The sequence below is a fragment of the Streptomyces sp. NPDC051738 genome (assembly GCF_044453205.1).
In the GTDB taxonomy this organism is placed as follows: Bacteria; Actinomycetota; Actinomycetes; order Streptomycetales; family Streptomycetaceae; genus Streptomyces.
This window is the reverse complement of record NZ_JBITCM010000007.1, coordinates 113,642-340,909: the sequence shown is the minus strand read 5'-3', so window position 1 is coordinate 340,909 and position 227,268 is coordinate 113,642. Positions and strand designations below refer to the sequence as shown.

Annotated in this window: 202 protein-coding genes, 1 tRNA gene and 4 pseudogenes (1 of these 207 running past the window's edge); 88 read left to right on the top strand and 119 right to left on the bottom strand. The window is 70.5% G+C overall.

Translation table 11 applies throughout. The features are described from left to right. Positions 1-514: the 3' portion of an AbfB domain-containing protein gene (locus ACIA8X_RS19210; protein WP_393442848.1), read on the top strand. It extends 317 nt beyond the left edge of the window; the window shows 514 of its 831 coding nt (coding positions 318-831); the start codon falls outside the window, past its left edge; it ends in the stop codon at positions 512-514. 59 nt (positions 515-573) lie between these two features. Here the strand turns inward: ACIA8X_RS19210 and ACIA8X_RS19205 are convergent, their stop codons facing one another. From ACIA8X_RS19205 to ACIA8X_RS19170, 8 genes are all read right to left on the bottom strand, one after another. After that, a complete protein-coding gene (locus ACIA8X_RS19205) occupies positions 574-906 on the bottom strand; it encodes a metal-sulfur cluster assembly factor (protein ID WP_028809645.1) in 333 nt (110 codons plus the stop codon). Then, positions 903-1,370, bottom strand: coding sequence for a Fe-S cluster assembly sulfur transfer protein SufU (gene sufU, locus ACIA8X_RS19200; protein ID WP_393442846.1), 468 nt, complete (start codon positions 1,368-1,370; stop codon positions 903-905). Before sufU ends, ACIA8X_RS19205 begins: the two co-directional genes overlap by 4 nt. A gap of 21 nt (positions 1,371-1,391) precedes the next feature. Then, entirely contained in the window at positions 1,392-2,648 is a 1,257-nt protein-coding gene (locus ACIA8X_RS19195; protein WP_399458707.1) for a cysteine desulfurase, read from the bottom strand. Beyond that, positions 2,645-3,409, bottom strand: coding sequence for a Fe-S cluster assembly ATPase SufC (gene sufC / locus ACIA8X_RS19190; protein WP_393442842.1), 765 nt, complete (start codon positions 3,407-3,409; stop codon positions 2,645-2,647). The genes ACIA8X_RS19195 and sufC overlap by 4 nt, the downstream gene beginning before the upstream one ends. A 7-nt stretch (positions 3,410-3,416) precedes the next feature. After that, positions 3,417-3,734 carry a non-heme iron oxygenase ferredoxin subunit gene (locus ACIA8X_RS19185; RefSeq protein ID WP_030948995.1) on the bottom strand — a complete coding sequence of 106 codons (318 nt, stop codon included), beginning with the start codon at positions 3,732-3,734 and terminating at the stop codon, positions 3,417-3,419. After that, positions 3,734-4,915 carry a Fe-S cluster assembly protein SufD gene (gene sufD / locus ACIA8X_RS19180; protein WP_393442840.1) on the bottom strand — a complete coding sequence of 394 codons (1,182 nt, stop codon included), beginning with the start codon at positions 4,913-4,915 and terminating at the stop codon, positions 3,734-3,736. Before sufD ends, ACIA8X_RS19185 begins: the two co-directional genes overlap by 1 nt. A gap of 62 nt (positions 4,916-4,977) precedes the next feature. Then, complete coding sequence (gene sufB / locus ACIA8X_RS19175) at positions 4,978-6,402, bottom strand: Fe-S cluster assembly protein SufB (RefSeq protein WP_393442838.1); 1,425 nt, start codon at positions 6,400-6,402, stop codon at positions 4,978-4,980. After that, positions 6,399-7,151: a helix-turn-helix transcriptional regulator gene (locus ACIA8X_RS19170; protein WP_393442836.1), complete on the bottom strand. Its 753-nt coding sequence runs from the start codon at positions 7,149-7,151 to the stop codon at positions 6,399-6,401. Before ACIA8X_RS19170 ends, sufB begins: the two co-directional genes overlap by 4 nt. Positions 7,152-7,312: 161 nt before the next feature. Between ACIA8X_RS19170 and ACIA8X_RS19165 the strand changes: the two genes are divergently transcribed. The 4 genes from ACIA8X_RS19165 to ACIA8X_RS19150 all read left to right on the top strand — a co-directional run bounded on the left by ACIA8X_RS19165 (position 7,313) and on the right by ACIA8X_RS19150 (position 10,964). Then, on the top strand, positions 7,313-8,110 hold the full coding sequence (locus tag ACIA8X_RS19165) for an aminoglycoside N(3)-acetyltransferase (protein WP_393442834.1): 798 nt from the start codon (positions 7,313-7,315) through the stop codon (positions 8,108-8,110). 69 nt (positions 8,111-8,179) lie between these two features. Then, positions 8,180-9,103 (top strand): ABC transporter ATP-binding protein, encoded by a 924-nt coding sequence (locus ACIA8X_RS19160; RefSeq protein ID WP_393442832.1) that lies wholly within the window; start codon positions 8,180-8,182, stop codon positions 9,101-9,103. Positions 9,104-9,159: 56 nt separating this feature from the next. Further along, positions 9,160-9,876: an ABC transporter permease gene (locus ACIA8X_RS19155; protein WP_393443265.1), complete on the top strand. Its 717-nt coding sequence runs from the start codon at positions 9,160-9,162 to the stop codon at positions 9,874-9,876. A 95-nt stretch (positions 9,877-9,971) separates the two neighbouring features. After that, entirely contained in the window at positions 9,972-10,964 is a 993-nt protein-coding gene (locus tag ACIA8X_RS19150) for a heme A synthase (protein ID WP_393443263.1), read from the top strand. 1 nt (position 10,965) lies between these two features. Here ACIA8X_RS19150 and ACIA8X_RS19145 read toward each other — a convergent pair whose 3' ends face one another. The 4 genes from ACIA8X_RS19145 to ACIA8X_RS19130 all read right to left on the bottom strand — a co-directional run bounded on the left by ACIA8X_RS19145 (position 10,966) and on the right by ACIA8X_RS19130 (position 14,233). Continuing rightward, a complete protein-coding gene (locus tag ACIA8X_RS19145) occupies positions 10,966-11,706 on the bottom strand; it encodes a nucleotidyltransferase domain-containing protein (RefSeq protein WP_399458705.1) in 741 nt (246 codons plus the stop codon). A gap of 18 nt (positions 11,707-11,724) precedes the next feature. After that, positions 11,725-12,831, bottom strand: coding sequence for an amidohydrolase family protein (locus ACIA8X_RS19140; protein WP_393442828.1), 1,107 nt, complete (start codon positions 12,829-12,831; stop codon positions 11,725-11,727). Between the two features lie 84 nt (positions 12,832-12,915). Further along, positions 12,916-13,206 (bottom strand): hypothetical protein, encoded by a 291-nt coding sequence (locus ACIA8X_RS19135; protein ID WP_393442826.1) that lies wholly within the window; start codon positions 13,204-13,206, stop codon positions 12,916-12,918. 58 nt (positions 13,207-13,264) lie between these two features. Next, positions 13,265-14,233 (bottom strand): heme o synthase, encoded by a 969-nt coding sequence (locus tag ACIA8X_RS19130; protein WP_393442824.1) that lies wholly within the window; start codon positions 14,231-14,233, stop codon positions 13,265-13,267. Positions 14,234-14,597: 364 nt separating this feature from the next. Between ACIA8X_RS19130 and tkt the strand changes: the two genes are divergently transcribed. From tkt to pgl, 5 genes are read left to right on the top strand one after another with little or no spacing between them, the layout of a single operon-like run. Next, the gene (gene tkt, locus ACIA8X_RS19125; RefSeq protein WP_393442822.1) at positions 14,598-16,685 is read left to right on the top strand and encodes a transketolase; all 2,088 of its coding nucleotides are present in this window, start codon (positions 14,598-14,600) and stop codon (positions 16,683-16,685) included. Between the two features lie 34 nt (positions 16,686-16,719). Continuing rightward, complete coding sequence (tal, locus tag ACIA8X_RS19120; RefSeq protein WP_393442820.1) at positions 16,720-17,838, top strand: transaldolase; 1,119 nt, start codon at positions 16,720-16,722, stop codon at positions 17,836-17,838. Positions 17,839-17,842: 4 nt separating this feature from the next. Further along, positions 17,843-19,381: a glucose-6-phosphate dehydrogenase gene (zwf, locus tag ACIA8X_RS19115; protein WP_393442818.1), complete on the top strand. Its 1,539-nt coding sequence runs from the start codon at positions 17,843-17,845 to the stop codon at positions 19,379-19,381. Continuing rightward, the gene (gene opcA / locus ACIA8X_RS19110; RefSeq protein ID WP_393442816.1) at positions 19,378-20,583 is read left to right on the top strand and encodes a glucose-6-phosphate dehydrogenase assembly protein OpcA; all 1,206 of its coding nucleotides are present in this window, start codon (positions 19,378-19,380) and stop codon (positions 20,581-20,583) included. The genes zwf and opcA overlap by 4 nt, the downstream gene beginning before the upstream one ends. Next, positions 20,580-21,362, top strand: a complete 783-nt coding sequence (gene pgl, locus ACIA8X_RS19105) for a 6-phosphogluconolactonase (RefSeq protein WP_393442814.1) — start codon at positions 20,580-20,582, stop codon at positions 21,360-21,362. Before opcA ends, pgl begins: the two co-directional genes overlap by 4 nt. 216 nt (positions 21,363-21,578) lie before the next feature. On the opposite strand, the gene ACIA8X_RS19100 is transcribed toward pgl, so the two are convergent. From ACIA8X_RS19100 to ACIA8X_RS19080, 5 genes are all read right to left on the bottom strand, one after another. Further along, positions 21,579-22,418, bottom strand: a complete 840-nt coding sequence (locus ACIA8X_RS19100; RefSeq protein ID WP_393442812.1) for a carbohydrate ABC transporter permease — start codon at positions 22,416-22,418, stop codon at positions 21,579-21,581. Next, on the bottom strand, positions 22,415-23,779 hold the full coding sequence (locus ACIA8X_RS19095; protein WP_393442810.1) for an ABC transporter permease subunit: 1,365 nt from the start codon (positions 23,777-23,779) through the stop codon (positions 22,415-22,417). The genes ACIA8X_RS19100 and ACIA8X_RS19095 overlap by 4 nt, the downstream gene beginning before the upstream one ends. A gap of 6 nt (positions 23,780-23,785) precedes the next feature. Further along, a complete protein-coding gene (locus tag ACIA8X_RS19090) occupies positions 23,786-25,117 on the bottom strand; it encodes an ABC transporter substrate-binding protein (RefSeq protein ID WP_393443261.1) in 1,332 nt (443 codons plus the stop codon). A gap of 38 nt (positions 25,118-25,155) precedes the next feature. Then, positions 25,156-26,799: a glycoside hydrolase family 13 protein gene (locus tag ACIA8X_RS19085; RefSeq protein WP_393442808.1), complete on the bottom strand. Its 1,644-nt coding sequence runs from the start codon at positions 26,797-26,799 to the stop codon at positions 25,156-25,158. Between the two features lie 135 nt (positions 26,800-26,934). Beyond that, positions 26,935-28,212, bottom strand: coding sequence for an ABC transporter substrate-binding protein (locus ACIA8X_RS19080; RefSeq protein ID WP_393442806.1), 1,278 nt, complete (start codon positions 28,210-28,212; stop codon positions 26,935-26,937). 124 nt (positions 28,213-28,336) lie between these two features. Here ACIA8X_RS19080 and ACIA8X_RS19075 point away from each other — a divergent pair, with 124 nt between their 5' ends. Genes ACIA8X_RS19075 through ACIA8X_RS19065 form a run of 3 tightly spaced genes read left to right on the top strand, consistent with a single transcriptional unit; the run spans position 28,337 to position 32,016 of the window. Next, positions 28,337-28,852 (top strand): PadR family transcriptional regulator, encoded by a 516-nt coding sequence (locus ACIA8X_RS19075; protein ID WP_093907191.1) that lies wholly within the window; start codon positions 28,337-28,339, stop codon positions 28,850-28,852. Beyond that, positions 28,849-29,622: an ABC transporter ATP-binding protein gene (locus tag ACIA8X_RS19070; protein ID WP_393442804.1), complete on the top strand. Its 774-nt coding sequence runs from the start codon at positions 28,849-28,851 to the stop codon at positions 29,620-29,622. The genes ACIA8X_RS19075 and ACIA8X_RS19070 overlap by 4 nt, the downstream gene beginning before the upstream one ends. A gap of 51 nt (positions 29,623-29,673) precedes the next feature. Further along, entirely contained in the window at positions 29,674-32,016 is a 2,343-nt protein-coding gene (locus tag ACIA8X_RS19065) for an ABC transporter permease (RefSeq protein WP_393442802.1), read from the top strand. Positions 32,017-32,080: 64 nt separating this feature from the next. On the opposite strand, the gene pgi is transcribed toward ACIA8X_RS19065, so the two are convergent. The 12 genes from pgi to uvrC form a co-directional block, all read right to left on the bottom strand. Beyond that, positions 32,081-33,736 carry a glucose-6-phosphate isomerase gene (gene pgi / locus ACIA8X_RS19060; protein WP_393442800.1) on the bottom strand — a complete coding sequence of 552 codons (1,656 nt, stop codon included), beginning with the start codon at positions 33,734-33,736 and terminating at the stop codon, positions 32,081-32,083. Positions 33,737-33,788: 52 nt separating this feature from the next. Then, entirely contained in the window at positions 33,789-35,075 is a 1,287-nt protein-coding gene (locus ACIA8X_RS19055; RefSeq protein ID WP_393442798.1) for an MFS transporter, read from the bottom strand. 126 nt (positions 35,076-35,201) lie between these two features. Beyond that, entirely contained in the window at positions 35,202-35,537 is a 336-nt protein-coding gene (locus ACIA8X_RS19050; RefSeq protein WP_003976875.1) for an RNA polymerase-binding protein RbpA, read from the bottom strand. Positions 35,538-35,738: 201 nt separating this feature from the next. Next, entirely contained in the window at positions 35,739-35,969 is a 231-nt protein-coding gene (gene secG, locus ACIA8X_RS19045) for a preprotein translocase subunit SecG (protein ID WP_016826779.1), read from the bottom strand. Between the two features lie 128 nt (positions 35,970-36,097). Beyond that, positions 36,098-36,874: a triose-phosphate isomerase gene (gene tpiA / locus ACIA8X_RS19040; protein ID WP_393442796.1), complete on the bottom strand. Its 777-nt coding sequence runs from the start codon at positions 36,872-36,874 to the stop codon at positions 36,098-36,100. A gap of 6 nt (positions 36,875-36,880) precedes the next feature. Further along, on the bottom strand, positions 36,881-38,092 hold the full coding sequence (locus ACIA8X_RS19035; RefSeq protein ID WP_393442794.1) for a phosphoglycerate kinase: 1,212 nt from the start codon (positions 38,090-38,092) through the stop codon (positions 36,881-36,883). A 144-nt stretch (positions 38,093-38,236) separates the two neighbouring features. After that, the gene (gene gap / locus ACIA8X_RS19030; protein ID WP_093907185.1) at positions 38,237-39,247 is read right to left on the bottom strand and encodes a type I glyceraldehyde-3-phosphate dehydrogenase; all 1,011 of its coding nucleotides are present in this window, start codon (positions 39,245-39,247) and stop codon (positions 38,237-38,239) included. Positions 39,248-39,476: 229 nt separating this feature from the next. Continuing rightward, positions 39,477-42,431, bottom strand: a complete 2,955-nt coding sequence (locus ACIA8X_RS19025; protein ID WP_393442792.1) for a M14 family zinc carboxypeptidase — start codon at positions 42,429-42,431, stop codon at positions 39,477-39,479. Positions 42,432-42,582: 151 nt separating this feature from the next. Continuing rightward, entirely contained in the window at positions 42,583-43,572 is a 990-nt protein-coding gene (gene whiA, locus ACIA8X_RS19020; RefSeq protein WP_093907183.1) for a DNA-binding protein WhiA, read from the bottom strand. Continuing rightward, the gene (yvcK, locus tag ACIA8X_RS19015; RefSeq protein ID WP_393442790.1) at positions 43,563-44,630 is read right to left on the bottom strand and encodes a uridine diphosphate-N-acetylglucosamine-binding protein YvcK; all 1,068 of its coding nucleotides are present in this window, start codon (positions 44,628-44,630) and stop codon (positions 43,563-43,565) included. The genes whiA and yvcK overlap by 10 nt, the downstream gene beginning before the upstream one ends. Next, on the bottom strand, positions 44,627-45,643 hold the full coding sequence (rapZ, locus tag ACIA8X_RS19010; protein ID WP_393442788.1) for an RNase adapter RapZ: 1,017 nt from the start codon (positions 45,641-45,643) through the stop codon (positions 44,627-44,629). Before rapZ ends, yvcK begins: the two co-directional genes overlap by 4 nt. After that, positions 45,640-47,781, bottom strand: a complete 2,142-nt coding sequence (gene uvrC, locus ACIA8X_RS19005) for an excinuclease ABC subunit UvrC (protein WP_393442786.1) — start codon at positions 47,779-47,781, stop codon at positions 45,640-45,642. Before uvrC ends, rapZ begins: the two co-directional genes overlap by 4 nt. 730 nt (positions 47,782-48,511) lie before the next feature. On the opposite strand from uvrC, the gene ACIA8X_RS19000 reads away from it, so the two are divergent. The 3 genes from ACIA8X_RS19000 (at position 48,512) to ACIA8X_RS18990 (ending at position 51,935) form a co-directional block, all read left to right on the top strand. Beyond that, entirely contained in the window at positions 48,512-49,468 is a 957-nt protein-coding gene (locus tag ACIA8X_RS19000) for a hypothetical protein (RefSeq protein ID WP_393442784.1), read from the top strand. A 347-nt stretch (positions 49,469-49,815) separates the two neighbouring features. Then, positions 49,816-51,027 (top strand): LacI family DNA-binding transcriptional regulator, encoded by a 1,212-nt coding sequence (locus tag ACIA8X_RS18995; RefSeq protein WP_399458704.1) that lies wholly within the window; start codon positions 49,816-49,818, stop codon positions 51,025-51,027. Beyond that, positions 51,024-51,935: a carbohydrate kinase gene (locus ACIA8X_RS18990; RefSeq protein ID WP_399458703.1), complete on the top strand. Its 912-nt coding sequence runs from the start codon at positions 51,024-51,026 to the stop codon at positions 51,933-51,935. The genes ACIA8X_RS18995 and ACIA8X_RS18990 overlap by 4 nt, the downstream gene beginning before the upstream one ends. 155 nt (positions 51,936-52,090) lie before the next feature. On the opposite strand, the gene uvrA is transcribed toward ACIA8X_RS18990, so the two are convergent. After that, positions 52,091-55,165 (bottom strand): excinuclease ABC subunit UvrA, encoded by a 3,075-nt coding sequence (gene uvrA / locus ACIA8X_RS18985; protein ID WP_399458702.1) that lies wholly within the window; start codon positions 55,163-55,165, stop codon positions 52,091-52,093. A gap of 247 nt (positions 55,166-55,412) precedes the next feature. Here uvrA and ACIA8X_RS18980 point away from each other — a divergent pair, with 247 nt between their 5' ends. The 5 genes from ACIA8X_RS18980 to ACIA8X_RS18960 all read left to right on the top strand — a co-directional run bounded on the left by ACIA8X_RS18980 (position 55,413) and on the right by ACIA8X_RS18960 (position 59,635). Then, positions 55,413-56,099, top strand: coding sequence for a maleylpyruvate isomerase family mycothiol-dependent enzyme (locus tag ACIA8X_RS18980; protein ID WP_393442776.1), 687 nt, complete (start codon positions 55,413-55,415; stop codon positions 56,097-56,099). 45 nt (positions 56,100-56,144) lie between these two features. Beyond that, positions 56,145-56,801: an MBL fold metallo-hydrolase gene (locus ACIA8X_RS18975; protein ID WP_393442774.1), complete on the top strand. Its 657-nt coding sequence runs from the start codon at positions 56,145-56,147 to the stop codon at positions 56,799-56,801. 283 nt (positions 56,802-57,084) lie between these two features. Further along, the gene (locus ACIA8X_RS18970) at positions 57,085-57,969 is read left to right on the top strand and encodes an ABC transporter substrate-binding protein (protein ID WP_393442772.1); all 885 of its coding nucleotides are present in this window, start codon (positions 57,085-57,087) and stop codon (positions 57,967-57,969) included. Continuing rightward, positions 57,966-58,886: an amino acid ABC transporter permease gene (locus tag ACIA8X_RS18965; protein WP_393442770.1), complete on the top strand. Its 921-nt coding sequence runs from the start codon at positions 57,966-57,968 to the stop codon at positions 58,884-58,886. The genes ACIA8X_RS18970 and ACIA8X_RS18965 overlap by 4 nt, the downstream gene beginning before the upstream one ends. A gap of 20 nt (positions 58,887-58,906) precedes the next feature. Further along, complete coding sequence (locus ACIA8X_RS18960) at positions 58,907-59,635, top strand: amino acid ABC transporter ATP-binding protein (protein WP_399458771.1); 729 nt, start codon at positions 58,907-58,909, stop codon at positions 59,633-59,635. A 79-nt stretch (positions 59,636-59,714) separates the two neighbouring features. Here the strand turns inward: ACIA8X_RS18960 and aroQ are convergent, their stop codons facing one another. Then, positions 59,715-60,188 (bottom strand): type II 3-dehydroquinate dehydratase, encoded by a 474-nt coding sequence (gene aroQ / locus ACIA8X_RS18955; RefSeq protein WP_393442768.1) that lies wholly within the window; start codon positions 60,186-60,188, stop codon positions 59,715-59,717. Positions 60,189-60,292: 104 nt separating this feature from the next. On the opposite strand from aroQ, the gene ACIA8X_RS18950 reads away from it, so the two are divergent. Beyond that, positions 60,293-61,339, top strand: coding sequence for a S66 peptidase family protein (locus tag ACIA8X_RS18950; RefSeq protein WP_399458701.1), 1,047 nt, complete (start codon positions 60,293-60,295; stop codon positions 61,337-61,339). Positions 61,340-61,433: 94 nt separating this feature from the next. Next, positions 61,434-62,705 (top strand): MFS transporter, encoded by a 1,272-nt coding sequence (locus tag ACIA8X_RS18945; protein WP_393442764.1) that lies wholly within the window; start codon positions 61,434-61,436, stop codon positions 62,703-62,705. 65 nt (positions 62,706-62,770) lie between these two features. Here ACIA8X_RS18945 and ACIA8X_RS18940 read toward each other — a convergent pair whose 3' ends face one another. The 6 genes from ACIA8X_RS18940 to ACIA8X_RS18915 all read right to left on the bottom strand — a co-directional run bounded on the left by ACIA8X_RS18940 (position 62,771) and on the right by ACIA8X_RS18915 (position 71,350). Beyond that, positions 62,771-63,871, bottom strand: a complete 1,101-nt coding sequence (locus ACIA8X_RS18940) for a calcium:proton antiporter (RefSeq protein ID WP_399458700.1) — start codon at positions 63,869-63,871, stop codon at positions 62,771-62,773. A 296-nt stretch (positions 63,872-64,167) separates the two neighbouring features. Next, the gene (locus ACIA8X_RS18935) at positions 64,168-65,169 is read right to left on the bottom strand and encodes a TerC family protein (protein ID WP_393442760.1); all 1,002 of its coding nucleotides are present in this window, start codon (positions 65,167-65,169) and stop codon (positions 64,168-64,170) included. A 223-nt stretch (positions 65,170-65,392) separates the two neighbouring features. After that, on the bottom strand, positions 65,393-67,459 hold the full coding sequence (locus tag ACIA8X_RS18930; protein ID WP_399458699.1) for a TerD family protein: 2,067 nt from the start codon (positions 67,457-67,459) through the stop codon (positions 65,393-65,395). A 64-nt stretch (positions 67,460-67,523) separates the two neighbouring features. Further along, complete coding sequence (locus ACIA8X_RS18925; RefSeq protein WP_393442756.1) at positions 67,524-68,099, bottom strand: TerD family protein; 576 nt, start codon at positions 68,097-68,099, stop codon at positions 67,524-67,526. Between the two features lie 197 nt (positions 68,100-68,296). Further along, positions 68,297-70,444, bottom strand: coding sequence for an excinuclease ABC subunit UvrB (uvrB, locus tag ACIA8X_RS18920; RefSeq protein ID WP_393442754.1), 2,148 nt, complete (start codon positions 70,442-70,444; stop codon positions 68,297-68,299). A gap of 39 nt (positions 70,445-70,483) precedes the next feature. Next, positions 70,484-71,350 carry an MHYT domain-containing protein gene (locus ACIA8X_RS18915; RefSeq protein WP_399458698.1) on the bottom strand — a complete coding sequence of 289 codons (867 nt, stop codon included), beginning with the start codon at positions 71,348-71,350 and terminating at the stop codon, positions 70,484-70,486. Between the two features lie 278 nt (positions 71,351-71,628). Between ACIA8X_RS18915 and ACIA8X_RS18910 the strand changes: the two are divergent. The 4 genes and pseudogenes from ACIA8X_RS18910 to fdhA form a co-directional block, all read left to right on the top strand. Further along, positions 71,629-72,486: pseudogene (locus ACIA8X_RS18910) on the top strand (glycerophosphodiester phosphodiesterase); the annotation flags it as partial. A 77-nt stretch (positions 72,487-72,563) separates the two neighbouring features. Beyond that, positions 72,564-73,118 (top strand): methylated-DNA--[protein]-cysteine S-methyltransferase, encoded by a 555-nt coding sequence (locus tag ACIA8X_RS18905; protein WP_393442750.1) that lies wholly within the window; start codon positions 72,564-72,566, stop codon positions 73,116-73,118. Positions 73,119-73,278: 160 nt separating this feature from the next. Continuing rightward, entirely contained in the window at positions 73,279-74,568 is a 1,290-nt protein-coding gene (locus ACIA8X_RS18900; RefSeq protein WP_393442749.1) for an MFS transporter, read from the top strand. Positions 74,569-74,902: 334 nt separating this feature from the next. Beyond that, a pseudogene (fdhA, locus tag ACIA8X_RS18895) lies at positions 74,903-76,128 on the top strand (formaldehyde dehydrogenase, glutathione-independent). Between the two features lie 99 nt (positions 76,129-76,227). Here fdhA and ACIA8X_RS18890 read toward each other — a convergent pair. Then, complete coding sequence (locus ACIA8X_RS18890) at positions 76,228-76,656, bottom strand: VOC family protein (protein ID WP_393442747.1); 429 nt, start codon at positions 76,654-76,656, stop codon at positions 76,228-76,230. Positions 76,657-76,755: 99 nt separating this feature from the next. Between ACIA8X_RS18890 and ACIA8X_RS18885 the strand changes: the two genes are divergently transcribed. After that, a complete protein-coding gene (locus tag ACIA8X_RS18885) occupies positions 76,756-77,664 on the top strand; it encodes a pseudouridine-5'-phosphate glycosidase (protein ID WP_393442745.1) in 909 nt (302 codons plus the stop codon). Between the two features lie 282 nt (positions 77,665-77,946). Further along, positions 77,947-78,837 carry a carbohydrate kinase family protein gene (locus ACIA8X_RS18880; RefSeq protein WP_399458770.1) on the top strand — a complete coding sequence of 297 codons (891 nt, stop codon included), beginning with the start codon at positions 77,947-77,949 and terminating at the stop codon, positions 78,835-78,837. A gap of 81 nt (positions 78,838-78,918) precedes the next feature. On the opposite strand, the gene ACIA8X_RS18875 is transcribed toward ACIA8X_RS18880, so the two are convergent. After that, complete coding sequence (locus ACIA8X_RS18875; RefSeq protein WP_393442743.1) at positions 78,919-79,713, bottom strand: methyltransferase; 795 nt, start codon at positions 79,711-79,713, stop codon at positions 78,919-78,921. Positions 79,714-79,983: 270 nt separating this feature from the next. Here ACIA8X_RS18875 and ACIA8X_RS18870 point away from each other — a divergent pair, with 270 nt between their 5' ends. Beyond that, the gene (locus tag ACIA8X_RS18870) at positions 79,984-81,111 is read left to right on the top strand and encodes a magnesium and cobalt transport protein CorA (protein ID WP_399458697.1); all 1,128 of its coding nucleotides are present in this window, start codon (positions 79,984-79,986) and stop codon (positions 81,109-81,111) included. Positions 81,112-81,235: 124 nt separating this feature from the next. Here ACIA8X_RS18870 and ACIA8X_RS18865 read toward each other — a convergent pair whose 3' ends face one another. The 3 genes from ACIA8X_RS18865 to ACIA8X_RS18855 all read right to left on the bottom strand — a co-directional run bounded on the left by ACIA8X_RS18865 (position 81,236) and on the right by ACIA8X_RS18855 (position 82,866). Beyond that, on the bottom strand, positions 81,236-81,673 hold the full coding sequence (locus tag ACIA8X_RS18865; protein ID WP_393442740.1) for a CBS domain-containing protein: 438 nt from the start codon (positions 81,671-81,673) through the stop codon (positions 81,236-81,238). Beyond that, positions 81,670-82,155: a hypothetical protein gene (locus ACIA8X_RS18860; RefSeq protein WP_393442738.1), complete on the bottom strand. Its 486-nt coding sequence runs from the start codon at positions 82,153-82,155 to the stop codon at positions 81,670-81,672. Before ACIA8X_RS18860 ends, ACIA8X_RS18865 begins: the two co-directional genes overlap by 4 nt. A gap of 69 nt (positions 82,156-82,224) precedes the next feature. Continuing rightward, positions 82,225-82,866: a uridine kinase gene (locus tag ACIA8X_RS18855; protein ID WP_399458696.1), complete on the bottom strand. Its 642-nt coding sequence runs from the start codon at positions 82,864-82,866 to the stop codon at positions 82,225-82,227. 390 nt (positions 82,867-83,256) lie between these two features. On the opposite strand from ACIA8X_RS18855, the gene ACIA8X_RS18850 reads away from it, so the two are divergent. From ACIA8X_RS18850 to ACIA8X_RS18840, 3 genes are all read left to right on the top strand, one after another. Beyond that, on the top strand, positions 83,257-83,952 hold the full coding sequence (locus ACIA8X_RS18850; protein WP_393442734.1) for a DUF2293 domain-containing protein: 696 nt from the start codon (positions 83,257-83,259) through the stop codon (positions 83,950-83,952). A 342-nt stretch (positions 83,953-84,294) separates the two neighbouring features. Further along, a complete protein-coding gene (locus ACIA8X_RS18845; protein ID WP_393442732.1) occupies positions 84,295-84,774 on the top strand; it encodes a DUF1772 domain-containing protein in 480 nt (159 codons plus the stop codon). A 226-nt stretch (positions 84,775-85,000) separates the two neighbouring features. Then, positions 85,001-86,488: a glutamate synthase subunit beta gene (locus ACIA8X_RS18840; protein ID WP_393442730.1), complete on the top strand. Its 1,488-nt coding sequence runs from the start codon at positions 85,001-85,003 to the stop codon at positions 86,486-86,488. 62 nt (positions 86,489-86,550) lie between these two features. Here the strand turns inward: ACIA8X_RS18840 and ACIA8X_RS18835 are convergent. After that, a pseudogene (locus ACIA8X_RS18835) lies at positions 86,551-87,105 on the bottom strand (carboxymuconolactone decarboxylase family protein). Between the two features lie 85 nt (positions 87,106-87,190). On the opposite strand from ACIA8X_RS18835, the gene ACIA8X_RS18830 reads away from it, so the two are divergent. Then, positions 87,191-88,678 (top strand): PLP-dependent aminotransferase family protein, encoded by a 1,488-nt coding sequence (locus ACIA8X_RS18830; RefSeq protein ID WP_393443256.1) that lies wholly within the window; start codon positions 87,191-87,193, stop codon positions 88,676-88,678. A gap of 166 nt (positions 88,679-88,844) precedes the next feature. On the opposite strand, the gene ACIA8X_RS18825 is transcribed toward ACIA8X_RS18830, so the two are convergent. The 3 genes from ACIA8X_RS18825 to ACIA8X_RS18815 all read right to left on the bottom strand — a co-directional run bounded on the left by ACIA8X_RS18825 (position 88,845) and on the right by ACIA8X_RS18815 (position 90,844). Next, on the bottom strand, positions 88,845-89,633 hold the full coding sequence (locus ACIA8X_RS18825; RefSeq protein WP_393442728.1) for an SAM-dependent methyltransferase: 789 nt from the start codon (positions 89,631-89,633) through the stop codon (positions 88,845-88,847). 95 nt (positions 89,634-89,728) lie between these two features. Continuing rightward, a complete protein-coding gene (locus ACIA8X_RS18820; RefSeq protein ID WP_019757219.1) occupies positions 89,729-89,983 on the bottom strand; it encodes a DUF397 domain-containing protein in 255 nt (84 codons plus the stop codon). Continuing rightward, positions 89,984-90,844 (bottom strand): helix-turn-helix domain-containing protein, encoded by an 861-nt coding sequence (locus ACIA8X_RS18815; RefSeq protein ID WP_393442726.1) that lies wholly within the window; start codon positions 90,842-90,844, stop codon positions 89,984-89,986. A 287-nt stretch (positions 90,845-91,131) separates the two neighbouring features. Between ACIA8X_RS18815 and ACIA8X_RS18810 the strand changes: the two genes are divergently transcribed. From ACIA8X_RS18810 to ACIA8X_RS18800, 3 genes are all read left to right on the top strand, one after another. Continuing rightward, positions 91,132-91,755 (top strand): ATP-binding protein, encoded by a 624-nt coding sequence (locus ACIA8X_RS18810; protein ID WP_393442724.1) that lies wholly within the window; start codon positions 91,132-91,134, stop codon positions 91,753-91,755. Continuing rightward, entirely contained in the window at positions 91,746-92,183 is a 438-nt protein-coding gene (locus ACIA8X_RS18805; RefSeq protein WP_393442722.1) for a hypothetical protein, read from the top strand. Before ACIA8X_RS18810 ends, ACIA8X_RS18805 begins: the two co-directional genes overlap by 10 nt. A gap of 339 nt (positions 92,184-92,522) precedes the next feature. Continuing rightward, entirely contained in the window at positions 92,523-94,385 is a 1,863-nt protein-coding gene (locus tag ACIA8X_RS18800) for an ABC transporter ATP-binding protein (protein WP_399458695.1), read from the top strand. Between the two features lie 40 nt (positions 94,386-94,425). Here the strand turns inward: ACIA8X_RS18800 and ACIA8X_RS18795 are convergent, their stop codons facing one another. From ACIA8X_RS18795 to ACIA8X_RS18775, 5 genes are all read right to left on the bottom strand, one after another. After that, complete coding sequence (locus tag ACIA8X_RS18795) at positions 94,426-94,611, bottom strand: hypothetical protein (RefSeq protein WP_093907146.1); 186 nt, start codon at positions 94,609-94,611, stop codon at positions 94,426-94,428. Between the two features lie 153 nt (positions 94,612-94,764). Beyond that, positions 94,765-95,454, bottom strand: coding sequence for a DUF899 domain-containing protein (locus ACIA8X_RS18790; protein ID WP_399458694.1), 690 nt, complete (start codon positions 95,452-95,454; stop codon positions 94,765-94,767). Positions 95,455-95,533: 79 nt separating this feature from the next. After that, positions 95,534-96,718 carry a cytochrome P450 gene (locus tag ACIA8X_RS18785; RefSeq protein ID WP_399458693.1) on the bottom strand — a complete coding sequence of 395 codons (1,185 nt, stop codon included), beginning with the start codon at positions 96,716-96,718 and terminating at the stop codon, positions 95,534-95,536. A gap of 25 nt (positions 96,719-96,743) precedes the next feature. Beyond that, the gene (locus ACIA8X_RS18780; RefSeq protein ID WP_393442714.1) at positions 96,744-96,959 is read right to left on the bottom strand and encodes a hypothetical protein; all 216 of its coding nucleotides are present in this window, start codon (positions 96,957-96,959) and stop codon (positions 96,744-96,746) included. A gap of 117 nt (positions 96,960-97,076) precedes the next feature. Then, complete coding sequence (locus ACIA8X_RS18775) at positions 97,077-98,459, bottom strand: amidohydrolase (protein ID WP_399458692.1); 1,383 nt, start codon at positions 98,457-98,459, stop codon at positions 97,077-97,079. A 128-nt stretch (positions 98,460-98,587) separates the two neighbouring features. On the opposite strand from ACIA8X_RS18775, the gene ACIA8X_RS18770 reads away from it, so the two are divergent. Further along, the gene (locus ACIA8X_RS18770) at positions 98,588-99,541 is read left to right on the top strand and encodes an endonuclease/exonuclease/phosphatase family protein (RefSeq protein WP_399458691.1); all 954 of its coding nucleotides are present in this window, start codon (positions 98,588-98,590) and stop codon (positions 99,539-99,541) included. A 69-nt stretch (positions 99,542-99,610) separates the two neighbouring features. Here the strand turns inward: ACIA8X_RS18770 and ACIA8X_RS18765 are convergent, their stop codons facing one another. Both ACIA8X_RS18765 and ACIA8X_RS18760 read right to left on the bottom strand, forming a co-directional pair. Then, entirely contained in the window at positions 99,611-101,581 is a 1,971-nt protein-coding gene (locus tag ACIA8X_RS18765; protein ID WP_399458690.1) for an FUSC family protein, read from the bottom strand. Positions 101,582-101,772: 191 nt separating this feature from the next. Further along, positions 101,773-102,057, bottom strand: coding sequence for a response regulator transcription factor (locus tag ACIA8X_RS18760; protein WP_399458689.1), 285 nt, complete (start codon positions 102,055-102,057; stop codon positions 101,773-101,775). Between the two features lie 257 nt (positions 102,058-102,314). On the opposite strand from ACIA8X_RS18760, the gene ACIA8X_RS18755 reads away from it, so the two are divergent. Next, the gene (locus ACIA8X_RS18755; protein WP_399458688.1) at positions 102,315-104,777 is read left to right on the top strand and encodes a SpoIIE family protein phosphatase; all 2,463 of its coding nucleotides are present in this window, start codon (positions 102,315-102,317) and stop codon (positions 104,775-104,777) included. Here ACIA8X_RS18755 and ACIA8X_RS18750 read toward each other — a convergent pair. From ACIA8X_RS18750 to ACIA8X_RS18730, 5 genes are all read right to left on the bottom strand, one after another. Next, entirely contained in the window at positions 104,682-105,059 is a 378-nt protein-coding gene (locus tag ACIA8X_RS18750) for a DUF6777 domain-containing protein (RefSeq protein ID WP_393443254.1), read from the bottom strand. The two genes, ACIA8X_RS18755 and ACIA8X_RS18750, sit on opposite strands and share 96 nt — an antisense overlap. Before the next feature lie 356 nt (positions 105,060-105,415). After that, on the bottom strand, positions 105,416-106,429 hold the full coding sequence (locus ACIA8X_RS18745) for a hypothetical protein (RefSeq protein WP_399458687.1): 1,014 nt from the start codon (positions 106,427-106,429) through the stop codon (positions 105,416-105,418). A gap of 292 nt (positions 106,430-106,721) precedes the next feature. Continuing rightward, entirely contained in the window at positions 106,722-107,684 is a 963-nt protein-coding gene (locus ACIA8X_RS18740; protein ID WP_393442700.1) for a serine/threonine-protein kinase, read from the bottom strand. A gap of 253 nt (positions 107,685-107,937) precedes the next feature. Next, positions 107,938-108,723 carry a nucleotidyltransferase domain-containing protein gene (locus tag ACIA8X_RS18735; protein WP_399458686.1) on the bottom strand — a complete coding sequence of 262 codons (786 nt, stop codon included), beginning with the start codon at positions 108,721-108,723 and terminating at the stop codon, positions 107,938-107,940. A gap of 54 nt (positions 108,724-108,777) precedes the next feature. Further along, positions 108,778-110,700, bottom strand: coding sequence for a TIR domain-containing protein (locus ACIA8X_RS18730; protein WP_393442696.1), 1,923 nt, complete (start codon positions 110,698-110,700; stop codon positions 108,778-108,780). 37 nt (positions 110,701-110,737) lie between these two features. Between ACIA8X_RS18730 and ACIA8X_RS18725 the strand changes: the two genes are divergently transcribed. From ACIA8X_RS18725 to ACIA8X_RS18715, 3 genes are read left to right on the top strand one after another with little or no spacing between them, the layout of a single operon-like run. After that, positions 110,738-111,346, top strand: a complete 609-nt coding sequence (locus ACIA8X_RS18725) for a hypothetical protein (RefSeq protein ID WP_399458685.1) — start codon at positions 110,738-110,740, stop codon at positions 111,344-111,346. A 3-nt stretch (positions 111,347-111,349) separates the two neighbouring features. After that, on the top strand, positions 111,350-111,541 hold the full coding sequence (locus tag ACIA8X_RS18720) for a hypothetical protein (RefSeq protein WP_399458684.1): 192 nt from the start codon (positions 111,350-111,352) through the stop codon (positions 111,539-111,541). 44 nt (positions 111,542-111,585) lie between these two features. Next, the gene (locus ACIA8X_RS18715; RefSeq protein ID WP_399458683.1) at positions 111,586-115,401 is read left to right on the top strand and encodes a DEAD/DEAH box helicase; all 3,816 of its coding nucleotides are present in this window, start codon (positions 111,586-111,588) and stop codon (positions 115,399-115,401) included. On the opposite strand, the gene ACIA8X_RS18710 is transcribed toward ACIA8X_RS18715, so the two are convergent. Then, the gene (locus ACIA8X_RS18710; RefSeq protein WP_399458682.1) at positions 115,398-116,960 is read right to left on the bottom strand and encodes an NnrS multi-domain protein; all 1,563 of its coding nucleotides are present in this window, start codon (positions 116,958-116,960) and stop codon (positions 115,398-115,400) included. The genes ACIA8X_RS18715 and ACIA8X_RS18710 overlap by 4 nt on opposite strands. 107 nt (positions 116,961-117,067) lie before the next feature. Between ACIA8X_RS18710 and ACIA8X_RS18705 the strand changes: the two genes are divergently transcribed. Genes ACIA8X_RS18705 through ACIA8X_RS18695 form a run of 3 tightly spaced genes read left to right on the top strand, consistent with a single transcriptional unit; the run spans position 117,068 to position 118,238 of the window. Then, positions 117,068-117,364 (top strand): hypothetical protein, encoded by a 297-nt coding sequence (locus ACIA8X_RS18705; protein WP_393442688.1) that lies wholly within the window; start codon positions 117,068-117,070, stop codon positions 117,362-117,364. Next, entirely contained in the window at positions 117,340-117,747 is a 408-nt protein-coding gene (locus ACIA8X_RS18700) for a hypothetical protein (RefSeq protein ID WP_393442686.1), read from the top strand. Before ACIA8X_RS18705 ends, ACIA8X_RS18700 begins: the two co-directional genes overlap by 25 nt. A 20-nt stretch (positions 117,748-117,767) precedes the next feature. Beyond that, entirely contained in the window at positions 117,768-118,238 is a 471-nt protein-coding gene (locus tag ACIA8X_RS18695; RefSeq protein ID WP_393442684.1) for a RidA family protein, read from the top strand. Here the strand turns inward: ACIA8X_RS18695 and ACIA8X_RS18690 are convergent. Beyond that, positions 118,141-118,884: an aspartate/glutamate racemase family protein gene (locus ACIA8X_RS18690; protein ID WP_393442683.1), complete on the bottom strand. Its 744-nt coding sequence runs from the start codon at positions 118,882-118,884 to the stop codon at positions 118,141-118,143. The two genes, ACIA8X_RS18695 and ACIA8X_RS18690, sit on opposite strands and share 98 nt — an antisense overlap. 4 nt (positions 118,885-118,888) lie before the next feature. Continuing rightward, the gene (locus ACIA8X_RS18685) at positions 118,889-120,415 is read right to left on the bottom strand and encodes an NCS1 family nucleobase:cation symporter-1 (RefSeq protein ID WP_393442682.1); all 1,527 of its coding nucleotides are present in this window, start codon (positions 120,413-120,415) and stop codon (positions 118,889-118,891) included. Positions 120,416-120,578: 163 nt separating this feature from the next. Here ACIA8X_RS18685 and ACIA8X_RS18680 point away from each other — a divergent pair, with 163 nt between their 5' ends. Beyond that, positions 120,579-121,244: a GntR family transcriptional regulator gene (locus ACIA8X_RS18680; protein ID WP_393442680.1), complete on the top strand. Its 666-nt coding sequence runs from the start codon at positions 120,579-120,581 to the stop codon at positions 121,242-121,244. Positions 121,245-121,297: 53 nt separating this feature from the next. Here the strand turns inward: ACIA8X_RS18680 and ACIA8X_RS18675 are convergent, their stop codons facing one another. Both ACIA8X_RS18675 and ACIA8X_RS18670 read right to left on the bottom strand, forming a co-directional pair. Further along, positions 121,298-121,975, bottom strand: coding sequence for a 1,4-alpha-glucan branching protein (locus tag ACIA8X_RS18675; RefSeq protein ID WP_399458681.1), 678 nt, complete (start codon positions 121,973-121,975; stop codon positions 121,298-121,300). Positions 121,976-122,012: 37 nt separating this feature from the next. Then, positions 122,013-122,816, bottom strand: coding sequence for a uracil-DNA glycosylase (locus ACIA8X_RS18670; protein WP_399458680.1), 804 nt, complete (start codon positions 122,814-122,816; stop codon positions 122,013-122,015). Positions 122,817-122,902: 86 nt separating this feature from the next. On the opposite strand from ACIA8X_RS18670, the gene ACIA8X_RS18665 reads away from it, so the two are divergent. After that, complete coding sequence (locus tag ACIA8X_RS18665) at positions 122,903-123,460, top strand: RNA-binding S4 domain-containing protein (protein WP_393442674.1); 558 nt, start codon at positions 122,903-122,905, stop codon at positions 123,458-123,460. A 64-nt stretch (positions 123,461-123,524) separates the two neighbouring features. Here the strand turns inward: ACIA8X_RS18665 and ACIA8X_RS18660 are convergent. Both ACIA8X_RS18660 and ACIA8X_RS18655 read right to left on the bottom strand, forming a co-directional pair. Next, positions 123,525-123,819, bottom strand: a pseudogene (locus ACIA8X_RS18660) (DoxX family protein); the annotation flags it as partial. 219 nt (positions 123,820-124,038) lie between these two features. Continuing rightward, entirely contained in the window at positions 124,039-124,995 is a 957-nt protein-coding gene (locus tag ACIA8X_RS18655; RefSeq protein WP_393442672.1) for an acyltransferase domain-containing protein, read from the bottom strand. Between the two features lie 55 nt (positions 124,996-125,050). Here ACIA8X_RS18655 and ACIA8X_RS18650 point away from each other — a divergent pair, with 55 nt between their 5' ends. Continuing rightward, on the top strand, positions 125,051-125,347 hold the full coding sequence (locus ACIA8X_RS18650; protein ID WP_393442670.1) for a DUF6343 family protein: 297 nt from the start codon (positions 125,051-125,053) through the stop codon (positions 125,345-125,347). A gap of 52 nt (positions 125,348-125,399) precedes the next feature. On the opposite strand, the gene ACIA8X_RS18645 is transcribed toward ACIA8X_RS18650, so the two are convergent. The 4 genes from ACIA8X_RS18645 to rpsA all read right to left on the bottom strand — a co-directional run bounded on the left by ACIA8X_RS18645 (position 125,400) and on the right by rpsA (position 129,197). After that, positions 125,400-125,780, bottom strand: a complete 381-nt coding sequence (locus tag ACIA8X_RS18645; protein ID WP_093907126.1) for a tetratricopeptide repeat protein — start codon at positions 125,778-125,780, stop codon at positions 125,400-125,402. A gap of 71 nt (positions 125,781-125,851) precedes the next feature. After that, positions 125,852-126,466, bottom strand: coding sequence for a dephospho-CoA kinase (coaE, locus tag ACIA8X_RS18640; RefSeq protein WP_393442668.1), 615 nt, complete (start codon positions 126,464-126,466; stop codon positions 125,852-125,854). Between the two features lie 56 nt (positions 126,467-126,522). Then, positions 126,523-127,461, bottom strand: coding sequence for a PAC2 family protein (locus tag ACIA8X_RS18635; protein ID WP_393442666.1), 939 nt, complete (start codon positions 127,459-127,461; stop codon positions 126,523-126,525). Positions 127,462-127,694: 233 nt separating this feature from the next. Further along, positions 127,695-129,197, bottom strand: coding sequence for a 30S ribosomal protein S1 (gene rpsA, locus ACIA8X_RS18630; RefSeq protein ID WP_393442664.1), 1,503 nt, complete (start codon positions 129,195-129,197; stop codon positions 127,695-127,697). A 379-nt stretch (positions 129,198-129,576) separates the two neighbouring features. On the opposite strand from rpsA, the gene ACIA8X_RS18625 reads away from it, so the two are divergent. Continuing rightward, complete coding sequence (locus ACIA8X_RS18625) at positions 129,577-130,416, top strand: class I SAM-dependent methyltransferase (protein WP_393443252.1); 840 nt, start codon at positions 129,577-129,579, stop codon at positions 130,414-130,416. A gap of 4 nt (positions 130,417-130,420) precedes the next feature. Next, on the top strand, positions 130,421-132,913 hold the full coding sequence (gene hrpB, locus ACIA8X_RS18620) for an ATP-dependent helicase HrpB (RefSeq protein WP_393442662.1): 2,493 nt from the start codon (positions 130,421-130,423) through the stop codon (positions 132,911-132,913). Here the strand turns inward: hrpB and ACIA8X_RS18615 are convergent. From ACIA8X_RS18615 to ACIA8X_RS18605, 3 genes are all read right to left on the bottom strand, one after another. Beyond that, positions 132,903-133,895 (bottom strand): DUF3068 domain-containing protein, encoded by a 993-nt coding sequence (locus tag ACIA8X_RS18615; protein ID WP_393442660.1) that lies wholly within the window; start codon positions 133,893-133,895, stop codon positions 132,903-132,905. The genes hrpB and ACIA8X_RS18615 overlap by 11 nt on opposite strands. 25 nt (positions 133,896-133,920) lie before the next feature. Beyond that, positions 133,921-134,055: an SPW_0924 family protein gene (locus ACIA8X_RS18610; protein WP_393442658.1), complete on the bottom strand. Its 135-nt coding sequence runs from the start codon at positions 134,053-134,055 to the stop codon at positions 133,921-133,923. Between the two features lie 167 nt (positions 134,056-134,222). Beyond that, positions 134,223-135,968: a lytic transglycosylase domain-containing protein gene (locus ACIA8X_RS18605; RefSeq protein ID WP_393442656.1), complete on the bottom strand. Its 1,746-nt coding sequence runs from the start codon at positions 135,966-135,968 to the stop codon at positions 134,223-134,225. 359 nt (positions 135,969-136,327) lie between these two features. On the opposite strand from ACIA8X_RS18605, the gene ACIA8X_RS18600 reads away from it, so the two are divergent. Next, positions 136,328-137,200 (top strand): DUF4184 family protein, encoded by an 873-nt coding sequence (locus ACIA8X_RS18600; RefSeq protein ID WP_393442654.1) that lies wholly within the window; start codon positions 136,328-136,330, stop codon positions 137,198-137,200. On the opposite strand, the gene ACIA8X_RS18595 is transcribed toward ACIA8X_RS18600, so the two are convergent. Both ACIA8X_RS18595 and polA read right to left on the bottom strand, forming a co-directional pair. After that, positions 137,103-137,507: a hypothetical protein gene (locus ACIA8X_RS18595; protein WP_393442652.1), complete on the bottom strand. Its 405-nt coding sequence runs from the start codon at positions 137,505-137,507 to the stop codon at positions 137,103-137,105. The two genes, ACIA8X_RS18600 and ACIA8X_RS18595, sit on opposite strands and share 98 nt — an antisense overlap. A gap of 258 nt (positions 137,508-137,765) precedes the next feature. Continuing rightward, positions 137,766-140,492: a DNA polymerase I gene (gene polA, locus ACIA8X_RS18590; protein WP_393442650.1), complete on the bottom strand. Its 2,727-nt coding sequence runs from the start codon at positions 140,490-140,492 to the stop codon at positions 137,766-137,768. A gap of 219 nt (positions 140,493-140,711) precedes the next feature. Here polA and ACIA8X_RS18585 point away from each other — a divergent pair, with 219 nt between their 5' ends. The 8 genes from ACIA8X_RS18585 to ACIA8X_RS18550 all read left to right on the top strand — a co-directional run bounded on the left by ACIA8X_RS18585 (position 140,712) and on the right by ACIA8X_RS18550 (position 150,246). Beyond that, positions 140,712-142,991: an FdhF/YdeP family oxidoreductase gene (locus ACIA8X_RS18585; RefSeq protein WP_393442648.1), complete on the top strand. Its 2,280-nt coding sequence runs from the start codon at positions 140,712-140,714 to the stop codon at positions 142,989-142,991. 53 nt (positions 142,992-143,044) lie between these two features. Beyond that, on the top strand, positions 143,045-143,533 hold the full coding sequence (locus ACIA8X_RS18580) for a hotdog fold thioesterase (protein ID WP_393442646.1): 489 nt from the start codon (positions 143,045-143,047) through the stop codon (positions 143,531-143,533). A gap of 122 nt (positions 143,534-143,655) precedes the next feature. Further along, the gene (locus ACIA8X_RS18575; RefSeq protein ID WP_393442644.1) at positions 143,656-144,066 is read left to right on the top strand and encodes a hypothetical protein; all 411 of its coding nucleotides are present in this window, start codon (positions 143,656-143,658) and stop codon (positions 144,064-144,066) included. A gap of 481 nt (positions 144,067-144,547) precedes the next feature. Further along, positions 144,548-145,777 carry a branched-chain amino acid ABC transporter substrate-binding protein gene (locus tag ACIA8X_RS18570; protein ID WP_393442642.1) on the top strand — a complete coding sequence of 410 codons (1,230 nt, stop codon included), beginning with the start codon at positions 144,548-144,550 and terminating at the stop codon, positions 145,775-145,777. A 113-nt stretch (positions 145,778-145,890) separates the two neighbouring features. Then, positions 145,891-146,820 (top strand): branched-chain amino acid ABC transporter permease, encoded by a 930-nt coding sequence (locus tag ACIA8X_RS18565; RefSeq protein ID WP_393442640.1) that lies wholly within the window; start codon positions 145,891-145,893, stop codon positions 146,818-146,820. 23 nt (positions 146,821-146,843) lie between these two features. Further along, positions 146,844-148,655 carry a branched-chain amino acid ABC transporter permease gene (locus ACIA8X_RS18560; protein ID WP_399458768.1) on the top strand — a complete coding sequence of 604 codons (1,812 nt, stop codon included), beginning with the start codon at positions 146,844-146,846 and terminating at the stop codon, positions 148,653-148,655. A 5-nt stretch (positions 148,656-148,660) separates the two neighbouring features. Then, positions 148,661-149,533, top strand: a complete 873-nt coding sequence (locus ACIA8X_RS18555) for an ABC transporter ATP-binding protein (RefSeq protein ID WP_393442638.1) — start codon at positions 148,661-148,663, stop codon at positions 149,531-149,533. Further along, positions 149,530-150,246: an ABC transporter ATP-binding protein gene (locus ACIA8X_RS18550; protein ID WP_393442636.1), complete on the top strand. Its 717-nt coding sequence runs from the start codon at positions 149,530-149,532 to the stop codon at positions 150,244-150,246. The genes ACIA8X_RS18555 and ACIA8X_RS18550 overlap by 4 nt, the downstream gene beginning before the upstream one ends. A 76-nt stretch (positions 150,247-150,322) precedes the next feature. On the opposite strand, the gene ACIA8X_RS18545 is transcribed toward ACIA8X_RS18550, so the two are convergent. Then, a complete protein-coding gene (locus ACIA8X_RS18545; RefSeq protein WP_393442634.1) occupies positions 150,323-150,979 on the bottom strand; it encodes an ANTAR domain-containing response regulator in 657 nt (218 codons plus the stop codon). A gap of 102 nt (positions 150,980-151,081) precedes the next feature. Here ACIA8X_RS18545 and ACIA8X_RS18540 point away from each other — a divergent pair. Together ACIA8X_RS18540 and ACIA8X_RS18535 are read left to right on the top strand one after the other, a co-directional pair. Beyond that, positions 151,082-151,154: transfer RNA gene (locus ACIA8X_RS18540), tRNA-Leu, on the top strand. A 106-nt stretch (positions 151,155-151,260) separates the two neighbouring features. Next, the gene (locus tag ACIA8X_RS18535; protein WP_393442632.1) at positions 151,261-152,007 is read left to right on the top strand and encodes a helix-turn-helix domain-containing protein; all 747 of its coding nucleotides are present in this window, start codon (positions 151,261-151,263) and stop codon (positions 152,005-152,007) included. A 52-nt stretch (positions 152,008-152,059) separates the two neighbouring features. On the opposite strand, the gene pyk is transcribed toward ACIA8X_RS18535, so the two are convergent. Both pyk and ACIA8X_RS18525 read right to left on the bottom strand, forming a co-directional pair. Then, complete coding sequence (gene pyk, locus ACIA8X_RS18530; RefSeq protein ID WP_393442630.1) at positions 152,060-153,496, bottom strand: pyruvate kinase; 1,437 nt, start codon at positions 153,494-153,496, stop codon at positions 152,060-152,062. A 161-nt stretch (positions 153,497-153,657) separates the two neighbouring features. Continuing rightward, on the bottom strand, positions 153,658-154,371 hold the full coding sequence (locus tag ACIA8X_RS18525; protein WP_393442628.1) for an SIMPL domain-containing protein: 714 nt from the start codon (positions 154,369-154,371) through the stop codon (positions 153,658-153,660). Between the two features lie 193 nt (positions 154,372-154,564). On the opposite strand from ACIA8X_RS18525, the gene ACIA8X_RS18520 reads away from it, so the two are divergent. Then, positions 154,565-156,370 carry a bifunctional metallophosphatase/5'-nucleotidase gene (locus tag ACIA8X_RS18520; RefSeq protein WP_393442626.1) on the top strand — a complete coding sequence of 602 codons (1,806 nt, stop codon included), beginning with the start codon at positions 154,565-154,567 and terminating at the stop codon, positions 156,368-156,370. Positions 156,371-156,391: 21 nt separating this feature from the next. On the opposite strand, the gene ACIA8X_RS18515 is transcribed toward ACIA8X_RS18520, so the two are convergent. From ACIA8X_RS18515 to ACIA8X_RS18490, 6 genes are all read right to left on the bottom strand, one after another. Continuing rightward, complete coding sequence (locus ACIA8X_RS18515; protein ID WP_393442624.1) at positions 156,392-158,020, bottom strand: SidA/IucD/PvdA family monooxygenase; 1,629 nt, start codon at positions 158,018-158,020, stop codon at positions 156,392-156,394. Beyond that, complete coding sequence (locus ACIA8X_RS18510) at positions 158,017-159,423, bottom strand: pyridoxal phosphate-dependent decarboxylase family protein (RefSeq protein ID WP_399458679.1); 1,407 nt, start codon at positions 159,421-159,423, stop codon at positions 158,017-158,019. Before ACIA8X_RS18510 ends, ACIA8X_RS18515 begins: the two co-directional genes overlap by 4 nt. 264 nt (positions 159,424-159,687) lie before the next feature. Continuing rightward, entirely contained in the window at positions 159,688-162,192 is a 2,505-nt protein-coding gene (gene pepN, locus ACIA8X_RS18505) for an aminopeptidase N (RefSeq protein ID WP_399458678.1), read from the bottom strand. A gap of 106 nt (positions 162,193-162,298) precedes the next feature. Beyond that, a complete protein-coding gene (locus ACIA8X_RS18500) occupies positions 162,299-162,844 on the bottom strand; it encodes a two-component system response regulator (protein WP_393442618.1) in 546 nt (181 codons plus the stop codon). Positions 162,845-163,049: 205 nt separating this feature from the next. Further along, positions 163,050-163,400, bottom strand: coding sequence for a chorismate mutase (locus tag ACIA8X_RS18495; RefSeq protein WP_393442616.1), 351 nt, complete (start codon positions 163,398-163,400; stop codon positions 163,050-163,052). A 24-nt stretch (positions 163,401-163,424) separates the two neighbouring features. Continuing rightward, positions 163,425-164,312, bottom strand: a complete 888-nt coding sequence (locus ACIA8X_RS18490; RefSeq protein WP_393442614.1) for a helix-turn-helix domain-containing protein — start codon at positions 164,310-164,312, stop codon at positions 163,425-163,427. Between the two features lie 98 nt (positions 164,313-164,410). Between ACIA8X_RS18490 and ACIA8X_RS18485 the strand changes: the two genes are divergently transcribed. Further along, complete coding sequence (locus ACIA8X_RS18485; protein WP_399458677.1) at positions 164,411-166,186, top strand: beta-galactosidase family protein; 1,776 nt, start codon at positions 164,411-164,413, stop codon at positions 166,184-166,186. Positions 166,187-166,220: 34 nt separating this feature from the next. Here ACIA8X_RS18485 and ACIA8X_RS18480 read toward each other — a convergent pair whose 3' ends face one another. Beyond that, the gene (locus ACIA8X_RS18480; protein ID WP_393442610.1) at positions 166,221-166,985 is read right to left on the bottom strand and encodes a S1 family peptidase; all 765 of its coding nucleotides are present in this window, start codon (positions 166,983-166,985) and stop codon (positions 166,221-166,223) included. 193 nt (positions 166,986-167,178) lie between these two features. On the opposite strand from ACIA8X_RS18480, the gene ACIA8X_RS18475 reads away from it, so the two are divergent. Continuing rightward, positions 167,179-168,075 (top strand): hypothetical protein, encoded by an 897-nt coding sequence (locus tag ACIA8X_RS18475; protein ID WP_393442608.1) that lies wholly within the window; start codon positions 167,179-167,181, stop codon positions 168,073-168,075. 213 nt (positions 168,076-168,288) lie between these two features. Here the strand turns inward: ACIA8X_RS18475 and ACIA8X_RS18470 are convergent, their stop codons facing one another. Then, complete coding sequence (locus tag ACIA8X_RS18470; protein ID WP_393442606.1) at positions 168,289-169,329, bottom strand: SDR family oxidoreductase; 1,041 nt, start codon at positions 169,327-169,329, stop codon at positions 168,289-168,291. Between the two features lies 1 nt (position 169,330). Further along, positions 169,331-170,071: an SDR family oxidoreductase gene (locus ACIA8X_RS18465; protein ID WP_399458676.1), complete on the bottom strand. Its 741-nt coding sequence runs from the start codon at positions 170,069-170,071 to the stop codon at positions 169,331-169,333. 66 nt (positions 170,072-170,137) lie between these two features. Here ACIA8X_RS18465 and ACIA8X_RS18460 point away from each other — a divergent pair, with 66 nt between their 5' ends. The 4 genes from ACIA8X_RS18460 to ACIA8X_RS18445 are packed head-to-tail and all read left to right on the top strand — an operon-like array spanning position 170,138 to position 173,551. Beyond that, positions 170,138-170,914, top strand: a complete 777-nt coding sequence (locus ACIA8X_RS18460; RefSeq protein WP_399458675.1) for an enoyl-CoA hydratase family protein — start codon at positions 170,138-170,140, stop codon at positions 170,912-170,914. Beyond that, positions 170,911-171,747 (top strand): CoA transferase subunit A, encoded by an 837-nt coding sequence (locus tag ACIA8X_RS18455; protein ID WP_399458674.1) that lies wholly within the window; start codon positions 170,911-170,913, stop codon positions 171,745-171,747. The genes ACIA8X_RS18460 and ACIA8X_RS18455 overlap by 4 nt, the downstream gene beginning before the upstream one ends. Then, positions 171,744-172,505 (top strand): CoA-transferase subunit beta, encoded by a 762-nt coding sequence (locus tag ACIA8X_RS18450; protein ID WP_399458673.1) that lies wholly within the window; start codon positions 171,744-171,746, stop codon positions 172,503-172,505. The genes ACIA8X_RS18455 and ACIA8X_RS18450 overlap by 4 nt, the downstream gene beginning before the upstream one ends. After that, positions 172,505-173,551 carry an NAD(P)H-dependent flavin oxidoreductase gene (locus tag ACIA8X_RS18445; protein WP_393443248.1) on the top strand — a complete coding sequence of 349 codons (1,047 nt, stop codon included), beginning with the start codon at positions 172,505-172,507 and terminating at the stop codon, positions 173,549-173,551. Before ACIA8X_RS18450 ends, ACIA8X_RS18445 begins: the two co-directional genes overlap by 1 nt. A gap of 118 nt (positions 173,552-173,669) precedes the next feature. On the opposite strand, the gene ACIA8X_RS18440 is transcribed toward ACIA8X_RS18445, so the two are convergent. Genes ACIA8X_RS18440 through ACIA8X_RS18430 form a run of 3 tightly spaced genes read right to left on the bottom strand, consistent with a single transcriptional unit; the run spans position 173,670 to position 176,288 of the window. Next, complete coding sequence (locus ACIA8X_RS18440) at positions 173,670-174,827, bottom strand: acetyl-CoA C-acetyltransferase (protein ID WP_393442596.1); 1,158 nt, start codon at positions 174,825-174,827, stop codon at positions 173,670-173,672. A gap of 42 nt (positions 174,828-174,869) precedes the next feature. Next, positions 174,870-175,481 carry a TetR/AcrR family transcriptional regulator gene (locus ACIA8X_RS18435; RefSeq protein WP_093907091.1) on the bottom strand — a complete coding sequence of 204 codons (612 nt, stop codon included), beginning with the start codon at positions 175,479-175,481 and terminating at the stop codon, positions 174,870-174,872. Positions 175,482-175,496: 15 nt separating this feature from the next. Continuing rightward, on the bottom strand, positions 175,497-176,288 hold the full coding sequence (locus tag ACIA8X_RS18430) for an SDR family oxidoreductase (protein WP_393442594.1): 792 nt from the start codon (positions 176,286-176,288) through the stop codon (positions 175,497-175,499). Positions 176,289-176,392: 104 nt separating this feature from the next. Here ACIA8X_RS18430 and ACIA8X_RS18425 point away from each other — a divergent pair, with 104 nt between their 5' ends. Both ACIA8X_RS18425 and ACIA8X_RS18420 read left to right on the top strand, forming a co-directional pair. Beyond that, positions 176,393-177,532: an acyl-CoA dehydrogenase family protein gene (locus tag ACIA8X_RS18425; protein WP_393442592.1), complete on the top strand. Its 1,140-nt coding sequence runs from the start codon at positions 176,393-176,395 to the stop codon at positions 177,530-177,532. Continuing rightward, positions 177,532-178,497 (top strand): acyl-CoA dehydrogenase family protein, encoded by a 966-nt coding sequence (locus tag ACIA8X_RS18420; protein WP_393442590.1) that lies wholly within the window; start codon positions 177,532-177,534, stop codon positions 178,495-178,497. The genes ACIA8X_RS18425 and ACIA8X_RS18420 overlap by 1 nt, the downstream gene beginning before the upstream one ends. An 8-nt stretch (positions 178,498-178,505) precedes the next feature. On the opposite strand, the gene ACIA8X_RS18415 is transcribed toward ACIA8X_RS18420, so the two are convergent. Together ACIA8X_RS18415 and ACIA8X_RS18410 are read right to left on the bottom strand one after the other, a co-directional pair. Beyond that, the gene (locus tag ACIA8X_RS18415) at positions 178,506-180,152 is read right to left on the bottom strand and encodes a cytochrome bc complex cytochrome b subunit (protein ID WP_393442588.1); all 1,647 of its coding nucleotides are present in this window, start codon (positions 180,150-180,152) and stop codon (positions 178,506-178,508) included. Positions 180,153-180,272: 120 nt separating this feature from the next. Then, the gene (locus ACIA8X_RS18410) at positions 180,273-180,995 is read right to left on the bottom strand and encodes a vWA domain-containing protein (protein ID WP_393442586.1); all 723 of its coding nucleotides are present in this window, start codon (positions 180,993-180,995) and stop codon (positions 180,273-180,275) included. A gap of 148 nt (positions 180,996-181,143) precedes the next feature. On the opposite strand from ACIA8X_RS18410, the gene ACIA8X_RS18405 reads away from it, so the two are divergent. The 6 genes from ACIA8X_RS18405 (at position 181,144) to ACIA8X_RS18380 (ending at position 185,138) form a co-directional block, all read left to right on the top strand. Next, on the top strand, positions 181,144-182,079 hold the full coding sequence (locus tag ACIA8X_RS18405) for a rhomboid family intramembrane serine protease (protein WP_393442584.1): 936 nt from the start codon (positions 181,144-181,146) through the stop codon (positions 182,077-182,079). Continuing rightward, positions 182,076-182,984 (top strand): chitosanase, encoded by a 909-nt coding sequence (locus ACIA8X_RS18400; RefSeq protein ID WP_393442582.1) that lies wholly within the window; start codon positions 182,076-182,078, stop codon positions 182,982-182,984. Before ACIA8X_RS18405 ends, ACIA8X_RS18400 begins: the two co-directional genes overlap by 4 nt. Positions 182,985-183,115: 131 nt before the next feature. Then, positions 183,116-184,207, top strand: coding sequence for a Dot/Icm T4SS effector Zinc-dependent metalloprotease LegP (gene legP, locus ACIA8X_RS18395; RefSeq protein WP_393442580.1), 1,092 nt, complete (start codon positions 183,116-183,118; stop codon positions 184,205-184,207). Positions 184,208-184,252: 45 nt separating this feature from the next. Beyond that, complete coding sequence (locus ACIA8X_RS18390) at positions 184,253-184,531, top strand: hypothetical protein (protein WP_393442578.1); 279 nt, start codon at positions 184,253-184,255, stop codon at positions 184,529-184,531. Then, complete coding sequence (locus tag ACIA8X_RS18385; RefSeq protein WP_031483461.1) at positions 184,528-184,788, top strand: hypothetical protein; 261 nt, start codon at positions 184,528-184,530, stop codon at positions 184,786-184,788. Before ACIA8X_RS18390 ends, ACIA8X_RS18385 begins: the two co-directional genes overlap by 4 nt. 14 nt (positions 184,789-184,802) lie before the next feature. Then, the gene (locus ACIA8X_RS18380) at positions 184,803-185,138 is read left to right on the top strand and encodes a YbaY family lipoprotein (RefSeq protein WP_393442576.1); all 336 of its coding nucleotides are present in this window, start codon (positions 184,803-184,805) and stop codon (positions 185,136-185,138) included. Positions 185,139-185,234: 96 nt separating this feature from the next. Here the strand turns inward: ACIA8X_RS18380 and ACIA8X_RS18375 are convergent, their stop codons facing one another. From ACIA8X_RS18375 to ACIA8X_RS18365, 3 genes are all read right to left on the bottom strand, one after another. Further along, on the bottom strand, positions 185,235-186,695 hold the full coding sequence (locus ACIA8X_RS18375; protein ID WP_393442574.1) for a glutamate synthase subunit beta: 1,461 nt from the start codon (positions 186,693-186,695) through the stop codon (positions 185,235-185,237). After that, entirely contained in the window at positions 186,688-191,295 is a 4,608-nt protein-coding gene (gltB, locus tag ACIA8X_RS18370; protein WP_393443246.1) for a glutamate synthase large subunit, read from the bottom strand. Before gltB ends, ACIA8X_RS18375 begins: the two co-directional genes overlap by 8 nt. Before the next feature lie 380 nt (positions 191,296-191,675). After that, the gene (locus tag ACIA8X_RS18365) at positions 191,676-192,407 is read right to left on the bottom strand and encodes a VIT1/CCC1 transporter family protein (protein WP_399458671.1); all 732 of its coding nucleotides are present in this window, start codon (positions 192,405-192,407) and stop codon (positions 191,676-191,678) included. 294 nt (positions 192,408-192,701) lie between these two features. Between ACIA8X_RS18365 and ACIA8X_RS18360 the strand changes: the two genes are divergently transcribed. Genes ACIA8X_RS18360 through ACIA8X_RS18330 form a run of 7 tightly spaced genes read left to right on the top strand, consistent with a single transcriptional unit; the run spans position 192,702 to position 200,936 of the window. Next, complete coding sequence (locus ACIA8X_RS18360) at positions 192,702-193,847, top strand: ADP-ribosylglycohydrolase family protein (RefSeq protein WP_393442570.1); 1,146 nt, start codon at positions 192,702-192,704, stop codon at positions 193,845-193,847. Continuing rightward, a complete protein-coding gene (locus ACIA8X_RS18355; RefSeq protein ID WP_393442568.1) occupies positions 193,844-195,367 on the top strand; it encodes an ADP-ribosylglycohydrolase family protein in 1,524 nt (507 codons plus the stop codon). The genes ACIA8X_RS18360 and ACIA8X_RS18355 overlap by 4 nt, the downstream gene beginning before the upstream one ends. Positions 195,368-195,375: 8 nt before the next feature. Continuing rightward, positions 195,376-196,587: an ADP-ribosylglycohydrolase family protein gene (locus tag ACIA8X_RS18350; protein ID WP_393442566.1), complete on the top strand. Its 1,212-nt coding sequence runs from the start codon at positions 195,376-195,378 to the stop codon at positions 196,585-196,587. After that, positions 196,575-197,990: an ADP-ribosylglycohydrolase family protein gene (locus ACIA8X_RS18345; protein WP_393442564.1), complete on the top strand. Its 1,416-nt coding sequence runs from the start codon at positions 196,575-196,577 to the stop codon at positions 197,988-197,990. Before ACIA8X_RS18350 ends, ACIA8X_RS18345 begins: the two co-directional genes overlap by 13 nt. Beyond that, positions 197,987-198,880: a ribokinase gene (gene rbsK / locus ACIA8X_RS18340; RefSeq protein ID WP_393442562.1), complete on the top strand. Its 894-nt coding sequence runs from the start codon at positions 197,987-197,989 to the stop codon at positions 198,878-198,880. Before ACIA8X_RS18345 ends, rbsK begins: the two co-directional genes overlap by 4 nt. Then, complete coding sequence (locus ACIA8X_RS18335) at positions 198,877-200,088, top strand: CaiB/BaiF CoA transferase family protein (protein ID WP_393442560.1); 1,212 nt, start codon at positions 198,877-198,879, stop codon at positions 200,086-200,088. Before rbsK ends, ACIA8X_RS18335 begins: the two co-directional genes overlap by 4 nt. Beyond that, complete coding sequence (locus tag ACIA8X_RS18330; protein WP_393442558.1) at positions 200,085-200,936, top strand: HpcH/HpaI aldolase/citrate lyase family protein; 852 nt, start codon at positions 200,085-200,087, stop codon at positions 200,934-200,936. The genes ACIA8X_RS18335 and ACIA8X_RS18330 overlap by 4 nt, the downstream gene beginning before the upstream one ends. A 57-nt stretch (positions 200,937-200,993) precedes the next feature. Here the strand turns inward: ACIA8X_RS18330 and lgt are convergent, their stop codons facing one another. The 11 genes from lgt to hisI form a co-directional block, all read right to left on the bottom strand. Next, the gene (gene lgt, locus ACIA8X_RS18325; RefSeq protein WP_393442556.1) at positions 200,994-201,974 is read right to left on the bottom strand and encodes a prolipoprotein diacylglyceryl transferase; all 981 of its coding nucleotides are present in this window, start codon (positions 201,972-201,974) and stop codon (positions 200,994-200,996) included. A 100-nt stretch (positions 201,975-202,074) separates the two neighbouring features. After that, on the bottom strand, positions 202,075-202,848 hold the full coding sequence (locus tag ACIA8X_RS18320; RefSeq protein WP_393442554.1) for a DsbA family protein: 774 nt from the start codon (positions 202,846-202,848) through the stop codon (positions 202,075-202,077). Positions 202,849-202,953: 105 nt separating this feature from the next. Beyond that, positions 202,954-203,772, bottom strand: coding sequence for a tryptophan synthase subunit alpha (trpA, locus tag ACIA8X_RS18315; RefSeq protein ID WP_393442552.1), 819 nt, complete (start codon positions 203,770-203,772; stop codon positions 202,954-202,956). After that, a complete protein-coding gene (gene trpB, locus ACIA8X_RS18310; protein ID WP_393442550.1) occupies positions 203,769-205,055 on the bottom strand; it encodes a tryptophan synthase subunit beta in 1,287 nt (428 codons plus the stop codon). The genes trpA and trpB overlap by 4 nt, the downstream gene beginning before the upstream one ends. Positions 205,056-205,164: 109 nt before the next feature. Beyond that, positions 205,165-205,332 (bottom strand): tryptophan biosynthesis modulator TrpM, encoded by a 168-nt coding sequence (gene trpM / locus ACIA8X_RS18305; RefSeq protein ID WP_351926813.1) that lies wholly within the window; start codon positions 205,330-205,332, stop codon positions 205,165-205,167. A 21-nt stretch (positions 205,333-205,353) separates the two neighbouring features. Beyond that, positions 205,354-206,163 (bottom strand): indole-3-glycerol phosphate synthase TrpC, encoded by an 810-nt coding sequence (gene trpC / locus ACIA8X_RS18300; protein ID WP_393442548.1) that lies wholly within the window; start codon positions 206,161-206,163, stop codon positions 205,354-205,356. Between the two features lie 136 nt (positions 206,164-206,299). Next, positions 206,300-206,755 carry a DUF2752 domain-containing protein gene (locus ACIA8X_RS18295; RefSeq protein ID WP_393442546.1) on the bottom strand — a complete coding sequence of 152 codons (456 nt, stop codon included), beginning with the start codon at positions 206,753-206,755 and terminating at the stop codon, positions 206,300-206,302. Positions 206,756-206,835: 80 nt separating this feature from the next. Beyond that, positions 206,836-207,087 carry an HGxxPAAW family protein gene (locus tag ACIA8X_RS18290; protein WP_393442544.1) on the bottom strand — a complete coding sequence of 84 codons (252 nt, stop codon included), beginning with the start codon at positions 207,085-207,087 and terminating at the stop codon, positions 206,836-206,838. 115 nt (positions 207,088-207,202) lie between these two features. Then, a complete protein-coding gene (locus ACIA8X_RS18285) occupies positions 207,203-207,844 on the bottom strand; it encodes a TIGR02234 family membrane protein (protein WP_393442542.1) in 642 nt (213 codons plus the stop codon). A 93-nt stretch (positions 207,845-207,937) separates the two neighbouring features. Further along, complete coding sequence (locus ACIA8X_RS18280; RefSeq protein WP_393442540.1) at positions 207,938-209,425, bottom strand: anthranilate synthase component I; 1,488 nt, start codon at positions 209,423-209,425, stop codon at positions 207,938-207,940. A gap of 11 nt (positions 209,426-209,436) precedes the next feature. Further along, complete coding sequence (hisI, locus tag ACIA8X_RS18275) at positions 209,437-209,856, bottom strand: phosphoribosyl-AMP cyclohydrolase (RefSeq protein WP_393442538.1); 420 nt, start codon at positions 209,854-209,856, stop codon at positions 209,437-209,439. Positions 209,857-209,939: 83 nt separating this feature from the next. Here hisI and ACIA8X_RS18270 point away from each other — a divergent pair, with 83 nt between their 5' ends. Next, the gene (locus ACIA8X_RS18270; protein WP_393442536.1) at positions 209,940-210,575 is read left to right on the top strand and encodes a TIGR03085 family metal-binding protein; all 636 of its coding nucleotides are present in this window, start codon (positions 209,940-209,942) and stop codon (positions 210,573-210,575) included. A gap of 22 nt (positions 210,576-210,597) precedes the next feature. Here ACIA8X_RS18270 and ACIA8X_RS18265 read toward each other — a convergent pair whose 3' ends face one another. The 10 genes from ACIA8X_RS18265 to hisD all read right to left on the bottom strand — a co-directional run bounded on the left by ACIA8X_RS18265 (position 210,598) and on the right by hisD (position 218,257). Then, entirely contained in the window at positions 210,598-211,848 is a 1,251-nt protein-coding gene (locus tag ACIA8X_RS18265; protein ID WP_399458670.1) for an MFS transporter, read from the bottom strand. 10 nt (positions 211,849-211,858) lie between these two features. Next, positions 211,859-212,449 (bottom strand): ArsR/SmtB family transcription factor, encoded by a 591-nt coding sequence (locus tag ACIA8X_RS18260; protein WP_393442532.1) that lies wholly within the window; start codon positions 212,447-212,449, stop codon positions 211,859-211,861. A gap of 113 nt (positions 212,450-212,562) precedes the next feature. Continuing rightward, positions 212,563-213,318 carry an imidazole glycerol phosphate synthase subunit HisF gene (gene hisF / locus ACIA8X_RS18255; RefSeq protein ID WP_393442530.1) on the bottom strand — a complete coding sequence of 252 codons (756 nt, stop codon included), beginning with the start codon at positions 213,316-213,318 and terminating at the stop codon, positions 212,563-212,565. Then, complete coding sequence (locus ACIA8X_RS18250) at positions 213,315-213,713, bottom strand: RidA family protein (RefSeq protein ID WP_393442528.1); 399 nt, start codon at positions 213,711-213,713, stop codon at positions 213,315-213,317. Before ACIA8X_RS18250 ends, hisF begins: the two co-directional genes overlap by 4 nt. Further along, the gene (gene priA / locus ACIA8X_RS18245; protein WP_274238257.1) at positions 213,710-214,435 is read right to left on the bottom strand and encodes a bifunctional 1-(5-phosphoribosyl)-5-((5-phosphoribosylamino)methylideneamino)imidazole-4-carboxamide isomerase/phosphoribosylanthranilate isomerase PriA; all 726 of its coding nucleotides are present in this window, start codon (positions 214,433-214,435) and stop codon (positions 213,710-213,712) included. Before priA ends, ACIA8X_RS18250 begins: the two co-directional genes overlap by 4 nt. 4 nt (positions 214,436-214,439) lie before the next feature. Beyond that, positions 214,440-215,087, bottom strand: a complete 648-nt coding sequence (gene hisH, locus ACIA8X_RS18240; RefSeq protein ID WP_393442526.1) for an imidazole glycerol phosphate synthase subunit HisH — start codon at positions 215,085-215,087, stop codon at positions 214,440-214,442. Next, the gene (locus ACIA8X_RS18235; RefSeq protein WP_393442524.1) at positions 215,078-215,242 is read right to left on the bottom strand and encodes a hypothetical protein; all 165 of its coding nucleotides are present in this window, start codon (positions 215,240-215,242) and stop codon (positions 215,078-215,080) included. Before ACIA8X_RS18235 ends, hisH begins: the two co-directional genes overlap by 10 nt. Beyond that, entirely contained in the window at positions 215,239-215,832 is a 594-nt protein-coding gene (gene hisB / locus ACIA8X_RS18230; protein ID WP_093907054.1) for an imidazoleglycerol-phosphate dehydratase HisB, read from the bottom strand. The genes ACIA8X_RS18235 and hisB overlap by 4 nt, the downstream gene beginning before the upstream one ends. Beyond that, on the bottom strand, positions 215,829-216,935 hold the full coding sequence (locus ACIA8X_RS18225) for a histidinol-phosphate transaminase (protein ID WP_393442522.1): 1,107 nt from the start codon (positions 216,933-216,935) through the stop codon (positions 215,829-215,831). Before ACIA8X_RS18225 ends, hisB begins: the two co-directional genes overlap by 4 nt. After that, positions 216,932-218,257, bottom strand: a complete 1,326-nt coding sequence (hisD, locus tag ACIA8X_RS18220) for a histidinol dehydrogenase (protein ID WP_393442520.1) — start codon at positions 218,255-218,257, stop codon at positions 216,932-216,934. Before hisD ends, ACIA8X_RS18225 begins: the two co-directional genes overlap by 4 nt. Positions 218,258-218,439: 182 nt before the next feature. Here hisD and ACIA8X_RS18215 point away from each other — a divergent pair, with 182 nt between their 5' ends. The 4 genes from ACIA8X_RS18215 to ybaK all read left to right on the top strand — a co-directional run bounded on the left by ACIA8X_RS18215 (position 218,440) and on the right by ybaK (position 222,512). After that, positions 218,440-220,032 carry an oxidoreductase gene (locus ACIA8X_RS18215; protein ID WP_399458669.1) on the top strand — a complete coding sequence of 531 codons (1,593 nt, stop codon included), beginning with the start codon at positions 218,440-218,442 and terminating at the stop codon, positions 220,030-220,032. Positions 220,033-220,192: 160 nt separating this feature from the next. Beyond that, the gene (locus ACIA8X_RS18210; protein ID WP_393442516.1) at positions 220,193-221,236 is read left to right on the top strand and encodes a hypothetical protein; all 1,044 of its coding nucleotides are present in this window, start codon (positions 220,193-220,195) and stop codon (positions 221,234-221,236) included. An 11-nt stretch (positions 221,237-221,247) separates the two neighbouring features. Beyond that, positions 221,248-221,985, top strand: coding sequence for an LON peptidase substrate-binding domain-containing protein (locus ACIA8X_RS18205; protein ID WP_393442514.1), 738 nt, complete (start codon positions 221,248-221,250; stop codon positions 221,983-221,985). Positions 221,986-222,005: 20 nt separating this feature from the next. Beyond that, positions 222,006-222,512 (top strand): Cys-tRNA(Pro) deacylase, encoded by a 507-nt coding sequence (gene ybaK / locus ACIA8X_RS18200; RefSeq protein WP_393442512.1) that lies wholly within the window; start codon positions 222,006-222,008, stop codon positions 222,510-222,512. 557 nt (positions 222,513-223,069) lie between these two features. On the opposite strand, the gene ACIA8X_RS18195 is transcribed toward ybaK, so the two are convergent. The 4 genes from ACIA8X_RS18195 to ACIA8X_RS18180 form a co-directional block, all read right to left on the bottom strand. Beyond that, the gene (locus tag ACIA8X_RS18195) at positions 223,070-223,828 is read right to left on the bottom strand and encodes an AAA family ATPase (protein WP_393442510.1); all 759 of its coding nucleotides are present in this window, start codon (positions 223,826-223,828) and stop codon (positions 223,070-223,072) included. Between the two features lie 34 nt (positions 223,829-223,862). After that, positions 223,863-224,687: an ABC transporter permease gene (locus tag ACIA8X_RS18190; RefSeq protein WP_393442508.1), complete on the bottom strand. Its 825-nt coding sequence runs from the start codon at positions 224,685-224,687 to the stop codon at positions 223,863-223,865. 124 nt (positions 224,688-224,811) lie between these two features. Next, positions 224,812-225,786 (bottom strand): ABC transporter ATP-binding protein, encoded by a 975-nt coding sequence (locus ACIA8X_RS18185; RefSeq protein ID WP_393443244.1) that lies wholly within the window; start codon positions 225,784-225,786, stop codon positions 224,812-224,814. Between the two features lie 219 nt (positions 225,787-226,005). After that, entirely contained in the window at positions 226,006-227,226 is a 1,221-nt protein-coding gene (locus tag ACIA8X_RS18180) for an NYN domain-containing protein (RefSeq protein WP_393442506.1), read from the bottom strand. Between the last annotated feature and the right edge of the window lie 42 nt (positions 227,227-227,268).

Below are 227,268 nucleotides of genomic sequence, written 5' to 3'. Positions count from 1 at the left end.
GCACGCCACCACACCGAAACCCGCGCCGGAGACGTCCAAGTCACCATCCCGCGAAGGGAGTTCGCCGACGGCCGCTCCGAAGCCCCCGGCCACCACCTGGCGATCCGTCCGCTCGGTCAACTTCCCGGACCGCTACTGGCACGTGAGCGACGGCTACGTGAGGCTGGACCGGGTCCACGGCTCGGAGTCCCGCGAGGACTCGACCTTCAAGCAGGTCAAGGGCCTGGCAAACAGCTCCTGTTACTCCTTCGCCACGCGGGACGGCAGGTACCTGCGCCACCGCGCCTTCGTCCTGCGCGCCGAGCGCGACAACGGCTCAGCGCTCTTCGGGCAGGACGCCACCTTCTGCCCCCGCGCCTCGTCGACCCAGTCCGGTGCCACCATGCTGGAGTCGGTCAACTACCCGGGCTACTTCCTGCGCCACCGCAACTTCGTGGTCCGTCTCGAACGCTTCGAGTACAGCTCCCTGTACCTGTCGGACTCGTCGTTCCGGCTGGTCGGCGGGCTGGCCTGAACACAGGCAAGCGGCGGCACCCGGAAGGTACCGCCGCTTGCGTCAGGCCGCTGGTGGCCTCAGACGTTGAACCCGAGCGCCCGAAGCTGCTCCCGCCCATCATCCGTGATCTTGTCCGGACCCCACGGCGGCATCCAGACCCAGTTGATGCGCAGCTCGCTGACGAGGCCGTCCGTGGCGGACTTGGCCTGGTCCTCGATGACGTCCGTCAGCGGGCAGGCCGCCGAGGTCAGGGTCATGTCGAGGGTCGCGATGTTCGCGTCGTCGATGTGGATGCCGTAGATCAGGCCGAGGTTGACGACGTCGATGCCCAGCTCGGGGTCGACGACGTCGTACAGCGCCTCACGGACCTCTTCCTCCGAGGCCGGCTTCATCTCAACGGTCTCGCTCATGCCGTCTTCCTTTCGGCGTCGGCTCCGCCCAGCGCCTGGGCCGTCGCGTCCTTCCACGCCATCCAGCTGAGGAGGGCGCACTTGACCCGGGCGGGGTACTTGGAGACGCCGGCGAACGCGACCGCGTCCTCCAGCACCTCCTCCATCGCGTCGTCGGGCTCGATCTTCCCCTTGGACTGCATCAGCTCCAGGAAGGTCTCCTGGATCTTCTGCGCGTCGGAGAGGTCCTTGCCGACGAGGAGGTCGTTCAGTACGGACGCGCTGGCCTGGCTGATGGAACAGCCCTGGCCCTCGTACGAGACGTCCTCGATCGTCGTGCCGTCGTACTTCACGCGCAGGGTGATCTCGTCGCCGCACGTCGGGTTCACGTGGTGCACCTCGGCGTCGCCATCCCGCAAGCCCCGCCCGTGCGGGTTCTTGTAGTGGTCCAGGATGACTTCCTGGTACATCGAATCCAGCTTCATGCGATCGCTCGTCCCGTCCCGTCAGCCGAAGAAGTTCCGTACGTGCTCCAGGCCGTCGACCAGTGCGTCGATCTCGGCCGGCGTGGAGTACAGATAGAACGACGCTCGCGTGGTCGCAGGAATTCCGTAGCGCAGGCACACGGGGCGGGCGCAGTGGTGGCCCACCCGGACCGCGATGCCCTGCTCGTCGAGGACCTGGCCCACGTCGTGCGGGTGGATGTCGCCGAGCGTGAAGGAGATCGCGGCGCCGCGGTCCTCGGCCGTGCTCGGGCCGATGATCCGCAGGTCGGGGACCTCCGCCAGCCGCTTCACCGCGTACTCGGTGAGCGCGTGCTCATGGGCGAGGATCTTGTCCATGCCGATCGAGTTGAGGTAGTCGATCGCCGCGCCCAGGCCGATCGCCTGCGAGACCGGGGGCGTGCCCGCCTCGAACTTGTGCGGGGCGGGAGCGTACGTCGACGAGTGCATCGACACCGTCTCGATCATCTCGCCGCCGCCCAGGAACGGGGGCAGGTCCTCCAGGAGTTCCTGGCGGCCCCACAGGACGCCGATGCCGGTCGGGCCGCACATCTTGTGGCCGGTGAAGGCCACGAAGTCGGCCTGGAGCGCCTGCACGTCCATCGGCATGTGGGGTGCGGCCTGCGAGGCGTCGATGCAGACCAGCGCGCCGACCTCCTGCGCACGGCGCACTATCGCCTCGACCGGGTTGACCGTGCCCAGGATGTTCGACACCAGCACGAAGGAGACGATCTTCGTCTTCTCGGTGATGATCTCGTCGATGTTGGACAGGTCGAGCCGGCCGTCGTCCGTGAGACCGAACCACTTCAGCTTCGCGCCCGTGCGCTGCGCGAGCAGCTGCCACGGCACGATGTTGGAGTGGTGCTCCATCTCCGTGATGACGATCTCGGTCTCGTGGTCCACCCGGTAGGGCTCGTCGGCCCAGCCCAGCATGTTGGCCACGAGGTTCAGCGACTCGGAGGCGTTCTTGGTGAAGATCACCTCGTCACGCGAAGGCGCGTTGATGAACTCCGCGACCTTGTCGCGCGCGCCCTCGTACAGCGCCGTGGCCTCCTCGGCGAGGACGTGCACGCCACGGTGGACGTTGGCGTTGTGCTGCTCGTAGTACTCGGAGAGCACGTCGAGCACCTGGCGCGGCGTCTGCGAGGTCGCCGCGTTGTCCAGATACACGAGCTTCTTGCCGTCGTGGACGACACGGTCCAGGATCGGGAAGTCCTTGCGGAGCGCCTCGGTGTCGAGGAGGCCCGGCAGCTGTGTCACGCGGATGCGCCACCCTTCGTGTAGGCCTCGTAGCCCTCGTTCTCCAGCTTGTCGGCGAGCTCGGCGCCGCCGGATTCGACGATGCGGCCGGCGGAGAAGACGTGGACGTAGTCGGGCTTGATGTAGCGCAGGATGCGCGTGTAGTGCGTGATCAGCAGGGTGCCGACCTCACCGGTCTCACGGACCCGGTTCACGCCCTCGGAGACGACGCGCAGGGCGTCGACGTCCAGACCGGAGTCGGTCTCGTCGAGGATCGCGACCTTCGGCTTGAGCAGCTCCAGCTGAAGGATCTCGTGGCGCTTCTTCTCACCGCCGGAGAAGCCCTCGTTGACGTTGCGCTCGGCGAAGGCGGGGTCCATGTTGAGGCGCTCCATGGCCTCCTTGACCTCCTTCACCCAGGTGCGCAGCTTGGGGGCCTCGCCACGGATGGCGGTGGCGGACGTACGGAGGAAGTTGGAGACCGAGACGCCGGGGACCTCGACCGGGTACTGCATCGCCAGGAACAGGCCCGCGCGGGCGCGCTCGTCGACGGACATCTCCAGGACGTCCTCGCCGTCGAGGGTGACGGTGCCGGAAGTGATCGTGTACTTCGGGTGACCCGCGAGGGAGTAGGCGAGGGTCGACTTGCCCGAGCCGTTGGGGCCCATGATGGCGTGCGTCTCGCCCTGCTTCACGGTGAGGTCGACGCCCTTGAGGATCTCCTTCGTGGCGTTGTCGGCCTCGACGGTGACGTGCAGGTCTCGGATTTCAAGCGTTGCCATGGGTGCCTCAGGACTCCTGGGTGAGGGAGACGAGCACGTCGTCCCCTTCGATCTTTACGGGGTATACGGGGACGGGGCGCGTCGCGGGAAGGCCGGACGGCTTGCCGGTTCTGAGGTCGAACGCGGAGCCGTGCAGCCAGCACTCGATCTGGCAGTCCTCCACCTCGCCCTCGGAGAGCGAGACGTTCGCGTGCGAGCAGATGTCGTGGATCGCGAACACCTCCCCCTCGGTCTGCACGACCGAGACCGGCGTGCCGTCGAGTTCCACCCGCTTCGGGGTGTCCTCCTCCAGCTCGCTCAGCCCACAGGCGCGTACGAAAGCCATCAGACCGTGGCCTCCAGCTCCTCGTCGATCTTCACGAGGAGGCGCTCTTCGATGTCGTCGACGCCGATCTGCTGGACCAGCTCGGCGAAGAAGCCGCGTACGACGAGACGACGGGCCTCGTCCGCGGGGATGCCGCGGGCCATCAGGTAGAAGAGCTGCTCGTCGTCGAAGCGGCCGGTCGCCGAGGCGTGGCCGGCGCCGACGATCTCGCCGGTCTCGATCTCCAGGTTCGGCACGGAGTCGACGCGGGCGCCGTCGGTCAGAACCAGGTTGCGGTTCATCTCGTAGGTGTCCGTGCCCTCGGCCTTGGCCTCGATCAGCACGTCGCCGATCCACACGGCGTGCGCCGCGTCGCCCTGGAGCGCGCCCTTGTAGGCGACGTTGGACTTGCAGTGCGGGGTGTTGTGGTCGACCAGGAGGCGGTGCTCCTGGTGCTGGCCCGCGTCGGTGAAGTAGAGGCCGAACAGCTCGGCCTCGCCACCGGTGCCGGCGTAGGCGACGCGCGGGTGAAGGCGTACGAGGTCGCCGCCGAAGGTGACCACGAACGACTTGAAGGTGGCGTCCCGGCCGATCAGCGCGTTGTGCTGGCCCACGTGCACGGCCTTGTCGTCCCAGTCCTGGACGGAGACGACGGTGAGCTTGGCGCCGTCGCCCAGGATGTAGTCGACGTTGGCGGCGAGCACGGCGTCACCGGTGTGGTCGATGACGACGACGGCCTCGGCGAAGGCTCCGAGCTCCACGACCTGGTGGCCGTAGGCGACCCCGCCCTCGCCGTGCACGGCGATGCGGATCGGCTCGGTGAGGACCGTCTCCTTGGGGACGGTGACGACACCGGCCTTCTCGAACGCCGAGTAGGCCTGGGCGGCGACGCGGTCCACGGGCGTGCCCGCCTTGCCGATGCGCGCGTCGTCGCGGCCGACGGTCTCGACGGTGACGCCCTCGGGGGCCTCGACGGTGACCTGGAGGCCGTCGCCGGTTGCCACGGCGGTGCCGTCGTGCAGCCCGCGCAGGCGCTCCAGCGGGGTGAACCGCCACTCCTCCTCGCGGCCGTGCGGGACCGGGAAGTCCGCGACGTCGAAGGACGGGGGCGCGCTCATGCGCGTGGCGACGGTCGACTCGGCGGCCACCGCGATCTGGCCCGCGGTGGTGGAGCCCACGGGGATGTTCTGAGCCTCAGCCATGGCTGTCGGTCTGCTCTCTTTCCTACGTCAGATTTCGCTAGCTGCTAACCGAAGGACCGGTCTTAACCGACCGCGCCTTCCATCTGCAGCTCGATCAGCCGGTTGAGCTCAAGCGCGTACTCCATGGGCAGCTCCTTCGCGATGGGCTCGACGAAGCCGCGCACGATCATCGCCATCGCCTCGAACTCGCTCAGACCGCGGCTCATCAGGTAGAAGAGCTGGTCCTCGGAGACCTTGGAGACGGTCGCCTCGTGGCCCATGGACACGTCGTCCTCGCGGACGTCCACGTAGGGGTACGTGTCGGAGCGGGAGATGGTGTCGACGAGCAGCGCGTCGCACAGCACGTTGGACTTCGAGCCGTGGGCGCCCTCGCCGATCTCGACCAGACCGCGGTAGGAGGTACGGCCGCCACCACGCGCCACGGACTTCGACACGATGTTGGAGGAGGTGTTCGGCGCCATGTGGACCATCTTGGAGCCGGCGTCCTGGTGCTGCCCCTCGCCCGCGAAGGCGATGGACAGGGTCTCGCCCTTGGCGTGCTCGCCCATCAGGTAGACGGCCGGGTACTTCATCGTCACCTTGGAGCCGATGTTGCCGTCGATCCACTCCATGGTCGCGCCCTCGTAGGCGACGGCGCGCTTGGTGACCAGGTTGTAGACGTTGTTCGACCAGTTCTGGATGGTCGTGTAGCGGCAGCGGGCGTTCTTCTTGACGATGATCTCGACGACCGCGGAGTGCAGCGAGTCCGACTTGTAGATCGGGGCCGTGCAACCCTCGACGTAGTGCACGTAGGCACCCTCGTCGACGATGATCAGGGTCCGCTCGAACTGGCCCATGTTCTCCGTGTTGATACGGAAGTAGGCCTGCAGCGGGATCTCCACGTGGACGCCCGGCGGCACGTAGATGAAGGAGCCGCCCGACCACACCGCGGTGTTCAGCGACGCGAACTTGTTGTCGCCGACCGGGATGACCGTGCCGAAGTACTCCTTGAAGAGCTCCGGGTGCTCCTTCAGGGCGGTGTCGGTGTCGAGGAAGATGACGCCCTGCTCCTCCAGGTCCTCGCGGATCTGGTGGTAGACGACCTCCGACTCGTACTGGGCGGCGACACCGGCGACGAGGCGCTGCTTCTCCGCCTCCGGGATGCCCAGCTTGTCGTAGGTGTTCTTGATGTCCTCGGGCAGGTCCTCCCAGGACTCCGCCTGCTTCTCCGTGGAACGCACGAAGTACTTGATGTTGTCGAAGTCGATGCCCGAGAGGTCCGAGCCCCAGTTCGGCATGGGCTTCTTGTCGAACAGCCGCAGACCCTTGAGGCGGAGCTTGGTCATCCAGTCCGGCTCGCTCTTCTTCGCGGAGATGTCACGGACGACGTCCTCGCTCAGGCCGCGCTTGGCAGAGGCGCCGGCCTCGTCGGAGTCCGCCCAGCCGTATTCGTAATTGCCCAGACCCTCGAGCTCAGGGTGGGCAGTCTCCTCGATGGGGAGAGTCATGCGGGGTTCCTCCCGGCCGTGCTTGCAGGTGCGTTATGGGTGGTGTGGGAAATCTTGGGGATGAACGTCGTGCAGACGCCGTCGCCGTGCGCGATCGTCGCCAGTCGCTGGACGTGTGTTCCGAGCAGCTCGGCGAAGATCTCCGTCTCCGCCTCGCACAGCTGCGGGAACTGCTCCGCGACATGGGCGACCGGGCAGTGGTGCTGGCAGAGCTGCTCGCCTTTTTGGGGGAGGGGTGCGCTGCGCGCCGTTGCAGCGTACCCGTCTGCGCTCAGGGCCTTGGCCAGGGCTTCGGTGCGCTCATCCGGGCTGACGGCCTCGATCGCCTTGCGGTAGGCGCTCGCCTGGGCGGCGATCCGGGCGCGGGCGAAGGCGGCGACCGCCTCGCTCCCGCCCTCGCGCTCGGCGATCCACTTCAGGGCGTCCACGGCGAGCAGGTCGTACGACTGGTCGAAGGCGTCGCGGCCGCAGTCGGTGAGTGCGAAGACCTTGGCGGGACGGCCACGCGTGCGCGTGCCGTACACGCGCTGCTCGCGAGCCTCCACGACGTCGTCCGCGGCCAGCGCGTCCAGATGCCTGCGTACGGCGGCCTGGGTCAGCCCCAGCCGGCCGGCCAGCTCGGCGACGGTCGACGGCCCGTGGTCCAGGATGGACCGCGCGACCCGGTTGCGCGTCGAGCGCTCTCCGGTCGCGAGCTCCTCCTGCGGGGTTCCCCTGAGGGTCTCCCTGGCCTCGCCGACGTTTTTCACAACGCCATTGTTGCGTAATTCCTCAAAGGCAGGCAAGCCACGCCCGGGCCCCTCGACGGTGCCCTGCGTCACTTAGGTATACCTAATCTGACCTGCGGAAATGATCTTTGATCGATCAAACCGGTGGCATTTCGAGGCCCCGTCCGGAACACTCCGGAAGCATGTCCACACCCCCTCCGACCGGGCCTCTTGTCACTCGGGGCACGCTCGCGGCACAACTGCGCGAGCTAGGCGTCCAAAGCGGTGAAACCCTCCTCGTGCACTCCTCGCTCAGCGCCCTCGGCTGGGTCTGCGGAGGGGCCGTCGCGGTCGTCCAGGCGCTGCTGGACGCCCTCGGCCCGGACGGCACGCTGGTGGTCCCCACCCAGACCGGCGACCTCTCCGACCCGGCGGTGTGGAGCAACCCGCCCGTGCCCGAGGACTGGTGGGAGACGATCCGGGCCACCATGCCCGCGTACGACCCGCTGACCACGCCCACGCGCGGGGTCGGCGTCGTCCCGGAGACCGTACGGACCTGGCCGGGCGCCCTGCGCAGCGCCCATCCGCAGACGTCGTTCGCCGCCGTCGGCCCGCGCTCGGCGGAGATCACCGACGGCCACGCCCCCGACTGCCGCCTCGGCGAGCGCAGCCCGCTCGCCCGGCTGGAGGCGCTCCACGCGCGCGTGCTGCTGCTCGGCGCCGGCTACGACACGTGCACCGGCTTCCATCTCGCCGAGTACCGGATCCCGTCACCGCTGGTGAAGGTGGGGCGGCCGGGGCCCACGGGCTGGGAGGTGGTGACCGAGGTGTCGATCACCTCGGACCGGTTCGACGAACTCGGCCATGACTTCGAGCGGGACCGTCCCGTCGTACGCGGCAAGGCGGGCGCGGCCGACGCACGGCTGTTTCCGCTGGCCGACGCGGTGGCGTACGCGTGTCGCTGGCTGGAGACGCACCGGCCCCGCGCGGAGGAGATATGAACCCGCGCCGATGAACAGATGCGCACCCGGCCGTTCGGGGGACCGAGGGCGTACCTAGACTCTGGAGCCATGCGAACTGAGCCCGTGCTCCAGGTCCAGGCCCTGGTGAAGCGGTACGGCACGAAGACCGCGGTGAACGGTCTAGACCTGGTGGCCCACGCGGGCGTCACCGCCGTACTCGGACCCAACGGCGCGGGCAAGACGACGACCGTCGAGACCTGCGAGGGATACCGCAAGCCGGACTCCGGCACGGTGCGGGTCCTGGGCCTCGACCCGATACGGCAGTCCGGCGAGCTGCGGCCCCGCATCGGCGTGATGCTGCAGTCCGGCGGCGTCTACTCGGGCGCGCGGGCGGACGAGATGCTGCGGCATGTGGCGAAACTGCACGCACATCCCCTGGACGTCGACGGTCTCATCGAGCGGCTCGGCCTTGCCAGCTGCGGCCGGACCACCTACCGCCGCCTCTCCGGCGGCCAGCAGCAGCGGCTCGCGCTCGCCATGGCCGTGGTCGGCCGCCCGGAGCTGGTGTTCCTGGACGAGCCGACGGCCGGGCTCGACCCGCAGGCCCGCCGGGCCACCTGGGACCTGATCCGCGACCTGCGCACCGACGGCGTCTCCGTGATCCTCACGACCCACTACATGGACGAGGCCGAGCAGCTCGCCGACGACGTCGCCATCATCGACGCCGGCCGCGTGATCGCCCACGGCTCCCCCGAGGACCTGTGCCGCGGCGGCGCCGAGAACACCCTCCGCTTCAGCGGCCGGCCCGGTCTGGACGTGGGCTCCCTGCTCAAGGCGCTGCCCGCCGACTGCACGGCCGCGGAGCTGACGCCGGGCTCCTACCGGGTCGTCGGCAAGGTCGACCCCCAGCTGCTCGCGACGGTGACGTCGTGGTGCGCACAGCACGGGGTGATGCCGGACCGCATCTCGGTCGAACGGCACACCCTCGAAGACGTCTTCCTGGAGCTCACCGGCAAGGAGCTGCGTTCGTGACCACCGTCGACACGGGTACGTACACCCCGAGGCCGGGCGCCGCGCCCCTCCCCCGCATGATCGCGGCCCAGGCGGCGCTGGAGACGAAGATGCTGCTCCGCAACGGCGAGCAGTTGCTCCTGACCGTCGTGATCCCCACCCTGCTGCTGGTCCTCTTCGGCTCGGTGGACATCGTCGACACGGGCGCCGGCGAGGCCGTCGACTTCCTCGCCCCCGGCATCCTCGCGCTCGCCGTGATGTCGACGGCGTTCACGGGGCAGGCGATCGCCACGGGCTTCGAGCGCCGGTACGGCGTGCTGAAGCGGCTGGCCTCCTCACCGCTGCCGCGCTGGGGCCTGATGACCGCGAAGACGGCGTCGGTGCTGGTCACCGAGGTCCTGCAGATCGCCTTGCTGACGGTGATCGCCTTCGCGCTGGGCTGGTCGCCGCAGGGCAGCCCCCTGGCCGTGCTGCTCCTTCTCGTCCTCGGCACGGCGGCCTTCTCCGGACTCGGGCTGCTGATGGCCGGCACCCTCAAGGCCGAGGCCACCCTCGCCGCCGCCAACCTGGTCTTCCTGCTGCTGCTCGTGGGCGGCGGGGTGATCGTGCCGCTGGACAAGTTCCCGGACGCCGCCCAGGACGTCCTCGGCCTGCTGCCCATCTCGGCGCTCTCCGACGGACTGCGCGACGTGCTCCAGCACGGGGCCGGGATGCCCTGGGGCGACCTGGGGATTCTGGCCGTGTGGGCGGTCGTGGGGCTGGCCGCGGCGGGGAAGTTCTTCCGCTGGGAGTAGGCCGCAGGGCCACCCGCTGCCCCTCAGGCGCCTTGGCCGGGGACCCTCGTGAAAGCGTGCACAAGCGGCCGCCTACGATAGGGCGCGTGCCAAAGCTGACCCGCGCCGACGCCGTAGCGGCCGTGCGCAACCCCCTCGCCTTCATCGCCGCACGCTGGACCCCGACCCCGAGGACGGTCCAACGGGCGGCCCTCGCCGCGCTCGTGATGTCGGTGTTCATTGTGGTCACCGGCGGTGCGGTACGCCTCACCGGTTCCGGGCTCGGCTGCCCGACCTGGCCCAAGTGCACCGACGACTCGCTCACCGCCACCAGCGAGATGGGCCTGCACGGCGCCATCGAGTTCGGCAACCGCATGCTCACCTATGTGCTGTGCGCCGCCGTCGGCTGGGCGATCATCGCGGCCCGCTCCACCAAGCCGTACCGGCGCGGCCTGACCCGTCTGGGCTGGGCGCAGTTCTGGATCGTCATGAGCAACGCGGTGCTCGGTGGCATCGTCGTCCTGGTCGGCCTCAACCCGTACACGGTCGCGGCCCACTTCGTGGCGACGTCCGCCCTCATCGCGGTCGCGACGGTGATGTGGCAGCGCACCCGGGAGGGTGACACGGCGCCGCGTCCCCTGATCGGCAAGGCGGTGCAGCAGCTGGTGTGGGTCCTGGTCGGGGCCTCGGTGCTGCTGATCCTGGTCGGCACGGTGGTCACGGGCGCGGGTCCGCACGCGGGCGACTCCAGCGAGGTCGAGCGGATGCCGGTCGACTGGGAGAACGTCACCAAGCTGCACGCCGTGCTGGCCTGGATCGTGGTCACGCTGACGTTCGCCCTGTGGTTCGTCCTCAAGGCGGTCGACGCCCCGAAGAACCCCCTGAACCGCACCCGCGACCTGTTCCTGATCCTTCTCGCCCAGGGCGTCATCGGCTACGTCCAGTACTTCACGGACCTGCCCGAGATCCTCGTCGGCCTGCACATGTTCGGCTCGGCCGTGACCTGGATCGCGGTGCTGCGGGTGCTGCTGTCCCTGCGGGAACGGCCGCTCGACGAGATCGGCGTCCAGGCTCCGGCGGCCGAGGCGACGGTCGGCACGCGCGCGTGAGTCAGCTGTACGCCGCCACCAGCTCGTCGATCGCCGACCCCAGGTAGGCCCGCGTCAGCCCGGCCCTGCGCGCCGCCCACTCCTCGTCCGGCGGCGTTGCGGCGTCGTCGTAGCGGCGCCGGCGGATGTCCTCGACCACCTCTGCGGACACCCCGAGACCGGGCAGCAGGTCCAGGGCCTCCCGCTTGGAGATCAGGCGGCCCTCGCTCAGGGTGATGCCCGCCCGGGCGAAGGTGATCAGCCCCAGGTCGACCCAGACGTCCCGCGTCCACAGGTGCGCGTCGTCGACGGCCGGCCGCCAGAAGTCCCGCTGGTCGCGCACGACGAAGTCGCCGAGCTCCCGGTCCGAAACCGGCGGCAGCAGCCTGCCGGGCGCCTTCCCCTGCAGCACCAGCCCGAAGGCGTGCAGCTCGCGTCGGGTCACCGGCGTCACCGGCCGTTTGAACAGCTCCTGGTGCGCCCAGGTGAGATGAGGCCGGTCGGGGTCGTCCGCCGTGTCGGGCGTCAGGTAGCTGCAGTGCAGCTGCCCTGCGAGCGGCTCGGCCCGCAGCCGGGCGTGGAGCTTCGCCAGCCGCCAGACGGTACGGGGCGTGAGCGGGCCGTCCAGGACGGCGATCAGGTCGAGGTCGCTGCGTCCCTCCTGGTAGTCGCCCCCGGCCAGCGAACCGTGTGCCCACACGGCGACGGGCGCGAGAGGGGCGAGCTCCGTGAGAAACCGGTCGATCAAGGCAGTGGTCGGCATCCGCCCAGTCTGTACGGCTCACCCCAGCCCGTACACCCGCTTCGCGTTGCCCGCCGCCACCATCCCCGCCACCCGCTGCGCGTCCGCCAGCGACCACGCCCCCTCGGCGACCCAGCCGCCGAGCACCCTGCCGAGGGCCTCGCGGAAGAGTCCCGCGCCCACGACGTGCAGTTCGGGCAGGCCCTGGGCCCCGCTGGAGAAGAGGATCTTGCCGAAGGGGGCCAGCTCCAGGATCTCGGCGAGGATCGTGGCCGCGCGGGCGCCCGTGCGGATGAGGGCGGCGCCGGAGTCGGCGTAGACGTGCGGGAAGACGCCGGCGAGGTGGGCGGCGTGCCGGTGGTACGGGTAGCCGTGCAGCAGGACCAGATCGGTGCCGAGGCCGGCCGTGGCGCGGACGAAGTCGGTGAGCAGCGCCGGGTCCGTGCGGTCGATGCGCACGCCCGGCTCCCCGAGCCCCGCGTGCAGTTGGAGCGGCAGTCCCGACGCCACCGCGATCCACAGCAGGTGCCGTAGCAGCACCGGGTCGGTCAGCTCCCCGCCTACCCTGCGCCCCGCCAGCCAGCGGCCCGCCGCGCCCCGCACCTCTCCCGGCCCCGGCGGCTCGGGCGCGAGCGCGAGTCCGTGCCGTACTCCGGCGACGGAGGTGAAGGCCACGGCGCCGGCCGCCGCACCGTGCACCGATTCGGCGAGGTTGGCGAGGAAGGACTCGACGGTGCCGGAGGTGTCGGCGACCTGTTCGGCGAGCAGTTCCAGGCGCACGATCTCGTGGGTCTCGGCGGAGGCGGCGGAGGCCAGTTCGGTGGGGCCGGTGAGGTCGCCGGGCAGGCCGGTGTCGATCAGATACGTCGTGATGCCACTGCCGCGCAGTAGACGCCGGCCCGCTTCCAGTACGCCGAGTTCACGGCGCCTGGCCAGGTAGCGGGCGGGTGGGCAGTGCGGTTCGAGGCCGAGCAGCGGGGGGCACCAGCGGCGTACGGCGAAACCCGTCTGGGTGTCGAAGAGCGTGGTGCCGGGGGCCGGTGGGCCTTCTGTGCGGGCCAACTGGGCCTCGAAGGTGCCGAGGCCCAGTTCCGTGCGCAGTACGCCGTGGCAGTACTGGTCCACGAGGGATGGCGTGTCGAACATCCGGACTCCCCGTCGATGGACTGCGCTTGCTACACGTCCTAACGGGTGAACCGGTGACTAGGTGTTGCGAAAGGGGTGGGCTGTTCAGCCGCCGATCTGGATGCCGGCCATCCGCTTCCACTCGTACGGGCCCGTCGTCACCTTTGCCGCGAACTCGCCGTCGAAGGACTCGTGGCGCGTGACCCCGGCCTTCTCCACCGCCTGCTCGGCGATCTCGTACGACGGTGCCACCAGGTCGCCCCAGCCGCCGTCCTCGCCGACGAGCACGATCCGGGCGCCTCGCTCGCCGATGTAGGCCACCTGGGCCTCGGCGCCGCCATGGGACTTCGCGAAGGTGTTGATCTGCTTGGCCAGCTTGGCCACCTTGTCTGCCATGACCAGGATGCTACTCACGGGTAGGCCGACTGGCGAGAGCAGGGCCCTGTGACGTACGTCAGCGCAGGAAGGGGTCCACCGCCACCGCCACGAACAGCAGCGACACATAGGTGATCGACCAGTGGAACAGGCGCATCTCCTTCAGCTTCCCGCCCGTCACCTCGGCCTTCGCGCGGTTCTGCAGCGCGTGCGCCTCCCACAGCCACCAGCCGCCCGCGGCCAGCGCGACCGCGGTGTAGAACCAACCGGTGTAGCCGAGCGGCGTCAACAGAAGGGACACCGCGACCATCACCCAGCTGTAGATGACGATCTGCTTCGCGACGACCTTGTTCGAGGCGATGACGGGGAGCATGGGCACGCCCACGCGCGCGTAGTCGTCCTTCACCTTCATGGACAGCGGCCAGTAGTGCGGCGGCGTCCAGAAGAAGATGACCAGGAAGAGGATGAGCGGCGCCCAGGTGAGGGAGTTCGTGACGGCCGTCCAGCCGATCAGCACCGGCATGCAGCCCGCGATGCCGCCCCACACGATGTTCTGCGAGGTACGCCGCTTGAGGATCATCGTGTAGACGACGACGTAGAAGAGGAGCGCTCCGAGCGAGAGCCAGGCGCTCAGCCAGTTGACGGTGAGGCCGAACAGCAGCGTCGAGACGACCGCCAGCGTGATGCCGAAGGCCAGGCACTCGCGCGGGCTGACCATCCCGGTGACCAGCGGGCGCTGCGAGGTGCGGTCCATGAGCGCGTCGATGTCGCGGTCGATGTACATGTTCAGCGCGTTGGCGCCGCCTGCCGAGAGGTAGCCGCCGACGCAGGTGAGCAGCACCAGACCGAGGTCGGGCACGCCCTGCTCGGCGAGGAACATCACCGGAACGGTGGTGATCAGCAGCAGCTCGATGATCCGCGGCTTGGTCAGCGCCACGAACGCCTTGACCCGGGCCCCGATCGGCCGCCGGCTCGGGCTCTGGCTCGTCCCGATAATCCCCGCTGGACGGGATTCAACGGCCGTCACGCACACCCCTGACAGAGACATCCCAGCAAGCCTCCCCGTGTGAAGTACCGGTAAAGGCTCGCGCGTACCACGCCACTGTAGACGTTGCCCAGACCCGGACATTCGCGGGGGTGGGGTCGTGTTGAAGGGGGTGGTCCGACGGGCGCGTCACGGCTCGATTGAGCACCCGGATGAGCGCCTGCGTATTCACTTGCCGAACGCGGAACGACCTAGTCGGGAGGCACATCCCGGCGACGCCCGGCAGTCTGGAATGACTCGAAAAAACGCACGTACTTCCGGGGGTAGGCTCGACAACGGCCGGCCGACGCCGAGTACGCCGGCAGCCGGTGGGGGTGTGTGCCCGTGACACCGGCAACCGACATGTGGAGAGGAGCCCTGACCCAGGGTGAGCACCAAGCCGACCACCACAGACCTCGAGTGGACCGAGCTGGACCAGCGGGCTGTCGACACCGCCCGCGTCCTGGCCGCCGACGCCGTACAGAAGGTCGGAAACGGCCATCCGGGTACGGCGATGAGCCTGGCCCCCGCCGCCTACACCCTCTTCCAGAAGGTGATGCGGCACGACCCCGCGGACGCCGAGTGGGTCGGTCGCGACCGCTTCGTGCTGTCCGCCGGCCACTCGTCCCTGACCCTCTACACCCAGCTGTACCTGGCCGGCTTCGGCCTGGAGCTGGACGACCTGAAGGCGTTCCGGACGTGGGGTTCGAAGACCCCCGGTCACCCGGAGTACGGCCACACCACGGGCGTCGAGACGACGACCGGCCCGCTCGGCCAGGGTGTCGCCAACGCGGTCGGCATGGCGATGGCCGCCCGCTACGAGCGCGGTCTGTTCGACCCGGAGGCCGCCGAGGGCACCTCCCCCTTCGACCACTTCGTCTTCGCCATCGCCGGTGACGGCTGCCTCCAGGAGGGCATCTCCGCCGAGGCGTCCTCGCTGGCCGGCCACCAGAAGCTCGGCAACCTCGTGCTGCTGTGGGACGACAACCACATCTCGATCGAGGGCGACACCGAGACCGCGGTCTCCGAGGACGTCGTCAAGCGGTACGAGGCGTACGGCTGGCACGTCCAGCGCATCGCCCCGAAGCCGGACGGCGACCTCGACCCGCACGCCATCTACAACGCGATCGAGGCCGCGAAGCAGGTGACGGACAAGCCGTCCTTCATCGCGATGCGCTCGATCATCGCCTGGCCCGCCCCGAACGCGCAGAACACCGAGGCCGCCCACGGCTCGGCGCTCGGCGACGACGAGGTCGCGGCCACCAAGCGCGTCCTCGGCTTCGACCCGGAGCAGTCCTTCGAGGTCACGGACGCGGTCATCACCCACACCCGCAAGGCACTGGAGCGGGGCGCCGACGCGAAGGCGGAGTGGGAGAAGTCCTTCCAGCTGTGGCGTGACAACAACCCGGAGCGCGCCGCCGAGTTCGACCGCATCGCCGCGGGCGAGCTGCCCACCGGCTGGGCGGAGAAGATCCCGGTCTTCGAGCCCGGCAAGGGCGTCGCCACGCGTGCCGCCTCCGGCAAGGTGCTCCAGGCGCTGGGTGCCGTGATCCCCGAGCTGTGGGGCGGTTCGGCCGACCTGGCCGGCTCCAACAACACGACGATCGACAAGACGTCGTCGTTCCTCCCGGCGGACAACCCGCTGCCGGAGGCGAACCCGTACGGCCGCACGATCCACTTCGGCATCCGCGAGCACTCCATGGCCGCGGAGATGAACGGCATCGCGCTGCACGGCAACACCCGTATCTACGGCGGTACGTTCCTCGTCTTCTCCGACTACATGCGCAACGCCGTCCGCCTGTCGGCGCTGATGCACCTGCCGGTGACGTACGTGTGGACGCACGACTCGATCGGTCTGGGTGAGGACGGCCCCACCCACCAGCCGATCGAGCACCTCGCGTCCCTGCGCGCCATCCCCGGTCTGAACGTCGTCCGCCCGGCGGACGCCAACGAGACCGCGATCGCCTGGCGCGAGATCCTGGGGCGCTACACCAAGGAGTTCGGCAAGGGCGCCCCGCACGGGCTCGCGCTGACCCGTCAGGGTGTGCCGACGTACGAGGCCAACGACGACGCCGCACGTGGTGGTTACGTCCTGTTCGAGGCCGAGGGTGGCGAGCCGGAGGTCGTCCTCATCGCGACCGGTTCCGAGGTGCACGTCGCCGTGGAGGCGCGCGAGCAGCTCCAGGCTTCCGGTGTGCCGACGCGGGTCGTGTCGATGCCGTCGGTGGAGTGGTTCGAGGAGCAGGACCAGGGGTACCGGGACAGCGTCCTTCCGCCGGCCGTCAAGGCGCGGGTCGCCGTCGAGGCCGGTATCGGTCTGACCTGGCACAAGTACGTCGGGGACGCGGGTCGCATCGTTTCCCTGGAGCACTTCGGCGCTTCCGCCGACGGCAAGGTCCTTTTCCGCGAGTACGGCTTCACTGCCGAGAACGTGGCTGCCGTCGCGCGGGAATCCCTCGCCGCGGCCCAGCGCTGACGCTCATATACGAGACGTAGGAGTTTGATTTTCCATGACAGACGCACTCAAGCGCCTCTCCGAGGAGGGCGTCGCGATCTGGCTGGACGACCTGTCGCGCCAGCGCATCACGTCCGGCAACCTCGCCGAGCTGATCGACCAGCAGCACGTCGTCGGTGTCACCACCAACCCGTCGATCTTCCAGAAGGCGATCAGCGGCGGTGACGGCTACGAGCAGCAGCTCGCCGATCTCGCCGCCCGCAAGGTCACCGTCGAAGAGGCGATCCGCATGATCACCACGGCGGACGTCCGGGACGCCGCCGACATCCTGCGCCCGGTCTTCGACGCCACCGGCGGCCAGGACGGCCGCGTGTCGATCGAGGTCGACCCGCGCCTGGCCCACAACACCACGGCGACGGTCGCCGAGGCCAAGCAGCTGGCCTGGCTGGTCGACCGTCCCAACACCCTGATCAAGATCCCGGCCACCAAGGCGGGCCTGCCGGCGATCACCGAGGTCATCGGCCTCGGCATCAGCGTCAATGTCACGCTGATCTTCTCGCTGGAGCGCTACCGCGAGGTCATGAACGCCTACCTCGCGGGCCTGGAGAAGGCGAAGGAGCGCGGGCTCGACCTGTCGCTCATCCGCTCCGTGGCGTCCTTCTTCGTGTCCCGCGTGGACACCGAGATCGACAAGCGCATCGACGCCCTCGGCACCGACGAGGCCAAGGCCGCGCGCGGCAAGGCGGGCGTGGCCAACGCGCGCCTCGCCTATCAGGCGTACGAGGAGGTCTTCTCCTCGGACCGCTGGAGCGTGCTGGAGAACGCGAGCGCCAACAAGCAGCGTCCGCTGTGGGCCTCGACCGGCGTGAAGGACCCGGCCTACAAGCCGACCCTGTACGTCGACGACCTGGTGGCGCCGAACACGGTCAACACCATGCCCGAGGCCACCCTCGAGGCCACGGAGGAGAAGGGCGAGATCACCGGCAACACCATCGCCGGCACCTACGAGCAGGCCCGTGCCGACCTGGACGCGGTCGAGCGGCTCGGGATCTCGTACGACGACGTGGTGCAGCTGCTGGAGGACGAGGGCGTCGAGAAGTTCGAGGCGTCCTGGAACGACCTGCTCAAGTCGACCGAGGCGGAACTCGAGCGCCTCGCCCCCTCGGAGGGCTGATCCCTTGCCACCCTTCAACGTCACTGAAGCGAACCCGCTTCGTGACGCCGCCGACCGACGGCTCCCGCGTATCGCGGGGCCGTCGGGCCTGGTGATCTTCGGCGTTACGGGCGATTTGTCACGTAAAAAGCTGATGCCCGCGGTGTACGACCTCGCCAACCGGGGTCTGCTGCCGCCGGGCTTCTCGCTGGTCGGCTTCGCCCGCCGCGAGTGGGCCAACGAGGACTTCGCGCAGGAGGTCCACGACGCGGTCAAGGAACACGCCCGCACCCCCTTCCGCGAGGAGGTCTGGCAGCAGCTCATCCAGGGCATGCGCTTCGTGCAGGGCACCTTCGACGACGACGATGCCTTCGAGCGGCTGCGCGGCACCATCGAGGAGCTGGACAAGGCACAGGGCACGGGCGGCAACTTCGCCTTCTATCTGTCGGTGCCGCCGCGCTCGTTCCCGGTGGTCATCCAGCAGCTGAAGAAGCACGGCCTCGCCGACCAGACGAGCGGCTCCTGGCGCCGCGCGGTCATCGAGAAGCCGTTCGGCCACGACCTGAAGTCGGCCGAGGAGCTCAACAAGGTCGTCCACGAGGTCTTCGCCCCGGACCAGGTCTTCCGGATCGACCACTACCTGGGCAAGGAGACCGTCCAGAACATCCTGGCGCTCAGGTTCGCCAACACGATGTTCGAGCCGATCTGGAACCGGTCCTTCGTGGACCACGTGCAGATCACCATGGCCGAGGACATCGGCATCGGCGGCCGGGCCGGGTACTACGACGGCATCGGCGCCGCCCGTGACGTCATCCAGAACCACCTCCTCCAGCTGATGGCCCTGACGGCCATGGAGGAGCCGGCGTCCTTCGACGCGGACGCGCTGGCGGCGGAGAAGACCAAGGTCCTGGGCGCCGTACGGCTGCCGAAGGACCTGGGCCGGGACACCGTGTTCGCGCAGTACGCGGCCGGCTGGCAGGGCGGCGAGAAGGCGGTCGGCTACCTCCAGGAGGAGGGCACCGACGCCCAGTCGAAGACCGACACCTACGCCGCGATCAAGCTGGGGATCGACAACCGCCGCTGGGCGGGCGTCCCCTTCTATCTGCGCACCGGCAAGCGGCTGGGCCGCCGGGTCACCGAGATCGCGGTGGTCTTCCAGCGCGCCCCGCACTCCCCCTTCGACACGACGGCCACCGAGGAGCTGGGCCAGAACGCGATCGTGATCCGCGTCCAGCCCGACGAGGGCGTCACCGTCCGCTTCGGCTCTAAGGTGCCGGGCACGTCGATGGAGATCCGGGACGTGTCGATGGACTTCGCGTACGGCGAGTCCTTCACGGAGTCCTCGCCCGAGGCGTACGAGCGCCTGATCCTCGACGTTCTGCTCGGCGACTCGAACCTCTTCCCGCGCACCGAGGAGGTCGAGCTGTCCTGGAAGATCCTCGACCCGATCGAGGAGTACTGGGACACGCACGGCAGGCCCGCCCAGTACCCGTCCGGTACCTGGGGCCCCGTCGAGGCGGACGAAATGCTCGAGCGAGACGGACGGAGCTGGCGCCGGCCATGAAGATAGACCTCACGGACACCACGGCCAGCAAGATCAACAAGGCGCTGGTGCAGGGGCGACGGGCCATCGGCACGCCGGCCGTCGGCATGGTGCTCACGCTGGTCATCGTCACGGACGAGGAGAACGCGTACGACGCCCTCAAGGCGGCGAACGACGCCTCGCACGAGCACCCCTCGCGCACGCTCGTCGTCATCAAGCGCGTCTCGCGCTCGCCCCGCGACCGTACGCAGTCCCGGCTGGACGCCGAGGTGCGGGTGGGCGCGGACGCGGGCTCCGGCGAGACGGTGATCCTGCGGCTGTACGGCGAGGTGTCCGACCACGCGCAGTCGGTGGTCCTGCCGCTGCTGCTGCCGGACGCCCCCGTCGTCGTCTGGTGGCCGGTGAACGCGCCGCTCGACCCGGCGAAGGACCCGCTGGGCGCCCTCGCCCAGCGCCGGGTGACGGACACGTACGCCTCGGAGCAGCCTGTGCGGGAGCTGTCGTCCCGCGCCGACGCCTACACGCCGGGCGACACCGACCTGTCCTGGACCCGGATCACGCCGTGGCGTTCGATGCTGGCGGCGGCCCTGGACCAGGTGGTCTGCGATGTGCAGGCCGTCGAGGTGGAGGGCGAGGAGTTCAACCCGAGCTGTGAGCTGCTGGCGATGTGGCTCGCGGACCGGCTGGACGTCCCCGTGAAGCGGTCGCTGTCGTCGGGCCCCGGTCTGACGGCGGTCCGTATGGACACGGACTGCGGCCCGATAGTGCTCGACCGTGCGGACGGTTCCCTGGCGACCCTCTCCATCCAGGGCCAGCCGGACCGCGCGGTGGCGCTGAAGCGGCGGGAGACGGCCGAGCTGATCGCGGAGGAGCTGCGGCGGCTCGACCCGGACGACACGTACGCGTCGGCGCTGCGGTTCGGGGTGGAGCGGCTGAACTCCGTGCCGGCTGCGGCGGTTCGGGGCGCGGAGGCGGCCGAGGCGGCCGTGGCCAAGGCGGTGCAGGCGGTGGCGCTGGCCGAGGCCGCTGTGGCGAGGGCGGAGGAGCCAACGGCCTCGTCGGCCTCGTCGGCCTCGTCAGCCTCAGGGGCCTCGTCAACCTCACCGGCCTCACCGGCCTCACCGGCCAAAGGAGCATCGGTCGGAACGCCCGCCGAAATCGCTGCGAAGGCAGCCGCGAAGGAAGCGACGGCGCAGGAAGTGAAGAAGGCGGCGGCGAAGTGAGTACCCCGCAGCTGGTCGTGCACCACGACAAGGAGCTGATGGCGCAGGCCGCGGCGGCCCGGCTGATCACGAAGATCGTGGACGCCCAGGCCTCCCGGGGCTCGGCGTCCGTGGTCCTCACGGGCGGTCGCAACGGCAACGGCCTGCTGGCCGCGCTGGCGGCCGCCCCCGCCCGGGACGCCATCGACTGGGGCCGCCTCGACCTGTGGTGGGGCGACGAGCGTTTCCTCCCCGAGGGCGACCCGGAGCGCAACGTCACGCAGGCCCGCGAGGCCCTGCTGGACGCGGTGCCGCTGGACCCGAAGCGGGTGCACGCCATGCCCGCGTCGGACGGCCCGTTCGGCGCGGACGTGGAGGCTGCGGCCGCCTCATACGCGGACGAACTGGCCAGGGCGGCCGGCCCGGAGAACCACGGCGCGGTTCCCACCTTCGACGTCCTGATGCTGGGCGTGGGCCCCGACACCCACGTCGCGTCCCTGTTCCCGGAACACCCCGCGGTGCGGGAGACCCAGCGCACGGTCGTCGGAGTCCACGGCGCCCCGAAGCCCCCGCCGACCCGTGTCACGCTCACCCTGCCCGCGATTCGGGCGGCACGTGAGGTGTGGCTGCTCGCGGCGGGCGAGGACAAGGCCCAGGCCGCGGCGATCGCGCTGTCCGGCGCGGGTGAGATCCAGGCGCCGGCGGCGGGAGCGTATGGCCGCGCCAGGACGCTGTGGCTGCTGGACTCGGCGGCGGCGTCGCAGTTGCCGCGGTCCATGTATCCGCCGGCGTCGGCGTGAGTGGGGGGCGGCGGGGGCAGTTTCTCGCCCCCGCCGCCCCTACCCGTCCCATCCCTGGGGGCTGCCGCCCCCAGACCCCCGCATCGGCCCCGAAAGGGCCTCGTCCTCAAACGCAGGACGGGCTAAACCAGCCCCTCCGGCGTTTGAGGAGCGGGGTCGAAGGGGCGGAGCCCCTTCTAGGACGGCACGGGTAGGGGCGGCGGGGGCGAAGAACCCCTACTTCACCGACCCCGCCATCACCCCCTGCACAAAGTGCCGCTGGAACGCGAAGAACACGACCACCGGCACCACCAGCGACACGAACGCCCCCGGCGCCAGCACATCGATGTTGCTCCCGAACTGCCGTATCTGCGACTGGAGTTCAACCGTCAGCGGCTGCGACGCACTGTCGGCGAACAGCAGCGCCACCAGCATGTCGTTCCACACCCACAGGAACTGGAAGATGGCGAGCGAGGCGATCGCGGGCCGCCCCACCGGCAGCACGAGCCGCGTGAAGATCCGCCATTCACTCCCCCCGTCCATCCGCGCCGCCTCCAGCATCTCCTTCGGCATCTCGGCGAAGTAGTTGCGCAGCAGGAACACCGCGAACGGCAGCCCGTACGCCACATGGAACAGCACGACACCCGGAATCGTGCCGAACAGCCCCAGCTGGCCGAAGAGTTTGGCGACCGGGAGCAGTCCGATCTGCACGGGCACCACCAGCAGCGCCACCACGACCAGGAAGATCGCCTCGCGCCCGGGAAAGTCCAGCCATGCGAAGGCGTACCCGGCGAGCGCCGCGATGACCACGACCAGCACGGTCGCCGGCACCGAGATCAGCACGGTGTTCCAGAAGGCCTGGCTGATCCCGGCGTTCGCCAGCAGCGCCGAGTAGTTGTCGAAGGACAGCTGGCCGGGACTGCTGAACACGGTCCACCAGCCGCCCGACGCCGTGTCCTCGGCGGACCGCAGGGACGACAGGAACAGACCGGCCAGCGGCGTCAGCCACACCAGCCCGACCACCACCAGAGCCGCCTGGACGACTCCGTTGCCCAGGCCCCGCCTGACCGCGTTCATCGCTGACTCCCTCGGAAACGACGGACGTTGAAGACCATGGCCGGGATGACCAGCAGCAGAAGCAGGACGCCCAGCGCGCTGCCCAGCCCCTGGTTGTTGCCACCGCCGAACGACACCAGCCACATCTGCGTCGCGAGCACGGTCGCGTCCTCCTGCACCGGCCCGGGCGCGATGATGTAGACGAGGTCGAAGACCTTCATCACGTTGATCACGAGGGTCACGAAGACCACCGTCAGTACCGGCGCCAGCAGCGGCACCGTGATCCGCCGGAAGATCTGCCACTCGTTCGCGCCGTCCATCCGCGCCGCCTCCAGCGCGTCCCGGGGCAGGGCCGCGAGGCCCGCGCCGATCAGGACCATCGCGAAGCCCGTCCAGATCCACAGGTACGCCCCGATGATCGCGGGCGTGACGAGCGTGGGCCCGAGCCACGAGATGCCCTCGTAGGGGGCGGCGAAGTTCGACGCCGGCAGTTTCACCGTGTACGAGCCGTCGTCCAGCCCCTCGAAGCGGAAGGAACCGTCGGCCGCCGTGGTCGTCGAGGCGACCGCCTCCCCGCCGCGCACCGCCTCGACCGTCATCTCCGGCAGCCCGCTCTCCCGCCGGTCGACCTTGCCCTGCTCCCCTCCCCCACCGGGCGTGAAGTCGAGGTACACGACACCGCTGAGCTCACCGGGGCCCGCCTTCTGCCCCGCAGCCGCGTTCGCCGGCCGGGCGTCCCCGGGAAGATCCGCCGGGAGCACACCGACCAGGCCGAGCGTCACGGCCTCCCCGGGAGACGCGCTCGCACTCGTGCGGTACGAGCCGTCCGCGGCCTTCGTCAGCCCCTGCCCGTCGCGCGCCCGGGCGGTCGGATACGTCGACGTGCCCTGGAAGGCGTCGTGCACGGAGACGACGGCGGCGTTCAGCACGCCCTTGTCGGGGTCCTCGTCGTAGGCGAGCCGGAAGATGATGCCGGCGGCGAGGAAGGACACGGCCATCGGCATGAACAGCAGCAGCTTGAAGGCGGTGGCCCAGCGGACCTTCTCCACCAGTACGGCCAGGATCAGGCCGAGGCCGGTGAGCAGGGCCGGGGCCACGACGACCCAGATCGTGGTGTTGCGGATGGCCTTGAGCGTGGCCGGGTCGCGGAACATCTCGGCGTAGTTCTCGCCGCCCACGAAACGGGTGCCGGAGGCGTCGAAGAAGCTGCGTCCGATGGAGAACAGGACCGGGTAGACGACCAGGGCGCCCAGCAGGAGCAGCGCGGGAAAGACGAAGAGCAGGGCGATGATCCGGCCGCGCCGCCGCGAGCGCCGGGCGCGTTCCTTGCCCGTGCCCGCGGCGGCCCCCCGGCTCGCCTCTTTCACGAGAGTGGCGGTCATGTCAGGTCAGCCCTGGCTCTCGTACGCCTTGGCCGCCGCGGCCTCCAGCTTCGCCGCGGTCCCCTTCGGGTCCGACGGGTCGCGCAGGAAGTCCTGGAGGAGCTTCCACTCGCCCGCGCCCTTGGTGCCGCCGAAGGCCGCCGGGGCCTGGTCGGACATGTCGAAGCGGACCGAATCGCCCGCCGCGACAAGGGACTTGGCGGTCGCGCGGGTGACGTCGTCGCCGTACGAGGCGAGGTCGACGTTCTTGTTCGGGGACAGGAAGCCGCCCGCCTCCGCCCACACCGCCGCGGCCTCCGGGGTGGCGAGGTACTCCAGCAGCGCCATGCCGGCCTTCTGGTTCTTGCCGTCCTTCAGGACGACGGCCGCGTCACCACCGCTGACCACCGGCGCCTTGCCACCGCCGACCGCCGGGAACGGGAAGAAGTTCGCGTCCTCGCCGATCGACTTCCCGAACTGGTCCTTGGCGACGCCCGCGACGAAGTCGCCCTCGTAGACCATCCCCGCCTCGGGCTTCGGCCCGAACACCTTCTCCACAGAGCCCGGGAAGTCGGTGTTCAGGGCCCCCTTCTGACCGCCCGCGATCAGCTGCTTGTCCTTGAACAGCTTGCCGAGGGTGGTGAGCGCGTCGACCACCGAGGCGTCGGTCCACTTCAGCTTGTGCGCGGCGAGGGCGTCGTACTTCTCGGGTCCCGCCTGGGAGAGGTAGACGTTCTCGAACCAGTCGGTGAGCGTCCAGCCGTCCTGTCCGGCGACGGAGAAGGCGGCCAGGCCCGAGTCGGAGACGGTCTGTCCGGCCTTCAGCATGTCGTCGTACGACTTCGGCGGCTCGACGCCCGCCTGGGCGAGGGCGTCGGGGCTGTACCAGACGGTCGACTTGTGGGCGGCCTTGAAGTAGAGGCCGTAGAGGGAGCCGTCGACGCTGCCGTAGTCCTTCCACACGGGTGCGAAGCCCGCGTCCACGGACTTCTGGGCCGTGCTGGACAGCGGCTTCAGCCAGTCGTTCTGCGCGAACTGCTTCAGGACACCGACCTGCGGGACCATCACCACGTCGGGGGCGTTGCCGCCCTCGATCTTGCTGCCGACGACGGTGGAGACGTTGTCCCCGGTGGACACGAACTGGGTCTTGGCGCCGGTCTTCTCGGTGAACGCGTCCAGCACCTTCTGGAAGTTCTTCTGCTCGGTGCCGGTCCAGACACCGGCCACGGTGATCGTCTGACCGCTGAGCGCCTTGTCGCCGCCGCCCGCGGAGACCGGCCCGCCGCCACAGGCGGTCGCGCCGAGTGCCAGGACGAGGGCGGTACAGCCGGTGAGCAGGGTGGTGCGTCGTCGCATCATCATTGATGTCCCTTCGGGGATGGGGAAACTGAGGGGGTTCAGAGGGCCGGCGACTCGGTCCCGTCGCTCATCCACCAGGCCGCCGTGGAGCCGGGCAGCACCCCGGCCGGGCAGGGGCCGCTCGACAGCAGCGGGGTGCCGGAGACCGGCGCGGGGGTGGGCGCCGTACCGAAGTTGACGGCGCAGACGAGGCCGTCGCCGCGCACGAAGGCCAGGACGCCGGGCGGGCTGTCCAGCCAGCGCAGCGTGCCCTCGCCCAACTGGGGCAGTGCGGCGCGCAGTTGGAGACCGTCGCGGTACAGGTGCCAGAAGGAGCGGGTGTCGGAGAGGGCGCGGTCGGTGGCGTACTCGGCGAAGTACTCCGGCTGCGGCAGCCACGGCTTGGCGCTCTCCGCGCCGGAGGTGAAGCCGAACGGCGACGCCTGTCCCGACCACGGCAGCGGCACCCGGCAGCCGTCGCGGATACGGGCCCGGCTGCCGGTGCGGCGGAAGATCGGGTCGGTGAGCACGTCGTCGGGCAGGTCGACGACCTCGGGCAGGCCCAGCTCCTCGCCCTGGTAGATGTACGCGGCACCGGGCAGCGCCAGCATGAGCAGTGCGGCGGCGCGGGCGCGGGCGGCGCCGAGGCCGCTGCCCTCGGTGGCGGGTTCGCCGTAGCGGGTGACGGTGCGGACCTGGTCGTGGTTGTTGAGGACCCAGGTGACCGTCGAGCCCGTGCCGGCTATGTCCTGCATGGCCTCGGAGATGACCTTGCGGAAGGCGTCGGCCTCCCAGGGGGCGCTGAGCAGGTCGAAGAAGAAGGCCTGGTGGAGTTCGTCGGAGCGGACGTACAGGGCGTGCTCGCGGGCCGTCGGGACGGACACCTCGCCGACGAGGAGGCGCTCGCGGCCGTCGCGGGCGGTGTACTCCTCGCATATGGAACGCCACTGGCGCCACACCCGGTGCACCTCGGGCTGGTTCCAGGCGAGCGGGTTGACCGAGTCGCGGGTGCGGGCGTCGGCCTCCGGGTCGTCCGAGTCGGGCAGCTCAGGGTGCTTGTAGAGGCCTGCGGCGACGTCGATACGGAAGCCGTCGATGCCCCGGTCCAGCCAGAAGCGCAGGATCCGGTCGAACTCGGCGCCGATCTCGGGGTTGCGCCAGTTCCAGTCGGGCTGCTCGGGCGCGAACATGTGCAGGTACCACTGGCCGGGCCGCCCGTCCGCCTCGGTCACCCGGCTCCAGGCCGGGCCCCCGAACATGGAGTGCCAGTTGTTGGGCGGCTCGTCGCCCTCGACGCCACGGCCGTCGGCGAAGTGGAAGCGGGCGCGGGCCGCGCTGCCGGGTTCGGCGTTCAGCGCCTCCTCGAACCACACGTGCTCGCTGGAGCAGTGGTTGGGGACGATGTCGAGCAGCACCTTGATGCCGAGCCGCCGGGCCGCCGCGACCAGCAGGTCGAACTCGGCGAGGTCGCCGAAGAGCCGGTCCACGTCGCAGTAGTCGGCGACGTCGTAGCCGTGGTCGTGCTGCGGCGAGGGATAGAACGGGCTCAGCCAGATGCCGTCGACGCCGAGCTTCTTCAGGTACGGCAGTCCGGCGCGGACCCCGGCCAGATCGCCGATGCCGTCTCCGGTGCTGTCCAGGAAGCTGCGGACATACACCTGGTAGATCACCGCGTCGCGCCACCAGTGGTACTTACTCAACATGTATGCATGTTAGGTAGGCGTGTCGCGGGGATGTCAATGAAAGGAACAGACGCTACTGGCGAGTCACGGCGCCAAATACGGACTTTTAGGGGCACTCACACGACAGATGAGACTTCGCCGTTACTTAACAAGTAACTAGCGACTGGAGACGGCCGCCAGCTCCCGCGCCAGCCGCCGCACAGCCGCCTCGGGCGTCTCCCGCCCGGTCATCGCGTCGCGCACGACCGCCTGCACCACCAGGCTCACCTGGTCGTAGCGCGGGCTCTTGGGGCGCGGCGCGGCCGTGAGCACGCTCTCGCGCAAGGTCGGCAGATACGGGAACTCCCGCACCAGCTCGGGATCTTCGTAGAGGTCGGCCCGTACGGGCGGCAGCGCCCCGCGCTCGAGGACCTGGCGCTGGACGCGCTCACTGGTCAGGTACGCGATCAGACGGGTGGCCGAGTCGGGGTGCCGGGCGTGTGTGCTGACGGCGAGGTTGGAGCCGCCCAGGACACTGGTCCCGGGCCCGTCCGGCCCCGGCAGCGGTACGGCGCCGATCTTCCCGGCGACCGGCGAGCCCTTGGCCGACGCGACGACATAGGCGTACGGCCAATTGCGGAGGAACAGCAGGCGCCCGTCCTGGAAGGCCTGCTTGGACTCCTCCTCCTTGTAGGTGAGCGCCCGCTTCGGGATCCAGCCCTCGCGTACGCCACGGGAGAGGAAGTCGATGCCTTCGCGGGCCGCCGTCGAGTTGACGGTGACGCGCTCACCCTCGTCGCCGAGGATCGAGCCGCCCGCCGAGTAGACCGCCTCGGCGGCGTTGACGGTGAGGCCCTCGTACGGCAGGAACTGCCCCGCGTAGCCGTCGAGCCCGTACTTGGGCGCGACGGTCTTCGCGGCCCGTTCGAGTTCGGCCCAGGTGCGGGGTGGGTCGACGCCCTCCTTGGCGAGGATGTCCTTGCGGTACAGCAGAAGGCCGGCGTTGGTGACGTACGGGACCGCGTACAGCCGGTCGTCGTAGGTCGCCGTGTCCACGACCGGCGGCAGGAAGGTGTCCAGCGGGAAGCGATCACGCGCCAGCGGGCGGATCCAGCCGTGCGCCGCGAACTCCGAGGTCCAGCTGACGTCGATGTTGAGCATGTCGAAGCGCCCGCCACCGTCGCCGGCGTCGCGCAGGTCGGTGATCATCTGCGCGCGGGTCTCGTCGGCGGAGTCCGGCAGCTCGACGAGGGTGACCTTCTCGTCGGGGTGGGTACGGTTCCAGCCCTCCAGAAGGGGGCCCAGATAGCCGGTGAGGTCACCGGCGGTGGCGAGGGTCAGGGGTCCTCGGCCGCTTCCGGCACCCTCGTCGGCGTGGACGCCGGCGGTGACGTATCCCGTCATGACCACGACCAGAACGAGAAGGCCCCTACCGGCGGCATGGATCCACCGCATAGGTTCCTCCTTGCACACCGGCCCCGGTCGTCTTCGCCCTGGGTCAGAGGCCATGTATACCTGTTAGGTATGCGCGATACTAGGCCTCGCGGCACATTACCCAGATGCTAGGAGGAGAGCACGAGTGCGTCTGCCCCTCCTGGCCCTGCTGGCACGCGGACCGGCGCACGGCTACGAGCTGAAGCAGGACCTTGAGCAGACGCTGGGCTCCGCGTACCCTCAGCCGAATGTCGGCCAGATCTATGTGACCCTCGGCCGCCTCGAGAAGCAAGGGCTGATCGAGGGCGAGGATGTCGAGCAGTCCAGCCGGCCCAACAAAAAGGTCTACCACCTCACCGACGCCGGGCGTGAGGCGCTGCGCGCCTGGTTCGAGGAGCCCGAGGACGAGCCGCGGGTGCGGGACGAGTTCTTCATGAAGCTGGCGCTCGCCCCGCAGAGCGGCCTCGCCGACCAGGTCGCCCTCATCAACAGACAGCGGCGCCAGTACCTGAACACCATGCGTCAACTGTCGAAACTGGCCGCCGCCGAAGACCGGGACAACCGCATCGCCCACCTGCTGATAGAGGGCGCGATGCTGCATCTGCAGGCCGACCTCGACTGGCTTGAGCGGTGCCAGGAAGAGCTGGAGGAGTTGGAGTGAGCGACGATTCCACTCCTGTGCTGCCCGCCGAGAGCCCTGTGCTGCGGGCCGAGAGCCTGGTCAAGACGCATTACGGCGAGGGCGTCCCGGCACATGCCGTGCGGGGTGTCGATCTTTCCGTCCGGCGGGGCGAGTTCGTGGCCGTCACCGGTCCGTCCGGTGCCGGTAAGTCGACTTTGCTGCATCTGCTCGGCGGATTGCAGCGGCCGGACAGCGGCAGCATCTGGCTGGACGGCGAGTGCGCGGACGCGTGGCGCGAGGCCCGCTGGGCGGTGGAGCGAAGGAAGCGCATCGGGATCGTCTTCCAGTTCTTCAACCTGGTCTCCGACCTCTCCGTCGCCGACAACGTCGAACTCCCCGCGCTGCTGGCCGGCGTCCCGCCGAAGCGGGCCCGCGCCGAGCGGACGGAACTGCTGGCCGAGCTGGGGCTCGCGGGCAAGGAGCGGAGCATGCCGGGCGAACTGTCCGGCGGCGAGCAGCAGCGGGTCGCGCTGGCCCGGGCCCTGGTCAACCGTCCCCCGCTGCTGCTGGCCGACGAGCCCGCGGGCAGCCTGGACAGCAAGGGCACGCGTGAGGTGATGCGGCTGCTGTCCCGCTTCCACCAGCGCGGTCAGACGATCGTGCTCGTCACCCATGACGCCCGTCTGGCGAGCGCCGCGGACCGGGTGATCAGCTTCTTCGACGGCCGGATAGCCGACGACGCCGAACTGGACGGCGGCACGCCGCCACGCCGGGCCGGGATCTCGGGTGTGCTGGAGCTCAGGGACTGACATGCGGATGTACGACCACTGTCCCGTGTCCGGGCCGAGGGGCTGAGGCCCATGCGAGCCACCCTGCGCTGGGCGCACTCCGATCTGCGCACGCACCGCGGCGAGGCGCTGTTCCTCGTCCTGGCCACGGCCGGGATCGTGGTGTCGCTGTTGCTGGCCACGGCGCTCTTCGGCTACGCCACCAACCCCTGGCAGCGCGTCTTCACCCAGGCGCACGGCGCACATGTGTGGCTGCACACCGGCTCCTCGGCCGACACCGGGAAGCTGGCCGAGCTCGACGGCGTCGAGTCGGTCGCGGGCCCCTACCCCACCGCCGACACCGTCCTCGCCGCCCGCGGCACCCGGGCCTCCGTCGAACTGCGCGGCACTCCCGAACGCCCCGCCGTCGACCGCCCGCTCCTCACCTCCGGCCGCTGGCTGGACCCCGCGAACCCCGACGGCGTCGTCCTGGAGAGCCGCCTGGCCCGAGCCCTCCTGGCGACACCCGGCGACACCCTCACGCTGCCCGGCAGCGAGACCGGCACCGACAGCGGGACGGGCACCAGTAACGACAGCGGTGTCGGCACCGGCCCGACCCGGACCCTGACCGTCCTCGGCATCGCCGACAGCGCCGAGCCGCGCTACCGGGCGGGCGAGCAGCCAGGGCTCGTCTGGGCGCAGCCGTCCGCCGTGCCCGACCCGGGCGGCCAGGTGATCGGGCTGCGCCTGACGGACCCCGACGACACGGACTACGCCGTCCAGCGCGCTGTGACCGTACTGGGCGCGGGCGCGGTCGGCGAGGTCTCCACCTGGCAACAGGCCCGCTCCGAGGCCCAGGGCGACAACCGGCTGCTCGGGCAGGTGCTGGGGCTGTTCGGGCTGGGCGCGCTGGTCGCGGCCGGGCTCGCCGTTCACGGCGCGATCGGCACCCGTATCCGCGGCCATCTGCGGGACATCTCGGTACTGAAGGCGATCGGCTTCACCCCAGGTCAGGTGGTCCGCGTCTTCCTGCTCCAGCACCTCGCCTACGCGCTCCTGGGTGCCGTGGCCGCGGCGTCCCTCATCCAGGCCCTGGGCAGCCGGATCCCGGGGCGGCTCGGGGACGCGGTCGGGGTGTGGCAGGGGCTGCCCGGGCACACCGTGGCGCTGTTCGTGGTGCCGGTGGGCGCGGTGCTGTTCATCGCCGCGACCACGGGGCTCGCGGCATGGCGCGCGGGGCGGGTGCCCCCGGTTCCGGTGCCACGGCCCGCGGCTCCGCTCGGCGGGCGGCTATCCGGTGCGGCCCGGCAGGCGCTGGGGCTGCGGCTGCCGCCAGCGCTGGTGCTGGGTTGGCACCGGGCCTTCACGCGCCGCCTGCGGTCGCTGGCCACGGTCGCCCGGCTCGCGCTGCCCCTGCTGCTGATCGTCGTGGCGATGAGCGCGTGGACCACCATCGAGCGCTTCGACAGCAGGCCCGACCAGATCGGCCTGCCCACCGCCCTCACCGCCCGCGCCGACTCCGGCCTCGCCGACCCGGACGCCCGCGCACTGCTGGAACGCGATCCACAGGTCGCCGCCGCCTACCCGGGCGTCGAGGTGGCCGCCCTGGTCCCGGGCCAGACGGCCACCATCGCGCTGCGCGGCCTCGGCACCCACCAGGACCCCTACCCGTACGCCCTGGCCGAGGGCCGCGCACCGCAGGGCCGCGACGAGGCGGTGGCCGGGCAGGGACTCCTCGACCTGCTGGACGTGCAGGTCGGCGACTGGGTCCGCATGACCGTCGGCGACCAGCCGCAGATCCTGCACATCGTCGGCCGCGGCATCGAGCCGGAGAACGCCGGCCGGGTCATCTCCACCTCCCTCGACACGCTCCGCGAGAACGACCCGAACCTGGGCCCCACCCTCTACGAACTCCGGCTCCGCCCCGGCGCCGATCCTCAGCAGGTCGCCGAGCGCCTGGCCACCACCGGCCACGGACGCCTGGACATCCACGCCGCCCCGAATCCCGCCGACGGTCTCTCCCCCCTGCGCGGCGTGGTCGTCGGCCTGATCGCCATCCTGGCCCTCATCGGCCTCATCGAACTGCTGACGGCGATCGGCGGCACCGTCCGCGAAAGCGAACGCGACCTGCTGGCCCTCAAGGCCATCGGCCTCTCCCCACGCCAGATCACCGCGATCACCGTCACCTCCACGACCTGCACCGCCCTGGCCGCCGTCGTCCTCAGCACGGCCCTGGGCACACCCCTCGCGCACTGGCTGATCGACGCCCAGGGCAGATCGAGCGGCATCGGCGCCGGGATCGCCCAGGGCCCGTCCGCCGCTCTCCTCCTGCTCTTCGGCGCCGCGGCGGTCACCGGAGCGGCCGCGCTCGCCACCGTCCCCGCCCACCGCGCGTCCCGCCACCGCCTCGCGGACACACTGAGCGCGGTTGCCTGAGCGGCGGGCGGACGCAGTCCACGGGAGGCGGACGACGGGGTGCCGCCCGCTTTCCCCGTCCCGGTCACTGCCGGCCGCGCAACTCCCGGTACTTGGCGACGAGCGCCTGAGTCGACTCGTCCAACCCCGGCACCTGAGCGCCCTCGGTCAGTGCGGGCTCGACCCGCTTGGCGAGGACCTTGCCGAGCTCGACGCCCCACTGGTCGAAGGAGTCGATGTTCCACACCGCGCCCTGCACGAACACCTTGTGCTCGTACAGCGCGATCAACTGCCCGAGCACCGACGGGGTCAGCTCACGGGCGAGGATCGTGGTCGTCGGGTGGTTGCCCAGAAACGTCTTGTGGGTCACCAGCTCCTCCGGCACCCCCTCGGCACGCACCTCCTCAGGCGTCTTACCGAACGCCAGCGCCTGCGTCTGGGCGAAGAAGTTCGCCATCAACAGGTCGTGCTGCGCCTTGAGTTCATCGCTCATCTCGGCGACCGGCTCGGCGAAGCCGATGAAGTCCGCCGGGATCAGCTTGGTGCCCTGGTGGATCAACTGGTAGTACGCGTGCTGCCCGTTGGTGCCCGGGGTGCCCCACACGATCGGCCCGGTCTGCCAGTCGACCTCGCGCCCGTCCCGGCCGACATACTTGCCGTTGGACTCCATGTCCAGCTGCTGGAGATACGCCGTGAACTTCGACAGGTAGTGGCTGTACGGCAGTACCGCATGCGACTGGGCGTCGTGGAAGTTGCCGTACCAGATGCCCAACAGGCCCAGCAGCAGCGGCACGTTGTCCTCGGCGGGCGCGGTGCGGAAGTGCTCGTCGACGATCCGGAAGCCGTCGAGCATCTCCCGGAACCGGTCGGGCCCGATGGCGATCATCAACGACAGCCCGATGGCCGAGTCGTAGGAGTAGCGCCCACCGACCCAGTCCCAGAACTCGAACATGTTCGCCGTGTCGATACCGAAGTCGGCGACCTTCTCGCCGTTCGTCGACAGCGCCACGAAGTGCCTGGCGACGGCCTCCGGCCCCGCCTTCAGCTCACCCAGCAGCCAGTTGCGCGCGGACTTGGCATTGCTGATCGTCTCGATCGTGGTGAAGGTCTTGGACGCGATGACGAACAGCGTCTCGGCGGCGTCCAGGTCACGGGTCGCCTCGTGCAGGTCGGCGCCGTCGACGTTCGACACGAAGCGGACGGTGAGGTCGCGGTCCGTGTAGCTGCGCAGCACCTCGTACGCCATCGCCGGGCCGAGGTCGGAGCCGCCGATACCGACGTTGACGATGTTCCTGATGCGCTTGCCCGTGTGGCCGGTCCAGGCGCCGGAGCGGACTCGCTCGGCGAAGTCGGCCATCTTGTCGAGTACGGCGTGCACTCCCGGCACGACGTTCTCCCCGTCGACCTCGATCACCGCGTCACGCGACGCGCGCAGCGCGGTGTGCAGCACGGCGCGGTCCTCGGTGGTGTTGATCTTCTCGCCGCGGAACATGGCGTCCCGCAGCCCGAACACGTCCGTGGCGACGGCCAGCTCGCGCAGCAGCCGCAGCGTCTCGTCGGTGACCAGGTGCTTTGAGTAGTCGATGTGCAGGTCGCCGACCTGCAGCGTGTACCCCGCGCCCCGGCCCGGGTCGGCGGCGAACAGCTCCCGCAGCCCCACCTCGCCCAGCTCCTCGCGGTGCTTGGCCAGCGCGGTCCACTCGGGCGTCCGGTTGAGCCTCGTACGGCTGTCTGCGTTCATGTCCGACTTCAGCCTTCTTTCGTGCCTGTCCCAGCTGTTCCAACCTAATTGATCAGCGCGAGGCGTGACCCGTCATGGCGTCGTCGTCCGGCGCAACAACAAGTACGTCCGGCTTGCGCACAGGTATCAGCGCGGTGAGGGCGAGCACGAAGAAGACGGCTGTGAGCAGGGGCGGGGTGTTGAGGCCCCAGGCGGTGGCGACGGCACCGCCCAGCAGGGCGCCGAGCGGCACCCCGGCGAAGGCCAGGGTCCGGAAGGCCGAGGCCACCCGACCCAGCAGTTCGGCGGGGCTGCGCTGCTGCATGAGCGTCGCCGTGTTGACGTTCCACACCATGCCCATGAGCCCGAAGACGACCAGGGCGGCCACCAGCACGGCCAGGCTGCGCACGGTGCCCATGACGACGAGGGCCGCGGTCTGCACCGCACCGGCGAGCAGCACGGCCCGGATCGCGCCCAGCCGCTTCACGATCCGGCCGTTCAGCACTCCCCCGGCCAGACCCCCGACGGTGAACGCGGCGCCGGCCGCCGCGTATCCCACAGGACCGGCGTCCAGCCACCCGGTCACCAGGACGACCAGGGTGGCGAGCTGGGCGCCCATGCCGATGTTGCACAGGGCAGTGGCGGCGCACAGCCCCCGCAGGGCCCGGTCGCGCCACAGGGTGCGCAGGCCTTCCGCGATCTCCCGGCGCAGGGTGCTTCCCGCCGGGGCCGGCTTGCGCTGGGGCGCCTCGATCGGCAGCGAGGCCACCAGCGCGGCCGCCACCAGGTAGGTGACGGCGTCGGCCGCGAACGGAACGGCGACTCCCGCCACCAGCAGCAGCGGCACGACCGGCCCGCCCACCAGCCCGCCGGCGACGCGCTGGCCGGTCATCAGGCGGGCGTTCGCACTGCCGAGGGCGTCGCGGTCCACCAGGACGGGGAGCAGGGAGGTGGCGGCGTTGTCGAACAGTATCTGGAGCGCGGTCAGGGTGAAGGCCAGCGCGATGAGCAGGCCGATCGAGGCGTGCCCGAGCGCAACGGCCACCGCGAACGCGCCGACCAGCAGGGCGCGTAACGCATCCACCGTCCACATCGCGCGCCGCTGGTCCACCCGGTCGGCGACGGCGCCGCCGAGCAGCCCGAACACGATCCACGGCAGATAGCCACAGGCGGTGACCGCGGCGATCAGCAGCGGCTGGTCCGTCAGCGTCACGGCAAGGAGCGGCAGGGCGGCCGTACGCAGGGAATCACCGAAGCTGGAGAGCACGGAGGCGCTCCACAGCCGTCCGAACCCCCCGCGCCACGCGGGCGCACACACCCCCGCCGTTCCAGCCGTCGTCACAACTCCCCCTCGGTCCATCGATGCAGAAGATCGATACACAAACCGTAGAGGGCACCACTGACAATCGGTCCGCGAGCGGCTCGGCGCCGGTGCGTCAAACGGGTCCGGCCAGGCGCCCGTAGGTACCCGGCCGGTCCTCAATTCCTAGATCTCGCCCCGCAGTTTGGCGAGTGCCTCGGCGAGGATCGCCTCGCCGTCGGCGTCGCTGCGCCGTTCCCGTACATACGCCAGGTGCGTCTTGTAGGGCTCGGTGCGCGGCGGGTCCGGCGGGTTGTCCCGGTCCTGCCCGGCGGGAAAGCCGCAGCGCGGGCAGTCCCAGGTTTCGGGGACCTGCGCGTCGCTGGCGAAGCTGGGCTGCGTCTCATGCCCGTTGGAGCACCAGAAGGAGATGCGCAGCCGGGGCGCGGACTCGCCCCGCTCGGCCTCGCCCATCGGCCCCGCCCCGACCCGGCTTCCTCGGATCGCGTTGCCACTTGCCACGGTCGTAACTCCCTGCGTGATGGTGCCGCAAAGCGAGTCGGCGTTTCGCTTCGCTGCGAGCGCCTCAGTCTACGTAAGGCCCAACGCGCGTCCAGTGATTGGAGTTACATAGCCCCTACACCAAGACGCAAGCCCCATGATAGGCCGCGCTGAGCTGCGCGTACCGAACATGGGGCCATACGTACGGATTGTGTGTGCCGGTCAGTTGTTGACCTTCATCATGATGCCGAGCACGACAATGCACGCGAACCACAGCAGACCGACCACCACGGTGATGCGGTCGAGGTTGCGCTCGGCGACCGAGGAGCCGCCGACGGACGACTGCATGCCGCCACCGAACATGTCGGAGAGACCGCCGCCCTTCCCCTTGTGCATCAGCACCAGCAGCATCAGCAGCAGGCTGAAGACGATCAGGGCGATGGAGAACCCCAGAACCACGGCTGGACCAACTTCCTCGGATTCGGATAACGACGGGGGTCGAAGCTCATTTTGTGAGCCTCATGCTCACATTCCAAGCCCCGACCCCCGCAAGGGTACGACGAATCGCCGTTACCGCATACTCACTGGTCGCGGAACCGCACGATCTTGACGAACTCGTCGGCGTCCAGGGACGCGCCCCCGACCAGGGCACCGTCGATGTCGGCCTGCGCCATGATCTCGGCGACATTGCCGGACTTCACGGAGCCGCCGTACTGGATGCGCACCTTGTCGGCCAGCTCCTGCGAGTACAGCTCGGCGACCTTGCCGCGGATGGCGGCGCAGACCTCCTGGGCGTCCTCGGCGCCGCAGACCTTGCCGGTGCCGATGGCCCAGACGGGCTCATAGGCGATGACGATGGTCTCGGCCTGCTCCGCCGAGAGGTCCTTCAGACCGCCCTCGACCTGGGCGAGAGTGTGGGAGACGTGGTTGCCCGCCTCGCGGACCTCCAGCTCCTCACCGACGCACAGGATGGGGGTGAGGCCGTGCTTGTAGGCGGCCTTGACCTTGGCGTTGACGATCTCGTCGGTCTCGGCGTGGTACTGACGGCGCTCGGAGTGGCCGATGGCCACGTACGTGCACTTCAGCTTGGCCAGCATCGGGCCGGAGATCTCGCCGGTGTAGGCGCCGGAGTCCTGTGCCGAGATGTCCTGGGCGCCGTACTTGATCTTCAGCTTGTCGCCGTCGACCAGGGTCTGCACGGAGCGCAGGTCGGTGAAGGGCGGCAGGACGGCGACCTCGACGGCCTCGTAGTCCTTGTCGGCCAGGGCGAAGGCGAGCTTCTGGACATGGGCGATGGCCTCGAGGTGGTTGAGGTTCATCTTCCAGTTGCCCGCCATCAGCGGCGTGCGCGTGCTCATAAAGAGTCAGTCCTCCAGTGCGGCGAGGCCGGGGAGCGTCTTGCCCTCGAGGTATTCGAGGGAGGCGCCGCCACCGGTCGAGATGTGGCCGAATGCAGTCTCGTCGAAGCCCAGGGTGCGGACGGCCGCAGCGGAGTCGCCGCCGCCGACCACGGTGAAGCCCTTGGATTCGACGAGGGCCTGGGCGACCGCCTTGGTGCCCTCGGCGTAGTCGGGGTGCTCGAAGACGCCCATGGGGCCGTTCCAGAAGACGGTGCCGGCGTCGGCGAGCTTCGAGGCGTACAGCTTGCGGGTCTCCGGACCGATGTCCAGGCCCTCCTGGTCGGCGGGGATGGCGTCCGCGGCGACGGTCGTGGGGTTGGCCGGGGCCTTGGTCTTCAGGTCCGGGAACTCGGTGGCGACCAGGACGTCGACCGGCAGGACGAGCTCGACGCCGGTCTTCTCCGCGCGCTCGATGTACTCCTGCACGGCCGGGATCTGGTCCTCCTGGAGGAGGGAGATGCCGACCTCGTGGCCCTTGGCCTTGAGGAAGGTGTAAGCCATACCGCCACCGATGAGGAGGCGGTCGGCCTTGCCGAGCAGCTGGTCGATCACGGCGAGCTTGTCGGAGACCTTGGCGCCACCGAGCGCGACGACGTACGGCCGCTTGACGTCCTCGGTGAGCTTCTTCAGGACGCCGACCTCGGTCGCGATGAGGTGACCGGCGTAGTGCGGCAGGCGCGCCGGGAGGTCGTACACCGAGGCGTGCTTGCGGTGCACCGCGCCGAAGCCGTCACCGACGTACACGTCGACGAGGGCGGCGAGCTGGTCGGCGAAGGCGCCGCGCTCGGCGTCGTCCTTGCTCGTCTCACCGGCGTTGAAGCGCAGGTTCTCGACGACCGCGACCTGGCCGTCGGTGAGGCCCGCGACCGTGGACGTGGCGGACTCGCCGACCGTGTCGGTCGCGAACGCGACGTCGGCACCGAGGAGTTCACCCAGGCGCGCGGCGGCGGGCGCGAGGGAGAACTCCGGGTCCGGAGCGCCCTTGGGGCGGCCCAGGTGCGAGGCGACGACGACGCGCGCGCCCGCCTCGGCCAGCGCCTTGACGGTGGGCAGCACGGCGCGGATACGGCCGTCGTCGGTGATGGTGGTGCCGTCCAGCGGCACGTTCAGGTCGGCGCGGACGAAGACCCGCTTGCCGGCGACGCCTTCGGAGAGAAGTTCGTCGATCGTCTTCATGAAGGGGACTCCTGAGAAGGGCTCGTGATCGCTCGGAAACGCTCGTGATCCAACAGGTCTGATCTGCACGTGAGTCAGGGCTCGGGCGACGCGTCCCTGCGCCGCCCGAGCCCTGCACTCACATCAAGGTGCCTGCTCTGGATATCAGAGCTGGTTGCCGACGAAGACCGTGAGGTCGACGAGGCGGTTGGAGTAGCCCCACTCGTTGTCGTACCAGCCGAGGATCTTCACCGAGTTGCCCTCCTGGACCATGGTCAGGGAGGAGTCGAAGGTGCAGGAGGCCGGGTCGCTGACGATGTCCGAGGAGACGATCGCGTCCTCGGTGTACGCCAGGTAGCCCGCCAGGTCGCCGTCCTCGGAGGCCTTCTTGAACGCGGCGTTGACCTCGTCCTTGGTGACCTCGCGCTGCAGCGTGACGACCAGGTCGGTGGCCGAACCGGTCGGGACCGGGACGCGCATCGCGATGCCGTCCAGCTTGCCCTTGAGCTGCGGCAGGACCAGCGCGGTGGCCTTCGCGGCACCCGTGGTGGTCGGGATGATGTTCTCGGCGGCGGCGCGGGCACGACGCAGGTCCGAGTGCGGGAAGTCCAGGATGCGCTGGTCGTTGGTGTACGCGTGGACCGTCGTCATCAGACCCTTGACGATGCCGAAGTTCTCGTCGAGGACCTTGGCCATCGGCGCCACACAGTTGGTGGTGCAGGAGGCGTTGGAGATGACGTGATGGTTCGCCGGGTCGTACTTGTCCTGGTTGACGCCCATCACGATGGTGATGTCCTCGTCCTTGGCCGGGGCCGAGATGAGGACCTTCTTGGCGCCGCCGGCGAGGTGCTTCGCGGCGTCGGCCTTCTTCGTGAAGATGCCCGTCGACTCGATGACGATGTCGACGCCCAGCTCGCCCCACGGGATGTCGGCGGGGTTGCGCTCGGACAGGACTTTGATGGTGTGCCCGTCGACGGTGATCGTGTCGGCGGTGTGCGACACCTCGGCCTTGAGGCGGCCCAGGATGGTGTCGTACTTCAGCAGGTGCGCCGTGGTCGCGGTGTCACCCAGGTCGTTGACAGCCACGATCTCGATGTCAGCACCCTGCTCCAGCAGTGCGCGGAAGTAGTTGCGACCGATACGACCGAAGCCGTTGATGCCTACGCGGATCGTCACGAACCGATCTCCTCGTTGGTACGCCGGCCATGCGGTGCCGGCGAGCTCTATTTGGGATGTCCCCGACCGCCTACGACCCTACCTCTCTGAGGCCTCCGTGGTGACATCCAGATGTCCCATACACGGCACGGCGGCCCGTACCCGTCAGTAGGGGTACGGACCGCCCTGCTTTGAAGCCCTGATCACTCGATTTGGTCACGGTGCGTCGCGCACTGTTGACCTCGGCGTGTCACTGATCAAGTGAGGAGAGGGCCTTTCCGATGAGCGCCGCCCGATCGGCCGCCGCGGTGACGTGTTCCAGGCCGAAGCCCAGCAGCACGGTGTCGTCCGTGGTGACCGCTCCATAGGTCTGGAACAGCGCTCCGGTGCGCGCCCAGTCCTTGAGCACGGCCGGGCTGCCCGCGGGCGGTCCGGTCACGCTCCAGGCGCCGAGCGACGTCTCGAAGCCCTCGGTCTCGGTCGCCGTACCGCCGACGACCAGCGAGGTCTCGTCGGCGAGGACACCGCGACCGCCGAAGGCCGGGTCGCTGACATAGCCGATCGAGACCTCGACCGACTTGCCGGCGTACGCGCTCAGGTCGAAGGCGACCTGCTGCCAGCCGTCGGAGGCGCCGGTGAGGGCGTTCCACGAACCGGTGCTGCCGGTGGCGGTGCAGCCGTCGGCGGCCACGGTGAGGTAGTGAGCCAGCCAGGGGTGCTCACCCACATAGAACCCCGCCTCGCAGTCCGCCGGCACGGTGGCGCTGGTGGCGCCGCCCGCCTCGGGGAGCGTCGTCCAGTCTTCGGCCCCGGTGGTGTGGGCCTCGACGAGGACGTTGTCGTAGCCGGGCTCGACGTCCCACAGCAGTTGGGTGCGCAGCGTCGGCTTGTCCGCCGCGGTCACCCCGGTGAGATCGACGGTCCTGGTCAGCCGCTTGTAGGCGTCGTCGGTGTGGACGGCGGCCGCCATGGAGGAACCCGCGTACGGCCCGTACGGGTTGACGGTCCCGGCGAACTGGCCCGCGCCCGCACTGGCGAACTGCGGGTACGTGTCGGCGGCCAGCTCGTCCGACGTGACGCTGTAGGTCCCCGCCTTGTCGAGCGGGTTGCCGGTGGCCTCGCCGAGCGCTCCGGTGAAGCCGCCGAGGCTGCCGGAGCCGGTGAATCCGGTGGCCCCGGGGGTCGACGTACGGGTGTAGGCGCCCAGGTAGTACTGGCTGAAGTCGTTCGAGAGGGTGCCGCCGCCGAGGTCGACGTTGCCGCCGGCCTCCTCGCCCGCCTCCATCAGCTTGCCGCCCTCGTTGAGGTAGGCGCGCAGCTGGAGTTGGGTGGCGTTGCCCGGGACCTTCGCGCCGGTGTAGTGGACGACGGCGTCGAAGTGGCCCAGCACGCCGAGCGCGTCGGGCGCTCCCTGCGTGGCGACGTCCCAGACGATCGCCTTACGGCCGTTGGCCTTGAGCGCGTCGACGTACTTCTGCGCGTGCGTGGCGGTGGCGCCTTCCTCGGCGACCACGAGGACGTCCGCGCGCGGCCGCTCGGCCACGGTGTACGTGAAGTGCTCGCTGGAGACCTTCTTTCCGCTCCTCCTCTCGCCGGTGAACCACACCTCGACCTTGTCGCCCGGATCGCCGTCGGCGACCTTGGCCCGGTACTCGTCGAAGTGGAGGTTGTCCTCACCGCCGTACGTCTCGCCGCCCTTCCAGGCCTTGAGCGCCATGTCCTCCGTACGGCCGCCGTTGACGCGGTACTTGAGCTCCTTGTCGCGCACGGACTTCCGTGCGACGACCGAGACCTCCTGGTCCGCGCCGCGCGAGTACGACGTGGTGAAGGGCGCCGGGGTGAAGTCGGCGGCGCTCAGGCCGACCGAGGACTTCGGCTGGTCGGGCTTGGCGGCGGACTCGGCGACGGAGAGCGCGAACGGGACGTTCTTGGCGAACTCCTGCTGGATCAGCTTCTCGTCGTCCGGGAAGTTGAAGACCGACTGGCAGTCCCGTGCGTTCCACTGGTCGTTCGGGTCGATGTTCGACGCGGTCTGGCAGGTCGACATCTCGGGCGTGAACATCGCGATGCCGTTGAGGTTGGCGGAGTGGCCGTCGGTCTCGCCGTTGGTGGTGTACAGCTCCGAGGAGACCTGCGGGTGGTAGCCCGGGATCGCGGGGTTCTCGGGAGTGCCGGCTAGGGCCTCGTAGAGGACGTCGTCCGGTGTGTCCGTGGCCACCTGCCAGCCGACGCCGTAGAGGATGAGCTCGGCGGCGGAGTGGTAGTTGATGCCGTACTCGAATCCGATGCGCTTCTGGAAGGCGTCCATCGCCTGCGTTTCGGGCTCGGAGGCCGGGGACGCGCCGCGGTAGGTCTCACTGGTGGGGTTGGGGGACGAACCCTCGTCGTCGTAGCCCCACTTGTAGGCGAAGTTGCGGTTGGGATCGACGCCGTCGCCAGTGCTGATGACACCGTCGCCGTTGATGTCGCGCAGGTTCTTGCGCCACAGGCGGGTGCTGGAGTCCTTGAAGGTGTAGTCGTAGCCGTCGGGGTTGGCCGAGAGGACGAACCACAGCTCGGTCGAGTCGACGATCTTCTTGACGCGCTTGTCCGTCTTGTAGTTGTCCAGGTAGTAGTGCATCAGACGCCGGGTCATCTCCGGCGTGATCCACTCGCGCGCGTGCTGGTTGGAGACGTAGAGAGTGGAGGGCTTGGCGCCGTCCTTCGTCTTCTTGGCGTTCTTGGTGAGCTTGAGTGCCAGGATGTCCTGGCCGTTGATCGTCTTACCGATGGAGACGACCTTGGTGAGGCCGGGGTTCTCCTGCCCGGTCCGGACGATCTCCTCCTTGAGCCCCCCACTCCCGCTGTACGGGCGGTACACGCCCTCCGCGGCCTTCTCGGTGCGGGCCTCGGCCTTGGCGGAGAGGTCGTGCTCGGTGAGCTCCACGCCCTGCTTGCCGAGTTTCCTGGCCTGGTCGTCGGTGAGGTAGACCTCGACGGTGGCCGTGCCCTTCTCGGGCGCCTGCTCACTGAGTTCGTGGCCGTCCTGGCCGGCCGCCAGCAGCAGGGGTATCTGCTTCTTGGTGACCTCGGCGCGGAAGACCTTGACTTCGTTCGGGTCGGTCTCCGGTGAACTTCCCGGTTGTGCCTGGGCGATGGGTGCGATGCTCGCTCCGCCTATCAGGAGCGCACCGGCAGCGAGGATCGATCTCGCTCTGGGTCTCATGAACCCCCCTAGCAGTCTTTCGCCACAGTGACGAATGGCTGCCAGGCTCATGCCATTTCACGGTCCAGTCAAGAGTGCCGCAAAGACAGACAAATACCGGTGCCGACGTCCCAAGTGGACTTCGGCACCGGCAGGTTGACGATCTTTCAGGTCACCCGGCGAGGTTGTCCGCCAGTTCCTCGGAGAGGTTGGCCTCCGTGCCCGGGATGCCGAGGTCCTGGGCCCGCTTGTCGGCCATGGCCAGCAGGCGGCGGATACGGCCGGCCACGGCGTCCTTCGTCAGCGGCGGGTCGGCGAGCGCGCCCAGCTCCTCCAGGGAGGCCTGCTTGTGCTCCATGCGCAGGCGCCCGGCGGCGGCGAGGTGCTCGGGGACCTCCTCGGCGAGGATCTCCAGGGCACGCTGGACTCTCGCCCCGGCTGCGACTGCCGCGCGCGCGGAGCGGCGGAGGTTGGCGTCGTCGAAGTTGGCGAGGCGGTTCGCGGTGGCGCGGACCTCGCGGCGCATCCGGCGCTCTTCCCAGGCGAGCACGGACTCGTGCGCGCCGAGCCGGGTCAGCAGGGCACCGATCGCGTCGCCGTCCCGGACGACCACGCGGTCCACGCCGCGCACCTCGCGGGCCTTGGCGGCGATCGACAGCCGGCGGGCGGCGCCGACCAGGGCGAGCGCGGCCTCGGGGCCTGGGCAGGTCACCTCCAGGGAGGACGAGCGGCCGGGCTCGGTGAGCGAGCCGTGCGCCAGGAAGGCGCCGCGCCAGGCGGCCTCGGCGTCGCAGGTCGCCCCGGAGACCACCTGCGGGGGCAGCCCACGGATCGGGCGCCCCCGTCCGTCGACCAGGCCGGTCTGGCGGGCCAGCTGGTCACCGCCCGCGACCACCCGCACGACGTAGCGCGAACCGCGGCGCAGCCCGCCCGGCGCCATCACGATCAGCTCGGAGCTGTGGCCGAAGATCTCCAGAATGTCCCGCTTGAGCCGACGGGCCGCCATCGCGGTGTCCAGCTCCGCCTCGATCACGATGCGCCCGCTCACCAGGTGGAGGCCGCCGGCGAACCGCAGAATGGCGGAGACCTCCGCCTTCCTGCAGCAGGTCCGGGTGACGGGGAGCCGGGAGATCTCATCCTTCACCGCTGCCGTCATCGCCATGGGCCGATCCTTCCATGCATCCGAAAAATACGGTCGTACGCGGCGGCGAGGAGCTCCGGGTCGTGCCGGGGCGTCCCGTCCGTCCAGGCCACCGGGGCCAGCTCGACCGCGGCACCGAGCCGCTTGGCGGCCTCGGTGAGCACATCGCGGTCGCGCACGGCGGCCTCGTCGGCCAGCACCACGTCCAGGGCGAGTTTAGGGGCGTGTCGTCCCAAAACCTCCAAATGACGCTGCGGGGAGAAGCCTTCGGTTTCTCCGGGTTGCGGCGCGAGGTTCAGCGAGAGTACCCGGCGCGCCTTCGTCTCGGTGAGGGCGTCCAGGAGCTCGGGCACGAGCAGGTGCGGGATGACCGAGGAGAACCAGGAGCCCGGGCCGAGCACCACCCAGTCCGCGTCCCGGACGGCGGCGACGGCCTCCGGGACGGCGGGCGGGTCGTGCGGCACGACGTGCACCGACTGCACTTCGCCGGGGGTGAGGGCCACGTTGGCCTGGCCGCGGACGGTGTCGACGTCCTCCGGCCGGTCCGGGTCGTGCCCCTTGACCAGGGCCTGCAGTTCCAGCGGTACGGCGGACATGGGCAGCACCCGCCCGTGCGCACCGAGCAGCTTGCCGACCAGGTCGAGCGCCTGGACGTGGTCGCCGAGCTGCTCCCACAGGGCGACGATCAGCAGATTACCGACCGCGTGGTCGTGCAGGTCGCCCTTGGAGTGGAAGCGGTGCTGGATGACGCGGGCCCAGGTCTGGCCCCAGTCGTCGTCGCCGCACAGCGCGGCCAGCGCCTTGCGCAGGTCCCCGGGCGGCAGCACGCCCAGTTCGTCGCGCAGGCGCCCACTGGAGCCGCCGTCGTCGGCCACGGTGACGACGGCGGTGAGGTCGCCGGTGATCCGGCGCAGCGCGGCGAGCGAGGCGGACAGGCCCATGCCGCCGCCGAGGGCGACGACCTTGGGCTGGGTGCCCCGGCGGCGCGGCTTGGCACCGCGAGCCTCGACGGGCCGGCCGGCCCGCGACTCGGGCACCGCGCGGCGCAGCCTGCTCAGCCGCGGAGTACGTCCCGTCATTCCCGTCCCATGTCCCGGTGTACGACCACCGTCTCCACGCCCTGGGAGGCAAGGCGTGCCGCGAGCTTCTCGGAGGTGGCGACCGAGCGGTGCTTGCCGCCGGTGCAGCCGACCGCGATCGTCACGTACCGCTTGCCCTCACGACGGTAACCGGCCGCGATCAGCTGCAGCAGTTCGGAGTAGCGGTCGATGAACTCCTTCGCGCCGGGCTGGTTGAAGACGTACGCCGAGACCTCCTCGTTCAGGCCGGTGAAGGGGCGCAGCTCCGGGACCCAGTGCGGGTTGGGCAGGAAGCGCATGTCCACGACCAGGTCGGCATCGACCGGCAGGCCGTACTTGAAGCCGAAGGACATGACGGTGGCCCGCAGCTCGGGCTCCTCCTCGCCGGCGAACTGGGCGTCCATCTTGGCCCGCAGCTCGTGCACGTTCAGGCTCGAGGTGTCGATCACCAGGTCGGCGTCGCCACGCAGCTCGCGCAGCAGCTCGCGCTCGGCGGCGATGCCGTCGACGATACGGCCGTCGCCCTGCAGGGGGTGCGGGCGGCGCACCGACTCGAAGCGGCGCACCAGGGCGTCGTCGGAGGACTCCAGGAAGACGACCCTCCGCGTCACACTCCGACTGTCGAGGTCGGAGAGGGACTCGCGGAGGTTGTCGAAGAAGCGCCGGCCGCGGACGTCGACGACGACCGCGATCCGCGCCACGTTGCCCTGGGACCGAGCGCCGAGCTCCACCATGGTGGGGATCAGCGCGGGCGGCAGGTTGTCGACGACGAACCAGCCGAGGTCCTCCAGACACTTGGCGGCCGTCGAGCGGCCCGCCCCGGACATGCCGGAGATGATCACCAGCTCGGGGATGGCCGCCTCGGGGACCCCGGCTGAGTCGTTAGCTGTACTCACCTGTGCTCCGTCTTTCTGGAGTGCGTCCTGCTGGGTGAGATCCTCGCCGGTTTTCTTGTGTGTTTCCTGGGCTTGCTGATCTCGCTCGCCCGTGGGCTGTGTGTGGTGCTCGCTCATCTCTCCTGCCCCCGTCGTTCGTCCGGGGCGCCCGCGGACACGGGCTCCCCCGAGGTCTCCGCCGTCGTTTCGGATTCCTCGTCTTCCATGATCTCTCCAGTCGCCGTGTTCACGGCGGGTGCGGCCGGGGCCGCCTGGGCGAGGGCCACGGCGATCGTCTCGGCCGTTTTGCGACCTATGCCCGGAACCTCGCAGATCTGGTCGATTGTCGCCGATCGCAGCTTCTTCACCGAACCGAAGTGCTTGATCAGCGCCTGCTTGCGCGTTTCGCCGAGGCCGGGGACATCATCCAGCGGGCTCGACCGGAAACGCTTGGCGCGCTTGGTGCGCTGGTAGGTGATCGCGAAGCGGTGCGCCTCGTCCCGGACGCGCTGGAGCAGATAGAGGCCCTCGCTGGTACGCGGCAGGACGACCGGGTCGTCGTCGCCGGGCAGCCACACCTCCTCCAGGCGCTTGGCGAGGCCGCAGACGGCGATGTCGTCGATGCCGAGCTCGTCCAGGGCCCGCTGAGCGGCCGCGACCTGCGGCTGGCCGCCGTCGACGACGACGAGCTGCGGAGGGTAGGCGAAGCGCTTGGGGCGGCCCTCGTCGTCCTTGAGTCCGTTGGTGAGGGGGGCGGAGGTGGTGTCGACGAGGGGGTCCGAGGAGGTGTCGGTCAGGGAGTCGGAGGAGGTCAGGGGGCTTTCGTTGTCGGAGGGGGCGAGGGTGTTCTCGCCGTCGCTCCACTCGCCTGTCCTCTCCTTCTCGGCGAGGTAGCGCCTGAAGCGGCGGGTGACCACCTCGTGCATGGAGCGGACGTCGTCCTGGCCCTCGAAGCCCTTGATCTGGAAGCGGCGGTACTCGCTCTTGCGCTGCAGCCCGTCCTCGAAGACGACCATGGAGGCCACGACGTCGTCGCCCTGGAGGTGCGAGATGTCGTAGCACTCGATCCTGAGCGGGGCGCTGTCCAGGTCGAGGGCGTCGGCGATCTCCTCCAGGGCGCGCGAGCGCGTGGTCAGGTCGGAGGCGCGCTTGGTCTTGTGCAGGACGAGCGCCTGCTGAGCGTTGCGCTCGACGGTCTCCATGAGGGCACGCTTGTCGCCGCGCTGGGGGATGCGCAACGAGACGTTCGAGCCGCGCCGCCCGGTCAGCCACTCCTGCACCGGCTCCACCGGGTCGGGCAGGGCGGGGACGAGGACCTCCTTGGGGACGGCGTCCCCGGTCTCCTCGCCGTAGAGCTGCTGGAGTGCGTGCTCGACGAGGGCGCCGGTGGTGATCTCCTCGACCTTGTCGGTGACCCAGCCGCGCTGGCCGCGCACCCGGCCGCCGCGCACGTGGAAGATCTGCACGGCCGCCTCCAGCTCGTCCTCGGCGACCGCGATGAGGTCGGCGTCGGTCGCGTCGGCGAGCACGACCGCGTTCTTCTCCATGGCCTTCTTCAGCGCCTCGATGTCGTCGCGCAGGCGGGCGGCCCGCTCGTACTCCATCTCCTCGGCCGCCTCCATCATCTGCTTCTCCAGGCGGCGCAGATAGGTGGCCGTGCGGCCGGTCATGAAGTCGCAGAACTCCTCGGCCAGTTCACGGTGCTCCTCGGCGGAGACGCGGTCCACGCAGGGGGCGGAGCACTTGCCGATGTAGCCGAGCAGGCAGGGGCGGCCGGTGCGGCGGGCGTTCTTGAAGACGCCGGCCGAGCAGGTGCGCACGGGGAAGACGCGCAGGAGGAGGTCCACGGTGTCGCGGATCGCCCACGCGTGCGCGTACGGCCCGAAATACCTGACGCTCTTCTTCTTGTGACCGCGCATCACCTGTACGCGCGGGAACTCCTCGTTCATCGTCACCGCGAGGTACGGGTAGCTCTTGTCGTCGCGGTACTTGACGTTGAACCGGGGGTCGTACTCCTTGATCCAGGAGTACTCCAGCTGCAGGGCCTCGACCTCCGTGGACACCACGGTCCACTCCACGGACGCGGCCGTGGTGACCATCGTACGGGTGCGCGGGTGCAGGCCCGCCAGGTCCTGGAAGTAGTTCGCCAGGCGCTGGCGCAGGCTCTTCGCCTTTCCGACGTAGATCACCCGGCGGTGCTCGTCACGGAACCTGTACACCCCGGGAGAGTCCGGGATCTGTCCCGGCTTGGGGCGGTAGCTGGAGGGATCGGCCATGTCTCACACCCTACTGGCGAGCGGTGACAGTCCGGTGAGGCTGTGGATAACCCCCTTCCGTGGTCAGCGGGACTCCATGGACGCCAGAACGGCCAGGACGCGGCGGTGGTCGTCGCTGTCGTCCTGGAGGCGGTGGCTGCCCAGGATGCGGCGGACGTGCTTCTCGACGGTGCCCTCGGTGACCCGCAGGCGGACGCCTGTCCCCGCGTTCGAGCGACTCTCGGCCCTCGGCCCTCGCGGCGAGCACCTCAGCGCTCGCGGGTGCTGAGGTGGGCGAGCGGGTCGTCGCGGCGCTGGGCGAGGTCGGGGCGCTTGCCCGTAACCAGCGCTGTGATCGTCTTCCATGGTCCCGGCTCACCCTTCCCCCTGCCCGAACCGTGTGGTGCGCCCGACAGCGCGCCCCGCCGTGGGGCTGCGGCTGGCCGGAAGCGGGAAATCGGCTCTCTCGGCGCTAGCCAGCCGGGAGGTGCTGGGCGACGGACGGCACCGGGACGAACACGTGACTTGAGCCAGCGCTACGCGGGGCGGCATCAGGACTCGGTCAGACAGCGCCACGGTTGGGCATCAGGTGTTGTCGGGACTTGGTCAACACGCTTCAATGCGGGGGAACTCGGGGCCGTGAACGACGGCGTACGGATGTGAAGACCCCTGCCGTGCCGACGGGGTGGCCCCGACGAGCCGCGCGAACGGTCCGACCAACCGTTGTGAACAACCACAGAAAGGCCCCTGCATGCCGCACGCCACACAGCACGCGGACATCCCTGCCGTCGCCACCGCGGAACTGGACACGGCCCTGCGAGGCGGCCCCTTCCACGTCGCCCTGCGTGCCGCGATAGCTGCCCGGGGACTGCCGCTGCAGCGCGTGCAGCACCATCTGTCCCGTCGTGGCGTGAAGGTCGGCGTCACCAGCCTGAGCTACTGGCAGCAGGGCGCGCGCCGACCCCAGCGCCCCGAGTCACTGCGTGCGGTGCGGGCGTTGGAGGAGATACTCCAGCTGCCGGAGGAGTCCCTGATCCGCCTGCTCGCCGAGGCCGACGACCACTCCGCCCTCCAACGGCCCGCGGCCCGCTCCTACCGCTCCCTGGTGGAAGCCTCAGGTGTCCTGGAGCAGCTGCTGACCGAGCTGGACTGCCCGGTCGACTGCGGCGTGCACACCCTCGCCCACCACGAGCGGGTACGGATCGGGGCGCGCCGTGAGCTGGCGGGACGGGAGTCGCACCACATCGTGCGCGCCCACAAGGACGGCGTGGACCGCTTCGTGGCCGTCCACCACGGCGACCCGGGGTGCATGCCGGAACAGATGACGGTGCAGGCCATGGAGAACTGCCGTACGGGACGGGTCCGTTGGCACCACGACACGGGTGTCCTCGTGGCCGAGCTGCTCTTCGGTACGCGTCTACGGGCCGGCGACACCTACCTCTTCCGCTACGGCGTCGAGGACAGCACGGCCGATGTGTCCCGGGAATACGCCCGTGGCTTCCCTCTCTCGGGCGGCCAGTACGCCCTGCAGGTCCACTTCGCGGAGAACGCCCTCCCCGTCCGCTGCCACCGCTTCGCCCAGCACTCGGCGGCAGCGCCCCGCAGCGGCCGCCAAGGGCTGGCCCTCAGCGGCCTGCACCGGTCCGTCCACCTTGTCGAGCCACGGGTGCGGACGGGGATCGTGGGCATCGGGTGGGACTGGGAGTGAGGCGCCGCTCCCAGCTGTCGTCGGCCCGGCCGACCGCCACGTTCTTCCGGTACGGCCTGATTCTTGGTCCGGCCTAGTTCCGGCACTGCCCAGTTCCGGTTCCGCCTGGTGCGGGTACTGCCTGATCCCGGTGGCGCCTGATGCCGGTATGGCCTGGTCCCGATGCGGGCCGATCCAGCGCGGCTTGCATCCCCGCACGCCTTGACGCTCCCCTCGGCAGCCCAGGAGGGCACGTAAACGCTTGCGCAAGCGTTTACGTATGGCTCCGAATGGGATACGTTCCCGGCCAGAAGACCCGCGGCGGCCCGGGGAGGGACGCGGCACAGGCGGAACCGGGAGGGGATCCGATGGCAACCATGGCCGACGTCGCGCGGAGCGCCGGCGTGTCCGTGGCGACTGTCTCGCATGTGCTGAACGGCACCCGGCCGGTGCTGCCCCACACCCGCCAGGCTGTGCTGGACGCCATGGACGAGCTCGGCTACACGCCCAACACCCTCGCCCGTTCCCTGGTGACCTCCCGCACCCGGTCCATAGGGCTCGCGGTGTCGGCGATCAGCAACCCGTACTTCACGGAGATACTCCAGGGCGTCGAGGCCGCAGCCCTGCAACACGGCTACAGCCTGCTGATCGCCGACCCGCACGACGATCCGGTGCATGAACGCAAGGTCGTCCAGCTTCTGCACGAACGCCGGGTGGACGGCATGATCGTCGCGCCCTCCGCCGACCCACGCGAACTGATCGCCTACCTCGGGCGCCACAACGTGCCGACCGTCCTCCTGGACCGGGTGATCGACAACCCGGCGGACGGCTCGCCGCGCTTCGACCAGGTCTGCGCCGACGGCGCCGAACCCGCGGCCCGGCTGGTCACGCATCTCGCCGGACTCGGCCACCGGCGAATCGCCCTCATCGCCGGCCTGCCCGGACTCAGCACCACCGACGAGCGACTCACCGGATACCGGGACGGACTCGCAACCGCCGGGCTGGCCTACGACGAACACCTCGTGGTGCACGGCAACTCCGAGTCGGCCGGCGCCGAACAGGCCACCGCCGCACTGCTGTCACTCGCCGCTCCGCCCACAGCGCTGGTCACCGCCAACAACGCGATGACGATCGGCGCCCTGCGTGCCCTGCGCGACCGGCGTCTGTCCGTGCCCGACGACATCGCGCTGTGCTGCTTCGACGATTTCCCCTGGGCCGACCTGTTCTCTCCCCGGCTCACCGCGATAGCCCAGCCCAGCAGGGACATCGGCGCCGAGGCGGTCCGTGTGCTGCTGGACCGCCTCGCCTCGCCGGACCGACCCGCCCGGACCCTGCGTCTGCCCTGCAGCTTCGTACACCGCACCTCATGCGGTTGCCCCGAGCAGCCGCGGGGGTCCGGGAGGTCCGAGGCGTCCGAGGCGTCCGAGGCGTCCCAGGGAGCCGAGAAACTCGTGAGGCCGGAGGTGGCCGCGGAGTCCGAGGAACCCGCGGATTCCGGGAAATCCGAGGGCACCGCCAAGCCCCTGACATCCGACCGTCCCGAACAAACCCTGACGTCCGTGAAAGGAACCGTCTCGTGATCGTCGTCGCCGGTGAGGCCCTGATCGACCTGGTACCGCAGGGCACGGGCGCCCTCGCGAGCCTGAAGCCGGCGCTCGGCGGCGGCCCCTACAACACCGCCGTGGCCCTCGGCCGGCTCGGCTCCCCCACCGCCTTCTGCTCCCGCACCTCCTACGACGCGTTCGGGGAGGCTCTGCTCGGCGGACTGCGGGAGACCGGGGTGGACGTGTCGGCCGTGCAGCGCGGGACCGAGCCGACCACGCTCGCGGTCGCCACCATCGACACGAACGGCTCGGCTGCCTACTCCTTCTATGTCGATGGCACGGCGGACCGGCTCTTCACGGCACCGGCGGAACTTCCCGCTCAGGCCCGCGCGGTCTCCTTCGGCACCTGCTCGCTCGTCCTGGAACCGGGGGCGAGCGCCTATGAGGAGCTGATGCGGAGCGCGGCCGAGCAAGGGGTGTTCACCGCGCTCGACCCGAACATCCGGGCCGGACTGATTCCCGACCCGGACGGCTACCGGGCACGGTTCAAGAGCTGGCTGCCGTCGGTGTCGTTGCTCAAGCTCTCCGAGGAGGACGCGCTGTGGCTGGGCGGCACGCCGCGCGAGTGGCTGGCCGCGGGACCTGCGGCCGTCGTGATCACTCAGGGCGGTGACGGGCTGACCGCGTTCACGCGGGACGGTGCGGTGCACTCCGTACCGGGCGAGGAGGTCGACGTCGTGGACACGATCGGTGCGGGCGACACCGTGAACGCGGCCCTCTTGCACGGTCTGGCCGCACAGGACGCCCTGTCCGCCGAGGCGCTCGTGGGACTGGGCGCCGACGGCTGGACACGGCTGTTGCGGTTCGCGGCGCGGGCTGCCGCGATCACCTGCTCCCGGGCTGGCGCTGAACCGCCGTACGCCTCCGAACTGGGGGACTTCTAGGAGGCGTTCCCTTTTCCGTTCCGCTGTTGAGGAGTCAAGGTCCGTCAAAGCCGCCTGGATCGGGCGGCTGACTGTGCAACGGACGGCGCCCCGCGAGGAGTTCCCGCGGGGCGCCGCACTTTTCAGGATTTGTTCGGGCCCGTTGCCCGCCCGCCTCAGGCCTTGCGGGCCCGGGTGGTCTTCTTGGCGGGCGTCGCCTTCTTCGTGGCCCCGGCCGCCTTGTCGGTGGCCTTGTTGTTGGCGGCCTTCGTGGTCGCGGTCGACTTCGTGGCCGCGGCCGTCTTCGTGGTCTTGGCTGTCGCGGTCTTCCTCGCTGTCGCTCCTGCCGCCACCGTCTTCTTGGCGGCGGTCTTGCGCGGGGCCTTCACCGAGGACGCGTCGCTGATCCGGTCGGCGCCGAGGATCTCGCGCAGGAACTTGCCGGTGTGGCTGGCCGGGACCGCGGCGATCGCCTCGGGCGTTCCCTCGGCGATGACGAGGCCACCGCCGGCGCCGCCCTCGGGACCCATGTCCACGACCCAGTCCGCGGTCTTGATCACGTCGAGGTTGTGCTCGATGACGATGACCGTGTTGCCCTTGTCGACCAGACCGGCGAGGACCTTCAGCAGCTTGCTGATGTCCTCGAAGTGCAGACCGGTGGTCGGCTCGTCGAGGACGTAGACCGTGCGGCCGGTGGAGCGCTTCTGCAGCTCGCTGGCGAGCTTCACCCGCTGGGCCTCACCGCCGGACAGGGTGGTGGCGGACTGGCCGAGGCGGACGTAGCCGAGGCCGACGTCGTTCAGCGTCTTGAGGTGGCGGTTGATCGCCGGGACGGCCTCGAAGAAGTCCATGGCCTCTTCGATCGGCATGTTCAGGACCTCGGAGATGGACTTGCCCTTGTAGTGGACCTCCAGGGTCTCCCGGTTGTACCGGGCGCCATGGCAGACCTCGCACGGGACGTACACGTCCGGGAGGAAGTTCATCTCGATCTTGATGGTGCCGTCGCCCGCGCAGTTCTCGCAGCGGCCGCCCTTGACGTTGAAGGAGAAGCGGCCCGGCATGTAGCCGCGGACCTTCGCCTCGGTGGTCTCGGCGAACAGCTTGCGGATGTGGTCGAAGACGCCGGTGTACGTCGCCGGGTTCGAGCGCGGGGTGCGGCCGATGGGCGACTGGTCGACGTGCACGACCTTGTCGACGAGGTCGTCGCCGTCCACGCGCGTGTGCCGCCCGGGGACGTTGCGTGCGCCGTTGAGCTCGCGCGCCAGGTGCGTGTAAAGGATGTCGTTGACCAGCGTCGACTTGCCGGAGCCGGACACGCCGGTGACCGCCGTGAACACGCCCAGCGGGAACGAGACGTCGATGTCCTGGAGGTTGTTCTCACGGGCGCCGTGCACGGTGAGCTTCCGGGACGGGTCGTGCGGGCGGCGGATGTCGGGCAGCGGGATCGCCTTCTTGCCGGCCAGGTACTGACCGGTCTGCGACTCCGCGTTGGCGAGCAGCTCCTTCAGGGAGCCGCTGTGTACGACCTTGCCGCCGTGCTCACCGGCGCCGGGGCCGATGTCGACGACCCAGTCGGCGGTCTTGATGGTGTCCTCGTCGTGCTCGACGACGATGAGCGTGTTGCCCATGTCGCGCAGCCGGACCAGGGTCTCGATCAGCCGGTGGTTGTCACGCTGATGCAGGCCGATGGACGGCTCGTCGAGGACGTACAGCACGCCGACCAGGCCGGAGCCGATCTGAGTGGCCAGGCGGATGCGCTGGGCCTCGCCACCGGACAGCGTGCCCGCCGCACGGTTGAGCGAGAGGTAGTCCAGGCCGACGTCGACCAGGAACCGCAGCCGCTCGTTGACCTCCTTCAGCACGCGCTCGGCGATCTTCTTGTCGCGGGCGTTGAGCTTCAGCTCGCCCAGGAACTCCGCGCAGTCGCTGATGGACATCGCGGAGACCTCGGCGATCGACTTCTCCATGATCGTGACCGCGAGGACGATCGGCTTCAGACGCGTGCCCTCACAGGTGGGGCACGGCACCTCGCGCATGTACCCCTCGAAGCGCTCGCGGCTGGCGTCGCTCTCGGCCTCGCTGTGCCGGCGCTTGACGAAGGGGACGGCGCCTTCGAAGGGCGTCGTGTACACACGCTCACGGCCGTACCGGTTGCGGTACCGGACCTCGATCTGCGTCTTGTGCCCGTGGAGCAGGGCCTTCTTGGCGCGCTGCGGCAGGCCCGCGAAGGGGATGTCCGTACGGAATCCCAGCGCGTCCGCGAGGGCTCCGATCAGGCGGCCGAAGTAGTCCTTGGTGTGGCCGTGCGACCAGGGGTGGATGGCGCCCTCGTCGAGCGACTTGTCCTCGTCCGGGACGATCAGCTCGGGGTCGACCTCCATGCGCGTGCCGATACCGGTGCACTCGGGGCAGGCGCCGAAGGGCGAGTTGAAGGAGAAGGAGCGCGGCTCCAGCTCCTCGAAGGAGAGGTCGTCGTACGGGCAGTACAGGTGCTCCGAGTACATCCGCTCGCGCTCGGGGTCGCCCTCCGGGAGGTCGACGAAGTCGAGCACGACCATGCCGCCGGACAGGCCGAGGGCGGTCTCCACGGAGTCGGTGAGCCGGCGCTTGGCGGAGTCCTTCACCGTGAGGCGGTCGACGACCACCTCGATGGTGTGCTTCTCCTGCTTCTTCAGCGTAGGCGGGTTGGAGAGCTGGATCGTCTCGCCGTCCACCCGCGCGCGGGAGTAGCCCTTGGTCTGGAGATCGGCGAAGAGGTCGACGAACTCACCCTTGCGCTCGCGCACGAGCGGCGACAGCACCTGGAAGCGGCTCCCCTCCGGCAGCTCCAGGACCCTGTCGACGATGGCCTGCGGCGACTGGCGGGAGATCGGGCGGCCGCACTCGGGGCAGTGCGGCTTGCCGATGCGCGCGAAGAGCAGACGCAGGTAGTCGTAGACCTCGGTGATGGTGCCGACCGTCGAGCGCGGGTTGCGCGACGTCGACTTCTGGTCGATGGAGACCGCCGGGGACAGACCCTCGATGAAGTCGACGTCCGGCTTGTCCATCTGGCCGAGGAACTGCCGGGCGTACGACGACAGCGACTCCACGTAGCGGCGCTGTCCCTCGGCGAAGATGGTGTCGAAGGCCAGCGAGGACTTGCCCGACCCCGACAGGCCCGTGAAGACGATGAGCGAGTCGCGCGGCAGGTCGAGCGAGACATTCTTCAGGTTGTGCTCGCGCGCGCCACGGACGATGAGACGGTCGGCCACGCCGGTCCGCACCTTTCTTGAGAGAAGTGACAAGGGGGCGAGGCCCCCGTGCTTCTCGGACTAGGCCCCCGTGAATCTCAGACTAGGGGGAGCCACTGACAACGCCGGTCGGATTCCCGTATGCGAGAACAATCCCGGACCATCCAGCATGCCCGACGTCACGACCGACCCTATAGCACGCGCATTCGATTTACGGCACTCGTTCACCACCTTCACCCAAAGGTGTGGCGGGGCTAGTGTCAGCACCATGATTGATCACGCTCGTGACCTGGTGTCTGTACGCGAAGCGACCGATCGGCTGCTCACCGCAGCGGCCAAGCTGGACAACGCATCGGTGGCCGAGCCGTCACGGCTCCCCGGCTGGAGCCGCGGCCACGTCCTTGCCCATCTCGCCCGCAACGCGGACGCGCTCGTGAACGTCCTCGAAGGGCGGCCCATGTACGTCTCCGGCACCGCCCGGGACGCCGACATCGAGCGGGACGGCCCGCGGCTCCTCGACGTCCAGCTCACCGATGTACGTGAGAGCGCGGCCCGCTTCCAGGACACGGGAGCGGCACCCGCGGACTGGTCGCGCACGGTGGAGCTACGCAACGGCGTCACCGACGCGGCGGCCCGGGTTCCGTTCCGGCGGTGGGTGGAGGTGGAGCTGCACCACGTGGATCTCGGAATCGGGTACGAGCTGGAGGACCTGCCGGCCGAGTTCGTGGAGCGGGAGATCGACTTCCTCTCGGAGAGGTTCACCGGGCACCCCGATGTGCCGCCGACTCGTCTCACGGACGGCACGCGCGCGTGGAGCACGGGCCGGGAGGCGGGCGCTGCCGAGGTCACCGTCCGAGGGTCCGCACCCGACCTGCTCGGCTGGCTCGCCGGCCGCCGCGACGGGGCCGCCCTGAGCACGGAGGGGGGCACGCTGCCGTCGCTTCCCCCGCTGTAACGCCTGGACAGCCCAGCGCCCCCGCTACGGCTATAGGCTGCCGACATGACCTACAGCGGACAGGTGACGGTCGGTGGCCCCGCCGACGTGCACGAGCTCAAGGACCTGATGATCACCAAGATCGCGGTCGGCCCGATGGACAACAACGCCTATCTGCTGCGCTGCCGGGCCACGGACGAGCAGCTGCTGATCGACGCCGCCAACGAGGCGGAGACGCTGCTCGGCATGATCGGTGACGACGGCATCGCGTCCGTCGTCACCACGCACCAGCACGGCGACCACTGGCAGGCTCTCGCCGCGGTCGTCGAGGCGACCGGCGCGCGCACCCACGCCGGACGCGACGACGCCGAGGGCATCCCGGTGTCGACCGACGTCCTGGTCGACGACGGCGACACCATCCGGGTGGGGCGCGTGGAGCTCACCGCGCGCCACCTGGTCGGGCACACGCCGGGCTCGATCGCCCTCGTCTACGACGACCCGCACGGGCATCCCCATGTGTTCACCGGGGACTGCCTGTTCCCGGGCGGCGTGGGCAACACCCGTAAGGATCCAGAGGCGTTCGCCAGCCTGATCCACGACGTCGAGACGAAGATCTTCGACGTGCTCCCGGACGAGACCTGGGTCTACCCGGGACACGGCAACGACACGACGCTGGGCGCGGAACGGCCCCATCTGCCGGAGTGGCACGCACGGGGCTGGTGAGCCCGCGCGCCGCGCGTACGCGCCCCGTGTGAACCATTCACACGCGCCGGTGCCATGCGCGCACTCCCGGCGGGCGTTGTTGCGCGGTCAACTGGAAGCAGCCCCGCGCAGGATGACGGCTCCTGAGCGGTACGGGCCGCCGGTCTCACATCCCCGCCCTCGGCCGGCGGCCCCGGCGACTGCTATGGGGACAATTCACAGGAACGCAACACCCGTTCCCACTATGCGGACATTCACCGTCGTGACCTCGACAAAAGCGACGGTGTACTGTCAATCTCCCGCCATGCACCCTGCCCCTCGCGCGCTGCGCCGCGCCGTCGCCGTCGCAACGACAGCCCTCCTCGCCACCGCTCTCGGCTGTGCTCCGCAGCCGGACGGCAAGGCCGCCGACACGCCGTCGGGGTCGGCCGGGAGCACCTGCGCCAAGGGCAAGTTGGCCACCCAGACCTCAGGCAAGCTGACGATCGCCACCGACGAGCCGGCGTACGAGCCCTGGTTCAAGGACGACAAGCCCGCCAATGGTGAGGGCTTCGAGTCGGCGGTGGCCTACGAGGTGGCGAAGCAGCTCGGCTACGACAAGAGTGCCGTCGTCTGGCAGAGCGTGCCGTTCAACAAGGCCTTCGCGCCCGGCGTGAAGACCTTCGACTTCGACATCAACCAGGTGTCCATCAGCGACGAGCGCAAGAAGGCCGTGGACTTCTCGTCCGGCTACTACGACGTCCGCCAGGCCGTCATCGCCCTGAAGGACAGCAAGGCGGCCAAGGCCAAGAGCATCGCGGACCTGAAGGGTCTCAAGCTGGGCGCCCAGGTCGGCACCACCAGCCTCGACTACATCGACGACGTGGTGAAGCCGACCCAGGAGGCCGCCGCGTACGCCAAGAACGACCAGGCCAAGTCCGCGCTGAAGAACGGTCAGGTGGACGCCATCGTCGTCGACCTGCCGACCGCCTTCTACATCACCGCGGCCGAGGTGACGGACGCGACGATCGTCGGCCAGTTCGAGAACCAGAGCGGTACGCCGGAGCAGTTCGGGCTCGTGCTCGACAAGGGCAGCGCGCTCACCGCGTGCGTGACGGACGCAGTGGACACCCTGCGCGAGAACGGCACCCTGGCCAAGCTCGAGCAGCAGTGGCTGTCGGACGCCGTCGACGCCCCGGTGCTCAAGTGACGGTAACGAAGCAGGAGTCCGGCCACGGGGGCGCCGACGACGGCGGTGACATGGCCGGAGCGGGCGGCGACGGTTACGTCCCCTCGCAGCGACGTCTCGACCGCGAGCGCTACAAGCGCGCCCGCGCCCGCCGCGCCACGGCGATCGCCGCCCTCTCCACCCTGGTCACCGGCGTCGTTCTCTACCTGGTCGTGGTCAATGCGCCGGGCTGGCCGCGCACCAAGGAGACGTTCTTCAGCTGGGAGTACGCGCGCGAGGCGTTTCCCAAGGTGCTCGAAGGGCTCTGGCTCAATGTCCGGCTGCTGTTGATCTGCGGCGTGGCCGTACTGGTCCTCGGCATGCTCATCGCCGTCGCGCGCACTCTGCGCGGCCCGGTGTTCTTCCCTCTGCGCGCGCTGGCGGCGGCGTACACGGACTTCTTCCGGGGCCTTCCGCTCATCATTAACCTCATGATCGTCGTCCTCGGCGTCCCCGCGCTGCGGCTGCAGGGCGTGACCGTCGATCCGGTGCTGCTGGGCGGTACGGCGCTGACGCTGACGTATTCGGCGTACGTCGCCGAGGTGTTCCGCGCGGGCATCGAGTCCGTGCACCCCTCGCAGCGCGCCGCGGCCCGCTCCCTCGGCCTCACCAACCGGCAGGCGCTGCGTCACGTCGTCCTGCCCCAGGCCGTACGCCGTCAGGTGCCGCCGCTGCTGAACGACCTGGTGTCGTTGCAGAAGGACACCGGTCTGGTGTCGATCGGCGGCGCGGTGGACGCCGTACGCGCCGCGGACATCGTCGTGGGACGCAGCCTCAACTACACGCCGTACATCGTCGCCGGCTTGGTCTTCGTGGCGCTGACCATCCCGATGACCCGCTTCACGGACTGGGTGACGGCCCGGATGGACCGTCGGCGCGCCCAAGGAGGAGCCCTGTGAGCGACGCACCTGTGCTGCGTATGGAGTCCGTCCGCAAGACCTTCGGTGGCTCGGTCGTGCTGCGGGACGTCGATCTGGAGGTCGCCCCGCACACGGTGACCGCGCTGATCGGCGCCTCCGGCTCCGGCAAGTCGACGCTGCTGCGGTGCGCGAACCTTCTGGAGGACATCGACGACGGCGCGATCTGGCTGGACGGCGAGGAGATCACCGATCCGCGCGTCGACCAGGACGCCGTACGGCGCCGTATCGGCGTGGTGTTCCAGGCGTACAACCTCTTCCCGCACATGACGGTCCTGGAGAACATCACCCTCGCCCCACGCCGCGTGCACGGCGTGTCCCGCGCGCAGTCCGAGGCACGCGCGCGTGAGCTGCTGGAGCGGCTCGGGCTGGCCGAGAAGGCGGGCGAGTACCCGGATCGGCTGAGCGGCGGTCAGCAGCAGCGCGTCGCGATCGTGCGCGCGCTTGCGGTACGTCCCCGGCTGCTGCTGCTCGACGAGGTCACCGCCGCGCTCGATCCGGAGCTCGTGGGCGAAGTCCTCACCGTCGTCCGTGACTTGAAGGAAGACGGGATGACCATGGTGCTGGCCACCCATGAGATGGGGTTCGCACGCGAGGTCGCCGACCAGGTTTGCTTTCTGGACGGAGGCGTGGTGCTGGAGCGCGGCACGGCCGAGCAGATCTTCGGCGATCCGCAGCAGGAACGCACTCAGCGCTTCCTGCGGCGGATCGTGGAGGCGGGGCGGCTGTAAGGAGCGCTCACCACGGCGGGCGGTCCTTACAGCCGCCCCGCCGACCAGGTCAAGTGGCCGCCCGCCCCGCCCGTCCAGATCAGGTGTCCGCCTGTCCCGCGCCCGCCAGCGCCGCGACCCGCTCCACCCCGAAGACGTACCCCTGCACACCGCACCCGGCGATGACGCCGTCGGCGCGCAGGGAGACGTACGAGTGGTGCCGGAACGACTCGCGCTTGTGGATGTTGGAGATGTGGACCTCCAACACGGGCAGTCCGTCACAGGTGTTGAGTGCGTCCAGAATCGCAACCGACGTGTGCGAGTAGGCGCCGGGGTTGATCACGATCCCGCAGTGGTTCAGCCGTGCCTCGTGGATCCAGTCGACCAACTCACCCTCGTGGTTGGACTGCCGGAAGTCGATCGTGCCGCCGTGCGCGGCCGCCGCCTTCGCGCACAGGGCCTCGACATCGGCCAGGGTCTCCGAGCCGTAGATCTCCGGCTGGCGCTGGCCGAGCAGGTTCAGGTTGGGGCCGTTGAGAATCATGATCGGGGCGTTGGCCAGGGTGCGGGGCACGGTTCCTCCGGTCCGTTCGGGGTCGGGCGGTCCGTCGACCACCGCTGCTCAGACCCCGGTTTATCACGGTGCACGGCCCACGCCCTGGGTCCTACCCTCCAGTCATGACCATGATCTCGTACCCTCCCAAGCCCTCCCCCGGCGACCGCATCGCCGTCATCTCCCCCGGCGCGGGCCTGCCCGGCCTCTTCCCGCGCCCCTTTGAACTGGGTCTGGAGCGACTGCGCAAGGACTACGAGCTCGAACCGGTCGAATACCCGGCGACCCGCAAGATGGGCTCGATCCCGCAGGAGCGGGCCGACGACATCCACGCCGCGTTCGCCGACCCCGACATCAAGGCGGTCATCGCGTCCATCGGCGGCGACGACCAGATCACCGTGCTGCCGCTGCTGGACCGCGAGTTGATCCGGGCGAACCCGAAGCCGTTCTTCGGGATGAGCGACAACACGAACCTGCTCATGTACCTGCGTAACACGGGGATCGTCGGGTACCACGGCGCGACCGTGATGACCGCACTGGGCCGCTCCGTCGCCATGGAACCGTTGACCGCCGAATCACTGCGGGCCGCGCTGTTCACCTCCGGTGAGTACGAACTCCGGCCTGCCGAGCGCTGGAACGACGTCAACCGCGACTGGGCCGACCCGGCGACCTTCGACGCGGAGCCGGAGACGCGGCCCGGCAGCGGATGGACGTGGGTGAACGACGACCGGGTAGTGGAGGGCCGCAGTTGGGGCGGCTGTCTGGAGATTCTCGGCTGGCTCCTGATGGCCGATCGCGAGATCGCTCGCGACCTTTCCGAGTACGAAGGCGGAGTGCTGCTCCTGGAGACTTCCGAGGAGATGCCGAGCGGCACAGAGGTCTTCCGCACCCTGCGGAACATGGGCGAGCGCGGGCTGCTCCAGCGCTTCTCCGCGCTGCTCATGGGCCGGGCGAAGACCTGGTCCTTCGAGCGCCCCAACAGCCCCGAGGAGGCCGCTCGTTACGCATCCGAGCAACGTGAGGCCGTGCTGCGGGCCATGCGTATGTACGCCCCCAACACCTCGATCGTCTTCGACGTGGACTTCGGCCACACCGACCCGCAACTCGTCATTCCCTACGGCGGCATCGTCCGCGTCGACGGCCCTGCCCGGCGCATCACCGTCACATACTGACGAAGCCCCGCGCGCCCGTACGCCCCCGTAACCCACGGTCACCGTGGGTAGTTGACGCAGCATGCACGATGCACGCACAGTAAAGGCTCCCTCCATGCTGCGGCTCGCGACCGCCTCGCTCGCCGGGACGGCCATCGAGTTCTACGACTTCTTCGTCTACGGGACCGCCGCGGCGCTGGTCCTGGGGCCGCTGTTCTTCCCGACGTTCTCGCCGGTCGCGGGTACCCTGGCCGCCTTCGTGACGTTCGGCGTGGGTTTTGTGGCCCGGCCACTGGGGTCGGTGCTGTTCGGGCACATCGGCGACCGGCACGGACGCCGGCCGGTCCTCGTCGCCTCGCTGCTGCTGACCGGTGCCTCCACGGTCGCGGTCGGCTGCGTACCGACGTACGACACGATCGGTGTGTTCGCTCCCCTGCTGCTGCTCGTGCTGCGTTTTCTCCAGGGGCTCGGCCTCGGCGGCGAGTGGGGTGGTGCCGTGCTGCTGACCGTGGAGCACGCGCCGGTCGAGCGACGCGGCTTGTGGTCCAGCTTCCCGCAGGTCGGGCCCGCGGTCGGCTTCCTGCTCGCCAACGGGGTCGTGCTGGGGCTGTCGGCGACGCTGACCGAGGCGCAGTTCGCCGCGTGGGGATGGCGCGTGCCCTTCTGGGCGGCCGGTGTGCTGGCCGTGGTGGGGCTGTGGCTGCGGTCGTCGCTCACCGAGAGTCCCCGGTTCCTCGAAATCGACGACCACGCGCGCGTGCCGCTCGCCGAGGTCGTGCGCGACCACTGGCGGCTGGTGCTGCTGACCGCCGGGGCGCTCGCCATCGGTTACGCGATCTTCTACGCCGTGACGACCTGGTCCCTCGCCTACGCCACGGAGCGACTCGGAGTGGACCGCAGCGTCATGCTGACCTGCATCATGGCCGTGGTGCTGGTGAAGGGCTCGCTCACCCCCGTGGCGGCGGTGCTCGGCGACCGGTACGGGCGGCGGCCCCTGACCCTGATCGGATGCACCGCCGCCGCCCTGTGGATGTTCCCGATGGTCGCGCTCCTCGCCACGGGCGAGCCGTTGCTGATGTTCCTGGGCTTCCTCGGGGCGATGCTCGCGTTCATCACGATGTTCGCCGTGATCGCCGCGTATCTGCCCGAGCTGTACGAGCCCCGGGTGCGCTGCACCGGCGCCGCGGTGGGCTACAACCTCGGTGGCGTTCTCGGGGGCGCGCTCACGCCGATCGCGGCGACGGCGCTCGCCGAGCAGGGCGGCCGGGTGCCCTGGGGTGTGGGGGCGTATCTGACGGGGATCGCACTGCTCAGCCTGGGGTGCTTCGCACTGCTGCCGGAGACGCGTCCGGCATCCGCTGTGGCAGCGAAGCCCGCCACCGGGTGACGGGTCGCTGCACACATGAACGACGGTGGATACGGCTTGGGCGCGAGCTCCGGAAGCAACGGCGGTTACGGATTGAGTGCGAGCTCCAGATACGCCGCGAACAGCACCAGGTGGACGCCGCCCTGGAGCGGCGTCGCCCGGCCCGGCACCACCGTCAGCGAGCTCACCACCACCGTCAGGGCGAGCAGCACCATGTGGGTGGGGCCGAGGCCGAGGACGAGGGGGCCGGAGAGCCAGATGGAGGCCAGGGCGACCGCGGGGATGGTCAGGCCGATGCTGGCCATCGCCGAGCCGAGCGCGAGGTTCAGGCTGGTCTGCACACGGTCACGGCGGGCTGAGCGCAGCGCGGCGATCGTCTCGGGGAGCAGCACCAGCAGGGCGATGATCACGCCGACGACGGCGTGAGGCAGGTCAGCGGCCGCGACGCCGGACTCGATGGTGGGCGACACCCCCTTGGCCAGGCCGACCACCCCGATCAGGGCCAGGCCCAGCAACCCCAGGCTGATCCAGGCGGTCCGGGCGGAGGGCGCGTCGGCGTGGTCGTCCGCCGTGATCACGTCGCCCTGCCGGGTGATGGGCAGGAAGTAGTCGCGGTGCCGCACGGTCTGGGTCGCCACGAACAGGCCGTAGAGGATCAGCGAGGAGAGCGCCGCGAACGTCAGCTGGACGCTGGAGAACTCCGGCCCGGGCTTGCTCGTCGTGAACGTCGGCAGCACCAGGCTGAGCGTGGCCAGGGTGGCGACGGTCGCGAGCGCGGCTCCGGTGCCCTCGGGGTTGAACACCGCCGTACGGTGTCGCAGCGAGGCGACCAGCAGGCAGAGGCCGACGATGCCGTTGCAGGTGATCATCACGGCCGCGAAGACCGTGTCCCGGGCGAGGGTGGAGCTCTTGTCGCCCCCGTCCGCCATCAGGGTCACGATCAGGGCGACCTCGATGATCGTGACGGCGACGGCGAGGACGAGGGAGCCGAAGGGTTCGCCGACTCTGTGGGCGATCACTTCGGCGTGGTGCACGGCGGCCAGGACGGCCCCCGCGAGGACGAGCGTCACCAGGGCGACGGCCCAGCCGGGCAGGTCCCGTCCCCAGGTGAAGACCAGCAGGACGACCGCGAGCACCGGCACGAAGGACGTCCACCGGGTCGTGAGCGGCCCGAGCCGAGCGATCATGGAGCGATCGTCGCAGAGGGCTTGGGGCTTCGCATTCCGGTCCGGGTGGGTGTCAGGCGGTCCCGCGCCCTCGGGGTGCGGGGTTTCTGTGGGGCGTATGTCGCTGCGCGAAATCGGTCATCTCCTGTACGTCGCAGTCCGTGAAGGACGGCGCCCTGCTGCACAGCGCGGCCGTCTGCTCCGCGAGACTTGGTCGCCGGTCGAGGACACCCCGCGCATGACAAAGCACCGGGAGCGGTGCTCGGCGATTCGCTGGGCACCACTCCCGGTGTTGGTCGTTCCTACGTCCGACGTGGTCAGACGTCGATGCTGTCCTTCGGAGCGCCTTCGCTGCGCTCCTGCGCCGCCTCGGCAGCCGCCTGCTTCTTGGAGGCCATCAGGCTGGTGATCGTGGTGACGATCAGGACCGCGCAGATCACGCCGAGCGAGACCGGAATGCTGATCTCGGGGACGTGGACGCCGGACTCGTGCAGCGCGTGCAGCACCAGCTTGACGCCGATGAAGCCGAGGATGATCGACAGGCCGTAGCTGAGGTGGACCAGCTTCTTCAGCAGGCCACCGATGAGGAAGTACAGCTGCCGCAGACCCATCAGCGCGAAGGCGTTGGCCGTGAACACGATGTACGGGTCCTGCGTCAGGCCGAAGATCGCCGGGATGGAGTCGAGGGCGAACAGCACGTCGGTCGAGCCGATCGCCAGCATCACGACCAGCATCGGGGTCATGACCCGCTTGCCGTTCTCCTGGATCCACAGCTTGGTGCCGTGGTAGCGGTCGGCGACACCGAACCTGCGCTCGGCCGCCTTCAGCAGCTTGTTCTCCTCGAACTCCTCGTCCTCCTCGCCGGACCGGGCTTCCTGGATGAGCTTCCAGGCGGTCCAAATCAGGAAGGCGCCGAAGATGTAGAACACCCACGCGAAACTGGCGAGGATCGCGGCACCCGCGGCGATGAAGATGGCCCGCAGCACCAGGGCTATGAGGACACCGACCAGCAGTACTCGCTGCTGGTACTGGGACGGCACCGCGAACTTCGCCATGATCAGGACGAAGACGAAGAGGTTGTCGACGCTCAGCGACTTCTCGGTGATGAAGCCCGCGAAGAACTCGCCGCCGGCCTGCCCGCCGCCGAAGATCATCAGGCCGAGCCCGAAGAGGCCTGCCAGAACGATCCAGACAACGGTCCAGATTCCGGCTTCCTTGATCGACACGTCATGGGGCTTACGGCCTATGAAGAAATCGACCGCGATCAGGGCGGCAAGGCCCACGATGGTCAGGACCCATAGGGTCGGGGAAACATCCACTGCGCCTCCGGCAGTCGTAACGGCAAATGTCAGCGTCGTCGCGCGCCGGAGGTCTCTTCCACCCATGATGGGCCGACGCCCCGGGATCTGGCCTGATCCGTATTGACGGGTACGCCGCAGCAGACAGGGAGTACTCCCCTCCGTGCAATGAACAGTACCCAATCACCAAGGAAAGGTAAAGCGATTGGCAAAAGAAGCGCCAAGTGCGCTGGTCAGAGGCTCTTTACCAATACTTGGCGCGAGCTGCGGCGACCTGCGTGAGCACCTGCTGGAGCACTTGGCTGCCGGGCGGCACGAGTGAGGGCTCGTAGGTCCAGGCGTGCCCCACCCACGGGTCGGCGAGGTGGTCGTCCGGAACCGGCGTCAGTCGCATCAGCGAACGCCACAACGGGTCGAGCAACGGGCCGTACCCGGCCGCCTCCTCCCGGTCCGCGACCATCATCAGGTGGACGCCGACGGCCGGCCCTTCGTCCGCCAGGTAGCGCAGCTGGTTCACGGCCCGGTCGTCGAAGCCGTGCGGGAAGTCGTTGACGATCAGCAGCTGCTCGGAAGTGTCGAAACCGGGCGGCAGGGAGTCGGGCGCACCGCCGCGCACCGCCATCTGCACCAGGTCGACGCGCTGAGTGAGCCGAGCCAGCACCTCCGCGACGCCCGCCGCGCCCAACGCGGGCGGGGCCGCGAGCACACCGGTCTGCACCAGCGGTGCCAGCGGCAGGGCGCCCGAACCGGCCGGATCGATGACGTGCACGGTGAACTCGTCCGCCGGATAGACGGCGAGCAGCCGGGCAGCGTGCGCCACCGCCGTCTCCATGGCGAGGCGCCGCAGGTCGTGGGAGTCGGTGAACGAACCGTCGAGCGATCCGCCGCGCCCGCTGTCGATCCACAGGCCGCGCTCCAGCGGCAGCCGGACCAGCATCGGGATGCGCAACCGGTCGCTCTCGGGCAGGTGGAGGTCGCCCAGGCGCAGGGCCATGGGGATCTCCATCGGTGCGCGGTAGCCGTGCCAGACGGGGTTGTCCCAGCGCGCGTAGGCGGGCGGCAGCGCGGGTTCGACGACCTCGGCCTCGGCGGTGAGCTGGGCGATGTCCCGGTCGAGCGTCGCCCTGGCCTGGTTGACGAGTTGCGCGTGCTTGGCCTGGGCCGCCTCGCGTGCGGCGTCGCCCTGGCCGCCGATCCGGCTGCGCGGGTCCGACAGGACCTGGTCGAGCTCCTTCTCCATGCGCGACTCGGCGAAGTCGACCGCGCTGCGGTAGGCGGAGGTCGTACGGGCCAGGTCCTCGAACATGCCCCACACCTGGTTGTACAGCCGCTCGTCCATCGACCAGCCGGTGGCGTCGCCCGCGACGGGCTGTGCGGGCTGCCCGGGCTGGGCCGGGGGCGCGGTCGGCGGGGGCGGTGGCGGAGCCGCGTTCTGGCGGCGCGGGTGGCTGTAGTCGATCGGTCCGCCGGACGTGGGGGCGGACGGCTGGGCGGAGTCGGTGGCGCCGGTTCCGTCCTGATACGACGCCTGCTGCGTGGGCTGGCCCGGTGCGCCGGGCGACTGGATGTCGTACGGCGGCGTCGGCTGCCCGGCCCCACCCGGGGTCTGGGCGCCGTACGGCGACGTCGGCTGCGGTGGTACGGGACCTGGGGTGCCCTGCGACGCGGGGCCGCCCTGGTCCGGGCCGAGCGCCGGTGCGGCCGTCTGCCGGGAGCGGTCGCCGTCGGTCCGCGGCGGGGGCGCCGGCACCGAGCGGGCCATGCCCTGGGCCACGGCTTCGTTGATGCCGTCGGCGAGTTGATGGGCCTGGGGCAGGCCCTGGTCCGTGAGAAGGTCGGCGAGGCCGCCGGCGTAGCCCTGGCCGATCGCGCGCACCTTCCAGGCGTCCTGGCGGCGGTAGAGCTCCAGGGCGACGACGGCCGACTCGGCCTCCAAGCCGGTGATGGTGTAGCTGGCGACCTCGGTGCCGTCGAGGCCGGTGACCGCGACGAAGGGGGTGGCGACGGCGCCGAACCGGGTCGGCCCGCCCGCCCTGGTCGGCAGGGCGAGCAGCACACTGACGCGGTGGACGGCCTCCGGCATGGCGTCCAGGTCCACCGCGAGGCGATGGTCGGCGGCCGCCTGCCGGGAGACCTCAAGGCCGGGCAGAGTGGGGGCGCCCGGGTGAGCCACCCATTCGACGCCGTGAATCCTGCCCTGCTCGTCGCCGAGCGTGGCTCCCGCCACGATCGGCGTGCCGGCCGAGACCCGGATCTCCAGACGGGCCTGGGAGAGCGGGTGGTTCTGCCCCCGCACCAGCTCGGCCGTCATGCCTTCGTCCCCCCGTATCGCATGTGTCGTGTCGTGTGCCGCCCGCCGGGCCGCCGTTCAGCTCTTACAGGTGCGGCAGGATCGCCGGCATCAGGTCCTGGAAGGTGCGGCCGTTGGCCGGGGTGCCGAGGGCCGTCATCGACCAGCCCGGGCCCGAGCGGTGCACCTTCGCCATGATCTGGGCGGTGTAGGAACCGCCGCCCGCGAGGGTGTAGCGGGCGAGCTCCTCGCCGTTGGTCTCGTCGACCAGGCGGCAGAACGCGTTCTGCACCTCCTGGAAGGTCTGGCCCGTGAAGGAATTCACCGTGAAGACGATCTGGTCGATGTGGACCGGGATGCGCGCGAGGTCGACGAGGATCGCCTCGTCGTCGCCCTGGCCGACACCGCCGACGAGGTTGTCCCCGGTGTGACGCACCGAGCCGTCGTCGCTCACCAGGTGGCGGAAGAAGACGACGTCGACCGGCTGCTTGTCCGCGAACAGGACGGCGGAGGCGTCGAGGTCGACCTCCCGTGTCCGCGAGCCGAACAGGCCGCGCCGGGGAGCCGCCTGCCAGCCGAGACCCATGCGCACAGCGGTCAGGCTGCCACCGTCGTTCTTCTGCAGACTGATGGCCTGACCCTTGGTCATGTTGACGGACACGTGCTGATTCCCCTCTCGAGCTGTCCCCTGTTGGCCGCGGGCTCCGCGGATGACCAGAACCCTACGCAGGGGCACTGACAGTGCCGTACCCCGGTCCGCACTTTGTGTCGGTCTTGCAACACAGCGCGTACTCGGCAGCCCCCGAAGGCCGTTCGGGGGCTCCCCTCCCGGGCCGGGGACCAGAGCCCGTGGTCCCGTCAGGCCAGGCCCGCCTCCTTCATCTGGCGCAGTTCCTTCTTCATCTCGGACACCTCGTCACGGAGTCGGGCCGCGATCTCGAACTGCAGATCCGCGGCGGCGGCGCGCATACGCTCCGTCAACTCCTCGATCTGCTCGGCGAGATCGGCCGCCGGCCGGTCGGTCGGCACCGTCTCCTTCGCCTTGCCCTTGGCGGACTTGGCCGCCTTCGCGCCCTTGGCCGCCTTGTCGCCGAGGGAGGGCACCGGCGCCTTGGTGCCCCGGCCGTCCTTCTTGGCGCGGTAGCCGCTACCGAGCAGCTGTTCCGTGTCGACGTCCTCGCGGGCGATCTGCGCGACGATGTCGTTGATCTTCTTGCGCAGTGGCTGGGGGTCGATGCCCTTCGCCTTGTTGTACGCGACCTGCTTCTCCCGGCGGCGGTTGGTCTCGTCGATGGCCTTCTCCATCGCCGGGGTGATCTTGTCGGCGTACATATGAACCTGGCCGGAGACATTGCGCGCCGCGCGGCCGATGGTCTGGATGAGGGAAGTGCCGGAGCGCAGGAAGCCCTCCTTGTCGGCGTCGAGGATCGCCACCAGGGACACCTCGGGGAGGTCGAGGCCCTCACGCAGGAGGTTGATGCCGACGAGGACGTCGAACTCGCCGGCGCGCAGCTCCCGCAGCAGCTCGACACGGCGCAGAGTGTCGACGTCGCTGTGCAGATAGCGGACCTGGATGCCGAGCTCCAGGAAGTAGGCCGTGAGGTCCTCGGCCATCTTCTTGGTGAGGGTGGTGACCAGGACGCGCTCGTCCTTCTCGACGCGGTCCCGGATCTCGTGGACGAGGTCGTCGATCTGGCCCTCGGTGGGCTTGACGACGACTTCCGGGTCGACGAGGCCGGTGGGACGGATGATCTGCTCGACCTGGCCGTCCCCGCGGGAGAGCTCGTAGTTGCCGGGGGTCGCCGACAGGTAGACGGTCTGCCCGATGCGGCCCTGGAACTCCTCCCACTTCAAGGGGCGGTTGTCGAGGGCGGAGGGCAGGCGGAAGCCGTGGTCGACGAGGGTGCGCTTGCGGGATGCGTCGCCCTCGTACATGGCCCCGATCTGCGGCACCGTGACATGCGACTCGTCGATGACGAGCAGGAAGTCGTCCGGGAAGTAGTCCAGCAGGGTGTTCGGCGGGGAGCCGGGCTCGCGGCCGTCGAAGTGCATCGAGTAGTTCTCGACGCCGGAGCAGCTGCCGATCTGGCGGAGCATCTCGAGGTCGTAGGTCGTACGCATCCGCAGGCGCTGGGCCTCCAGGAGCTTGCCCTGCTTCTCCAGCTCGGCGAGACGCTCCCCCAGCTCCTTCTCGATGTCGTTGGCGGCCCGCTCCAGGCGCTCGGGGCCGGCGACATAGTGGGAGGCCGGGAAGACGTACAGCTGCTCGTCGTCGCTGATGATCTCGCCGGTGAGCGGGTGGAGCGTGGACAGGGCCTCGATCTCGTCGCCGAACATCTCGATGCGGACCGCGAGCTCCTCGTAGACCGGGAAGATCTCGACGGTGTCGCCGCGAACCCGGAAGGTGCCGCGGGTGAAGGCCATGTCATTGCGCGTGTACTGGATGTCCACGAAGCGGCGCAGCAGTTGGTCCCGGTCGATCTCCTCGCCGACCTTGAGGGGGACCATGCGGTCCACGTATTCCTGCGGCGTACCGAGGCCGTAGATGCAGGAGACCGAGGCGACCACGACGACGTCACGGCGGGTGAGCAGCGAGTTGGTCGCGGAGTGGCGCAGGCGTTCGACCTCCTCGTTGATCGAGGAGTCCTTCTCGATGTAGGTGTCCGACTGCGGGACGTAAGCCTCGGGCTGGTAATAGTCGTAGTACGAGACGAAGTACTCGACGGCATTGTTCGGCAGGAGCTCGCGGAATTCGTTCGCCAGCTGGGCGGCCAGCGTCTTGTTCGGCGCCATCACGAGGGTGGGGCGCTGGAGCTTCTCGATCATCCACGCGGTGGTGGCGGACTTGCCTGTGCCGGTCGCGCCGAGCAGGACGACGTCCTTCTCGCCGGACTCGACGCGCCGGGCGAGCTCGGCGATGGCCTGCGGCTGGTCGCCGCTGGGCTGGTAGGGACTGACGACCTCGAAGGGCGCCACCGTGCGTTCGATGCTGGAAACGGGCCGCATGAACCCACCGTACGACCCGCCACTGACAACGCGGTCCGATCAGTGGTTCTGCGGGGTCCGGGACCCTTGGCGTCCCTTGGTGCGGCGGGGCCGCAGCGGTGGGCGGCGGGTCGGGTGCGGGACGGTGGCGTGGGCCGGGACACCCGGCTTGTGCTCGACGGGGGCCCCGGTGGGTTTACCCATGACCATCTTCGGGTCGAACAGGACGACGGCGCCCGCGAGGAGCAGGAAAGCGAGCGGGCCGACCAGCATCGGCGCGAGCAGGGAGGCGGGCGAGTCGCCCGAGGAGAGAGTCTCCGTGCGGTGGAGATGGACGCTGAGGGCCGCCATGCCCGTGTAGTGCATGCCACTGACGGCGAGCCCCATGACGAGGCTCGCGCCCACGCTCCACAGGAATCCTCTGACCTGTCCGGCGGCCCACAGGGCGGCGGTGGCCGCCACCATCGCTATCACGACGGAGGCGGAGACGGTCAGCGTGTTGTACTCCAACCTGCCGTTCAGTTGCATCCCGGCCATGCCCAGGTAGTGCATCGAGGCTATGCCCAGGCCAGTGATCGTTCCGCCGGTGAACAGCGCGGTTCCGCTGGCCCCCTTGTAACCGACGATGAAGATCCCGACGCCCACCATGACGATGGCCACGGCCAGGCTCGCGAACGTCATCGGTTTGTCGTAGTGGATGGGCGTCTCCTCGACGGTGAACCCCATCATCGCGACGAAGTGCATGGTCCATATCCCGGAGCCGATGGCCGCCGATCCCAGCGCGAGCCAGCCCGGGCGCCAGGACTGCGAAACGAGCATCGATCTGGTGGTGCAGCGCAGCCCGAGAGCACCGCCCAGGCAGGCCATGAGGTAGGCCACCAGCGGTGTGACGAGTCCATAGCTGAATCCGTCGATCGTGCCCTGCATACGCAGCTGCCCTTCCCGCCCTCTTACGTCCCGGAACTCCGTGAAATGCGCCCCCTCCCAGGACCGCCCGAGCGGTCAGGGTTGAGGCAGAGGGTAACTCCCACCGCAATGGTCGAACGATTTTCCGGCAAAGAAACACGGGCTTGCCCCAGTTGTGCGGCAGAGGTGAGCGGGCCCGGGCAACTCCATTCAATCTGTGGCCATTCTGTACTCCCTCGCCGTTGACCGTCTGCTGTCACAGTTGAGCTGTCCGTGATCGTTCGATGCGAGGAGTACGCATGCACGCGCGCGCTGTGGCCGCCACGACGACCGCGCTCCTGGGGACCGCCGCTCTTCTGCTTCCGGCCTCCCACGCCCGGGCGGACGCCGAGCCGCCCACGGTCATCGCCCACCGGGGGGCCTCCGCCTACGCTCCGGAGAACACGCTGGCCGCCGTCGACAAGGCCGCCGAACTGGGCATCAGCTGGGTCGAGAACGACGTACAGCGCACCAAGGACGGTGAGCTGGTCGTCCTCCACGACGACAACCTGAAGCGCACGACCGACGTGGAGCAGGTCTTTCCCGACCGGGCGCCTTGGAAGGTGAAGGACTTCACAGCCGCCGAGATCGCCCGCCTGGACGCGGGCAGGTGGTTCGGCCCCGCACACGCGGGCGCGCGCGTGCCGACGCTGGAGCAGTTCATGCACCGCGTGGAGGTGCACCACCAGAAGCTGCTCCTGGAGATCAAGAACCCCGATCTGTACCCGGGCATCGAGCGGCAGACCCTCAAGGTGCTGGACGACGCGGGTTGGCTTGATCCGCACCACCTGGCGAGCCGTTTGATCGTGCAGAGCTTCAGCACGGAAAGCGTGCGGACCGTCCACGAGCTGAAGCCCGCCGTGAAGACCGGCTTCCTCGGGACGCCACCTGCGGCGGATCTCGCCGGGTACGCGACCTTCACCGACCAGATCAACCCTTCGTACACCTCCATCTCCAGGGGCTACGTCACCTCCGTCCACGCGTTCAAGGGACCGCACGGCAGGCCGCTGGAGGTCTTCACCTGGACCGTGAACGACGCGGACAACGCCCGGCTGGTCGCCGGGTACGGCGTCGACGGCATCATCACCAACACTCCCGACGTGGTGAGGGACGCCGTGGCCGAGGACCCAGGCCCCGCGCAGGAGCCGGCGTCCGCTCCCGGGGCGTTGTCAGTGGTGGGTCGTACGGTGGGCGCATGGACAGCCATGGGCAGTACGAGCAGCAGGTCGTGTGGGCCGTCGTCGGTACCGACATCGGTCCACTGATGCTGACCGCGACCCGCGATGGCCTGGTCAGTGTCGTCTTCCACGCCACGGAGAGGGTGCGCGACAAGACACTCGACGCACTGGCGTCCCGGCTGGGCAGCGAGCCGGTCGAGGCACCCGGCTCCCCTGTGCTGGCCGAGGCGATACGTCAGGTGGAGGAGTACTTCGCGGGTACGCGGCGCGACTTCGAGTTGCCGCTGGACTGGTCGCTCATCTCCGGCTTCAACCGGGAGGTGCTGCGCGAGCTGGCCTCCGGGGTCCCCTACGGCACGGTTGTCGGGTACGGCGATCTGGCCGGTCGGGTCGGGCAGCCGGGTGCCGCCCAGGCGGTGGGGATGGCGATGGGCGCCAATCCGCTGCCCGTGGTGGTGCCCTGTCACCGGGTCGTGGAGAGCGACGGCGGCATCGGCGGGTTCGGGGGCGGCCTGGAGACCAAGCGGAAGCTGCTCGCGCTGGAGGGGGTGCTGCCGGAGCCGCTGTTCTGACAGGTTTCTGGGGCTTCAGAGGGATTGGGCAGGCGAGGCAAGAAGGGGAGGCTGCGGCTGTGGTGACACCCATCACCCACCTGTACGCAGCCGGTGCAGTGTGCTGTCCCCTGTCGGCCGATCCGGTGCGCCGTGCAGCCGGGACAGCCGGGTGCGCGTCGTGACCGCCGTCGAGCGGCAGCTCATCGCGAGCGTCACGCCCGACCGGTTGCCTGCCCTGCGGCGCCGTATATCGGCGGTGCTGATCGCGACGCAGATCCTGGGCGGGCTGGGCGTGGCCACCGGAATCGCGCTCGCGGCCGTGTTGGCCACGGAGGTCAGCGGCGCCGAGTCCTTGTCCGGGCTCGCGCCCACCGCGACCGTCGCCGGTACGGCGGTGCTGTCGATGCCGCTGGCGGCCCTGATGACCGCGCGCGGTCGCCGTCCCGGGCTGGTGCTGGCCTATCTCATCGGGGCGGTGGGCGCCGGTGTCACCGTGGTTGCGGCCAGCGTCGGGAGCTTTCCCCTGTTGCTGTGCGGGATGGCCGCCTTCGGCGCGGCCTCGTCGGCGAACCTGCAGGCGCGGTTCGCCGCCGCCGATCTGGCCGAGCCGGAGCGGCGGGCGCGGGCCATCTCGCTCGTCGTGTGGGCGACGACCATAGGCGCGGTCCTCGGTCCGAACATTGCCGCGCCCGCCGGTCGTAGCGTCACGGGCCTCGGGATACCCGCGGCGGCCGGCCCGTTCCTGTGGGCGGGCGGGACCTTCCTGATATCCGCGGCCTTCGTGGCCGTACTGCTACGACCGGACCCCCTGCTGACGGCTCGGGCGCTCGCACCTGCCGACGAACAGTCGCCCGCGGGTCGTTCGCTGCGCGCCGGGCTGGCCGCCGTGGCCGCCTCGCCGCGGGCGCGGCTCGCGGTGGTGACGGTCGCCGTGGCGCACACGGCGATGGTCTCGGTGATGTCGATGACGCCGGTCGACCTCGCCCACCACGGCGCGGGCATCGATCTGATCGGGCTGGTCATCAGCGGGCACATCGCAGGCATGTACGCGTTCGCGCCGCTGATGGGGCGGCTGTCGGACCGGCTGGGGCGGTTGTCCGGGATCGGGCTCTGCGTAGGGCTGCTGGCGTGCGCGGCGTTCCTCGCCGGTACGGCGGGCGGCAGTCACGGGCAGACAGCCGTCGGGCTCTTCGTGCTGGGTCTGGGCTGGTCAGCGGGGCTCGTCTCCGGTTCCGCGCTGCTCACGGACTCCGTGCCGCAGCCCGCGCGGGCCGCCGCTCAGGGGCTGTCGGACCTCGTCATGAACACCTCCGCCGGCGTCGGCGGAGCGGTCGCCGGGCTTGTGGCCGCCCGGGCGAGCTATGCCTGGCTGAACTTCACCGCCGCGTGCCTCCTTGTCCCCCTGGCGGCGTTTGCGCTGTTCACGCGGGGCAGGCAGCGGGCGCGGGACGTCTCCGCGGACGGTTGAGGTCGCGGCCTGGCCGTCCCTCACGGGTGAATCGCCGAGCCAGGTGATCGCGCCTGCGTGACGTCACACCCGTACCCATAGCCACAGCCATCGGCATCGGCATCGGCATCGGCATCGGCATCGGCATCGGCAGGAAGTCGGCCCGGCCTCTGCCCGGCCTCTGCCCGGCCTCCGGCGCGGCCGTGGACGCACGCGTCGGCTCCGAGCCGAGCCCTGGCGGTACACGCGAGAAGAAGCCGGAAAAGGGCGTCAGTAGCAGACTCGGTCATGCCCACAGCCGCTGGCATCCGACTGGCATCTGGAAGACCCGGAGCCGAAAGGACAGCGATCACGCATGAGCGGAAACAGGGCAGTGGCGTATCTCAAGCCGGGCGCGGTGGAGGTCAGGACGATCGACTACCCGACGCTCGAGCTCCAGGACGGACCAGGGGTGGCCTCCGCGAACATCGGCCGCAAGTGCCGGCACGGGGTGCTCCTCAAGGTCCTCGCGACCAACATCTGCGGCAGCGATCAGCACATGGTGCGGGGGCGGACGACCGCGCCGGAGGGGCTGGTCCTCGGACACGAGATCACCGGGGAGGTCGTCGAACGGGGGCCGGACGTCGAGACCATCGACGTCGGGGACGTCGTCTCCGTACCGTTCAACATCGCCTGCGGGCGGTGCCGTAACTGTAAGGAGCGCAAGACCGGCATCTGTCTGAACGTAAACCCGGCCCGTCCCGGGGCGGCGTACGGCTATGGCGACATGGGCGGCTGGGTCGGCGGGCAGGCCGAGTTCGTCATGGTCCCCTATGCGGACTTCAACTTGTTGAAGTTCCCCGACCGGGACCAGGCGCGCGAGAAGCTGCTCGACCTGACCATGCTGTCGGACATCTTCCCGACCGGCTTCCATGGCGTGGTCAGCTCGGGTGCGGGCGTCGGGTCGACGGTGTACTTCGCCGGGGCGGGCCCGGTCGGGCTCGCGGCGGCTGCTTCGGCGCAGTTGCTGGGCGCCGTCGTCGTCATCGTCGGCGATCTGAACGCCGAACGCCTCGCCCAGGCGCGGAGCTTCGGCTGCGAGACCGTGGACGTCTCGCGCGGCGACGTAGGGGAGCAGATCGCGCAGATCCTCGGGGAGCCCGAGGTGGACGCGGCGGTCGACGCGGTCGGCTTCGAGGCGTGGGCCGACGGTCCGGATGCTCCCGAGGCGCCCGCGACGGTCCTCAACTCGCTGATGGGCATCACGCGCGCGGGCGGTGCTCTCGGCATCCCGGGCTGTATGTCACGGACGATCCGGGCGGGATCGACGACGACGCAAGGTCCGGGACGCTGAAGGTGCGGCTCGGCCTCGGCTGGGCCAAGAGCCACCGCTTCACGACCGGGCAGTGTCCGGTGATGCAGTACCACAGGAGCCTGATGCAGGCGATCCTGCATGAGCGGGTGCACATCGCCAAGGCGGTCAACGCGACCGTGATCGGGATCGAGGACGCACCGCGCGGCTACGCCAAGTTCGACCAGGGCGCCAGCCGCAAGTACGTGCTGAACCCGCATGGGGCGCTGGACGGCGCACGGCCGGTCTGACGTCGCCGTGCCGACCTGACGTCCCCAGAGGTCCTGACGTCTCTGGAGGGCCTGACATCTCCAAGGGGGCCACACCCGAGTGGCCCCCTTCCCTGCTCGCTACTCGTAGTGCCGCGCCTCGAAGACGTTGCCGTCGGGGTCGCGGAAATAGAAGCTGCGCTTGGCCTTGCCGCGCGCGCCGAAAGAGTCGTGGGAGATGTCCGACACGGGCGCGCCGCGTTCCTCCAGGCGGGCCCGCAGGGCGGCGAAGTCGTCGCCGGGCAGGGCCAGGCAGACGTGGTTGACCGGGTGGCCTGAGCTCTCGGCGGCGCCGGGCAGCATTGTCATGCGCTCCACCATGGTGAGCGGCATGAGGTCGAGGATCGTCTCCTCGTTGAGGCGCACGGAGGGGAACGGAACCGCCCCCGCGGAGTACTCGGAGAGCCTGACCGGCTCCATGCCGACCGCCTTCTCGTAGAAGTCGGCCGACGCCACCGGGTCGCGCACCCAGAGGACGACATGGTCGAGACGTGCGGTGTTGTCCGTCATGTACTCCAGGCTGGTGTCGTCTCCCACAGGTCGCAAGGGTTTGACCCGGGGCGCCGACCGCCAGAGATGAGGGAAGACCGACAGACAGGAGGCAGGCGCGTGGTGCTTGTGGTGTCCGAAGAGGTGCGAGAGGCGATCGACGCGCGTCGACCCGTGGTGGCCCTGGAGTCCACGATCATCGCGCACGGGCTGCCGCGCCCGCGCAACCTGCAGGTGGCGCTGGAGCTGGAGGACGTCGTACGGCGGGAGGGTGCCGTTCCCGCGACGATCGCCGTGCTGGACGGTCGCCCCCATGTCGGGCTGGACAAGGAGCAGCTGGAGCGGATCGCGAACGAGGACGGGATCCGCAAGCTGGGCCACCGTGACCTGCCGCTCGCTGTGGCCTCGGGGGCGAGCGGGGCGACCACGGTGTCGGCGACGGCTCTGCTGGCGGCCCTCGCCGGCGTCCGGGTGTTCGCGACGGGTGGGCTGGGCGGCGTGCACCGGGAGTGGACGGTGACCCAGGACGAGTCGGCCGACCTGGGGCTCCTGGCACGTACGAGGATCACGGTGGTGTGTGCCGGCGTGAAGTCGATCCTCGATGTTCCGGCGACTCTGCAACGGCTGGAGACCCTGGGTGTCGCGGTGGCCGGCTATCGCACGGAGAGCTTCCCCGGCTTCTACCTCTCCGACTCGGGACATCCGGTGGAGTGGACACTTGGGTCGCCGCAGGAGGTGGCCGAGGTGATGCGCGCTCAGGACGCCCTGGACGGGCCCGAGTCGGCACTGATCGTCGCCAACCCGGTGCCGGAGGAGGAACAGCTGGATCCCGACCTGCACGCGCGTGTGCTCGCCGGCGCGCTGCACGCGTGCGAGGAGCAGGGCGTCACCGGTCAGGCCGTCACGCCGTTCCTGTTGGACTACTTGGTGCGGCATACGGACGGCGCCTCACTGAGCGCAAATCTCGCGGCGGTACGCGGCAACGTACGGCTGGCGGGGCGGATCGCGGCGGCGTGGGCCGGAGCGTGAGGGGCAGGTGACCGGGACGGGGCGTGAGCGGCCATGACTTGGGCGGGGCGTCAGCGGCCCACGACCGGAACGGGATATGAGAGGCCCATAACCGGAACGGGGGCACGCGGAACCGTGGGTGAGGCGGGCGGTCGCAGGCCGGGCAACGAGGCAGCCGCGCAGGAGCACGGCAACAGCGGGACAGCGCCGGACAGTTCGGGGAACGGACGGGCTGGCCACGGCGGGACAGCGCCTCACGGTTCGGGGAGCGGACCGGCCGGCAACGGCACCCGCGACGGTGCGCTGCTGGTGGTCGGGGACGTGGTGACGGACGTGATCGCCCGGCACCGGGGACCGCTCGCCTCGGGTACGGACACGGCTGCGGCCATCCGGACGGTGCCGGGCGGCGCGGGCGCCAACGTGGCCTGCTGGGCCGCGTATTGGGGCTGTGCGGACGTGCGGCTGCTGGGGCGGGTCGGAGCGGACACGGCCGCATGGCACGAGCGCGAGCTGACCGCGAGCGGAGTACGGCCCTGTCTCGTCGTGGATCCGCAGGCGCCGACCGGGACGGTCATCTGCCTGGTCGACACCGGAGCTGCCGCCGAGCGCACCTTCCTCACCGACAGCGGCGCGTCCTTGCGCCTCGAACCCGCCGACTGGTCGGATGCGGTGCTCGACGGCGTCGCCCGGCTGCATCTCTCGGGCTACCTGCTGTTCTCCGAGCAGGGCCGGGCGCTCGTTGCGGTGGCTCTGAAGTCCGCACGCGCGCGTGGCGTGCCGGTGAGCCTGGATCCGGCGTCGGCGGGGTTCCTCGTGGCGCTCGGCGTCGACCGTTTCCTGGCGCTGGTGGAGGGCGTGGACGTCCTGCTGCCGAGCCGTGACGAGGCGTGCCTGCTCACGGGGCTGCCCGATGGGGCGGACGCGGCGGCAAAGTTGAGCCTCCATGTCCCGCTGGTGGTGGCCAAGCAGGGCGCGGACGGCGCCTTGGTCGCCCGGTCGGGCACCGCGAGCGCCCATGTCCCCGCCGTGCCGGCGGCACCGAGGGACACGACGGGTGCGGGCGACGCCTTCACCGGCGCCTTCCTCGCGGCGCTTCTCTCCGGCACCGGACCGGAAGACGCGGCTCGGGAGGGGTGCCGGGCGGGAGCGCTGGCGGTGGAGCGGGTGGGCGGGAGGCCGCCGCGGCCAGGGTGAACGCCGCCCGTGCGGGGCGGCTGCCTATGCCCCGCTTTTGCAGCGGGCCGCCTACGCCCCTGCGTGCCCCTTGTCCACTGTCTACGCCTTGCGCCCCCACGCCGAGATCATCGGGATCGCGGCCAGGTCAATTCCGCCGGTGGTGATGTTGGCGAGGTGGCGGTCGATGTCCTGGTCGGTGGCGACGCCCGCGGTGACGAGCTGGTCGCGGATCTCGCGGATGGTTGCGGACTCCAGAGCGGCGCAGGCGGGCGAGGCGATCGGGAAGTGCGCGTCGGCAACCACCCGGCGCAGTCCGGCCGCGCGGAGCAGGCGCGGGAGTCTGCGACCGAAGGAGAGGTCGGCGCCGCGCTCGGTGAGGAGGGCGCGGACGCCGTCGCGAAGACGATTGGCCAGTTGCTGTTCCGGGCCGTGCTCGTCGGGGCAGAGCAGGGGCTGCAGGACGGGGTCGGCGTCCTCGACCAGGAGCCGTCCGCCCGGGCGCAAGGACTTGATCATCGACCGCAACGCCCTTTCCCGGTCCGGTACATGAGAGAGAACCGCCCGGGCGTGCACCAGATCGAACCCCTCCCCCGGCGGTTCTTCGGCGGCCACGTCGTGCACACGGACCTCGACCGGTGGGCGCGCGGCCGGGGTGAGCGGTGAGGTGTCGAGGTCGGTCGCGACCACCTTTCCGGTCGGGCCGACCTTCTTGGCCAGCCAGGAGACCACCGACGTGCCGCCGGCGCCCACCTCCCAGCAGCGCCAGCCGGGTCCGATGCCGAACCCTTCGAGATAGCGGAACGTGGTGGGATCGAAGAGAGGGCCCAGTGCGTCGCGGTGCTCGCCCGCCTCGGCCTGCCGGTTGTCGAGGAGATACCCGTCGGTTCGCATCATGTAGAGATCATCCCATTTGCCTTGTTTGCCCGGAGCGGTCGACGCTCGGCGGGATGCTCCCAATTCCGGCCGCCCCCTCGCGCTCCGGTCATTTCACGCCTCATCCCGCCCATTCCTTACGGCGACCTGGGCAAAGTCCCTTCATCCACAGGCGGGAACAAAGCGGAATCCATCATTCCCACAGGCTTACCCGCAGCTCACCCCCAAATGGCAAACTGGCGGGCCAGGGCGCAGAAAGCGCGGCGCGAGGATCCACGCAAGGAGATCCAGATGTCCATGGCAGGGAATCTGCGGAAGGTCACGGGCCTCGACAAGGTCGGCGGCCTCCGCAAGGTGGCACGGCTGGCTCGACGGCGCCCCCGTGTCGACCTCAGCCATCCCGCCAGGTCCCCGCTGGGCTCCTCCGTGGTGAACTGCGTGACGTACCGGGACGGCGTGCGGGTCCAGGAGAACGGCGATCTGGTCGACGTCGTGCAGCGGGTGCGCAAACGCGGCGGCGGATTCGTCTGGCTGGGCCTCCATGAACCGACGGACCAGGAGTTCGCGGGCATCGCCGAGCTGTTCGCCCTGCATCCGCTGGCGGTCGAGGATGCGGTGGAAGCGCATCAGCGACCGAAGCTGGAGCGCTACGACGAGACGCTGTTCGCCGTGTTCAAGACGGTCTGCTACGTCGAACACGAGCAGCTCACGGCAACGAGCGAGGTCGTGAACACCGGCGAGATCATGGTGTTCGTCGGCCGGGACTTCGTGATCACGGTGCGACACGGGCGGCACGGCTCACTGGGACCGTTGCGCGAGGAGCTGGAATCGAACCCCGAGCAGCTCGCCAAGGGGCCCGCGGCGGTGCTGCACGCGATCGCGGACCACGTGGTCGACGACTATCTGAGCGTTACCGACTCGGTGCAGGAGGACATCGACGAGGTCGAGACGGATGTGTTCGCGGAGAACGGCGCGCGGGCCGACCCTGGGCGGATCTACCAGCTCAAGCGGGAACTCCTGGAGCTGAAGCGGGCAGTGGTTCCGCTGAGCCGGCCGCTGGAGGATCTGGCCACGCTGCCCATCAGGGCGGTCGAGCCGGAGATACAGGCCTACTTCCGCGACGTGTCCGACCATCTGCTGCGGGCCAAGGAGCAGATATACGCCTTCGACGAACTGCTGAACTCGATCCTGCAGGCGCATCTGGCACAGGTCACCGTCGCGCAGAACGAGGACATGCGGAAGATCACGGCCTGGGCCGGGATCATCGCCGTGCCGACGATGGTGTGCGGGGTGTACGGAATGAACTTCGACTACATGCCGGAGTTGCGCTGGACATTCGGCTACCCGCTGGTCATAGCCGTGATATCCGTCGCGTGCGTGGTCCTGTACCGCGGCTTCAGGCGCAACGGATGGCTCTGACGCCTCCTCCGGGCGACTTCCGGCCGACCTCCGGCGGGCTTCCGGCGGACTCCGGTGCGGTCCCCGTCCGGCACGATCGGCCGGACGAGGACGGCACAGAGGGTGAGGGTGGGCGCTTGCCAGGTCAGCGCGTCCTCGGCGCCCCGGACATGGCGTAGACGCTCTCGGCCCAGTGGGCGATCTCGCCCTCCGACAGGTGCCGGGCCAGATCAGCCTCGCTGATCATGCCGACCAGCCGCTTGTTGTCGATGACGGGGAGCCGGCGGATCTGGTGCTCCTTCATCTCCCGGAGCACGTCGGTGATGTCGGCGGTCGCATCGATCCAGCGCGGGGTGCCCTGGGCCATCTCGCCGGCGGTGACCTTGCTCGGGTCGCGTCCCATGGCCACGCAGCCGATGACGATGTCACGGTCGGTGAGGATGCCGCAGAGCCGTTCGTTCTCGTCGCTGATGGGCAGGGCCCCGACGCCCAGCTCACGCATCAGCTGGGCGGCGCGGTCCAGGGTCTCGTGGGCGGGGATCCACTGGGCGCCTCGGTGCATGATGTCTCCGGCAGTGGTCATTGGAGTACCTCCCGGTGCCGGACGGCCGGCGCGGCGCGGGAAGCACCGCTAGTCCCGGCGCCCTTCATTCTCGCCGTGCCGTCGGGTGCGTGCACCCGGAGCCGAGCGGTAACGGCCACCGGCGGCCGACGCCGATCAGGCCGAGAAGCGCACGATCTTCCGCGGACGACACGGATGATCACGCGGGTCTCGTCGTCCTTCTCGGCGGGCGGATCGATGCCGAGGTACTTGTGCGAGAGCTCGGACGGGAGCCGCTTGGCCTCGTCCGGGAGGATCTCGGCGGTGCCGCGGATCTCGACCGAGTTGTAGGGATTGGCGAGGTCGTAGACCGAGATGCTGACGCGGGGTCGCGGCGGAGGTTGCGCACTTTCTGGCGGGTGTCGACGGAGAAGAAGAGCACAGTGTCCCCTTCGCGCTTGATCCAGACCACCGAGTTCTGCAGGCGAGTTCTGTGGGGCGCCGTCGGGGCCGAGGGTGGCCACGCCGGCGAAGTTCTTGCCGGCGAGCAGCGAGCGGACGGAGTCGTCGAAGGGGGGGTTGCCGGAGCCGGCTCAGCCGTTCCACGCCGGGTGCCGCGGGTCGTCGGCGCGCACCAGGACATCCGCGGCGCCGGCCGGGTCGGTCTCGTGGTCGTAGCGCTCGAACGCCGGGAGGGTCCAGTGCTCGGCCTCGGGGGTACGGCGACGCAGGGCGCCGGGTGAGAGGAGGACATGGACGGTCAGGTCGAAGGGAAACCAGTGGCGCAGCAGGAGGGGGCCGTGCAGCAACAGGAAACCGCCGGGCGGGAGTTGGACGTAGGGGCTGCGGGTGGCTCGGTCGGTCACCGGGTCCCACAGGTCGGGCAGAACACGGCCGTGACCGTCGGGTTCGAGAGGGCCGAAAAGCTCGCGCCACAGGGCGCTGGTGTCGAACCAGCCGTCGAAATAGGCATCCACGTCCTGGTGGCCGTACTCCAGCCGGACCGAGGCGGGGCGCAGGAAACCCTCCATGCCGACGGCGAGCGAAAGGCGACCTCGCATGCGCAGCGCCTCGCCGACCCGCTCGGCGAGGTCTCCCGGGCGGGCCGCAGGGGCACCGTCGAAGGCGATGCGCGGCCAGGGGCTGCCGTCGGCCGGCTTCAGGTCGAGCAGCCGCTCGGCCAGCAGGTCGCCGAGCCGGTCCCAGGTGATCGCTTCGAGTCGCACAGGGCCCATGATGCGACAGGGGGCGGTCGGGGTGGGCGTGGGGCCGCAGAGTGCGCGGGGCCCGCAGTCAGGGGGCGGCGCGGCTGGGGCGTCGGGACGCGTGCGGGCTGGGGGCGACGTTGGAGTCAGGAACAGGCTCAGGCGGGAACAGGCTCGGTCGGGAACGGGCCCAGTCGGGTCCGAGCGCGGATGGGCGTCCGAGCTCGGCCGGATCGTCTTCACCGGCCCGACCAAGCCGCTGCCAAACCCGATCAATGTGCCCATCGGCCCCGGTCAAACCCCACACCGCACCCAACACGCCGCGCCCCGCGCTCGACAAGCCCACACCACGCCCGATCAGGCAGTCTCCGGCCCCGCCGGGGAGTTCCCCGGACCCGCCCCGAGGGGAATGAAATCGGTATGGCACCCCTCGCAACTCCCCCGCCACGTACCGGCCTTCTGGTGATTCAGCCTCTCAAGCGGCGGCACTGTGCGGAGTGTCATGCGGGGCCGTTGCAGATGCTCGTGCTGGAGGACGGGGCGCCGCGTTGTCTCGACTGTGCCGATCTCGGGCATCTGGTGTTCCTGCCGCGCGGCGACACGGCGCTGACGCGTCGGTCGCGGGAGGAGAGTGCGCTGTCGGCGGTGGTCGTGCGGTTCAACCGGCGCAGGAGTCGTTACGAGCGGCAGGGCGTGCTCGTCGAGGAGGCAGGGCTCGCCAGGGCCGAGCAGCGGTGCCTGGCGGACGTGGAGGCTCGACGGCGGCGCCGGGTGCGGGACGCCCGGCGGCGGGCGCGGGAGGACGCGCGGTTCGCCGAGGCGTTCGCGGCGGAGATACGGCGGCTGTTCCCGGGGTGCCCGATGGGCCGGGCGCGGGATATCGCCGCGCATGCGTCGATGCGGGGCAGTGGTCGGGTGGGGCGGAGCGCGGCAGGGCGGGCGTTGTCCGAGGGGGCGGTGACGTCGGCGGTCGTGGCGTCCGTGCGGCATCTGGATACGCGGTACGACCAGTTGCTGATGAGCGGGCTGCCACGGCACGAGGCCCGGCGGCGGATCACGGCGGCGGTGGAGACGACGTTGCGGGCGTGGCGGGGGGAGGTGTCAGGGGTCGGCTGACGGTGATCTCCCGCAGCCCGGCCGACTCCTCAACAGCGGATGCCGACGGCACGGGAAGGACGACGGGGAGGGAGGGGAAGGCGGAGGAAGGGAGGGGGGAGGAGGGGGGAGGGGGAGGGCGAGGGGGGGAGCGAACGTGAACGCGCCCGGCCCCCGGGCTCACGCCAACGACTCACCATGCCGTTCTCAAGACGCAGCCCCCGAACCTTCGCCCTGATGGACGCTGGCGTATGTGCTCGCGTCGTTCGGCCATGGTGACCGTTCTCGTACAGGATTTCACTTGAGGTGACAGTTGGGCCGGGTCGGGAAGGATCTCGGCAGGACGCGGGAGTTGACGTTGACATGATTGATGGGCCGTACTTCGTACTCGTCGTGATCGGTGTGGTCGGGACCGGCCTGGTGGCCGGGGTCTTCTGTGCCTTCTCGACCTTCGTGATGCGTGGGCTCGCCGCGCTGCCGCCGGCGCAGGGGGTCGCCGCGATGAAGGCGATCAATGTGACGGCGTTGGCGCCGGCGTTCATGCTGGTGTTCCTCGGGACGGCGGTGCTGTGCGCGGTGATCGCTGTGGTGACGTTCGTGCTCTGGCCCGATGAGGGGTTGGTGGAGCTGCTGCTGGGCAGCGGGCTGTATCTGTTCGGCACGTTCGGAGTGACCATGGTGGCGAACGTGCCCCGCAACGACGCGCTGCTCAAGCTCGACGCGGGCACCGCTGAGGCGGCCGCCTACTGGCCCACGTACGTGCGCGAGTGGACGGCGTGGAACCACGTCCGCATGGTCGCCTCGGCCGCCGCGACGGTGGCGTACGTCCTGGCCCTCAGCTGATCCACACCTCGACACGGGGTCGGAGAAAGCGCTGTCCCCCACCCTGCGCACGTGCCCGGTGGGACGTATCGTTGCCGGAAGAGTCCCTGAAGAGTGCCGGTACGAGTCCCGGTGAGAGTGACCGGTGTAGTCCCGGTAAGAGTGCCGGTGTAGTCCCGGTAAGTAAGAGTGCCGCCCGATGACGCACGGCTCCAACACGTCACACGCGCACATGAGGAAGACGGCCATGGCCGATCCCAAGGGTTTCATGACCACCCCCCGCCAGGACTGGCCGCGCCGGCCCGTGGAGGAGCGGGTGCAGGACTGGGACGAGGTGTACGTCCCCGGGGCGCTGCTGCCGATCATCAGCAAGCAGGCCGACCGTTGCATGGACTGCGGCATCCCCTTCTGCCACGAAGCCTGTCCGCTGGGCAATCTGATCCCCGAGTGGAACGACCTGGTGTCGCGGGAGGACTGGCGGGCGGCGGCGGATCGGCTGCACGCGACCAACAACTTCCCCGAGTTCACCGGGCGGTTGTGTCCGGCGCCCTGTGAGGCCGGGTGCGTGCTGGCGATCAATCAGCCGGCCGTCACCATCAAGAACGTCGAGTGCGCCATCGCCGACCGGGCCTGGGAGGACGGGTTCGCGCCGCCGCGGCCGCCGGACCGGCTGTCCGGGCGGACGGTCGCGGTGATCGGGTCGGGGCCCACCGGGCTCGCGGCTGCGCAGCAGTTGACCCGGGCGGGGCACACGGTCGCGGTGTACGAGAAGGATGACCGGATCGGCGGGCTGATGCGGTACGGCATCCCCGAGTTCAAGATGGAGAAGCACCATCTTGAGCGGCGGATCGAGCAGATGCGGGCCGAGGGGACCAAGTTCCGTACGTCGACGGCGGTCGGGCGGGACATCGGAGCCACCGAGTTGCGGTCGCGCTACGACGCCGTGGTGATCGCCACCGGAGCCACTGCCTGGCGTGAACTGCCCGTTCCAGGACGGGAGTTGAGCGGTATCGAGCAGGCGATGAAGTATCTGCCGCTGTCCAACCGGGTGCGCGAGGGGGATCTGGAGAAGTCCCCGATGTCCGCCGCCGGGAAGCACGTCGTCATCGTCGGCGGCGGGGACACCGGGGCCGACTGTCTGGGCACGGCCGTGCGGGAGGGCGCCGCGTCCGTGACGCAGCTGGACATCTACGCCCAGCCGGGCGCCGAGCGGGACGAGGACGCCGAGCCCTGGCCGACGTACCCGAAGATCTACCGGCTGTCCGCCGCGCACGAGGAGGCGGGCGAGCTGGAGACGGCACCGGCGGCGGACGCGGACGCGCGGTTGTTCGCGGCGTCCACGCTCCGCTTCACGGGGGACGCCGATGGGCACGTACGGTCGCTGCACCTGGTGGAGGTGGATGCGCGGCGCCGCCCGATGCCGGGCACCGGGCAGACGCTGCCGGCCGACCTCGTACTGCTCGCCCTCGGTTTCTCCGGGCCCGACCGGGAGGACGGGCTGATCGACCAGCTGGGGTTGGCGCTGGCGCCTCGCGGCACGATCGCGCGGGATGCCGGGTTCGCGACGAACGCCCCTGGCGTGTTCGCCGCGGGGGATGCCGCCCGGGGGCAGTCGCTCATCGTGTGGGCGATCGCCGAGGGGCGGGCTGTGGCGGCGGCCGTCGACCGCTATCTGACGGGGAGTTCCAGGCTGCCGGCGCCGATCTCGCCGTACGACCGGCCAATGACCGTTTGAGATGACCGTCTGAGATGACCGTTTGAGGTGCCGGAAGCAAGGTGCCGGAGGTAGGCGCTGCGCTATCGCCGTTCGTCCGTCCCCGCCACCTTCCCCGTAGCCAGCGCCACCCTGTTCCACGTGTTGATCGTCATGATCAGGGCCAGGACGTGTGCCAGCTCGCCGTCGTCGAAGTGGGCCGCGGCCTGCGCGTAGACCTAGTCCGGGACCCCTCCCTCGGACACCAGGGTCACCGCTTCCGTCAGTGCCAGGGCCGCCTGTTCCTTCTCGGTGAAGTAGTGGCGGGCCTCGCGCCAGACGGCGACCATGTGCAGCCGGTCCTCGCTCTCGCCGGCCTTGCGGGCGTCGCTGGTGTGCATGTGGAGGCAGTAGGCGCAGTGGTTGAGGTGCGAGGCACGGATCTGGATCAGCTCGACCAGGGTGGGGTCGAGGCCCTCACGGGCGGCGGCGTCGAAGCCGATGATGGCGCGGAAGACCTTCGGGGCGGACTTCGCGAAGTCCAGGCGGGTCCGCGCGGCCTCGGCGGCGGCGATGGCGGCAGGGGAGGCGGCGGAGGCAGGTGTACCGGCGGTCGTGGTGTTGATCGTGTGCGTCGTGTCGATCGTGTGCGTCGTCATGTCCCTCAATCTATGAGGCGGAAAGACCGGCTGTAGGGTGCATTTCCATGGTGAAATCATGGGTCAATTCGTGGGTCGATTCACCGTGGTGAAGTCCTGGGTCAGTTCCGCGGAGCGGATCGGTGCCGACCTGCATCTGGAGCTGTCCGGACCGGGCGGGCGCCGCGCCGCGTTGACGCGTGCGCTGCGCGAGGCCGTGCGCAGCGGTCGGCTCGCGCCCGGCACTCGGCTGCCGCCGTACCGTTCGCTCGCCGCCGACCTCGGGGTCGCCCGCAACACGGTGGCCGACGCGTACGCGGAACTGGTCGCAGAGGGCTGGCTCACGGCCCGGCAGGGGGCAGGGACGAGGGTGGCCGAGCGTGCCGAGCCTCTACGGCCCGCCGACAAGGTGCCCCGTAAGACACCCCGGACGCCTCCACGCGCGCGTGGGCCCCGGCACGACCTGCGGCAGGGCACCCCGGACGCGTCGGCGTTCCCACGTGCGGCCTGGCTGGCCTCCTACCGGCGGGCCCTCCAGCAGGCGCCGAACGAGGTCTTCGGGCCCGGGGATCCCGCCGGGCGCGTCGAACTGAGGGAGGCGCTCACCGAGTACCTGGCACGCGCGCGTGGCGTGCGCACCGAGCCGGACCGCATCGTGATCTGCTCCGGCTTCGCACACGCCCTGCGGCTGCTGTTCGGCCAGGACACGGGCACAGGCGGAAGCGGGAGCCGGAGCGGAAGTCGTGGCGTGCTGCGCGGGCCGCTGGCCGTCGAGGCGTACGGGCTCGGCTTCCACCGGGAGCTCCTCGCCGCCGCGGGCGTACGGACGGTGCCGCTCCCCCTCGACGAGGACGGCGCGCGAGTCGACCGGCTGGCGCGCGAGCGGGCCGTGCTGCTCACGCCGGCGCACCAGTTCCCGACCGGCGGGCCGCTGCACCCCGAGCGTCGCGCCGCCGTGATCGACTGGGCACGCGCGCGTGGGGGCGTGATCCTGGAGGACGACTACGACGGCGAGTTCCGCTACGACCGCAAGCCCGTCGGCGCCGTCCAGGGCCTCGATCCCGAGCACGTGATCTTCATCGGCTCGGTCAGCAAGAGTCTGTCGCCGGCGCTGCGGCTCGGGTGGATGGTGCTGCCGGAGCGGTACGTCGACGACGTGCTCGCGGCCAAGGGCGAGCGCGAGGCGTGGGCGAGCGTCCTCGACCAGTTGAGCCTCGCCGACTTCATCGTCTCCGGGGCGTACGACCGTCATGTACGGCGCATGCGGCAGCGGTACCGGAGCCGCCGCGACCGCCTCGTCGCGGCGCTCGCCGAGCACGCGCCGCACATCGAGGTCACGGGCGTCGCCGCCGGACTGCACGCGGTGCTGCGACTGCCGCCCGGCACCGAGCGGTCGGCGGTCAAGGCGGCCACCTGGCAGGGCATCGCCCTCGATGGCCTCGCCGAGTTCCGCCACCCGGAGGCGACGGAGTCGGACATGCCGGTCCGCGACGGCCTCGTCGTCGGCTGTGCGACGCCTTCGGAGCATGCGTACGGGGCGGCGCTTGAGGCGCTGTGCGGGGTGCTGCCGCCGGGTGCGGAGCAGGGGCCGTAAGGCACGAAGCCACGGCCAAAGCCACCCTCCCGCCAGGGGTGTCGCCTCACCCGCCAGGACTGACGCGCCACCCGGCCAGGGCTAACGCCCCACCGCGCCACAGCTGACACCCCACCGCGCTACGGCTTGCCCCCCCACTCGCGCTACGGCTTGCCCCCCACTCGCGCTACAGCTTGCGCCCCACCGCCCCGTACCCGGGAATGACCCCGTCGTCCTGCCCGGGTACCGGCTCCCCCAGCTCGGGATGCCAGCGGTGGGGCACCTCCACGCCGGGCTCGACGAGTTCGAGGCCGTCGAAGAAGCGGGTGAACTCCTCGCGGGAGCGCAGGGCCAGTGTGACGCCGGCGGCCTTGAGCTTCTCGGTCGCCGCCTTCGACTCCTCGGGGGTGAAGTCGGCGCTCGCGTGGGTCATCACCAGGTAGCTGCCGGAGGGGAGTTCGGACAGCAGTCGGCGGACCAGTTCGTGCGCGCCGTCCTCGTCGGAGACGAAGTGCAGCAGCGCGACGAGGGAGAGGGCCACCGGCCGGCCGAAGTCCAGGACCTTCCTGGCGCCTTCGACGATGGCGTCGGGGCTGCGCACGTCGGCCTGCAGATACTCCGTCACCCCTTCCTCCGTGCCGCGCAGCAGGGCCGCCGCGTGGGCCAGCACGATGGGGTCGTTGTCGCAGTAGACGACGCGTGCGTCGGGGGCGATTCCCTGGGCGATCTGATGGAGGTTCGGCTCGGTCGGGATACCGGTGCCGATGTCCAGGAACTGGCGTACGCCGTTCTTGGCGAGCCAGCGGGTGGCGCGATGCATGAACGCGCGGTTGACCCGCGCCATCACCGGGACGCGCGGGTCGAGAGAGAGCATCTGCTGCCCCATGGCCTCGTCGACGGGGTAGTTGTCCTTGCCGCCGAGATACCAGTCGTACATCCGCGCGGGGTGGGGCTTGCTGGTGTCGATCTCGGTCACGAGGCACTCCGTCAGACGCAATGGATTATCAAGTAAGCACCAATTCAAGGAAGTTGCACGAGCGGCACGCAAGTGACTCAGGAAAGAAGAGTGGCTCAGGAAAGGAGGAAGTCCGCCTCCCCCGCCTTCGCGCCCTCGATGAACGCCGTCATCTCGTCCGTCGTGTAGATCAGGGCCGGCCCGTCCGGGTCGGTGGACTGACGGACGGCGATCCGGCCGTCGGCGAGCTTCATCGCCTCCAGGCAGTTGCCCCCGTTGCCGCCGCTCCACGGCTTGTGCCAGCCTTCGCTGCCCAAGTCCCGCGCGGGCATGCCGTTGTAGACGCGTATGCGCGGCTTGATGCGATCCATTCACAGCTCCTTGCGGAGATCCCGGAGGATCTCCTTCGTGCGATGTGCCGTAGCGGCCTGCGCCGCCATGCGGTCCATGACCTCCAGGTGGGTCGCCACCTCGGTGCGCGCGTCGAGGTAGACGGCGCCGGTCAGGTACTCGCTGTAGACCATGTCCGGGAGTTCGGGCACGGCGAATCGGAACAGCACGAAGGGCCCGTACGTGCCGGGGTGCGGCCCGTTCGCGAACGGCGCCACCTGCAGGGTCACGTTGGGCAGCTTCGTGGCCTCGAGCAGCCTGTCGATCTGGGCACGCATCACCTCCGGGCCGCCGACCTGGCGGCGCAGCACGGTCTCGTCCATCACGACCCACAGCCGGGGCGCGTCCTCACGGGTGAGCAGTTGCTGGCGTTGCATGCGCAGGGCGACATGGCGCTCGGTGTCGTCGGGGCTGGTCTGGCCGATGGCGCCCGATTCGAGCACCCCGCGCGCGTAGTCGTCGGTCTGCAGCAGGCCGGGCACGAAGTGGGGTTCGTACGACCGGATGAGGCTGGCGGCGCCTTCCAGGCTGACGTACATCGAGAACCAGCCGGGCAGGATGTCGTGGAACCGCTGCCACCAGCCGGGCTTGTTGGCCTCCTCGGCCAGTTGCACATAGGCCTCGGCCTCGTGGTCGGCGATGCCGTAGGCCTTCAGAAGCAGTTGCAGGTAAGGGATCTTGAGCGCGACCTCGGCCGTCTCCATACGGCGCACGGTGGCGGGGGCGACGCGGAGGATGCGCGCGGCCTCCTCACGCTTGAGGCCGGCGCGTTCCCTCAGGTCCAGCAGGCGCCGACCGAGGACGACCTGACCGACCGTCGGCGCGGACCGCGGCTCGCTCACGCTCCACCTCCACGATGAATCCCGAACAGACCGACTTCGTTCTACTCGTTCCCGACAGGTCGACTCAATCCTGACAGAGCGCCTGGATCCCGACAGGGCGCCTGGATCCCGACAGGCGGACGGCGCCATTCGAAGACCTTTTCGAAGATCGCGGTGGATCTTCGGTGATCCCAACTGGCGCCGTTCGACATGCTGTTGCGAGCAGTGTGCCACGGCCTTCCAGAGAGTCACACAGCACTCTGCATTTTCCAGAGTGACACTTGCCAAGTGTTCACGGCGGGGAGATAGTGGCAAGCGTGATTCCGTCCCCGCCCTTAGGAACAGACGCCGCGGCCCCCCACGGCCTCGGCGCCGCACTGGCAGTCGGGCCCCAGCGGGGCGCCCCTGCCGAGCGCCGGTTCCGCTTCGAACTGGCCGCGCATCCGGGTTCTCCCGCGCACGCCAGACGCCTGACCAGGGCGCGGCTGAACGGCTGGTCGGTGTGCGAGGACACCTGCGACACGGCGGCTCTCGTCGTGTCCGAGCTGGTCACGAACGCGATCGTGCACACCGCCAGCGAGCACATCGTCTGTGAGCTGAACGACGGTGCGGAGCTGGTGCGCATAGCCGTGCGCGACGAGGGTTGCGCGCCGGGTGAACCGCATCCGCTGGCGGCGCGGCCCGAGGAGGAGCACGGGAGGGGACTGCTCCTCGTCGACGCCCTCTGCCATGCGTGGGGTGCCCAGGAGCAGGGGTCCGGGCTGGTGGTCTGGGCGGACCTGCCGCGCAGTGGCGCCTCCCTCGATGACGCCGAGCCTCGCAACGACCTCGGCTGGGGGTCCCGTCCCAAGCCGGGGCCGTCCGACGGTTCCGGTGACGACGAGGCGCAGGCGCGGTACGGCGGCAGCGGGACGGGGGCCGGATGGCTGTGAGCGGGGGGTCCGGCGGGGGTCAGGTGCTGAGCCTGGACACGCTGGTCCGGCTCCGTCGCAGCCTGCGTACCGCTGACGCCGGTCCTCGGCGGCTGCCGGTTCCCGACGGGATGACGGCTCCCCTGGGCTGCGACGCGGTCGCGGTGCCCGCCCGCTTCGGGCCTCTCGTTCTGCCTCGGCTGCCTCGGGTGGGGTGTGTGTACGCCGATGAGACGCACTGGTGGTGGATCGTGCCGGCGGACTCCGACTACGCCTTGGAGTGGCCGGCGTCGGTGCGGTATCTGACGGGGGCGGTGGTCATGGACGTGCCTCGGCTGATCCATCGGCCGGACGGGACGGTGCCGTATACGCCGCCGATTCCGCTGTATCTGGCGTTGTGCCGGGTGACCGGGACCACGCCTATTTGGTCTCGGCAATTGAGTGCGTGAGGCTTCGTTTTCTCGCCCCCGCCGCCCCTACCCGTCCCATCCTTGAATGGGCTCCGCCCCTTCCACCCCGCCAGGGGACTCTGCCCCCTGGACCCCCGTCGGCCCTTAAGGGGCCTTGTCCTCAAACGCCGGACGGGCTGAAACGCCGCGCGGCGTACGCCCGCGCGCACCCCCCACCCCCACTCACGCCCTCCCCCGAACCCGCCCACCCCGCCATAGTGGCCCTCCGTCACGAGCGACGGTCGGGGGGGCTGGGCGGTGGGGAAGAAGAAGCAGGCTGCTGAGGGGGACGTTTCCGAGTCGGAGCGGCTGTTGTTCGGGGGGCCTCTGCGGTACGACATGGGGTGGAATCAGCATCGGGACGCCTTCCTGGAGCTGACCTTCCGGGCGATGGTGACGCGGTTGCCGTCGCTGTTGGCGTCCAGCTTCCGGCTCGCCTGGCAGGCCGATCGGCGGGCCGCGCGGACCGTGCTGGTGGCCGAGGTGGGGCGAGGGCTGGGTCAGGCGGTCGGGCTGCTCGCCGTCAACAGTGTGCTGGGGCGGCTGATCGGGGGCGGGGCGCTGGAGGAGCGGTTACGGGGTGCCGTTCCGGCGCTGGTCGCCATGGCTGTCGTCATGGTCGTCTCGACGCTGCTGCGGGCCGCGTCGACGTACGCCACCGGCCGCCTGGAGCCCAAGGTGGAGCGCGTGGCGACCGAGTTGTATCTGGAGCGGGCCGCCGCCGTGGAGCTGGCCGCGATCGAGGACCATGCCTTCCACAAGCTGCTGGACACCGCGCAGTACGGCGCCGCCTCCGCCCGTCGCATGATCGCGTACAGCACGCGTGTGGTGAACGCGGGTATCTCGCTGATCGCCGCTGCGGGCGTGCTCGCCGTGCTGCACCCCGCCCTGCTGCCGCTCCTCGCCACCATGACCCTGCCCAGCGCCTGGAGCGCCCTGACCAACGCCCGGCGCCGCTACGAGTCCTTCCACACCTGGGTGCAGCACTCCCGCGCCGGCCATCTGATCAGCGGGCTGCTGACCGAGCCGGCCGCGGCGCCCGAGATCCGGGTCCATGGGGTCGGGCCCTTCCTGCTGCGCCACTACCGGGCGATGTCCGAGACGGCGGAGGCGGAGCAGGCCCGGCTGGCGCGGCTGGCGGCGCGTACGGGGCTCATCGCCGCGGCGTGGACGGGGCTGGCGACCGTCGCGACGTACGCCACGCTGGGCGGGCTGCTGCTCGCCGGTGCGATGGCGCTCTCCGTGGCGGGTACGGCCGTCATCGCCATCCGCACCGGCTCGTCGAGCCTCGACAGCCTCGTCCTGGAGGTCAACGCGCTCCACGAGGAGGCCCTCTTCGTGGGCGATCTGCAGCGGCTGTACGTCGAGGCGGCCGAGCGGGCGATCCCGGTCGGCGGGGCGCCCCTGCCCGAGGATCCGCGGGAGATCCGGTTCGAGAACGTCAGCTTCGGCTACCCCGGTGAATCCGCCCGGCCCGCCCTCGACGACGTCACGCTCACCCTCCCCCTCGGCCGGATCATCGCGCTGGTCGGCGAGAACGGCTCCGGCAAGACCACCCTGGTCAAGCTGCTCGCCGGGCTCTACCTCCCGGACCGGGGCCGCATCCTCTGGGACGGCGTCGACGCGGCCACCGCCGACCGGCACCAACTCGCCGAGCGCATCGCGATGGTGGCCCAGGACTTCAAACGCTGGCCGTTCACGGCCAAGGTCAATGTCGCCGTCGGCCGCTCCTCCGCGCCCCTCACCGAGGAACGTCTGAGCGCCTCGCTCGCCGAGGCCGGGGCCGAGGACGTGGTGGCCGATCTGCCACGCGGCCTGGACACCCTGCTGGCCCGCCACTTCAGCGGTGGGCACGAGCTGTCCGGCGGGCAGTGGCAGCGGCTCGGGATCGCCCGGGCCGCGTACCGGCGCGGCCACATCCTGATCGTGGACGAGCCGACGGCGGCGCTGGACGCGCGGGCCGAGCTGGAGGTCTTCGAGAAGATCCGCGCCCTGGCCTCCGCGGGCCAGACGGTCGTCCTGATCACGCACCGGCTGGCGTCCGTGCGCCATGCCGATCTGGTGCACGTCCTCGACCAGGGCAGGCTCGTGGAGTCCGGGACCCCGGACGAGCTGCTGGCCACCGGCGGCGTCTACGCGGAGCTGTACTCGCTCCAGGCGGAGCAGTTCACGGCACGGGTGCCCGCCCCTGAGGCGGGCTGATCGGCGCGGGGGCGCGGCGGGAGCCGAACCCGCTCTCGTCTCACGCGGCGGCGTCAGCCACGACCTCGCCGGGGATGATCACCAGGAACGCGTCCGTCGCCAGGTCCATCACGACCTCGGCCGCCAGACCTTCCATCCGCCGCGCGTGTGCGAACTCCTCCGCGGGCCACGATCCACGCGGACCGCCCGCGGGAAAGCGTTCGAGCACTGTTCGCCCGTTCACCATCCTGACCTCCGATAAGCGTCGTACTTGTAGGAGTTAACGCCTGCCGGAGGTGAAACGCCTCGCCCGGTGACGGGACTGAGACGTAGTTGACACTCGTTCACCGCGATGTGTGAGCGGTTGCTCACTCTCGATGATCAAACATTACACTCCGTGTCACTCCTCGTACTCGTCGTGATATCGGATGGGTTCACTGCCCGCAGGCGCCCCAAGAGCCGACGCGCGCCCCTTGGGCTCCTCCCACTCCTCCTGCCGGCCAAGCGCCGTGAGGTCCAGGAAGCCGGTGGTCGAGCCCAGCCCGTCCAGGCCGCGCTCGTATGTCGAGTAGGTGTGGAAGACACGGTCCCGGTCCCGCAGGAAGCAGCTGACGCCGGGCCGTTCCACCAGCTCGCCCTCGTGCTCCAGGGTCGCCTCGAAGTCGTGGTTGAAGTCGCTGCCGCCGGACGAGTACCAGGGCACGGTCCACCCCATGCGTGCCTTGAACGGCAGGATCTTCGGGTACGGCGCCCGGGAGACGGCGACCAGAGTCGTGCCGCGTGCCTTGAGGTGCGCCAGATGCCCGATCTGGTCCAGGAACGCCGAGCAGCTGCGGCAGCCGGCGTCCCATTCGGGGGCGAACATGAAGTGGTAGACGACGAGTTGGTGCCGCCCCTCGAAGAGGTCGAGCAGCGTGGCCTTGCCGTCGCCGCCCTCGAAGACGTACTCCTCCCCGACCTCGACCATGGGCAGTCTGCGCCGCTCGGCGCCCAGCGCGTCACGCGCGCGCGTGACCACCTTCTCCTTGACCAGCAGTTCCTCGCGCGCCGCACGCCACTGCTCGCGCGAGACGATCTCCGGAAGCGACATGGGCGCCCTCCTGTGCAACGGTCCCTTCCGGGTGGTGACCGGCGGGCGGGGCGGAACTCATCGCCGCGGCCGGAGAACTTCAGGAGTTTTTCTCGGCGTACGTCACCGGCAGCGCGAGCAGCCCACGCGCGCGTAGCGAGCGACGCCACCGCGGGTCGCCCTCGGCGAGGGCGAGTTCCGGGAACCGTTCCAGCAGCGCGACCAGGGCGATCTCCGTCTCGGCGCGGGCCAGCGGGGCGCCGAGGCAGTAGTGGATGCCGTGCCCGAGGGCGAGGTGTCCGGAGGCGTCGCGGGCCAGGTCGAGGCGGTCGGGGTCGGGGAAGCGGGCCGGGTCGCGGTTGGCGGCGGAGAGGGAGAGCAGGACGGTCTCGCCGGCCGGGACGGTGACACCGCCGATGGTCACGTCCTCGGTGGGGAAACGGCGGATGGCGAGCAGGGCGGGGCCGTCGTAGCGGGCGAACTCCTCGACGGCGGCGGGGATCCGGGACGGGTCCTCGCGCAGGGCGGAGAGCTGTTCCGGGTGCTCGAGCAGGGCGAGCACCGCGTTCCCGATGAGCTGCACGGTGTTCTCGTAGCCCGCGAACAGGATGAGGAAGGCTAGGGACATCAACTCGTCCTCGCCGAGCCGGTCGCCGTCGGTGTCGCGTACGGCGATGAGGTCCGAGAGCAGGTCGTCGGCGGGCTCCGCGCGCTTGTCCGCCAGGAGTTCGGTGAAGAAGCCGAGCATCGCCGCGACCGCTTCTCCGGCCGCTTTCGGACGGGCGGGGTCGGGAGCGACGAGTGTGTCGGTCCACGCCCGGAAGTCATGTCGGTGCCGGTCGGGGACGCCGAGGAGGTCGCAGATGACGGTGATCGGCAACGGCGCCGCGTAGGCGGCGACCAGGTCCGCGGTGCCGTGCGGGCCGAGCGCGTCGAGGAGGCGGTCGGCGGTCTGCCGGATCGGCGCACGGAGTTGTTCGACACGGCGCGGGTTGAAGGCGCGGACCACCAGCCGGCGGATGCGGGTGTGGTCGGGCGGTTCCATGTTGAGGAGGTTGGCGTCGAGGGCCGGCGGCAGGGCGAGGCCCTTGTAGTTGCCCTCCTTCGCATGCCTCTTGTCCACGGAGAGCCGTGCATCGGTGAGAGCCTCGCGCACATCCTCGTACCGGGTGACGAGCCAGGCGGGATTGCCGTCCGTGCCGGCGATGCGGTGCACCGGAGCGGTGTCACGCAGGCGCCGGTTCACGTCGTGGGGGTGGTCGAGGAGACCGTCGGCGGGATCCATGCGGATCAGCCTAGTGCCGGGGAGATCACGGACTGCCCGACTGCGTCACGCCCTGGGCGAGTTGGCCGACGACGTCCACGACTCCCTGGCCGAAGGCGGTCGGAGCGACCAGGATGCCGAACACCAACACGATGGCCACGGTCAGCTGCTCGTCGTTCCGGCTCCGCGCCTGAGTGCGTCGACGCAGTCGCAGAACGATGATGACAGCGAGCAGTACCGCCACATTGATCGTCAGCTCCACCCGGCCGGCCCTCCCGTCGACAGGTACGTTCCGGCTTTCATGTGTAGCGTGAAACCACCCTGGTCGACCGATCAGTTGCCCGCGGTTGGCGCCATAGCGCTTCTCCGAGGCCGGTTTTCAGGTGTTGTATTCCTGGACCCGCTTGCCATGGCTCCGGTCGAGCAGTGCCGGCATGCGCTCCTCCAACTCCCGTACAACCGCCGGCACATCGATCGTCAGCAGCTCCCGGTCGCGCATCAGGACCCGGCCGTCGACGATCGTCGTGCGGACGTCGGAGGAGCGGGCGCTGTGTACGAGGGTGGCGGCGAGGTCGTTGATGGGCTGGGTGTGTGGGCCGGTGAGGTCGACCAGGATGATGTCGGCGCGGCGGCCGGGGGCGATGCTGCCGACCGACTCCGCGAGCCCGACCGCGCGGGCGCTCTGGAGCGTGGCGTGATGCAGGGCCTGACGGGATGTCAGCCAGCGGGGGTCGCCGGTGGTCGACTTCTGGATGAGGGCGGTGAGGGCCATCGACTCCCATACGTCGAGGGAGTTGTTGGAGGCGGCGCCGTCCGTGGCGAGGCCGACGGGGATGCCGAGGTCGTGCAGGGCGCGTACGGGTGTGGTGGTGGGCCAGGCGAACTTGAGGTAGCCGCGGGGCGCGGTGGCGACGGCGACACGGCCGGTGGCGTCACGGAGCACGGGCAGGTCGCGGTCGAGGATGCCCGTGCCGTGTGCGATGAGGACGTCGGTGTCGAGGATTCCGGTGCGCCGCAGGACCTCGATGGGGGTGACGCCGTGCCGGGCGAGGCTCGTCTCGGCCTGGTCGCGGTTCTCGGAGGCGTGCAGGTGGACGGGGAGGCCGTGCTCGCGGGCGAGTTCGGCGGTGGCGGCGAGGTCGGCGTCGTCGACGGTGTAGGGGGCGTGCGGGGCGAGGGCGGTGGTGATCCGGCCGTCGGCGGCGCCGCGCTGCCGTAGCGCGAACTCCAGCGACTTCTCCCGCCCTTGAGGGCCCTGGGAGGAGAAGTAGGCCTCGCCGAGGTGGGCACGGATGCCGCACTCCGCTACCACCGCGGCGACGGCGTCCATCGAGAAGTAGTGGTCGGCGAAGCAGGTGACGCCGCCCCGGATCATCTCTGCGCAGGCGAGCCGGGCGCCCAACTCCACGTCCTTCTCGGTGAGGTTGGACTCGACGGGCCAGACGACGTCGTTGAACCACTCCTCGGTCGGCAGGTCCTCGGCGACCCCGCGCAGGGCGACCATGGGGGCATGGGTGTGGCAGTTGATGAGCCCCGGGAGGGCCAACTGCCCTCCCGCATCGATGCGTTGTCCGGCTTCGGCTTCGATCCTGGCTGCGGCTTCCCTCTCGGCCACGGATGCCGCCGGGCCGGTGGTGACGGACTCGATGACTCCGTCTCGTACGACGATCGTCGCGTTCTCCTCGAACGTGATGCGCTCTTGATCGTCGTGCCGGAGAACGGTGCATCCGGTGATGATGAGATCGGCGGGAGAGTCACTCATTACGCCAACGTACGACGGTGTGGTCGCGCCGCGTGAGCCGAACCGCGCATCCCGTCACCGCTCTGTCGCGAGGCGGGCCGGCCTAGCACGCTGGCCTCACCACGACGGCTCGCGGAAAGAGGCCCGGCATGCTCCTCGGCACCTGGAACCTGGAGAACCTGTACCGGCCCGGCGGCGAGTTCGGCCCCAAGGACAAGGCCGCGTACGAGACGAAGCTCGGCGCGCTTGCGGAGGTCGTGACCGCGCTCGACCCGGCGCTGCTCGGCGTCCAGGAGGTCGGGGAGCCGGAGGCGCTGCGGGACCTGGTCGGGATGCTGGGCGGCGACTGGCATGTCGCGCTCTCCGAGCACGCGGACGGGCGGGGCATCCGGGTCGGCTTCCTCAGCCGTACGGAACTCAGGGTGCTGCACGACACGCAGGCGTTCCCGGCGAAGCTGGTCCCGGTGCAGGCGGACGACGCGGGCGGTACGGCGGCGGAGGCGGGCCGGGGGTTCCTGGCGGTGGAGACGGAGTCGGAGGCCGGGCCGCTGCGGGTGGCGGTGGCGCATCTGAAGTCGAAGCTGCTGACGTATCCGAACGGTCGTTTCTTCCCCCGCGACGAGGGCGAACGGGCCCGCTACGGCGCGTACGCCCTCTACCGTCGGGCCGCGGAGGCGACCGCGCTGCGCGGGCTGGCCGATGCGCTGCTGGCCGGTGACGGACGTGAGCATGCCGTCGCGGTCGTCGGCGACCTGAACGACGAGGTCCAGGCGGCGACCACCCAGATCCTGCCGGGCCCGCCCGGCTCGGAGATCGGCACACCGGGCTTCGAGACGGCCGACAAGGGTGACGCGGGCCGCCTGTGGAACGTGGCGCCGCTGATCCCCGCCGAGCAGCGGTTCTCGCGGGTGAACTCCGGGCGGCGTGAGCTGATCGACCACGTCCTGTGCAGCCACCGCCTGGTCCACCGGGTGACGTCGGCGGGGACCGGGCTGCCGGGGGCCGGTTCGCCGGAGCTGCCGTCGGTGGGGGCGGATCCGCAGGAGCGGCGGGGTGCGGCGGGGTCGGATCACGCGCCGGTTTGGGTGCGGGTCGAGGGCTGAGGGGACGCGGGGACTGAGGGGACGTGGGGACTGAGGGGACGTAGGCGCTGAGAAGACTGAGGCGGAGCCTCACACGGCGATGGGCAGCTCGGGCTGGTGCAGCCCCATGCGCTGCCGTCCCGTCGCCAGTTCGTCGAGGAGTTCGGCGAGGCGCTGGGTGTGGTGGGGCGTGAGCCGGCCGGTGTCGTCGAGGTGGACGGCGCATGCGGTGGTCGTGTCGACGAGCCGCTCCAGAGCGTCGGCGAGTTCGTGCGCGCCCTCCGCGTGCCGGGCGAGCGCGGGCAGTTCGGCGGAGGCGAGGGCGATGGCGGTACGGGCCTCGGCGAGCGCACGGTAGGCCTCACGGCGGAGCGTCCAGCGGCGGGCGCGGCCGACGGAGGCGGCCGGGTGGCCCTGAGGGGCGTGGTCGCCGTCGCTGTCGTGGTCGGCATCGGGATCGGCATCCGACTCGACACGGGCGTCGGCACCGGCACCGGTCTCGCCCTCGCTCAGCACGTGCGCGAGGTAGGCATGCGCGGCGCGGCTCGCCGCGGCGAGTCGTGCCCGTACGCCACCGCCCCGCTGCCCCGGCATCGGCAGATGCCCCACGACGAGCACGATCGCGCAGGCCAGCAGCGTCTCCCCGATCCGGCTCAGGGAAGCCTGCGGCTCGCCGCCGACCATCACCAGGGCGAGCACGAGGACGGTCACGACGGCGGTCTGGGCGGCGAAGTGCCGGGTGGCCACGGGAATGAGGGCGCCGCTGAGCGCCACGAGCGCGATGAGCCCTTCCGGCCGGGGCAGCACGGCCGCGAACCCGGCGAAGAGGAGCGCTCCCAGCACGGTGCCGGCGGCCCGGCACAGCACCCGGGAGGCGAGGGGTCCGAGGTCGGGCTTGACGAGGAAGACGGCGGTGGCGGGGAGCCAGTACCAGTGCTCGTGCTCCCCGTACCACCGGGCGTGGTGCAGGGCCTGGGCGATGCCGGCGCTGGCCCCGAAGCAGAGGGCGACGCGCAGCCCGTACTCCCGTCCGCCGGCCCCGAACACGGACCGGAGGAGGTCCTTTGCCGTACGGCGCCGGGTGTGCAGGTCGCTGTCGCCCTTGCCCCGGTCGAAGGCCTCGGCGGCGTGCAGCAGGGCGTCGTCGAGGGCGCGCAGCGCGGGCGCGGAACGGGACGGGGCGGGGAGCGGCCCGGTGTGCGTGTTGTCGCGTACGGCGGCGGCGAGGCGTCGGGGGCCCTCGGAAGCGCGGGCGGAGGCGGCCTCCCCGGCCCAGGCGAGGGCGGTGGCGGCCTCGGCGAGCGGGAGCGCGGCGGCGTACTGCGCGTGCAGCCGCCGCTCGGCTGACGAGGAGGCGTAACGCCGCAGCCGGGGTCCGGTGAGGGCGTCCTGTGCGTGGTCGAGGGCGGCGGTGAGCGCGGCGCGGCGGGCGGTGGCGCGGTCGGTGCCCACGGCGTCGAGCAGCTCGGCGACGGCGTCGTACACCCCCGCGACCGCGTCCCGCTCCCCGTCGAACCGGAAGTCCCCGGCGAGGGAGCCGGGGGTGGGCAGCGCGAGCCGCAGCGCGAGCAGCCAGGCGGCACCGGCGAGATAGGCGAGCACCCGCTGCCAGCCGCTCTCGGGCAACGGCATCCCGGCCCCGATGGCGGCCGCGACGAGAAGCTGCGTACCGGCACCGGACGCCACCGGTCCGACGGCGCTGATGCCGCCGGCGAAGAGCCCCAGGCAGGTGAGGAGAAGGGTGAGCGGTACGGCCCCGAGGTGGTCCCCGGTGTACGTCCCGACGAACATCCCGCATGCCCCGGCCAGCGCGGGCACCCCCAGCCGCTTGACGGAGACACGGCGGCTGCCGGGGCGGTCGTTGATGCCGGCGAGCATGGCGGCGATGGCGGCGACGACACCGAGGGAGACGCGGTCGACGAGGACCGCGGCGAGGAGGAGCGGCCCGGCGGCGAGTGCCCCTCGGGTGACCGCGCTCCAGGGGACCGGGCCGCGCTGGGCGCGCAGGGCGTGGGCCAGCCAGGGCGGAAGGGTGAACGTCGGGGCCGCGCGGCGGGTCACAGGGCTCCTGTCAGGACGAGGGCGGTGCGGGCGCCTTCGGGCGACGGTGGCCGGGCGGTGGGTTGTGCTGCCCACGGTAGGTCGAGGTCTTGGAGGGGATGGGACGCCCGTATTTCGAGGATGTGACGATGCTTGGCAGAGCCACGTTCTTTATGAACGCAATCGCCGTTCGTCCCTGAAGCGATCGCGGTTCACAGGCCGAGGGTGATGGCGAGGCGGGTGAGTTCCGCGGTGGTGTTGACCTGGAACTTGGCGCGGATGCGACGGAGGTAGGCGTCGACGGTGTGCCGGGAGAGCCCCATGTCGCGGGCCGTTTGGCAGTAGGTCTGGCCTGCGGCGATGTGGCTCAGGGTCTCCCGTTCGCGGGGGGCGAGAGTGGCGGCTTCGGTGGGAGTGGCGGCTTCGTTCAGGGTGGGGGTGGCGATGAGGTTCATGGGGTGTTCTCCGGCGGTCGGCTCGGTCGTCTCCGCTCGCACCCTTGAAAGCAGAAGAGAATGTCTGATTGCTGCTGTATGTCCGTTGTAAAGACGATGGCTGGAGAACGTCATCGCCGCGTCCGCCCGTTGTCACAGGCGTGTCACAGGCAAAGTTCCACTCAAGAGTTCGCCAACCGTCAGGCCTGGTCCGGCCGGGAAAGTCGCTGCGGGTAAGGGCTTCCGATTGGTGGTCGGCGCGCTTCAGCATCACGCTGGTTAGGGGTGCCGCAGGTACCTGAACGGCCAGAGGAGCGGTGATGGCGCAACCTTCCTCCCCTTCCGGCGAGCGGGCACGAGCGGATGCCCTCGCTCAGCCGGCGTGCACGGCCACGGTGGATGAGCGGGGCATCGTGACGGGGTGGAGCGAGGAGGCCGGGCGGCTCCTGGGTTATGGACCGGCGGAGGTGGTGGGGCATCCGGCGGCGCGACTGCTGGCCGGTGACGTCGGCGAGCTGGCCGGTGACGTCGGGGAGCTGGCGCGGCGGGTCGCGACCGGGCGGCGGGGGTGGAGCGGCACAGCGGTGTTGCGGCACCGGGACGGTCGGCGCCTGCACCAACGCCTGCTGGCCCACCGACGGGCCTCCGGGGGCGCGGCGGCCGAGTGGCTCGTGATGGCGAGAGCGGCCGGCGGGCCGTCGTCGACGCCGGGAGAGGATCTGCCCGGCGGTGGTGTGTTCGGGGAGTGGGTGCTTCGCCAGTTGCCCTGCGTCGTCGGGGTCTTTGATCTGGATCTGCGGCTGGTGGGCGCGAACGCCGTACTGGAAGGTGCGCTGTCGCTCAGCGAGGAGGAGATGAGCGGGTGGCGGCTGGCGGAGCTCGCGCCGCATCCGTCGAGCGATCGGGCCGAGGCGGGGATGCGGCTGGTGTTGGAGGGGGGTGGGGTGCAGCATGTCGCGGATCTGATCGGTCCGGGGGGTGTGGGTGCGGAAGGCGCCTGGCCCGCGTCGCTGGCTCCGCTGAAGGATGCGGAAGGGCAGGTGCGCGGGGTGTGTCTGGTGGCACCCCCGACGGCGGGGGCGTATCCGGCGCGGCAGCGGATGCTGCTTCAGGGCCAGGCCCGTATCGGCACCACCGAGGACGCCGAACGCACGGCGCAGGAACTGGCCGAGGTCGCGGTGCCCGCGGTGGCGGACGTCGCCGCCGTCGAGGTGCTGGACGACTTCTGGTACGGCGGCGGGGCGGGCGCTGTCGTGCCGCCCGGGTCGGCGGGGCGGGTGCGCTTGAGCCGTATCGCGGTGCGGTCCGCCCTCGGCGACGCCGGCGTTCTCGTCACGGTCGGTGAGTCCCTGCGCTACCCGGCCGTCTCGCCGGTGACCCGGTGCCTGGCCGAGGGGCGGGCTGCCGCGTACGGCGTGGCCGAGCCGGCCCTCGCCCGGTGGGCGGACGAGGATCCTCAGGCCGAGTGGATCCGCCGCGCGGGGGTGCATTCGGTGATGGTGGTGCCGTTGCGTGCCCACGGGGGCGCGCTCGGTGTGTTGCTGCTGGGCCGCCACCGGCGCCGCGAGCCCTTCGACATGGACGATGTGTGGCTCGGCGAGCAGCTCGCGGGCACGGCAGCCGAGGGGATCCATCGGGCCCGGCATCGCGGTCGGGCGCACACCACCACCGTGACCCTGCAGCGCAGCCTGCTGCCGCAGACGTTGTCCGATCAGCAGGCCCTGGACGTCGCGACCCGCTATCTGCCGGCCGGTGGCCGGGCCGGGGTGGGCGGCGACTGGTTCGATGTGATCCCGCTGTCGGGCTCCCGGGTGGCCCTGGTGGTGGGCGATGTGGTCGGTCATGGCATCCGTGCGTCGGCGACCATGGGCCGGGTGCGCACCGCGGTACGCACCCTGGCCGATGTCGACATGCCACCTGATGAACTGCTGACCCACCTCGACGATCTCGTGGTGCATCTGTCCGCCGAGGAGGCCGGGCCCGAGGAGGCCGCGCAGGGTGTCGCGGGCATCGGCACGACCTGCCTGTACGCGGTCTACGACCCCATCTCCCGTCGTCTGACGCTGGCCCGGGCCGGCCATCCCCCGCCCGCCGTGGTCGCCCCTGACGGCACGGTGCGCTTCATCGACGTCCCGCCCGGCCCGCCCCTGGGCCTCGGCGGCCTGCCGTTCGAGACCGTGGAGACCGAACTGGCCGAGGGCAGTCTGATCGCCCTCTACACCGACGGTCTGCTCGAAATACGCGACCATGACATCGACGACGCCCTGGACAAGATGTTCGCCACCCTCGCCCGCCCCGCCTCGACGCCGGACACCGTCTGCGACCGGCTCCTCGCCGCCATGCTGACCCATCCACCGGACGACGACATCGCTCTCCTCGTCGCCCGCACCCGCAGCCTCGGCGCCGACCGGGTCGCCACCTGGGAGCTGACCTTCGATCCCACGGTCGTCGCCGAGGCCCGCCGACTGGCCACCGACCAGCTGGCCACCTGGCAGCTGGAAGAGGCCGGGTTCGTCACCGAACTCGTCGTCAGCGAGCTGGTCACCAACGCCCTGCGTTATGGCCGCGGCCCCGTCCGGCTGCGTCTGATCCACGAGGGCAACACCCTCATCTGCGAGGTCTTCGACTCCAGCAGCACCGCCCCGCACCTGCGCCGCGCCCGGATCTTCGACGAGGGAGGACGCGGCCTACTGCTGGTCGCCCAGCTCGCCCAGCGCTGGGGGACCCGGCACGAGGCGGTCGGCAAGACCGTGTGGGCGGAGCAGTTCCTCACCCCGGGGTGAATCCTGGACTGAATCCCGGGCTGTAGACACTCCGACCTCGGACGCCGGGGAGCCTGAACGCCGGGGAGCCTGGCATACGGCTCCGGCCGCGCCGCCCACCCGCCGGTGTGCGCCTGCCGCCCTCCCGGCCGGCGACAGTGTTATGCCGCGAGCGCAGAGCACCCGCGGCATATCGCTGTCGTCGGCAAGGAGGGCGGTGCCCGTTCGCAGGGCGGCCTGACGGCTGGTGACAGCCCCGCGGTACCTCTTCGGCGCAGGCCGACGGGCCGGATCACCCCGTATCCCGACCGAGCCAACGAACCACGGCAGCCGACCGGGAGGCGAAGGCCCCGGCCGTGCGGCGATCGGCGGGGCGGCGCAGGTGCCGCGTGGGGTGGTGTGAGAGTGCGGGCCGACCAGGGGGCGACCGTGCGCGGGTGTGCCGTCTGGGCGAGGTTTCGCTGCCAGAGCTGTGTGGACATGAGCGCCGGATCCTTTCGAGGGGGGTTGGAATTCGAGGGAAGGTTCACAACGGAGACGGGGTGAAGGCCGCCATGGCTTTCACCCCGTCGCTGTGGGCGTCATGGCCCACCGTTCGGTTTCCCCGGAGAGAACGGGTGACGGCGTTTTTGCCGCCTCCCGGTCTCGTCACCTGTGCCTTAGAGGGTCAGTGCGTCAGCCGGGACCTCAGCAGGGACCTCAGCAGGGATCTCAGCGGGGGCTTCCTCAGCCGGGGCCTCCTCGACCGGGGCCTCCTCAGCCGGGGCCTCCTCAGCCGGGGCCTCCTCGACCGGGGCCTCCACGACCGGGACCTCCTCAGCCGGGGCCTCCACGACCGGGGCCTCCTCAGCCGGGGCTTCCTCGACGGGGGCTTCCTCGACGGGGGCTTCCTCGACGGGGGCTTCCTCGACGGGGGCTTCCTCGACGGGCTCCTCCTCAGCCGGGGCTTCCTCGACCGGGGCCTCCTCGACCGGCTCCTCCTCGACCGGCTCCTCCTCGACCGGCTCCTCCTCAGCCGGGGCCTCCTCGACCGGCTTGGGCTCCTCCTGGCCGTCGTCCGGCTTGCCGTCGTGGTCATCGTCCGGCTTGCCGTCGTGGTCGTCCCAGTCGTGGTCGTCCTTGTCGTCGTGGTGGTCGTCCTTGTCGTCCCAGTCGTGCTTGTCGTCGTGCTTGTCCTCCACCCAGCCGTGGTCCTTCCAGTGGTCCTTGTCCTCCCAAAAGTCATGGTCCCTGTGCTTGTTCTTCCAGTAGTCGTCGTGGCGGTGCTCCTCCCAGTAGTTGAATTCCTTATGGCTGTCCCAGAAGTACCGCTTTTCATGCTTTATTACTATGTAGTAGATCTCGTACTCGTAGTCCCAATAGAACTCCTGACCGACCGCCCAGCAGGAGCACGGCTTGACCTTCTCGCCGTGGACCTTGCGCTCCTTGACCTTCTTCTTGTGAGCCTTGCTCCAGCAGGTGGTCTTCTTGCCCTTACCCCCACCGTGGCCCCCCTTTTCCTGGTACTCGGGCAGCACCTCCGCCGCCGACGCCGGGGACGCCGGGGCCGCCGTAGCGGCGGTGGCCGGCAGGATGACGCCTCCACCGGCGACCGCGGCGGACACCGCCACCGCAGCGAGGGCCAGTCGACGCTTGGGGCGGGCGCCCTCACGAGTGCGGGTCGTAGAGTTCATGATTCCTCCAGAAGTGAAAGGCACTGATTCGCACCCATGAGCCTCGTTTAATCCGGTTAGTTCCGGTGAGGTCTTGCACTTCCAGTAGGCGTGATTTGTCCGGCCAGGTCACGTTCCGAGGGCTCGGGACTTGACAGACCCAGATCTGTTAGGTAGGGGGCGGCGGCAATGGGTCAGGACGCACCAACTAGCCGATTTCTACGCCGAGTTGCCGGGCGTCGCCCTAAAACGCGGGACACCACACGGCGCGGGGCGCACACCCGCGTCGGCCCACGACGCCACCCGTCCCCCCTCAGCGACCGAGCCGACGGGCAAAGACCGGCCGGGCCCACGGAGGCGGGTCAAGGGGCAGCCCAGCTGCCCGGTCTGCCAGGTCTGCCCAGGTCGGCGGATGCGCGGCCGGCCGGGCATCCCGCGCCGCGGCGCGCAACGCCGCCACGAATTCCAGGCAGGAGTCATAACGGTCTTCGGGGACCTTGGCCAGAGCCCGGGCCACGACCTCGTCCATCGCCGACGGAGTACCCGGCCGCCGCTCGCTCAGGGCGGGCGGCTGATCGTACTGGTGGGCCCACAGCAGCTCCATGCTGTCGTCGCGCTGGAAGGGCGGCCCGCCCGCGAGGGACTCGTAGACGACGCAGGCGAGGCTGTACAGATCGCACCGGCCGTCCACGGGGCGGCCCGCGATCTGCTCCGGCGCGACATAGTCGAGCGTGCCGACGAATTCACCCACGGACGTGAACCCTGTCAACGACAGCGACTTCTTCGTCAGCCCGAAATCCGTGAGATAGACATGCTCAGGGTGGTCACTGTCCGTGCCCCGCCCCATCAGCACATTGCCGGGTTTGACATCCCGGTGCACAAGATCGTGCTCATGGGCCGCGTCCAGGGCGGACGCCACCTGTGCGGCGATGCGCAGCGCGGTGTCGACCGGCAGGGTGCCTTCCCGGTCGAGCAGGGCCCGCAGATCCAGCCCCGGGACGTACCGCATGGCGATGTACAGGACACCGTCCGCCTCACCGGCCTCGAAGATCGGCACGACGTGCGGATGGTCGAGCGCCGCGGCCACCCGCTGCTCGTGCGCGAAACGACGACGGAAGGTGTCGTTGCGGACCATGTCCGGGGTCAGCAGCTTCAGCGCCACCGTACGTTCCAGCCGCAGATCCCGTGCCCGGTACACCACGGCCATTCCGCCGCGGCCCAGCTCGCACTCCACCTGGTAGCCCGCGATCTGCGCCCCGATCAGTCCGGCACCCATCGCATGTCCCCATCCGCACATCACCGGCCGGCACGCCACCGGCGCCCCACAGCGCATCACCCAACCGGCAAGTGTCCTGTTCCTCACCATTGTCCTGCGCTCCCGCTCGACGGGCCACATCCCGACAGGACGACAGTCCGCCGCACTCGCCCCTCCGCGCGGACGAACGCGGCCGCCCACGACCGCCGCCGAGGACGCGCCGCACCAGAAATCGGCATCCGACGTCGTCCGCCCCTCGCGCAACGCCCGGACGTCACCCGCGAGGCGCCGCCACCCTCTCCATCACCTGCTCGAAGAGCTCCTCCGCTTCGACGACCGCCTGACCCACCCGATCGCGGCGGGCACCCAGAGACCCGACGATGCCGTCAACGCTCCGCAGCCCCGCCCGCTCCAGCAACCGCTTCTCATTCGTCACCCACTCCCCCCGCGCCGCCAACACCGCATGCCCGGTCTGCACGGCTGCCGTGGCGAGCGCACCCGCGAGCTCGGTGAGGCGGTCGGCCGGTACGTGGTTGGCCTTGGTGTAGGCGAGGGTGGCCAGGGCGGTGCCGTACCAGCGCTCGGGAGCCGTGCGGCGCAGCTGCTCCGGATACGCCGCCGGACGCGGGAGTTCGCCCCGCAGTACGCGGTTGATGGCCAGCTCCCCGACGACCAGGTAGCTGGGAATCCCGGCCAGATGGAACAGCAACGGCTCCACCCGGAACCGCCCCTGCGCCGCCTCCGCCAGCTCATGCTCGACGACATCGAGATCGCGATAGTGGACGTCCACCCGCCGCCCCTCGATGGTCAGCCAGGCCCCTCCGTTGAAGACCCCGCCACCCCAGCCGCCGACCTCGGAGACCTCACCTTCCCAGCCGACCGCGCGCAGGTCGGCGGGGTCGAAGGCCCCCCGGTAGTAGACCGCCAAGTCCCAGTCGCTGTCGGGCCGTTCGGTCCCTTGGGCGCGGGAGCCACCGAGGGCGACGGCCTGGACGGCGGGGAGGGCGGCCAGCCGGTCGGCGGTGAGGGCGAGGAAGTCGGGGTCGGTGAGGGAAGGCATGGATGCAGCGTACGTAGCCCCGCTGCCCCGCTCAGGCAATTGGCGCCCGGGGCTTCACCCCGTCGCCGCCACCCCGAAGTCCGCCCCGGAGATACCCCCCAGCCCTTCCGCGATCCGCACCAACGGCTCCCGCAACGCGGCCAGTTCGGCCCTCATCGCGTCGGCCTCCGGCCACGCCGCCTCATGGTCGAGCGGGGCCACCTCGGCCGGGCAGCGGGCCTCGTACGCGGCGAGGCGCGGGTGCCATGTACCGGTGAATGGGCGAATGGTCTCGTTGATCAGGGTGTACGCGAGGTTCTGGACGGTCGGCGCGCCGGTTTCCGAGCCTCGCTCCAGGTTCACGCTGTATGTGTGCAGCGTCGCGCGCGTGAAGTCGATCAGGGACTTCAGGGACGCAAGCGCTTCGCGCAGGCTCCCCGTTCCCGGCGCCAGCTCCTGTACCCCGATCCGGGTGACCAGCTCGACCTGGATGTCGTAGGCGGCCATCCGCTCCGACTCGCTGGGCGCTGACATGGGTGCCTCCCTCCGGCTACCGGGGAAGGCCAGCGTAGCCGGGCCACGGGCATCGCTGCGGCCGCACAGGGTGCGCAGGGCGGCATGACGCAGGGCCTCGGTGCGGGCGGGGGCCGGGTCGTGATGGTGCCAGGCGTGCTGGGTCACGGGATGCAGGGACCAGTGTGAGTCGGCCACGGGGATGAGCAGACTGCGGGCGCGCAGCTCGCGGACGCCGTTGGCCGCACGTCGGCCGGCGACCATCCGGGGGACACGGTCGGCGGCGGCGAGAACGTGTGCCGCGTCGTCGCTGGTGAGGGGCAGCGGGTGGAGGGCGGCGGCGCAGCGCAGGACGTCGGCGGCATCCGCCGTGTCCACGTCCCGTACGACGGAGCCCGTGATGTCCTCGTCGGCGAGGGCGTCGAGGAGGGACCTGGCCCGCGCGTGCAGCCGGTCGTAGAGCATGCCGGGGTGGTGGCCGGCTCCGACCGCACGACCCAGCAGGCCCAGGGCGAGGGGATGGCCGTCGACCGCGTCGGCCAGCGCCTCGTCGCCGCCGACCAGCACGCGCGCGTGGGAGGCATCCAACGGTTTCAGGTCGACCGACGTACCGAGACTGTCGTAGGAGCGGCTGCGGAGGGTGAAGAGGGTGTGGCCGAGGGGGTGCGGTGCGGCCATGGCGGCGATCTCGCGCGCGTGGAGCCCGCGGGTGGGAACGGCGTCGACGATCCAGAGGAACGGTTCGCCGATCGTGTCGAAGTACCCGAACAGGTCGTCCGTGCCGAGCGTGCGTACCGAGTCGTCGTACGCCTCACCGCTCACCCAGCAGACGCCCCCCGGGTACGCCGCCTCGAAGCGCAGGGCGTACTCCTGCGCCAGCAGGGTTTTACCGATGCCTGCCATGCCGCGGATCTGTACGGCATGCGCGGCTGCGCGCCCGGTGACGAGCGGTGCGGCGTGGGCGTGCAGGGCGGAGTGGACCTGCCAGAGCTCGGAGAGACGGCCCAGGAAGTCGGGGCGCGGCTGCGGGGTGCCCAGCAGCCAGCGTCGTGCGCCGGGTTCCGCGATCGGCATGGGGGCGTTCAGACGGGTCACGTGCGCGCGTACGTCCGCCACGAGGGCCGCGAGGTCGTCGAGCGAGGCGTGCCGGGCGTCGCGCAGCTCCACGGGGTGGATGTGCTCCGTGGTCCGCTCCGGATTGATCACCATGACCCGTCGCCGCGGGTCGCTCTCGCCAAGTCCCGCCAGATAGGCCGTGGTCAGCTCCCACTGGCAGGCCTCGCGTTCGGGGTAGCCGGTGGAGTAGAACGCCAGCAGCGCCTTGGAGCGGGCCAGTTCGCGGCGGATGGTGTCGCTGATGCCGGCGAAGGAGGCGACCCCGGTCTCGTCCGTGAACACGTCGAGCCCGGCGTCGCGCAGCGCCCGCACGAGCGGACGGACCCGCTCCACATCACCGCGGCTATAGCTGAGGAAGACGTCCCACACGGCGACTTACCTTACTGTGGGTACCGGGAGGGCGATCATGGGACACAGACAGCGCAGGCGACGTCGGCCGGGCGGCCCGTCGCAGATCACGGCCAAGCTGACGATCCCGTTCGTCGGCGAGATATCCGGTATGTGGGAGCCGGCCGACGCGGAGCGCAGCGCTGCCTGGGAGCTGTACCTGGAGCTGGTCACGCGCGTGTCGGTCGAGGAACTCGATCCCGACGAGGGCTTCCTGCGCGAGGCGCTGTCCTCCCTCTACACCTTCTTCAACACGACCCGCGAGATCCTGCGCCGCTACGGCCCCGACGTGGCCCCGCCCCTCGCCCCGGGGCACGTCAGCTTCGGTGTCCTGGCCGTGACCGTCCTCAACCGCGTCCTGCGTCCACTCCTCGCGCAGTGGCATCCCCGCCTCACCGCCTACGAGTCCCAGCGGCCGACGGGACGCGATCCCGTGGTCCACGAACGGGAGTGGGAGCACGCCGTGGCCCTGCGCCGTGAGATCGCGGCCGTACGGGAGACGCTGGTGTCGCTGGCGCGAACCTTGCAGGAAGTGGCGAACGTCAGCGACCTGATCGACCTTCCGGCACCGCATGCACCACGATCGCCCGGAACGGGCACCCCCCCCCGGAGCTCAGGGGCACAGTGAAGGTTGAGCGCTTCTGCCCGACCAGGCGACTTCGAGTTGCTCGGCCGGATCGGCCACGGCGGCATGGACCACACACGCGAACGACAACACGCCCACGGACTCAGCTCGCTCACCAGCCCGCCCCAACTCCTTGACGCCGGGGACGAGTTCTTCCCGATGCTGGAACGCCTCGCCCGCTCTCCCGAGCCCCGTTAGATTGGATCACTTCGGTGATCGCGGGTACGAGAACAGGGGGGCCGATGCGGTCGGAGCAGCGACGGCGTGCCGAAGTCGTCAGGTACTGGCGGGCGGTGGAGCTCTTCAGCCCGCCCCAGCTGCCGTCCCCTCCCCGGCACGGAGCCCGGGTGTCGGAGCGCGAGTGGATCCAGCAGGTGGACGTCCGTCCCGGAGAACCGTGGCCCGCGCTGCCCTGGGAGGCGGCTCATCCGCTCAGGCGCGAGCGGATCGACACCCGCAAGGAAGTGTGGCGCCACACGGTCTACGGCGGTGTCTTCCCGCTGTCCGCCGTGCGCGACGCTCTTGAGCGGCACTTCGGGGCGGACGGCGAGGACCACTCCGGTGCCCGGCGGCAGAAGGGCGAGACCGCGGTCTTCTCCATCACCGTGGACGCCGACGGCATCCTGTTGGACGGCGCGTCGGCCTTCTCTACGTGTGCGTGGGCGACCGGACGCGTCCGTGATCCGGGGCCGTACGCACCGGACTGGCTCGACGGGTTCGAGGAGACCGAGTCCGCGTGCCTGCAGGCCATCAGCATGCTCACCCGGCATCACATCCCTTACCTCCGAATCCCCGCACCCGCAGATCCCGCCCCAGGTCCCGTCCCAGGTCCCGTTTCAGATCGTGTCCCGCTCGTCCCGGACCAGGTCACGCCGTCCGGCGGCGCTGCGCGTGCCCGCTCGGGTGACTGGCGTGGCCTGGTGCGGGAGATTCTCGGCTCGGCCGCGGTCGGCGCGCTCGGTGCGTTGATCGGGGATTTCGGGGCCGGTGCTGTCGCAGGGGCTCTGCGGCCCGTCGTGAGGCGGGCCGGGCAGGGCCGGCGGCGCACGGACGACGGTGCCAGGACGGCTCCTCCTGTCCGGCGTCCTGATGTGACACCCGACCACGGGGACGGCACCGTTCAGCCGCAGGTGACGCCGGAGGGGACTCCGGAGGGGACTCCCGACGAGGCCGAGCCCGAGGTGCAGCCCGGGCGACCGCTGGAGCTGCCCGACCTGGTGGCGTTCGCCGCGCACGTGGCCGATCTGCGCGGGGTGGAGGATCTGCTGTCCCCCGCGAGCATCCGCATCCACAGTCAGCGGGTCCGCAGACGCAAGGACGGCTCGCTTCCCGACCCGGATCCGGCGTTCCTCAACAGCCTGCTGCCGGAGGATCTGGAGCGGGTCGCGGAAGCGGACAGCCACGGGGCGGCACTGACCGCCTACCTGACCGACCCCGCAGACGTGCGGACGTGGGACCGGATCGACGTACGCGACCACTCGGACGCGGTCCTGGAGGGTGTGGCACCGGACGTGACGCCGCTGGGGCGGTGGCCGGCTCCGGTCGCGCATCCGCTCGCGCTGAGCCAGCAGTTCGCGGTCAACACCATCACGGCCGAACTGTCCGGCGGCAGCGGACTGTTCTCCGTCAACGGGCCGCCGGGGACGGGGAAGACGACGATGCTCCGGGACCTGATCGCCGCGATCGTGGTGGAACGGGCCGTGCGTCTGACGGCGCTCACGCGGGCGGCGGACGGGTTCAGCGGACGGGTCGAGTGGATCTCGGAGGGTTCCCGCCGCGCTGTGACCCTGCTCCGGCCCGACCTCACCGGTCATGAGATCGTCGTGGCCTCCTCGAACAACGGAGCCGTGCAGAACATCACCACCGAGCTGCCCGCGCTGGAGGCGCTGGGTGAGGAGTGGCGTTCGGAGGCGTCGTACTTTCTCGACCAGGCCGTGTCACTGCTGGGCGGCGCTCCGGCCTGGGGCGCTGTCGCCGCGCCGCTCGGCAAAGCCGAGAAGCGCAGGGACTTCATGGAGCGCTGGTGGTGGGGCGAGAAACCCAAGCAAGTCTCCCGCAACCGGGCGGGCAACCGGCAGGGAGGTTCCGACAGTTCCCCGCCGTCGAACGGCATGCAGGCGCTGCTGCAACGCCTGGAACGCGGTGAACCGCTGTACGACCCCCCTGCCGACGTGCGCTTCCCCCACCAGGCGGGCCACGAGGGGGGCGGGCCCGCCCCGGTACCGGCGGGCACCGAAGCAGTGGACGGCTGGGCCGCCGCCAAGGCCGAGTTCAACCGTGCGCTGCGGCACGCGGAGAACCTGCGTGCGGCTCGGGCGACGGCGGCACGCGCCCTGCGCGATGTCGAGCGGCTCGGCAGGGAGGTGGTGTCCGCGGAGTCGGCGGAGCGGCGGGCGCACCAGGACGAGGGGCGGGCCGCGGAAGCGGTCGAGTCCGCGTACGCCGCCCTGCGGCAGGCGTCGGCGGCGTACCAGGACGCACGTGAGGGAGCCGAAAGCCATGCGCGGGGCAGGCCAGGCGGTCTGCTGGGCATGCTGGGCACCGGGCGGGCGTTCGTGGAGTGGCAGGAAAGGGAGCGCTGGTTCCAAGCGGAGGTGGAGCGGACGTACCTCGCGTGCGGGGCGGCGCGGAACCACGCGCTCGCTGCGGACCGTGCGTCGGACGAACTCGTCGAGATCCGCAGGCACGCGCTCGATCGCCTGCGGCTTGCGCGCGCCGCGGCCGCTGAGGCGCGGCGCCTTGTGGAGCAGGCGCGCGCCGACTGGGGTGAGCACGTTCCCGGGGACTGGGAGCAACTCGACGACACTCGGCGCGAGTTGTCCGCACCCTGGTCCGATGAGGAGTTCTGTGCCGCGCGTACCCGGGTGTTCCTCGCCGCGCTGAATCTGCACCGTGCCTTCATCGTCGCCAATACCCGTACCCTGCGCCGGAACCTGCTGCTGCTCAAGGAGGTGTTCGCCGGGATCGCGCCGCAGGACGCGGCACTGGCGGTCTGGCAGTCGCTGTTTCTGGTGATGCCGGTGGTGTCCACCACGTTCGCGTCCTGCGGGCGCCTCTTCGGTCCGCTCGGCCAGGACGCGTTGGGCTGGGTGCTGATAGACGAGGCCGGCCAGGCGGCTCCCCAGGCAGCGGTCGGAGCCCTGTGGCGTGCCCGGCGCGCCGTACTGGTCGGGGATCCGCTGCAACTGGAGCCCGTCGTCCCGCTCCCGTTGTCCGTGCAGGAGCGACTGCGCGAGGCGTACGGCGCCGACGAGGCGTGGCTCCCTTCGGTGACCTCCGCCCAGCGGGTCGCGGACCGGACCAACCGGTGGGGTACGACGGTGCAGTCCCGTCAGCCGGACGGCGAGATCGACCCGGTCTGGGTGGGGGCGCCGCTGCGTGTGCACCGGCGGTGCGAGCGGACGATGTTCGAGCTCAGCAACGACATCGCCTACGAGGGGTTGATGGTCTACGGAACGGCGGAGAAGCCGTTCCCCGGGCCGGAGTTCTGCCCGGAGTGCGTGGCCGAGGACAGACGCGGATGCCGCTCCTGCGCCTATCCCCTCAGCTGCTGGGTGGACGTGGTCGCGGGCGAGACCGTCGGCAAATGGGTTCCGGAGGAGGGCGCGGCCCTGGAGCGGATGCTCACCGTGCTGCACCGCGAGTGGCGCATCGACCTGGACCGGGTACGGATTCTCAGCCCGTTCCGCGACGTGGTCTCCGGCTGCGTGAGGACCGTACGCGGCATGCGTCTGGGCGACAGTGTGCCGGCGGGCGCGGCTGCGGAGTCGTACCGCAAACAGGTCTCCGCCTTCGTGAAGGACCACATCGGCACCGTCCACACCATGCAGGGCAAGGAGTCGGACGTGGTCATCCTGGTGCTGGGCACCCACCCGCGGGAAGGAGCTCATGCCCGTGCCTGGGCCGCCGAGAAACCGAATCTCCTCAACGTTGCGGTGAGCAGGGCGAAGCGGCGGCTGTTCGTCATCGGGCACCAGGAGAGCTGGCGCAAGGAGCCCTACTTCGACCTGCTCGCCGACCCCGCGCGACTGCCGCGGCGGATATGGGCGGCGCGCTAGTCGCACGGCTCGCGCGGGTCCTTCGCCGGGAGCAGGCGGACCTGACCGGTGGGCACCTTGAACGGTGCCGCCGCGGTCGTGTCCCACAGCACGACGTCGTCTCCGGACACTCCGAACGACAGGTAGGGGCGCGCGGGGTGGAGTTCGGCGCCCTGAACGTTGACCTGCTTCGTGGCGATCGTCGGCTGTACACAGGTCCATTCAGGGGCGACGCCGAAATAGGGCGGCGCGGTCTTGCGTTCCTCGGCGGCCGTCTTCACAACTCTGACGGCGTCGGCCGCCGAGTCGATGGCAAGGAGCGTGACCAACCCGATCACCATGACCTGCGCCGCGGCGTACAGCGGACCGTTCATGGTCTCGCCCGAGCGGATGAAGGACGAGTGCGCGTGCTTGGCTATGCCCCAGGCGGCCGGTACGAACAGCGCCAGGCTCAGGAAAGTGAGCAGTTTGCCCGCGGCCATCACCTGCCAGATCCCCGGCACATCCAGATCCTCGGGGTCGAGTCCGAGTGCATCGGCATACAGGGCGTGGAGCACGGACCCGGAGGCCACGACGAACGACACGACCACGGTGAACACCAGAGGGGCCGCCCAAGCCAACCACTCACCCCAGGTCCACTGTCGCACCAGGAGCCAGATGCCTCTCAAAGTGAACAGGACGGCGATCCAGACGAGCATCTGCCGCGGCGTCACGGGATCGGTCTCGGAACCGAACCAGCCCAGAGGGCCCGCCACAAAGAGCAATGCCGTCACGCAGACGATGAAGACACTCAGCCCGCGCCCGCCGGAAAGGAAGACCCTGGCACCGCTCCGCAGCGCGCCGGCGAAGCAGGCCACGGCGAGGATCCCCCAGACCCACACGCCGAAGCCGGAATGGTTGTTCGCGACGACCGCGCAGAACGACATCGCCAGCAACCAGGCTATGAGCCGGTTTCGCTGACGGCCGCCGTCCTCCTCACGCCTGGGGACTATGTGGCTGCGTTCCCGTCCCTGCAGGGCCCTTACGTCGACATCGTTCCGGGGCGGTGCTCCCGTCGGCATGCCCATCCGGGCGAGCCTCCTGGCTTCCGAGGCCGTGCCGGTCACATAGGTTCCGGTGTCGTGGTGTCCTCGCCGCTCGGCGACCCGGGTACGCAGGACGGCCCAGATCCGGCGCAGTCTGGCGGCAGGGTCCAGGGCGCGCAGGGGCGGGCGCGGAGGTGGACGGTGCGCCACGGTGTGGGCCCGCCACTCGGTGAGCTGTTCCCGGTCGCGATCCAGCAGGTCGCAGCGCCTGACATACATTTCGATCTTGGCTGTCTGCGCGAGACGCTGAACCCGCCAGGCCGCCGCCCGCTCGGTCCTGTTGTTCCGCGCGCCGAACAGGTGCACTTCCACGCCGTACAACCGCGAGTCCCCGTCCGGCGTCAGCACTCCCTCCGAGAGGCCCTCACCCCGGGCAAAAGAGGTGACGATCGGCCAGCCGCGCTGCGTGAACTCGTGCTCGGCCTTCTCCCAATCCCGTTGCCCACCGCGCACCTCGACAAGTGCCAGTGCTCGCTGGTCGTACCGGACACGCACCGCGTGCCTCCCCCATTGGCGTGTGCTGACTGCTGATGGATCCTTCCACAGCGCCCATGGGCTGGTCCGGGGCCGGTCCGCCAACACGATCTCGCGACGCGCTCGCGATGATCCGCCAACTCCTGGGCGAGCCCGATCTGTTGCGCTCCCATCCGCACTTCCGCTCCGCCCCGCAGACCCGCCTCTACGGCATCGAGCGCGTCGAGGCCGCCGAGCAGAGCGAGGAGTTCCGGGGCGCCTCGACCGCCGCCGCGCGCCGGTCGGCCGCCGCGCGGGCGGCAGCTCTGCGCAGGCGGAGGGAGGTGCTGACGCGGATCGCGGCGGAACCCATCGACGTACCGCAGCTGGCCTCGGACCGGCTCACGGCGCTGGCTGGAAGGTGGACCATCTACGACATCGGCTGACCCGCTGCGACGAGATCCTCGACGAGCTGTACGGACGCACCGGCCGCGCGGCAGCCGAGGAACTGCTGCGCCGCCGGATCTACGCGGCCATCGCCAAGGCGTACCCGGACCTGCGCGGGAGTGCGAACGACGGCTGCGTGAGCGGGGGTGTGGGCCATCGCCGGGATGACCTGTCCAGGCGGGGGCCGCCGACGGCACCGGGACGCCACACGGCCGCGTCCTTTGCGTCGCGCCAGAGGGCCTTACGGTCGTGCGACCGGCGCGAGGATATTCGGATGCGAGCGGTGGTGCGGGCACGCATGATCGGCGGTGACCGTGACCCCTCGCCACCGTATCGGCCTCGCCGCCCCATCGACCTCGCCCCCGTCGGCGTACCGCCGTAGCGCTGCACTCAGGAGCCCGCATGATCCGCCGCGTCACCTCCCCCGCCCTCTTCCCGCCTCCCACCTACTCCCACGCCTCCGTCGTCGGGGCCGGCACGAAGCTCGCGTTCCTCGCCGGGTCCGTGCCCCTCGACGCCGACGGGAACCTCGTGGGAGAGGGGGACCCCGTACGGCAGGCCGGGCAGGTGATCGCCAACCTGGAGGAGCAACTGCGGGCGGTGGGCAGCGACTTGGCCCATGTTCTGTCGACCGACGTGTACGTGGTGAGCGGTGAGACGGCTGTGCTGTCCGCCGTCTGGGAGGTCGTCGAGGCGTCCGGGCTGAGCACCGGTCCGCACTCGTCGACGCTTCTCGGGGTCGCCTGCCTCGGATACACGGGGCAGTTGGTGGAGATCACGGCCACTGCGGTCGTTCCCGAGGGGCAGGAGACGCCCCCCACACCCGCCGCTTCGCCAACGGCTTCGCGTACCCCCCGACCCGGCTCGTCGTGAGCCCCAACCCCACCAGCGACTCGGCGAGTTTGACGGCCGCTGCCACCCCGTCGACCACCGGAACCCCCAGCTTCTCCCCCACCGCCCGCTGCAACCCGGTCATCCCGGCGCACCCCAGCACCAGCACCTCGGCACCCGCGTCCCGCGCCCGTTCGGCGGCCGCCAGGAACGCGGATTCCGTGCGCTCGCCGGACTCCAGCTCCAGCACCCCGAGCCCGGTACCGATCACGGCGACGCAGTTCCGCCCCACCCCGGCCAGCTCCAGGCTGTCCTCGATCTGCCCGCACGACCGTCCCAGCGTGGTCACGACCCCGTACCGCCGCCCCAGCAGGCAGGCCAGATGCGCCGCCGCCTCCGTGATGTCGACGACCGGCACATCCACCAGCTCCCGGACGCCCTCCCGCCCGTGCTCCCCGAAACCGGCCATGACGACGGCGTCGTACGCGGGACCCTCGTATGTCCGCAGCGCGTCCATGACCGCCGCCGCCGAGAGGTAGCTGTCGAGCCAGCCCTCCGCCGACTCGGGTCCCCACGCGGGGGTCAGCCCGAGCACGGCGGTGCCCGGGCCTGCGGCGGCCCGGGCACCTCGTACGATCTCCTCGGTCATCTCCTGCGTGGTGTTGCAGTTGGTGACGACGATCCGCACGTTTTCAGACCTCCCGTGTCACAGAGCCGGAGCCGGTGGCGGAGTCGGTGCCGGGCACGGTGCCGGGCGCGGCACCGGACGTGATGTCTGACGCGGCGCGCTCATCGCGGCACAGCACCAGGTACAGCCCCGCCGCCATCGCCGTACCGATGAACCATGAGTACGGCGCCACATCGCTGAACGTCTTCACCAGCGCCAGCACCGCCGCGACCCCCGCCGCCGGCAGGAACGCCCACAGCGCCTTGGGGTTGACGCCCTTGCGGTAGTAGTAGCGGGAACCGGGCGTGGCGTCGAACAGTTCGTTCACGTCCACGCGGCCGCGCTTGACCAGGTAGTAGTCGACCATGATGACGCCGAACAGCGGGCCGAGGAAGGCGCCGAGACCGCCGAGGAAGTAGTTGACGACCGTCGGGTTCGAGAAGAGGTTCCACGGCGTCACCACCAGCGCGGCCACCGTGCTGATCATGCCGCCGACCTTGAAGGTGATCTTCTGCGGCCAGACGTTGGCCAGGTCGTACGCCGGTGAGACGAAGTTGGCGACGATGTTGACGCCCATGGTGGCGATGGCGAAGGTCAGTGCGCCGATGACCAGGACCCAGGTGTTGCCGACCTTCGCGACCAGCTCCGCGGGGTCGGTGATGGCCTCGCCGAACACCTCCAGCGAACCGGCCGTGACGATCACCGAGACGACCACGAACGCCGTCGAGTTGATGGGCAGGCCCCAGAAGTTGCCCTTGCGGACCGTCCGGTAGTCGGGCGCGAAGCGCGAGAAGTCGCAGAAGTTGAGCATCAGCGTGCCGTACGTGGCGAGGATCAGACCGATCGCGCCGAACCACTGCCGCCACTGCTCGCCGACGGACACGGGGTGCGGGGTGTCGGTGAGCGAGATCGTCCAGCCCGCCTTGGCGAGGATCCACACCGCCAGCGCGATCATCACCAGCCAGATCGCCGGGCCGCAGAAGTCCTGGAACTTCCGCACCGACTCCATGCCCTGGCTGATGATCAACGCCTGGAGCAGCCACAGGGCCAGGAAGGACACCCAGCCGAGCGCGTCCAGACCCAGGAAGGAGCTGTGCGTCCAGGATTCCAGGCCCGGCCAGGCGGCCAGCAGCATGATGTTGACGGCGACGGACGCCAGGTAGGTCTGGATGCCGTACCACATGATGGCGATGACGGCCCTGATCAGCGCCGGGATGTTGGCGCCCCAGACGCCGAAGCTGATGCGGCTGACGACCGGGAACGGGACGCCGTGGCGCTGGCCGATCTTTCCCATCCAGTTCATGCCGATGTAGATGATCACGAAGCCGACGAGCAGGGACGTGAAGACCTGCCACACGTTCATGCCGAGGACCAGCAGACCGGCCGCGAACGTGTAGTTGCCGAGGTTGTGGACGTCGGACATCCACATGGCGAAGAGGTCGAAGACCTTCCAGTTGCGCTTGCCCGCGGGGGCGAGGTCTTCGTTGGTGAGCCGGGGATCGGGGACGAACGCTGCTGTGCCGGTGGCTTCGGCACGGTCGGCGAGTGACACGGGGCCTCCAGGAAGGGGACGGAGTGGAGGACTGCAGCCGTTTGGTATACCAAACTGCGGTCATGGTCTCCCCGTCAAGCGTTCTGACCGATGTCGTGTTTGTTAACGCTCCGTAAAACACCCCGCGAGTCGGAGAAGATGGGCCCATGAGGAAGATGGCCCCATGAGCTCCCCGACGAAGATCGAACCCCTCGGCGCCGTCCGTGAGCGCGTCCTGGCGACTTTGCGGCAGGAGATCATCGCGGGCGGCCTCCGCCCCGGCGACCGACTGGTCGAGCGAGAGCTCGCCGACCGCTTCGGCGTCTCCCGCGTGCCGGTCCGCGAGGCGATCCGCGCGCTGGTCGCGGAGGGGTTCGTCCACTTCGAGACGCCACGCCGTACGGTCGTACGGCGGCTGACCCCGAACGACGTCAAGGAACTCTTCGAGCTGCGCGAGGCGCTGGAGGTGTACGCGGCTGGACTGGCCGCGTCCCGTGCGACGCCGGAGGAGCTGGCCGAGGTCGAGCGGCTCCTCGACCAGGCGGCCACCGCCACCGAGGCGGGGGACGCCGAAACGATCACGGACATCAACAGCCGCCTGCACGACCGCATCGTCGCCATGGCCGGCAACAGCCTGCTGCTCGAAGCCCTGGAACCGGTCGCGGGCCGCCTGCGCTGGATGACCCGACGCAACGAGGAGTGGCCCCAACTCCTGGTGGAACACCGCGAGTTGTACGAGGCGATCGCCTCCGGCGACCCGTCCCGGGCCCGCGCCCACGCCCTCGCACACGTCCAGACCAACTATCGGTCGACGGTACGGCAGTTGTTCGGGGAGGACGCGGCCGAGTAGGTCCTCGGGAGCCTCCTGGGCCCGAGAAACGAGAACCGAGAACCGGAACCCGACTAGGCCCGAGGACCCGCCCCCAGCACGGCGAACACTGCGTGGACACGACTGCCGTCCGGCCCGCCCCAGGCACCGGCGACGTGACCGATCGCGCCCTGGGGAGGGAGGGGCGGGGCGTCGGGGGTGTCCGAGGCGGTGGGGCGCAGGACTCGGTGGAGGCGAAGGAGCGTGCCGTCCGGGAGGGGGATCTCGGTGCCGTCGTGATCGTCGGTCGCCGTGGGGACGAAGGCGGCGGAAGGAAGACCGTCGCCGGTGTAGGAGCGGCCGACCTCCTGGTCAGGCGTGTCGGTGAGGCTCTGCGCCTGGGCCTGGACCCGCCCCTCGATCAGGGCCAGCAACTGGGCGACCAGCACCGGGTCGTGACAGCCGTCGTAGGCCCAGCGCTGCCCCAGCACGCCGTGCTCCATGGTGCCGACGAGGGCGTGCTCGGCGCCGTCGAGGGGTGCGCCGCGATAGGTGAGCGGGACCAGGTAGGCGGCGGGACCGGCTCCGGAGGCATCGGTGACCACCATGAACTCGATCCCCACCTCGCCCTCCGGGTCGTCCAGCCGGAAGCCGCCGGCCTTGGTCAACTCCGGTTCGCCCGGGCCGCCCTCGTACCAGGGGCGGGTGGGCAGCCAGGACGTGAGCAGTTCCAGCTTGGTCGGCTTGAGTGTGGTGCGGTGAATGACAGCCATCCGGGCACCGTAACGTCCGTAGGACCGCCCCGCCCCCTCATTTCAGCCCGGCCGCCTCGGCCGCCGCGCTCAGCACCTCGGTCAGCATCGCGGGCGTGAGCTTGCCGGTGAAGGTGTTGCGCTGGCTGACGTGAAAGCACCCGAAGAGTTCGAGCCTGCCGAGGCCACCATGACCGCCTGAACCACCATGACCGCCAGGCCCACCGTGATCGCCCGGTCCGCCGCGCCCACCAGGCCCACCGTGCCCGTTGAGGCCGCCATAACCGACCGGCCCGTCCAGCGCGACCCGCGCCCCATGCCCGAACGCAGGCCTCGGCCGCGGCACCCCCCACCCCGCCTCCGCCAGGGCGGGCAGCGTCGCCTGCCAGCCGAAGGCGCCCAACGCGACGACCGCCCGCAGTGTCGGCCGCAGCAGCCGCAGTTCCTGCACCAGCCAGGGCCGACAGGTCTCCCGCTCCCCCGGGGTGGGTTTGTTCGCGGGCGGGGCGCAGTGCACGGGGGCGGTGACGCGGACGCCGTACAGCTCAAGCCCGTCACCGACGGCGACCGACGTGGGCTGCGAGGCGAGGCCCACCTCGTACAGCGCCTGGTACAGCACGTCTCCCGAGCGGTCCCCGGTGAACATCCGGCCGGTGCGGTTGCCCCCGTGCGCTGCCGGGGCGAGCCCGACGATCAGCAGCCGGGCGTCCGGCGGACCGAAGCCCGGGACCGGCCGGCCCCAGTACGTCTGGTCGGCGAAGGCGGCGCGCCTGGTGCGGGCCACCTCCTCACGCCAGTCGACCAGCCGAGGGCAGGCCCGGCAGCCCGCGATCCGACGGTCGAGATCAGCGAGGGCGTCCACAGCTCCACCGTACGGCCGCCTCGGCCCCGTACAGGAACTCCGTACAGGAACATCCGACACATCCCGACGGGGACTAAGGTCGAGGCATGGCTTCCGAGGATGACGAGGCGACGACCGGCAGCGCGGTCGAGGGACAGCGGCCGGACGCGGAGAAGGCCGAGCAGGCCGGCGACCCGAAGGCCGCCGCAGCCGAGACCGCCGCCGAGGCCGCAGCCGTGGCAGCCGCCGAGGCCGCCGCTCCGCAGAACGGCGAGAGCGTGCGGATCGACGCTTGGATCTGGGCCGTACGCCTGGTCAAGACCCGCTCCATGGGCGCCACCGCCTGCAAGGGCGGCCACGTCCGCGTGAACGGCCACAGCGTGAAGCCCTCCCACTCCCTGCGCGTCGGCGACGAGGTGCGCCTGCGCCAGGAGAACCGGGAACGGATCGTCGTGGTCAAACGGCTCATCCGCAAGCGGGTCGGCGCGCCGGTGGCGGTCCAGTGCTACGTCGACAACTCGCCCCCTCCCCCGCCGCGCGAGGCCGTCGCCCCGGCCGGCATCCGCGACCGCGGCACGGGCCGGCCGACCAAGCGGGACCGCCGCGAGTTGGAACGACTGCGCGGGCTCACAGGCGGCGGAGCGGCAGGGCCGCACGGACGCTGACGTACGTCGGTGGCGTCCGGCAGGCCGGGAGGGCCCGGGCCGGACGCCACAGAGGTCGTTCGGGTCACGCACGTCGTCGTAGCAGGCGCAGCAGATCCGCGTTCGACTTCCGTCGCGCCCAGGCGATCAGGGCGAGCGGCACGATCAGGATGAGCGGTGTCGCCGCGTTCTCGCCGCCGAACGCGGTGATCGTCACGACGAACGCACCCACCATCAGCGCGCTGAGCGCCATCGCCGCCACCGACTGCAGCACCAGGATCAACAGCGCGACGGCACCGGCCAGTTCGAGTGCGCCGATGGTGTGCATTCCTGCTGCCTTAGCCCATCTCCTCGAAGCCGTCGGCGGCCGAAGGCCTTGAGGAGATGAGCTGGGCAACTGCCACTGCGGTGCTGTCACAGAGTTGAAGTTCTCTCCCGGATGTATCCGGGAGACTCTCCCCTGGATCACTCCGGGGAGTTTGACAGGTCATGCCTGTCCGACGACGACCCTTCCGGCCGCCGAAGCAAGTACAGGACTCGCTCGGATTGTCCGGGACTTGGTTATCACCCCCGACTATTCACTGAGCGTATCAGATGCATTACGGAGTGATGCAGCGGCGCTCGCCGAACGGCAGCCACCCATGCCCGACGTACCAGTGCCCGCCCGCCCGCAGATGATCCCCGACGGCCCGCTCCACCGCCGTCCTGCGCGGCAGACCCTCGACCGGCAACTCCGGGTCGCCGAAGACGAATTGGACCGGCTCGGTGTCGGACGGCGCCGTGTCGGCGCGGGCGATGCGGAAGCGCTCCTGGAATCCGACGATGTTGGAGTCCTCGGGCAGGTACTTCCGGAGCTGCGTGTCCAGCAGCCAGGAGTGGCAGGTCACCACCCGATAGCGCTCGTCGGGGAAGTGCAGCGGGAAGAACTCCCGGGCCAGCGCCAGGGACCGGTCGACGGCGGCCGGCGTCAGCGGCCCGTAGAAGTCGGGGATGTGCAGGTTCAGACAGGGCGAGCCCGGACCCACCTCAGGCCCGGCAACCTCAGACCCTGCCCCCTCAAACCCGGGCGCACCGGCCCCGGCACGCCCCATCCGCTCCCCGAGCCGCGCCCGCTCGAACTGCAACCGCCCCAACTGGTACAGCTCACCTCGAAAGTGATGGATGAGCCACCACGGAGCCTGCATTCCCGCCCGCCCGTACCGCCGCCGGTGGACGGCCATGTTCCGTCCCAGATCGGCGAGGGTGCGCCGGGAGACGTCGGCCGGGATGCCGCGCTCGCGGTGGTACGCGCGCGTGGCGGGCAGCGCGGCGACGAAGACGTACACGGGGAAGCAACGCTGCAGAGGGCCCGAGGCCCAGTCGAAGTCGGGCAGGTCGACAGGGCCGCCGACCTCGCCCATGCCCCGGACGAGCTCGTCGACGGACCGCTCCAGGAACTGCTTCAGCTCCGGATCGTCCGTCACCCGTCGGCGCATGCGGACGAGGTCATTGATGTCCTCGTGGGGTACGCCGAGGTCGAGCAGCACTTCGGCCAGTTCATCGGTGCGCGGCAGCACGAAGCCCCCTGCGAGGAGACGGAGGAGTACGTTTCAAGGAGGAGTGGTGATCCGGATGCGTACGGGCAGTGAGCCTTCGACAGCGCGCAGTGCACTGCGGGCCCGCTTCTGGCTGTGCGTGTGGGGCGGGGTCTGGGCGATCTTCGGCACCGTCGCGTTCGCGCTCGTGGGCCGCCCTGGCTGGGCGGTGGCCTGCGGGGTGCTGTGGCTGGTGATCACGATCGACATGGCCATGGTCCTCAGACACATCCGCCAGGGCCCGCACTACCAGCCCGGCCGCGACATACCGCCGTATCGCCCGCCCGAGGACCGCCCGTACCGGCCGCCGCCACCGCACAACCGCCACCCCTAGCCGCACCGGAGAGCCGTCAGCCCCGCCGGCCCCGCCCGGTCGCCGTCGCCGCTCACGCGTCGAACCGTGCCGCCTTGAGGTACTGCGGGTTCGGATCGAGCGCGGCGGCCAGCCGGAAGTGCCGCTTGGCCTGGTCGTCCCTGCCCTGGCGCTCATAGGTACGGGCGAGCGCGAAGTGCGCGAACGCGTTGTCCGGCTCGCGCTCCAGGACGATCGTGAACTCCAGCTCGGCGGGCCGCAGTTGGGCGGCGGCGAAGAAGGCGCGCGCACGCAGCAGCCGGGCGGCGGTGTTCTCCGGGTGCGCGGCGATGACTTGGTCGAGCAGTTTCACCGCACCCCGCGGGTCCCGCGCGCCGAGCAGTTGCTCGGCGGCACGGAAGTCGATGACATGCGTCTCCGGAGTACGTCCGGTCGATCCGCTGGTCTCGGGCACGGCAAAGTCCTTCCCTCACTGGAGGAGTTCAACGCGCGAACGACGTGCCCCTATTCCTGGGACGACTGGGGCTACCGGCTCTCCTGTGCCCCGTGGGCCCGGCGCACGAGCTCGTCCCACACGTCCTTCACCCGCCGCTGAAGCACGTCCAGCGGTACGTCGTTGTCGATGACGATGTCCGCGATCTCCACCCGCTTCTCGCGCGTCGCCTGCGCGGCCATACGCGCGCGTGCGTCCTCCTCGGTCATGCCGCGCAGTCGGACGAGCCGGTCGAGCTGGGTCTCGGGACTCGCGTCGACTACGACCACGATGTCGTAGAAGGGCGCGAGGCCGTTCTCCGTGAGGAGCGGGACGTCGTGGATGACGACCGCGTCCTCGGCGGCGGCCTCTTCGAGTTCGCGGGAGCGGGCGCCGACGAGGGGGTGCACGATCGAGTTCAGTACGGCGAGCCGGTCCGGGTCGGCGAAGACGATCGAGCCCAGCTTGGGCCGGTCCAGACCGCCGTCCTCGGCGAGCACGTCCTCCCCGAAGGCCTCGACGACGGCGGCTAGACCGGGGGTGCCGGGCGCGACGACCTCGCGCGCGATACGGTCCGCGTCGATAAGCACGGCCCCGCACTCGACGAGCAGCCGCGACACCTCGCTCTTACCGGCACCGATGCCGCCGGTCAGGCCCACTTTCAGCATGAGCCGCAGCTTAGGGCCTGCCGCTGACATCAACACCCGGCAGGCCCGTTCGGCCGTCAGTTGTCGCCTTCACGCTCGGCCAGGAACCGCTCGAACTCCCGCCCGATCTCGTCCGCCGACGGGATGTCCACCGGCTCGGCGAGCATGTTGCCGCGTGACTCGGCGCCGGCGACGGCGTCGTACTGGTGCTCCAGCCCCTCGACGAGGTTGGTGAGCTCGTCATCGCCCTCGCGAATCTGGCGGTCGATCTCGTTCTGCGTGCGGTGGGCCTCCGTGCGCAGGGAGTGCGCGATGCCGGGCAGGACGAGCCCGGTGGCCGCGGTGAGCGCCTCCAGGACGGTCAGCGCCGCGTCCGGGTACGAGGAGCGGGCGATGTAGTGCGGGACATGCGCGGCGATGCCCAGGACGTCGTGCCCGGCCTCCATCAGCCGGTACTCCACCAGCGACTCGGCGCTGCCGGGCACCTGCGCCTCGTCGAAGGGGCTGCTGTGGCCCGGGACGAGGTCGGTGCGGTTGCCGTGCGGGGTGAGGCCGACCGGGCGCGTGTGCGGGACGCCCATGGGGATGCCGTGGAAGTTCACCGACAGCCGTACGCCGAGCCGCTCCACGATCTGCCGGACGGCAGCGGCGAAGCGCTCCCACTCCACGTCCGGCTCGGGCCCGGACAGCAGCAGGAAGGGCGCCCCCGTGGCGTCCTGCACGACCCGCACCTCGATGGCCGGGTCCTCGTATTCGCTCCAGCGGTCGCGCTTGAACGTCAGCAGCGGGCGGCGGGCGCGGTAGTCGACCAGCCGGTCGTGGTCGAAGCGGGCGACGACCTGGTGGGGCAGCGAGTCCAGGAGTCCGTCGACGATCTGATCGCCGGTTTCGCCCGCGTCGATGTATCCGTCGAAGTGGTAGAGCATGACCAGACCGGCCGACTCCTGGGCCAGCGCCATGTCGACGACGGCCAGCCCCTTCGGCTCCCATGCGTACAAACCCTGCGGATCAAGCACTGTGACCGCTCCTCCTCGTGTCCGTAAGTCACAACGCCCTTACAGCCGTGGGCATTCCCGAAGGAGGGAGGACATGATCTTGCCGGTCCGGGCAGCGCCGCCAGGGGCGCGGGGAACTGCGCGACAAGCCCCCACCGGCCGCCAGCCAAAACACAACCGAAAAAACGCCTGAGGGACCGCACCTCGAAAGGTACGGCCCCTCAGTCAACTGCTAGGCCTCAGCGAGCCAGCGTTCAGCTCTGGCCGCCCGCCAGCTTCTCACGCAGCGCGGCAAGCGCCTCGTCCGAGGCAAGCGCGCCGGAGTTGTCCGGGCCCTCGGAGGAGTAGGAACCGCCGCCACCGGACGCGGCCGGAGCCGCACCCGCCGCGTCGCCGCCCTCGGCCGCAGCAGCGGCGTCGGCCTCGCGGGACTTGATGACCTGCTGCTGGTGCTGCTCGAAGCGGGTCTGCGCCTCGGCGTACTGGTTCTCCCACACCTCACGCTGGGACTCGAAGCCCTCGAGCCAGTCGTTGGTCTCGGGGTCGAAGCCCTCGGGGTAGATGTAGTTGCCCTGGTCGTCGTACGACGCGGCCATGCCGTACAGCGTCGGGTCGAACTCGACCGAGGCCGGGTCGGCACCGAAGGCCTCGTTGGCCTGCTTCAGGGACAGCGAGATCCGGCGACGCTCGAGGTCGATGTCGATGACCTTGACGAAGATCTCGTCGTTGACCTGGACGACCTGCTCCGGGATCTCCACGTGGCGCTCGGCCAGCTCGGAGATGTGGACCAGACCCTCGATGCCCTCGTCCACGCGGACGAACGCACCGAACGGAACCAGCTTCGTGACCTTGCCGGGCACGACCTGGCCGATCTGGTGGGTGCGGGCGAACTGCTGCCACGGGTCTTCCTGGGTCGCCTTCAGCGACAGGGAGACACGCTCGCGGTCCATGTCGACGTCGAGAACCTCGACGGTGACTTCCTGGCCGACCTCGACAACCTCGGAGGGGTGGTCGATGTGCTTCCAGGAGAGCTCGGAGACGTGGACCAGACCGTCGACGCCACCCAGGTCCACGAAGGCACCGAAGTTGACGATCGAGGAGACGACGCCGGAACGGACCTGACCCTTCTGGAGGGTGGTGAGGAACGTCTGGCGGACCTCGGACTGGGTCTGCTCCAGCCAGGCACGGCGGGACAGGACCACGTTGTTGCGGTTCTTGTCCAGCTCGATGATCTTGGCCTCGAGCTCCTTGCCCACGTAGGGCTGGAGGTCGCGAACGCGGCGCATCTCGACCAGGGAGGCCGGGAGGAAGCCACGGAGGCCGATGTCGAGGATGAGACCACCCTTGACGACCTCGATGACGGTACCGGTGACGATGCCGTCCTCTTCCTTGATCTTCTCGATGGTGCCCCAGGCACGCTCGTACTGCGCGCGCTTCTTCGAGAGGATCAGGCGGCCTTCCTTGTCCTCCTTCTGGAGAACAAGGGCTTCGATCTCGTCGCCGACGGCGACGACCTCGTTCGGGTCGACGTCGTGCTTGATCGAGAGCTCGCGGCTCGGGATGACACCTTCGGTCTTGTAACCGATGTCGAGGAGAACCTCGTCCCGGTCAACCTTGACGATGACGCCGTCGACGATGTCGCCATCGTTGAAGTACTTGATCGTCTCGTCGATAGCGGCGAGGAAGGCTTCCTCGTTACCGATGTCGTTGACCGCAACCTGCGGGGTGGTGGCGGTGGTCTCGGTGCTGCTCGTCATGTGGGAAAGGGCTCCGGTACGGACATTGAAGTCGTAGGCACTGCTTACGCCGGGAGCCCGTTTCGCTCTGAAGAAGCCGGACAGCCAAGGAAGCGCCACACCGGGAAAACCCGATGGCGCCTCGACAACCGAGGGGACATACAACAGATGCGAGCGCAGCCTGCTACGTCTGAGGAGCGCAGGCCCGCAGCGCAACTTGTAGCATACGGGGGCAGCCGGACAGGGTCAATGCGCGAAGCCGCACACCCGGGGCGGATCGCCGCATTCCCGGCACAAGTCCTGTCCCTGGAGGCCACGCAGGCCTTGGGGCGCCCCTCTTGTGACACCACCGGGGGAGGCCGCGCCATTCAGGTGACGGAAGAGTACGACGAGGGAGCCGATCATCCAAGAGCCCGTATCGCCCGAGATCGCGTCCGCCGATGACTCCTCCGAGCCGGAGGCCACCCGTCGTGCGGCCGGCGTCGCGGAGAGTTCCCGCGCCAACCGGGGCTGGTGGGACCGCAACGCGGACGAGTACCAGAACGAGCACGGCACGTTCCTCGGCGACGACCGTTTCGTATGGGGCCCCGAGGGCCTGGACGAGGTGGAGGCCGAGCTGCTCGGCCCGCCGGAGGCCCTCAAGGGCAAGCAGGTCCTGGAGATCGGCGCCGGTGCCGCCCAGTGCTCGCGCTGGCTGGCCGCGCAGGGGGCGATCCCGGTCGCCCTGGACATCTCCCACCGCCAGCTCCAGCACGCCCTGCGCATCGGCGGTGCCTTCCCCCTGGTCTGTGCCGACGCCGGCGCCCTCCCCTTCGCCGACGCCTCCTTCGACCTGGCGTGCTCGGCGTACGGCGCGCTGCCGTTCGTCGCCGACCCGGTGCTGGTGCTGCGCGAGGTGCGGCGGGTGCTGCGGCCGGGTGGACGCTTCGTCTTCTCCGTGACCCACCCCATCCGCTGGTCCTTCCCCGATGAACCGGGCCCTGAGGGGCTGAGCGTCTCCGCCTCCTACTTCGACCGCACGCCGTACGTCGAGCAGGACGACGAGGGCCGGGCGGTCTACGTCGAGCATCACCGGACGCTCGGCGACCGAGTCCGGGACGTCGTGGCGGCGGGCCTGCGGCTGGTGGACCTGGTGGAGCCGGAGTGGCCGGCCTGGAACACCTCGGAATGGGGCGGCTGGTCGCCGTTGCGCGGGAACCTCATCCCGGGGTCGGCGATCTTCGTGTGCGTACGAGACTGAGAGCGTGATCCGTTACGACGCCCTGGACGTGCTGCCCGTACGCGGTGCCCTGCCCGGTCTGAACGATGCCCTGGAGGGCCACGGCACCGCCGTGCTGGTGGCCCCGCCCGGCACCGGCAAGACGACGCTGGTGCCGTTGGCGCTGGCGGGGCTGCTCGGCGAGGGACCGGGGCGGCGGGTCGTCGTCGCCGAGCCCCGGCGGATCGCGGCCCGGGCCGCCGCGCGGCGCATGGCCTGGCTGCTGGGCGAGAAGGTCGGCGAGAGCGTCGGGTACACCGTGCGCGGAGAACGGGTCGTCGGACGGCACGCGCGCGTGGAGGTCCTCACGACCGGTGTGCTGCTCCAGCGGTTGCAGCGCGACCAGGAGCTCGCGGGCGTGGACGTCGTGATCCTCGACGAGTGCCACGAGCGGCATCTGGACGCGGACACGGTGGCGGCTTTCCTGTGGGACGTACGGCAGACCCTGCGGCCGGAGCTGCGGCTGCTGGCCGCGTCGGCGACGACGGACGCGCAGGGGTGGGCTCGGCTGCTGGGTGACGCGCCGGTGGTCGCGGCGGAGGGTGCCTCGCACCCCGTGGAGGTGGTGTGGGCGCCGCCCACGCGCCCCGTACGGCCGCCGCATGGCATGCGGGTCGACCCGGTGCTGCTGACGCGTGTGGCGTCGACGGTGCGGCGGGCGCTGGCCGAGCGGGCGGGGGACGTGCTGTGTTTCCTGCCGGGTGTCGGCGAGATCGCTCGGGTGGCCGGGCAGTTGGGGGACCTGGGTGACGTCGACGTGCTCCAGGTGCACGGGCGGGCGCCGGCGGCCGTGCAGGACTCGGTGCTGGCGGGTGCGAAGCGGCGCCGGGTGGTGCTGGCGACGTCCGTGGCCGAGTCGTCGCTGACGGTTCCCGGAGTGCGGGTCGTCGTCGACTCGGGATTGGCCCGGGAGCCTCGCGTCGACCACGCGCGCGGGCTGAGCGCGCTGACGACGGTACGGGCCTCGCAGGCGGCCGGACGGCAGCGGGCGGGACGGGCCGGGCGTGAGGCGCCGGGCGCCGTGTACCGCTGCTGGGCGGAGGCGGAGGACGTACGCCTGCCGCGTTTCCCGTCGCCGGAGATCAAGGTGGCCGACCTGACGGCGTTCGCGCTGCAGGCGGCCTGCTGGGGCGACCCGGAGGCAGCCGGGCTGGCGCTGCTGGATGCGCCGCCGGGCGGGGCGATGGCGGCGGCGCGGAGCGTACTGACGGCCATCGGGGCGGTGGACGCCGACGGGCGGGCCACGGTGCGGGGTACCGCGCTGGCCCGGCTGGGGTTGCATCCGCGGTTGGGGCGGGCGCTGCTGGACACCTCCGGTGCGGGTGCCGAGGTGGTCGCGCTGCTGAGTGAGGAGGCCCCGCGGGAGTACGGGGACGACCTGGCCGGCGCTCTGCGGGCGGCCCGGCGCGGCGGTGATGCCTATGCGGGGCGCTGGCGTACGGAGGTGCGGCGGTTGCGGGCGAGCGGCGAGAGCGCGCCCGCCCCTGACAGACCGGCCGCCGCCGTGGACGACCGCACGGTGGGCCTCGTCGCCGCCCTCGCCTTCCCCGAGCGCGTCGCCAAGGCCGACGGCGGTTCCTACCTCATGGTCTCCGGCACCCGCGCGGAACTCGGTGACGGCAGCCCGCTGCGCGGTGCCCCGTGGATCGCCGTGGCCGTCGCGGACCGCCCCGTCGGCAAGGGGCACGCGCGCGTGCAGCTCGCCGCCGTGGTGGACGAGGACATGGCCCGGTCGGCGGCGGCCTCGCTGCACTCCGAGGGCCAGGAGGTGCACTGGGCCGACGGGGACGTCGTCGCCCGGCGGGTCGAGCGGCTGGGGGCGATCGAGCTGGCGGTGCGGCCGTTGCGGGACGCCGACCCCGTACTCGTACGCAACGCGCTCCTGGAAGGGCTACGGCAGGACGGGTTCGTCCTGTTGCGCTGGTCCCCCGACGCCGGCGTACTGCGGCAGCGGCTCGCCTTTCTGCGGCTGCACCTCGGCGAGCCCTGGCCCGATGTGTCCGACGACGCGCTCCACGCGCGCGTGGACGAGTGGTTGGAGCCCGAGCTGGGCCGGGCCCGGCGCCGGGCCGACCTGGCGCGGATCGATGCCGGGGAGGCGCTCGCGCGACTGCTGCCGTGGGCCTCGGGGGACGCCGGTCGGCTGGACGAGCTTGCCCCGGAGCGGATCGCCGTACCGAGTGGGTCCAGGATCCGGATCGACTACGGCAACCCCGAACAGCCCGTTCTCGCCGTGAAGTTGCAGGAGATGTTCGGGCTGGACCGGTCCCCCTCGGTGGCCGGTGTGCCGCTCCTCGTCCATCTGCTCTCCCCCGCCGGGCGCCCCGCCGCCGTCACCGCCGACCTCGCCTCCTTCTGGAAGGACGGCTACAAGGGCGTACGGGCGGAGCTGCGCGGGCGCTATCCCAAGCATCCGTGGCCCGAGGACCCCGCGACCGCCGAGCCGACCCGGCACACCAACGCCCGGCTCAGGCGGTGACCGGTTCCGGTTCGGTGTTCTTCGTCGGCTCCGGTTCGCCGGGGCGGCGGCCGCGTGCCTCCAGGTAGAGGGACAGGGCCAGGAGCAGCACGCCGAGGGTCAGGAATCCCCAGGGCAGGTACGACGTCATCAGCAGGACGAGGGTGCGGTTGGACTTGACCAGGTCCACGGTGTAGTCGATGTAGTCCTCGCGCATCTTCACGTGGCCCGCGAACGCCGTCACCTTGTCGCGGTCGCCGAGGAGGGTGCCGCCGCGCAGTTCCTCCTTGTGGATCTCCTCGCCGTAGACGGGGGCGCCGGTGAGGGGTTCGACCCAGAACTTGCGGACGGTCGTGTACCAGCGGGTGGTGCCGGTCTTGGCCACGGACTCCGGGGTGATGCCCTCGACCGGCATCGTCTTGGGGAACCTGACCTTGGTCCACGGGATGGTCTGCTCGAAGTAGTAGACCTCGACACCGCGGAAGTCCTGGGTGCCCTTGTAGTGGATGGGGGCGCTGGTGCGGGTCTGGGCGTCGAAGTACTCGTAGTCCCGTTTCTCCGTCAGGAAGGGCCACTTGAACTCGATGCCCTGCCGCTTCACCGGGTCGCCGTCGACCATCTCGCCGGTGGCGTGGACGGGTTCCTGGGTGTGCGCGTCGAAGATGTAGCGCTCGGGGATCCTGGAGACCATCTTGCCGTCGGGGCCGACGACGTAGGAGAGGCCCTCCCAGACCACCACGTCCTTGCCCGCCGTCTCCTCGATCTTCTGAGAGGCTTCGACGTTGCCCTTGAGCGTCTGCACGATGGTGACCTTGGGGACCTTGCGGGCCTTCATGGTGCCGTAGTCGAGGAGGGTCGCGTTCTTCGCCTCCAGGACCATGTCCTGGTACTGGCCGGCCGGGATCTTGGCCAGGCGCGGGAAGGCGTACCAGCGCAGCAGTGGGGACAGCGCCGCGAAGAACACGGCGAGGGCGAGCAGGACCAGGCCGGCCTTGCGGCGCATCTCGGCCTCCCTCCCGGACGGGCGGTTACGGATGTGCGGGCACCGTCGTCAGCAGCGGTTTCGGGGATGTCTCGCCCGCCGGGCTGCCGACCGCGGTGAGCGCGAGGACCAGGGCGAGCGCGCCGGCGAGACCGGTCGCGGCGGCGATCAGGGCACGCATACGGGCCTCCCGGAATCCCGGAGTTGATACAGCCGAACACATCTGATACATCGTCAGGTTCGGCACCGTAGCAACGGGCGGGCGAGATGAGAACACGTTGCGCACATGAACAAAGGGCGCCCTGTCCGACGTGGCGGAAGGGCGCCCTGGGGCTGATTGCGCGGTGGTTACGCGCTCGGACTCGGCGAGGCCGAATCTGACGCCGACTCGGACTCCGACGGGGTCGGGCTGGGTGACGTCTCGGCCGCCGCCACCTTCAGCTCGACGGTCAGCGTCGCGCCGCCCGCGGTGTTGATGCGGAGCAGGAACGTGCCGGTGGTGTCGTCGGCGTACAGCTTGGGCAGCTTGAGCAGGCCCTTGGCGTCCGTCGTCAGGCCGGTCAGGGTGCGTACGGTCTTGCCGTCGGCGTCCTTGAAGTAGGGGCCCTTGTCGTTCTCGGCCGGGTCGTCCGCCGACTTGATGAGGGTGGCGGTGGCCGCGACCTTGTCCGCGACGGCGTCCTTGTAGGTCGCCTTCACCTCGACCTGGTCGGCGAACTCGCCGCCCGGGGTGCAGGTCAGCTCGGTGTCGCTGGTGCGGGTCAGGGTGTCGGCGGCTCGCTCGGTGACCGTGGCCGTGTAGTCGAGGCCGGCGATCGTGCGGCCGACGACGGTGGCGCGGACGACGAACGCGCCCGTGTTCTCGCCCGCCTTCAGCGCGGGCGCGACCGCCTCGCCTGTGCTGCCGGTGAGGGTCGTGGCGTACTTCTCGCCGGTGCTGAAGGCGGCGTCGGTGGCGCCGATGATCGTGAAGCGGACCCGGACCTTCGCGACGCCCTTGCCTGCGTCGGTCTCGGCACGCGCGCTGACCTTCTCGGTGAACGTGTCGCCCGCCATCGCGGTGAGCTTGGCGGTGCCCGCGTCCTCCAGGTGGTCCACCGTGTCGGTAGGGGTGGGAGCAGGGGGCGTCGTGCCGGGCGGGGTCGTGCTCGGCGGGGTCGGCTTGGGGCTCGTGGAGCCGCCGTTGTCGCCGGGCTTGGGGCTGTTCGGCTTGGAGGGGGTCGTCGGCGTGCTGGGCGTCGTCGGTGTCGGGTTCGCGCCCGCCGTGTCGTCGCTGCGGTCGGACGGGAGGGTGCCGGTGCCGTCCGGGATCTCGTGGGTGCCCTTGCGGTAGTACTCCAGCCACGACAGGACGAGGTTGAGGTAGTCCCGCGAGTTGTTGTAGCTGAGGATCGCGCGGTCGAGGTCGCCCTGGGTGGACAGGTCCCAGCCGTAGCGGCACAGGTAGTGCCCGGCGGCGAGCGCGGCGTCGTAGACGTTGTTCGGGTTCTCCTCGCCGTCGCCGTTGCCGTCGCGGCCTGCCCAGGCCCAGGTGGAGGGGATGAACTGCATGGGGCCGACGGCGCGGTCGTAGGAGCTGTCCCCGTCGTAGGCGCCGTTGTCGGTGTCGCTGATGTTCGCGAAGCCGTTGCCGTTGAGCTGCGGGCCGAGGATCGGGGAGAGCGTGTTGCCGTTCGCGTCCACCCGGCCGCCGCGGGCCTGCCCGGACTCGACCTTGCCGATGGCGGCGAGGAGCTGCCACTGCAGGTTGCAGCCGGGCTTGGCCTCCTTGAGCGCGGTCTCGGCCTTCTTGTAGGCGTCGAGAACGGTCGCGGGGATGCCCGCCTCGCTGGCGCCCGGGGTGACGGGCGTGGTGGTGGTCGGCGAGGGGCTGGGGCTGTTCAGCGGCGGCAGGTCGGTGTAGTACGGCGAGTTGCCGGTCGCGCTGTCCTCGGCGGGCGTGTCCGCGGAGGGCTGGGTTTCGGTGGTGACTCTCCTGCCGGCGTCGTCGGTCGTCACTCCCGGAGCCTGGGACGCGGCCAGTGCCGCGACCACGACCGCGGCGACCGTGGTGTTCACCGCGCCCTTGCGGAGCCTGCCGAATTGCGCCGCCATGAAATGGACCCCTCCCGTGGACGCCCGAGCGCCCGCCTCTGTCTGTCGGGCTCGCCGTCTTGTGCTCGCCCCAGTAGTGACGATCGACCGGCCGCGACAGTTGCCCTCGCGGCGATCTTTCCGTCGCTGTTCATCTGTTCGGCCGCGTTCCCCCGGCACGGTGACCCAGGCGACCCTACGACAACTTGCTTTGCAGGGGCACCCGTTGGTGCCCGATTTTTACCGGTTGGCCATGTCCGGGCTCTCCGTCGGGCGTCCCTCATACTGGCTCGTCCATACTGGCTTGCCCGACCGACCGGGACCGACCGGGGCCGACCTAGGCCGACCGGGCCCGTCAACACCCCGCACAAGGAGCCCCGTTGCCGTTCACGCTCAGCCATGCGGCGGCCGTACTGCCCGCCGTGCGCACCGACGGAACCGGCCGGGGCTCCTTGGTACCGGCCGTCCTGGTGGCGGGTTCCTTCTCTCCCGACATGACCTATTACGCGGCGAGTGTCCTGCCCGGGGCGATGGAGTTCGGCGATGTCACGCACTCGTTCGCGGGTGTGTTCACAGTCGACGTGGTGCTCGCCTGGGCGCTGGTGGGGCTGTGGCTTCTGCTGCGCGAGCCGTTGGTGGCGCTGCTGCCGGTGCGGCGGCAGGCTCGGGTGGCCACGCTGCTGCGCTGCGGGGCGCCACGCGCGCGTGTAGGTCCTTCGCTCGCGGTGCGGTGGTACGCCTCGGCCGCGCTCGGCTCGCTGACGCATGTCGTGTGGGACGCGTTCACGCATCTCGACCGCTGGGGGATGCGGTTGTTTCCCGTGCTGGGCGAGGAGATCGCGGGGTCGCCGCTGTACTGGTATCTGCAGTACGGCGGTTCGGCCCTCGCCGCGGCCGTCATCGCCGCGTTCGTGGTCGTGGCGCTACGGCGGACTCCCGCGGCCGCGCCGGTCGGGGTTCCGGTCCTGTCGGTACGGGACCGGTGGGCGGCCGGTGCGGTGATCGGCGGGCTCGCCGCGGTGGCGGCGGTGCAGCGGGCGGTGCGCTGGTGGGAGTACTGGGGGTCGACCGCCGAGTACTGGGAGCTGATTCCGACGCTGTGCTTCGGGGCGGGCGCGGGGCTCGTGCTGGGGTTGCTGCTGTACGCCGTGGGGGTCAGGGTGTGGCGGCCGGTCCGGGGCCCTGGTGGTGGGGGTTCGGGTGCGGACGCGGATGGGGCCGGTCGGGAGGCGAGCCGTCCTGCGGCTCGGTGAGGGCGCCGGCCGTCGCCACGAACACGGTGACGGTACGGACGGGGCGGGGGCGTGGGAGCCAGGTGCGGGCCAGGGCCAGGTAGCTGCGGGCCAGCTCGGCCCAGCCCGGTGCCCTGCGGGCGGCCCGGCGGCGGACGGTGGTGGCCGTGAGCCGCAGGGTGGTCACCAGGTCCCTGGGGATGCGGGCGGTGCTTGCGCCGGGGGCGAAGGGTGGGGTTGATGGCTGCGCTGCGAGGGGGGCGTCGCCTTCGGTGTTCACGTTCGCCGATGCCGGGGTCGTCCGGCGGTTGAGCGTGCGTATACCCATGCCCGCATCCTTACGGGCGGTGGGGGTGGGGGCGCTTTTGCGGGGGCCACGTGGGTGAGTGCCGGAGCGTCTGCCTGGTTGAGGTGGTTCTGGGACTGCGGGCCGCCTGTGGCTGGTCGCGCCCACGCGGCGGAGCCGCAAATCGATACAGCCCCGCGCCCCTTTAGGGCGTTGCAGTTCCGCTCCCTGTAGCCCCACGGAAATGCCGGGCCGGTTGGGAATCCGGCCCGGCATCGGGATGTGACCCTCCGCCGGAGGCTAGTGCGCTGCTGACTCCCAGTCCGGGCCCGCGCCCACCGAGACGCCCAGGGGGACGGTGAGGTGGACGGCGTTGGACATTTCTCGGCGGACCAGGGCTTCCGCGGCCTCGCGTTCGCCGGGGGCGATTTCCAGGACGATTTCGTCGTGGACCTGGAGGAGCATGCGGGAGGTGAGGTTCTGCTCGCGCAGGGCGCGGTCGACGTTGAGCATGGCGATCTTGACGATGTCCGCCGCCGTGCCCTGGATGGGGGCGTTGAGGGCCATGCGCTCGGCGGCCTCGCGGCGCTGGCGGTTGTCGCTGTTGAGGTCGGGGAGGTAGCGGCGGCGGCCGAAGAGCGTCGCCGTGTAGCCCGTCGCCCGTGCCTCGTCGACGGCGCGCCGCAGGTAGTCACGGACGCCGCCGAACCGCTCGAAGTAGGCGTCCATCAGGGCGCGGGCCTCGCCCGCGTCGATGTTCAGCTGCTGCGAGAGGCCGAAGGCGGAGAGTCCGTAGGCCAGGCCGTACGACATCGCCTTGATCTTGCGGCGCATCTCCGCGTCCACGGCGGAGGGTTCCACCGCGAACACCTGCGATGCGGCCGTGGTGTGCAGGTCCTCGCCTGAGGTGAACGCCTCGATCAGGCCCGCGTCCTCGGAGAGGTGGGCCATCACGCGCAGTTCGATCTGGCTGTAGTCCGCGGTCATCAGGGACTCGAAGCCCTCGCCGACCACGAAGCCCCGGCGGATCGCCCGGCCCTCGTCCGTGCGGACGGGGATGTTCTGGAGGTTCGGGTCCGTCGAGGAGAGGCGGCCGGTCGCCGCGACCGTCTGGTTGAACGTCGTGTGGATACGGCCGTCCGTCGCGATCGTCTTGATCAGGCCCTCGACGGTGACGCGGAGCTTCGCCTGCTCGCGGTGGCGGAGCATGATGACCGGCAGTTCGTTGTCGGTCTGGCCGGCGAGCCACGCCAGGGCGTCGGCGTCCGTGGTGTAGCCCGTCTTGGTCTTCTTCGTCTTGGGCAGGGCGAGTTCGCCGAAGAGGACCTCCTGGAGCTGCTTGGGCGAGCCCAGGTTGAACTCGTGCCCGGCCGCCGCGTGCGCCTCTTTCACGGCCTGCTGCACGGCGCCCGCGAACATCTGCTCCATGGCCTCCAGGTGGGCCCGGTCGGCCGCGATGCCGTGCCGCTCCATGCGGGCCAGCAGGGCGGAGGTGGGCAGCTCCATGTCACGGAGCAGGTCCGCGGCGCCGACCTCTTCGAGACGGCTCTCGAAGGCCTCGCCGAGGTCGAGGACCGCGCGGGCCTGGATCATCAGCGCCTCGGCCTCGGCGCCGTCGTCCGCGCCGAAGGCCAGCTGACCGTCGGCCGCGGCGGCCGGGGCCAGCTCGCGGTGGAGGTACTCCAGGGACAGCGCGTCCAGGTCGAAGGAGCGGCGGCCCGGCTTGACCAGGTAGGCGGCGAGCGCGGTGTCCATGCGGACGCCCTCGATGCTCCAGCCGTGCTCGGCGAAGACCCGCATCGCGCCCTTGGCGTTGTGGAAGACCTTCGGCTTGTCGGCGTCGGCCAGCCAGGCCGCGAACGCCTTCTCGTCGGCCTCGTCCAGCTGCGACGGGTCGAACCAGCCGGCCGCACCGTCGGCCGCGGCGAGGGCGACCTCGGCGACCGAGCCGGTACCGAGCGCCCAGGTGTCGACGGTGACCACGCCGAGGGCCTCGCCACCGCGCTCGGCCAGCCAGGGGGCCAGCTCGCCGGTGCCGAGCACCGCGCCGTCCAGCTCCACGCCCTCGGTCGTGATCGGGGTGGTCTCGGCCTCCTCGGCTCCGGGGTCGACGCCGAAGAGCCGCTCCCGCAGGGACGGGTTACGGATCTCCAGGGTGTCCAGGATCATCGCGACGGCCTTGCGGTCATAGGGCGCGCGCGCGAGGTCGGTGACCGTCTTGGGCAGCTCGACGGCTCGCTCCAGCTCGGTCAGCCGGCGGTTGAGCTTGACGGCCTCCAGGTGGTCGCGGAGGTTCTGGCCGGCCTTGCCCTTGACCTCCTCGACGCGCTCGACCAGCTCCGCGAACGAACCGAACTGGTTGATCCACTTCGCGGCGGTCTTCTCGCCGACGCCCGGGATGCCCGGCAGGTTGTCGGACGGGTCGCCGCGCAGGGCCGCGAAGTCGGGGTACTGGGCGGGCGTCAATCCGTACTTCTCGAAGACCTTCTCCGGGGTGAAGCGGGTCAGCTCGGAGACGCCCTTGGTCGGATACAGCACCGTGGTGTGCTCGCTGACCAGCTGGAAGGAGTCCCGGTCGCCGGTGACGATCAGCACCTCGAAGCCGTCGGCCTCGGCCTGGGTGGCCAGCGTGGCGATCACGTCGTCGGCCTCGAAGCCGTCGACCGCGAACCGCGAGACGTGCATCGCGTCGAGCAGTTCGCCGATCAGCTCGACCTGGCCCTTGAACTCGTCCGGGGTCTTGGAACGGTTCGCCTTGTACTCCGTGAACTCCGCGGAGCGCCAGGTCTTGCGGGACACGTCGAACGCCACGGCGAAGTGGGTGGGCGCCTCGTCGCGAATGGTGTTGGCCAGCATCGACGCGAAGCCGTAGATCGCGTTCGTCGGCTGGCCCGTCGCGGTCGTGAAGTTCTCCGCGGGCAGCGCGAAGAACGCACGGTAGGCCAGCGAGTGCCCGTCCATGAGCATCAGGCGCGGCCGGCTGCCGCCGGGGTTCTTGTCGGTCTGCTTCGATGCTGTCTCTGCCACGCCCCCGATCCTGCCACGCCCCACTGACAGTCGGTTCCCCCCCGGGAGGTACGGCTCCGGGAAGAGGGCCGCGGACGGGGTTCGCGGTGCCGGTTCGCAGAGGGGCTCGCGGTGGGCGTGGGCGGGGAGTGCCCGTGCCGGGCCCCCGCCCCCGTTGTCGGTCCCGCGTGCGAGGATCGGAGATGTACCTCACACGTGTACATGAATGGGGAGTGCGCGATGGCCACCAAGCCGCCCAAGGGTGATCCGGTTCAGGACGCGCCGCAGGTCGCCGAGCCGCAGCACGCGGCGGCGGGGCTGCCTGCCATCGGGCACACCCTGCGTATCGCACAGCAGCAGATGGGCGTGAAGCGGACCATGCTGACCCTGCTGAGCGTCAACCAGAAGGACGGCTTCGACTGCCCGGGGTGTGCCTGGCCGGAGCCGGACCACCGGCACAAGGCGGAGTTCTGTGAGAACGGCGCGAAGGCGGTGGCCGAGGAGGCGACCCTGCGCCGGGTCACCCCGGAGTTCTTCGCCGCGCACCCCGTCGCCGACCTCGCGACCAGGAGCGGTTACTGGCTGGGGCAGCAGGGGCGGCTGACGCATCCCATGTTCCTCCCCGAGGGGGGCACGCACTACGAGCCCGTCACCTGGGAGCGCGCCTTCGACATCATCGCCGAGGAGATCACCGCCCTCGGCTCCCCCGACGAGGCCGTCTTCTACACCTCGGGCCGCACCAGCAACGAGGCCGCCTTCCTCTACCAGCTCTTCGCGCGCGAGCTCGGCACGAACAACCTGCCCGACTGCTCGAACATGTGCCACGAGTCGTCCGGGTCGGCGCTGAACGAGACCATCGGCGTCGGCAAGGGCAGCGTCCTGCTGGAGGACCTCTACAAGGCCGACCTGATCATCGTCGCCGGGCAGAACCCGGGGACGAACCACCCGCGCATGCTCTCCGCCCTGGAGGAGGCCAAGGCCAACGGCGCGAAGATCATCAGCGTCAACCCGCTGCCCGAGGCGGGCCTGGAGCGGTTCAAGAACCCGCAGACCCCGCGGGGCATGCTCAAGGGCGCCGCGCTCACCGATCTGTTCCTGCAGATCCGCATCGGCGGCGACCAGGCCCTGTTCCGCCTCCTCAACAAGCTGATCCTGGAGACCGAGGGTGCCGTGGACGAGGAGTTCGTCCGCGACCACACCCACGGCTACGAGGAGTTCGTCGAGGCCGCCCGCGCCGCCGACTGGGACGAGACGCTGACCGCGACCGGCCTCACGCGCGCGGACATCGACAAGGCCATGGCGATGATCCTCGCCTCGCGGCGCACCATCGTCTGCTGGGCCATGGGCCTCACCCAGCACAAGCACTCCGTGCCGACCATCCGCGAGGTCGTCAACTTCCTTCTGCTGCGCGGCGACATCGGCCGCCCGGGCGCGGGCGTGTGCCCGGTGCGCGGTCACTCGAACGTGCAGGGCGACCGCACGATGGGCATCTTCGAGCGGCCCGCACCGGCGTTCCTGGACGCCCTGGAGAAGGAGTTCGGCTTCGCGCCCCCGCGCGAGCACGGCTACGACGTCGTCCGGGCCATCCGTGCGCTGCGTGACGGCGAGGCGAAGGTCTTCTTCGCGATGGGCGGCAACTTCGTGTCCGCCACGCCCGACACGGACGTCACCGAGGCGGCCATGCGGCGCGCACGGCTCACCGTGCACGTGTCGACGAAACTCAACCGCAGCCATGCCGTCACCGGTGCGCGGGCCCTGATCCTGCCGACGCTCGGCCGCACCGAGCGCGACCTCCAGGGCAGCGGCGAGCAGTTCGTGACGGTCGAGGACTCCATGAGCATGGTGCACGCCTCCCGGGGGCGCCTGGAGCCCGCGAGCACGCATCTGCTGTCGGAGCCGGCGATCGTCTGCCGTCTGGCACGCCGCGTGCTGGGCGAGGGCAGCCTGACGCCCTGGGAGGAGTTCGAGAAGGACTACGCGACGATCCGGGACCGTATCGCCCGCGTGATCCCCGGCTTCGAGGACTTCAACGCGCGCGTGGCCCACCCTGACGGCTTCACGCTCCCCCACGCCCCGCGCGACGAGCGCCGCTTCCCGACGGCGACGGGCAAGGCCAACTTCACCGCGGCCCCGGTCGAGTACCCGGAGGTTCCCGAGGGACGGCTGCTGCTGCAGACCCTGCGGTCGCACGACCAGTACAACACCACGATCTACGGCCTGGACGACCGCTACCGGGGCATCAAGAACGGCCGCCGCGTCGTCATGATCAACCCCGAGGACGCAACAAGGCTGAACATCGCCGACGGCTCGTACGTCGACCTGGTGAGCGAGTGGAAGGACGGCATCGAGCGGCGGGCGCCCGGCTTCCGGGTCGTGCACTATCCGACGGCCCGGGGCTGCGCGGCCGCGTACTACCCGGAGACCAACGTCCTGGTCCCGCTGGACGCCACCGCGGACACCAGCAACACCCCGGCCAGCAAGTCCGTCGTCGTACGTCTGGAACAATCGGCAACCGACTGAGCGTTTGCTCAGTCGACCCTCACCGACTGGGCAAGACGAACGGAGCCGGACCCATGGGCGAGCAGCAGCATGTGAAGTTCCCGCAGGAGGTCATCGACGAGTACGCCGCGCTCGGCGTCGACCTGCCGGCCCTGTTCTCCGCCGGGCACCTCGGCACGCGCATGGGTGTCCAGATACTGGAAGCGTCCGCGGAGCGGGTCGTCGGGACCATGCCGGTCGAGGGGAACACCCAGCCGTACGGGCTGCTGCACGGCGGCGCCTCCGCGGTGCTCGCCGAGACGCTCGGCTCCGTGGGGTCGATGCTGCACGCCGGCAGCTCCAAGATCGCGGTCGGCGTCGACCTCAACTGCACCCACCACCGCGGCGCCCGCTCCGGCCTCGTCACCGGCGTGGCCACGCCGCTGCACCGGGGGCGCTCGACGGCGACGTACGAGATCGTGATCAGCGACGAGCAGGGCCGGCGCGTGTGCAGCGCGCGGCTGACCTGCATGCTGCGGGACGTGAACCCGAGCGACGAGGAGCGCCTCCGGGCGGCGAAGTGACGCCGCCGCCCCGCGATGCGCGGCGAACGGACACCGACGTCCCGACGACGCTTCCGTGACAACCAACGCCCTTACGTTTTCTCGCCGTTGAACCCGAGCGCCCGGCGGCATACGGTCGAGGCATGACGACGGGAGGAGCGCTCCGGAAGGGGGCGGTGCTCGGACTGGCGCTGCTGACCGCCGGTTTGGCGGCCGGATGCGGCGGCCAGTCGGGCGCTCGGGACGCAGCGGGCGACACCCGGGCGAGCGCCAACTCGCCCTCCCCGTCGGCGACTCCGCCCGCGCAGCTGTGCACGCGGATCGTCGGATACTGGTCGCGCCGGGCACTGACCGGCGACACCTACGGCGACTACCAGTCGATGGGCCTGTCCGACGGCCAGTACGAGATCCTCCGCAAGGTCGTGGACGCCGCCCGGGCGGAGCGCGGGCACACGGACGCACAGGCGGCCGACCGCCTGATCGACCGGCGGGCGCGCGAGCTGTGCGAGGAGCGGTACCGAAACGGCGAGCCGACCGGAGGGCCGTGGGGCTGAGCGAGGTAATCCCATTCCGCTTTTCGTGCCCCATACACGAAAAGAGCCGGAGACCGCGGAACATCTTTCCCGGCTGTAACTCTGCGTAATACGGCTGCAATGCAGGCCCAAGGCTCTTCCGAAATCGGCCCCTTCCCACAAGCCCACGGAGGCCCTCAGGTAGCCTTCAGCAACGACCTGGGTAATCACCAAAACATGTGAACACTCGTGAAGACGCTACGCGCGAACGCTGCGAGTTCTCACTATGTGGACAGGGCGAATCGGCCGGAAATCCACTCTTCCCCCCACCGAGTACCGCTCTGCATTACCCGGTGTCATAACAAGAGCGTCACAGCCTTGGTCAGAGCCTCCTCCAGGTTCCCCACCCGCGCTTAGAGTCACCGCCAGTCACCGCGCCATCGGAATCGAAGTCACTTCGACCCAGCGCTCGACTCGGCGCGTTCCATGGGGGGCCCGCCGTGCCAGGGAAAGGACCTGATTCGTGCGTCAACGTTCGATCATCGCCATAACCGCCGCAATCGCGGCGGGATCGCTGACACTCACGGCTTGTGGGTCGCGTGACGACGACGGCGGCAGCAGCAACGGCGACAAGACCACCGTTGTGATCGGTGTCGACGCCCCGCTGACCGGCGACCTGTCGGCCCTCGGCCTCGGCATCAAGAACTCCGCCGACCTCGCCGCCAAGACGGCCAACAAGGACGAGTACGTCAAGGGCGTCGAGTTCAAGATCGAGCCGCTCGACGACCAGGCGCAGCCCTCCGTCGGTCAGCAGAACGCCCAGAAGTTCATCAGCAACAAGGACGTCCTCGGCGTCGTCGGCCCGCTGAACTCCAGCGTGTCGCAGCAGATGCAGAAGCCGTTCAACGACGCCGGCCTGACCCAGGTCTCCCCGGCCAACACCGGTACGGAGCTGACCCAGGGCGACGGCTGGAAGACCGGCGACTCGGTCCGCCAGTTCAAGACCTTCTTCCGCACGGCCACCACGGACGAGATCCAGGGCGCCTTCGCGGCCGACTACCTGTACAACCAGGCGAAGATCAAGAAGGTCTACCTGATCGACGACCAGAAGACCTACGGCGCCGGCCTCGCCGCGTCCTTCAAGACGAACTTCACCAAGTTCGGCGGCCAGATCGTCGGCAGCGACCACATCAACCCCGACGACCGTGACTTCAACGCCGTGGTCGCCAAGATCAAGAAGACCGGCGCCGAAGCCCTGTACTACGGCGGCGAGTACCCGGCCGCCGCCCCGCTGAGCCAGCAGCTCAAGGACAGCGGCCAGAACATCCCGCTCATGGGCGGCGACGGCATCTACTCCGGCGAGTTCCCGAAGCTGAACAAGAAGGCCGACGGCGACCTCTCCACCTCCGTGGGCAAGCCGGTCGAGCAGCTCGACTCCGCCAAGACGTTCATCAAGAACTACGAGGCCGGCGGCTACGAGGACGCCTACGAGGCCTACGGCGGCCTCACCTACGACGCCACCTGGGCCATCATCGAGGCCGTCAAGCTGGCGGTCGAGGGCAACGACGGCAAGCTCCCGTCCGACGGCCGCAAGGCGGTCCTGGACGCCATGGCGAAGGTCAAGTTCGACGGCGTCACCGGCGCCATCTCCTTCGACGAGTTCGGTGACACCACCAACCACACGATGACCGCCTACAAGGTCAAGAACAACGCCTGGGCGCCGGAGTTCAGCGGCGAACCCAAGCTGGGCTAGCAGAGGACGAGTAGAGAACCCTCCCCCATCACACATTGATCCAGGCCGCGCGGGAGCACCCATCAGCGCTCCCGCGCGGCGCCATATCCGAACCACTCCACGGAGGCCCTGCGGTGAACGAACTGCCGCAACAGCTGGCCAATGGACTCATCCTCGGCGCGATGTACGGACTCATCGCGATCGGCTACACGATGGTCTACGGCATCGTCCAGCTCATCAACTTCGCCCACGGCGAGATATTCATGGTCGGGGGCTTCGGCGCCCTGACCGTCTGGTTGGTACTCCCCGAAGGCTTCGCCCTCGGCGCCGCGATCCCCCTCATGATCCTCGCCGGTGTCATCGTCTCGGTCGCCGTCGCCACCGCGGCGGAACGCTTCGCCTACCGGCCACTGCGCACCGCGCCACGGCTGGCACCCCTCATCACCGCCATCGGCCTCTCCATCGTCCTCCAGCAGGCCGTGTGGATGTGGTACCCGGACGCGAAGAAGGACCAGCCCTTCCCGCAGTTCGAAGGCGGCCCCATCGACGTCCTGGGCGCCAACATCCAGCGCGGCGACCTCTTCGTCCTGATCGCCGCCCCGCTGTGCATGTTCGCCCTCGGCATCTTCGTCAACAAGACGCGCTCCGGCCGCGGCATGCAGGCCACCGCCCAGGACCCCGACACAGCCAAGCTGATGGGCATCAACACCGACCGCATCATCGTCATGGCCTTCGCCATCGGTGCCGCGTTCGCCGCCATCGCCGCGGTCGCCTACGGCCTCAAAAATGGCCAGGTCGGCTTCCGCATGGGCTTCCTGATGGGCCTCAAAGCCTTCACCGCAGCCGTCCTCGGCGGCATCGGCAACATCTACGGCGCCATGCTCGGCGGCATCTGCCTCGGCGTGGCCGAGTCCCTCGCCACCGGCTACGTCGGCGACATCCCCGGCATGGAACTCTTCGGCGGCGGCGCCTGGAAGGACGTATGGGCGTTCGCGCTCCTCATCCTCGTCCTCCTGTTCAGGCCACAAGGCCTGCTCGGCGAACGCGTCGCGGATCGGGCGTGATACCCATGACCACCGAGACCCCCATGGACAAGAGCACCGACACCACCAAGGTGTCCACGGCCCCGGCCACCCCGATCATCCCGCTGCCGCACACCGCGGCCCGCGCGCTGACCATCGCCGGCTCCGCCATCGCCCTCGCAGGCACCTTCCTCGCCTGGACCTGGACCGAGGAATTCCCGGGCAAACTCACCATCACCGGCTACCCCGGCGGCCTCCAGGTCCTCACCCTCGTCGGCTCCGTACTCACCCTGCTGTTCGCCCTCTCCGGCTACGGCATCCGCGGCCTCGCCTGGCTCACCCCCGGCGGCAAGAACAGCCCCGTCCTGCTCGCCGCCCTCGGCGTGTTCGGCACCACGGGCTACGCCATGGGCGCCATCAGCCAGGAACTCGGCGGCCTCGTCAACCTGGAACCCGGCGCCTGGGTCTCCGGCATCGGCGCGCTCGTCGCCGTCATCGGCGCCCTTGGCCTCCCGGTCGACCAGCCCTACGACGCGGCGGACCCCACCCCCAACCTCTGGGGCCGGATACGCCACTCGCTCACCGCACCCGAACCCGCCCGGGCCAAGGAACTGCCCTCCTGGGTGGAGATCCTGATCATCGCCGCGGGCTTCGGCGTCGGCCTGTACGTCTTCGCGTACGGCATCGGCACCGAATACTCCGAGCTGTTCATCGGCTTCCTCATCGTCACGGCCTTCGGCTTCACCGCCGTGACCCGCGCAGGCCTCCTCAAGCGGCTCTCGGCACTCACCGCCAAGCACCGCAACGTGGCCATGGCAGCGGCCTTCGTCGCCGCGATGTGCTTCCCGTTCACCCAGACCAACGACCAGTTCGCCCTCATCGGCGCGAACATCCTGATCTTCGCCACGGTCGCCCTGGGCCTCAACGTCGTCGTCGGCCTCGCCGGCCTCCTCGACCTCGGATACGTCGCCTTCCTCGGCGTCGGCGCCTACGCCGCCGCCCTGGTCTCCGGCTCCCCCCAGTCGAGCATCGGCGTCGAATTCCCGTTCTGGGCGGCCGTCCTCACCGGCGCCGCCGCCTCGCTGATCTTCGGCGTGGTGATCGGTGCCCCGACCCTGCGACTTCGCGGCGACTACCTCGCCATCGTGACGCTCGGTTTCGGTGAGATCTTCCGCATCACCATGAACAACCTGAACGGCAACAGCGGACCGGACGTCACCAACGGCTCCAACGGCATCCCCAACATCCCGGACCTGGAGATCTTCGGGTTCAACCTCGGGCTGCCGCACGACGTCCTGGGCACCGAGCTCACCCGCTCCGGCAACTACTACCTGCTGATGCTGCTGTGCACGGCGATCGTCGTCCTGGTCTTCCGCCGCTCGGCGGAATCCCGCATCGGCCGCGCCTGGGTCGCCATCCGCGAGGACGAGACCGCCGCCACCGCGATGGGCATCAACGGCTTCCGCCTGAAGCTCCTCGCCTTCGCGCTCGGCGCCGCCCTCGCCGGCCTCGCCGGCACCGTCCAGGCGCACGTGTCGTACAGCGTCACGCCCGAGCAGTACCAGTTCGCCGGCTCCGTACCGCCGAACTCGGCCTTCCTGCTCGCCGCCGTCATCCTCGGCGGCATGGGCACCATCAGCGGCCCGCTGATCGGCGCCGCGCTGCTCTACCTCATCCCGGCCAAGCTCCAGTTCATGGCGGAATACCAGCTGCTCCTCTTCGGCATCGCCCTGATGCTGCTGATGCGCTTCCGCCCCGAAGGCCTGGTCGCCGACCGCAGGAAGCAGCTCGAATTCCACGAGACCGGACAGCTCGACGTACCGGAGGACAAGCCATTGCCCGAAGGCGCGACCGGCGTCGCCAAGGCAGGGGCGTGACCGCCATGACCACCACCACGACCACACCCACCGCCACGACGGTGCTCGACGCGAGCGGTGTCACGATGCGCTTCGGCGGTCTGACCGCCGTACGCGATGTGTCCCTCACCGTGAACACCGGCGAGATCGTCGGCCTCATCGGCCCCAACGGCGCCGGCAAGACGACCTTCTTCAACTGCCTCACCGGCCTGTACGTGCCGACCGAGGGCAAGGTCGCCTACAAGGGCACCGTCCTCCCGCCCAAGCCGCACCTGGTCACCCAGGCCGGCATCGCCCGTACCTTCCAGAACATCCGGCTCTTCGCCAACATGACCGTTCTGGAGAACGTACTGGTCGGACGGCACACCCGCACCAAGGAAGGCCTCTGGTCGGCCCTCCTGCGCCTCCCCGGCTTCAAGAAGGCCGAAGAGGAGTCCCGCGCCCGCGCCATGGAACTCCTGGAGTTCACCGGCCTCGCCGCCAAGGCCGACCACCTCGCCCGCAACCTGCCCTACGGCGAACAGCGCAAGCTGGAAATCGCCCGAGCACTCGCGAGCGAGCCCGGCCTGCTCCTCCTCGACGAGCCCACCGCCGGCATGAACCCGCAGGAGACCCGGGCCGCCGAAGAGCTCATCTTCGCCATCCGGGACAAGGGCATCGCCGTCCTCGTCATCGAGCACGACATCCGGTTCATCATGAACCTCTGCGACCGGGTCGCCGTGCTCGTCCAGGGCGAGAAGATCGTCGAGGGCCCCGCCGAGGTCGTCCAGGCCGACGAACGCGTCATCGCCGCCTACCTCGGCACGCCCTTCGAGGGCGCACCGGGCGAGGCGGAGGTCGCCGAAGTCGAGGCCGCGGAGGCCGAGGCGCAGGCCAGCACGGAAGGGGACGACAAGTGACCGCACTGCTCGAGGTCGAGGACCTCAGGGTCGCTTACGGCAAGATCGAAGCCGTCAAAGGCATCTCGTTCAAGGTGAACGCGGGCGAGGTCGTCACCCTCATCGGCACCAACGGCGCCGGAAAGACCACCACCCTGCGGACCCTCTCGGGCCTCCTCCAGCCGCTCTCCGGCGACATCCGGTTCGAGGGCAAATCGCTGAAGAAGATCCCCGCACACAAGGTCGTCGCACTGGGGCTCGCCCACTCCCCCGAGGGCCGGCACATCTTCCCCCGCATGACGATCGAGGACAACCTCCGCCTCGGCGCGTTCCTGCGCACCGACAAAGAGGGCATCGAGAAAGACATCCAGCGCGCCTACGACCTCTTCCCCATCCTCGGAGAGCGCCGCAAGCAGGCCGCGGGCACCCTCTCCGGCGGTGAGCAGCAAATGCTCGCCATGGGACGGGCGCTGATGTCCAAGCCGAAGCTGCTCATGCTGGACGAGCCCTCCATGGGCCTCTCCCCCATCATGATGCAGAAGATCATGGCGACCATCCAGGAGCTCAAGTCCCAGGGCACCACCATCCTGCTCATCGAGCAGAACGCCCAGGCCGCGCTCTCCCTGGCCGACCACGGCCACGTCATGGAGGTCGGCAAGATCGTCCTCTCCGGCTCCGGGCAGGACCTCCTGCACGACGAGTCGGTACGGAAGGCGTATCTGGGCGAGGACTGACCGCCCACATGAGTGAGGCCCGTGTCCCCCGGTTGAGAGGGGGCACGGGCCTCAGCCATCCGCTTGCTCAAGTACGTCAGCCCTTGGCGGCCTTCTTCTCCTCGGCGTCCTGGATGACGGCCTCGGCGACCTGCTGCATGGACATCCGACGGTCCATCGACGTCTTCTGGATCCACCGGAACGCGGCGGGCTCCGTCAACCCGTACTGGGTCTGGAGGATGGACTTCGCCCGGTCCACCAGCTTCCGCGTCTCCAGCCGGAGGGTCAGGTCAGCGACCTCCTTCTCCAGCTCCTTCAGCTCCGTGAACCGCGAGACGGCCATCTCGATCGCCGGCACGACATCACTCTTGCTGAACGGCTTGACCAGGTACGCCATGGCACCGGCATCCCTAGCCCGCTCGACGAGATCGCGCTGCGAGAAGGCGGTCAGCATCAACACGGGCGCGATGCTCTCCTCGGCGATCTTCTCGGCCGCCGAAATACCGTCCAGCTTCGGCATCTTGACGTCGAGGATGACAAGGTCGGGCCGGTGCTCACGGGCAAGCTCGATGGCCTGCTCACCATCACCGGCCTCACCGACGACGGTGTACCCCTCTTCTTCGAGCATCTCTTTGAGATCGAGCCGGATCAGCGCCTCGTCCTCGGCAATGACGACACGGGTCGTCAGCGGAGGCACGTGCGACTTGTCGTCGTCGGGCGCGTCTACGGGCTGGGGCGACTCGGGGGCGGTCACGGGGGCTCCTCGTTCAGGGGCAGGGGTGCTGCTGACAAGAGCGTACCTAGCTGCGGTAAGGTGGGGGCACGGCGGGTAACCACCAACCTTCATTTTGAAGGGGCCCCGGTAGCCCAGCGGAAGAGGCAATGGATTCAAAACCCATACAGCGTCGGTTCGAATCCGACTCGGGGCACTTTTCCTTGGTTTCCAAGGTCGCCACAAGAAAGCGGATGTTCACGTTCTCGTGAACATCCGCTTTTTGCTGTGCGTCGCCGCGATCACCCTCACAGAGTGTGCACATGTACGACGTCAGCACACGCAAGCGAGCCCTCGCGCTGGTCTCTCAGGGACGCAGCCTGAATTCGGTCAGCCGAGTGACGGGCATTTCACGAGCCGCAATCCGCTCCTGGCAGACACGCCTGGAACCCCTACCTCGCATTGCGCCTCAGGATTCTGGGCCACCCGCCGATGAACGCGCGTACGCCTATCTGCTGGGCCTCTACCTCGGCGACGGCTGCATCAGTTCCCACCCCCGCGGCACCGGATACTACCTGCGCATCGCCTGCGCCGACGCGTGGCCCGGCCTCATCCGCCAGTGCCGCGAAGCCATCACCCAAGTGCGCCCAGGCATCGGCGTGTACGCCCTACAGAAGGAGGGCTGCACGATGGTGACCAGCTACTCCCCGCACTGGCCCCGCCTCTTCCCGCAGCACGGCCCCGGCAAGAAGCACGAGCGCTCGATCACGCTCACCCCCTGGCAACAAACCATCGTCGACACGTACCCGTGGGAGTTCATCCGCGGCCTCATCCACTCGGACGGATGCCGCATCACCAACTGGACCACCCGCCCCGTAGGCGGCGAGCGTAAGCGCTACGAATACCCCCGGTACTTCTTCACCAACCTGTCGAGCGACATCATCGGGCTCTTCACAGCCGCTCTGGATCACGTCGGCGTCGAATGGCGACAGGCCAATACCCGCAACATCTCCATCGCCCGCAAAGCCTCCGTAGCCCTCATGGACACCCACGTAGGCCCCAAGTACTGACCCACCCAGCAAAGGGCCCCTCCTCAAGAACCGAAGAGGGGCCCTCCACCTGCTACTTCGGACTGTCGTCCTCCCCGATGTGATGCACCCGCACCAGGTTCGTCGAGCCCGAAACCCCGGGAGGCGAGCCCGCCGTGATGACCACCGTGTCGCCCTTCTTGCAGCGGCCGTACTTCAGCAACAACTCATCCACCTGGTCGACCATCGCGTCCGTCGACTCCACATGCGGGCCCAGGAACGTCTCCACTCCCCACGTCAGATTCAGCTGGGAACGCGTCGCAGGCTCCGGCGTGAACGCCAGCAGGGGAATCGGCGACCGATACCGGGAAAGGCGGCGGGCGGTGTCGCCGGACTGGGTGAAGGCGACCAGGAACTTGGCGCCGAGGAAGTCGCCGATCTCGGCTGCCGCGCGGGCCACCGCGCCGGCCTGGGTGCGGGGCTTGTTGAGTTCCGTCAGGGGCGGGAGGCCCTTCGCCAGGATATCCTCCTCGGCGGCCTCGACGATCTTCGCCATCGTCCGGACCGTCGCGATCGGGTACTTGCCGACGCTCGTCTCACCGGACAGCATCACGGCGTCCGTGCCGTCGATGACGGCGTTCGCCACGTCCGACGCCTCCGCGCGCGTCGGGCGGGAGTTGTCGATCATGGAGTCGAGCATCTGGGTGGCGACGATCACCGGCTTGGCGTTGCGCTTGGCCAGTTTGATGGCGCGCTTCTGGACGATCGGGACCTGTTCCAGCGGCATCTCCACGCCGAGGTCGCCGCGGGCGACCATGATGCCGTCGAAGGCGGCGACGATGTCGTCGATGGCGTCGACCGCCTGGGGCTTCTCCACCTTGGCGATCACCGGGAGGCGGCGGCCTTCCTCGTCCATGATGCGGTGGACGTCCTCGATGTCGCGGCCGGAGCGGACGAAGGACAAGGCGATGACGTCGAAGCCCGTCCGCAGCGCCCAGCGGAGGTCGGCCTCGTCCTTCTCCGACAAGGCCGGCACCGACACCGCGACGCCCGGAAGGTTGAGTCCCTTGTTGTCGGAGACCATGCCGCCCTCGACCACCGTGGTGTGGACGCGTGGGCCGTCGACGGAGGTGACCTCCAGGCAGACTTTGCCGTCGTCGACGAGGATGCGTTCACCTGGGGTGACGTCGGCGGCGAGGCCGGAGTAGGTGGTGCCGCACTGCTGGCGGTCGCCTTCCGCGCCCTCCTCGACGGTGATGGTGAAGGTGTCTCCGCGTTCAAGGAGTACGGGTCCTTCGGTGAAGCGGCCGAGGCGAATCTTCGGGCCTTGAAGGTCGGCGAGGACGCCGACGCTGCGGCCGGTCTCGTCGGAGGCCTTGCGTACGCGCTGGTAGCGCTCCTCGTGATCGGCGTAGCCGCCGTGGCTGAGGTTGAATCGGGCGACGTCCATTCCGGCGTCGACCAGTGCCTTTATCTGGTCGTACGAGTCGGTGGCGGGGCCCAGGGTGCAGACGATTTTCGCTCGGCGCATGTTTCGACTCTATGACTTACCGGCGGGTAGAGAATTGGTCCGGCATGACTACTCAACAACCTTTGCGTGAAGGGCTATTGACAAGTGTTGAATTGTGCGGCGGGGCGCTCCGATGAGCGTTCGAATCGCCCCGCCGGGGTTATTCGCAGGGCCGGGGTCGCTCACAGTTGTGGCGGCGTCATGGTGAATCGCGCGTTCACCTGGGCGTGGACCTGCTGCCGCTCGGGTTCGAGATCGAGGGGGGCCGCCGCGGTGTCCTCTGCGGCGCCGTAGGCCATGGAGCGCATACGACCGCCGCGGGTCTGCGGGTAGGGGGCGTTCTCGGCGCCGATGTCGGCGAGTTCCACGAGCGCGGCCAGTGTGCTTCCCAGCGCTTCGGCGTACTCCCGCGCGCGCTGCACTGCCTCCCGTACTGCCTGCTGCCTTGCCTGTCGGTGGGCCGGGGAGTCGGGGCGCAGGCCCCACCAGGGGCCGTCGACGCGGGTCAGTTCCAAGTCGGCCAGGCGTGTGGTGAGTTCGCCGAGTGCGGTGAAGTCGGTCAGTACGGCGGTGATGTGGACGCGGCCGTGGTGGGCGTGGACGCGTTCGCCGCGGCCCTTGTCCTTGAGTTCGGGGCTGATGGAGAAGGCGCCGGTCTCCAGTCGTTCGACGGCGTCGCCGTAGGTCTTGATGAGGTCGAGGACGGAGGTGTTGCGGCGGGTGAGGTCGTCGAGGGCGGCGCGCCGGTCCTTGCCGCGGGAGGCGACGGTGACGCCGATGCGGGCGATTTCCGGGTCGACTTCCAGGTGGGCTTCGCCGCGGACGGCGATGCGGGGGGCGTCGGGGGTGCCGTAGGGGACGGGGGGCTGGGGGTCGTCCGGTGAAGGGCTGGTCATACGCCCCACTCTGTCACCGCTTGGCGGGTTAGGGGGCGGGGAGTTCACAGCTTCGGTCATCAGATCGAAACCTGCGGGGTCTGTTGCCACTCGCCATGCCCAGGTCAGAATCTACGCGCGTCAGAATCTGCGGACGGTCTGTGGACGGGCAGAATCTACGCGCGTTGTTGACCTTCCCCCAGGAGAAGCACTCATGCCGTTGGACCGCCGGAAGTTCCTGAAGAAGTCCGCCGTGACCGGAGCGGGGGTGGCGCTGGCCACCACGGCGGCCGCCCCTGCGGCCCAGGCCGCTCAGCCGGCGAAGGGCTCCCGGCCGGCGAAGCGGTACGCGCTGACCGTGATGGGCACGACCGACCTGCACGGCAACATCTTCAACTGGGACTACTTCAAGGACGCCGAGTACTCGGACGCCAAGGGCAACGCGAAGGGCCTGGCGCGCGTCTCGACGCTGGTGAACCAGGTCCGCGCGGAGAAGGGCCGCCGCAACACGCTGCTCATCGACGCGGGCGACACGATCCAGGGCACCCCGCTGACGTACTACTACGCGAAGGTCGACCCGATCACCGCCAAGGGTGGTCCGATCCACCCGATGGCGGCGGCGATGAACGCGATCGGGTACGACGCGGTGGCCCTCGGCAACCACGAGTTCAACTACGGCATCGAGACGCTGCGCAAGTTCGAGGAGCAGTGCGACTTCCCGCTGCTGGGTGCGAACGCGCTGGACGCGAAGACGCTGAAGCCCGCCTTCCCGCCGTACTTCATCAAGAAGTTCTGCGTGCCGGGCGCTCCTGACGTGAAGGTCGCGGTCCTCGGGCTGACCAACCCCGGCATCGCGATCTGGGACAAGGCGTACGTCGAGGGCAAGATGGTGTTCCCGGGTCTGGAGGAGCAGGCCGCGAAGTGGGTGCCGAAGCTGCGTTCGATGGGTGCGGACATCGTGATCGTGTCGGCGCACTCCGGTTCGTCGGGGACGTCGTCGTACGGTGACCAGCTGCCGTACATCGAGAACTCGTCGGCGCTGGTGGCGCAGCAGGTGCCGGGCATCGACGCGATTCTCGTCGGGCACGCGCACACGGAGATCGCGGAGCTGCTGGTCACGAACGAGAAGACGGGTAAGACGGTCGTGCTGTCGGAGCCGTTGTGCTACGCGCAGCGGCTGACCCTGTTCGACTTCGAGCTGGTCCTCGTCAAGGGTCGCTGGACGGTCGAGTCGGTGAAGGCGACGGTGCGCGACTCGAAGACGGTCGCCGACGACAAGAAGATCACCAAGCTGCTGAAGGACGACCACGACATCGTCGTGGAGTACGTCAACCAGGTCGTGGGCACTGCGACCGAGAAGCTGACGACCGTCGAGGCCCGCTACAAGGACGCCCCGATCATCGACCTGATCACCAAGGTCCAGGAGGACGTGGCCAAGGCGGCGCTGGCGGGCACGGAGTACGCCTCGCTGCCCGTCATCTCGCAGGCCTCTCCCTTCTCGCGGACCTCGGAGATCCCGGCCGGCGACGTGACCATCCGGGATCTGTCGAGCCTGTACGTCTACGACAACACGCTGGTCGCCAAGCTGATGACGGGCGCGCAGATCAAGGCGTACCTGGAGTACTCGGCGGAGTACTTCGTGCAGACCGCCGCCGACGCGGCGGTCGACGTGGAGAAGCTGACGAACGCGAACAACCGCCCCGACTACAACTACGACTACGTGTCGGGGCTGTCGTACGAGATCGACATCGCGCAGGCGGCGGGTTCGCGGATCAAGAACCTGTCCTTCAACGGTGCCGCCCTCGACGACGCCCAGAAGTTCGTGTTCGCCGTGAACAACTACCGGGCCAACGGCGGCGGCGCGTTCCCGCATGTGGCGTCGGCCCAGGAGCTGTGGGCCGAGTCGACGGAGATCCGTACCCGGATCGCGGAGTGGGTGACCGCGAAGGGTGTGCTGGACCCGAAGGACTTCGCGTCGGTGGACTGGAAGCTCACGCGGAACGGCACGCCGGTGTTCTAGGAGTTGCTCTTCTGGGGAGCCTCAGATCCCGTCCATGAGCGGTGTCAGCGCCTTCGGCTGACGGGCGCGCGGGATCTGGGGCTCTTGCTGTTGCAGGCCGAAGGTGGTGAAGGCCGTGCGGGTGGGGAGGGGGTAGGTCTCCTTGCCGGTGACGGCGTTGAGGATGCCGGCGCTGCGCCAGGCCGCGAGGCCGAGGTCCGGGGTGCCGATGCCGTGGGTGTGGCGTTCGGCGTTCTGGACGTAGACGTTGCAGCCGGAGCCGGTGACGTGCGGGTCCATGACCAGGCGGTACTGGTCGTCGATGCGGGGGCGTTCCTGGCTGTCGCGGCGCAGGTAGGGGTCGAGGCCGGCCAGGAGGCAGTCGAAGGGGCGTTCGCGGTAGCCGGTGGCCAGGACGACCGCGTCGGTGGTCAGGCGTGAGCGGGTGTTCTGGTGGACGTGCTCCAGGTGGAGTTCGACCTTGGTGGTGGCGATACGGCCGCCGGTGCGGACGCGGACGCCGGGGGTGAGGGTGACCTCGGGCCAGCCGCCGTGCAGGGTGCGGCGGTAGAGCTCGTCATGGATGGCGGCGAGTGTGTCGGCGTCGATGCCCTTGTGGAGCTGCCACTGTGAGGCGACGAGCTTGTCGCGGACCGGTTCGGCGAGGGCGTGGAAGTAGCGGGTGTAGTCGGGGGTGAAGTGCTCCAGGCCGAGCTTGGAGTACTCCATGGGTGCGAAGGCGGCCGTACGGCCGAGCCAGTGCAGCCCCTCGCGGCCCGCGGGGCGGCGCCTGAGCAGGTCCAGGAAGACCTCGGCGCCGGACTGTCCGGACCCGATGACGGTGACGTGCTCGGCGGCGAGCAGGGTCTCGCGGTGGTGCATGTAGTCGGCGGCGTGGATGACGGGCACGGCGGGCGCCTCGACGAGGGGCTTGAGCGGGTCGGGGACGTACGGCTCGGTGCCGATGCCGAGGACGATGTTCCTGGCGTAGGTACGGCCGAGCGCCTCGGCTTCCCCGTCCGGGCCGAGCTGGGTGAAGTCGACTTCGAAGACGTCGCGTTCGGGGTTGAAGCGGACGGCGTCGACCTGGTGGCCGAAGCTCAGCCCGGGGAGGTTCTCGCAGACCCAGCGGCAGTAGGCGTCGTACTCGGCCCGCTGGATGTGGAAGCGCTCGGCGAAGTAGAAGGGGAAGAGCCGGTCGCGGGCCTTGAGGTAGTTCAGGAAGGACCAGGGGCTGGCGGGGTCGGCGAGCGTCACCAGATCGGCGAGAAACGGCACTTGGATGCGCGCACCGTCGATGAGCAGCCCGGGGTGCCAGGAGAAGGCGGTGCGCCGCTCGTAGAAGACGGCGTCGAGCTCGGCGAGGGGGTGGGCGAGCGCGGCGAGGGAGAGGTTGAAGGGGCCGACACCGATGCCGACGAGGTCGCGGGGGGTGTCGGGGTCGGGGCCTGTCTGGGGGGTCGGGTGCGGGCCTGCCTGAGGATTTGAGTGCGGGGCGGACTGCAATCTCGGGTCAGGGCTCGTGCGGGGGCCCGTATGGGGGCTGGTGTGGCCGTCCTCGTGGTTGATGTGGGCGCCCGGGTGAGGGCCGTCATGGGGGCCGGCCTGGCTGGGGGCGGTCAGGGGGTCGGCGTGCCGGGGGGCGGTGTGGGGGTTTGGCTGGGGGGTCATTCGGGGGTGTTTCCTTCCACCAGTTTCAGGAGGGCGGCCAGGTCGTCGGGGCGCGTGTGGGGGTTGAGGTGCGTGGTCTTGAGCCACAGGCGTCCGTCTATCCGGGCCCGGCCGAGGACGGCGCGGCCGTCGGTGAGGAGCCTTCGGCGTACGGCGGCGACGGCGTCGTCGTCGGCGTGTGCGGGCCGGAACAGGACCGTGCTGATGGTGGGCGGGGCGTAGAGCTCGAACCCGGGGTGGCCGTGGACGAGGGCGGCGAACTCGCGGGCGCGGTCGCAGACCTGGTCGACGAGGCGGCCGAGGCCGGTGCGGCCGAGGGCCTTCAGGGTGACGGCGATCTTGAGGACGTCGGGCCGGCGGCTGGTGCGCAGGGAGCGGCCGAGCAGGTCGGGCAAGCCCGCCTCGGTGTCGTCCTCGGCGTTGAGGTAGTCGGCACGGTGGTGGAGCACGGCGAGGTCGCGCGGGTCCCGGACGGCGAGGAGACCTGCGGCGACCGGCTGCCAGCCGAGCTTGTGCAGGTCGAGGGTGACGGTGTCGGCGGCGTCGAGGCCGGTGAGCCGGTCGCGGTACCGGTCGCTGAAGAGGAGGGCTCCGCCGTAGGCGGCGTCGACGTGCAGTCGGGCGCCCTGGGCGGCGCACAGGGCGGCGATCTCCGGGAGGGGGTCGATGAGCCCGGCGTCGGTGGTGCCGGCGGTGGCGGCGACCACGAAGGAGCCGCGCGGCCCCTTCAGTTCCGTGAGGGCCTCGTCGAGGGCGGCGGGGTCGAGGGTCCCTGCCGGGGCGGGTACGACGACGGGTTCGGGCAGCCCCAGCAGCCAGGCGGCGCGGGGCAGCGAGTGATGCGCGTTCGCCCCGTGCACGAGCCGGACACCGGTGCCGTGCGCTTCTCGGGCGAGGAGCAGCGCGAGTTGGTTGGATTCGGTGCCGCCGGTGGTGATGAGGGCGGAGGGGGCGGCCGGGGGCGGGGTGGCTCCGGAGGCGGGGGCCCCGAAGACCTCCACCGCCAGTGCCTCCGTCACCAGCCCCTCCAACTCCGATGCCCCGGGCGCCTGGTCCCAGGAATCCAGCGAGGGATTGAGGGCGGAGGCGGCCAGGTCGGCGGCGGTGGCGAGGGCGAGGGGTGGGCAGTGCAGGTGGGCGGCGCAGAAGGGGTCCGAGGGGTCGGCGGCGCCCTCGGCGAGCGCCCGGACGACGTCGTGGAGGGCGTTGGGGTCGCCCGTCTCCGGCAGTACGTCCCCGATCGCGGCCCGCACGCGCGCGGCGACCGCGTCCGGGCCGCCGGAGGGCAATGGCCCCCCGCGCGCCCGGGTGCCCTCGCTCAGCGCGTCGAGCACGGTGTCGAGCAACGGCCGCAGGGCGTCGGGGCCTTCAGGGCCTGACGCGAGCGACGACGACGTGCCCATCGTGACCTCCCGGGCGCTGGGCAGAGGGGCTCCCAGCTTGTACCCGGATGCGTGGTCACGCCCGAAAAGCCCAACGATCGGAACCCGAAAGGGGGTACTTGCGTGCGGGGAAAGCGTGTCGGGTGGCGTATTGATGGTTGCGGAGTAGGGGGGCCTCCGCCATCGGAGGCAGCGCCCCTACGTCGTACGAACCAGCCGTCTACATCGCGCGGAGCCACCCGCTACGTCGTACGGACCCCGCCCCCTCTACGCCGTCCGGGCCCCCTACCCCTCCCGCACCCGCAACGCCCGTGCCAGGTCGTCGAGTTGGTCGGCGAGCCTGCGTCGCAGTGCCGGGATCGGCTCGCCGTCGTGCAGGCACTCCTCGCCCAGTCGCAGGGCGTCGGCGTCGACGGCGTACGCCGGGAAGGCGTAGCGGCCGGCGGAGTCGGCGATGGCGGGGCCTCGGCGGGCGGCGAGGGCGACCGCGTCCTTGTAGTAGCGGGGGACGTAACTCCGTAGGAGGTCGGCCTGTTCGGGCTGCCAGAAGCCCTGGGCGGTGGCGGTGAAGAGGTAGTTGGACAGGTCGGTGCCGGCGTCGGTGGCGAACATGGCGTCCCAGGCCCGCGCCTTGGCCTCCTCGTCGGGCAGGGCGGCCCGGCAGCGGGCGGCGCCTTCCTGGCCGGTGGCGCTCGGGTCGCGCTCCAGCTCGGCGGCGATGGCGGCCTCGTCGACGGCGCCGAGGACGGCCAGGCGGCCCAGGACGCGCCAGCGCAGCTCGGGGTCGAGTTCGGGTCCGCCCGGCACGGTGCCGTCGGCGAGCCAGGCGGCGATCGTGTCGGGGTGGGCGGCGACGTCGATGAAATGCCGTACGGCGATCAGCCGCAGACCGGGGTTGTCGCCGTCCTCGGTGCGTCGGATGAGGTCGCGGCAGAGGGCGGAGAGGGTGGCCAGGCCTGCGGGGCGCTCCTCGGCGGTGAGGTATCGGTCGGCGACCTGGGCGGCGGCGAAGGCGAGGACGCCCTGGACGACGGCGAGATCGGTCTCGTGCGGCAGGTGGGCGCGGGCGGCCTCCAGGTAGGCGGTGGCGGCCAGTTCGCCGTCGCGGACGGCGTCGCGCAGGGCGTTCCAGACGACCGCGCGGGTGAGCGGTTCGGGCAGCCCGGCGAGGCGCCCCCGGACGGTCTCGAAGGACTCGGGGTCGAAGCGGACCTTGGCGTAGGTCAGGTCGCCGTCGTTGAGCAGCAGCAGGGCCGGGCGCTTGCCGATGGGCTGCGGGGCGGTGTGCGGGATGTCGAGGTCGAGGCGTTCGCGCAGGACCAGGTGGCCCTCGTTGTCGCCGAGGTCGAGGTCGTACAGGCCGACGGCGATGCGGTGCGGGCGGCTGCCGGCGCGGTCGACGGTGAGGCTGTAGGTGCCGTTCTCGCCGGGGGCGACGGCCGGGGTGAGGGTGTCGACGCCGGTGGTGCGCAGCCAGGCGTCGGCCCAGGCGTGGACGTCGCGTTCGGTGGCGGCGGCGAGGGAGTCGATGAAGTCGGCGAGGGTGGCGTTGGCGAACTTGTGCCGGGCGAAGTGGGTGTTGATGCCGGCGAGGAAGTCCTTCTCGCCGAGCCAGGCGACCAGTTGGCGCAGCGCGGAGGCGCCCTTGGCGTAGGAGATGCCGTCGAAGTTGAGCTGGGCCTCGGCGGTGTCGTTGACGGCCTCGGGGGCGACGGGGTGGGTGGAGGGGCGCTGGTCGGCGTCGTAGCCCCAGGCCTTGCGGGCGACGCCGAAGTCGGTCCAGATGTCGGTGAAACGGGTGGCTTCGGCGCAGGTCTGGTAGCCCATGTACTCGGCGAAGGACTCGTTCAGCCAGATGTCGTCCCACCACTTGAGGGTGACGAGGTCGCCGAACCACATGTGGGCCATCTCGTGGGCGATGACCATGGCGCGGGTCTGGCGCTCGGTGTCGGTGACGGCGGAGCGGTAGACGAACTCGTCGCGGAAGGTGACGAGTCCGGGGTTCTCCATGGCGCCGGCGTTGAATTCGGGGACGAACGCCTGGTCGTAGGAGTCGAAGGGGTAGGGCTCCTCGAACTTCTCGTGGTAGCGGTCGAAGCAGGCCCGGGTGACGTCGAGGAGTTCGTCGGCGTCGGCGTCCAGGAACGGGGCGAGGGAGCGGCGGCAGTGCAGGGCGAAGGGCAGGCCGCGGTGCTCGGTGCGGATCGAGTGGTAGGGGCCGGCGGCGATCGCGGCGAGGTAGGTGGAGATCGGCGGGGTGTCGGCGATCGTCCAGTGGCCCGGCCCGTCCTGGGTGGCGATGCCGTTGCCGAGGACGGTCCACTCGGCGGGGGCGGTGACGGTGAAGGAGAAGACGGCCTTGAGGTCGGGCTGGTCGAAGGCGGCGAAGACGCGCTGGGCGTCGTCCATGCACAACTGCGTGTAGAGGTACGTCTGGCCGTCGACGGGGTCGGTGAAGCGGTGCATGCCCTCGCCGGTGCGGGAGTAGCGCATGGCCGCGTCGACGCGCAGTTCGTGCTCGCCTGCGGTGAGGTTCTTGAGGGGCAGCCGGTTCTCGTCCAGGGTCTCCGGGTCGAGGGGGTGTCCGTCGAGGGTGACGGAGCGCAGTTCGGCCGGCTTGATCTCGACGAAGGTGTCCGTGTCCGCTTGGTCCGCGCGCGTGGTGAACCGGATGACGGTGCGAGAGTCGAAGGTCTCGTCCCCGGTGTTCAGGTCGAGTTCGATCGCGTAGCGGTGGACGTCGAGGAGCTGGGCACGGGTCTGCGCTTCGTCGCGCGTCAGTACGGACATGAACGACATGCTGCCTGATGCCGCTGACAAGGCACAGGGGTGGATCGGTAAGGGCGTTATGTCCGGTCCATGGTCTCGGCGTTATGTCCGATCCGTGGTTGCGGCGTCAGGTCCGGTCCGTGGTCGGAGTCGCCGCAGGGCAGTCGCGCTGCGGCGGGACACGGGTGTCCGGATGGTGCAGGGCGGGGCGCGGTGCGGGTTCCCCGGCCCCGGGGTCGTCCTTGACGAGGGCGCGCAACTCGCGAACCTCCTGTTCCAGCGCGCGATGGCGCTGGTAGGAGTCGTACAGGTAGCGGACCTTGGTGCGCAGCGTCCACGGGTCGACGGGCTTCAGGACCAGGTCGGCGACGCGGAGCCGGAACGCGGTGGACATCAGCTTCTGGTCCGCGCCGAAGCCCGTGAGCAGGACGACCGGTATGTGCTGGGTCTGTTCCACCCGTCGCATGTAGCGCACCACGTCCAGGCCGCTGACGCCGGGCATCCGGACGTCCAGGAGCAGCAGGCCGACCTGGCCGCGGAGCACCTGCTTGAGCGCCTCGTCGCCGCTGGTGGCGCGGGCGAGCCGGTAGCCCAGCGGGGCCAGGGCGCTCTCCAGCGCGTACAGCGTTTCCTCGTGGTCGTCGACGATGAGGATCTTGGCATCCGACGGCATGGCCCGACGTCCCTCCCACGTGGACAGCCAGGGTATGTCCGGGGCGCTGACGGGGAGTGCCTGTCAGCTGACATGCGGTGCACAGCGCAGCATGCCCGGCACGGGCCGCCGTGTCACTCCCCCGGGAGGGCCTGACCGGGTCCCGCCGTCACTTTCGCGTCGCCCGCGCGCGGGGCGGGCGCGACCCGCACGACCGGGCCCGGGGTCACTTCGCCGTGGACGCGGCGCCGTTGATCGTGTCCTCGGCGATGCTCTCGTGGTGCCTGATCACCTCGGCGATGATGAAGTTCAGGAACTTCTCGGCGAACGCGGGGTCGAGCTTGGCGTTCTCGGCGAGGGTGCGCAGCCGGGCGATCTGCCGGCCCTCGCGGGCGGGGTCGGCGGGCGGCAGCTGGTGCTTGGCCTTGAGGTGGCCGACCTGCTGGGTGCACTTGAAGCGTTCGGCGAGCATGTGGACGACGGCAGCGTCGATGTTGTCGATGCTGTCGCGCAGCCGGGCGAGCTCCTCACGGACGGTGGGGTCGACGTCGCCGGCGGACGGGTTGCTGGTGGTCATGAGGGCCCAGCCTACGGGGCCGCCTCACGTGGTCGTTCGTTCGATCACGGGTGGATCGTCGGGGTCGGGGACCTGGTTGCTCCAGCCGCCGGGGACGGTGCGGCCCTGCTGGGCGCGGAAGCGGACGGGGGCCATGCCGACGCGGCGGGTGAACAGGCGGGAGAAGTAGGCGGGGTCGTCGTAGCCGACGCGGCGGGCGACGGCGGCGACGGGCAGCTCGGTGGCGGCGAGGAGTTCCTTGGCGCGGCCCAGGCGGATGCCGAGCAGATAGTCCTTGGGGCTGCAGCCGGCGCCGCGCCGCACGGCGGTGCGCAGCTCGGCGAGGGTCATGCCGTGCCGGGCGGCGTGGTCGGCGACGGTCAGCGGCAGGCAGGCGTCGCGGGCGAGGGCCTTGAGGACGGCCTCGCCGTCGGGTGCGAGGTCGGCGCGGGCGCGGCGCAGGGCGACGAGGAGTTCGTGGACGGCGGCGCCGGTCTCCACCTCCAGGAGCGGGTTGTCGCGGCGGGCGGCGCGTGCGATGCGGCCGATGACGGCGCGGGGGCCGGCGGCGTCGGACAGGGGCACGACGGGGCGGTCGGGTTCGATGTAGCCGAGTTCGGTGTACGTCGCGGTGGCGGGCCCGGCGAAGTCGACGAAGCCCTCGTCCCAGCCGGTGCCGGGGTCGGGCGCGTAGTGGTGCGGTACGCCGGGGGTCAGCCACAGCAGCGCGGGCGCGGTGACGGTCGTACGGCGGCCGTCGGGGCTCTCGTACCAGCCGCCGCCCGCGTTGATGACGACGGCCACGTGGTGGTCGAGGGTGCGCGGGCCGACGGTGGGCAGGGGGCCGTACTGGAGGCCGACGCCGAGGCAGACCAGGCCGAGCCGGTGGTGGGCGGGGCCGGGTGTGAAGAACCGCATCCAGGTGTGGTACATCCGCGCACCTCCTCGCTCCCGCTCTCGCTCTCCTCGGTCCAAGCAGCGCCGATCTTTGTCCATGGACCCTGACCTGCGCCAGAGGTGAGGGTGGGGTCATGAGTGAGTTCACGGTGGGGGACACGGATTTCCTGCTGGACGGGCGGCCGGTGCGGCTGCTGTCCGGCGCGCTGCACTACTTCCGGGTGCATGAGGCCCAGTGGGGGCACCGGCTGGCGATGCTGCGGGCGATGGGCCTCAACTGCGTGGAAACGTATGTGCCGTGGAACCTGCACGAGCCGGCGCCGGGTCGCGGCCGGGACGTGGAGGCGCTCGGCCGGTTCCTGGACGCGGCGCGGGAGGCGGGGTTGTGGGCGGTCGTGCGGCCGGGGCCGTACATCTGCGCCGAGTGGGAGAACGGCGGGCTGCCGTACTGGCTGACGGCCGAGGTGGGCGCACGCGCGCGTACCCGTGACGAGCGCTATATGGCGCATGTGGCGAGCTGGTTCGGGCGGCTGCTGCCTGAGATCGTGCCCCGGCAGATCGACCGGGGCGGGCCGGTGATCATGGTGCAGGTCGAGAACGAGTACGGCAGCTACGGCTCGGACGCGCAGTATCTGCGCCGCCTGGCCGGCCTGTTGCGCGAGCACGGCGTCACGGTCCCGCTGTTCACCTCGGACGGCCCCGAGGACCACATGCTCTCCGGCGGCTCGGTCCCCGGCGTCCTGGCCACTGTCAACTTCGGCTCCCACGCGCGCGTGGCCTTCGAGACGCTGCGCCGGCACCGCCCCGAAGGCCCGCTGATGTGCATGGAGTTCTGGTGCGGCTGGTTCGACCACTGGGGCGGCGAGCATGTCGTACGGGAACCCGGGGACGCGGCGGCGGCCCTGCGCGAGATCCTGGAGTGCGGGGCCTCGGTGAACCTGTACATGGCGCACGGCGGCACGAACTTCGCGGGCTGGGCGGGCGCCAACCGGGGCGGCGGCGCGCTGCACGACGGCCCGCTGGAGCCCGACGTGACGTCGTACGACTACGACGCCCCCGTCGACGAGTACGGCCGCCCCACGGAGAAGTTCTGGGCCTTCCGCGAGGTCCTCGCCGCCTATGCCGACGGCCCCCTGCCGGAAGTCCCGCCCGTACCGGCGCCGTTGGGTGCGCCGGCCGAGGTGGTCCTGACCGACTGGGCGCCCCTGGGCGACGTACTGCAGACGCTGGGCGGTCCGGAGACGTCCGGTCCCGTCCCGCCCGCCTTCGAGGAGCTGGGCGTCGAGCGGGGTCTGGTGCGGTACGAGGTTACGGTGCCGGGGCCGAGGCAGCCGTATCCGCTGACCGTGCGCGGGCTGCGGGACCGCGCCGTGGTGTATGTCGACGGGGAGCGGGCCGGGGTCCTCACCGAGGACGACGCGAGCCTCAAGGAGCCCGTCGCCGGGTACGCGCGTGTGGAGCTGTGGGTGGAGTCCCTGGGGCGGGTCAACTACGGGCCGCGGCTGGGCGAGCCCAAGGGGATCATCGGGGGCGTGCTGCACGAGCGCCAGTATCTGCACGACGTACGCGCGCGTGGGCTGCGGCTGGAGGCGCTGGACGACGTCGAGAGCGTCCGGGCGGTGCCGTCCCGGGAGCTGCCCGAGGACGGCGCCCCGGGGCTGTACCGGGGCACCGTCACGGTGCGGGGCGCCGGTGACGCCCGCCTGGAGCTGCCGGGACTGACCCGCGGGTTCGTCTGGATCAACGGGTTCGGCCTCGGCCGCTACTGGTCCGCGGGCCCTCAGCGCTCGCTGTACGTCCCCGGGCCCGTGCTGCGGGAGGGCGTCAACGAGGTGTGGGTGCTGGAGCTGGACGAGACGGCCCGGCCGGGGCCCGGCGAGGCCGGTCCCCCGGTACTCCGGGCCGTCTGACGTACATGCGTACGTACCCCTGTACGGCGGCCGCCTACAGCGCGTTCGCCGCCCGGGCTATGTCCTTCGCGAAGGTGCTGACCTCCGTGTAGACGCCGGGCACGCCGGCGCGGGCGCAGCCGTCGCCCCAGCTGACTATGCCGACCTGGATCCACTTGCCCGCGTCGTCCTTGCGGAACATGGGGCCGCCGGAGTCGCCCTGGCAGGTGTCGATGCCGCCGCTCTGGTAGCCGGCGCACAGTTCCTCCTTCGACACCAGCCGGTTGCCGTAGTGGCGCTTGCAGATGCGGTCGGCGACGAAGGGAACGGCGGCCTTCTGGAGCTTGGTCGTGCCCGTGCCGCCTCCCTCCTCGGTGTCGCCCCACCCGGCGATCGTGAACATGCCGCGGTTGTAGCGGTCCGTGGTGGCGATCTTCAGCGTCGGCTTGTCGATGGGCCGGGCGAGCTTGATCAGCGCCCAGTCCTTGCCGGAGCCGTTGTAGCCCGGGGCCACCTTGACCTTCTTCGACTTCACCTTGATCGCGGCGGAGGAGTCGAGGTCGTTGACACCAGCGGTGACGGTGATGCTGGTGTTGTTGCCGGAGCCGTCCATGCAGTGGGCGGCGGTCAGGACGACGTCCTTCTTGTAGAGCGCCCCGCCGCAGCCCATGGAGAGATGGACCATGAACGGGAACTCGTTCTGCGCGGCGGGCGTTCCACCGACGACGCGGGTGGACGCGGCGTTCGCGCTGAGGGGCTGGAGGGAGGCGACCGCGAGGGCGACGGCACCGACGGCCGCCGCTCTCTTGGCCAGGGTCATGCCGCTTCTCTTCGGCGAGCTGGAGGTCAACATACGTCCTTTCATGGCGTGTTGAGCGGCCCGCAGTATGAAGATCAGGTGGCATGTCTGACAAGGACGGATCTCACGCACCGGCGGTGGAACCTCGCCGGGGAAAATCCCCTCTCCTCCCCGTAGAGTGGAATCGGGTTCAAGGCGTCTTGGGGGTACGGGCGTGGCGAACGGCGGACCGGTTCAGCACGGCTTCCCACATCTGGAGACGGTGCGGGCCTCCATCACCGCGCTCTACAGGCGGCTGTCGTACGACACCATCCAGACGTTCGCGGCCAGCGTGGCGCCGGTCGACGTGGCGTTCTCCGACACGGACGACCTGTATCTGGGCGCGCAGCGGGTGGCCCGCGAGCTGGTGCGGCACTACCACCTTCCGGATGCCCGGCTGATCGTCGGCTTCCGGGAGATGAGCCACGCGGCGAACGTCGAACTCGCCGCCGGGCCCGAGTACTTCGTCGAGCTGAACGACCGTTTCCGCACCCATCGCCGGGACATCGGGGCGGCGCTCGCCCACGAGGTGATGCATGTGTATCTGCACCGCCTCGGCCTGTCCTTCCCGGGCACGCGGGACAACGAGATCCTCACGGACACGGCGACGACGTATCTGGGCGCGGGCTGGCTGCTCCTCGACGCGTACCGGGAGGACGCGGCGTCCTCGCAGAAGCTGGGGTATCTGACGCCGGAGGAGTTCGGGTACGTCCTCGCCAAGCGGGCGCTGCTGTTCGCGGAGGATCCGTCGGTGTGGTTCACCAGTCCGCAGGCGTACGGGGCGTATGTGAAGGGCATGGCCGAGGCGCGGCGGGACGAGGAGCAGCCGCCGCTGACGGCGGCCGGGTGGGCGGGGCGGCGGCGCTATGCCCGGGACCGGCGGCATGCGCAGGACCACCGCGGTGGCTTGGGTCGGCCGGGGGTGCCGTATGCGTTCACGCCGGATGGGCGGGGGCCGTTGCGGGTGTCGTTTCCCTGTCCTACGTGTCAGCAGCGGATTCGGGTGCCGGTGCGGGGGCGGGTTCGGGCGCGGTGTGGGTTGTGCCGGAGGGTGTTGGAGTGCGACACGTAGGGGCGACGCAGGGCAGTTTTCGCCCCCGCCGCCCCTACCCGTCCCATCCTTCTGGGGCTCCGCCCCAGACCCCGCTCCTCAAACGCCGGAGGGGCTGGTTTTTCAGCCCGTCCGGCGTTTGAGGACGAGGCCCTTTCGGGGCCAAAGCGGGGGTCTGGGGGCGGCAGCCCCCAGGGACGGGAAGGGTAGGGGCGGCGGGGGCGAAAACAACCCTCACGCGCCGTACACCACCCCCGCCACCCCCGCCTCCCCCACCAGCTTCAGCGCCGCCTCCCCCACCTCCTCCGGCATCCACCGCGCCCCCTTTTCCACGCTCGGCCCCGCCCGCCACCCCTCCATCACCGTGATCCGCCCGCCCTCCACCTCGAAGACCCTCCCCGTCACGCCCTCACTCACCACCGAGCCCAGCCAGACGACCAACGGCGAGACGTTCTCCGGCGCCATGGCGTCGAATCCGGCGTCGGGGGCCGCCATGGAATCCGCGAAGGTACGTTCCGTCATCCGCGTGCGCGCCGCCGGCGCGATCGCGTTGACCTGGACGCCGTAGCGGGACAACTCGGCCGCCGCGACCAGCGTCAGGGCGAGGATTCCGGCCTTCGCGGCGCTGTAGTTGCCCTGGCCGAGCGAGCCCAGCAGCCCCGCCCCGCTGCTCGTGTTGACGACCCTGGCGTCCGGGGTACGCCCCGCCTTCGCCTCCGCCCGCCAGTGCGCGGCCGCGTGCTTCAGGGGGAGGAAGTGACCCTTGAGGTGGACGCGTACGACGGCGTCCCAGTCGTCCTCGTCGAGGTTGACCAACATCCGGTCACGCAGGAAGCCGGCGTTGTTGACGAGCGTGTCGAGGCGACCGTACGTCTCCAACGCGGCCGCCACCAGGGAGGCCGCCCCGGCGCTCGTCGCCACGTCACCACTGTGCGCAACCGCCTCACCGCCCGCCGCGCGAATCTCTTCGACCACTTGGCGGGCGGGGCTGCCCGTGGCCGCCTGCCCGGCTGGACTGCCTTCAGTCACCTGCCTGGCCAGACCGTCCTCAACCGCCTGCCCGGCCGGACCGTCCTCAGCCACCTGCCGCCCCAGACCACCCCCAGCCACCCCCCGGTCAGCCCCGTCCACCCCCGGCGTCCCGTCCAACCCGACCCCGAGGTCGTTGACCACGACCTTCGCCCCCTCCGCCGCGAACGCGAGCGCGTGCGCACGTCCGAGCCCCCGCCCCCCGCCGGTGACCACGACGACCCGTCCCTCGCACATCCGGCTCATCTCATGCCTCCTTGTTGACCGTTGCGGCGTCCAGGAACGCGGGCCGCTCGCCCCCGCCGTGCACGAGCAGGCTCGCCCCGCTGATGTAGGCGGCGGTGTCGGAGGCGAGGAAGACGGCTGCCGTGCCGATGTCGGACGGTTCGGCGAGGCGGCCGAGCGGGACGGTGCGGGAGACGGCCGCGATGCCGTCCTCGCCCCCGTAGTGCAGGTCCGACCGCTCCGTGCGCACCATGCCCACGACCAGCGTGTTGACCCGCACCTCAGGCGCCCACTCCACCGCCATCGACCGGGCCAGGCTCTCAAGACCGGCCTTGGCCGCCCCGTACGCCGCCGACCCGGGCGACGGACGGCCGCCGCTGACACTGCCGATCATCACCACCGAGCCCCGCGCCCGCCTCAGCTGCTCGTACGCGGCCAGGGACGCCGTCATCGGCGCGACGAGGTTCAGCTCGATCACGCGCGCGTGCCGCTCGGCATCCGCGTCCGTCAACCGACGGTACGGTGTGCCACCCGCATTGTTGACCAACACATCCAGCCGGGGCAGGGCCGCGAAGAAGGCCCGTACGGCTTCCGGGTCACGGAGGTCGAGCGACCTGAACTCGGCGTCCGCGCACGGGACTTCGGGTGGCCTGCGCGCACAGACCACGACCTCCGCACCGGCCTCGGCGAAGGCCCGCGCTATCCCGGCACCGACACCCCGCGTGCCGCCCGTGACGACCACGACCTTCCCGTCCAGCCTCATGCGCGGTTACCCTTCACCCAGCAACTCACCTAACAAACGTTTGGTGGAAAGGTAGCTGATGCGGCCATGGGTGTCTCCACCTCGTCCCCGGAAAAGGGGGCCGAAGACGATGGGATCGCCGTCGTCACCGTCGACTTCCCACCGGTCAACGCCCTGCCGGTGGAGGGCTGGTTCGCGCTGGCCGACGCGGTGCGGGCGGCGGGCCGGGACCCGCGGATCCGGTGTGTCGTCATCACCGCCGAAGGGCGCGGGTTCAACGCCGGCGTGGACATCAAGGAGATACAGAAGGACGGGCACGGCGCGCTGATCGGCGCCAACCACGCCTGCGCGGACGCGTTCGCCGCGGTGTACGACTGCGAGGTGCCCGTCGTCGCTGCCGTGCACGGCTTCTGTCTGGGCGGCGGTATCGGTGTGGTGGGCAACGCGGACGCGATCGTGGCGAGCGAGGACGCCACCTTCGGGCTGCCCGAGCTGGACCGCGGAGCGCTGGGCGCGGCCACGCATCTGGCCCGGCTGGTCCCCCAGCATCTGATGCGCGCGCTGTACTACACCTCGCGCACGGCGACCGCGGCCGAGCTGCACGCGCACGGTTCGGTGTGGCGGGTCGTGCCGCGTCCGCACCTGCGCGCCGCCGCGCTGGAGCTGGCCCGCGAGATCGCCGCCAAGGACGGGCAGCTGCTGCGCCTGGCCAAGGCCGCGATCAACGGCATCGATCCGGTCGACGTGCGCCGCAGCTACCGCTTCGAGCAGGGCTTCACCTTCGAGGCCGGCCTCAGCGGGGTGGCCGACCGGGTTCGTGACACGTTCGGAGTGACTCGTTCGGAAGGGACGGTGGCTGAATGAGCGACAAGACGACGACCGCGGACGAGGTCGTGTCACGGCTGCACAGCGGCATGACCCTGGGCATCGGCGGCTGGGGCTCGCGTCGCAAGCCGATGGCCCTGGTGCGGGCCCTGCTGCGCTCCGACGTCACCGACCTGACGATCGTCTCGTACGGCGGCCCGGACGTCGGCATGCTGGCCGCCGCCGGACGGGTCCGCAAGCTGGTGACCGCCTTCGTCACGCTCGACTCCATCCCGCTGGAGCCGCACTACCGCGCGGCCCGGGAACGCGGCGCCTTCGAGCTCATGGAGATCGACGAGGCGATGTTCATGTGGGGGCTGCACGCCGCCGCGAACCGACTGCCCTTCCTCCCGGTGCGGGCCGGGATCGGTTCGGACGTCATGCGGGTCAACCCCGGTCTGCGGACGGTGACTTCGCCGTACGACGACGGGCAGACGTTCGTGGCCATGCCCGCGCTGCGTCTCGACGCGGCCCTGGTGCACGTCAACCGCGCCGACCGGCTGGGCAACGGCCAGTACCTGGGACCCGATCCCTACTTCGACGACCTGTTCTGCGAGGCCGCGGACACGGCGTACCTGTCGTGCGAACGGATCGTCGACACGGCCGAGTTGCTGAAGGAGGCGGCCCCGCAGTCGCTGCTGATCAAGCGGCACACGGTGGCTGGGGTCGTCGAGGCCCCGAACGGAGCGCACTTCACGTCCTGCGCACCCGACTACGGCCGGGACGAGGCCTTCCAGAAGACGTATGCGACCACGCCCTGGCCGGAGTTCTCGGCGCGGTTCCTCGGCGGGGACGAGCAGGCGTACCAGGCGGCGGTCAGGGAGGGGTCATGACCGAGGTCACCCGTGCACCTGCATCAATTCTCCCGCCCACTCGGGCCGAGTACTGCGTGATCGCCTGCGCCGAGGCCTGGCGCGGCGCGGGGGAGATCCTGGCGAGCCCGATGGGTCTGATCCCGTCCGTGGGGGCCCGGCTGGCCCGGCTCACCTTCGCACCGGACCTGTTGCTGACCGACGGCGAGGCGATACTCGTCCGGCCGGACGGGACGGCCGAGGGCTGGCTGCCGTACCGGCAGCATCTGGCCCTGGTCACCGGTGGCCGACGGCACGTGATGATGGGCGCGAGCCAGATCGACCGCTTCGGCAACCAGAACATCTCGTGCATCGGCGACTGGGAGCGGCCGAAACGGCAGCTGCTCGGGGTGCGGGGCGCACCCGTCAACACCCTCAACAATCCGACCAGTTACTGGGTCCCGAGGCACTCCCGGCGGGTCTTCGTCGAGAAGGTCGACCTGGTGTGCGGCGTCGGCTACGACCACGCGGCCGCGCATCCGGACACGGCCCGCTACCACCGCGTCCCCCGCGTCGTCTCCGACCTGGGCGTCTTCGACTTCGCCACACCCGACCACTCGATGCGGCTCGCCTCGCTCCACCCGGGCGTCACACCGGAGCAGGTCAGGGAGGCGACCGCCTTCGACCTGACCGTCCCGGACGACGTACCGCCGACGCGCGAACCCACCGCCGAGGAGCTGCGGCTCATCCGCGAGGTGATCGACCCGGAGAACACCCGCGCCAGGGAGGTCGGGGCGTGATGGAGACACCGCTGACGCGGCTGGTCGGGGTCCGCCACCCGATCGTGCAGACGGGGATGGGCTGGGTGGCGGGCCCACGGCTGGTCTCGGCGACGGCGAACGCGGGGGCGCTCGGCATCCTGGCCTCCGCGACGATGACCGTCGACCGGCTGCGGGAGGCGATACGCGAGGTCAAGTCCCGTACGGACGCGCCGTTCGGGGTGAACCTGCGGGCGGACGCCTCCGACGCCGGCGACCGGGTCCGCGTCATGATCGACGAGGGTGTGCGTGTCGCCTCCTTCGCCCTCGCGCCCTCCCGTGAGCTGATCGCCGAGCTGAAGGACGCGGGCGTGGTCGTCATCCCCTCGATCGGTGCCCGGCGGCACGCCGAGAAGGTCGCGGCGTGGGGCGCGGACGCGGTGATCGTGCAGGGCGGGGAGGGCGGCGGGCATACCGGCGAGGTGGCGACGACGGTGCTGCTGCCGCAGGTGGTCGACGCCGTGGACCTACCGGTCGTGGCGGCGGGCGGCTTCTTCGACGGGCGGGGGCTGGTCGCGGCGCTGGCCTACGGGGCGGCGGGCGTCGCCATGGGCACCCGCTTCCTGCTCACCTCGGACTCGACGGTGCCGGACGCGGTGAAGGCACGGTATCTGACGGCGACGGTCCGGGACGTGACGGTCACCCGGGCCGTGGACGGCCTGCCGCACCGCATGCTGCGTACGGAACTGGTCGACGCCCTGGAACACTCCGGCCGCGCACGGGCTCTCCTCCAGGCGGTCCGCAGAGCGGCGGGTTACCGCAAGCTGTCCGGCACGAGCTGGCGCCGGATGCTCCAGGACGGCCGCGCTCTCAAGCACGGCAAGGACCTGACCTGGAGCCAGGTCCTGCTCGCCGCGAACACGCCGATGCTGCTCAAGGCGTCCATGGTGGACGGCCGTACCGATCTGGGGGTGATGGCGTCCGGGCAGGTCGCCGGGGTGATCGACGACCTGCCGTCGTGCGCGGAGCTGGTGGAGCGGATCATGAAGGAGGCGGAGGAGACGCGGCAGCGGCTGACGGTCCTCTGACAGCCCACAGTTCGGCAACGCCCTAAGGGGCGCGGGACTGTATCAACATGCGGCTCCCCCCGCGTGGGCGCGACCAGCCACGACGGCGCCGCACACGAGCACCGACCCGTAGCGGCAGTCACAGCCTCTCGATGATCGTCACGTTCGCCTGTCCCCCGCCCTCACACATCGTCTGCAGCCCGAACCGACCACCCGTGCGCTCCAGTTCATGCAACAGGGTCGTCATCAGCTTCACACCGGTCGCGCCCAGCGGATGCCCGAGGGCGATCGCGCCCCCGTTGACGTTGACCTTGTCCGGGTCGGCGCCCGTCTCCTTCAACCAGGCCAGGACGACCGGCGCGAAGGCCTCGTTGATCTCGACGAGGTCGATGTCCTCGACCGAAAGGCCGGTCTTCTTCAGGGCGTGGGCGGTGGCGGGAATCGGGGCGGTGAGCATGCGGATGGGATCCTCACCGCGCACCGAGAGGTGGTGCACCCGGGCCCGGGGCGTGAGCCCATGCTCGCGCACCGCCCGCTCCGAGGCCAGCAGCATCGCCGCCGCGCCGTCGGAGACCTGCGAGGAACAGGCGGCGGTGATCGTGCCGCCGTCGACGACCGGCTTCAGCCCGGCCATCTTCTCCAGGGAGGTGTCACGACGCGGCCCCTCGTCGACGGCGACCGGCCCGTAGGGCACGACCTCCCGCTCGAAGCGCCCTTCGTCGATCGCCCGCAGCGCCCGCCGGTGCGAGCGCAGTGCGAACTCCTCCTGGTCCTGCCGGCTGATCCCCCACTTGGCCGCGATCATCTCGGCGCCGACGAACTGGTTGACGGGCTTCTCCCCGTACCGCGCCCGCCAGCCCTCGCTGCCCGCGAAGGGCCCCGCCGTCAGCCCCAGCGGCTCGGCGGCCTGTCGGGTGGCGAAGGCGATGGGGATCATCGACATGTTCTGCACGCCGCCCGCGACCACCAGGTCCTGGGTGCCGGACAGCACGCCCTGTGCCGCGAAGTGCACGGCCTGCTGCGAGGACCCGCACTGCCGGTCGACGGTCACACCCGGCACCTCCTCGGGCAGCCCGGCCGCCAGCCAGCAGGTCCGCGCGATGTCCCCGGCCTGCGGCCCCACGGCGTCCAGACAGCCGAAGACGACGTCCTCGACGGCGGCCGGGTCCATGCCCGCGCGCGACACGAGTTCCTTGAGGACATGCGCGCCCAGGTCGGCCGGATGGACCGCGCTGAGCCCTCCTTTGCGCCGCCCGACGGGCGTACGGACCGCTTCGACGATGTAGGCCTCGGCCATGGCGACTCCCCAACTCCCCATTGAGTTACGTGCGTACGGCGGTTACGTGCGTACGGCGATCCCGTCCAGCACCATCGACAGGTACTGCCGGGCGATCTCCTCCGGGCTGTGCTGTCCGCCCGGCCGGTACCAGGACGCGGCGACCCACACCGTGTCCCGCACGAACCGGTAGGTGAGCCGGACGTCGAGGTCGGACCGGAACACCCCGGCCGCGACCCCGCGCTCCAGCGTGGACAGCCACGCCTTCTCGAACCTGAGCTGCGACTCGGCGAGGAACGCGAACCGTTCCTGCGCCACCAGCTGCTTGTTCTCCTTCTGGTAGATCGCGACGGCGGCGCGGTGCCGGTCGATCTCCCGGAACGACTCGGTGACCAGGGCTTCGAGGGTCTCGCGGGGCCCCAGCTCGGCGCCCAGGACGGCGTCGTAGCCGCCCCAGAGCTCGTCGAGGAAGCTCCGCAGGATCTCCTCCAGCATCGACTCCTTGGAGTCGAAGTGGTAGTAGAGGCTGCCCGCGAGCATGCCCGCGTGGTCCGCGATCTTGCGTACGGTCGTGGCGTTGTAACCCTGCTCGGCGAAGACCTCGGCGGCGGTGTCGAGGAGTTCGCGCCGCCTGGCGGCTGCGGCGGTCACCTGGGGCTTCTTCTTGGTCGGCACGGGTCCATTGTCGTCCTAGGGGTGCTGGCTGCTCACGGAGACGACCTCTCCTGTCATGTACGACGAATAGCCGGAGGCCAGGAAGACGATCACGTTGGCCACCTCCCACGGCTCGGCGTACCGCCCGTAGGCCTCACGTTCCGTCAGCTCCTCCAGCAGCTCGGGCGAGGTCACCTTCACGAGGTGCGGATGCATGGCGAGGCTCGGTGACACCGCGTTGACCCGCACCCCGTACCCGGCCGCCTCGATCGCCGCGCACCGGGTCAGCGCCATCACGCCCGCCTTGGCGGCCGCGTAGTGCGCCTGCCCGGCCTGGGCGCGCCAGCCGACGACGGAGGCGTTGTTGACGATCACGCCGCCATGTCCGTCCGTACGGAACAGCCGCAGGGCCGCCCGCACGCACCGGAACGTGCCGTTCAACGTCACGTCGAGTACGCGGGACCACTGCTCGTCGGCCATGTCGACGAGGGCCGAAGTCCCGCCGAGTCCGGCGTTGTTGACGACGACGTCCAGCCGCCCGTGCTCCCGTACGGCCGCGTCGAACAGCGCCCGCACCTGCGTCTCGTCGGTCACGTCGCAGGGCAGCGCTGTCACCGATGCCGCGCCGAACTCCCCGGCCAGCTCGGCCTCGCACTCCTTCAGCCGCCGCGCATGAGCATCGCTGATCAGCACGCGCGCCCCCTCTTCGAGGAAGCGGCGCGCGGTCGCCCCGCCGATGCCCGCGCCGGCCGCCGCGGTGATGACGGCCGTGCGTCCACGGAGCAGTCCGTGCCCGGGAACGTACGCCGGCGCCTCGACGTTTGTCATGGCAGCACGCTAACCTACCAAACACTTGTTAGGGAAGACTCTTAGGCAGCCCGTAGGCACCTCGCAACCAGCTCGTAGGCAGCTCGCAGGAAGGGAGATCGGCCGTGGACCTCACCCACTCCGCCGCCGACGAGGCGTTCCGCGCCGAGGCGCGCGCCTGGCTGCGCGCGCACGTTCCGCCCGACCCGCTCCCCTCCCTGGAGACCCAGGACGGCTTCGCGGCACACCGGGCCTGGGAGGCCGAACTCGCCGCCGACCGCTGGTCGGTGGTGAACTGGCCGACGGCGTACGGCGGCCGGGACGCGACGCTCGTGCGATGGCTGCTGTTCGAGGAGGAGTACTGGGCGGCGGGCGCACCGGGACGCGTCAACCAGAACGGCGTCAGCCTTCTCGCCCCGACCCTCTTCGAGTACGGCACCGAGGAGCAACGCGCGCGTGTGCTGCCCTCCATGGCCACCGGCGAGGTGATCTGGGCGCAGGCCTGGTCGGAGCCCGAGGCCGGTTCCGATCTGGCGTCCCTGAAGTCGAGGGCCACGCGCACGGACGGCGGCTGGCTGCTGTCCGGCCAGAAGACCTGGTCCTCGCGCGCCGCCTTCGCCGACCGCGCGTTCGGCCTGTTCCGCACCGACCCGTCCGCACCCAAGCCCCACCAGGGCCTGACCTACCTGATGTTCGAGCTGCGCGCCCCGGGCGTCACGGTCCGCCCCATCGCCCGCCTCGACGGCAAGCCCGCCTTCGCCGAGCTGTTCCTGGACGAGGTGTTCGTGCCGGACGAGGACGTGATCGGCGAGCCGGACCAGGGCTGGCGGATAGCGATGTCGGCGGCGGGCAACGAACGCGGGTTGATGCTGCGCTCCCCGGGTCGGTTCCTCGCGAGCGCGGATCGCCTGCTGCACCTCTGGAACACCCAGGGCAGCCCGCAGAGCACCCGCAACCGCGTGGCCGACGCCCTGATCGGCGCCCGTGCGTATCAGCTCTTCACCTACGCGGCCGCCGCCCGCTTCCTCGACGGCGAGTCGATCGGCGCGGAGTCCAGCCTGAACAAGGTGTTCTGGTCGGAGTACGACATCGCGCTGCACGAAACGGCCCTCGATCTGCTGGGCACCGAGGGCGAGTTGGCCGACTCGGACTGGTCCGAGCGCTATGTCTTCGCCCTCGCCGGCCCGATCTACGCGGGCACGAACGAGATCCAGCGCGACATCATCGCCGAGCGGCTGCTCGGCCTGCCGAAGGGGCGACGCTGATGCGGTTCCTCCTGGACGCCGAGCAGCGGGCCTTCGCCGACTCGCTGGGCGCGATGCTGACAGCGGCGGACACGCCGTCGGCCGTACGGGAGTGGGCTCAGGGCGAGCATGCGCGGGGCCGTGCCCTGTGGTCCCGTATCGCCGAGGCGGGCGTGTTCGGGCTGGCGGTTCCGGAGGCGTACGAGGGGCTGGGGCCCCGGCCCGTCGAACTCGCCGTCGCCTTCGTGGAGTTGGGGCGGCATGCGATGCCGGGACCGCTCGTGGAGACGGTCACCGCCGCGGCGCTCCTCGCCGGTCTGCCGGACCCCGGCCCTGCCAAGCGGCTCCTGCCGGCGCTGGCGACGGGCGAGGCGATGGCGACGCTGGCGTGGACGGCGCCGTACGCCCTGGACGGCGACGCGGCCACCACCCACTTCGCGCTCACACCGCACGGCCTGTACCTCTCCCCCGGCCATGGCCCCGTACGCCCTTCCCTGGACCCTGCCCGCCGCCTCACCCCCCTCGCATCCGGCGGCGAACTCCTCAGCCCCGACCCGCCCACCGCGCACGCCCTCGCCTACGCCCGCCTGACCACCGCCGCCCAGGCCCTCGGTGTGGGCCTCGCGCTGCTCGACAGAACGGTCACCCACGTCAAGCAGAGGACCCAGTTCGGCGGCCCCATAGGTTCGTTCCAGGCCGTGAAGCATCGTCTGGCCGACGCGAAGATCGGCCTTGAGTTCGCCCGGCCCCTCGTCCTCGGCGCCGCGCTCACCATGGCGCCCGCCGACATCGCCGCCGCCAAGGTCACGGCGTGCGAGGCCGCGTACGCCACCGCTCGGACCGCGCTCCAGCTGCACGGCGCTATCGGCTACACGGCGGAGTACGACCTGTCGCTCTGGCTGACCAAGGCCCGCGCCCTGCGCACCGCCTGGGGCAGCCCGGACGTCTGCCGGGCCGAGGTGATCGGTGCCGCTGGACCTCGGTAGGGACCGTCTCAGTGGTGATCGCCGCTGGTGAGCTCGCGGTACTCCTCCGCCGTCGGCTTGGTGATCCGCGACCGGGGCCCGAACATCGCCCGCGCCAGCCTGGCCCGCACCCGCTGGGTCGGGGAGACCCGGCGCCGGACGCCGTTCGCGTCGACGAGCGGACCGACATCGTACGGCGGATGCTGCTCGTGCTGGGTGAGGGTGAACAGCTGCCCCTGGGAGAGGGGTTCGTGGACCTCGATGAACTCGCCCTGCGGGAGCCGTTTGATGGTGCCCGTCTCCCTGCCGTGCAGCACCTTGGCCCGGTCCCGGCGCTGCAGCCCGAGGCAGATGCGCTTGGTCACCATGTAGGTGACGACCGGCACGACGAAGACCGCGACCCGCACGAACCACGTGATCAGGTTGATGGACAGATGCAGATGCGTGGCCACGATGTCGTTGCCACCGCCGATCAGCAGCACCGCGTACAGGCTCAGCCAGGCCGCGCCGAGTCCGGTGCGCACGGGCATGTTGCGCGGCCGGTCGAGGATGTGGTGCTCACGTTTGTCGCCGGTGATCCACGCCTCGATGAAGGGATAGACGCCGAGCGCGAGCAGGATCAGCGGGAAGAGGGAGAAGGGGATGAAGACGCCCGGTTCCAGGGTGTGGCCCCAGAAGTTGATCTCCCATCCCGGCATCACCCGGATCAGGCCCTCGGAGAAGCCCAGATACCAGTCGGGCTGGGCGCCGGTGGTCACCAGGTCCGGGCGGTAGGGCCCGAAGGCCCACACGGGGTTGATGCTGGCGATGCCGCCCATGATCGTCAGCACGCCGAAGACCAGGAAGAAGAAGCCGCCCGCCTTGGCCATGTAGACCGGCAGGAAGGGCATCCCGACGACCGACTTCTGGTCGCGGCCGGGACCCGGGTACTGGGTGTGCTTGTGGTAGAAGACCAGGATCAGATGGGCGACCACCAGGCCGAGCATGATCCCGGGCAGCAGCAGGATGTGGATCGGGTACAGCCGCGCGATGAAGTCCTCTCCGGGGAACTCCCCGCCGAAGAGGAAGAACGCCACGTACGTCCCCACGATCGGGATCGACAGGATCGCGCCGTGCGCGAACCGCAGGCCGGTGCCGGAGAGCAGGTCGTCGGGGAGGGAGTAGCCGGTCAGGCCGGTGATGATGCCGAGCATCAGCAGGCTCCAGCCGAACACCCAGTTGATCTCGCGCGGCTTGCGGAAGGCGCCGGTGAAGAACACCCGCATCATGTGCACCAGCATGCCGGTGACGAAGACCAGCGCCGCCCAGTGGTGGATCTGCCGCATGAGCAGCCCGCCGCGCACGTCGAAGCTGATGTCGAGCGTGGACTCGTAGGCCCTGGTCATCAGGACGCCGTTGAGGGGCTCGTAGGCGCCGCTGTAGACGACCTCGCTGGTGCTCGGGTCGAAGAACAGGGTGAGATAGACGCCGGTGAGGATCAGGACGAGGAAGCTGTAGAGGCAGACCTCGCCCAGCATGAAGGACCAGTGGTCCGGAAAGACCTTGCGCATATTGGCCTTGGCCAGCGCATAGATCCCGAGCCGACCGTCTGCCCAGTCGGCGAGCTTCTCGCCCTTCCCGGGCGGGGCGGACCGCCGTGCCGCCGCTTCGTCGTTCCCCGAACGTGCGCCGTCCATACGCCGTCGCCTCCCCGTCGGATCAAACACAGGGTTACACGGCCATACCGCCCAAGCCAACGGGGCAAGCAACCGGGTGAGGAAGTTCCGCGAGCCCTCCAGGCCGGCGATGGTGCGCCGCTATGCCTGGACGATCCCCTGCGCACGCGCCGCCACCAGCCACTGGGGGAACTCGCCGACGAGCCGGTCGTACAGCTCGGCGTCGGACACCTTCCGTGGCTCCGCACCGGCATGGAAGAAGCCGGCGTTGTCGACGACCCGCTTGGCTGGGACGGACAGCTCGTCGAGCTTGCGCAGATAGTCGAACTGCTTGCTGTTCGGGTCCCCGAAGCCGATGAACTGCCAGAACAGCGGGAGCCTGGCCGCCTTGCACAGATACCGTTCCGCGGCGAGCTTGTTGATGGGTCCGCCGTCGGTCTGGAAGACGACCAGGGCGGGGTCCGTCGACCCGCTGTCGAGGTAGTGATCGATGACGGCGTCCATGGCCAGGTGGTAGCTGGTCTTGCCCATGTGCCCGAGGCCGGCCACGATCCGCTCGATGCGCCCCTGGTGGTCGGCCAGCGCGATCTCGGTCTCGCAGTCGACGTCGGTCGAGAAGAACACCACCGGGACGGTGCCGTCGTCGTCGAAGTGCGCCGACAGCCCGAGCACCCGGTCGGCGAGCGCCTGCACACTGCCGTCCTTGTAGTACGGCTTCATCGACCCGGAGTAGTCGACGACCAGGTAGACCGCGGCCCGCGCCCCGTCCAGCCCGTGCCCCCGCAGCGCCACCCCGGCGCTCTTGTACAGGCTGACCAACGCAGGTGCGGTCTCCTCGACCTTGCTGAGACTGATCGCTGCCATACTGTCTCCCCCCTCACGCGTCCCACTGGCAGCCGAGATTACGACACCACCCGCCCCGCCCCTCCCTCCGTCCACAGGTGTTCGCTATTTTGTTCGCCGCCGCCCCCACCGGCTCACCGTTCGTCCAGTCCCCTTCAAGGAGCCGGCTGTGGAGCCCGAGTCCGCCCAGCCCACTGTCACGACCTGCTATCGCCACCCCAAGGTCGAGTCCCACGTCCGCTGCACCCGCTGCGACCGGTACATCTGCCCGGACTGCATGCGGGAGGCGTCCGTCGGCCACCAGTGCGTGGAGTGTGTGAGGGAGGGGGCGCGGTCGGTGCGGCAGGCGCGGACGATCGTCGGTGGGCGGATCGCCGCGACGCCGCTCGTGACCTCCGTGCTCATCGGGCTCAACGTCCTCGCCTATCTGGCCGAGGTGGTGCGTCCGGAGCTCCTGGACCGGTTCGCGATGCTCGGCGCACGGCTGGTCGGGCCGGACGGCTACTACGTCTACGGGCCCGGGTACCCGTCGGACCTCCACGCCGAGGGCGTTGTCGCCGGAGAATGGGACCGGCTGCTGACCAGCGGGTTCCTCCACTCCGCGCCGACCGAGGGCACCTTCGGTGTGCTGCACATCGTGATGAACATGCTCGCGCTGTGGCAGCTCGGCCGGGTCGTGGAACCCATGCTCGGCCGGGTCCGGTACCTCGCGCTCTACCTGCTGGCGACGCTGGGCGGTTCGGTGTTCGAGCTGCTGCTCACCGACCCGCACGTGGAGTCGGTCGGTGCGTCGGGCGCGATCTTCGGTCTCGGTGCCGCGTACTACGTCCTCGCCCGCCGCGTCGGCGCCGACATGCGCTCCGTCAACCGCTTCATGGCGTTCCTGCTGCTGTGGCTGCTGCTCTCCGCGAGCCTCACCTCCTGGCAGGGCCACCTCGGCGGACTGCTGACGGGCGCCGCGGTCACCTTCGCCTACGCCTACGCCCCGCGCGGGCCGCGCCAGGCCCTGATCCAGACGGCCGCCTGCGTGGGCATGCTGGTGCTGCTGGCGGTGATCGCGGTCGCCAGGGTCGCGGAGCTGACCGGCTCGGGGGTCGCCCAGTGAGACGTATCGGAGTCCTGCTCTTCGCGGCCGTCCCCGTCGCCGTTGCGGCAGTCGTCTACTTCCTGATCCCCTCGGACTCCGCGGAGAGCCCGGCGGAATCCACCGCCGCGTCCGCGCAGCAGTCAGCCCTTCAGGAGGCCAAGAGCCGTGCCGAGCAGGACCGCGCGGCGGACGACGAGCTGATCGCGGACCTGCCGCCGGGCCTCGCCTCCCCCGCGAAGAAGGAGCTGGCCCAGCGGCTCGTGTCCAGCGCCGAGAGCTCGACCCTCGACTGGCGCCGCACCTACGGCTACATCGAGGACCTCGGCGACGGCCAGGGCTACACCGCCGGCATCATCGGCTTCTGCACCGGCACCCATGACCTGCTCGCCCTGGTCGAGAACTACACCGAGGCCCACCCGGACAACGGGCTCGCCCGCTATCTCCCCGCCCTGCGCGAGGTCGACGGCACGGACTCCCACGAGGGCCTGGACCCCGGTTTCACCCGGGCCTGGAAGGCGGAGGCCCAGGTGGCGGCGTTCCGTGCGGCCCAGGACGCCGAACGCGACCGCGTCTACTTCGACCCGGCGGTCCGCCTCGCCAAGCTCGACGGCCTCGGCACGCTGGGCCAGTTCGTCTACTACGACGCGATGGTCTTCCACGGCGCGGGCATCGACGAGGACGGCTTCTTCGTCCTGCGCGAACGCGCCCTGCGCAAGGCGGACTCCCCGTCCGAGGGCGGCTCGGAGAAGGCGTACCTGGACGTCTTCCTCGACGTACGCCGGGCGGCCATGCGGGCGAAGAAGCCGAACACTGACACCACCCGCATCGACACGGCCCAGCGGCGGTTCCTGAACAACGGCAACCTCCGGCTGAGCACACCGCTGGAATGGCAGGTGTACGGGGAGACGTACAGGGTGCCCTAGCCCAACCTGCCCTGGCCGCCCTGGGTCAGACGTACGAGACAAAAGCCGCCTCCGCCCACCATTGACGAAAGATGGCGCCTCATCGACGTTAATCACCCCAAGGGGGAAAAACGTCAATCAAGGGGGACGCCATGGCAGCCGACACGGCCGAACCAGCCGCCGCCGGTTCTGGGTTCGGGCCCTACCAGGTCGGACCGGAGGTGCAGGCCGGCCTCGTCCAACTGGCGGGCAAGGGGCCGAAGGCGGTGCAGTACACCGAGGTCGACGGGCAGCCCGTGTTCGAGGGCGACATCATCCTCGACCTCATCGAGTCCAAGCAGGTGGCCGCCGAGCACGCGGTGGCACTGGAGGAGAACGGGGTCATCCTGCCCGGCACGCAGTTCCGCTGGGTGAACGGCCTCGTGCCGTACGAGATCGACCCGAACCTGCCCGACCAGGCCCGGGTGACCGGCGCCATCGACCACTGGCAGCGCAACACCCGCATCCGCTTCGTGCAGCGCACGGCCCAGAACCAGGCGCAGTACCCGGACTTCATCCGGTTCGTCCCCGGCGGCGGCTGCAGTTCAGCCGTGGGCCGTCGGGGCACCGTCCAGCAGATCACGCTGGGCCAGGGCTGCGAACTCGGCGCCGCGATCCATGAGATCGGGCACGCCGTCGGGCTCTGGCACGAGCAGAGCCGCGAGGACCGGGACCAGTTCGTCACCATCCACTGGGCCAACATCCAGCAGGGCATGGCCCACAACTTCAACCAGCACATCACCGACGGCGACGACGTCGGCGCGTACGACTACCACTCGATCATGCACTACCCGCGCTGGGCGTTCTCCAGCAACAGCCAGGACACCATCGTGCCCCGGCAGAACGTCGAGATCGGCCAGCGGGCGGGGCTCAGCCCCGGGGACTGTCTCGCCGTACGCACGATGTACGCGAACCTGGAGTCACCGGCCCGCTTCTCCGGTGTGCAGTTCACCGGCCGGGTCGCGGCCGGGCAGGTCGGGCGCTGGTTCACCCACAGCTGGCCCGCGCACTGGTACGTCCACTGGACGGCCGTACCGACCGCGCCCGTGGTGGACGGGCCCGCGCAGATCGAGTCATGGGTCCAGGTGACCCGGCAGTCAGGTGGACTGCTCAAGTACTTCCTCAACATCCGCAATCTGACCGGCGGTCCGGTCGACATCCAGGCCCGCTACGACGTGCTCGGCTGGGGCGCCAACGCGACCTGACGGGGGCCGGGACAGAGCAAGCAGCAGCGAGAAGCAGGGGGAACGATGCAACCGATTGGAATGCAGGGCGAGTCGATGCCCGCCGGCTGGGCCGACGCGGTCGACGCCGGTCCGGCGCCGAGCCCGAGCGGGGCGCCGGGCGCTCCGGCGGGCACGGTCGTCACCGGGACCGGCAGCGGGATCGGAGGGCCCGAGTTCGCGGGTGCCGGGTACGCGCCGCTGGGCGCGGCACAGGACGGCGGGGGCGTCGTGGGCGTCCCGGCCGCGGAGAGTCTGAAGGACGGCGGGGGCGCGCCGGAGGCACCGAAGGGGGAAGAGTCGTGATTCTGGGAGTGCAGTTCCGCGGACAGGTACCGGCGAACACCAGCCGCCGATGGTTCACGCACAGCTGGCCGGAGGCCTGGCGGGTCGACTGGACGGTCGTACCCACGTGGCCGATGGTGGACGGCAACGCGCAGGTGGAGTGGAAGGTCCAAGTGGACCGTCAGGCGAGCAACCTGATCAAGTACTTCATCGAGATCCGCAACCTCACCGGCGGGCCGGTCGACATCGAGGCACGGTACGCCGTGCTCAACTCCTAGCGGACGAGCGTGACATGACCACTGTCTCCGGGCGAGTGCTCCTCACCCCCGACCTCGGCGCCTTCGAACAGGCGGTGCTACGGGTGCGGGTGCTCGACGTGACGGTGGCCGACGCGCCCTCGTACGAACTCACCGCGACGGCTCAGGACATCTCGTACGACGGGGAGGGCACCCGCGCCGTCCCCTTCGAGCTGTCGGCCGACTGGACACAGGGGCAGCGGGTCGTGGTGGACGCGCATCTCGACCGGTCCGGCAGCGGAGTCGTGGAGAGCGGGGACGCTCTGACCGTTCAGTCGCTGCCGGTGCCGGATGAACCGGCCCCGGTGACCGTGCGCCTGCGAGCCATCTGAGAAAGGCGACGGCGCCTGCCCTTTCGTCCGGTCGGGGACAAGGGGCAGGCGCCATCTGTGTTCCGTACGCCGTTGTACGGGACGTCTCTTGAGGTGTCAGACCATCAGCGAGCGGTCCGTCGGCCGGATCGGTGCCGGCAGCTCGCTCGCGCCGGTCAGGAACCGGTCGCAGCCGCGGGCGGCCGAGCGGCCCTCCGCGATGGCCCACACGATGAGCGACTGGCCGCGGCCCGCGTCACCGGCGACGAAGACACCCGGCACGTTGGTCTGGAAGTCGGCGTCGCGGGCGATGTTGCCGCGCTCGTCGAGCTCCAGGCCGAACTGCTCGACCAGGCCGTTCTCGCGGTCGGTGCCGGTGAAGCCCATGGCGAGGGTGACCAACTGGGCGGGGATCTTGCGCTCCGTGCCCGGCTTCGAGGTCAGCTTGCCGTCGATGAACTCGACCTCGCTGAGGTGCAGCCACTGGACGTTGCCGTCCTCGTCGCCCTCGAAGTGGGTGGTGGAGACGGAGTAGACCCGCTCGCCGCCCTCCTCGTGCGCGGACGTGACCTTGTACAGCATCGGGAAGGTCGGCCACGGCTGGTGCGCGGCACGGTCCTCGCCCGGCCTCGGCATGATCTCCAGCTGCGTCACCGAGGCCGCGCCCTGACGGTGGGCGGTGCCCACGCAGTCGGCGCCGGTGTCGCCGCCGCCGATGACCACGACGTGCTTGCCCTCGGCCGAGATCGGGGCGGTGACGTAGTCGCCCTCCTGGACCTTGTTGGCCAGCGGCAGGTACTCCATGGCCTGGTAGATGCCCTTGAGCTCACGGCCGGGGACCGGGAGGTCACGGGCGGTCGTGGCACCGGCGGCGATGACGATCGAGTCGTACCGCTTCTTCAGGTCGGTGGCCTTGAGGTCCTTGCCGATCTCGATGCCGGTGCGGAAGCGGGTGCCCTCCGCGCGCATCTGCTCGATACGGCGGTTGATGTGCCGCTTCTCCATCTTGAACTCGGGGATGCCGTACCGGAGAAGGCCTCCGATGCGGTCCGCGCGCTCGTAGACGGCGACCGTGTGACCGGCGCGGGTCAGCTGCTGGGCGGCGGCCAGGCCGGCCGGGCCCGAGCCGATGACGGCGACGGTCTTGCCGGACAGGCGCTCCGGGGCCTGCGGGGCGACGGTGCCCGCGTCCCACGCCTTGTCGATGATCGAGACCTCGACGTTCTTGATGGTGACGGCCGGCTGGTTGATGCCGAGCACGCAGGCCGACTCGCAGGGCGCCGGGCAGAGGCGACCGGTGAACTCCGGGAAGTTGTTGGTCGCGTGCAGGCGCTCCGACGCCGCCGACCAGTCCTCGCGGTAGGCGTAGTCGTTCCACTCGGGGATGAGGTTCCCGAGCGGACAGCCGTTGTGGCAGAACGGGATGCCGCAGTCCATGCAGCGGCTGGCCTGCTTGCTGATGATCGGCAGCAGGGAGCCGGGGACGTAGACCTCGTTCCAGTCCTTGAGGCGTACGTCGACGGGGCGGGACTTGGCGACCTCGCGGCCGTGGTTCAGAAAGCCCTTCGGGTCAGCCATTGATCGCCGCCTCCATCATCTTCTCGGTGATCTCGGTCTCGGACAGACCGGCTCGCTCGGCGGCGTCCTTGGCGGCGAGCACTGCCTTGTACGTGCTGGGGATGATCTTGCTGAAGCGCTCGACCGCGGTCTCCCACTCGGCCAGCAGCTTCTCGGCGACCGTGGAGCCGGTCTCCTCCTGGTGACGGCGGACCACGTCGTGCAGCCACTGCTTGTCGGTGTCGTCGAGGGCCTCGACGGCGCTGACGTTGCCGACGTTGACGTTGTCGCGGTCGAGGTCGATGACGTACGCGATACCGCCGGACATACCGGCCGCGAAGTTACGTCCCGTCTCGCCCAGGACCACCGCGTGGCCACCGGTCATGTACTCGCAGCCGTGGTCGCCCACGCCCTCGGAGACGACCGTCGCGCCGGAGTTGCGGACACAGAACCGCTCGCCCGTACGACCGCGCAGGAACAGTTCGCCGCCGGTCGCGCCGTACGCGATGGTGTTGCCCGCGATCGTCGAGAACTCGGCGAGGTGGTCGGCGGCCCGGTCCGGGCGGACGACGACGCGGCCACCGGAGAGGCCCTTGCCGACGTAGTCGTTGGCGTCGCCCTCCAGGCGCAGCGTGACACCGCGCGGGAGGAAGGCGCCGAAGGACTGGCCGGCGGAGCCCGTGAAGGTGATGTCGATCGTGTCGTCGGGCAGACCAGCGCCGCCGAACTTCTTCGTCACCTCGTGGCCGAGCATGGTGCCGACCGTGCGGTTGATGTTGCGGACCTTGATCTGGGCCCGCACCGGCTGGGCGTCGGTCGCGGAGTCCGCGGCCAGGGCGTCGGCGGCGAGCTTGATGAGCTCGTTGTCGAGCGCCTTCGCCAGGCCGTGGTCCTGCTCGACGATCTGGTGGCGCACCGCGCCCTCGGGCAGCTCGGGCACGTGGAACAGCGGCTCCAGGTCCAGGCCCTGTGCCTTCCAGTGGTCGACGGCACGCGCGACGTCCAGCGTCTCGGCGTGGCCGACGGCCTCCTCGATGGAGCGGAAGCCCAGCTCGGCGAGGATCTCGCGGACCTCTTCGGCGATGTACTGGAAGAAGTTGACGACGTACTCGGCCTTGCCGGAGAACCGGTCCCTGAGGGTCGGGTTCTGGGTGGCGATGCCGACCGGGCAGGTGTCCAGGTGGCAGACGCGCATCATGATGCAGCCGGAGACGACGAGCGGCGCGGTCGCGAAACCGAACTCCTCGGCGCCGAGCAGCGCGGCGATGACGACGTCACGGCCGGTCTTCAGCTGGCCGTCGGTCTGCACGACGATGCGGTCGCGCAGGCCGTTGAGCAGCAGCGTCTGCTGGGTCTCGGCGAGGCCGAGCTCCCAGGGGCCACCGGCGTGCTTCAGCGAGGTGAGCGGGGAGGCACCCGTACCGCCGTCGTGGCCGGAGATGAGCACCACGTCGGCGTGCGCCTTGGACACACCCGCCGCGACCGTGCCGACGCCGACCTCGGAGACCAGCTTGACGTGAATCCGCGCCTGCGGGTTCGCGTTCTTGAGGTCGTGGATCAGCTGGGCCAGGTCCTCGATGGAGTAGATGTCGTGGTGCGGCGGCGGGGAGATGAGGCCCACGCCCGGCGTCGAGTGACGCGTCTTGGCGACCCACGGGTAGACCTTGTGGCCGGGCAGCTGACCGCCCTCACCGGGCTTGGCGCCCTGGGCCATCTTGATCTGGATGTCGTCCGCGTTGACCAGGTACTCGGAGGTCACACCGAAGCGGCCGGAAGCGACCTGCTTGATGGACGACCGGCGCGCCGGGTCGTACAGACGGTCCGGGTCCTCGCCGCCCTCACCCGTGTTGGACTTGCCGCCCAGCTGGTTCATGGCGATGGCGAGGGTCTCGTGCGCCTCCTTGGAGATGGAGCCGTACGACATGGCGCCGGTGGAGAAGCGCTTGACGATCTCGCTGGCCGGCTCGACCTCGTCGATGGAGATGGGCTGCCGGTCGGACTTGAAGCCGAACAGGCCGCGGAGCGTCATCAGGCGCTCGGACTGCTCGTTCACACGCTCGGTGTACTTCTTGAAGATGTCGTAGCGACCGGTGCGCGTGGAGTGCTGGAGGCGGAAGATCGTCTCCGGGTCGAACAGGTGCGGCTCGCCCTCGCGACGCCACTGGTACTCGCCGCCTATCTCCAGGGCGCGGTGCGCCGGAGCGATGCCGGAGGCGGGGTACCCCTTGGCGTGGCGGGCGGCGACCTCCTTGGCGATGACGTCGATGCCGACGCCGCCGATCTTGGTGGCGGTGCCGTTGAAGTACTTCTCGACGAAGGCGTCGTCGAGACCGACGGCCTCGAAGACCTGGGCGCCGCGGTAGGAGGCGACCGTCGAGATGCCCATCTTGGACATGACCTTCAGGACGCCCTTGCCGAGGGCGTAGATCAGGTTGCGGATGGCCTGCTCGGCCTCGATGCCCGACAGGAAGGTGCCGGCGCGGACGAGGTCCTCGACGGACTCCATCGCCAGGTACGGGTTGACCGCGGCGGCGCCGTAGCCGATGAGCAGCGCGACGTGGTGGACCTCGCGGACGTCGCCGGCCTCGACCAGCAGGCCCACGTGGGTGCGCTGCTTGGTGCGGATGAGGTGGTGGTGGACGGCCGCGGTGAGCAGCAGCGACGGGATCGGCGCGTGCTCGGCGTCGGAGTGGCGGTCCGACAGGACGATCAGCCGGGCGCCGTTGTCGATGGCGGCGTCGGCCTCGGCGCAGATCTCCTCTATGCGCGCGGCGAGGGCGTCGCCGCCGCCGTGCACCCGGTACAGGCCGGAGAGGGTCGCGGCCTTGAAGCCGGGCATGTCGCCGTCGGCGTTGATGTGGATGAGCTTGGCCAGCTCGTCGTTGTCGATCACCGGGAAGGGCAGGGTGACCGAGCGGCAGGAGGCGGCCGTCGGGTCGAGCAGGTTGCCCTGCGGGCCGAGGGACGAGTGCAGCGAGGTCACGAGCTCCTCGCGGATGGCGTCCAGCGGCGGGTTGGTGACCTGCGCGAACAGCTGGGTGAAGTAGTCGAAGAGCAGGCGCGGGCGCTCGCTCAGCGCGGCGATGGGCGAGTCGGTGCCCATGGAGCCGAGCGGCTCACCGCCGGTCTTGGCCATCGGCGCCAGGATGATGCGCAGCTCCTCCTCGGTGTAACCGAAGGTCTGCTGGCGGCGGGTGACCGAGGCGTGCGTGTGCACGATGTGCTCGCGCTCGGGCAGGTCGGACAGCTCGATCTCGCCGGCTTCCAGCCACTCGGCGTACGGCTTCTCCGCCGCGAGCTGGGCCTTGATCTCGTCGTCCTCGATGATGCGGTGCTCGACGGTGTCGACGAGGAACATGCGGCCGGGCTGCAGCCGGCCCTTGCGGACGACCTTGGCCGGGTCGATGTCGAGGACGCCGACCTCGGAGCCGAGGACGACGAGGCCGTCGTCGGTGACCCAGTAGCGGCCGGGGCGCAGGCCGTTGCGGTCGAGCACGGCGCCGACCTGGGTGCCGTCGGTGAAGGTGACACAGGCCGGGCCGTCCCAGGGCTCCATCATCGTGGAGTGGAACTGGTAGAAGGCGCGCCGGGCCGGGTCCATGGAGTCGTGGTTCTCCCACGCCTCCGGGATCATCATCAGCACGGAGTGCGGCAGCGAGCGGCCGCCGAGGTGGAGCAGCTCCAGCACCTCGTCGAAGGACGCCGAGTCGGAGGCGTCCGGCGTACACACCGGGAAGATGCGGTCGAGGGCCTTGTCGTCGGACCCGAACAGATCGGAGACGAGCTGCGACTCGCGGGCGACCATCCAGTTGCGGTTGCCCTTGACGGTGTTGATCTCACCGTTGTGCGCGACGAAGCGGTACGGGTGGGCGAGCGGCCACGACGGGAAGGTGTTCGTGGAGAACCGGGAGTGCACGAGCGCGATCGCGGAGCCGAACCGGCGGTCGGACAGGTCCGGGAAGAAGGGCTCCAGCTGGCCCGTGGTCAGCATGCCCTTGTAGACGATGGTGCGGGCCGAGAGCGACGGGAAGTAGACACCGACCTCACGCTCGGCGCGCTTGCGCAGCACGAAGGCCTTGCGGTCGAGGGCGATACCCGTGGCAGACGCGGCCGAGCCGTCGGCGACGAAGATCTGCCGGAAGGCCGGCATGGTCGACCGGGCGGTGGCACCGAGCAGCTCGGGAGCGACCGGAACCTCACGCCAGCCGAGGACCGTCAGGCCCTCCTGACCGGCGATCGTCTCGATCTGTGAGACGGCCTCGGCCGTCCCGTCCTCCGGCAGGAAGGCGGTACCGACGGCGTACGCACCGGCCGCGGGCAGTTCGAATTCGGCCACGTCACGGAAGAACGCGTCGGGCACCTGAGAGAGGATTCCGGCACCGTCGCCGGAGTCGGGCTCGGAGCCGGTGGCACCGCGGTGCTCAAGGTTGCGCAGGACCGTAAGGGCCTGTTCGACCAGGGTGTGGGACGCCTCGCCGGTGAGGGTGGCGACGAAACCGACGCCGCACGCGTCGCGTTCGTTGCGGGGGTCGTACATACCCTGCGCAGCAGGGCGAGCATCCATGAAGGACCAGTTCCGGCCATTCGCGGAGTGCTGGGACGGCTGGCGCGGCGTACGCATCGGCTCTCCCGTCGTCGTCATGTGGCATATGCAGATTGCCGAGGGACGACGTTGGCCCTCTGCGTGAGTGCAAAATTTCGTGCAGGTTACATGATGGGGCGGTTCTCGGGAAGCGGGATAATCCGTTCCATCATGCGGACACCGTGGGTCACGGCGGGGTACCGCACAGGGCGGCGAAAGATATGTGGGGACCCGGCGGAACAAGATCGATCAGATCGGAATCCGCGGGCCCGACGGCGAGGAGGGCGTCGTCGCCCACCCCGCGAGTGCGCCCCAGGCGTCATTGCCCTCAGCGCTTACGGCTCATGCCCGGTGGTCATGCATCCGAAACCAGCGAGTAACGGCTACTTATGCGGCCCAACGCATAAGTTCGAGCCGAGCTATCCTACGGCGATTCCGAACAAGCTGCCCAGGGCGTACGTCACACCGGCAGCGGCCCCGCCCAGCGCGAGCTGGCGCAGCCCGCTGAACCACCAGGTGCGCGCCGTCACCTTGGCCACAACGGCACCACACAGGAACAGCCCGAAGAGCGCGAGGAGCACGGCCGGCCACAGCGTGGTGGCGCCGAGCAGATACGGCAGTACGGGCAGCAGGGCGCCCAGCGCGAACGACCCGAAGGACGAGACGGCCGCGACCGACGGCGACGGCAGATCACCGGGGTCGATGCCGAGCTCTTCCCGGGCGTGTATCTCCAGAGCCATCTCGGGATCACGGGAGAGCTGGGCGGCCACGGCCCGCGCGAGCTTCGGCTCGACGCCCCGCACCTCGTAGAGAGCGGCGAGCTCGGCTTCCTCATCCTCCGGGTGCTTTCTCAGCTCCCGCCGCTCGACATCCAGCTCGGCCTCGACGAGCTCGCGCTGCGAGGCGACGGAGGTGTACTCACCGGCGGCCATGGAGAAGGCGCCGGCGGCAAGCCCGGCGAGCCCGCTCAGCACGACGGTCTGATGACTGACCGCTCCGCCCGCGACGCCGGTCATCAGGGCGAGGTTGGAGACGAGCCCGTCCATCGCCCCGAACACGGCGGGCCGCAGCCACCCTCCATTCACATCCCGGTGCGTGTGGTTGTCACGGTGCGCCACGTGCAGCGGTGCTTCGATCTCGATGATGGCCATGGGTCCCCCAAAAGCTCAGGCAAGACAACCGGGCAAGAAACTCAGGCAAGGCTGTCTTTAGACAGGTTCTATTCTTCGACAAGGCCAAATCTACGCCCGGCAATCCCTCCCCACCAGCAAGGAAAGGCTGGTCTAACCTGCGGTTTCCCTCCGGAACGCTCATTCGCGTATAGGGCCGCACAAATGTCGACCGGGTGACACTGGGGCTTCCGAGGCTCGGGTCAACCGCCGACGGTGGGACATATCCGCAAAGGGCTCCGCGCCCTGGGCGGAGCCCCCGGAGGAAGGCCGCGTATGGCATCGATCGCCTGCATCCCCTCGGTTCCGGCGCCCGGGGAAGCCGCCGAACTCCGCGAACGGGCCCGCGGCGCCCTGCTCGGCCTGGCGGTCGGCGACGCGCTGGGCGCCCCGGCGGAGAACATGAAGCCCTCGGAGATCCGCGCCCGCTGGGGCCGCGTCACGGGCTTCGTCACCGACAACCCCTCCGGCACGGACGACACCGAGTACGCGATCTTCTCGGGCCTCCTCCTCGCCCGCCACGGCTCGGCCCTCACCCCGGCCCATGTCGAGACGGCCTGGCACGAGTGGATCGCGGACCGGGCGGAGGGCCCCTTTCGAGGCGCGGGCTTCAGCGAACGCGGCACGCTGGAGAACCTCCGCCGGGGCCTGGCCGCCCCCATCTCCGCCCAGCACCGCCACGCCTGGAGCGACGGCCTCGCCATGCGGGCGGCTCCCTTCGGCGTCTTCGCGGCTGGCCGCCCGGCGGAGGCGGCCCGTCTGGTGGCGATCGACGGTTCGGTCAGCCATGACGGCGAGGGCATCTACGGCGGCCAGGCGGTGGCGGCGGGCGTTGCGGCGGCGATGGCGGGCGCGCCGACGATCGCGGTGGTCGCTTCGGCCCTGGCGGTGGTCCCGGACGACTCCTGGACGGCCCGCTCCCTGCGCCGTGCCGTCGCGGTGGCCCACCGAGGCGAACGCGCGGTCCGCTCCGCGGTCGTCATCGGCGGCTACCCCTGGACCGACCTGGCCCCCGAGGCCGTCGCGCTGGCCTTCGGGGCGTACGCGGCGGCGGACGGCGACTTCGTCCAGGCGGTGCTGACGGCGGTGAACATGGGCCGCGACGCGGACACGACGGCGGCGGTGGCGGGGGCACTGGCGGGCGCGACACAGGGGGAATCGGCGATCCCGACGGAGTGGGCGGCGGCGATCGGCCCGGCTCGGGGAAGCTGCCTGCCGTCGATGGCCGGGCACCACGTCCTGGATGTGGCGGAACTGCTGACGCCCGGGGAGGGCGGGAAGTGGGGGGCGGGGGGAGGCGCGCCGAGTGAGGTACCGGCGGGGGAGGCACAGCCAAGCGAGGCACGGGTGAGGCAGGAGGCTCCCGCACTCCACTCCCTCACCCTGCTCACGGACGCCGACGAGCCGGAGGCCCGACCGTGACACCGCCCAGCCCCTGGGACGACGGGACCCACCCGACGGACGACCCGGTCGGGGCGGAGCGCGGGGCGGGGACGACTGCGGACGTCGTGGCCGGGACGGCGTCGGAGGACGTTGTGGCCGGGACGGCCTCGGAGGATCTTGCGGCCGGGACGGCGTCGGAGGACCTTGCGGCCGGGACGCCCCCGGGAGACCTCGTGGCCAGGACACCCCCGGAAGGCTTCGCGCCCCGGACAACCTCAGAAGCCCCCGCCCCCCGGACACCCCCGAACAACCCCGCAGCCGCCGACGGCGAGCACCCCCCACCGGGGCCACCCGCACCCGACGACGAAAGTCGCACGGGCGGTGCGGGTGGGAAACACTCGGCCGAAGGCGAAGCCGAGGCCGACACGGCGGCGCACCCTCAAACCGGCCCCCGCATCCTCGGCCTACTGCTGGGCCTAGCCGCAGGCGACGCCGCCGGATGGCCCGCCGCCCGCCACCGAGCCGCCCGCATGCCCGAATGGACCCGCCGCCTCACCCGCGAACTCGACACCTTCGCCGAACACAACGCGACCACCACCCTCCCCGTCCCCATCGCCCTCAACCAACCCCCCGAACCCCTCCGCCTCGGCCCCTCCGACGACGCGGAATGGGCGGCCTTCGCCGCGGAGGCAGTCCTCCGCGCCGGCGACGACACCGCCCTCGGCGACCTCAGCCGAGAACGCCGCACCCGAGCCGCCATCGACCTCACCTGGAACGCCGTGGCCAGCGAGGTCGCCGCCGCAGCCGACCGCGCCCCAGAAGTCGAGTCGGCCATCCTCCCCCTACGCGCCCGCATCTCCGTCCGCGCCGGCCTCGGCAACCTCGCCACCGGCCTACGCCCACCCGCCACCGGCCACGACAACCCGCACTACTTCGACGACGCCGCCTGCGTACGGGCCTGCGTCCTGGCCGTGGCCCACCCCGGCGACCCCCACCGCGCCGCCGACCTCGCCGAGTTCGACGCCCGCTACACCCAGGACGGCGACGGCGTACACGGCGCCCGAGCGATGGCGGCGGCCCTCGCCCTGGCCCTGACCGGTGCGAACACCGAGACCTGCGTGACAGCCGCCCTCGCCGAACTCCCGGAGGAGACGGAGATCGGCCGCAACGCCCGCCACGCCCTGCAGCTCGCCCGGGCCGCCGACAGCGCCTTCGCCCTCATCCCCCTCCTCGAACACCAAATCGTCGACCACGTCTACAGCTACGGCATCGCCGCGGCCGAAACGGTCCCGGTGGCCCTCGCCCTCACGGTCGCGGCAGGCGGCCGTATCGCCGAAGCGGTCCCCGCGGCCGCGTGCCTCTCCCGCGTCGCCGACTCGGCACCTGCCCTGGCAGGCGCGCTGACGGGCGCGTTGGGCGGCGGTACGTCGATCCCGGCGTCCTGGCGCGACACCTGCCGCACCCTCTCCGGCTGCGTACTCCCCCGCCTCACCGGCACCGACCTGGTGGAACTCGCCGAACTCCTGGAAGCCACACAACCGGCCCGACCAGGAGGATGATTCGGGGCATGACGCCCAAAGCAGAAGAAACCAGTGGCTCGCGAGATACCCGTAGCGCGCGAGAGACCAGTGGTCCGCGTCTCGACGAGCGGATCACCGGTGCCCTGGTCGGCGCGGCGGTCGGCGACGCCCTCGGGGGCCCGGTGGAGGGCTACTCCCCCGACCAGATCCTCGAACGCCACAGTGGCCGGGTCCACGGCATCGTCGGCCCCTGGAACGGCGACGCCTGGCGCACGGCCCGCCCCATCGCGCCGTACCACAAGGGCGACGGGCACGTCACCGACGACACCTTGATGACGCACGCGCTGGTCCGCGTCTACGCGACGGTCCGCGACCACCTCGACGCGTACGCGATCGCCGACCATCTGGTCCCGGACCTGATGACGAACCCGCGCTGGATCCCGGAGCTGGAGTCGGAGGCCCTCCTCCTGCACCGCGTCTTCCTGGCGGAGAAATGGCTGGTGGCCCGACTCCACTACGGCCACGTCGACCCGCGAGAGGCCGGCGTGGGCAACATCGTCAACTGCGGGGCGGCGATGTACATGGCCCCGGTCGGCCTGGTCAACGCGGCCAACCCGAGGGCCGCGTACGCCGAGGCGCTGGACCTCGCGGGCGCCCACCAGTCGTCGTACGGCCGCGAGGCGGCGGGCGTCTTCGCGGCGGCGGTGGCGGCGGCGTGCACCCCCGGGGCGACACCGGACGCGATCGTCTCGACCTGCCTGTCCCTGGCGAAGGACGGCACGAGGGCGGCGATCGAGAAGGTCTGCGAAGTGGCGAGCACCCACCCGGACTTCGAGTCGGCACTGGTCCCCCTCCGCAAGGCGATCACCCCGTACGACACGGTCGGCCCCGACTACCGACAGCCCTCCCTCGGCGCCCGCCGCCCCTCCCGGCTGCACGCGATCGAGGAACTCCCCATCGCCCTGGGCATGTTGCTGGTCGCGAACGGCGACTACCGCCAGGCGGTGCTGGGCGCCGTGAACTACGGCCGGGACTGCGACTCCATCGCGACGATGGCCGGCGCCCTCGCCGGCGCCCTGGGCTCACCGCCCCCGGAGGACTGGTCGAAGACGGTCGCGGAAGCCAGCCGCCTCGACCTCTGGGAACCACCGCGCACCCTGACCGAGGTCACCAGAGAGATCCACGCCCGCGACGTACGACTGCGCCGCTCCCACGAGGAGGCGTTCACCGCACTGGAGGGCCGAGGATGCTCCGACTGACCTGGGTCCAGCCGGAGGACCTCCTGGGCCACGAACTCCGCCAGGCGGCGCTGGACGGCCGAGAGCCGTCGAGGATCGCGGCACGTTGGAGGGCGGCCGGCGGCCTGGAAGCACCGTTGCGCGCAGGGGCGTCACCGGAGCCGACGTCGAGATACCTGCGGACGCTGGCCGAGGACCTACTGGATGAACTGGCGGACCTGCCCAGCAGGTTGAAGGACGAGGAGCCGACGGACCTGAAGAAGATCAGGTCCCTGTGCCCGAACTGGCCGTCCGATGCCGACGCCTCTGCGCCGCCGCCCACACGGGCCTGCCTCGAAGCCGCCTGGCTGGGCCGAGCAGTCGGCTGTCTCCTCGGCAAGCCCGTGGAAAAGCTCCCCCTCGAAGCCATCCGCCAACTGGCTCGATCCACCGGCAACTGGCCCCTCACCACGTACTTCACAGCCAGGGGTGTCCCCGCGGAACTCACCTCGGAATACCCCTGGAACCGCCGCTCGGCGAAGACCTCCCTCGCCGAGAACATCGACGGCATGCCCGAGGACGACGACCTCAACTACCCCCTCCTCAAGCTCCTCCTGCTCCAACGCCACGGCAAGGCCTTCACCACCACGGACGTAGCCCGCCTCTGGCTCGACGAACTCCCGGCCGGCCGCACCTTCACCGCCGAGCGCATCGCCCACCGCAACCTCCTCCTCGGCATCGAGCCCCCGCACACGGCCCGCCACCGCAACCCCTTCCGCGAATGGATCGGCGCCCTCATCCGCGCCGACGTCCACGGCTGGACCAACCCCGGCGATCCGTCCGCCGCGGCCGAACAGGCCCACCGCGACGCCACCCTCACCCACACCGCCAACGGCGTCTACGCGGCGATGTTCACGGCGGCGGCCATCGCACAGGCGGCGACCGGCACCGCCGACATCCACACCTGCCTGCGCACCGGTCTGACAGTGATCCCCCCGAACTGCCGTCTGGCCCAGGCGATCCGCCACGCCGTCCAACTGGCCGAAGCCCACGAGGACTTCGACACGGTCGTCGACACACTCCACGCCATCTACGCGGACACTCACCACTGGGTCCACGCCATCCCGAACACCGCCCTCATCGCCGCCGCCCTCACCCACGCGAACGGCGACTTCACCGGCTCCATCTGCCGTGCCGTGTCGGGAGGTTGGGACACGGACTCCAACGGCGCGACCGCCGGCAGCATCGCCGCCCTCCTCACCGGCACCCCCTCCGCCCTCCCCGACCGCTGGACGGCCCCCCTCAAGAACCGCCTCGCCACCTCCATCGCGGACTTCAACGGCACCGGCTTCGACGCCCTGGCCCAGCTCACGCACGAACTCACCCACGCCCTCCCGCACGAACTCCCGCCCGGACGCACCCACTTGGAGGCCACTCGCCCATGACCGACATCGTCGTGCTCGGCAGCACGAACATGGACCTCGTCACCTATGTCGAAAAGGCACCGCAGCGCGGCGAGACCGTGACGGGACGGGAGTTCCGTACGATCCCCGGCGGCAAGGGCGCCAACCAGGCGATCGCGGCGGCCCGAGCGGGCGGCGACGTCCTGATGATCGGCGCCGTCGGCAACGACGCCTACGGCACCCACCTGCGCTCCACCCTCGAACACTCCGGCGTGGACACGGACGACCTGCGCACGGCCGAGGGCCCCTCCGGCACCGCGCACATCGTCGTGGACGACGAGGGCGGCAACGCGATCGTCGTGATCCCCGGTGCGAACGCCACGCTCGACCACCTGAGCCCCGGCGACGAGGGCGTCATCGCCTCCGCCGACACGCTGCTGCTCCAACTGGAGATCCCGCTGGCCGCGGTCGTCGCCGGCGCACAGGCGGCCCGCCGCCACGGCGTCCGTACGATCCTCACCCCGTCCCCCGCCCGACCGCTCCCGGCCGAACTCCTCGCCGCCGTCGACCTGTTGGTCCCCAACGAGCACGAGGCCACCACCCTCACCGGCCGCACCGACCCGCGCGAGGCCGCCACCGCCCTGCTCGACCGGGTGCCCGAGGTCGTCGTCACCCTGGGCGCGGCCGGGAGTCTGTACGTCACCCGCGGCGCCGATCCCGTGCCGGTTCCGGCCCCGAAGGTCACCGCGGTCGACACCACCGCCGCCGGGGACACGTTCGTCGGCGCCCTCGCGGTGGCGCTCGGCGAGGGGCGCCCGATGCCGGACGCGCTGGCGTGGGCCGCGGCAGCGGCGGCGCTGTCGGTCCAGCGGGCGGGCGCCACGGTGTCGATGCCGTACCGCCCCGAGATCGAGGCACGGTACGCGTCATGACCGAGGCAACCGCCCGCGCGACCACCGCCCCCTTGGCCGGCCTGCGCGTCCTCGACCTCGCCACCCTCTTCGCCGGCCCCCTCGCCGCCACGATGCTCGGCGACTTCGGCGCGGAGGTCGTCAAGGTCGAGCACCCCGCCAAACCGGATCCCTCCCGCGGTCACGGTCCGTCGAAGGACGGCGTGGGTCTGTGGTGGAAGGTCCTCGGCCGCAACAAGCGCACCATCACCCTGAACCTCTCCAAGCCGGGTGGCCGCGCCACCCTCCTACGCCTGGCCGCGACCGCCGACGTCGTGATCGAGAACTTCCGCCCGGGCACCCTGGAGAAATGGGACCTCGGCTGGCCGGAGCTCTGCGCCGCCAACCCGCGCCTGATCCTGACCCGCGTCACCGGCTTCGGCCAGTTCGGCCCTTCCGCCCACCGCCCCGGCTTCGGCACCCTCGCCGAGGCGATGAGCGGCTTCGCCGCGCTCACCGGCGAACCGGACGCGCCCCCGACACTCCCGCCGTTCGGCCTCGCCGACTCGATCGCGGGCCTCGCGACCGCGTACGCGGTGCTGACCGCACTGGCCGCGCGCGAGCGCACCGGCGAGGGCCAGGTCGTCGACATGGCCCTCATCGAACCGATGCTGCTGGCGCTCGGCCCCCAGCCGACCTGGTTCGACCAGCTCGGCTACGTCCAGGAACGCACGGGCAACCGCTCCGCGAACAACGCCCCGCGCAACACCTACCGCACCGCGGACGGCACCTGGGTCGCCGTCTCCACCTCGGCCCAGTCGATCGCCGAGCGCGTGATGCACCTGGTGGGACGCCCCGAGCTGATCGACGAGCCGTGGTTCGCGACGGGCGCCGACCGGGCCCGCCACGCCGACGTCCTCGACCGGGCGGTCGGCGACTGGATCGCCCGCCACACCCGCGCCGACGTCCTCGCGGCCTTCGAGAAGGCGGAGGCCGCGGTGGCCCCGATCCAGGACGTACGCGACGTGATGACGGACCCCCAGTACACGGCCCTCGACACGATCACGACGGTCGACGACCCCGAACTCGGCCCCCTGCGCATGCAGAACGTCCTCTTCCGCCTCTCCGCCACCCCCGGCGCGATCCGCTGGGCGGGCCGCCCGCACGGCGCCGACACCGACGAGATCCTCACCGACCTGGGTCTGACCCCCGCCGAGCTGGCGGCCCTGCGTGCGGAGGGCGCCCTGTGACAAGCCCGGCAAGGACCGTCCCGCACCCCCTGACCTGGCTGTACGCCCCCGGCGACCGCCCCCGTGTGGTGGCCAAGGCGATGGCGTCCGGCGCCGACGTCGTCATCGTCGACCTGGAGGACGCGGTCGCCCCGGACCGCAAGGACTACGCCCGGGCGGCCACGGCCGACCTGCTCTCCGATCCGGAGCACCCCGTACCCGTCCACGTCCGCGTGAACGCCCTGGGCACCCCACCGGCGGCGAAGGACCTTCAGGCGCTGGCCGCCCTCCCCGGCCTGGCCGGCCTCCGTCTCCCGAAGGTGATCTCCGCCGAGCAGATCATCCACCTCGCCCAGACCACCCCGCCCACCGACCCGGGCGCTCCCCCGCTGCACGCCCTCCTGGAATCGGCCCTGGGCATCGAGCGCGCGTACGCGATCGCCTCCGCCCACCCCTCCCTCCACGGCATCTCGCTCGGCGAGGCGGACCTACGGGCCGACCTGGGCGTACGGGGCGACGCGGGCCTGGACTGGCCCCGCTCCCGCGTCATCGTGGCCGCACGAGCGGCGGGCCTGCCCCCGCCGGCCCAGTCCATCCACCCGGACATCCGCGACCTGGAGGGCCTGGCGGCGTCCTGCGACCACGGCCGCACCCTGGGCTTCCTGGGCCGCGCGGCCATCCACCCCCGCCAACTCCCCGTGATCGAACGTGCCTACCTCCCCACCGAGGCGGAACTCGAACACGCGGAAACGATCATCAAGGCGGCGGTGACGGAACAGGGCGCCCAGGCCCTGAAGGACGGAACCTTCATCGACGCGGCGGTGGTGGCGGCGGCCCGGAGAACCCTGTCACTGGCCCGCCGCCCCTGAAACGCGGCGAGGGCGCCCGGAAAGCTCCGAGCGCCCTCATCCACGTAGACCCAGGTCTCAGGTCTTCTTCGTTGCCGACCCGGCCTCGTCCTTGATGTCTTCCTCGACGCCGTCCCCGGCATCGTCCTTCACGTCGGTCTCCGCGTCCTTCACGCCGGTGTCCGTGTCGTCCTCGGCATCGGCACCGGAGGCGTCAGAGGCCTTGCCGTCACCGGAATCCTCGGCGCCGGGCTCGACCACGGCTTCCCTGCCCGGCCGCTTCCTCGCCGACAGCACGATGTACGTCACCGCGAGCAGGAACACGATCAACGCGGTCCAGTCGTTCAGCCGCAGCCCGAGAATGTGGTGGGCGTCGTCCACCCGCATGTACTCGATCCAGAACCGCCCCACACAGTACGCGGCGACGTACAGCGCGAACGCCCGCCCGTGACCCAGCTTGAAGCGGCGGTCGGCCCAGATCACCAGCAGTGCGACGCCGATGCACCACAGCGACTCGTACAGGAACGTCGGGTGGTACGTGCCCGGTACCCGGCCGTCCGTCGAGGACGTGATCTCCAGCGCCCAGGGAAGATCCGTCGGCCGTCCGTACAGCTCCTGGTTGAACCAGTTGCCCCAGCGCCCGATCGCCTGCGCGAGGGCGATACCGGGGGCGATGGCGTCGGCGTAGGCCGGCAGCGGGATGCCCCGGCGCCGGCAGCCGATCCAGGCACCCACCGCGCCGAGCGCGATGGCGCCCCAGATGCCGAGGCCGCCCTCCCAGATCTTGAAGGCGTCCACCCAGTCACGGCCCTCGCTGAAGTACAGCTGGTAGTCCGTGATCACGTGGTAGAGCCGGCCGCCGACCAGGCCGAACGGCACGGCCCAGACCGCGATGTCGGCCACCGTGCCGGTCCGCCCGCCCCGGGCGATCCAGCGTTTGTTGCCGAGCCAGACGGCTACGAAGACACCGATGATGATGCAGAACGCGTAGCCGCGCAGCGGAATGGGGCCGAGGTGGATCACCCCGCGCGACGGGCTGGGAATGTAGGCAAGTTCCATGGCAGGGTCGACGCTACCTTGCCGGGCGGCGCCGATGGCAGGCGGCCCGGCTACGGGTCCATAACAGGCGGCGCCCCGAGCAGGACCCGCCCGCGTCGGCTCATCCCTTGGCGGCCTCCTCGACCATCTGCTTCAACTTGGCCGGTGTCATCGTCTGGTCCTGGTAGATGTTCTTGCCGTTCAGCAGCACCGTCGGCGTACCGCTGAAACCGCCTTCCTTGAACGCGTTGTTGGACTTCTCGACCCAGCTGTTGTGGGTGCCGTCCTCGACGCACTTGCGGAAGGCGGGCGTGTCCAGGCCCTTGACCTTGGCCGCGAGTTCAAAGAGCTTGCTGTTCTTGGCGAAGGCGTCGTCGACCTCCGGCGGCTGGTTCTGGTAGAGCACGTCGTGGTACGGCACGAACTTCCCGGCGTCCTGGGCGCAGGCCGCCGCGTTCGCGGCGTTGCGGGAGCCGGTGCCGCCCATGTTGCCGTCGATGATCGTCGCCAGGTGGTACTCGACCTTGAGCTTCCCGGCGTCCGTCAGCTCGTGGATCGTCGACCGGTAAGCGTCCTCGAAGGACTTGCAGGCCGGGCAGCGGAAGTCCTCCCAGACCGTGAGCGTCGACTTGGCGTTCTCCTCGCCGACCGGGATCGCGAGGCCGTCCTTGCCCTGCGCGCCCGAGGGACCCACCACCGGTCCCGCGTCACTGCTGTCGTCCTTGCCGGCGTTCGCCGCGACGACTCCGACCACCGCCGCGAGTCCCAGCACGCAGACGACGCTCGCGCCGACGATCAGCGCACGGCGCCGCTTGTCGGCGGCCTTCTGCTTCTCGCGCTCGACCGCCAGCCGCTCACGGGCGGTCCGCTTACCCTCACGATTCTTTTCGCTCACACCCGCAGAACGAACCGGGGAGGCGCAGCGCGCCTCCCCGGCCTCAGGTCCACCCGTTCGAGCGACTCGTACGGAAGGCCCTTCTTCCTACTTCTGAGGGGCCCTCTACGCCTGTCCTCGCACGCCCTTCGCCAGCTCACCGGCGAGCTCGCGCACGGCCTCGATACCGGCCGCGTGATCCGGCGCGTCCAGCATCCGCTTCACGAAGGCGGAGCCGACGATCACGCCGTCGGCGAACCCGGCGACCTCGCCGGCCTGCACGGCGTTGGAGACGCCGAGCCCGACACAGACGGCGAGTTCGGTGCCGGTGGCGCGGGTGCGCTCGACCAGATCCTGGGCCTGCGCGCCCACGGACTCGCGTGTGCCCGTGACGCCCATCAGCGAGGCGGCGTAGACGAACCCACTGCCGACCGCGGTGATCTGCGCGAGCCGCTCGTCCTTGCTGCTGGGCGCCACGACGAAGACCGTCGCGAGCCCGTGCTTCTCGGCGTGCTCCCTCCACAGCGCCGACTCCTGGACCGGCAGGTCGGGCAGGATGCAGCCCGCGCCGCCCGCTTCCGCCAGCTCGGCGGTGAAGCGCTCGACGCCGTAGCGGTCGATGGGGTTCCAGTACGTCATGACGAGGACCGGCTTCCCGGTGGCCTCGTGGGCCTCGCGGACCGTGCGCATGACGTCGGCGATCTTGACGCCGCCCTTGAGGGCGATGTCGTCGGCGGTCTGGATGACGGGGCCGTCGAGGACGGGGTCGCTGTGCGGCAGACCCACCTCCACGATGTCCGCGCCCCCGTCGAGCACGGCCTTGATCGCCTCGATGCCGCCGTCCACGGTCGGGAACCCGGCCGGGAGATAGGCGATGAGTGCGGAGCGTCCCTCGGCCTTGGCGGCGTGCAGGGTGTCCGTCAACAGCTGGATGTTCCCGCTCACTTGGCGTCCCCCTGGATCTCGGCGGCACCGCCATTGGCGTCGGCGGCCACCTCGGCGTCGGTGTCGTACAGCCCGAAGTAGCGGGCGGCGGTGTCCATGTCCTTGTCGCCGCGCCCGGACAGGTTGACGACGATCAGCCCGTCCTTGCCGAGTTCCCTGCCGACCTCCAGCGCGCCCGCGAGGGCGTGCGCGCTCTCGATCGCCGGGATGATGCCCTCGGTGCGGGACAGCAGACGCAGGGCCTGCATCGCCGCGTCGTCGGTGACCGCGCGGTACTCGCCGCGACCGCTGTCCTTGAGGTAGGAGTGCTCGGGGCCGATGCCCGGGTAGTCCAGACCGGCCGAGATCGAGTACGGCTCGGTGATCTGGCCCTCCTCGTCCTGGAGGACGTAGGAGCGGGAGCCGTGCAGGATGCCGGGCTCTCCGGCGGTGAGGGTCGCCGCGTGCTCGCCCGTCTCGACACCGTGCCCGGCGGGCTCGCAGCCGATGAGGCGTACGTCCGTGTCGGGGATGAAGGCGTGGAAGAGGCCGATGGCGTTGGAGCCGCCGCCGACGCAGGCGACGGCCGCGTCGGGGAGGCGTCCGGCGCGCTCCAGGAGCTGGCGGCGCGCCTCGACACCGATCACGCGGTGGAAGTCGCGGACCATGGCGGGGAAGGGGTGCGGGCCGGCGACCGTACCGAAGAGGTAGTGGGTGTGGTCGACGTTGGCGACCCAGTCGCGGAACGCCTCGTTGATGGCGTCCTTGAGGGTGCGCGATCCCGACTTCACGGCGATGACCTCGGCGCCGAGCATGCGCATACGGGCCACGTTGAGGGCCTGGCGCTGGGTGTCGATCTCGCCCATGTAGATCGTGCACTCGAGGCCGAAGAGTGCGCACGCCGTCGCCGTCGCCACGCCGTGCTGACCGGCGCCGGTCTCGGCGATCACCCGGGTCTTGCCCATGCGCCTGGTGAGCAGGGCCTGGCCGAGGACGTTGTTGATCTTGTGGGAGCCGGTGTGGTTGAGGTCTTCCCGCTTCAGGAAGATCCGTGCGCCACCGGCGTGTTCGGCGAACCTCGGCACCTCGGTGAGGGAGCTGGGGCGGCCGGTGTAGTTGACCAGCAGGTCGTCGAGCTCGCGGGCGAACTCGGGGTCGTGCTTGGCCTTGTCGTACTCGACGGCTACCTCGTCCACGGCGGCGACGAGGGCCTCCGGGATGAACTTGCCGCCGAACGCGCCGAAGTAGCCTTCGGCGCTGGGGACTTGACCGTCGGGGTCGGGGATGAAGAACTCGCTGGGCATGAGTGAACCTCACGGTGAGTGGTGTGTGAACAGCACTAATCGCCGTGGGGGCGGGGTTTGTCCGTTGGCTGCGGGCCCGATGTGGCTTGTCGCGCAGTTCCCCGCGCCCCTATGGGGCGCGCTGCCATCGACGGCCGTTTACCTGCCCAGGTTCGTCACCGATGACGTATCGCACTCGACGGCCGTGCACCCTGCGGGCGGGCGCGCGGCAGCCACGGGGGCGGCAGCCGCGCGCGAGGCGGGCGTACCTGTCCGTGGTCGTCGTCGTGAGCGTCATCGGGGCAACTCTATCGGGTGATCAGCTGCGGCCGTGTCGCAGTGCGGGGTGCTCGCCCGCCGCGACCAGGTCGGAGACCGCTGCCTTCGGGTCCTTCCCCGTCACCAGGGACTCGCCGACCAGGACCGCGTCGGCGCCGGCGTTGGCGTAGGCGATGAGGTCGTGGGGGCCGCGGACGCCGGATTCGGCGATCTTGACGATGTGGTCGGGGATCTCGGGGGCGACGCGCTCGAAGGTGCCGCGGTCGACCTCAAGGGTCTTGAGGTTGCGGGCGTTGACGCCGATGATCTTGGCACCCGCGTCCACGGCGCGCTCGACCTCGTCCTCGTCATGTACCTCGACCAGGGGGGTCAGGCCGATGGACACCGCGCGCTCGATCAGGGACTCCAGCGCGGACTGGTCGAGGGCCGCGACGATCAGCAGCGCGAGGTCGGCGCCGTATGCCCGGGCCTCCCACAGCTGGTACGACGTGACGATGAAGTCCTTGCGCAGGACCGGGATGTCCACGCGCGCGCGGACCGCCTCCAGGTCGGCAAGCGAGCCGCCGAAGCGGCGCTGTTCGGTGAGGACGGAGATGACGGCCGCGCCGCCCGCCTCGTAGTCCGCGGCGAGCCCGGCCGGGTCGGCGATCGCGGCCAGCGCGCCCTTGGAGGGGCTGGAGCGCTTGACCTCGCAGATGACCTTGACGCCGTCGCCCTTGAGCGCCGCGACCCCGTCCTTGGCGGCCGGAGCCTTCGCCGCGCGCTCCTTGAGCTCGTCGAGGCTGACGCGCGCCTGCCGCTCCGCGAGGTCGGCACGGACTCCGTCGATGATCTCGTCGAGCACACTCACGCGAGCGGCCCCCTTTCAGACGGTCGGTTATGAAAGCGGTACGAAAACCTATGGTCACTGCGATGGTATCCGCAGGAGGGCGTAGGCCTCACATCCGGTTGACGCCGGTCCCACTACCTGGACCTTCCTAAGTTGATCAAGGATGCAGCCAGCCACCGAACGGCAGGTTCCGGACAACGGTGAAGACCAGCAGCAATGCCCCCACCGCCCACAGCCGCACCGGCGAGAGATCGAGCCCCAGCGGTCGCCCGCGCGCCGCACGGACCACCCAGACGGTCCACACCACGGCGAAGAGCGCATAGCCGACGACCGCGAGCGCGTTATCCTGGAGCGCCGCCGCGAAGTCCCCGTGGACGACGGCGTGCGCGCTGCGCAGTCCGCCGCAGCCGGGGCAGTACAAGCCGGTGACCTGGAGGAGTGGGCAGGCGGGGTAGTGGCCGGGTTCGTTCGGGTCCACGGCCCCGACGTACGCGAAGGCGCCGACGACGGCCGCGAGCACCCCCGCCGGTACGGCCAGTCGGCGCACCACCGTGTCGGCGCCGGACCGGGTCACCGTCGGGCTTTGGGGGTTGTCGGCGTTCACCTCATGCATTGTGCCCCCCGCACACGCGTGAGGGGCGTCCCCTGGCACCCATCGGCGCCGGGTCGCCCCTCAGCGAAGTCGTACGGGTCTCAGCTCTTGACGCTCGCCGTCTCGGCCTCGTGCGACATGAGCAGCGCCTTGTGAGCGTCCTTGGGCTGGCCCATGCCCATCGAGCTCATGATCCAGCCGACGACGCCGCCGAGGACCACGACGGCCAGGCCGGCCCAGAAGCCCGCGGGCTGGGCCAACACCATGAAGGCGCCCGAGACGCAGAAACCGATGAAGGCGATCGTGACACCGGTCCAGGCGGCCGGGGTGTGACCGTGGCTGCTGCCCGCCATTGCTTGCTCCTCGTTGCTGTGTACGTGTTGTACGTGGGTGAGCCGGTCGCTCGCCGTCATTGTCCCGCACGCGTGCGCGTGCGGTGATCTCGGGGTCACGACGCGGCGGCCCGGGCTATGTCCCGGTCGGATCCTCGCCCCGGTCCAGGGCCTTCCAGAGTTCCTCGGGCCGGTCGGGGTCGGCGGCCGGGGCCTTGCGGCGCTGACGGGGTACGCCGCCGCGCTCGTAGCGGCCGGACATGCCGGGCCACAGGCGGCCGTAGCGCAGGGCCAGGAGTCCGGCGAGCAGGATCAGGACGCCGCCGACGGCCGCGACGTACGGCCAGGCGGTGTGGGTGAGGGCCTGGACGGTGGCCGAGGTGTCGCCGGACGCCTGCGCGGCCTTCTCGTCGAGCGCGGAGCTGTCGGAGGCGCCGAGCAGGGCCGCCGCGACGGTACCGGCGCCGGAGAGCGCCAGCAGGGCGGCGACCATGAAGCGGCCGGCCCGGCGGACGGCGAAGACGGCGACGAGCGCGGCGAGCCCCACTATCGCCAGGGCCGCGGGGACGCCCGTGACGTCGCTGCCCTTGGCGATCAGGGGGAACGGGCCGCCGGCCACCGTCACGGTGCCCTCCGACCAGCGCTGCCGGGTCGACAGCAGCGCGACGGCCGCGCCGAGCGCCCCGCACAGCAGGGCGACGGCGAGGCTCATACGGCCGGCCCGGGCGGAACCGGGGGCTTCGGAACGGGGGTGAGGAACAGCAGTCACGTACTCCACTATCACCCGAACCCCGAGCGAACAGTCACCCGGGGTTCCGGTGAGAGGGCCACCCGGGTTCAGCCCGGGCCACTTCGGCCGGTCCCCCGGCGGTCAGCCGAGCCGGTTCGCCGTGTGCACCGCGCGCAGTACCGCCGCCGCCTTGTTCCGGCACTCGGTGTCCTCGGCGACGGGGTCCGAGTCGGCGACGATGCCAGCGCCGGCCTGGACGTACGCCGTTCCGTCCCGCAGCAGGGCCGTACGGATCGCGATGGCCGTGTCGGAGTCGCCCGCGAAGTCGAGGTAGCCGACGCAGCCGCCGTACAACCCCCGCCTGGACGGCTCCAGTTCGTCGATGATCTGCATCGCGCGGGGCTTGGGGGCGCCGGAGAGCGTGCCGGCCGGGAAGCAGGCCGTCAGGACGTCGAAGGCCGTGCGGCCCTGTGCGACCCGTCCGGTCACCGTCGAGACGATGTGCATCACGTGCGAGTACCGCTCGATGGACATGAAGTCGACGACCTCGACGGAGCCCGGCTCGCAGACCCGCCCCAGGTCGTTGCGGCCGAGGTCGACCAGCATGAGGTGCTCGGCGCGTTCCTTCGGGTCGGCGAGCAGTTCGTCGGCGAGGGCCTGGTCCTCCTGCGGGGTCGCCCCGCGCCACCGCGTGCCGGCGATGGGGTGGACCATCGCCTGCCCGTCCTCGACCTTCACCAGGGCCTCGGGCGACGAGCCGACGACGTCGAAGCCGTCGAAGCGGAACAGGTACATGTACGGCGACGGGTTCGTCGCCCGCAGCACCCGGTAGACGTCCAACGCGCTTGCCGTGCACGGCGTTTCGAAGCGCTGGGAGGGGACGACCTGGAAGGCCTCGCCGGCCCGGATGCGCTCCTTGATGTCCTCGACGGCCTCCTGGAAGTCCTCGCCGCCCCACAGGGCGGTGTACTCCGGGAGCTCCGAGGGCGGCAGCACGGCCGGGGGCTGGGCGACCGGGCGCGAGAGGTCGGCCTCCATGGCGTCCAGGCGGGCGACCGCGTCGGCGTAGGACTCGTCGACGCCCGTGTCGAGGTCGTTGTGGTTGATCGCGTTGGCGATCAGCAGGACCGAGCCCTCCCAGTGGTCCATGACGGCGAGGTCACTGGTGAGCAGCATGGTCAGCTCGGGCAGCTGGAGGTCGTCCCGCTCGCCGGGGCCGATCTTCTCCAGGCGGCGCACGATGTCGTAGCCGAGGTAGCCGACCATGCCGCCGGTGAAGGGCGGCAGGCCGAGGTCGTGGGCAAGGTCACGGGGGGTGTGCAGGGCCTCGATGGTGGCGCGCAGGGCGGCGAGCGGGTCGCCCTCGACGGGGACGCCGACGGGCGGGGTGCCGAGCCAGTGGGCCTGTCCGTCGCGCTCGGTGAGGGTGGCCGCGGAGCGCACGCCCACGAACGAGTAGCGGGACCAGGACCTGCCGTTCTCCGCGGATTCCAGCAGGAACGTGCCGGGGCGCTCGGCGGCGAGCTTGCGGTAGAGGGCGACCGGGGTGTCGCCGTCGGCGAGGAGCTTGCGGGTGACCGGAATGACGCGGCGGTCGGTGGCCAGCTTGCGGAACGTCTCTAGGTCCATGGCGGCTGACCTTACTGATCCGAGGCCGGTGCGCCGGAATCGGTGTCGGCGCCGCGGCCGTCACCGTCCTTGAGCAGCACATCCGCGTCGAAGCAGGTGCGCGCGCCCGTGTGGCAGGCCGCGCCGACCTGGTCGACCCTGACGAGCAGGGTGTCGGCGTCGCAGTCGAGGGCGACGGACTTGACCCACTGGAAGTGGCCGGAGGTGTCGCCCTTGACCCAGTACTCCCGGCGGCTGCGCGACCAGTAGGTGCAGCGGCCGGTGGTGAGCGTGCGATGCAGCGCCTCGTCGTCCATCCAGCCGAGCATCAGCACCTCTCCGGTGTCGTACTGCTGGGCGATGGCGGGCAGGAGTCCGTCCGCGCTGCGCTTGAGGCGCGCGGCGACCTCGGGGTCCAGCCGGCTGGGCTGACGGGGCGTACTGGTGGTCATGCATGCCATTGTGCCGCCTGCCACTGACAGTGACGGTTCGGTGTCCACTGGGCGGACCCTGAGGCTGGTCGTAGGCTGACTGCATGTCGACCTTCGCCCAGCGTGAACGACTTCTCCTCGCCGACCTCTTGGAGGCCGAGGGCCCTGAGGCCCCGACCCTCTGCGAGGGCTGGCAGACCCGTGATCTCGCCGCGCACGTGGTGGTGCGCGAGCGCCGCCCCGACGCCGCCGCCGGCCTGCTGATCAAGCCGCTCGCGCAGCGTCTGGACAAGGCGATGGAAGAGTTCGCGGCGAAGCCGTACGAGGAGCTGATCCAGCTCATCCGCACCGGCCCGCCGCGCTTCTCGCCCTTCCAGCTCAAGCAGATCGACGAGGCGTCCAACACGATCGAGTTCTACGTCCACACGGAGGACGTCCGCCGTGCCCAGCCGGACTGGACGCCGCGCGAACTCGACCGGGTCTTCCAGGACGCCCTGTGGTCCCGTCTGGAGCGCTCCGCGCGTCTGGTGGGCCGCAGCGCCCCGACGGGCCTGGTGCTGCGCCGCCCCGACGGCCAGACGGCGGTCGCCCACCGGGGCACGCCGGTCGTCACGGTGACCGGCGAGCCGTCGGAACTGCTGCTGTTCGCCTACGGCCGGCAGAGCGCCGCCAAGGTCGAGCTGGACGGCGAGAAGGACGCGATCGCCAGGCTGCACGAGGGGAAGCAGCTCGGGATCTGAGGATCGGCCGGCAGCTTGGGGCTCAGCGGGGCAGTTCGGCCCTGCGCAGGTCCCGCGTACACAGGCCGACCACTCCGGCGAGCCCGCAGACGGCCGCGCTGGCGACGAAGACCGGGCCCGTGCCCCACAGGCCGATCGCGGCACCGGTCAGCGGGAAGGTGAGCGGGGCGACGCCGAGGCTGAAGAAGGTCGACACGGACGTGACCCGGCCGACGTAGGCCCGGTCGGACTCGGCCTGCAGCAGTGCCCCGCACAGGACGCCGTTCAGCCCCGCGATGAGCCCGATGGACAGGGCAACGGCGACGGCGACCGCGAGGTGCGGCATGAAGGCCAGGGCGCCGATCGCGACGGCGCCGGACACCCCGGACACGGACAGCACGAGCCCCGCGCGCGGGACGCGCCCACGGGCGGTGAGCAGCAGCGAGGCCGCCCCCGCGCCCGTACCGAACCCGGCGAGTACCCATCCGATGCCACCGGCGCCCCAGCCGCGCTCCTCGGCGAGCAGGGCCAGGCCCACGTTGAGGGGGCCGACGAAGCCGAGGTCGCTGAGCGCGATGACGACGATCAGCGGCAGCAGGACGCGGTGGCCGCGTAGGTAGCGCAGGCCGCCGGTCAGGTCGCTCCAGGCGCTGCCACGCGCGCGTGTGTCGTCCGCGGGCTGCTTTCCCACCCGTAGGGCGATCAGGAGCGGCAGGGAGGCCGCGAACAGCAGCCCGGCCAGACCGAACGCCGCCGCGGTGCCCCCGAGGGCCACGCCGAGGCCGCCGAGCGGGGCGCCGACGACGTTGGCCAGCCGGACGGCGAGTCCGCGCATGCCGTGCACCCGGGCGAGCTGTCCGCGGCCGGTGATCCGGGTCGGCAACGCGCCCAGGGCGGGCATCATGACGGCGTCGACGGCCCCGAAGAGCAGTGCCAGCGCGGCCAGCGGCCACAGGGCCGGGCTGCCCACGAGCAGCAGTGCGGCGACCGCCAGGACAGCCGCGCACCGCACCGCGTCGCTGCTGATCAGCACCCTGCGCGGGCCGAAGCGGTCGGCGATGACTCCCCCGCCCAACATCAGCAGGGCCCGCGGTAACGCGCTGAGCGCGGTCACCAGACCCGCCTGAGCGGGCGTTCCGGCCTGGACGGCGGCCCAGGACAGGGCGAGGTAGTACACGTTGTCGCCCACGGCCGACGAGGCGTAGGCCCCGAGCCAGCGCAGCACGTTGGGGTCACGGTGGGCGGGGCACTCCGCCACGGCGGTGTTCGCGGAGCCGGTCTGCGTCGACGGCACGTCGGTCCTCTCAGGTCCGGAACGGGAAGGCGTACGTGTGCACCGCGACGCTCTCGCGGCCCTCGATGTCACCGGCGGCCTCAGCGGCCTGTCCCTGCGCGTCGTACCGGCGCAGGAGGGTCAGCAACTCCTTGTTCAGCTCGGTGAGTTCGTCCGCGGTGAGGCGCAGGTGGGACTCGGAGGACTCGGCGGCCCGGTTCCACTCGGGGCCCCAGTGGGCGCGCTCGTCGAGCCAGCGCCGGTACATCCCGGTGCGCTGCTCGGCGAAGAGCCGGCTCGCCGCCGTGTGCGCGGCCGCCTTCTCGGGGGCGTCGCGAAAGTCCTCCTCGCGGATGCGCACACCGTCCGAGGCGGGCTGCCACCAGCGCTCACGGCCGTCGGCACTCTGCGGCTCGGCCTCCTCGATGAGCCCGTGCTCGGCGAGCTTGCGCAGGTGGTAGCTGACCAGGGAGACCGCCTCGTCGACCTGCTCGGCGAGCTGTGATGCGGTGGCGACCCGGGCGATCGTCAGCCCGCGGAGAAGGTTCATGCGCAGCGGATGGGCGAGCGCCTTGAGGGTGCCCAGGTCCGTGATCCGGCGGTCTCTTTCCTTGCCTGTCATGCCCTCACCGTAGATGCGAAAGAAAAATTGCACAATTGATTTTGCGCAACTTTCCTTTCGCATCTGCTCATGAGAAAGCCCCGGCCACTTGGTGACCGGGGCTCAGATCGGCGTCACCTGACGGGGTGTCCGGCCCCCCGCAACGCGTCCTTCACCTCACCGATCCGCAGATCCCCGAAGTGGAACACCGACGCGGCGAGCACCGCGTCCGCCCCCGCCTCCACGGCCGGCGGGAAGTCGGCGAGCTTGCCGGCGCCGCCGGACGCGATCACCGGAACCGTCACGTGCTTGCGTACGGCCCGGATCATCTCCAGGTCGTAGCCGTCCTTCGTGCCGTCCGCGTCCATCGAGTTGAGCAGGATCTCGCCCGCGCCCAGCTCGGCGGCGCGGTGCGCCCACTCGACGGCGTCGATGCCGGTGCCCTTGCGACCGCCGTGCGTGGTCACCTCGAAGGACCCGCCCTCCGTGCGCCGCGCGTCCACCGACAGCACCAGCACCTGCCGCCCGAACCGCTCGGCGATCTCGCGGATCAGGTCGGGGCGGGCGATGGCGGCGGTGTTGACGCCCACCTTGTCCGCGCCCGCGCGCAGCAGCTTGTCCACGTCCTCGGCCGTGCGGACGCCGCCGCCGACCGTCAGCGGGATGAACACCTGCTCGGCGGTGCGGCGCACCACGTCGTACGTCGTCTCGCGGTTGCCCGACGAGGCGGTGATGTCCAGGAACGTCAGCTCGTCGGCGCCCTCGGCGTCGTACACCTTGGCCATCTCGACGGGGTCGCCCGCGTCGCGCAGGTTCTGGAAGTTGACGCCCTTGACGACCCGGCCGTTGTCCACGTCCAGGCAGGGGATGACTCGTACGGCCAGGGTCATGACTCGGGTGCCTCTCGGTACGCCTCCACCTCGACCTCGACGACCAGGCTGGGGTCCACGAAGCCGGAGACGATGATCATGGATGTGGCGGGCCGGACGGAGTCGAACAGCTCCTTGTGAGCGCGTCCGACCTCGTCCACGTCCCGGGCGTGAGTGATGTACATGCGCGTACGTACGACATCGTCGCGGCCGAGGCCCAGCTGCTCCAACGCCGCGAACGCGACGTTGAAGGCGTTGACCGTCTGCTCGTGCGGACCGCCGCCGGCGATCTGACCGTCCACTATGGACGTGCAGCCGGAGACCAGCACGAGGCCGTTCGGCAGTTCGACCGCCCGGGAGTAGCCGAAGGCGTCCTCCCAGGGAGCGCCCGTCGTGACGCGTCGTACGTCGCTCACTCGGCTACCGCCTCCAGGGCCTCTTCCAGGGTGAACGCCTTCGCGTACAGGGCCTTCCCGACGATGGAGCCCTCGACACCGAGGGGCACCAGCTCGGCGATGGCGCGCAGGTCGTCCAGCGACGACACGCCGCCGGAGGCCACGACCGGGCGGTCCGTCGCGGCGCAGACGTTCTTCAGCAGTTCCAGGTTCGGGCCCTGGAGCGTGCCGTCCTTGGCGATGTCGGTGACGACGTAGCGCGCGCAGCCCTCGCTGTTGAGGCGCTCCAGCGTCTCGTAGAGGTCGCCGCCGTCGCGGGTCCAGCCGCGGCCGCGCAGGGTCGTGCCGCGTACGTCCAGGCCCACCGCGATCTTGTCGCCGTGCTCGGCGATGACCTTGGCGACCCACTCGGGGGTCTCCAGGGCGGCCGTACCGAGGTTCACGCGCGTGCAGCCGGTGGCGAGCGCGGCGGCCAGCGAGGCGTCGTCGCGGATGCCGCCGGACAGCTCGACCTTGATGTCCATCGCCTTCGCGACCTCGGCGATCAGCTCACGGTTGTCGCCGGTGCCGAAGGCCGCGTCGAGGTCGACCAGGTGCAGCCACTCGGCGCCGGAGCGCTGCCACGCCAGGGCGGCCTCCAGCGGGGAGCCGTAGGACGTCTCGGTGCCGGACTCGCCGTGCACGAGGCGGACGGCCTGGCCGTCACGGACGTCGACGGCGGGGAGGAGTTCGAGCTTGGCCATGTCTCTACAGGGTTCCGATCCAGTTGGTGAGCAGCTGCGCTCCGGCGTCGCCGGACTTCTCGGGGTGGAACTGGGTGGCCCACAGGGCGCCGTTCTCCACGGCGGCCACGAAGGGCTTGCCGTGCGTCGACCAGGTGACCAGCGGGGCTCTCATCACCGGGTTCTCGGTCTCCAGGGTCCAGTCGTGGACGGCGTAGGAGTGCACGAAGTAGAAGCGCGCGTCCGCGTCCAGGCCGGCGAACAGCTGGGAGCCGGCCGCCGCGTCCACGGTGTTCCAGCCCATGTGGGGCACGATCTCGGCCTGCAACGGCTCCACCGAGCCCGGCCACTCGCCGAGACCCTCGGTCTCGACGCCGTGCTCGATGCCGCGTGCGAAGAGGATCTGCATACCGACGCAGATGCCCATCACGGGGCGCCCGCCGGACAGCCGTCGCTCGACGATCCAGTCGCCGCGTGCCTCCTTCAGGCCCTGCATACAGGCCGCGAAGGCGCCGACGCCCGGCACCAGCAGCCCGTCGGCGTTCATGGCCCTGTCGAAGTCACGGGTGATCTCGACGTCGGCTCCCGCGCGCGCGAGGGCGCGTTCGGCGGAACGGACGTTGCCGAAGCCGTAGTCGAAGACCACGACCTTCTTGGAGTCGGTCAATTCCACACCTCCAGCCTCAGGACGCCCGCGACCAGACACATCGTGGCGCCTATCGACAGCAACACGATGAGGCTCTTCGGCATCTGCTGCTTGACGAAGGAGTAGATGCCGCCGGCCAGGAAGAGGCCGACGACGATCAGCAGGGTCGACAGGCCGGTCACAGGGCGCCCTTCGTCGAGGGGAGGATGCCGGCCGCGCGCGGGTCGCGCTCCGAGGCGTAGCGCAGGGCCCGCGCCAGCGCCTTGAACTGGCACTCCACGATGTGGTGCGCGTTGCGCCCGTACGGCACGTGCACGTGCAGCGCGACCTGGGCCTGGGCGACGAAGGACTCCAGGATGTGCCGGGTCATGGTCGTGTCGTACTCGCCGATCATCGGCGCCATGTTCTCGGGCTCGGTGTGCACGAGGTACGGGCGGCCGGAGAGGTCGACGGTGACCTGGGCGAGGGACTCGTCCAGCGGGACCGTGCAGTTGCCGAAGCGGTAGATCCCCACCTTGTCGCCGAGGGCCTGCTTGAAGGCGGCGCCCAGCGCGAGGGCGGTGTCCTCGATGGTGTGGTGGGAGTCGATGTGCAGGTCGCCCTCGGTCTTCACGGTCAGGTCGAACAGACCGTGCCGGCCGAGCTGGTCGAGCATGTGGTCGTAGAAGCCGACGCCTGTCGACACATCGACCTTCCCGGACCCGTCGAGATCGATCTCGACGAGGACCGAGGTCTCCTTCGTCACCCGCTCTATGCGGCCTACGCGGTTCATGTGGTCTGCTCCTTCTTCAGTGCACGTACCGCGTCGAGGAACGCGTCGTTCTCTTCGGGGGTTCCGGCGCTGACCCGCAGCCACCCCGGAATGCCGTTGTCCCTGACCAGGACACCCCGGTCGAGGATCTTCCGCCAGGCGGTGTGCGAGTCCTCGAACCTGCCGAACTGCACGAAGTTCGCGTCGGACTCGACGACGTCGTAGCCGATCGCGCGCAGCTCGCTCACCAGCCGGTCCCGCTCGGCCTTCAGCTGCTCGACGTACTTCAGCAGCGTGTCGGTGTGCTCCAGGGCGGCCAGGGCGGTCGCCTGGGTGACGGCCGACAGGTGGTACGGCAGCCGTACGAGCTGGACGGCGTCCACCACAGCCGGGTCCGCGGCGAGATAGCCGAGGCGCAGGCCGGCCGCGCCGAAGGCCTTCGACATCGTCCGGGAGACGACGAGATTCGGCCGACCTTCGAGCAGCGGCAGCAGCGAGTCGCCGTGGCTGAACTCGATGTAGGCCTCGTCGACCACGACCATCGAGGGCTTGGCGGCCTGCGCGGCCTCGTACAGCGCGAGGACCGTCTCGGGCGGAACCGCGTTGCCCGTGGGGTTGTTGGGCGTGGTGATGAACACGACGTCGGGCCGGTTCTCGGCGATGGCCTTCTCGGCGGCCGCGAGGTCGATCGTGAAGTCCTCGTTGCGCGGGCCGGAGATCCAGCCCGTGCCGGTGCCGCGCGAGATGAGGCCGTGCATCGAGTACGACGGCTCGAAACCGATGGCCGTACGGCCCGGTCCGCCGAAGGTCTGCAGCAGCTGCTGGATGACCTCGTTGGAGCCGTTGGCCGCCCAGACGTTGGCGAGGCCCACCTCGTGGCCGGACGTGTCCGTCAGGTACTTGGCGAGCTGGGTGCGCAGCTCGACCGCGTCCCGGTCCGGGTAGCGGTTGAGGTTGCGGGCCACCGCACGGACGCGCTCGGCGATCCGCTCGACCAGCGGCTCGGGCAGCGGGTAGGGGTTCTCATTGGTGTTCAGCCGTACGGGGACGTCCAACTGGGGCGCGCCGTAGGGGGACTTGCCGCGCAGCTCGTCCCGTACGGGGAGATCGTCGATGCCTGTCACTTGCCTTCTGGAACCTTCCAACCGAACCGAGCCTTGATCGCCGCGCCGTGCGCCGGCAGATCCTCCGCCTCCGCCAGCGTGACCACGTGATGCGCGACCTCGGCCAGCGCGTCCTTCGTGTAGTCGACGATGTGGATGCCGCGCAGGAAGGACTGGACCGACAGGCCCGAGGAGTGGCAGGCGCAGCCACCGGTGGGCAGCACGTGGTTGGAGCCGGCGGCGTAGTCGCCGAGCGAGACCGGCGCCCAGGGGCCGATGAAGATCGCGCCGGCATTGCGCACCCGGTCGGCCACGGCGGCCGCGTCGGCCGTCTGGATCTCCAGGTGCTCGGCGCCGTACGCGTCGACGACCTTGAGACCCTCGTCGACGCCGTCGACCAGGACGATCGCGGACTGCCGGCCCTTCAGGGCGGGCACGATCCGGTCCTCGATGTGCTTGGTGGCCGCGACCTGCGGCTCCAGCTCCTTCTCCACCGCGTCCGCGAGCTCCACGGAGTCGGTGACGAGGACGGCGGCGGCGAGCGGGTCGTGCTCGGCCTGGCTGATCAGGTCGGAGGCGACGTGCACCGGGTCGGCGGTGGCGTCGGCGAGGACCGCGATCTCGGTCGGGCCCGCCTCGGCGTCGATGCCGATCTTGCCGGTGAAGTAGCGCTTGGCGGCGGCGACCCAGATGTTGCCGGGGCCGGTGACCATGTTGGCGGGCGGGCAGGACTCGGTGCCGTGCGCGAACATCGCGACGGCCGTCGCACCGCCGGCCGCGTAGACCTCGTCGACGCCCAGCAGCGCGCACGCGGCAAGGATCGTCGGGTGCGGGAGGCCACCGAACTCGGCCTGCGCGGGCGAGGCGAGGGCGATCGACTCGACGCCGGCCTCCTGAGCGGGCACCACGTTCATGATCACGGAGGACGGGTAGACGGACCGCCCGCCGGGCGCGTACAGCCCGACGCGGTCGACCGGCACCCACTTCTCGGTCACGGAGCCGCCCGGCACGACCTGGGTCGTGTGCGTCGTACGGCGCTGCTCGCGGTGGACGAGACGGGCGCGGCGGATGGACTCCTCCAGGGCCGCGCGCACGGCCGGGTCGAGCTCCGCGAGGGCCTTTTCGAGTGCCTCGGCGGGCACCCGCACCTGGTCCAGCCTGACCCCGTCGAACTTCTCCGCGAAGTCGATCAGCGCCGCGTCGCCCCGATGATGCACGGCCTCGCAGATCGGACGCACCTTCTCCAGGGCGGCCGAGACGTCGAAGTCGGCTCGGGGCAGCAGGTCGCGCAGGGCGGGGCCCTCGGGGAGGGCGTCGCCGCGCAGATCGATTCGGGAGATCACGGGCTCAATTCTCTCAGACCCGGGTTCGGCGTCGTTCGCGCGTATCAATGGCTGATACAGATCGTCGCAGGAACCTGGAAGATCACCTTCACGTCTAGCGTTCGGGGGGTCACTCAGCGGGCATGAACAGTTGTACGAACCCGTGAGTAGCCACATGAGTAGATGAGGGGGATGGACGCGACGTGACCGAAGGTGGCGGCCTCCGCGACGGAGATCTGCCGGACGACCTGCCGGACGACCTGACCGCCGCCGAACTCGGCATGTGGCAGGCCTTCCGCAACGGCAGCGTGTACGACCTGAGCAGCGGCGACACGGTCGTCGACGATCCGCACGGCGGGCATCCCTGGGGCGAGGAGCGGACGGTACGCGCGCGTATCGTCTGCTGGCTGCTGCTGGACGGACCGCCCGCCCTCGCGGGCCGGGTGTCCTCGCTGAAGCTGGTCGGCGTGCGGATCAGCGACACGATGGACCTCGCCGGCGGCACGGTGGTGCCGTACGTCGAGCTGCGCGGCTGCCGTTTCGACCGAGAGGTCCGGCTGCCGGAGGCCCACTTCACGACCGTACGGCTGGTGGACTGCGCCGTGCCGCGCCTGGAGGCCGCCCGGGTGCACACCGAGGGCGATCTGCATCTGCCGCGCTGCCGCTTCCACAACGGCGTACGGCTCACCGACGCCCACATAGGCACGGATCTGCTGCTCAACCAGGCCATCGTCTACCGCGACCGCAGCGGCCGCTCGATCGCCGCGGACGGCATCAGCGTCGGCCAGGACCTCCAGGCCGAGATGCTGGAGTCGCACGGGGAGCTGAGCCTGCGCGGCGCCAACATCGGCGTGTCGCTCAGCCTGCGGGGCGCGCGGCTGGTCAACCCGTACACGCGGCTCGCACTGAACGCGCCCCAGCTGACCGTCGGACGCACCCTGTACCTGACTCCGGCGGGCGTCGGCAGTCCGCTGCTGAGCGGCCGTACGCCCGCGCGCGGGACGCGGATCCAGCGGTTCGAGTGCCAGGGCGGGGTACGGCTGGACGACGGGCGGTTCGGGGACGCGGTGGACCTGGAGCGGGCCCGGTTCACGTTCACCGACGAGCAGGAGCTGTCGCTGCGCCGCATCCAGACGCCCGAGCTGCGCTTCCTCGGGGAGGGGCCGGAGCGCGGCGGGGTGGTGCTGTCGGGGGCGCGGGTCGTCAACCTGATGGACCGGGCGGACGCGTGGCCCGGGCCCGGTCTGCTGCACATGGGCGGCTTCACCTACGAGAACCTCGTGCCGCGCGGCCCGTTCCCGCTGGAGCGGCGGCTGGAGTGGGTCGCCGCCGCGACCGCCGAGTACAACCCGGAGCCGTACGAACTGCTGGCCTCCGTGCTGCGGGCCGGCGGTGAGGACGAGGACGCGCGCGAGGTACTCCTCGCCAAGCAGCGCCGGCGCCGCGAGACGCTGCCGCCGGCGGCCAAGCTCGTGGGGTACGCGCAGGACTGGATGGTCGCCTACGGTTATCGGCCGGGCCGGGCCGCCGTGTGGATGGCGGTGCTGTGGGCGGCGAGTGCGGTGGCCTTCACCTACGCGGACCCACCGCCACCGCTCAAGGGCGGCGAGCATCCGGCCTGGAACCCGGCCCTGTTCGCCCTCGACCTGCTGCTGCCGGTCATCGACCTGGGCCAGGTCGGGTTCTGGCAGCTCAGCGGGGCCTGGCAGTGGCTGGCCGCCGCGATGATCCTGCTGGGCTGGATCCTGGCGACGACGGTGGCGGCGGGGGCGACGCGGTTGCTGCGGCGGAGCTGACACGGCAGTGTTTGGTGAGGTCAGTGAGGTTCCTGAGCGGAAAGTGTGCATGTCCGACAGTTGTTGAACCGTTGACCTTTACCGGTTCTTGACCCATCCGCGTACAACTTTCCACGGGTTGCCCGTTCCCTCTGGCGCGAGCGCGAGCAGCGGTCTTTCAATGGTCGACACCATGGCTCTGCTGCTCCCGTTCGGCCGCGCGTCCCGGACGCCAAGGACCGTCGAACACCTCGCCGGCGTTCTCCCCGCCGATGCCGAGGTGCTCCTCGACGCGCCCGACGACCACCTCGGTCCCGCGCTGGTGGCGGCCGGGCGGGGCGCGTACGAGCCTGCAGCCGAACTGCTCGCCGCCACACGGCTGGGGGCGCGGTGGGAGCACCGCGACGGGTACGTCCTGCGGCTGGCGGCCTTCGCGCGCTCCCGGCCGGAGTGGCTGCGGGCCTGGTGCGCGGCCGCCCCGCACGATCCCGACGCGCTGCTGGTCAAGGCCCAGCTCGCGGTGGACCACGCCTGGCAGTCACCGGCCCGGGCCGAGCTGCTGCGCGGGGTGAGCCCGCTGATCACGGCGGCCGCGCGCGCCGACGACCGCGACCCGGTGCCGTGGCGGATCGCCCTGGACCACGCGCGCGGCTCACGCGCCGGGCACACCTACTTCGGGGAACTGTGGGAGGCGGCGCTGCGCCGCGCCCCGCTCCACTACGGCTGCCATGTGGCGGCCCTGCGCTATCTGGCCTCGTCCTGGCACGGCTCGCACCGGGAGTGCTTCGACTTCGCCGACCGGGCGGCCCAGGACGCCCCCGCCGACTCCCTCGTCCAGGCTCTGCCGACCCGGGCGGCCTTCGCCTACCTGACCGACGGCTGCGGTCCGGGCGTGCCGCCCGAGCGGCTGGAGGCGGCGGCCGACCGGGCCGTCGCGCTCTCCACCCGGTTCCCGGCGGCCGACCTGTGGCCGGCCGGGATGCGCAACAAGCTGACGTACGTCCTGGCACGGCTGGACCGCTGGGAGGACGCCCTGGAGCAACTGCGCCTGATCGGCCCGTACGCCACGTCCTTCCCGTGGAGCCGGTTCTCCGACGATCCGCTGGGCCGGTTCCTGGAGGTGCGGGACGAGATCCGGGCGCGGGCGGCTGCCACGGCCTCCCTGGCGAGCGCCGGTGATCCACGAAGTGGGCGCGGCGGACGCGTTCACTCCGGCGACCACTAGGCTTTGGCGCCGTGACCGTCCGCCTTCCGCTCTTTCCCCTGAACTCGGTGCTGTTCCCGGGCCTCGTACTCCCTCTGAACGTCTTCGAGGAGCGCTACCGCGCCATGATGCGCGAGCTGCTGAAGACCCCCGAGGAGGAACCGCGCCGTTTCGCCGTCGTGGCGATCCGCGACGGCCACGAGGTGGCCCCGAGCGCGCCCGGCATGCCCGACCCGACGGCCCTGCCCGACCGCGGCCCCACCGCGGGCTTCGGCCCCGACCCGGTCAAGGCCTTCCACGGGGTGGGCTGTGTGGCGGACGCCGCGACGATCCGGGAGCGGGCCGACGGCACGTTCGAGGTGCTGGCGACGGGGACGACGCGCGTGCGGCTCCTCTCGGTCGACGCATCGGGCCCGTTCCTGACGGCGGAGCTGGAGGAGCTGCCGGATGAGCCGGGAGACGAGGCCGGAGCGCTGGCGGAGGGGGTACTCCGCGCCTTCCGCCAGTACCAGAAGCGCCTGGCGGGCGCCCGCGAACGCTCCCTGTCCACGGCGACGGAGCTGCCGGACCAGCCGTCGGTCGTCTCCTACCTGGTGGCCGCCGCGATGATGCTGGACACCCCGACGAAGCAACGCCTGCTCCAGTCCCCGGACATCGCGTCCCGCCTGCGCGACGAACTGAAACTCCTTCGCGCCGAGACGTCGATCATCCGTACGCTGCCGTCACTGCCGGCGTCGGACCTGACGCGCAGCCCGACGAGCCTGAACTGACCTCTGGGGACCCGGCCACGATGGCGAAGAAGTCAAAGAAGAACCAGCAACAGCAGGGCGGCACACCCGCAACGGTCGCTCTCACCTCCGCGGGCGTCGAGTACACGGTCCACGCCTACGACCACGACCCCGCCCACCCCTCCTACGGCGAAGAGGCGGCCGAGGCCATGGGCGTGTCACCGGACCGGGTCTTCAAGACGCTGGTGGCGGACGTGGACGGCACCCTGACGGTGGCGGTGGTCCCGGTGGCCGGCCAGCTGGACCTCAAGGCCCTGGCATCGGCGGTCGGCGGCAAGCGCGCGGCCATGGCCGACCCGGCCCTGGCGGAACGCACCACCGGCTACGTCCGCGGCGGCATCTCCCCCCTGGGCCAGCGCAAGAAACTCCCGACGGTCCTGGACGCCTCGGCCACCACCCACCCCACGATCTGCGTCTCGGCGGGCCGCCGCGGCCTGGAGGTCGAACTAGCCCCCGAGGCCCTCACCAAGCTCACGAACGCGACCCTGGCCCCCATCGGCCGTGCGTGACCTCTCGACGCCCTCGGTCTCCTCGGTTAAACACGAGAGACATGTCGAAGAAAACGCGGAAACGCAAGTGGCGCATCAAGAAGGGCCGCTCAAACCACGGACGCCGCCCGGCGTAACGCCCTCTCGACGCTGGCCCGTGCCTTTCAGCCGGTCCGGCGTCTCGACGCAGGCCCAGGCATTTCAGCCCGCCCGGCGTTTGAGGACAAGGCCCCACCATCCCTAGCCCCACCCACCCGCAGGGGGCATCTCCCAGCCCGCCCGGCGTTTGAAGACAAGGCCCCACCATCCCTAGCCCCACCCACCCGCAGGGGGCATCTCCCAGCCCGCCCGGCGTTTGAAGACAAGACCCCACCACCCCTAGCCCCACCCACCCGCAGGGGGCATCTCTCAGCCCGTCCGGCGTTTGAGGACGAGGCCCTTTCGGGGCCGATGCGGGGGTCTGGGGGCGGCAGCCCCCAGGAGCGGGCCGGGGTCGAAGGGGCAGAGCCCCTGGAGGACGGGACGGGTAGGGGCGGCGGGGGCGAAATCCCCCGGCGGCACCCCCACCCACCGAACCCCTAAACCGGCGGAGCCCCCTGCTGCGCCCCCAACTGCTCCTGATACGGATCCACATCCCGAGGCCCGAACATCGCCGTCAGCCCCAGATGCACCACCAACGCGGCCAACGGCCAGACCAGCCACGCCCCCTTGGCCCCCAGCTTCACCGGCGCCGAGAAGGTAACCCCCTTGCCCGCTTCCTTCGCATGGGCGATCACATCCTGCGAGGGCCCGAGCCACACCCCGACCTTCCAGGCCAGCAAGGACCCGAGAAACGCCCCGACCGCCAGCCCCACCACCAACGGCACGCCCCCACGCCGCCGTATGAGAAACACGGCAGCGGCACTGACCAGCCCGAACGCGAGCGCAAGCAGAGTGAACGTTCCGTCCACCCCCGCGGCCTGCTCCCCCTCGGTGTCCTTGAAGTAGACGACCCAGTTCTTGTCGACGACATCCCCGACCAGCGGCACACTCGGCGCCAGCCACCACCACAGCACCCCGAGCAGCGCCCCACTGAGCGCCACCACCAGCGCGACCACGGCAGCCTCTCGCACTTCGGTCTTCATCCCGGGGCCGTCCTGTTCGTACGAGCCTTGGACGCCGTACATGCCGTGCGGGCCCTGAGGTCCGGACGAGCCATACGAGCCGGACGAGCCGTACGGAACGCCGTACCCGGCGTCCTGCGGCGCCGACGCGCCCTGCCCGGCAGCAGGCGGCTGCCACGCACTGTTCGGGGACTGGTCACGCGGCGGCGGTGGTGGAGTCAGCGGAGCGGTCACTCTGCCATCGTGCCAGGCCCGCCTGTGCGGCGCGTCACCGGACGGCCGCCCGGCGGTAGGCCCAGGTGGCGACGGCCAGCGAGACGACGCCGACGACCGCGCACACGGCGAGGTCACCGAGCACGAACGCCCAGTCGGGGTGCGGCCCGAAGGTCCGCGCGAAAGCCTCCACGCCGTACGTCGAAGGCAGCAGATCCCGCGCGAACCGCACCACCTCCGGCATCCGGTCGGCCGGCAGCACACCCAGCAGCAGCGCCGCGGACATCCCCAACTGCCCGAGCAGCGTGGCCAGTTCGGGCCGCGGCGCGAGCAGTCCGAGCGCCGCTCCCAGCCCGGCGAGCGCGGCCCCGGCCAGCGGGATCACCGCGACGAGCACCCACAGATGCGCGATCGGCAGCCCGAACAGCACACACCCGAAGACGGCGGTCACCACGGTCCCCGGCACGGTGAAGGAGGCGTACGCCCCCGCCGCCCCGAGCACCACCGCGGCCGGCGGCACCGGCAGTGTGGCGTAGTGGTCGAGGCCACCGCTCGCCCGCAGCTGCCCGAAGTACTGCGCGAGCAGATTCAGCGCGACGAAGGCGACCACGAGCACCGCGGACCCGGCCACCACGGCCTGCGCCTCGGCCCCTCCGTCCACGACCCCGCGCATCAGGATCATGATCCCGATCGACTGGAAGGTCGCCACGAACAGCAGTGGAATGCGCGCGACCCTCGCCCGGGACAGCTGCGCCCGGTACACGGCGCACAGCGACGGCCACAGCCGCGCACGCGGCCCGAGCTCGGCCGCGGCCGGAGCGGCCGTCTCGTCCACGGCCAGGGCGCTGCCCGGCAGAACCTCGGCGGGTACGACACTCACGTGGCGCTGCTCCCTTTCACACGGGGGTTCACTGGGGAGGTGGCCCTGTTCCGCAGGGGTACGGACACCGATACGGGTACGGATACGGATTCGAGTACCGGTACGGATACGGCGGTCTGCGTGCTCAAGCCTTCACCAGCCCTTGCTGCGCGGCCCCGCCCAGCGCCAGATACACGTCCTCCAGACTCGGCGTGGCGAGCGTGAAGTCGTCCAGCGCGGCGAAGGCGGCCCCGCCGGTGACGGTGGCGACGACCGCGCGGGCCTCCTCGGGGGCGAGCCGCAGCGTCCAGCGGCGCCCGGACTCCACGACCCGGTCCTGCAGCGCGGCGACCTCGGGCACGTCCAGCGGCGCCCGCTCGCGCCACAGCAGCTCGACCCGTACCTCGCCCGCGACCCGCTCCTTGAGCCCGGACGGCGTGTCGCAGGCGATCACGCGGCCCCGGTCCAGCACCGCGACCCGGTCGAGCACGGTCTCTGCCTCGATGACGTTGTGGGTGACGAGCACCACGGTCGTCCCGAGTTCGGCCCGCCGCCGGTCCACGGCCGACCACACGGCCCGCCGCGCCACCGGGTCCATCGCCGTGGTCGGCTCGTCGAGCACGAGCAACGGCCGCTCCCCCACCAGCGCGGCGGCGAAGCAGGCCAGCCGGCGCTGCCCGCCGGACAGCTTCCTGATCGGCCGCTCGGCCAGCGGCCCGAGGCCCAGTTCGTCGAGTACGGCGTCCCGCTCGGCCCGCGCCTGGCGCACCTCAAGCCCGCGCAGCCGCCCGGTCGTCTCGGCGGCGAGCGACACGGTCAGGTCGTCGAGGGCGGTCGACTCCTGTCCGAGGTAGGCGAGGATGCGCGCGGCCCGTTCCGGGTGCCGCACGATGTCGTGCCCGAGGATCTCCACGCTGCCGTGATCGGGCCGCATCAGCCCGGTGAGCTGCCGTACGAGCGTCGTCTTGCCGGCGCCGTTCGGACCGAGCAGCCCGAAGATCTCGCCGCCGCGGATGTCCAGCCGTACGTCGTCGGTGGCCCGCACCTCGGGTGTCCCGGGCGTACCGCGCCGCCCGCGCACGGCCGGATAGGTCTTGGTCAGCCCGCGCACGGCACACACGACATCCCCACTGTGCCGAAGTGCCTGTCCCACGCGCGTACTCACAAGGGACGAGACTACGGGGTCCGGACCTCAGGTCCGTCCTCGGGTCGGCCACTCGGCACAAACCGCCAGCTCGCGGCCACAAAACTCGCCGTACCGATAAATCCGCCGGTGATCATAAATCCGCCGATTCAACCGGTGAGCACCCATCCGCCGCACCACACGACCTCTGCCCGCTCACTCGCCGGCAGGCGCATGCTCCGCCGCCGTCCGCACATCGATCTCGCGCCAGAACCCGGCCCGGATCGCGTACCGATCATGCTCGTCGATCTGGTCGTCCTTGTGCGCGAGCAACCCGAACCGGGCCGCGTACCTGAGCAGCTCCCCGTCGATCCGATGCGGAATCCGCGGATACATCCCCGACAGCCGCTGCAGATGGCCCTGGTCCCCCAGCCGCCCCATCCACCGCCGCGCGAACACCTGCCCGACCTCGTACGGATCGCCGCCGACCGTCGTGATGTCCTCCTCCCGGTCGGCCCACCGCTGCTCCGCCGTGGTCAGCTGCGCCAGCGTCGGCATGGACGCGGCCTCGGCCGGCTCGGCGGCGACACCCGGCCGGTCGACCCATCCCTTGTCGGAGGACCACCGCAGTGTCGCGCTCGCGGGGTGCTGGGCCGGCTGCACGCCGGGCGCGCGCAGGGCGGCGAGGTCCTTCGGCGTGGGCACGCCCTTGGGGGCCGGCACCCGATCCTGCGTGCCGTTCTCCGAGGCGGTGACCGCCGGGGCGTGCTCGCCCTCCTCGGCGGGCCGCTCGGTCCGCGCGCCGAGCGCGGAGTCCGGCAGCGGAGCGGACAGGATCGCGGCGATCTCGGGCCGGGGCACGGGCGGCGGCGCGCATACGCCGGTGAGTTCCTTGGCTCGTACGGCCTTGGTGATCCACGTACGGTCGAGCACGCGCCGCTCGTCGGCCTCGGCGACCAGGTCCTCGGACTGGTTGTAGTCGCCGTCGGCTGCCTGCACGGCCCACAGGTGTACGGCGACGCCGTGCTCCTTGGCGGCCATCATGCCCGGCAGCAGATCGCCGTCTCCGGTCACCAGCACCACGTCCGAGCAGGCGCGGTTACGGGCCAGTTCGGTGAGTTCGGCGTGCATCGCGGCGTCCACGCCCTTCTGCGCCCAGCGGCCGTCGCTGCGGGTCAGGGCGCCGAGCCGGACGGTGACCCGGGGCATCACACGCAGTCGGCGGTGCTCGGGCTGGGGGACGCGGTCGGGGGCGCCGTCGAACCAGTAAATGCGCAGCAGAGGCTGCTGGGTGTCGGACTCGGCTCGTTCGCGCAGCCCCTGGATGAGGGCGGCGTGGTCGACGGTGATCCGGGACCGGGAGGGCTCCCCGGCGAGGAGGCTGGCGGCGGCGCCCAGCAGATACCCGGCGTCCACCAGGACGATGCAGCGGTCCACGCGACTCACCCTCTTCCTGGGAGGTTTGCTTCGGGCTTCCTT

Excerpts from the sequence above, each read along its gene's own strand:
- ACIA8X_RS19205 (WP_028809645.1), bottom strand. The coding sequence starts at position 906 with ATGAGCGAGACCGTTGAGATGAAGCCGGCCTCGGAGGAAGAGGTCCGT.
- sufU (WP_393442846.1), bottom strand. The coding sequence starts at position 1,370 with ATGAAGCTGGATTCGATGTACCAGGAAGTCATCCTGGACCACTACAAG.
- sufC (WP_393442842.1), bottom strand. The coding sequence starts at position 3,409 with ATGGCAACGCTTGAAATCCGAGACCTGCACGTCACCGTCGAGGCCGAC.
- ACIA8X_RS19185 (WP_030948995.1), bottom strand. The coding sequence starts at position 3,734 with ATGGCTTTCGTACGCGCCTGTGGGCTGAGCGAGCTGGAGGAGGACACC.
- sufD (WP_393442840.1), bottom strand. The coding sequence starts at position 4,915 with ATGGCTGAGGCTCAGAACATCCCCGTGGGCTCCACCACCGCGGGCCAG.
- sufB (WP_393442838.1), bottom strand. The coding sequence starts at position 6,402 with ATGACTCTCCCCATCGAGGAGACTGCCCACCCTGAGCTCGAGGGTCTG.
- ACIA8X_RS19165 (WP_393442834.1), top strand. The coding sequence starts at position 7,313 with ATGTCCACACCCCCTCCGACCGGGCCTCTTGTCACTCGGGGCACGCTC.
- ACIA8X_RS19160 (WP_393442832.1), top strand. The coding sequence starts at position 8,180 with ATGCGAACTGAGCCCGTGCTCCAGGTCCAGGCCCTGGTGAAGCGGTAC.
- ACIA8X_RS19155 (WP_393443265.1), top strand. The coding sequence starts at position 9,160 with ATGATCGCGGCCCAGGCGGCGCTGGAGACGAAGATGCTGCTCCGCAAC.
- ACIA8X_RS19145 (WP_399458705.1), bottom strand. The coding sequence starts at position 11,706 with ATGCCGACCACTGCCTTGATCGACCGGTTTCTCACGGAGCTCGCCCCT.
- ACIA8X_RS19140 (WP_393442828.1), bottom strand. The coding sequence starts at position 12,831 with ATGTTCGACACGCCATCCCTCGTGGACCAGTACTGCCACGGCGTACTG.
- ACIA8X_RS19135 (WP_393442826.1), bottom strand. The coding sequence starts at position 13,206 with ATGGCAGACAAGGTGGCCAAGCTGGCCAAGCAGATCAACACCTTCGCG.
- ACIA8X_RS19130 (WP_393442824.1), bottom strand. The coding sequence starts at position 14,233 with ATGTCTCTGTCAGGGGTGTGCGTGACGGCCGTTGAATCCCGTCCAGCG.
- tal (WP_393442820.1), top strand. The coding sequence starts at position 16,720 with ATGACAGACGCACTCAAGCGCCTCTCCGAGGAGGGCGTCGCGATCTGG.
- opcA (WP_393442816.1), top strand. The coding sequence starts at position 19,378 with ATGAAGATAGACCTCACGGACACCACGGCCAGCAAGATCAACAAGGCG.
- ACIA8X_RS19100 (WP_393442812.1), bottom strand. The coding sequence starts at position 22,418 with ATGAACGCGGTCAGGCGGGGCCTGGGCAACGGAGTCGTCCAGGCGGCT.
- ACIA8X_RS19095 (WP_393442810.1), bottom strand. The coding sequence starts at position 23,779 with ATGACCGCCACTCTCGTGAAAGAGGCGAGCCGGGGGGCCGCCGCGGGC.
- ACIA8X_RS19090 (WP_393443261.1), bottom strand. The coding sequence starts at position 25,117 with ATGATGCGACGACGCACCACCCTGCTCACCGGCTGTACCGCCCTCGTC.
- ACIA8X_RS19085 (WP_393442808.1), bottom strand. The coding sequence starts at position 26,799 with ATGTTGAGTAAGTACCACTGGTGGCGCGACGCGGTGATCTACCAGGTG.
- ACIA8X_RS19080 (WP_393442806.1), bottom strand. The coding sequence starts at position 28,212 with ATGCGGTGGATCCATGCCGCCGGTAGGGGCCTTCTCGTTCTGGTCGTG.
- ACIA8X_RS19065 (WP_393442802.1), top strand. The coding sequence starts at position 29,674 with ATGCGAGCCACCCTGCGCTGGGCGCACTCCGATCTGCGCACGCACCGC.
- pgi (WP_393442800.1), bottom strand. The coding sequence starts at position 33,736 with ATGAACGCAGACAGCCGTACGAGGCTCAACCGGACGCCCGAGTGGACC.
- ACIA8X_RS19055 (WP_393442798.1), bottom strand. The coding sequence starts at position 35,075 with ATGGACCGAGGGGGAGTTGTGACGACGGCTGGAACGGCGGGGGTGTGT.
- tpiA (WP_393442796.1), bottom strand. The coding sequence starts at position 36,874 with ATGAGCACGCGCACGCCGCTGATGGCGGGCAACTGGAAGATGAACCTC.
- ACIA8X_RS19035 (WP_393442794.1), bottom strand. The coding sequence starts at position 38,092 with ATGAAGACGATCGACGAACTTCTCTCCGAAGGCGTCGCCGGCAAGCGG.
- ACIA8X_RS19025 (WP_393442792.1), bottom strand. The coding sequence starts at position 42,431 with ATGAGACCCAGAGCGAGATCGATCCTCGCTGCCGGTGCGCTCCTGATA.
- whiA (WP_093907183.1), bottom strand. The coding sequence starts at position 43,572 with ATGGCGATGACGGCAGCGGTGAAGGATGAGATCTCCCGGCTCCCCGTC.
- yvcK (WP_393442790.1), bottom strand. The coding sequence starts at position 44,630 with ATGACGGGACGTACTCCGCGGCTGAGCAGGCTGCGCCGCGCGGTGCCC.
- rapZ (WP_393442788.1), bottom strand. The coding sequence starts at position 45,643 with ATGAGCGAGCACCACACACAGCCCACGGGCGAGCGAGATCAGCAAGCC.
- uvrC (WP_393442786.1), bottom strand. The coding sequence starts at position 47,781 with ATGGCCGATCCCTCCAGCTACCGCCCCAAGCCGGGACAGATCCCGGAC.
- ACIA8X_RS19000 (WP_393442784.1), top strand. The coding sequence starts at position 48,512 with ATGCCGCACGCCACACAGCACGCGGACATCCCTGCCGTCGCCACCGCG.
- ACIA8X_RS18995 (WP_399458704.1), top strand. The coding sequence starts at position 49,816 with ATGGCAACCATGGCCGACGTCGCGCGGAGCGCCGGCGTGTCCGTGGCG.
- ACIA8X_RS18980 (WP_393442776.1), top strand. The coding sequence starts at position 55,413 with ATGATTGATCACGCTCGTGACCTGGTGTCTGTACGCGAAGCGACCGAT.
- ACIA8X_RS18975 (WP_393442774.1), top strand. The coding sequence starts at position 56,145 with ATGACCTACAGCGGACAGGTGACGGTCGGTGGCCCCGCCGACGTGCAC.
- ACIA8X_RS18970 (WP_393442772.1), top strand. The coding sequence starts at position 57,085 with ATGCACCCTGCCCCTCGCGCGCTGCGCCGCGCCGTCGCCGTCGCAACG.
- ACIA8X_RS18960 (WP_399458771.1), top strand. The coding sequence starts at position 58,907 with ATGGAGTCCGTCCGCAAGACCTTCGGTGGCTCGGTCGTGCTGCGGGAC.
- ACIA8X_RS18950 (WP_399458701.1), top strand. The coding sequence starts at position 60,293 with ATGACCATGATCTCGTACCCTCCCAAGCCCTCCCCCGGCGACCGCATC.
- ACIA8X_RS18945 (WP_393442764.1), top strand. The coding sequence starts at position 61,434 with ATGCTGCGGCTCGCGACCGCCTCGCTCGCCGGGACGGCCATCGAGTTC.
- ACIA8X_RS18940 (WP_399458700.1), bottom strand. The coding sequence starts at position 63,871 with ATGATCGCTCGGCTCGGGCCGCTCACGACCCGGTGGACGTCCTTCGTG.
- ACIA8X_RS18930 (WP_399458699.1), bottom strand. The coding sequence starts at position 67,459 with ATGACGGCCGAGCTGGTGCGGGGGCAGAACCACCCGCTCTCCCAGGCC.
- uvrB (WP_393442754.1), bottom strand. The coding sequence starts at position 70,444 with ATGCGGCCCGTTTCCAGCATCGAACGCACGGTGGCGCCCTTCGAGGTC.
- ACIA8X_RS18915 (WP_399458698.1), bottom strand. The coding sequence starts at position 71,350 with ATGCAGGGCACGATCGACGGATTCAGCTATGGACTCGTCACACCGCTG.
- ACIA8X_RS18905 (WP_393442750.1), top strand. The coding sequence starts at position 72,564 with ATGGACAGCCATGGGCAGTACGAGCAGCAGGTCGTGTGGGCCGTCGTC.
- ACIA8X_RS18890 (WP_393442747.1), bottom strand. The coding sequence starts at position 76,656 with ATGACGGACAACACCGCACGTCTCGACCATGTCGTCCTCTGGGTGCGC.
- ACIA8X_RS18875 (WP_393442743.1), bottom strand. The coding sequence starts at position 79,713 with ATGATGCGAACCGACGGGTATCTCCTCGACAACCGGCAGGCCGAGGCG.
- ACIA8X_RS18870 (WP_399458697.1), top strand. The coding sequence starts at position 79,984 with ATGTCCATGGCAGGGAATCTGCGGAAGGTCACGGGCCTCGACAAGGTC.
- ACIA8X_RS18865 (WP_393442740.1), bottom strand. The coding sequence starts at position 81,673 with ATGACCACTGCCGGAGACATCATGCACCGAGGCGCCCAGTGGATCCCC.
- ACIA8X_RS18855 (WP_399458696.1), bottom strand. The coding sequence starts at position 82,866 with ATGGGCCCTGTGCGACTCGAAGCGATCACCTGGGACCGGCTCGGCGAC.
- ACIA8X_RS18850 (WP_393442734.1), top strand. The coding sequence starts at position 83,257 with ATGGCACCCCTCGCAACTCCCCCGCCACGTACCGGCCTTCTGGTGATT.
- ACIA8X_RS18845 (WP_393442732.1), top strand. The coding sequence starts at position 84,295 with ATGATTGATGGGCCGTACTTCGTACTCGTCGTGATCGGTGTGGTCGGG.
- ACIA8X_RS18840 (WP_393442730.1), top strand. The coding sequence starts at position 85,001 with ATGGCCGATCCCAAGGGTTTCATGACCACCCCCCGCCAGGACTGGCCG.
- ACIA8X_RS18820 (WP_019757219.1), bottom strand. The coding sequence starts at position 89,983 with ATGGATCGCATCAAGCCGCGCATACGCGTCTACAACGGCATGCCCGCG.
- ACIA8X_RS18805 (WP_393442722.1), top strand. The coding sequence starts at position 91,746 with ATGGCTGTGAGCGGGGGGTCCGGCGGGGGTCAGGTGCTGAGCCTGGAC.
- ACIA8X_RS18800 (WP_399458695.1), top strand. The coding sequence starts at position 92,523 with ATGGGGTGGAATCAGCATCGGGACGCCTTCCTGGAGCTGACCTTCCGG.
- ACIA8X_RS18795 (WP_093907146.1), bottom strand. The coding sequence starts at position 94,611 with ATGGTGAACGGGCGAACAGTGCTCGAACGCTTTCCCGCGGGCGGTCCG.
- ACIA8X_RS18790 (WP_399458694.1), bottom strand. The coding sequence starts at position 95,454 with ATGTCGCTTCCGGAGATCGTCTCGCGCGAGCAGTGGCGTGCGGCGCGC.
- ACIA8X_RS18785 (WP_399458693.1), bottom strand. The coding sequence starts at position 96,718 with ATGGATCCCGCCGACGGTCTCCTCGACCACCCCCACGACGTGAACCGG.
- ACIA8X_RS18775 (WP_399458692.1), bottom strand. The coding sequence starts at position 98,459 with ATGAGTGACTCTCCCGCCGATCTCATCATCACCGGATGCACCGTTCTC.
- ACIA8X_RS18770 (WP_399458691.1), top strand. The coding sequence starts at position 98,588 with ATGCTCCTCGGCACCTGGAACCTGGAGAACCTGTACCGGCCCGGCGGC.
- ACIA8X_RS18755 (WP_399458688.1), top strand. The coding sequence starts at position 102,315 with ATGGCGCAACCTTCCTCCCCTTCCGGCGAGCGGGCACGAGCGGATGCC.
- ACIA8X_RS18745 (WP_399458687.1), bottom strand. The coding sequence starts at position 106,429 with ATGAACTCTACGACCCGCACTCGTGAGGGCGCCCGCCCCAAGCGTCGA.
- ACIA8X_RS18740 (WP_393442700.1), bottom strand. The coding sequence starts at position 107,684 with ATGGGTGCCGGACTGATCGGGGCGCAGATCGCGGGCTACCAGGTGGAG.
- ACIA8X_RS18735 (WP_399458686.1), bottom strand. The coding sequence starts at position 108,723 with ATGCCTTCCCTCACCGACCCCGACTTCCTCGCCCTCACCGCCGACCGG.
- ACIA8X_RS18725 (WP_399458685.1), top strand. The coding sequence starts at position 110,738 with ATGGGACACAGACAGCGCAGGCGACGTCGGCCGGGCGGCCCGTCGCAG.
- ACIA8X_RS18715 (WP_399458683.1), top strand. The coding sequence starts at position 111,586 with ATGCGGTCGGAGCAGCGACGGCGTGCCGAAGTCGTCAGGTACTGGCGG.
- ACIA8X_RS18705 (WP_393442688.1), top strand. The coding sequence starts at position 117,068 with ATGATCCGCCAACTCCTGGGCGAGCCCGATCTGTTGCGCTCCCATCCG.
- ACIA8X_RS18695 (WP_393442684.1), top strand. The coding sequence starts at position 117,768 with ATGATCCGCCGCGTCACCTCCCCCGCCCTCTTCCCGCCTCCCACCTAC.
- ACIA8X_RS18680 (WP_393442680.1), top strand. The coding sequence starts at position 120,579 with ATGAGCTCCCCGACGAAGATCGAACCCCTCGGCGCCGTCCGTGAGCGC.
- ACIA8X_RS18675 (WP_399458681.1), bottom strand. The coding sequence starts at position 121,975 with ATGGCTGTCATTCACCGCACCACACTCAAGCCGACCAAGCTGGAACTG.
- ACIA8X_RS18665 (WP_393442674.1), top strand. The coding sequence starts at position 122,903 with ATGGCTTCCGAGGATGACGAGGCGACGACCGGCAGCGCGGTCGAGGGA.
- ACIA8X_RS18650 (WP_393442670.1), top strand. The coding sequence starts at position 125,051 with ATGCGTACGGGCAGTGAGCCTTCGACAGCGCGCAGTGCACTGCGGGCC.
- coaE (WP_393442668.1), bottom strand. The coding sequence starts at position 126,466 with ATGCTGAAAGTGGGCCTGACCGGCGGCATCGGTGCCGGTAAGAGCGAG.
- rpsA (WP_393442664.1), bottom strand. The coding sequence starts at position 129,197 with ATGACGAGCAGCACCGAGACCACCGCCACCACCCCGCAGGTTGCGGTC.
- ACIA8X_RS18615 (WP_393442660.1), bottom strand. The coding sequence starts at position 133,895 with ATGCGCCGCAAGGCCGGCCTGGTCCTGCTCGCCCTCGCCGTGTTCTTC.
- ACIA8X_RS18610 (WP_393442658.1), bottom strand. The coding sequence starts at position 134,055 with ATGCGTGCCCTGATCGCCGCCGCGACCGGTCTCGCCGGCGCGCTCGCC.
- ACIA8X_RS18605 (WP_393442656.1), bottom strand. The coding sequence starts at position 135,968 with ATGGCGGCGCAATTCGGCAGGCTCCGCAAGGGCGCGGTGAACACCACG.
- ACIA8X_RS18595 (WP_393442652.1), bottom strand. The coding sequence starts at position 137,507 with ATGGGTATACGCACGCTCAACCGCCGGACGACCCCGGCATCGGCGAAC.
- ACIA8X_RS18585 (WP_393442648.1), top strand. The coding sequence starts at position 140,712 with ATGGCCACCAAGCCGCCCAAGGGTGATCCGGTTCAGGACGCGCCGCAG.
- ACIA8X_RS18580 (WP_393442646.1), top strand. The coding sequence starts at position 143,045 with ATGGGCGAGCAGCAGCATGTGAAGTTCCCGCAGGAGGTCATCGACGAG.
- ACIA8X_RS18575 (WP_393442644.1), top strand. The coding sequence starts at position 143,656 with ATGACGACGGGAGGAGCGCTCCGGAAGGGGGCGGTGCTCGGACTGGCG.
- ACIA8X_RS18560 (WP_399458768.1), top strand. The coding sequence starts at position 146,844 with ATGGACAAGAGCACCGACACCACCAAGGTGTCCACGGCCCCGGCCACC.
- ACIA8X_RS18555 (WP_393442638.1), top strand. The coding sequence starts at position 148,661 with ATGACCACCACCACGACCACACCCACCGCCACGACGGTGCTCGACGCG.
- ACIA8X_RS18535 (WP_393442632.1), top strand. The coding sequence starts at position 151,261 with ATGTACGACGTCAGCACACGCAAGCGAGCCCTCGCGCTGGTCTCTCAG.
- pyk (WP_393442630.1), bottom strand. The coding sequence starts at position 153,496 with ATGCGCCGAGCGAAAATCGTCTGCACCCTGGGCCCCGCCACCGACTCG.
- ACIA8X_RS18525 (WP_393442628.1), bottom strand. The coding sequence starts at position 154,371 with ATGACCAGCCCTTCACCGGACGACCCCCAGCCCCCCGTCCCCTACGGC.
- ACIA8X_RS18520 (WP_393442626.1), top strand. The coding sequence starts at position 154,565 with ATGCCGTTGGACCGCCGGAAGTTCCTGAAGAAGTCCGCCGTGACCGGA.
- ACIA8X_RS18515 (WP_393442624.1), bottom strand. The coding sequence starts at position 158,020 with ATGACCCCCCAGCCAAACCCCCACACCGCCCCCCGGCACGCCGACCCC.
- ACIA8X_RS18510 (WP_399458679.1), bottom strand. The coding sequence starts at position 159,423 with ATGGGCACGTCGTCGTCGCTCGCGTCAGGCCCTGAAGGCCCCGACGCC.
- pepN (WP_399458678.1), bottom strand. The coding sequence starts at position 162,192 with ATGTCCGTACTGACGCGCGACGAAGCGCAGACCCGTGCCCAGCTCCTC.
- ACIA8X_RS18500 (WP_393442618.1), bottom strand. The coding sequence starts at position 162,844 with ATGCCGTCGGATGCCAAGATCCTCATCGTCGACGACCACGAGGAAACG.
- ACIA8X_RS18495 (WP_393442616.1), bottom strand. The coding sequence starts at position 163,400 with ATGACCACCAGCAACCCGTCCGCCGGCGACGTCGACCCCACCGTCCGT.
- ACIA8X_RS18490 (WP_393442614.1), bottom strand. The coding sequence starts at position 164,312 with ATGTACCACACCTGGATGCGGTTCTTCACACCCGGCCCCGCCCACCAC.
- ACIA8X_RS18485 (WP_399458677.1), top strand. The coding sequence starts at position 164,411 with ATGAGTGAGTTCACGGTGGGGGACACGGATTTCCTGCTGGACGGGCGG.
- ACIA8X_RS18480 (WP_393442610.1), bottom strand. The coding sequence starts at position 166,985 with ATGACCCTGGCCAAGAGAGCGGCGGCCGTCGGTGCCGTCGCCCTCGCG.
- ACIA8X_RS18470 (WP_393442606.1), bottom strand. The coding sequence starts at position 169,329 with ATGAGCCGGATGTGCGAGGGACGGGTCGTCGTGGTCACCGGCGGGGGG.
- ACIA8X_RS18465 (WP_399458676.1), bottom strand. The coding sequence starts at position 170,071 with ATGAGGCTGGACGGGAAGGTCGTGGTCGTCACGGGCGGCACGCGGGGT.
- ACIA8X_RS18460 (WP_399458675.1), top strand. The coding sequence starts at position 170,138 with ATGGGTGTCTCCACCTCGTCCCCGGAAAAGGGGGCCGAAGACGATGGG.
- ACIA8X_RS18455 (WP_399458674.1), top strand. The coding sequence starts at position 170,911 with ATGAGCGACAAGACGACGACCGCGGACGAGGTCGTGTCACGGCTGCAC.
- ACIA8X_RS18450 (WP_399458673.1), top strand. The coding sequence starts at position 171,744 with ATGACCGAGGTCACCCGTGCACCTGCATCAATTCTCCCGCCCACTCGG.
- ACIA8X_RS18445 (WP_393443248.1), top strand. The coding sequence starts at position 172,505 with ATGGAGACACCGCTGACGCGGCTGGTCGGGGTCCGCCACCCGATCGTG.
- ACIA8X_RS18440 (WP_393442596.1), bottom strand. The coding sequence starts at position 174,827 with ATGGCCGAGGCCTACATCGTCGAAGCGGTCCGTACGCCCGTCGGGCGG.
- ACIA8X_RS18430 (WP_393442594.1), bottom strand. The coding sequence starts at position 176,288 with ATGACAAACGTCGAGGCGCCGGCGTACGTTCCCGGGCACGGACTGCTC.
- ACIA8X_RS18420 (WP_393442590.1), top strand. The coding sequence starts at position 177,532 with ATGCGGTTCCTCCTGGACGCCGAGCAGCGGGCCTTCGCCGACTCGCTG.
- ACIA8X_RS18415 (WP_393442588.1), bottom strand. The coding sequence starts at position 180,152 with ATGGACGGCGCACGTTCGGGGAACGACGAAGCGGCGGCACGGCGGTCC.
- ACIA8X_RS18410 (WP_393442586.1), bottom strand. The coding sequence starts at position 180,995 with ATGGCAGCGATCAGTCTCAGCAAGGTCGAGGAGACCGCACCTGCGTTG.
- legP (WP_393442580.1), top strand. The coding sequence starts at position 183,116 with ATGGCAGCCGACACGGCCGAACCAGCCGCCGCCGGTTCTGGGTTCGGG.
- ACIA8X_RS18390 (WP_393442578.1), top strand. The coding sequence starts at position 184,253 with ATGCAACCGATTGGAATGCAGGGCGAGTCGATGCCCGCCGGCTGGGCC.
- ACIA8X_RS18380 (WP_393442576.1), top strand. The coding sequence starts at position 184,803 with ATGACCACTGTCTCCGGGCGAGTGCTCCTCACCCCCGACCTCGGCGCC.
- ACIA8X_RS18375 (WP_393442574.1), bottom strand. The coding sequence starts at position 186,695 with ATGGCTGACCCGAAGGGCTTTCTGAACCACGGCCGCGAGGTCGCCAAG.
- gltB (WP_393443246.1), bottom strand. The coding sequence starts at position 191,295 with ATGCGTACGCCGCGCCAGCCGTCCCAGCACTCCGCGAATGGCCGGAAC.
- ACIA8X_RS18365 (WP_399458671.1), bottom strand. The coding sequence starts at position 192,407 with ATGGCCATCATCGAGATCGAAGCACCGCTGCACGTGGCGCACCGTGAC.
- ACIA8X_RS18360 (WP_393442570.1), top strand. The coding sequence starts at position 192,702 with ATGGCATCGATCGCCTGCATCCCCTCGGTTCCGGCGCCCGGGGAAGCC.
- ACIA8X_RS18350 (WP_393442566.1), top strand. The coding sequence starts at position 195,376 with ATGACGCCCAAAGCAGAAGAAACCAGTGGCTCGCGAGATACCCGTAGC.
- ACIA8X_RS18345 (WP_393442564.1), top strand. The coding sequence starts at position 196,575 with ATGCTCCGACTGACCTGGGTCCAGCCGGAGGACCTCCTGGGCCACGAA.
- rbsK (WP_393442562.1), top strand. The coding sequence starts at position 197,987 with ATGACCGACATCGTCGTGCTCGGCAGCACGAACATGGACCTCGTCACC.
- ACIA8X_RS18335 (WP_393442560.1), top strand. The coding sequence starts at position 198,877 with ATGACCGAGGCAACCGCCCGCGCGACCACCGCCCCCTTGGCCGGCCTG.
- lgt (WP_393442556.1), bottom strand. The coding sequence starts at position 201,974 with ATGGAACTTGCCTACATTCCCAGCCCGTCGCGCGGGGTGATCCACCTC.
- trpB (WP_393442550.1), bottom strand. The coding sequence starts at position 205,055 with ATGCCCAGCGAGTTCTTCATCCCCGACCCCGACGGTCAAGTCCCCAGC.
- trpM (WP_351926813.1), bottom strand. The coding sequence starts at position 205,332 with ATGACGCTCACGACGACGACCACGGACAGGTACGCCCGCCTCGCGCGC.
- ACIA8X_RS18295 (WP_393442546.1), bottom strand. The coding sequence starts at position 206,755 with ATGCATGAGGTGAACGCCGACAACCCCCAAAGCCCGACGGTGACCCGG.
- ACIA8X_RS18290 (WP_393442544.1), bottom strand. The coding sequence starts at position 207,087 with ATGGCGGGCAGCAGCCACGGTCACACCCCGGCCGCCTGGACCGGTGTC.
- ACIA8X_RS18280 (WP_393442540.1), bottom strand. The coding sequence starts at position 209,425 with ATGGACCTAGAGACGTTCCGCAAGCTGGCCACCGACCGCCGCGTCATT.
- hisI (WP_393442538.1), bottom strand. The coding sequence starts at position 209,856 with ATGACCACCAGTACGCCCCGTCAGCCCAGCCGGCTGGACCCCGAGGTC.
- ACIA8X_RS18270 (WP_393442536.1), top strand. The coding sequence starts at position 209,940 with ATGTCGACCTTCGCCCAGCGTGAACGACTTCTCCTCGCCGACCTCTTG.
- ACIA8X_RS18260 (WP_393442532.1), bottom strand. The coding sequence starts at position 212,449 with ATGACAGGCAAGGAAAGAGACCGCCGGATCACGGACCTGGGCACCCTC.
- hisF (WP_393442530.1), bottom strand. The coding sequence starts at position 213,318 with ATGACCCTGGCCGTACGAGTCATCCCCTGCCTGGACGTGGACAACGGC.
- priA (WP_274238257.1), bottom strand. The coding sequence starts at position 214,435 with ATGGCCAAGCTCGAACTCCTCCCCGCCGTCGACGTCCGTGACGGCCAG.
- hisB (WP_093907054.1), bottom strand. The coding sequence starts at position 215,832 with ATGAACCGCGTAGGCCGCATAGAGCGGGTGACGAAGGAGACCTCGGTC.
- ACIA8X_RS18210 (WP_393442516.1), top strand. The coding sequence starts at position 220,193 with ATGGTCGACACCATGGCTCTGCTGCTCCCGTTCGGCCGCGCGTCCCGG.
- ybaK (WP_393442512.1), top strand. The coding sequence starts at position 222,006 with ATGGCGAAGAAGTCAAAGAAGAACCAGCAACAGCAGGGCGGCACACCC.